Source organism: Gillisella vitis (assembly GCF_001541345.2).
Lineage (GTDB): Bacteria > Pseudomonadota > Alphaproteobacteria > Rhizobiales > Rhizobiaceae > Allorhizobium > Allorhizobium vitis.
Genome location: NZ_LMVL02000002.1, coordinates 856046 through 1083462 on the forward strand (window position 1 = coordinate 856046; position 227417 = coordinate 1083462).

General features: G+C 58.2%; 213 protein-coding genes, 2 tRNA genes, 1 pseudogene and 1 riboswitch (2 of these 217 running past the window's edge). Of the genes and pseudogenes, 101 read left to right on the plus strand and 115 right to left on the minus strand.

The window, feature by feature from the left end:
- Window positions 1-370 carry the 5' portion of a transporter gene (locus ASB66_RS08850; RefSeq protein ID WP_060719121.1) on the minus strand. The gene continues 626 nt to the left of window position 1, outside the view, so the window shows 370 of its 996 coding nt (coding positions 1-370); the start codon lies at window positions 368-370; the stop codon falls past the left edge of the window.
- Between the two features lie 209 nt (window positions 371-579).
- Between ASB66_RS08850 and ASB66_RS08855 the strand changes: the two genes are divergently transcribed.
- Window positions 580-2355, plus strand: a complete 1776-nt coding sequence (locus ASB66_RS08855) for an acyl-CoA dehydrogenase (protein WP_060719120.1) — start codon at window positions 580-582, stop codon at window positions 2353-2355.
- 3 nt (window positions 2356-2358) lie between these two features.
- Entirely contained in the window at window positions 2359-3117 is a 759-nt protein-coding gene (locus tag ASB66_RS08860) for a crotonase/enoyl-CoA hydratase family protein (RefSeq protein ID WP_060719119.1), read from the plus strand.
- A gap of 106 nt (window positions 3118-3223) precedes the next feature.
- Here ASB66_RS08860 and ASB66_RS08865 read toward each other — a convergent pair whose 3' ends face one another.
- Window positions 3224-5311 (minus strand): methyl-accepting chemotaxis protein, encoded by a 2088-nt coding sequence (locus ASB66_RS08865; protein WP_060719118.1) that lies wholly within the window; start codon window positions 5309-5311, stop codon window positions 3224-3226.
- 554 nt (window positions 5312-5865) lie between these two features.
- Between ASB66_RS08865 and ASB66_RS08870 the strand changes: the two genes are divergently transcribed.
- Window positions 5866-6192, plus strand: a complete 327-nt coding sequence (locus ASB66_RS08870) for a hypothetical protein (protein ID WP_060719117.1) — start codon at window positions 5866-5868, stop codon at window positions 6190-6192.
- 27 nt (window positions 6193-6219) lie between these two features.
- Here the strand turns inward: ASB66_RS08870 and ASB66_RS08875 are convergent, their stop codons facing one another.
- Both ASB66_RS08875 and ASB66_RS08880 read right to left on the minus strand, forming a co-directional pair.
- Complete coding sequence (locus ASB66_RS08875) at window positions 6220-7476, minus strand: class I SAM-dependent RNA methyltransferase (protein ID WP_114386398.1); 1257 nt, start codon at window positions 7474-7476, stop codon at window positions 6220-6222.
- A complete protein-coding gene (locus ASB66_RS08880; RefSeq protein WP_060719115.1) occupies window positions 7473-8279 on the minus strand; it encodes a TlyA family RNA methyltransferase in 807 nt (268 codons plus the stop codon). The genes ASB66_RS08875 and ASB66_RS08880 overlap by 4 nt, the downstream gene beginning before the upstream one ends.
- 493 nt (window positions 8280-8772) lie before the next feature.
- On the opposite strand from ASB66_RS08880, the gene ASB66_RS08885 reads away from it, so the two are divergent.
- Window positions 8773-10698 carry a methyl-accepting chemotaxis protein gene (locus ASB66_RS08885; RefSeq protein WP_060719114.1) on the plus strand — a complete coding sequence of 642 codons (1926 nt, stop codon included), beginning with the start codon at window positions 8773-8775 and terminating at the stop codon, window positions 10696-10698.
- A gap of 1126 nt (window positions 10699-11824) precedes the next feature.
- The gene (locus tag ASB66_RS08890; protein ID WP_060719113.1) at window positions 11825-13765 is read left to right on the plus strand and encodes a methyl-accepting chemotaxis protein; all 1941 of its coding nucleotides are present in this window, start codon (window positions 11825-11827) and stop codon (window positions 13763-13765) included.
- A 125-nt stretch (window positions 13766-13890) separates the two neighbouring features.
- On the opposite strand, the gene dxs is transcribed toward ASB66_RS08890, so the two are convergent.
- The 3 genes from dxs to ASB66_RS08905 all read right to left on the minus strand — a co-directional run bounded on the left by dxs (window position 13891) and on the right by ASB66_RS08905 (window position 17293).
- Window positions 13891-15810, minus strand: coding sequence for a 1-deoxy-D-xylulose-5-phosphate synthase (dxs, locus tag ASB66_RS08895; RefSeq protein WP_060719112.1), 1920 nt, complete (start codon window positions 15808-15810; stop codon window positions 13891-13893).
- A 293-nt stretch (window positions 15811-16103) separates the two neighbouring features.
- Window positions 16104-16355: an exodeoxyribonuclease VII small subunit gene (locus ASB66_RS08900; protein WP_060719111.1), complete on the minus strand. Its 252-nt coding sequence runs from the start codon at window positions 16353-16355 to the stop codon at window positions 16104-16106.
- 2 nt (window positions 16356-16357) lie between these two features.
- Window positions 16358-17293 carry a histone deacetylase family protein gene (locus ASB66_RS08905; protein ID WP_060719110.1) on the minus strand — a complete coding sequence of 312 codons (936 nt, stop codon included), beginning with the start codon at window positions 17291-17293 and terminating at the stop codon, window positions 16358-16360.
- Between the two features lie 83 nt (window positions 17294-17376).
- On the opposite strand from ASB66_RS08905, the gene ASB66_RS08910 reads away from it, so the two are divergent.
- Entirely contained in the window at window positions 17377-17778 is a 402-nt protein-coding gene (locus tag ASB66_RS08910) for an acyl-CoA thioesterase (RefSeq protein WP_060719109.1), read from the plus strand.
- Between the two features lie 2 nt (window positions 17779-17780).
- Here ASB66_RS08910 and ASB66_RS08915 read toward each other — a convergent pair whose 3' ends face one another.
- From ASB66_RS08915 to ASB66_RS08930, 4 genes are read right to left on the minus strand one after another with little or no spacing between them, the layout of a single operon-like run.
- Window positions 17781-18656 (minus strand): aminoglycoside phosphotransferase family protein, encoded by an 876-nt coding sequence (locus tag ASB66_RS08915; RefSeq protein ID WP_060719108.1) that lies wholly within the window; start codon window positions 18654-18656, stop codon window positions 17781-17783.
- A 56-nt stretch (window positions 18657-18712) separates the two neighbouring features.
- Window positions 18713-19276: a biotin transporter BioY gene (locus tag ASB66_RS08920; protein ID WP_060719107.1), complete on the minus strand. Its 564-nt coding sequence runs from the start codon at window positions 19274-19276 to the stop codon at window positions 18713-18715.
- A 13-nt stretch (window positions 19277-19289) separates the two neighbouring features.
- Window positions 19290-19910, minus strand: coding sequence for an energy-coupling factor transporter transmembrane component T family protein (locus tag ASB66_RS08925; protein WP_081089122.1), 621 nt, complete (start codon window positions 19908-19910; stop codon window positions 19290-19292).
- Entirely contained in the window at window positions 19904-20584 is a 681-nt protein-coding gene (locus tag ASB66_RS08930; RefSeq protein ID WP_060719106.1) for an energy-coupling factor ABC transporter ATP-binding protein, read from the minus strand. The genes ASB66_RS08925 and ASB66_RS08930 overlap by 7 nt, the downstream gene beginning before the upstream one ends.
- Window positions 20585-20721: 137 nt before the next feature.
- On the opposite strand from ASB66_RS08930, the gene speB reads away from it, so the two are divergent.
- Entirely contained in the window at window positions 20722-21678 is a 957-nt protein-coding gene (gene speB / locus ASB66_RS08935) for an agmatinase (RefSeq protein WP_060719264.1), read from the plus strand.
- Between the two features lie 61 nt (window positions 21679-21739).
- Entirely contained in the window at window positions 21740-22933 is a 1194-nt protein-coding gene (locus ASB66_RS08940) for a winged helix-turn-helix domain-containing protein (protein WP_114386400.1), read from the plus strand.
- A gap of 25 nt (window positions 22934-22958) precedes the next feature.
- On the opposite strand, the gene ASB66_RS08945 is transcribed toward ASB66_RS08940, so the two are convergent.
- Window positions 22959-23558, minus strand: coding sequence for a LysE family translocator (locus ASB66_RS08945; protein WP_060719104.1), 600 nt, complete (start codon window positions 23556-23558; stop codon window positions 22959-22961).
- 94 nt (window positions 23559-23652) lie between these two features.
- On the opposite strand from ASB66_RS08945, the gene ASB66_RS08950 reads away from it, so the two are divergent.
- Window positions 23653-24108: an Lrp/AsnC family transcriptional regulator gene (locus ASB66_RS08950; RefSeq protein ID WP_060719103.1), complete on the plus strand. Its 456-nt coding sequence runs from the start codon at window positions 23653-23655 to the stop codon at window positions 24106-24108.
- Window positions 24109-24177: 69 nt separating this feature from the next.
- Window positions 24178-24351, plus strand: a complete 174-nt coding sequence (locus ASB66_RS26190; RefSeq protein ID WP_156544934.1) for a hypothetical protein — start codon at window positions 24178-24180, stop codon at window positions 24349-24351.
- Here the strand turns inward: ASB66_RS26190 and ASB66_RS08955 are convergent.
- From ASB66_RS08955 to ASB66_RS08985, 7 genes are all read right to left on the minus strand, one after another.
- The gene (locus tag ASB66_RS08955; protein WP_060719102.1) at window positions 24341-24799 is read right to left on the minus strand and encodes a cupin domain-containing protein; all 459 of its coding nucleotides are present in this window, start codon (window positions 24797-24799) and stop codon (window positions 24341-24343) included. The two genes, ASB66_RS26190 and ASB66_RS08955, sit on opposite strands and share 11 nt — an antisense overlap.
- 88 nt (window positions 24800-24887) lie before the next feature.
- On the minus strand, window positions 24888-25193 hold the full coding sequence (locus ASB66_RS08960) for a hypothetical protein (RefSeq protein WP_060719101.1): 306 nt from the start codon (window positions 25191-25193) through the stop codon (window positions 24888-24890).
- Between the two features lie 238 nt (window positions 25194-25431).
- On the minus strand, window positions 25432-26010 hold the full coding sequence (locus ASB66_RS08965) for a nucleoside 2-deoxyribosyltransferase (protein WP_060719100.1): 579 nt from the start codon (window positions 26008-26010) through the stop codon (window positions 25432-25434).
- Window positions 26011-26109: 99 nt separating this feature from the next.
- Window positions 26110-26787 carry a hypothetical protein gene (locus ASB66_RS08970; RefSeq protein WP_174084564.1) on the minus strand — a complete coding sequence of 226 codons (678 nt, stop codon included), beginning with the start codon at window positions 26785-26787 and terminating at the stop codon, window positions 26110-26112.
- 49 nt (window positions 26788-26836) lie between these two features.
- Window positions 26837-27937, minus strand: a complete 1101-nt coding sequence (gene ribB / locus ASB66_RS08975) for a 3,4-dihydroxy-2-butanone-4-phosphate synthase (protein WP_060719099.1) — start codon at window positions 27935-27937, stop codon at window positions 26837-26839.
- Window positions 27938-27948: 11 nt separating this feature from the next.
- A complete protein-coding gene (gene aroC / locus ASB66_RS08980) occupies window positions 27949-29043 on the minus strand; it encodes a chorismate synthase (protein WP_060719098.1) in 1095 nt (364 codons plus the stop codon).
- Window positions 29044-29185: 142 nt separating this feature from the next.
- The gene (locus ASB66_RS08985; RefSeq protein ID WP_234612730.1) at window positions 29186-32311 is read right to left on the minus strand and encodes an EAL domain-containing protein; all 3126 of its coding nucleotides are present in this window, start codon (window positions 32309-32311) and stop codon (window positions 29186-29188) included.
- A 745-nt stretch (window positions 32312-33056) separates the two neighbouring features.
- Here ASB66_RS08985 and ASB66_RS08990 point away from each other — a divergent pair.
- Window positions 33057-33317 carry a DUF1344 domain-containing protein gene (locus tag ASB66_RS08990; protein WP_060719096.1) on the plus strand — a complete coding sequence of 87 codons (261 nt, stop codon included), beginning with the start codon at window positions 33057-33059 and terminating at the stop codon, window positions 33315-33317.
- Between the two features lie 10 nt (window positions 33318-33327).
- Here ASB66_RS08990 and ASB66_RS08995 read toward each other — a convergent pair whose 3' ends face one another.
- The 4 genes from ASB66_RS08995 to ASB66_RS09010 all read right to left on the minus strand — a co-directional run bounded on the left by ASB66_RS08995 (window position 33328) and on the right by ASB66_RS09010 (window position 37127).
- Window positions 33328-33918 carry a histidine phosphatase family protein gene (locus ASB66_RS08995; RefSeq protein WP_060719263.1) on the minus strand — a complete coding sequence of 197 codons (591 nt, stop codon included), beginning with the start codon at window positions 33916-33918 and terminating at the stop codon, window positions 33328-33330.
- Between the two features lie 58 nt (window positions 33919-33976).
- The gene (gene fabI / locus ASB66_RS09000) at window positions 33977-34795 is read right to left on the minus strand and encodes an enoyl-ACP reductase FabI (protein ID WP_060719095.1); all 819 of its coding nucleotides are present in this window, start codon (window positions 34793-34795) and stop codon (window positions 33977-33979) included.
- A gap of 190 nt (window positions 34796-34985) precedes the next feature.
- A complete protein-coding gene (locus ASB66_RS09005) occupies window positions 34986-36275 on the minus strand; it encodes a DnaJ C-terminal domain-containing protein (RefSeq protein WP_060719094.1) in 1290 nt (429 codons plus the stop codon).
- A gap of 399 nt (window positions 36276-36674) precedes the next feature.
- Entirely contained in the window at window positions 36675-37127 is a 453-nt protein-coding gene (locus ASB66_RS09010) for an RT0821/Lpp0805 family surface protein (RefSeq protein ID WP_015915149.1), read from the minus strand.
- A gap of 62 nt (window positions 37128-37189) precedes the next feature.
- Here ASB66_RS09010 and pdxH point away from each other — a divergent pair, with 62 nt between their 5' ends.
- Entirely contained in the window at window positions 37190-37810 is a 621-nt protein-coding gene (gene pdxH / locus ASB66_RS09015) for a pyridoxamine 5'-phosphate oxidase (protein ID WP_060719093.1), read from the plus strand.
- Window positions 37811-37837: 27 nt separating this feature from the next.
- Here pdxH and ASB66_RS09020 read toward each other — a convergent pair whose 3' ends face one another.
- Window positions 37838-38887, minus strand: coding sequence for a polysaccharide deacetylase family protein (locus ASB66_RS09020; protein WP_060719092.1), 1050 nt, complete (start codon window positions 38885-38887; stop codon window positions 37838-37840).
- 243 nt (window positions 38888-39130) lie between these two features.
- Window positions 39131-40585 (minus strand): MFS transporter, encoded by a 1455-nt coding sequence (locus ASB66_RS09025; protein WP_114386402.1) that lies wholly within the window; start codon window positions 40583-40585, stop codon window positions 39131-39133.
- A 90-nt stretch (window positions 40586-40675) separates the two neighbouring features.
- Between ASB66_RS09025 and soxR the strand changes: the two genes are divergently transcribed.
- The 3 genes from soxR to ASB66_RS09040 all read left to right on the plus strand — a co-directional run bounded on the left by soxR (window position 40676) and on the right by ASB66_RS09040 (window position 43241).
- Entirely contained in the window at window positions 40676-41155 is a 480-nt protein-coding gene (gene soxR, locus ASB66_RS09030; protein ID WP_156543451.1) for a redox-sensitive transcriptional activator SoxR, read from the plus strand.
- Between the two features lie 180 nt (window positions 41156-41335).
- On the plus strand, window positions 41336-42652 hold the full coding sequence (locus ASB66_RS09035; protein WP_060719090.1) for a D-alanyl-D-alanine carboxypeptidase: 1317 nt from the start codon (window positions 41336-41338) through the stop codon (window positions 42650-42652).
- 274 nt (window positions 42653-42926) lie between these two features.
- Window positions 42927-43241: a pyrophosphohydrolase domain-containing protein gene (locus tag ASB66_RS09040; RefSeq protein ID WP_060719261.1), complete on the plus strand. Its 315-nt coding sequence runs from the start codon at window positions 42927-42929 to the stop codon at window positions 43239-43241.
- 76 nt (window positions 43242-43317) lie between these two features.
- On the opposite strand, the gene ASB66_RS09045 is transcribed toward ASB66_RS09040, so the two are convergent.
- The 5 genes from ASB66_RS09045 to ASB66_RS09065 all read right to left on the minus strand — a co-directional run bounded on the left by ASB66_RS09045 (window position 43318) and on the right by ASB66_RS09065 (window position 47386).
- A complete protein-coding gene (locus ASB66_RS09045) occupies window positions 43318-44082 on the minus strand; it encodes a hypothetical protein (protein WP_060719089.1) in 765 nt (254 codons plus the stop codon).
- A 164-nt stretch (window positions 44083-44246) separates the two neighbouring features.
- Window positions 44247-44900 (minus strand): HAD family hydrolase, encoded by a 654-nt coding sequence (locus tag ASB66_RS09050; protein ID WP_060719088.1) that lies wholly within the window; start codon window positions 44898-44900, stop codon window positions 44247-44249.
- A 6-nt stretch (window positions 44901-44906) separates the two neighbouring features.
- A complete protein-coding gene (locus ASB66_RS09055; protein ID WP_060719087.1) occupies window positions 44907-45338 on the minus strand; it encodes a bleomycin resistance protein in 432 nt (143 codons plus the stop codon).
- A complete protein-coding gene (gene tldD / locus ASB66_RS09060; RefSeq protein ID WP_060719260.1) occupies window positions 45338-46753 on the minus strand; it encodes a metalloprotease TldD in 1416 nt (471 codons plus the stop codon). The genes ASB66_RS09055 and tldD overlap by 1 nt, the downstream gene beginning before the upstream one ends.
- 93 nt (window positions 46754-46846) lie before the next feature.
- Entirely contained in the window at window positions 46847-47386 is a 540-nt protein-coding gene (locus ASB66_RS09065) for an invasion associated locus B family protein (RefSeq protein WP_114386404.1), read from the minus strand.
- A gap of 625 nt (window positions 47387-48011) precedes the next feature.
- Between ASB66_RS09065 and coxB the strand changes: the two genes are divergently transcribed.
- The 10 genes from coxB (at window position 48012) to ispH (ending at window position 56348) form a co-directional block, all read left to right on the plus strand.
- Window positions 48012-48905 carry a cytochrome c oxidase subunit II gene (gene coxB, locus ASB66_RS09070; RefSeq protein ID WP_060719259.1) on the plus strand — a complete coding sequence of 298 codons (894 nt, stop codon included), beginning with the start codon at window positions 48012-48014 and terminating at the stop codon, window positions 48903-48905.
- 18 nt (window positions 48906-48923) lie between these two features.
- A complete protein-coding gene (ctaD, locus tag ASB66_RS09075; RefSeq protein ID WP_060719085.1) occupies window positions 48924-50591 on the plus strand; it encodes a cytochrome c oxidase subunit I in 1668 nt (555 codons plus the stop codon).
- 73 nt (window positions 50592-50664) lie between these two features.
- On the plus strand, window positions 50665-51621 hold the full coding sequence (cyoE, locus tag ASB66_RS09080) for a heme o synthase (RefSeq protein WP_060719084.1): 957 nt from the start codon (window positions 50665-50667) through the stop codon (window positions 51619-51621).
- Window positions 51621-51758, plus strand: a complete 138-nt coding sequence (locus ASB66_RS09085; RefSeq protein ID WP_060719083.1) for a hypothetical protein — start codon at window positions 51621-51623, stop codon at window positions 51756-51758. Before cyoE ends, ASB66_RS09085 begins: the two co-directional genes overlap by 1 nt.
- A gap of 143 nt (window positions 51759-51901) precedes the next feature.
- Complete coding sequence (locus ASB66_RS09090; RefSeq protein ID WP_060719082.1) at window positions 51902-52513, plus strand: cytochrome c oxidase assembly protein; 612 nt, start codon at window positions 51902-51904, stop codon at window positions 52511-52513.
- A 126-nt stretch (window positions 52514-52639) separates the two neighbouring features.
- A complete protein-coding gene (locus tag ASB66_RS09095) occupies window positions 52640-53518 on the plus strand; it encodes a cytochrome c oxidase subunit 3 (RefSeq protein WP_060719081.1) in 879 nt (292 codons plus the stop codon).
- A gap of 152 nt (window positions 53519-53670) precedes the next feature.
- Window positions 53671-54051, plus strand: a complete 381-nt coding sequence (locus ASB66_RS09100) for a DUF983 domain-containing protein (RefSeq protein ID WP_060719080.1) — start codon at window positions 53671-53673, stop codon at window positions 54049-54051.
- Window position 54052: 1 nt separating this feature from the next.
- Complete coding sequence (locus ASB66_RS09105; protein ID WP_081089120.1) at window positions 54053-54778, plus strand: SURF1 family protein; 726 nt, start codon at window positions 54053-54055, stop codon at window positions 54776-54778.
- A 161-nt stretch (window positions 54779-54939) separates the two neighbouring features.
- Window positions 54940-55311 carry a DUF1304 domain-containing protein gene (locus tag ASB66_RS09110; protein ID WP_015915169.1) on the plus strand — a complete coding sequence of 124 codons (372 nt, stop codon included), beginning with the start codon at window positions 54940-54942 and terminating at the stop codon, window positions 55309-55311.
- A gap of 14 nt (window positions 55312-55325) precedes the next feature.
- Window positions 55326-56348 (plus strand): 4-hydroxy-3-methylbut-2-enyl diphosphate reductase, encoded by a 1023-nt coding sequence (gene ispH, locus ASB66_RS09115; RefSeq protein WP_060719257.1) that lies wholly within the window; start codon window positions 55326-55328, stop codon window positions 56346-56348.
- Between the two features lie 27 nt (window positions 56349-56375).
- Here the strand turns inward: ispH and blaOXA are convergent, their stop codons facing one another.
- Window positions 56376-57155: a class D beta-lactamase gene (blaOXA, locus tag ASB66_RS09120; protein WP_114386488.1), complete on the minus strand. Its 780-nt coding sequence runs from the start codon at window positions 57153-57155 to the stop codon at window positions 56376-56378.
- A 336-nt stretch (window positions 57156-57491) separates the two neighbouring features.
- Here blaOXA and ASB66_RS09125 point away from each other — a divergent pair, with 336 nt between their 5' ends.
- The 3 genes from ASB66_RS09125 to ASB66_RS09135 are packed head-to-tail and all read left to right on the plus strand — an operon-like array spanning window position 57492 to window position 59254.
- On the plus strand, window positions 57492-58457 hold the full coding sequence (locus ASB66_RS09125; RefSeq protein ID WP_060719078.1) for a homoserine kinase: 966 nt from the start codon (window positions 57492-57494) through the stop codon (window positions 58455-58457).
- A complete protein-coding gene (rnhA, locus tag ASB66_RS09130; RefSeq protein ID WP_060719077.1) occupies window positions 58454-58918 on the plus strand; it encodes a ribonuclease HI in 465 nt (154 codons plus the stop codon). Before ASB66_RS09125 ends, rnhA begins: the two co-directional genes overlap by 4 nt.
- 27 nt (window positions 58919-58945) lie before the next feature.
- A complete protein-coding gene (locus ASB66_RS09135) occupies window positions 58946-59254 on the plus strand; it encodes a Dabb family protein (RefSeq protein WP_060719076.1) in 309 nt (102 codons plus the stop codon).
- A 67-nt stretch (window positions 59255-59321) separates the two neighbouring features.
- Here the strand turns inward: ASB66_RS09135 and ASB66_RS09140 are convergent, their stop codons facing one another.
- The 6 genes from ASB66_RS09140 to ASB66_RS09160 all read right to left on the minus strand — a co-directional run bounded on the left by ASB66_RS09140 (window position 59322) and on the right by ASB66_RS09160 (window position 63644).
- The gene (locus ASB66_RS09140; RefSeq protein ID WP_156544937.1) at window positions 59322-60218 is read right to left on the minus strand and encodes a metal ABC transporter substrate-binding protein; all 897 of its coding nucleotides are present in this window, start codon (window positions 60216-60218) and stop codon (window positions 59322-59324) included.
- Between the two features lie 15 nt (window positions 60219-60233).
- A complete protein-coding gene (locus ASB66_RS09145; protein ID WP_060719074.1) occupies window positions 60234-61106 on the minus strand; it encodes a metal ABC transporter permease in 873 nt (290 codons plus the stop codon).
- On the minus strand, window positions 61103-61867 hold the full coding sequence (locus ASB66_RS09150; RefSeq protein WP_060719073.1) for a metal ABC transporter ATP-binding protein: 765 nt from the start codon (window positions 61865-61867) through the stop codon (window positions 61103-61105). The genes ASB66_RS09145 and ASB66_RS09150 overlap by 4 nt, the downstream gene beginning before the upstream one ends.
- Window positions 61864-61989, minus strand: coding sequence for a hypothetical protein (locus tag ASB66_RS26995; protein ID WP_267889551.1), 126 nt, complete (start codon window positions 61987-61989; stop codon window positions 61864-61866). The genes ASB66_RS09150 and ASB66_RS26995 overlap by 4 nt, the downstream gene beginning before the upstream one ends.
- 216 nt (window positions 61990-62205) lie before the next feature.
- On the minus strand, window positions 62206-62691 hold the full coding sequence (locus ASB66_RS09155; RefSeq protein WP_060719072.1) for a peroxiredoxin: 486 nt from the start codon (window positions 62689-62691) through the stop codon (window positions 62206-62208).
- Between the two features lie 71 nt (window positions 62692-62762).
- Entirely contained in the window at window positions 62763-63644 is an 882-nt protein-coding gene (locus tag ASB66_RS09160; RefSeq protein ID WP_060719071.1) for a protein-disulfide reductase DsbD domain-containing protein, read from the minus strand.
- Window positions 63645-63884: 240 nt separating this feature from the next.
- Here ASB66_RS09160 and ASB66_RS26050 point away from each other — a divergent pair, with 240 nt between their 5' ends.
- Complete coding sequence (locus ASB66_RS26050) at window positions 63885-64490, plus strand: YqgE/AlgH family protein (RefSeq protein WP_060719070.1); 606 nt, start codon at window positions 63885-63887, stop codon at window positions 64488-64490.
- On the opposite strand, the gene ASB66_RS09165 is transcribed toward ASB66_RS26050, so the two are convergent.
- Complete coding sequence (locus ASB66_RS09165) at window positions 64491-65432, minus strand: DMT family transporter (RefSeq protein ID WP_060719069.1); 942 nt, start codon at window positions 65430-65432, stop codon at window positions 64491-64493.
- Between the two features lie 149 nt (window positions 65433-65581).
- On the opposite strand from ASB66_RS09165, the gene ASB66_RS09170 reads away from it, so the two are divergent.
- The gene (locus ASB66_RS09170) at window positions 65582-66265 is read left to right on the plus strand and encodes an ArsR/SmtB family transcription factor (RefSeq protein ID WP_060719256.1); all 684 of its coding nucleotides are present in this window, start codon (window positions 65582-65584) and stop codon (window positions 66263-66265) included.
- 39 nt (window positions 66266-66304) lie between these two features.
- On the opposite strand, the gene ASB66_RS09175 is transcribed toward ASB66_RS09170, so the two are convergent.
- From ASB66_RS09175 to thrC, 4 genes are all read right to left on the minus strand, one after another.
- The gene (locus tag ASB66_RS09175; RefSeq protein ID WP_234612719.1) at window positions 66305-69262 is read right to left on the minus strand and encodes a sensor domain-containing phosphodiesterase; all 2958 of its coding nucleotides are present in this window, start codon (window positions 69260-69262) and stop codon (window positions 66305-66307) included.
- Complete coding sequence (locus ASB66_RS09180; RefSeq protein WP_015915188.1) at window positions 69259-69873, minus strand: GNAT family N-acetyltransferase; 615 nt, start codon at window positions 69871-69873, stop codon at window positions 69259-69261. Before ASB66_RS09180 ends, ASB66_RS09175 begins: the two co-directional genes overlap by 4 nt.
- Before the next feature lie 138 nt (window positions 69874-70011).
- On the minus strand, window positions 70012-71316 hold the full coding sequence (locus tag ASB66_RS09185) for a M16 family metallopeptidase (RefSeq protein WP_060719068.1): 1305 nt from the start codon (window positions 71314-71316) through the stop codon (window positions 70012-70014).
- A gap of 20 nt (window positions 71317-71336) precedes the next feature.
- On the minus strand, window positions 71337-72734 hold the full coding sequence (gene thrC, locus ASB66_RS09190) for a threonine synthase (RefSeq protein ID WP_060719067.1): 1398 nt from the start codon (window positions 72732-72734) through the stop codon (window positions 71337-71339).
- 298 nt (window positions 72735-73032) lie between these two features.
- Here thrC and ASB66_RS09195 point away from each other — a divergent pair, with 298 nt between their 5' ends.
- A complete protein-coding gene (locus ASB66_RS09195; protein ID WP_234612717.1) occupies window positions 73033-73668 on the plus strand; it encodes a hypothetical protein in 636 nt (211 codons plus the stop codon).
- A gap of 178 nt (window positions 73669-73846) precedes the next feature.
- A complete protein-coding gene (locus ASB66_RS09200; RefSeq protein ID WP_060719066.1) occupies window positions 73847-74773 on the plus strand; it encodes a diacylglycerol/lipid kinase family protein in 927 nt (308 codons plus the stop codon).
- A 37-nt stretch (window positions 74774-74810) separates the two neighbouring features.
- Here ASB66_RS09200 and ASB66_RS09205 read toward each other — a convergent pair whose 3' ends face one another.
- Entirely contained in the window at window positions 74811-75500 is a 690-nt protein-coding gene (locus ASB66_RS09205; RefSeq protein ID WP_060719253.1) for an HAD family hydrolase, read from the minus strand.
- A 154-nt stretch (window positions 75501-75654) separates the two neighbouring features.
- Here ASB66_RS09205 and ASB66_RS09210 point away from each other — a divergent pair, with 154 nt between their 5' ends.
- From ASB66_RS09210 to ASB66_RS09235, 6 genes are all read left to right on the plus strand, one after another.
- The gene (locus ASB66_RS09210) at window positions 75655-76323 is read left to right on the plus strand and encodes a GntR family transcriptional regulator (protein ID WP_060719065.1); all 669 of its coding nucleotides are present in this window, start codon (window positions 75655-75657) and stop codon (window positions 76321-76323) included.
- Between the two features lie 104 nt (window positions 76324-76427).
- Window positions 76428-76859, plus strand: a complete 432-nt coding sequence (locus ASB66_RS09215; protein ID WP_060719064.1) for a DUF1284 domain-containing protein — start codon at window positions 76428-76430, stop codon at window positions 76857-76859.
- Between the two features lie 184 nt (window positions 76860-77043).
- On the plus strand, window positions 77044-78177 hold the full coding sequence (locus ASB66_RS09220) for a site-specific DNA-methyltransferase (protein WP_060719063.1): 1134 nt from the start codon (window positions 77044-77046) through the stop codon (window positions 78175-78177).
- A gap of 336 nt (window positions 78178-78513) precedes the next feature.
- The gene (locus ASB66_RS09225; protein ID WP_060719062.1) at window positions 78514-80370 is read left to right on the plus strand and encodes an O-linked N-acetylglucosamine transferase, SPINDLY family protein; all 1857 of its coding nucleotides are present in this window, start codon (window positions 78514-78516) and stop codon (window positions 80368-80370) included.
- A 79-nt stretch (window positions 80371-80449) separates the two neighbouring features.
- A complete protein-coding gene (locus ASB66_RS09230) occupies window positions 80450-81058 on the plus strand; it encodes a pyridoxamine 5'-phosphate oxidase family protein (protein ID WP_081089118.1) in 609 nt (202 codons plus the stop codon).
- A 25-nt stretch (window positions 81059-81083) separates the two neighbouring features.
- Complete coding sequence (locus ASB66_RS09235) at window positions 81084-82784, plus strand: O-linked N-acetylglucosamine transferase, SPINDLY family protein (RefSeq protein WP_060719061.1); 1701 nt, start codon at window positions 81084-81086, stop codon at window positions 82782-82784.
- Between the two features lie 36 nt (window positions 82785-82820).
- Here ASB66_RS09235 and ASB66_RS09240 read toward each other — a convergent pair whose 3' ends face one another.
- The 3 genes from ASB66_RS09240 to mutY are packed head-to-tail and all read right to left on the minus strand — an operon-like array spanning window position 82821 to window position 84838.
- Window positions 82821-83096 carry a putative quinol monooxygenase gene (locus ASB66_RS09240; protein WP_060719060.1) on the minus strand — a complete coding sequence of 92 codons (276 nt, stop codon included), beginning with the start codon at window positions 83094-83096 and terminating at the stop codon, window positions 82821-82823.
- Complete coding sequence (locus ASB66_RS09245; RefSeq protein WP_060719059.1) at window positions 83096-83704, minus strand: HAD family hydrolase; 609 nt, start codon at window positions 83702-83704, stop codon at window positions 83096-83098. Before ASB66_RS09245 ends, ASB66_RS09240 begins: the two co-directional genes overlap by 1 nt.
- Window positions 83705-83707: 3 nt before the next feature.
- Window positions 83708-84838, minus strand: coding sequence for an A/G-specific adenine glycosylase (gene mutY / locus ASB66_RS09250; RefSeq protein WP_060719251.1), 1131 nt, complete (start codon window positions 84836-84838; stop codon window positions 83708-83710).
- A gap of 78 nt (window positions 84839-84916) precedes the next feature.
- Here mutY and ASB66_RS09255 point away from each other — a divergent pair, with 78 nt between their 5' ends.
- The 7 genes from ASB66_RS09255 to mhpT all read left to right on the plus strand — a co-directional run bounded on the left by ASB66_RS09255 (window position 84917) and on the right by mhpT (window position 92878).
- Window positions 84917-85465, plus strand: a complete 549-nt coding sequence (locus ASB66_RS09255; RefSeq protein ID WP_060719250.1) for a DUF721 domain-containing protein — start codon at window positions 84917-84919, stop codon at window positions 85463-85465.
- A 198-nt stretch (window positions 85466-85663) separates the two neighbouring features.
- On the plus strand, window positions 85664-86347 hold the full coding sequence (locus tag ASB66_RS09260; protein WP_060719058.1) for a DsbA family protein: 684 nt from the start codon (window positions 85664-85666) through the stop codon (window positions 86345-86347).
- A 315-nt stretch (window positions 86348-86662) separates the two neighbouring features.
- Window positions 86663-90124: a chromosome segregation SMC family protein gene (locus ASB66_RS09270; RefSeq protein WP_060719056.1), complete on the plus strand. Its 3462-nt coding sequence runs from the start codon at window positions 86663-86665 to the stop codon at window positions 90122-90124.
- Between the two features lie 56 nt (window positions 90125-90180).
- A complete protein-coding gene (locus ASB66_RS09275) occupies window positions 90181-90534 on the plus strand; it encodes a type II toxin-antitoxin system RelE/ParE family toxin (RefSeq protein WP_060719055.1) in 354 nt (117 codons plus the stop codon).
- Window positions 90531-90860: a helix-turn-helix domain-containing protein gene (locus tag ASB66_RS09280; protein ID WP_060719054.1), complete on the plus strand. Its 330-nt coding sequence runs from the start codon at window positions 90531-90533 to the stop codon at window positions 90858-90860. Before ASB66_RS09275 ends, ASB66_RS09280 begins: the two co-directional genes overlap by 4 nt.
- Before the next feature lie 64 nt (window positions 90861-90924).
- A complete protein-coding gene (locus ASB66_RS09285; RefSeq protein ID WP_060719053.1) occupies window positions 90925-91341 on the plus strand; it encodes an Ivy family c-type lysozyme inhibitor in 417 nt (138 codons plus the stop codon).
- 286 nt (window positions 91342-91627) lie between these two features.
- Window positions 91628-92878: a 3-(3-hydroxy-phenyl)propionate transporter MhpT gene (mhpT, locus tag ASB66_RS09290; RefSeq protein WP_234612714.1), complete on the plus strand. Its 1251-nt coding sequence runs from the start codon at window positions 91628-91630 to the stop codon at window positions 92876-92878.
- A gap of 51 nt (window positions 92879-92929) precedes the next feature.
- Here the strand turns inward: mhpT and ASB66_RS09295 are convergent, their stop codons facing one another.
- Window positions 92930-93649, minus strand: coding sequence for an SH3 domain-containing protein (locus ASB66_RS09295; RefSeq protein WP_060719051.1), 720 nt, complete (start codon window positions 93647-93649; stop codon window positions 92930-92932).
- Window positions 93650-93666: 17 nt separating this feature from the next.
- On the minus strand, window positions 93667-94170 hold the full coding sequence (locus tag ASB66_RS09300; protein ID WP_060719050.1) for an invasion associated locus B family protein: 504 nt from the start codon (window positions 94168-94170) through the stop codon (window positions 93667-93669).
- 423 nt (window positions 94171-94593) lie between these two features.
- On the opposite strand from ASB66_RS09300, the gene ppdK reads away from it, so the two are divergent.
- The 3 genes from ppdK to ASB66_RS09315 all read left to right on the plus strand — a co-directional run bounded on the left by ppdK (window position 94594) and on the right by ASB66_RS09315 (window position 100003).
- A complete protein-coding gene (gene ppdK / locus ASB66_RS09305) occupies window positions 94594-97278 on the plus strand; it encodes a pyruvate, phosphate dikinase (RefSeq protein WP_114386412.1) in 2685 nt (894 codons plus the stop codon).
- A gap of 165 nt (window positions 97279-97443) precedes the next feature.
- Window positions 97444-98880: a vWA domain-containing protein gene (locus tag ASB66_RS09310; RefSeq protein ID WP_060719048.1), complete on the plus strand. Its 1437-nt coding sequence runs from the start codon at window positions 97444-97446 to the stop codon at window positions 98878-98880.
- Between the two features lie 97 nt (window positions 98881-98977).
- Complete coding sequence (locus tag ASB66_RS09315) at window positions 98978-100003, plus strand: acetyltransferase domain-containing protein (protein WP_060719047.1); 1026 nt, start codon at window positions 98978-98980, stop codon at window positions 100001-100003.
- Between the two features lie 6 nt (window positions 100004-100009).
- On the opposite strand, the gene ASB66_RS09320 is transcribed toward ASB66_RS09315, so the two are convergent.
- A complete protein-coding gene (locus tag ASB66_RS09320; protein WP_234612712.1) occupies window positions 100010-100921 on the minus strand; it encodes a LysR family transcriptional regulator in 912 nt (303 codons plus the stop codon).
- Window positions 100922-101075: 154 nt separating this feature from the next.
- Between ASB66_RS09320 and ASB66_RS09325 the strand changes: the two genes are divergently transcribed.
- Genes ASB66_RS09325 through thrH form a run of 3 tightly spaced genes read left to right on the plus strand, consistent with a single transcriptional unit; the run spans window position 101076 to window position 103192 of the window.
- Complete coding sequence (locus ASB66_RS09325) at window positions 101076-101834, plus strand: 2OG-Fe dioxygenase family protein (protein WP_060719248.1); 759 nt, start codon at window positions 101076-101078, stop codon at window positions 101832-101834.
- 60 nt (window positions 101835-101894) lie between these two features.
- On the plus strand, window positions 101895-102524 hold the full coding sequence (locus ASB66_RS09330; RefSeq protein ID WP_060719247.1) for a LysE family translocator: 630 nt from the start codon (window positions 101895-101897) through the stop codon (window positions 102522-102524).
- Complete coding sequence (gene thrH, locus ASB66_RS09335) at window positions 102521-103192, plus strand: bifunctional phosphoserine phosphatase/homoserine phosphotransferase ThrH (protein ID WP_060719046.1); 672 nt, start codon at window positions 102521-102523, stop codon at window positions 103190-103192. The genes ASB66_RS09330 and thrH overlap by 4 nt, the downstream gene beginning before the upstream one ends.
- Before the next feature lie 97 nt (window positions 103193-103289).
- Here the strand turns inward: thrH and ASB66_RS09340 are convergent, their stop codons facing one another.
- From ASB66_RS09340 to ASB66_RS09350, 3 genes are all read right to left on the minus strand, one after another.
- Window positions 103290-104678: an HlyD family type I secretion periplasmic adaptor subunit gene (locus ASB66_RS09340; protein WP_060719045.1), complete on the minus strand. Its 1389-nt coding sequence runs from the start codon at window positions 104676-104678 to the stop codon at window positions 103290-103292.
- A gap of 10 nt (window positions 104679-104688) precedes the next feature.
- Window positions 104689-106485, minus strand: a complete 1797-nt coding sequence (locus tag ASB66_RS09345) for a type I secretion system permease/ATPase (protein ID WP_060719044.1) — start codon at window positions 106483-106485, stop codon at window positions 104689-104691.
- Between the two features lie 423 nt (window positions 106486-106908).
- A tRNA-Pro gene (locus ASB66_RS09350) sits at window positions 106909-106985 on the minus strand.
- A gap of 359 nt (window positions 106986-107344) precedes the next feature.
- On the opposite strand from ASB66_RS09350, the gene ASB66_RS09355 reads away from it, so the two are divergent.
- The 5 genes from ASB66_RS09355 (at window position 107345) to cysN (ending at window position 113911) form a co-directional block, all read left to right on the plus strand.
- Entirely contained in the window at window positions 107345-107761 is a 417-nt protein-coding gene (locus tag ASB66_RS09355; RefSeq protein WP_060719043.1) for a hypothetical protein, read from the plus strand.
- A gap of 421 nt (window positions 107762-108182) precedes the next feature.
- Window positions 108183-110153, plus strand: coding sequence for a methyl-accepting chemotaxis protein (locus ASB66_RS09360; RefSeq protein WP_060719042.1), 1971 nt, complete (start codon window positions 108183-108185; stop codon window positions 110151-110153).
- A 354-nt stretch (window positions 110154-110507) separates the two neighbouring features.
- The gene (locus ASB66_RS09365; protein ID WP_060719041.1) at window positions 110508-111257 is read left to right on the plus strand and encodes a phosphoadenylyl-sulfate reductase; all 750 of its coding nucleotides are present in this window, start codon (window positions 110508-110510) and stop codon (window positions 111255-111257) included.
- A gap of 157 nt (window positions 111258-111414) precedes the next feature.
- The gene (cysD, locus tag ASB66_RS09370; protein WP_060719040.1) at window positions 111415-112371 is read left to right on the plus strand and encodes a sulfate adenylyltransferase subunit CysD; all 957 of its coding nucleotides are present in this window, start codon (window positions 111415-111417) and stop codon (window positions 112369-112371) included.
- A 1-nt stretch (window position 112372) separates the two neighbouring features.
- Window positions 112373-113911: a sulfate adenylyltransferase subunit CysN gene (cysN, locus tag ASB66_RS09375; protein ID WP_081089117.1), complete on the plus strand. Its 1539-nt coding sequence runs from the start codon at window positions 112373-112375 to the stop codon at window positions 113909-113911.
- 171 nt (window positions 113912-114082) lie between these two features.
- On the opposite strand, the pseudogene ASB66_RS09380 reads toward cysN, so the two are convergent.
- Both ASB66_RS09380 and ASB66_RS09390 read right to left on the minus strand, forming a co-directional pair.
- A pseudogene (locus tag ASB66_RS09380) lies at window positions 114083-115073 on the minus strand (carbon-nitrogen hydrolase family protein).
- Window positions 115074-115439: 366 nt separating this feature from the next.
- A complete protein-coding gene (locus tag ASB66_RS09390) occupies window positions 115440-116486 on the minus strand; it encodes a LacI family DNA-binding transcriptional regulator (protein ID WP_060719039.1) in 1047 nt (348 codons plus the stop codon).
- An 821-nt stretch (window positions 116487-117307) separates the two neighbouring features.
- Here ASB66_RS09390 and ASB66_RS09395 point away from each other — a divergent pair.
- Complete coding sequence (locus tag ASB66_RS09395) at window positions 117308-118207, plus strand: DUF1499 domain-containing protein (protein ID WP_060719038.1); 900 nt, start codon at window positions 117308-117310, stop codon at window positions 118205-118207.
- Window positions 118208-118247: 40 nt separating this feature from the next.
- On the opposite strand, the gene ASB66_RS09400 is transcribed toward ASB66_RS09395, so the two are convergent.
- The 3 genes from ASB66_RS09400 to ASB66_RS09410 all read right to left on the minus strand — a co-directional run bounded on the left by ASB66_RS09400 (window position 118248) and on the right by ASB66_RS09410 (window position 120214).
- Window positions 118248-119159 carry an MBL fold metallo-hydrolase gene (locus tag ASB66_RS09400; RefSeq protein WP_060719037.1) on the minus strand — a complete coding sequence of 304 codons (912 nt, stop codon included), beginning with the start codon at window positions 119157-119159 and terminating at the stop codon, window positions 118248-118250.
- Window positions 119160-119215: 56 nt separating this feature from the next.
- Window positions 119216-119512, minus strand: coding sequence for a cupin domain-containing protein (locus tag ASB66_RS09405; RefSeq protein ID WP_060719036.1), 297 nt, complete (start codon window positions 119510-119512; stop codon window positions 119216-119218).
- 141 nt (window positions 119513-119653) lie between these two features.
- Window positions 119654-120214, minus strand: coding sequence for a type 1 glutamine amidotransferase domain-containing protein (locus ASB66_RS09410; RefSeq protein WP_060719035.1), 561 nt, complete (start codon window positions 120212-120214; stop codon window positions 119654-119656).
- A 204-nt stretch (window positions 120215-120418) separates the two neighbouring features.
- On the opposite strand from ASB66_RS09410, the gene ASB66_RS09415 reads away from it, so the two are divergent.
- Window positions 120419-120492: transfer RNA gene (locus tag ASB66_RS09415), tRNA-Gln, on the plus strand.
- Window positions 120493-120534: 42 nt separating this feature from the next.
- On the plus strand, window positions 120535-120744 hold the full coding sequence (locus tag ASB66_RS26055; protein ID WP_147274028.1) for a hypothetical protein: 210 nt from the start codon (window positions 120535-120537) through the stop codon (window positions 120742-120744).
- Window positions 120745-120881: 137 nt separating this feature from the next.
- Here the strand turns inward: ASB66_RS26055 and ASB66_RS09420 are convergent, their stop codons facing one another.
- Window positions 120882-122261, minus strand: a complete 1380-nt coding sequence (locus ASB66_RS09420; RefSeq protein ID WP_114386416.1) for a voltage-gated chloride channel family protein — start codon at window positions 122259-122261, stop codon at window positions 120882-120884.
- 82 nt (window positions 122262-122343) lie between these two features.
- Window positions 122344-122420, minus strand: a riboswitch (Fluoride riboswitch).
- 562 nt (window positions 122421-122982) lie between these two features.
- Here ASB66_RS09420 and ASB66_RS09430 point away from each other — a divergent pair.
- Window positions 122983-123948, plus strand: coding sequence for a flagellin N-terminal helical domain-containing protein (locus ASB66_RS09430; protein ID WP_060719032.1), 966 nt, complete (start codon window positions 122983-122985; stop codon window positions 123946-123948).
- Window positions 123949-123951: 3 nt separating this feature from the next.
- Here ASB66_RS09430 and ASB66_RS09435 read toward each other — a convergent pair whose 3' ends face one another.
- A complete protein-coding gene (locus ASB66_RS09435; protein WP_234612709.1) occupies window positions 123952-125298 on the minus strand; it encodes a chloride channel protein in 1347 nt (448 codons plus the stop codon).
- Between the two features lie 285 nt (window positions 125299-125583).
- Between ASB66_RS09435 and ASB66_RS09440 the strand changes: the two genes are divergently transcribed.
- Both ASB66_RS09440 and ASB66_RS09445 read left to right on the plus strand, forming a co-directional pair.
- Window positions 125584-126873 carry a phosphatidylglycerol lysyltransferase domain-containing protein gene (locus ASB66_RS09440; RefSeq protein ID WP_114386418.1) on the plus strand — a complete coding sequence of 430 codons (1290 nt, stop codon included), beginning with the start codon at window positions 125584-125586 and terminating at the stop codon, window positions 126871-126873.
- Window positions 126874-126946: 73 nt separating this feature from the next.
- The gene (locus ASB66_RS09445; protein WP_060719029.1) at window positions 126947-127159 is read left to right on the plus strand and encodes a ribbon-helix-helix domain-containing protein; all 213 of its coding nucleotides are present in this window, start codon (window positions 126947-126949) and stop codon (window positions 127157-127159) included.
- 154 nt (window positions 127160-127313) lie between these two features.
- Here the strand turns inward: ASB66_RS09445 and betA are convergent, their stop codons facing one another.
- From betA to betI, 6 genes are all read right to left on the minus strand, one after another.
- The gene (gene betA / locus ASB66_RS09450; protein ID WP_060719028.1) at window positions 127314-128969 is read right to left on the minus strand and encodes a choline dehydrogenase; all 1656 of its coding nucleotides are present in this window, start codon (window positions 128967-128969) and stop codon (window positions 127314-127316) included.
- A gap of 30 nt (window positions 128970-128999) precedes the next feature.
- Entirely contained in the window at window positions 129000-129287 is a 288-nt protein-coding gene (locus tag ASB66_RS09455; RefSeq protein WP_060719027.1) for a hypothetical protein, read from the minus strand.
- Between the two features lie 115 nt (window positions 129288-129402).
- Entirely contained in the window at window positions 129403-130866 is a 1464-nt protein-coding gene (betB, locus tag ASB66_RS09460; RefSeq protein ID WP_060719245.1) for a betaine-aldehyde dehydrogenase, read from the minus strand.
- Complete coding sequence (locus tag ASB66_RS09465; RefSeq protein WP_060719026.1) at window positions 130866-131507, minus strand: glutathione S-transferase family protein; 642 nt, start codon at window positions 131505-131507, stop codon at window positions 130866-130868. Before ASB66_RS09465 ends, betB begins: the two co-directional genes overlap by 1 nt.
- Window positions 131508-131509: 2 nt before the next feature.
- A complete protein-coding gene (gene betC, locus ASB66_RS09470; RefSeq protein ID WP_081089115.1) occupies window positions 131510-133027 on the minus strand; it encodes a choline-sulfatase in 1518 nt (505 codons plus the stop codon).
- Window positions 133024-133626: a transcriptional regulator BetI gene (gene betI, locus ASB66_RS09475; protein WP_060719025.1), complete on the minus strand. Its 603-nt coding sequence runs from the start codon at window positions 133624-133626 to the stop codon at window positions 133024-133026. The genes betC and betI overlap by 4 nt, the downstream gene beginning before the upstream one ends.
- A gap of 201 nt (window positions 133627-133827) precedes the next feature.
- Between betI and ASB66_RS09480 the strand changes: the two genes are divergently transcribed.
- The 6 genes from ASB66_RS09480 (at window position 133828) to ASB66_RS09505 (ending at window position 146096) form a co-directional block, all read left to right on the plus strand.
- The gene (locus ASB66_RS09480) at window positions 133828-135630 is read left to right on the plus strand and encodes a GGDEF domain-containing protein (protein ID WP_114386422.1); all 1803 of its coding nucleotides are present in this window, start codon (window positions 133828-133830) and stop codon (window positions 135628-135630) included.
- Window positions 135631-135732: 102 nt separating this feature from the next.
- Window positions 135733-136734 carry an NAD(P)H-quinone oxidoreductase gene (locus ASB66_RS09485; protein WP_060719023.1) on the plus strand — a complete coding sequence of 334 codons (1002 nt, stop codon included), beginning with the start codon at window positions 135733-135735 and terminating at the stop codon, window positions 136732-136734.
- A 483-nt stretch (window positions 136735-137217) separates the two neighbouring features.
- Entirely contained in the window at window positions 137218-139155 is a 1938-nt protein-coding gene (locus ASB66_RS09490; protein WP_060719022.1) for an O-linked N-acetylglucosamine transferase, SPINDLY family protein, read from the plus strand.
- Window positions 139142-141040: an O-linked N-acetylglucosamine transferase, SPINDLY family protein gene (locus ASB66_RS09495; protein ID WP_060719021.1), complete on the plus strand. Its 1899-nt coding sequence runs from the start codon at window positions 139142-139144 to the stop codon at window positions 141038-141040. The genes ASB66_RS09490 and ASB66_RS09495 overlap by 14 nt, the downstream gene beginning before the upstream one ends.
- 115 nt (window positions 141041-141155) lie before the next feature.
- Window positions 141156-144884, plus strand: coding sequence for an O-linked N-acetylglucosamine transferase, SPINDLY family protein (locus ASB66_RS09500; RefSeq protein ID WP_158544208.1), 3729 nt, complete (start codon window positions 141156-141158; stop codon window positions 144882-144884).
- 204 nt (window positions 144885-145088) lie between these two features.
- On the plus strand, window positions 145089-146096 hold the full coding sequence (locus ASB66_RS09505) for an asparaginase (protein WP_060719019.1): 1008 nt from the start codon (window positions 145089-145091) through the stop codon (window positions 146094-146096).
- A gap of 47 nt (window positions 146097-146143) precedes the next feature.
- Here the strand turns inward: ASB66_RS09505 and ASB66_RS09510 are convergent, their stop codons facing one another.
- Entirely contained in the window at window positions 146144-146899 is a 756-nt protein-coding gene (locus ASB66_RS09510) for a DeoR/GlpR family DNA-binding transcription regulator (RefSeq protein WP_060719018.1), read from the minus strand.
- 113 nt (window positions 146900-147012) lie between these two features.
- Between ASB66_RS09510 and ASB66_RS09515 the strand changes: the two genes are divergently transcribed.
- Both ASB66_RS09515 and ASB66_RS09520 read left to right on the plus strand, forming a co-directional pair.
- A complete protein-coding gene (locus tag ASB66_RS09515; protein WP_060719017.1) occupies window positions 147013-147372 on the plus strand; it encodes a hypothetical protein in 360 nt (119 codons plus the stop codon).
- Between the two features lie 263 nt (window positions 147373-147635).
- Window positions 147636-147941 (plus strand): hypothetical protein, encoded by a 306-nt coding sequence (locus ASB66_RS09520; RefSeq protein WP_060719243.1) that lies wholly within the window; start codon window positions 147636-147638, stop codon window positions 147939-147941.
- A 163-nt stretch (window positions 147942-148104) separates the two neighbouring features.
- Here ASB66_RS09520 and ASB66_RS09525 read toward each other — a convergent pair whose 3' ends face one another.
- The 4 genes from ASB66_RS09525 to ASB66_RS09540 all read right to left on the minus strand — a co-directional run bounded on the left by ASB66_RS09525 (window position 148105) and on the right by ASB66_RS09540 (window position 151869).
- A complete protein-coding gene (locus ASB66_RS09525; RefSeq protein WP_060719016.1) occupies window positions 148105-148734 on the minus strand; it encodes a hypothetical protein in 630 nt (209 codons plus the stop codon).
- A gap of 112 nt (window positions 148735-148846) precedes the next feature.
- Window positions 148847-150520 carry a phosphoethanolamine transferase gene (locus ASB66_RS09530; RefSeq protein ID WP_060719015.1) on the minus strand — a complete coding sequence of 558 codons (1674 nt, stop codon included), beginning with the start codon at window positions 150518-150520 and terminating at the stop codon, window positions 148847-148849.
- A 203-nt stretch (window positions 150521-150723) separates the two neighbouring features.
- Window positions 150724-151212 (minus strand): GNAT family N-acetyltransferase, encoded by a 489-nt coding sequence (locus ASB66_RS09535; RefSeq protein ID WP_060719014.1) that lies wholly within the window; start codon window positions 151210-151212, stop codon window positions 150724-150726.
- Window positions 151213-151215: 3 nt separating this feature from the next.
- Complete coding sequence (locus tag ASB66_RS09540; RefSeq protein ID WP_060719013.1) at window positions 151216-151869, minus strand: glutathione S-transferase family protein; 654 nt, start codon at window positions 151867-151869, stop codon at window positions 151216-151218.
- A 251-nt stretch (window positions 151870-152120) separates the two neighbouring features.
- Here ASB66_RS09540 and ASB66_RS09545 point away from each other — a divergent pair, with 251 nt between their 5' ends.
- Entirely contained in the window at window positions 152121-152645 is a 525-nt protein-coding gene (locus tag ASB66_RS09545; RefSeq protein ID WP_060719242.1) for a DUF2087 domain-containing protein, read from the plus strand.
- A 37-nt stretch (window positions 152646-152682) separates the two neighbouring features.
- Here the strand turns inward: ASB66_RS09545 and ggt are convergent, their stop codons facing one another.
- Window positions 152683-154371, minus strand: a complete 1689-nt coding sequence (gene ggt, locus ASB66_RS09550; protein WP_114386497.1) for a gamma-glutamyltransferase — start codon at window positions 154369-154371, stop codon at window positions 152683-152685.
- Window positions 154372-154700: 329 nt separating this feature from the next.
- A complete protein-coding gene (locus tag ASB66_RS09555; RefSeq protein ID WP_234612707.1) occupies window positions 154701-155270 on the minus strand; it encodes a MarR family winged helix-turn-helix transcriptional regulator in 570 nt (189 codons plus the stop codon).
- 293 nt (window positions 155271-155563) lie between these two features.
- Here ASB66_RS09555 and ASB66_RS09560 point away from each other — a divergent pair, with 293 nt between their 5' ends.
- Window positions 155564-157036, plus strand: a complete 1473-nt coding sequence (locus ASB66_RS09560; RefSeq protein WP_060719239.1) for an MDR family MFS transporter — start codon at window positions 155564-155566, stop codon at window positions 157034-157036.
- Window positions 157037-157099: 63 nt separating this feature from the next.
- Entirely contained in the window at window positions 157100-158125 is a 1026-nt protein-coding gene (locus ASB66_RS09565) for a hypothetical protein (RefSeq protein WP_060719012.1), read from the plus strand.
- Window positions 158126-158140: 15 nt separating this feature from the next.
- Here ASB66_RS09565 and ASB66_RS09570 read toward each other — a convergent pair whose 3' ends face one another.
- The 4 genes from ASB66_RS09570 to ASB66_RS26690 form a co-directional block, all read right to left on the minus strand.
- Complete coding sequence (locus ASB66_RS09570; RefSeq protein WP_060719238.1) at window positions 158141-158773, minus strand: NAD(P)H-dependent oxidoreductase; 633 nt, start codon at window positions 158771-158773, stop codon at window positions 158141-158143.
- A gap of 256 nt (window positions 158774-159029) precedes the next feature.
- Window positions 159030-159920, minus strand: a complete 891-nt coding sequence (locus ASB66_RS09575; RefSeq protein ID WP_060719011.1) for a thermonuclease family protein — start codon at window positions 159918-159920, stop codon at window positions 159030-159032.
- Window positions 159921-159999: 79 nt separating this feature from the next.
- Entirely contained in the window at window positions 160000-160392 is a 393-nt protein-coding gene (locus tag ASB66_RS09580; protein WP_060719010.1) for a hypothetical protein, read from the minus strand.
- Window positions 160393-160398: 6 nt separating this feature from the next.
- Window positions 160399-160557: a hypothetical protein gene (locus tag ASB66_RS26690; protein WP_234612705.1), complete on the minus strand. Its 159-nt coding sequence runs from the start codon at window positions 160555-160557 to the stop codon at window positions 160399-160401.
- Window positions 160558-160765: 208 nt separating this feature from the next.
- Here ASB66_RS26690 and ASB66_RS09585 point away from each other — a divergent pair, with 208 nt between their 5' ends.
- Complete coding sequence (locus tag ASB66_RS09585) at window positions 160766-161599, plus strand: L,D-transpeptidase (RefSeq protein ID WP_060719009.1); 834 nt, start codon at window positions 160766-160768, stop codon at window positions 161597-161599.
- A 192-nt stretch (window positions 161600-161791) separates the two neighbouring features.
- Window positions 161792-162505: a L,D-transpeptidase gene (locus ASB66_RS09590; protein ID WP_060719008.1), complete on the plus strand. Its 714-nt coding sequence runs from the start codon at window positions 161792-161794 to the stop codon at window positions 162503-162505.
- Between the two features lie 3 nt (window positions 162506-162508).
- Here ASB66_RS09590 and ASB66_RS09595 read toward each other — a convergent pair whose 3' ends face one another.
- The gene (locus ASB66_RS09595) at window positions 162509-162955 is read right to left on the minus strand and encodes a MarR family winged helix-turn-helix transcriptional regulator (protein ID WP_060719007.1); all 447 of its coding nucleotides are present in this window, start codon (window positions 162953-162955) and stop codon (window positions 162509-162511) included.
- Window positions 162956-163137: 182 nt separating this feature from the next.
- Between ASB66_RS09595 and ASB66_RS09600 the strand changes: the two genes are divergently transcribed.
- The 5 genes from ASB66_RS09600 (at window position 163138) to ASB66_RS09620 (ending at window position 166800) form a co-directional block, all read left to right on the plus strand.
- Window positions 163138-163560 carry an organic hydroperoxide resistance protein gene (locus ASB66_RS09600; protein WP_060719006.1) on the plus strand — a complete coding sequence of 141 codons (423 nt, stop codon included), beginning with the start codon at window positions 163138-163140 and terminating at the stop codon, window positions 163558-163560.
- Window positions 163561-163825: 265 nt separating this feature from the next.
- Window positions 163826-164323, plus strand: a complete 498-nt coding sequence (locus ASB66_RS09605; protein WP_060719005.1) for a DUF2199 domain-containing protein — start codon at window positions 163826-163828, stop codon at window positions 164321-164323.
- 161 nt (window positions 164324-164484) lie between these two features.
- Window positions 164485-164814, plus strand: coding sequence for an Imm40 family immunity protein (imm40, locus tag ASB66_RS09610; RefSeq protein WP_060719004.1), 330 nt, complete (start codon window positions 164485-164487; stop codon window positions 164812-164814).
- A 263-nt stretch (window positions 164815-165077) separates the two neighbouring features.
- On the plus strand, window positions 165078-166130 hold the full coding sequence (locus ASB66_RS09615) for a sensor histidine kinase (protein ID WP_114386424.1): 1053 nt from the start codon (window positions 165078-165080) through the stop codon (window positions 166128-166130).
- A 277-nt stretch (window positions 166131-166407) separates the two neighbouring features.
- On the plus strand, window positions 166408-166800 hold the full coding sequence (locus ASB66_RS09620; RefSeq protein WP_060719002.1) for a response regulator: 393 nt from the start codon (window positions 166408-166410) through the stop codon (window positions 166798-166800).
- Here the strand turns inward: ASB66_RS09620 and ASB66_RS09625 are convergent.
- Entirely contained in the window at window positions 166793-167326 is a 534-nt protein-coding gene (locus tag ASB66_RS09625; RefSeq protein ID WP_060719001.1) for an AAA family ATPase, read from the minus strand. The two genes, ASB66_RS09620 and ASB66_RS09625, sit on opposite strands and share 8 nt — an antisense overlap.
- A 194-nt stretch (window positions 167327-167520) precedes the next feature.
- Here ASB66_RS09625 and ASB66_RS09630 point away from each other — a divergent pair, with 194 nt between their 5' ends.
- Window positions 167521-168249, plus strand: coding sequence for a class I SAM-dependent methyltransferase (locus ASB66_RS09630; protein ID WP_147274031.1), 729 nt, complete (start codon window positions 167521-167523; stop codon window positions 168247-168249).
- 31 nt (window positions 168250-168280) lie between these two features.
- Here the strand turns inward: ASB66_RS09630 and ASB66_RS09635 are convergent, their stop codons facing one another.
- The 4 genes from ASB66_RS09635 to ASB66_RS09650 all read right to left on the minus strand — a co-directional run bounded on the left by ASB66_RS09635 (window position 168281) and on the right by ASB66_RS09650 (window position 174159).
- Window positions 168281-168817 carry an orotate phosphoribosyltransferase gene (locus ASB66_RS09635; RefSeq protein ID WP_060718999.1) on the minus strand — a complete coding sequence of 179 codons (537 nt, stop codon included), beginning with the start codon at window positions 168815-168817 and terminating at the stop codon, window positions 168281-168283.
- A gap of 153 nt (window positions 168818-168970) precedes the next feature.
- Window positions 168971-171121, minus strand: a complete 2151-nt coding sequence (locus ASB66_RS09640; RefSeq protein WP_234612694.1) for a methyl-accepting chemotaxis protein — start codon at window positions 171119-171121, stop codon at window positions 168971-168973.
- A gap of 242 nt (window positions 171122-171363) precedes the next feature.
- Entirely contained in the window at window positions 171364-173559 is a 2196-nt protein-coding gene (locus ASB66_RS09645; protein WP_060718997.1) for a methyl-accepting chemotaxis protein, read from the minus strand.
- 210 nt (window positions 173560-173769) lie between these two features.
- Window positions 173770-174159, minus strand: a complete 390-nt coding sequence (locus ASB66_RS09650) for a hypothetical protein (protein ID WP_060718996.1) — start codon at window positions 174157-174159, stop codon at window positions 173770-173772.
- Window positions 174160-174450: 291 nt separating this feature from the next.
- On the opposite strand from ASB66_RS09650, the gene ASB66_RS09655 reads away from it, so the two are divergent.
- Window positions 174451-176034 carry a helicase HerA-like C-terminal domain-containing protein gene (locus ASB66_RS09655; protein WP_060718995.1) on the plus strand — a complete coding sequence of 528 codons (1584 nt, stop codon included), beginning with the start codon at window positions 174451-174453 and terminating at the stop codon, window positions 176032-176034.
- A 174-nt stretch (window positions 176035-176208) separates the two neighbouring features.
- Here the strand turns inward: ASB66_RS09655 and ASB66_RS26695 are convergent, their stop codons facing one another.
- From ASB66_RS26695 to ASB66_RS09670, 3 genes are all read right to left on the minus strand, one after another.
- Complete coding sequence (locus ASB66_RS26695; protein ID WP_234612569.1) at window positions 176209-176937, minus strand: hypothetical protein; 729 nt, start codon at window positions 176935-176937, stop codon at window positions 176209-176211.
- 232 nt (window positions 176938-177169) lie between these two features.
- The gene (locus tag ASB66_RS09665) at window positions 177170-178111 is read right to left on the minus strand and encodes a toll/interleukin-1 receptor domain-containing protein (protein ID WP_060718994.1); all 942 of its coding nucleotides are present in this window, start codon (window positions 178109-178111) and stop codon (window positions 177170-177172) included.
- A 595-nt stretch (window positions 178112-178706) separates the two neighbouring features.
- Window positions 178707-180524: a HAMP domain-containing methyl-accepting chemotaxis protein gene (locus ASB66_RS09670; RefSeq protein WP_060718993.1), complete on the minus strand. Its 1818-nt coding sequence runs from the start codon at window positions 180522-180524 to the stop codon at window positions 178707-178709.
- A 329-nt stretch (window positions 180525-180853) separates the two neighbouring features.
- Here ASB66_RS09670 and ASB66_RS09675 point away from each other — a divergent pair, with 329 nt between their 5' ends.
- Window positions 180854-181726 (plus strand): undecaprenyl-diphosphate phosphatase, encoded by an 873-nt coding sequence (locus ASB66_RS09675; protein ID WP_060718992.1) that lies wholly within the window; start codon window positions 180854-180856, stop codon window positions 181724-181726.
- 9 nt (window positions 181727-181735) lie between these two features.
- On the opposite strand, the gene ASB66_RS09680 is transcribed toward ASB66_RS09675, so the two are convergent.
- The 3 genes from ASB66_RS09680 to xylF all read right to left on the minus strand — a co-directional run bounded on the left by ASB66_RS09680 (window position 181736) and on the right by xylF (window position 185225).
- A complete protein-coding gene (locus ASB66_RS09680; protein WP_060718991.1) occupies window positions 181736-182521 on the minus strand; it encodes an ATP-binding cassette domain-containing protein in 786 nt (261 codons plus the stop codon).
- 17 nt (window positions 182522-182538) lie between these two features.
- Window positions 182539-183852 carry a sugar ABC transporter permease gene (locus ASB66_RS09685; RefSeq protein ID WP_060718990.1) on the minus strand — a complete coding sequence of 438 codons (1314 nt, stop codon included), beginning with the start codon at window positions 183850-183852 and terminating at the stop codon, window positions 182539-182541.
- A 332-nt stretch (window positions 183853-184184) separates the two neighbouring features.
- Window positions 184185-185225 (minus strand): D-xylose ABC transporter substrate-binding protein, encoded by a 1041-nt coding sequence (gene xylF / locus ASB66_RS09690; RefSeq protein WP_060718989.1) that lies wholly within the window; start codon window positions 185223-185225, stop codon window positions 184185-184187.
- A gap of 399 nt (window positions 185226-185624) precedes the next feature.
- Between xylF and ASB66_RS09695 the strand changes: the two genes are divergently transcribed.
- Complete coding sequence (locus ASB66_RS09695) at window positions 185625-186830, plus strand: ROK family transcriptional regulator (protein ID WP_060718988.1); 1206 nt, start codon at window positions 185625-185627, stop codon at window positions 186828-186830.
- Window positions 186831-186870: 40 nt separating this feature from the next.
- Here the strand turns inward: ASB66_RS09695 and ASB66_RS09700 are convergent, their stop codons facing one another.
- The 7 genes from ASB66_RS09700 to ASB66_RS09730 form a co-directional block, all read right to left on the minus strand.
- Entirely contained in the window at window positions 186871-187281 is a 411-nt protein-coding gene (locus ASB66_RS09700; RefSeq protein WP_234612567.1) for a hypothetical protein, read from the minus strand.
- Entirely contained in the window at window positions 187278-187526 is a 249-nt protein-coding gene (locus tag ASB66_RS09705) for a hypothetical protein (RefSeq protein ID WP_060718987.1), read from the minus strand. Before ASB66_RS09705 ends, ASB66_RS09700 begins: the two co-directional genes overlap by 4 nt.
- 130 nt (window positions 187527-187656) lie before the next feature.
- A complete protein-coding gene (locus ASB66_RS09710) occupies window positions 187657-188712 on the minus strand; it encodes a type I restriction endonuclease (protein ID WP_060718986.1) in 1056 nt (351 codons plus the stop codon).
- Window positions 188713-188800: 88 nt separating this feature from the next.
- Complete coding sequence (locus ASB66_RS09715; protein WP_060718985.1) at window positions 188801-189556, minus strand: ABC transporter ATP-binding protein; 756 nt, start codon at window positions 189554-189556, stop codon at window positions 188801-188803.
- The gene (locus tag ASB66_RS09720) at window positions 189550-190629 is read right to left on the minus strand and encodes a FecCD family ABC transporter permease (protein ID WP_060718984.1); all 1080 of its coding nucleotides are present in this window, start codon (window positions 190627-190629) and stop codon (window positions 189550-189552) included. The genes ASB66_RS09715 and ASB66_RS09720 overlap by 7 nt, the downstream gene beginning before the upstream one ends.
- On the minus strand, window positions 190629-191780 hold the full coding sequence (locus ASB66_RS09725; RefSeq protein ID WP_060718983.1) for an ABC transporter substrate-binding protein: 1152 nt from the start codon (window positions 191778-191780) through the stop codon (window positions 190629-190631). Before ASB66_RS09725 ends, ASB66_RS09720 begins: the two co-directional genes overlap by 1 nt.
- 62 nt (window positions 191781-191842) lie before the next feature.
- Window positions 191843-192982, minus strand: coding sequence for an ABC transporter substrate-binding protein (locus ASB66_RS09730; RefSeq protein WP_060719236.1), 1140 nt, complete (start codon window positions 192980-192982; stop codon window positions 191843-191845).
- Between the two features lie 189 nt (window positions 192983-193171).
- Between ASB66_RS09730 and ASB66_RS09735 the strand changes: the two genes are divergently transcribed.
- Both ASB66_RS09735 and ASB66_RS09740 read left to right on the plus strand, forming a co-directional pair.
- On the plus strand, window positions 193172-193975 hold the full coding sequence (locus ASB66_RS09735; RefSeq protein WP_060718982.1) for a class I SAM-dependent methyltransferase: 804 nt from the start codon (window positions 193172-193174) through the stop codon (window positions 193973-193975).
- 153 nt (window positions 193976-194128) lie between these two features.
- A complete protein-coding gene (locus ASB66_RS09740; protein ID WP_060718981.1) occupies window positions 194129-195043 on the plus strand; it encodes a LysR family transcriptional regulator in 915 nt (304 codons plus the stop codon).
- 21 nt (window positions 195044-195064) lie between these two features.
- Here ASB66_RS09740 and ASB66_RS09745 read toward each other — a convergent pair whose 3' ends face one another.
- Both ASB66_RS09745 and ASB66_RS09750 read right to left on the minus strand, forming a co-directional pair.
- A complete protein-coding gene (locus ASB66_RS09745) occupies window positions 195065-196252 on the minus strand; it encodes an MFS transporter (RefSeq protein WP_060718980.1) in 1188 nt (395 codons plus the stop codon).
- A 49-nt stretch (window positions 196253-196301) separates the two neighbouring features.
- Window positions 196302-197450, minus strand: a complete 1149-nt coding sequence (locus tag ASB66_RS09750) for a thioester reductase domain-containing protein (RefSeq protein ID WP_060718979.1) — start codon at window positions 197448-197450, stop codon at window positions 196302-196304.
- A gap of 444 nt (window positions 197451-197894) precedes the next feature.
- Between ASB66_RS09750 and ASB66_RS09755 the strand changes: the two genes are divergently transcribed.
- Both ASB66_RS09755 and ASB66_RS09760 read left to right on the plus strand, forming a co-directional pair.
- Window positions 197895-198383 (plus strand): GNAT family N-acetyltransferase, encoded by a 489-nt coding sequence (locus ASB66_RS09755; RefSeq protein ID WP_060718978.1) that lies wholly within the window; start codon window positions 197895-197897, stop codon window positions 198381-198383.
- 113 nt (window positions 198384-198496) lie between these two features.
- Window positions 198497-198757, plus strand: a complete 261-nt coding sequence (locus ASB66_RS09760) for a hypothetical protein (protein ID WP_156545230.1) — start codon at window positions 198497-198499, stop codon at window positions 198755-198757.
- Window positions 198758-198809: 52 nt separating this feature from the next.
- On the opposite strand, the gene ASB66_RS09765 is transcribed toward ASB66_RS09760, so the two are convergent.
- Together ASB66_RS09765 and ASB66_RS09770 are read right to left on the minus strand one after the other, a co-directional pair.
- On the minus strand, window positions 198810-199724 hold the full coding sequence (locus ASB66_RS09765) for a c-type cytochrome (RefSeq protein ID WP_060719234.1): 915 nt from the start codon (window positions 199722-199724) through the stop codon (window positions 198810-198812).
- A gap of 69 nt (window positions 199725-199793) precedes the next feature.
- A complete protein-coding gene (locus tag ASB66_RS09770; protein ID WP_060718977.1) occupies window positions 199794-200243 on the minus strand; it encodes a c-type cytochrome in 450 nt (149 codons plus the stop codon).
- On the opposite strand from ASB66_RS09770, the gene ASB66_RS26455 reads away from it, so the two are divergent.
- Window positions 200215-200379, plus strand: coding sequence for a hypothetical protein (locus ASB66_RS26455; RefSeq protein WP_171430910.1), 165 nt, complete (start codon window positions 200215-200217; stop codon window positions 200377-200379). The two genes, ASB66_RS09770 and ASB66_RS26455, sit on opposite strands and share 29 nt — an antisense overlap.
- Before the next feature lie 49 nt (window positions 200380-200428).
- On the opposite strand, the gene ASB66_RS09775 is transcribed toward ASB66_RS26455, so the two are convergent.
- Window positions 200429-201274, minus strand: coding sequence for a metallophosphoesterase (locus tag ASB66_RS09775; protein WP_234612556.1), 846 nt, complete (start codon window positions 201272-201274; stop codon window positions 200429-200431).
- 131 nt (window positions 201275-201405) lie between these two features.
- Here ASB66_RS09775 and ASB66_RS09780 point away from each other — a divergent pair, with 131 nt between their 5' ends.
- Window positions 201406-201906: a GNAT family N-acetyltransferase gene (locus ASB66_RS09780; RefSeq protein ID WP_060718975.1), complete on the plus strand. Its 501-nt coding sequence runs from the start codon at window positions 201406-201408 to the stop codon at window positions 201904-201906.
- A 71-nt stretch (window positions 201907-201977) separates the two neighbouring features.
- On the opposite strand, the gene ASB66_RS09785 is transcribed toward ASB66_RS09780, so the two are convergent.
- Window positions 201978-202592 (minus strand): FMN-dependent NADH-azoreductase, encoded by a 615-nt coding sequence (locus ASB66_RS09785; RefSeq protein WP_060718974.1) that lies wholly within the window; start codon window positions 202590-202592, stop codon window positions 201978-201980.
- A gap of 46 nt (window positions 202593-202638) precedes the next feature.
- Here ASB66_RS09785 and ASB66_RS09790 point away from each other — a divergent pair, with 46 nt between their 5' ends.
- A complete protein-coding gene (locus ASB66_RS09790) occupies window positions 202639-203118 on the plus strand; it encodes a winged helix-turn-helix transcriptional regulator (RefSeq protein ID WP_015915310.1) in 480 nt (159 codons plus the stop codon).
- Here ASB66_RS09790 and ASB66_RS09795 read toward each other — a convergent pair.
- The 3 genes from ASB66_RS09795 to ASB66_RS09805 form a co-directional block, all read right to left on the minus strand.
- On the minus strand, window positions 203105-203575 hold the full coding sequence (locus ASB66_RS09795) for a GNAT family N-acetyltransferase (RefSeq protein ID WP_060718973.1): 471 nt from the start codon (window positions 203573-203575) through the stop codon (window positions 203105-203107). The genes ASB66_RS09790 and ASB66_RS09795 overlap by 14 nt on opposite strands.
- 94 nt (window positions 203576-203669) lie before the next feature.
- Window positions 203670-204272, minus strand: a complete 603-nt coding sequence (locus ASB66_RS09800; RefSeq protein ID WP_060718972.1) for a superoxide dismutase — start codon at window positions 204270-204272, stop codon at window positions 203670-203672.
- Between the two features lie 274 nt (window positions 204273-204546).
- A complete protein-coding gene (locus ASB66_RS09805; protein WP_060718971.1) occupies window positions 204547-204900 on the minus strand; it encodes a YkgJ family cysteine cluster protein in 354 nt (117 codons plus the stop codon).
- 254 nt (window positions 204901-205154) lie between these two features.
- Between ASB66_RS09805 and ASB66_RS09810 the strand changes: the two genes are divergently transcribed.
- Window positions 205155-206078: a GGDEF domain-containing protein gene (locus tag ASB66_RS09810; protein WP_060718970.1), complete on the plus strand. Its 924-nt coding sequence runs from the start codon at window positions 205155-205157 to the stop codon at window positions 206076-206078.
- A gap of 18 nt (window positions 206079-206096) precedes the next feature.
- Here ASB66_RS09810 and ASB66_RS09815 read toward each other — a convergent pair whose 3' ends face one another.
- Window positions 206097-206978: a branched-chain amino acid aminotransferase gene (locus tag ASB66_RS09815; RefSeq protein WP_060718969.1), complete on the minus strand. Its 882-nt coding sequence runs from the start codon at window positions 206976-206978 to the stop codon at window positions 206097-206099.
- 297 nt (window positions 206979-207275) lie between these two features.
- Here ASB66_RS09815 and ASB66_RS09820 point away from each other — a divergent pair, with 297 nt between their 5' ends.
- The gene (locus ASB66_RS09820; RefSeq protein WP_114386434.1) at window positions 207276-209480 is read left to right on the plus strand and encodes a multicopper oxidase family protein; all 2205 of its coding nucleotides are present in this window, start codon (window positions 207276-207278) and stop codon (window positions 209478-209480) included.
- A gap of 200 nt (window positions 209481-209680) precedes the next feature.
- On the opposite strand, the gene ASB66_RS09825 is transcribed toward ASB66_RS09820, so the two are convergent.
- From ASB66_RS09825 to ASB66_RS09835, 3 genes are all read right to left on the minus strand, one after another.
- Window positions 209681-210331 carry a DUF4276 family protein gene (locus tag ASB66_RS09825; RefSeq protein ID WP_060718967.1) on the minus strand — a complete coding sequence of 217 codons (651 nt, stop codon included), beginning with the start codon at window positions 210329-210331 and terminating at the stop codon, window positions 209681-209683.
- Window positions 210328-211446, minus strand: a complete 1119-nt coding sequence (locus tag ASB66_RS09830) for an AAA family ATPase (RefSeq protein WP_060718966.1) — start codon at window positions 211444-211446, stop codon at window positions 210328-210330. The genes ASB66_RS09825 and ASB66_RS09830 overlap by 4 nt, the downstream gene beginning before the upstream one ends.
- A gap of 96 nt (window positions 211447-211542) precedes the next feature.
- On the minus strand, window positions 211543-213672 hold the full coding sequence (locus tag ASB66_RS09835) for a S9 family peptidase (protein ID WP_411910057.1): 2130 nt from the start codon (window positions 213670-213672) through the stop codon (window positions 211543-211545).
- 237 nt (window positions 213673-213909) lie between these two features.
- On the opposite strand from ASB66_RS09835, the gene ASB66_RS09840 reads away from it, so the two are divergent.
- Window positions 213910-214299 carry a DUF930 domain-containing protein gene (locus tag ASB66_RS09840; RefSeq protein WP_060718965.1) on the plus strand — a complete coding sequence of 130 codons (390 nt, stop codon included), beginning with the start codon at window positions 213910-213912 and terminating at the stop codon, window positions 214297-214299.
- Window positions 214300-214344: 45 nt separating this feature from the next.
- On the opposite strand, the gene ASB66_RS09845 is transcribed toward ASB66_RS09840, so the two are convergent.
- Window positions 214345-215445 (minus strand): AI-2E family transporter, encoded by a 1101-nt coding sequence (locus ASB66_RS09845; RefSeq protein ID WP_060718964.1) that lies wholly within the window; start codon window positions 215443-215445, stop codon window positions 214345-214347.
- Between the two features lie 663 nt (window positions 215446-216108).
- On the opposite strand from ASB66_RS09845, the gene ASB66_RS09855 reads away from it, so the two are divergent.
- On the plus strand, window positions 216109-217881 hold the full coding sequence (locus ASB66_RS09855) for an FAD-dependent oxidoreductase (protein WP_158544209.1): 1773 nt from the start codon (window positions 216109-216111) through the stop codon (window positions 217879-217881).
- Between the two features lie 152 nt (window positions 217882-218033).
- Entirely contained in the window at window positions 218034-218813 is a 780-nt protein-coding gene (locus ASB66_RS09860; protein WP_060718961.1) for a polysaccharide deacetylase family protein, read from the plus strand.
- Window positions 218814-218816: 3 nt separating this feature from the next.
- On the opposite strand, the gene ASB66_RS09865 is transcribed toward ASB66_RS09860, so the two are convergent.
- Window positions 218817-219701, minus strand: a complete 885-nt coding sequence (locus ASB66_RS09865; protein ID WP_060718960.1) for a VOC family protein — start codon at window positions 219699-219701, stop codon at window positions 218817-218819.
- Window positions 219702-219944: 243 nt separating this feature from the next.
- On the opposite strand from ASB66_RS09865, the gene ASB66_RS09870 reads away from it, so the two are divergent.
- Both ASB66_RS09870 and ASB66_RS09875 read left to right on the plus strand, forming a co-directional pair.
- Window positions 219945-220355 carry a universal stress protein gene (locus ASB66_RS09870; RefSeq protein ID WP_060718959.1) on the plus strand — a complete coding sequence of 137 codons (411 nt, stop codon included), beginning with the start codon at window positions 219945-219947 and terminating at the stop codon, window positions 220353-220355.
- A 40-nt stretch (window positions 220356-220395) separates the two neighbouring features.
- Window positions 220396-220713, plus strand: a complete 318-nt coding sequence (locus ASB66_RS09875; protein ID WP_015915327.1) for a TraR/DksA family transcriptional regulator — start codon at window positions 220396-220398, stop codon at window positions 220711-220713.
- Window positions 220714-220740: 27 nt separating this feature from the next.
- Here ASB66_RS09875 and ASB66_RS09880 read toward each other — a convergent pair whose 3' ends face one another.
- Window positions 220741-221118 carry an MAPEG family protein gene (locus ASB66_RS09880; RefSeq protein ID WP_060718957.1) on the minus strand — a complete coding sequence of 126 codons (378 nt, stop codon included), beginning with the start codon at window positions 221116-221118 and terminating at the stop codon, window positions 220741-220743.
- A gap of 371 nt (window positions 221119-221489) precedes the next feature.
- On the opposite strand from ASB66_RS09880, the gene trhA reads away from it, so the two are divergent.
- Window positions 221490-222140 carry a PAQR family membrane homeostasis protein TrhA gene (gene trhA, locus ASB66_RS09885; protein WP_060719232.1) on the plus strand — a complete coding sequence of 217 codons (651 nt, stop codon included), beginning with the start codon at window positions 221490-221492 and terminating at the stop codon, window positions 222138-222140.
- Window positions 222141-222240: 100 nt separating this feature from the next.
- Here trhA and ASB66_RS09890 read toward each other — a convergent pair whose 3' ends face one another.
- Window positions 222241-222972 carry a Crp/Fnr family transcriptional regulator gene (locus tag ASB66_RS09890; RefSeq protein WP_114386436.1) on the minus strand — a complete coding sequence of 244 codons (732 nt, stop codon included), beginning with the start codon at window positions 222970-222972 and terminating at the stop codon, window positions 222241-222243.
- A 565-nt stretch (window positions 222973-223537) separates the two neighbouring features.
- Here ASB66_RS09890 and ASB66_RS09895 point away from each other — a divergent pair.
- The gene (locus ASB66_RS09895; RefSeq protein ID WP_060718956.1) at window positions 223538-224044 is read left to right on the plus strand and encodes a GNAT family N-acetyltransferase; all 507 of its coding nucleotides are present in this window, start codon (window positions 223538-223540) and stop codon (window positions 224042-224044) included.
- Here the strand turns inward: ASB66_RS09895 and ASB66_RS09900 are convergent, their stop codons facing one another.
- Complete coding sequence (locus ASB66_RS09900) at window positions 224045-224782, minus strand: hypothetical protein (protein WP_060718955.1); 738 nt, start codon at window positions 224780-224782, stop codon at window positions 224045-224047.
- Window positions 224783-224951: 169 nt separating this feature from the next.
- On the opposite strand from ASB66_RS09900, the gene ASB66_RS09905 reads away from it, so the two are divergent.
- Complete coding sequence (locus tag ASB66_RS09905; RefSeq protein WP_081089128.1) at window positions 224952-226097, plus strand: helix-turn-helix domain-containing protein; 1146 nt, start codon at window positions 224952-224954, stop codon at window positions 226095-226097.
- Window positions 226098-226263: 166 nt separating this feature from the next.
- On the opposite strand, the gene ASB66_RS09910 is transcribed toward ASB66_RS09905, so the two are convergent.
- A complete protein-coding gene (locus ASB66_RS09910) occupies window positions 226264-226695 on the minus strand; it encodes a Ros/MucR family transcriptional regulator (protein ID WP_015915334.1) in 432 nt (143 codons plus the stop codon).
- A 413-nt stretch (window positions 226696-227108) separates the two neighbouring features.
- Window positions 227109-227417: the 3' portion of a monovalent cation/H(+) antiporter subunit G gene (mnhG, locus tag ASB66_RS09915; protein WP_060718953.1), read on the minus strand. It continues 57 nt past the right edge of the window; 309 of the gene's 366 nt are visible here — the last part of the coding sequence; its start codon lies beyond the right edge, outside the window; it ends in the stop codon at window positions 227109-227111.

Sequence of the window (227417 nt, forward strand, 5' to 3'; positions counted from 1 at the left end):
GCAGCCGTGTGGTGATGATGAACCGGTCGGACAGCGCAAAATGCAGCCAGCCGATGTCCCGGGTGGCGGCGGCAAATTCGCGCTGAAAATCCACCAGCGTCCCATAGATCAGCTGCTCGTCCACCGAGAGTGCTGCGTGATGTTCATGATTGATCAGCGCGGCACGTGCCGCTTCGCTGAGGCCCGGAAACTGTTCGATAAAGCCGGGTACCCGCACATCGGCAAGATTGAGGTGCAGCCAGAGAAACCCCTGTTCCGGCATCAGGCCCGTCAGTGTCGCATCCATCGGCAGGCGGATGGCACTCTGATGGCGGGCGTCGATATGATAGGCCCATACTAAGCCGGGAATGGGGGTGGTCGCTGTCAGCATGGGTATTGAACTTCCTCGCGTCGCGGTTATTCCAAGGCTGGTGGGCTCCCTATATGCTCTGATTGTGACGCCCGGATCAACTGGCGGGAATGCCCGAATGAGCTTGCGATTTATTGACGTTTACGTAAAAATCAATTAGCTGGAGTGTTAGGAACTGTCCGGGTCGGGAGTGGCCCGCTGCAAGCCGGGATTTGGCGGAGGAGAATGCGATGTACAAGGCCCCCGTGGAGGAAATTGCCTTTACCCTGAAACAGGTTGCCGGCATGGCGCAGGCGTTGGAGGAAGGCCGCTTCGGCGATCTTTCCGAGGATTTGACCGATGCCATTCTCGAAGAGGCTGGCCGTTTTGCCGCCAACGAGATTGCACCGCTGGCCGCAAATGGCGACCGGCAGGGCGCGAAACTTGTTGATGGCAAGGTGCAATTGCCGGACGGTTGGGCCGATCTTTATCGCCGCTGGGCCGAAGGTGGCTGGAACGGGCTGGTGGCCGAGGAGCGCTATGGCGGCCAGGGCCTTCCGCATCTTCTCAATGTCGCGGCGCTGGAAATGTGGAATTCCGGCTCCATGGGCTTTGCGCTGGGGCCGACCTTGACCATGGGCGCCGCCGAGTCGCTGACAGCGCATGGCAGTGATGCGCTGAAGGAGAAATTCCTGCACCGGGTCGTCTCCGGCGAATGGATGGCGACCATGAACCTGACCGAGCCACATGCCGGTTCGGATCTGGGGGTGATGAAAACCCGCGCTGAGCGCCGCGATGACGGCAGCTACCGGATTTTCGGCCAGAAAATCTACATTACCTGGGGCGAGCACGAGGCGACGGGCAATATCATTCACCTGGTTCTGGCCCGTCTGCCGGATGCACCGGCGGGCACGCGCGGCATTTCCCTGTTCCTGGTGCCGAAATTTCTGGTGGGCGATGATGGGTCGCTTGGCGCCCGCAACGATCTCCATTGCCATTCGCTGGAGCATAAGCTCGGTATTCACGGCTCGCCGACCTGCACGATGATCTATGGCGATGGCAAGTTCGGCTCTGAAGCCGGCGCTATCGGCTATCTGATCGGCGAGGAAAACAAGGGTTTGGCCTGCATGTTCACGATGATGAACAATGCGCGGCTGGCCGTTGGCATGCAGGGCGTGGCGATTGCCGAAGCCGCCACCCAGCTGGCCACCGCCTATGCCAGGGAGCGCACTCAGGGCAAGGCGCCCGGTTGGGCCGGTGCGGGCATGAGCCCGATCATCGAGCATCCGGATGTGGCGCGCACGCTTTTGACCATGAAGGCGCTGACCCAAGGGGCGCGGGCCATCTGCTATTCCTGTGCCCATGCCATTGACATGAGCCATCATAGCGAAGGCGATGAGGCCAGCCACTGGCAGGCGCGCGCCGCGTTTTTAACGCCGATTGCCAAGAGCTTCGCCACCGATATCGGCGTCGATGTTGCCTCCATGGGCATTCAGGTGCATGGCGGCATGGGCTTTATCGAAGAGACGGGTGCCGCCCGCCTGCTGCGCGACGCGCGTATCGCGCCGATCTATGAGGGCACCAACGGTATCCAGGCCATCGATCTCGTGGTGCGCAAGCTGCCGCTAACTGAGGGCGCGCATGTGCGTGGCTTCCTCAGCGAGTTGAAAGCCCTTGCCGTGGCTGTCGATGCCAGCAACCGCCCCGGCTTCGGCGAAACGGCGACCCGGCTGCTTGCCGCGATCCGCGATCTGGAAGATGCGACGGAATACCTGTTGGCCCGGCTAGGCGAGGGCGCCCAAGCCGAAGCCCTTGCCGGTGCAACGCCCTATCAGCGGTTGTTCGGCCTGACCCTGACGGGGGCCTATCTGGCCAAGGGGGCGTTGGCGCAGGGGGAAGACGACAAGCGCGTGGCGCTTTGCCGGTTTGTGGCCGAAAACCTCTTGGGCGAAAGTTCCGGCCTGAAACAGGCGGTGGTCGGCGGTGCGGAAAGCCTTGCCGCTGCCCGCGCCGTGCTGGAGGCTTAAATCATGAGCGAGCATATCCTTGTCGAGCGGCCTGAAACCCATCCCGGCGTGCTGGTCATCCGCTTCAATCGGCCGGATAAGAAAAATGCGATTACCGAGGCGATGTATCACCGCATCACCGCCGCCCTGAATGAGGCGCAAGGTGATGACGCGGTGCGCGCCGTCGCGTTCCTCGGCACCGAAGGCTGTTTTACCGCAGGCAATGACATGGGTGATTTTCTCGCCTATGCCCTGTCTGACGGAAGCAAACTTCCGGCGGCGGCTCTCGTGCTGCGGGCCTTGGTGGCGACGGAAAAGCCGCTGGTCTCCGGCGTCGATGGTCTTGCCATCGGCATCGGCACGACCCTCAACATGCATTGCGACCTGACGATTGCCTCCAGCCGCAGCCTGTTCAAGACGCCGTTCGTGGATCTGGCACTGGTACCGGAAGCGGCCTCCAGCCTGCTTGCGCCGCTTGCCATGGGCCACCAGCGCGCCTTCGCGCTTCTGGCGCTGGGGGAAGGATTTTCAGCCGAGCAAGCGCGCGAGGCCGGGTTGATCTGGAAAGTGGTCGAGCCGGATGCGGTTGAGCGCGAAACCCTGGCGCTCGCCGCAAACCTTGCCAAAAAGCCGCCCCAGGCCCTGAAGATCGCCCGGGATCTGTTGCGCGGTGACCGCAGCCTGGTTTTGGCCCGCCTTGACGAAGAGCTGGCGCATTTTGCCGCCCAACTGAAAAGTGCCGAGGCACGGGCGGCCTTCGAAGCGTTTCTGGCCAGGAAGTGATTGCCTGACATTCTATTGCAGACACGGCACGCGGCCGTGCCTATCGCATAGCCATCAACCCAGGCTGAGATAAATAAGCATCTTGGTATCTGGGTTATAAGACCCGTCAGGCGGCGCGCCGTTGCGTAAGGTTTGCCGCGTCCCGGGCCAGTCTGAATTGCGCCAGCAATTCAGTCAGAGCCGCAGCTTCTTGAGCCAGTCCATGGCTTGCCGCTGTTTGCTCTTCGACCATGGCGGCATTTTGTTGCGTGCCTTGATCCATGACATTCACAGCGGCATTGATTTCCTGCAATCCCTGTGACTGTTCACGGGAGGCAACAACAATAGCATTGATATGCTTGTTGATTTCCTGAACCTCATTGATAATGCCGTCCAGGGCCGCACCGGTCTGGCTTACCAGCGATACGCCGTTTGCCACCTGCTCGCCCGATACCCGGATCAATTGCTTGATTTCCTTGGCAGCTGTTGCCGAACGTTGGGCCAATTCACGCACTTCCTGGGCGACAACGGCAAATCCCTTGCCCGCCTCACCGGCGCGGGCTGCTTCCACGCCCGCGTTGAGAGCGAGAAGATTGGTCTGGAAGGCGATTTCGTCGATCACCCCGATAATGTTGGAAATCTGGTTGGCGGATGTCTCGATGGCTTCCATCGCATTAACCGCATTCTGGACAATCTCGCCGGATTTTTCCGCCCCGCTGCGGGCGCGGGTCACGATCTGGCCCACCTCTTCGGCGCGATGGGCACTATCTCTGACGGTGGTTGTTACTTCTTCCAGCGCCGCTGCGGTTTGCTCAACCGAGGCGGCCTGCTGTTCTGTACGGCGTGCAAGATTATCAGCCGAGGCGCGGATTTCCGTGGCGCCGCCATCAATCTGTCTGGCGTTTTGGCCAACGGCAGCCATGGCGTCGTGCAGCTTTGCCACTGCTGCATTGAAGTCGAAGCGCAGCCGCTCAAGATCACCGGCAAAAGGTGTCTCGATGCTATGGGCGAGATCACCATCGGCAAGCCTGCCAAGTCCATCAGCCAGCGCATGTACCGCAAAGGACACCTGTTCCGCTTCACGTGCCTTTACGGCTTCCCGGTCGCGCCGTTCCTGTTCACTCATCGTGCGGGTGGAGTCGGCCTCGCGTTCCAGACGAGCCCGCTCGATAGCGTTGTCACGGAATACAGCGACCGCCGCACCCATCTGGCCAATCTCATCCCTGCGTTGCACGCCGGGAATGGCGGCGGACACATCGCCGCCGGCCAGCTTGCTCATTGCCGTGGTCATCTGCACCACAGGACGCACCACCAGGGTCGAAAGCACCAGTGCGAGAATGCCGACCATGGCGATCACGCCAATCACCGTAGCAATGACGGCGGCAAGACGGAACTCGCCAATCGCGGCATAGGCCTTTGCCTCATCCACCACCAGCGCCAGATACCAGCCATCGACCGGCAGGCCCTTGATCGGCATGAAGTTGACCAGCACCGGCTTACCGGCGAACTGGCTTTCCACCAAGCCACCACCGATTTTCGGTGTTTCAGCCGGAAAGACATCTGAAAGCGTCTTTGTTACCAGTGCCTGATCTGGATGAACCAGAATCGTACCATTGCCGTTGACGAGAAAAGCCGAGCCCTTGCCGCCAATATCAACGGCCTTGATCAGGCCAACCAGTGTTTTCAAGGAGAAATCGCTGGCAGCGACGCCATATAATTTGCCCTCTCTTTTCACCGGCACCGCCGCACTTAGGATCAACTGACCGGTCGATGCGTCGGTATAAGGTTCTGTCAGCACGACCTTATTGGCCTTCACCGCGCCTTGATACCAGGGACGAATGCGGGGATCATAGCCTTCCGGCAGAGGCTGGAACGGAACCGAGGTAAACTTGCCATCTGCCTGATGGCCGACATAGGTGGACATGAACTCGCGCAGCAGCACCGGATTGTCAAATTCGGTCAAAATCCCCTCTGGCGTGCCGATCTTGCCAGCAGCCTGACCGGCAAATTCCGTCAGCATCACGCGGGCATTCAGCCAATTGGCAATGCTTTCGGAGGCTTGCAGGCCGGAAGAATTGATTTCGTCCGCCACAGTCTTGCCAATGGTCGAGCGCTGAAGACGATCAATATAGAGCGAAAATCCACAGAGGACCAAGACAACAGCCGCACATGCGGCGATCAGAATCTTGGACATCAGGTTCAAATTTCTGGCCATATGAAATATATCCTGACACCGAAACTGCGCATGTGAAGACACCCCATCGCCCCACGCGGTCGGCAGTTTAAATTGAGTTTATAGCATGATGCGAAACACCGAATCGGCACTGCGCTCTCGCGGTCGTTTCTGCATCGTTATTTCAAGAACCGGTTTCCACTATGCGGCCCGGCGCTACATAAACCCACGCCATCATACGCCCTGACTGATTGGCAATGTCAGCGTGTCAAATTGGTCTCGAAACTGTCGTGAAGGATATAAAAATTTCTTAATCGAATATGACATTCCAATGAATATTTAAATGGAATTCTATTAAGACATTCTATTTGCAGTTAATTTTAGATTTTTTAAATTATTATTTAAATATAGTATTCGTTTTATGTTTTCAGGAGAGGATGCTCTTGTTTTGTCAGTATGGCCGCAAGCCATCGTGTTGTTCAGTGGATATTCATAGTTTTCTGCTAGGGTTTGTTGGGGAAAGCCTGTTTACACTTGTTCCCGACAAACTTTAAAGACCGTCACTGTTTTGCGGCCTATCTATTCGGGAGGGAGAGATGCGAGGCTTATTGATTGCCACGGCGATGATCGTGTCGGTGCCAGCGGCCCTTGCGGCAGATCGGCCCGGCCCGGTGCCTTCCACCATGGCACCTCTCCTCCAGCTTGCCCAGGCGCAGCCGGATACGATCAACCGCAATATTCCACAGCAGGGCGGCCCCCAGCAGGGCGGCAATGTGCGTCCGCCGCGCTATGTCTGCATCATCAAGCCTCCGGCCAGCGATGCTGGTGCGGGGCGGTATTCCTGCCCCGCCGGTCCCGGTCGGGTCGGGGAAAGCTGCCGCTGCGCCAATGCGGTTGGTAGCGGCAAGCTGCGGCAGTATTGATCCAGCCGTTCGTTTCAGGCCCTCATCTCAGGCTTTCGTGAGGGCCACCACCACCTCGACATGCGGCGACCAGAGGAATTGGTCGATGGGTGTGACCGCGGTAATGCGGTAGCCGCCAGCCATCAGGATCGACAGGTCGCGGGCTAAGGTCAGCGCATTGCAACTGACGGCGACGACAGTTTTCACCTGCGAGCGGGCGAGTTCCGCACACTGTTCCTCGGCACCAGCCCGTGGCGGGTCGAAGACCACGGCGTCCAGCCCCTTCAGTTCCGAAACCATCAGCGGGCGGCGGAACAAGTCGCGCTTTTCGGCCTTGATCGGTTTTAAGCCCTTGGTGTTACGGGCGGCCAGATCCAGCGCCTTCACCGCCTTTTCGTCAGATTCGACCGCAAGAACCTGGGCCTGGCGGGCCAGTCTCAGGGCAAATGTGCCGATCCCGCAAAACAGATCCGCCACCCGCTTGGCCTTGCCGACATGGTCGAGGACCAAGGCGGTCATGGCCTCTTCGGCCTGGCGGGTTGCCTGGGTGAAAATGCCGGGCGGCATGGCGACCAGCGCTCCGCCGAAATCCAACATCGGCTTATGCGGCTCGATGACGATTTCACCATTGACGGAAACGCGGGCCACGCCGCGCATTTTTAACACCACTTCGGTAATGGCCCGGCGCTCGCGGTCCGGCAGGCCGCCGCGCACACCGTCAAGCGACACGTCCAGCCCTGTGGTGGTTTCCGTCACCGTCATGCGGAAATGATCCGATCCGGTGGCAATCGCCGCTCCGATGGCGCGCAGGTCATCCAGCCGGGCGAGAATGCCCGCGGATGTGACAGGACATTCCTCCAACTCGACAATATGGCGGGACGCGGCTTGGTTGAAGCCGATCAATAGGCCTTTTTCCCGCTTGCGGGCCGTGAACACCAGCCGCCGCCGTTCGCCGGGAAAGGCCTCGACCAAAGGGTTCACCTCGGTCTCGATACCCTTGGATTTCAGCGCCGCGATCAGCGTCGAGCGTTTGAATTCATTATAGGCGGATTTTTCCATGTGCTGGAGCGAACAGCCGCCGCAGGTTCCGCCGACCCCGTCAGGGCCGAAATGCCGACAGACCGGTTCGATCCGCTCCGGTGAGGCCGACGCAATCGACATGATCGTGCCCTGGTCCTTGACGCGGGCGATAGCCACCCGCTCGCCGGGCAGGGAAAACGGCACATAGACCGGGCCGTCCACGCCATTGGCAATGCCATCGCCCTGGGCGCCGAGGCTGTTGATCGTCAATGTTTCGGTACTCATTCTGCATCCTCAGGCTGTTCTTCAGGCTTTCGCCCTGCCAGCAGGAATTCCACATTGCCATCGCCACCGGCAATCGGCGAGGGGATCAGGCCAAGACTTGTCCAGCCCATGTCTTCGCTCAGCCAGCGCTCCAGCTCGGCGGCCACCAGCGGTGCGGTTTCCGGCTCCTTGAGGAGACCTGCCTTGCTGATAGCCTCGCGGCCCGCCTCAAATTGCGGCTTGACCAGCAGCAGGCAATGGCTGCCGGGCTCGGCCATTTCGAGAGCAGGCACAAGCGCCAGTTTCAACGAAATGAAGGAGACGTCCGAGACCAGGAAGCTAAATTCCTGATTGCCAATATCCTCCGGCTCCAGATAGCGGGCATTCAGCCCTTCGATATTGGTGGTGCGGGGATCGCTTTCCAGCCGGGGATGAAACTGTTCATGGCCGACATCAATGGCAATCACATGGGCGGCGCCGCGATGCAACAGCACTTCGGTAAAGCCGCCGGTGGATGCACCGACATCGAGACAGACATGGTCCTTTGGGTCGAGCTTGAAGTGATCAAGGCCCGCAACCAGCTTCAGCGCAGCACGCGACACATAGTCCTGGGCCGGATCGTCGATTTCGATCGTCACATCAGGGGAGAAGGTCAGGCTCGGCTTTGTCACAGTGCGGCCATTCACCTTGACGCCACCACGCTGCACGGCGTCGCGAGCGCGCGAGCGGCTGGCGAACAGATTGAGAGCAACCAGCAACTGGTCTAGACGTTGGGGTTCCAACGATTGGGGGTTTGGCGATTGGGGGCTTGGCGATTGGGTCATACCCCGTCAATGCCGGTTTATGCTGCGACTTGCAAGCCTCTTACCCTTGTCAGGCTAGGTCGTAGGATCGCCGCCATCGCTTTGCGGGTTTCATAAGAGAAAAATTGCGGCGATTGGGCAAGGCTCGAACAGGGGCGGAAGGCTCACTCTCATACTTTCGGACAGGTGGTTTTGACACTCGTCAAATCTACACAAGCCCTCGGTTCGGAATTGGCGGTCAAATGTGTACATGTGCTTATTCACGGTACAGATGTAACACTTTTTTAGACCCACTGCGGCAATACTCGCCTCGAATGAAAGCCAGGGATGGTCTCCGGGCCTGAAAAGGTCTTGGCAAGGATGACGTCGAATAGCCGGATCGTGACATCCACGCCCGATGGGTTTGGATACCTTTTTTGCGGCTTTGTGACGTTTCCCACCTGAGTGCCGGGCTTTCACATGGCGCGTGGCAATCGCCGCCGCCCAAATGCAGTGAGAATAGAAAGCACGCCCCATGTCGTTTCAGGATTTGTCCCTCAGCAAAAAACTTTATCTGACCTTCGTTGCTTCTGCGGTTGTTTTTCTTCAGGGCAGACAGGTCAAGGCGGCGCTTGAGGAACACGCTCAGATCGAACAAGTCGGTTATGCCTTGGATTTGACGCTTCAGGCGATGCTGGAAGAGGCGGTCAATCAACGCGGCTATCTGCTATTGGGGTCCGATAGCACCTATAAGGCCGTCTTCGACAGCCGCGACAAAATGTTGAAATCCCTGGACGATGCCCGCACTGCCGCTGCCGGTCATCAGGCCGTTCAGTCCATGCTGGACGATATCAAGACGGCGGCCGACAGATTTCACACGCAATTGGTCTTGCCGCAGCTGGACGCCCGCAAGAGCGGGAAGACGGTGGAAGAGATTACGCGTGTCTATGCGTCGAAAGGCGAACTGGATGCGTTCCGCGATGCCGCTGCCAAGGCAAAGACCGTGGTGGTGGCGATGGGCGACGAGCAAAGGGGAATCCAGCGCGATGCGCAGTCACGTCTTGAACTGGCGCTGTTGGCCGGCTGCGCGCTGGCCGGTGGCTTGGCTGTCATGCTGATCTGGCTTCTGGCGCGTTCTATCGTCAACCCGATCACCGGTATGACAGTCGCGATGAGCAAACTGGCGTCCGGCGATCACAGCGTCGATGTTCCCGCTATCAACCGCGGTGATGAAGTGGGCCGGATGGCAAAGGCCGTTTTGGTCTTCAAGGATGCAGCAATTGAAAAACTGCGCCTGACCCAGGAGACCGATGCGATGCGCCGCCGCTCCGAGGAGGAGCAGCAGGCCGCCCAGGCCCAGAAACAGCAGGAAGCCGACGAGATTTCCTTCGTTGTCGTGCAATTGGCGGAAGGGCTGTCGGCACTCGCCAACGGCAATGTCGCCCATCGCCTGACCATGCCCTTTGTCGAGCGGCTGGATGGGCTACGGGTGAATTTCAACGACTCCCTTGCCAAGTTGCAGGCCGCATTGAAAACGGTGGGCGCCAATGCCCAGGCAATCAACGCCGGGGCGGCGGAAATTCGCGCGTCGGCAGACGATCTCGCCAAGCGGACAGAACAGCAGGCGGCCTCTGTCGAGGAAACCGCAGCCGCCCTCGAGCAGGTAACCCGCACGGTGAAAGACAGCGCACGCCGCGCCGAAGATGTCGGCCAACTGGTGGCCACCACCCGCACTGGTGCCGAACGCTCCGGCCAAGTGGTGAGAAACGCCGTGGCTGCCATGACCGAGATCGAGAAATCCTCCGGCGAAATCGGCAATATCATCGGCGTCATCGAGGATATTGCCTTCCAGACCAACCTGCTGGCGCTCAATGCCGGGGTGGAAGCGGCCCGTGCTGGCGAGGCAGGTAAGGGTTTTGCCGTGGTGGCCCAGGAAGTGCGGGCCTTGGCCGAGCGCTCGGCCAAGGCCGCCAAGGAAATCAAGGTGCTGATCAGTGCATCCTCAACCCAGGTTGGGGCGGGCGTGTCATTGGTCGGCGAGACGGGCCGTGAACTGGAGCAGATCGTCACGGCCGTCCAGCAGATCAGCGAAAATGTCGCCGCCATCGTCACCGCTTCGCGGGAGCAATCGACGGGTCTCTCGGAGATCAACGTGGCTGTCACCGACATGGACAAGGGGACGCAGCAAAACGCTGCCATGGTGGAAGAGCAGACCGCAGCCAGCCATACACTCGCCTCGGAAGCCGATGCGCTGATGGATCTGTTGCACCAGTTCAAGCTGGAGGATGGCCCGGGCATGGCGCAATATACCGCGTCAGTGGCCCCGGCTCATCCTGTCTCCAGCGCTGCATCGCAGCGTCCGGTTTCCTCTCCCGCCCGCTCGCTTGTTTCCAAGCTCGGCAAGGCCTTTGGCGGGGGCGCTGCGTCAACTGCCGTCAAACAGGAATGGTCGGAATTCTAGAATTTGTCTTAGGAAAAATGGGCCCCACCTTTCCCGAAGAGACAAACTGAACCCAAAAGATAGAGGATGACGAGTTCAACTTCCCCGCCACTCTTATATGAAGAGTCATTGAAAATGGCCCTTGATATTAGAAAGTGGAGGGGAAGCCCGAAACGCTGCGGGTCTTTCTCTCTCTCTCTGCTTGCACGTCTTGGGGAGGAGAAGGTGGGCTAGCGGCAAGAAGGCAGGCTCAGCCGCAAAACCATTGCGTCGCGTGCTGTGTCTTCAGGAAGCGCTGAAATGTAAAGGACGTCTTCCTCCTTTCAACTTGGTTCAACGCAGCGTTGAACGGCGCAGCCGATGCGGCCGAGCCACCGCAAATGCCACCGAGAAAATCACCAGCATTAAAGGTTTGAAATCGTCGCTATCATTTTACAGTCGAGAGTTGATCGCCAGGGGGAAAGGGTTTCCCCTTGGCTTCGACAATGAAAAGCCTTTGCCTGTCGTCCAGGAGTGTAAGCATTTTTTGCATCGATACTTGTAACACGCATCTTTTGATAGGCGTCAATTTTGTAGGAGGTAGGATCACTCTCTCATTTGCCAGCGAGTTTTTAAAACGATTCCAATTATTTGCTGGTCAAAAATGCAAATTATAAGTGGCTTAATATGCATTGACACACGCTGCGATAAAATTGACGTTTGTCAAACGTCGACCATAAAGCGAAAGCAAATAAATGAGCATGAAGAAATATTGCATCATAAATAATATTTTATATTTCAACTTGGGGATGCGAAAAATATGTTTCATGTATAAGGAATACGACATATCTAAAAATTAAAATAAAAATCATTATTCGCGCAAGGGTAGATTATATACTAGCCACATTCACTTGTATTTTCTTCAATGTTTAAAGGTTGTGCTTCTAGAGGAGGCGAATGTATTTATGTTATTATAGATTTTTTAATGCATATACGATAAAAGAACAATCTGAGTGACGAGTTGCAATCAAGGACTGCGAGTCCGCAAGATTGTGTTTATCCCGGCATGATGCTGGATTGTCGCCAATTTAATCATGTTTTGAGATAGCAACGGCTCGCCTCTTGAAAGAATTCATCTCTTCAAGTTCGCGAATTAGGGAACTGGACGATGAAAATTCTGGATAATATACGGGTCGTAGCAAAAATTGGTCTGACCTTTGCAATCCTTCTTGCTGTCAGCCTTGTTGTAAATATTGTTAGCTGGCGTTCGCTCACAAATCAGGAGCAATCGTCGGGTTGGACCGTGCATACCTATCAAGTTTTGCAGAAAATGGATGCAATCGTCGCAGCCATGGTCAATCAGGAAACCGGTGTTCGCGCCTATCTTCTGTCGGAAGCCGATGAGAAATTTCTCGATCCACAGAAGGCTGGTTTGAAGGGCTATGCCGATGCTTATGCAGCTGTTCGCAGCCTGACATCCGACAATCAGGTCCAGCAGAAGCGTCTCGCTGATCTTGATGCGATCGTTCAGGATTGGCAGACGAAAGTCGTTGCCAAGGAAATTTCCCTTGCGAAAGACCCGGCCACCCGGGATCAGGGCCGCCAGCTGGAAATCTCCGGCGCGGGCAAGACCTATATGGATGGCATTCGCGCCAAGGCCAAGGAAATTGCCGACGAGGAAAACGCACTTCTGACCGTGCGCCAGAAAGTTGCCGCGGAAGCCGCCTATGATGCGCGCCGCAATATCCTGATCGGCAGCGGGTTGCTTGTCGTACTGATCGGTTTCTCGCTTCTGCTTCTCAACAAGGGCATGATTGCGCCGCTGACCCGGATCACGGCGTCGATGCGAGCATTGGCGACCGGCGAAACGGCCATCGACATCCCCGGCATTGGCCGCCGCGACGAAGTCGGTCATATGGCTGATGCGGTTGAAGTGTTCCGCAAGAATGCCATTGCCAATCGCCAGCTGGAAGAGCAGGCCGCGGCCAATCGCCAGGAAACGGCGCAGACCCAGGCTGCCCATCAACAGCGCGCAGAACAGGAAGCGGCCAATCTACGATTTGCAACGCAGACCCTTGGCGAGGGCTTGAAGCGCCTGGCGCAGGGCGACGTATCCTTCCAGCTCAACGATGCTTTTGCGGCTGAATATGAATCGCTGCGCCAGGATTTCAACGCCTCGCTTGAGCAGCTTGGAACGACACTCGGCTCCGTCCTCCAGACCGTTGAAGGCATGGAAAACGGCACCCGTGAAATTGCCGATGGCACCAATGATCTGTCCAAGCGGACCGAGCAGCAGGCCGCGGCCCTGGAAGAAACAGCGGCGGCCCTCGACCAGATCACCGTCAATGTGACCAATTCCTCGCAGCGCACGGAAGAAGCCCGCTCTGTGGCGATTACAGCCAACCAGAACGCCGTGCGGTCGTCGGAAGTCGTCAATCAGGCCGAAAACGCCATGAAGCGGATCGAGGAAAGCTCGCAGCAGATTTCCAACATCATCGGCGTGATCGATGAAATCGCCTTCCAGACCAATCTTCTGGCACTGAATGCCGGTGTCGAAGCAGCGCGCGCCGGTGAAGCCGGTAAGGGCTTTGCGGTGGTTGCCCAGGAAGTGCGTGAATTGGCGCAACGGTCTGCCCAGGCTGCCAAGGAAATCAAGGGTCTGATCCAGAACTCCTCTTCGGAAGTCGATAGCGGCGTTAAGCTGGTGCGGGAAACCGGTGTTGCCCTGAAATCGATCGGCGATCATGTGGTCCAGATCAACCAGCTGATGGAAGCAATCGCTACATCGGCACGGGAACAGTCCACCGGTCTTGCCGAAGTCAATTCGGCGGTCAACCAGATGGACCAGACGACGCAGCAAAATGCCGCCATGGTCGAGCAATCGACCGCTGCCGCTGCCGCTCTTGCCACTGAAGCCAACCGTCTGAAGACGCTTGTCAGCCAGTTCCAGCTTGCGGGTCGCAGGTCATTTGCCGGACATCCGGCAGTTGCCAGCGCATCGCACCGTCCGGCTGTCTCCCCCGCTCGTGCTCTTGCCTCCAAGATCGGCAAGGCCTTCGGTGGAGGTGCATCGTCCGCCGCCGTCAAACAGGAATGGGCGGAATTCTGATCGAACTGTCCACCATCATCGGTGGATGTAAGTCAACAAAACGCCGCTGGCTTATGAAGCCAGCGGCGTTTTGTTGTTTAAGGCTGTCTGGTTTGTCGTCCGCTGAAGGGCCGCCGAGCCTATCTTTACGCCAGGCTATCCTGGGGCAAGGCATCGCGCGAGAGCGCGGTGAACACCGTTGAAACGATGCCCTTGGCGTCGAGGCCTGCCTTTTCATACATAACGTCAGGCTTGGCCTGATCCATCCACAGATCGGGCAGAACCAGACTGCGAACTTTCAGGCCGTGGTCAAGCAGGCCCTCATTGGCCAGCATATGCAGGACCTGAGAGCCGAAACCGCCAACCGCACCTTCCTCGACCGTGATCAGCACGGCATGGTGGCGGGCAAGCTGGCGGATCAGGTCGAGGTCGAGCGGTTTGGCAAACCGGGCATCGGCAACTGTGGTCGGCAGGCCGGCGGCATCGAGATCTTCTGCTGCGACAAGACATTCAGCGAGCCGCGTCCCGAAGGACAGCAGCGCCACTTTCGAGCCTTCCTTGATGATCCGGCCTTTGCCAATTTCAAGGATCTCGCCGCGCTCCGGCATCTGGATGCCAACGCCTTCACCGCGCGGATAGCGGAAGGAAATCGGACCCTCATCATAGGCGGCGGCGGTGCGCACCATATGTTTCAGCTCTGCTTCGTCCGCTGCCGCCATCACCACGAAACCGGGCAGGCTGGCGAGAAAACCGGTATCGAAAGCCCCTGCATGGGTCGGACCATCGGCGCCGACGAAACCGGCGCGGTCGATGGGAAAGCGCACCGGCAGACCTTGAATAGCGACGTCGTGGACCACCTGATCATAGCCGCGTTGCAGGAAGGTTGAATAGAGCGCGCAGAATGGTTTGTAGCCCTCAGCGGCAAGGCCTGCGGCAAAGGTCACGGCATGCTGTTCGGCAATGCCGACATCAAAGGTCCGTTCCGGGAACAGGTTTTGTAGCTTATCCAGCCCGGTGCCGGAGGGCATGGCGGCGGTAATGCCGACGATCTTCTCGTCATGGCGAGCTTCTTCCACCAGCGCGTCGGCAAATACGGCGGTATAGCTCGGGGCATTCGGCTTGGCCTTGGCCTGGGTACCGGTGATGACATCGAACGTGTTGACGCCGTGGTATTTGTCGGCGGCGGCCTCGGCGGGCGCATAACCCTTGCCCTTCTGGGTCACCACATGGATCAGCACCGGCCCCTTGGCATTGTCGCGCACATTGCGCAGCACCGGCAGGAGGTGATCGAAGGAATGGCCGTCGATCGGGCCGATATGGTAAAAGCCCATTTCCTCGAACATCGTGCCGCCGGTCACATATCCGCGCGCATGTTCGACGGCGCGGGTGATGGCCCGGTCGATATTCTTGCCGAGATAGGCAGTGAGTTTCTTGCCGATCTCACGCATGCCCATATAAGTGCGCCCGGAGGCAAGCCTTGCCAGATAGGCGCTCATCGCGCCGGTTGGCGGGGCAATCGACATGTCATTGTCGTTGAGAATGACGATCAGCCGCGCATCCAGCGCGCCAGCATTGTTCAGCGCCTCAAACGCCATGCCCGCCGACATCGCCCCGTCGCCGATCACAGCGATGACCTTGCGGTCTGTCTGGCCAAGCTCGGCTGCCACGGCCATGCCAAGACCTGCGGAAATCGATGTGGAGGAATGCGCCGCGCCAAATGGATCGTATTCGCTCTCAGTGCGCTTGGTAAAGCCGGAAAGCCCATGTTCCTGGCGCAGCGTGCGGATGCGCTCCCGCCGCCCGGTCAGGATCTTGTGCGGATAGCATTGGTGTCCGACATCGAAGATCAGCCGGTCTTCCGGGGTGTTGAAAACCTTGTGGATGGCGAGCGTCAGTTCCACCACGCCAAGCCCGGCGCCCAGATGTCCGCCGGTCACCGACACAGCATCGATCATCTCGTCGCGCAGTTCACGCGCTACTTGCGGCATGTCCTTGTCTTCGATCTTGCGAAGGTCGGACGGAAACACGACCTGATCCAGCAACGGCGTGTTTGGCTTCGATGTCACAGGCTCCAGCCTCTTTTTCTCATCACTCGGTCTATCGGCTGCACAAGTTTCCTCCCGAATGCATTGCACGGCCTGAATGGTCCATGAACGGGGGAAATCATACAGTATTCAATGTCATTTGCCCGCGACCCCTGTTTGCTTCCCAGGCGCAAGGCGCCACGGTCAATCAGGAAATTCAGGTCAATGATAGGGCAGATCCAGTAAAACTGCCCTGTTGATGCATATAGGACTTAAATGCCCTTCGGCAAAGGGACAAACGCATCTTCCTTGCGGCGGTCCTGCCAGGATCAGACCTAGTCCTTGTCCAGCGGCTCGGCACCAACAGGCTTGCCAGCGCGGTCCAGCCGGATTTTCTCGATGCGGTTTTCAGCCGCCGACAGCAGTGCCTCGCAATGTTTCTTCAGCAACTCGCCGCGCTCGTAAATCGAGATGGATTCGTCGAGCGCCACATCACCGCGCTCCAGCCGGGCCACGATGCTTTCCAGCTCGGCCACGGCCTTTTCAAAGGAATAAGTGGCAATATCGGTGGCGGCGGTGTCGGTCATACTCAACCCTTCATCAATCTCGAAATATGCATGCCAGCCGACTCAGCCAGACCTTCCAGATCATAGCCACCTTCCAGCAGGCTGACGACCCGGTTTTTGGCAAAGCGGTCGGCCACTTCCATCAGCCGCCCGGTTGCCCAGTCAAAATCCTCGCCAACCAGATTGATCTGCGCCAGCGGGTCGCGGTGATGGGCATCAAACCCGGCGGAAATCAGGATGAGATCCGGGGAAAAATCGTTGAGCGCGGTCAGCACCCGCGATTTGAATGCCTCGCGGAAATGGTCCGAGCCGCTATTGGCCGACAGCGGTGCGTTGACGATGGTGTTGTGCGGTCCAACCTCGTCCTTCTTGCCCGTCCAGGGATAAAGCGGCATCTGGTGGGTGGAACAGAACAGCACGGATGGATCGTCCCAGAAAATATCCTGGGTGCCGTTGCCATGATGCACATCCCAATCGACGATGGCGACCCGTTCCACACCATAGACCTGCTGGGCATGGCGGGCAGCAATCGCCACCGTGTTGAACAGACAAAAGCCCATCGCCTTGGTTTTTTCCGCATGATGGCCGGGCGGACGGCCCGCCACGAACACATTGTCGGCAGCACCGGTCATCACGTCGTCCACGGCGGCCATCGCCCCGCCGATGGCGGTCAAGGCACATTGCAGACTTTTCTGCGAGGCATAGGTATCGGCCTCCATCTGGTTGATCCGATCTTCTTCCTCCGGCACCTGCCGCATGACGGCGATGAAATGCTCTTCGGGATGGGCCAGCATGACAGCATCCTCATTGGCCTGCTGGGCCTGATGCCGTTCCAGGGCGGAAAAATTCGGATGCTCCAGAGCGATATTGAGCGAGCGCAGCCGGTCTGCCCGTTCAGGATGGCCCTCTGGCGTGTTGTGTTCCAGAAAGATCGGGTTTTCATAGAGCCGGGTTGTCATCACGCATCCTCCTGCCGCACCAAACTTGCGCGACCAATCTCTTTTCCATTACATGAGCGATCACGGCGTGGAGGGCAAGGGCAATGGCGAAAAGAGAACGGCTGGACGTGACCGAAACGATCATCGGCCTGCGCGATGTCGGCATCAGCGGGCGGCTGAACAACAGTGCGCTGCTGGCGCTGTGCGAAGAAGCGCTCCACCGCTTCTGGCAGGCTCGGCCCGCAGAAGAGCAGGAGCCGGAGTTTCGCGCCACCAAGTTCGAGGCGCGGCTCTTTGAAATGCTGGGACCGGGCGACGCACTGCGCTTCACCGTGCAGGTGGACAAGATCGGCGGCAAATCCGTCGGCTTCGCCATCGCCGTCGAAAGCGGCAAGACCCGCGCCGCTGATGTCGAGATCACCTGGACGGCTGTGAACAAAGACAGTGCCGAACCGGTGGCGCTATCGGAAGCGCTGAGGGATTGGCTGTATCAGTGGTTGCCGTGAAATTATCTGAGGATACGGTCGAGTATGGTTCTGGTTTCCGCTGCTTCCGGCTCGCGGGCGTCTACCTGCTTTTGCAGGGTAATCAGCGTCTTCCATAAAGCCCAACCACGCGCTCGGTCCCATGTCGCCTCATCATGGGCAACGGTTGCGCGAAACACGGTAGCGGTTACGGCATCCATAAAGGTCCAGGCGATAGCGAGATCGCAGGCGGGATCACCGGTGCCGCAGCCGCCGAAATCGATCACGGCGGAGAGGCGTCCGTGTTTGAACAGGAGGTTTCCCGGAGCGATATCGCCGTGCAGCCAGACCGGCGGTTTCTGCCAATGACTGGCAAGGGCCTGATCCCATAGCGTGGTCGCGCGATGCGTATCAATGCTCTTGCCAAGCATGTCTATGGCCGTGCGGGTTTCTTCATCATAGGTTGCGAGCAAGCCGCCGCGATAAAAATTATGAGGTCCTGCTGTTGGGCCGTCGGTGCCGTCAAGACCATGAAGGGTCTTTAGGAAATTACCGAGATCGATGGCAAATTGTTCGCTATCGACGACCTTCGCCGACAAGGCTGTCTCACCGTCGATCCATCGATAGATGCCCCAGGCGAAAGGATAGCCATGGTCCGCACCGCCCATTCCAACCGGTTCGGTAATGGGAAGTGGCAGATGTGGCGCAAGCATCGGTAAAAAGCGTTGCTCCTTTTCCACCTGCTGTTCATAGCGCTGAGCGCTCGGCAGGCGAATGATCATTTCAGAGCCAAGGCGGAAACTGCGATTGTTCCAGCCGCCCGGCACGACAGGTTCGATGGACAGCGATGAAAATTGCGGAAACTGGTCAGCGATCAAACGCTGCACCAGTTCCACTGAAATTGTCAGCCTGTCATCCATAACCGGAACCGCCGTTTTGCTTTGCGGATGCTATACGCGGGAATGATGACAGACGTTTACACCCGCTTCGGCAGCAGCGGATAGCCGACCATCACGGCGCGGGCGGCTAGCGCTGCGATGGCGGCCTTGATCAGGTCGCCGGGCAGGAAGGCCAGCGAGCCGATCAGCACCTTGTCGATCGGGGTGCCCGCCACAAAGCTCCACCAGGGCATGCCACAGGCATAGACCACGCCGATGCCACCGATGATGCTGGCGGCAAAGAAGCCGATTGTCTGGCCGCTGGCGGTGGAGGAGGCGCGGGCAAAACGTTCGGCGGCAAGACCGGTGACGAAAGCGCCGAGAATCCAGCCGAAAATATAGCCGCCGGTGGCACCAAACAGCGCGTTCAGGCCGCCGTGGCCGCCCGACAGCACCGGCAGGCCCATGGCGACCAGCAGCACGAACAGCGCATAGGCCAAGGCCCCGCGCTTGGCACCGAGAATGCAGCCGGCCAGCATCACGCCCATCGACTGGGCGGTGATCGGCACGGGAATGAAGCCGAGTGGCACTGGCGGAATAAGCCCGAGGACAACGACGATGGCGGCAAACAGCGCAATCAGAACCAGGTCTCGCGTGGTCATGGTGATCTCCTCATCAGTCTGTTCTCTTTTCGTGACGGCGAATGCCGCGGGCGTCAATGGCCTCGGCGATGGAATCGGCCTCTTTCAAGGCCAGAATAAACAGCGGCCCCAGCATCCGGTGCAGCCGCACGGGTATGCCACGCGCCTGATGTGCCGCCTTCAGCGCCTCATATCGATCTGCGATGTCAGGCACGAAGCGCAGCGTCAGCCCCAGGGCCAGGCTGATATCGGCGGCCCGGACCAGACCCAATCGGTCGAGCGGGGCCAGCAGCCGGTCGAGCGTTTCCATGAAGGCGCCAAGCGAGGTCGTCGCGGTAATGGCGGAGGCGAGAAACAGGATGGCGAGCAGCCTCAACGTCAGCGTTGCCGAGGTGATGAGATCAAGCGCATAGATGTTGAACAGGCCAAGCACAGCAATGCTGATCAGCATCGGGCGGATGCGCCGCAAGGCCGCCCGCGCCCCAAGCCCGAGGCTGAAATAGAGCGCGCCGGTGGCGAAGGCTGCCGTGGCCTGGAGCGGCATGGACAGGCTGAAGGCAAGGCTAAGGCCAAATACCAGCAGAGTGGCCAGTTTCGCCCCGACCGGCATTCGGTGCAGCCAGCTATTGCCGTCGACATGCAGGCTGTTCAACATGCGGCGATCTCGCGGTAACGGGCAATGGCGTCGCTGGCCGGACCATCGAAGGCAAGCTTGGCGCGGTGAAACACCAGCACCCGCGAAAACCCGGCAATCAGATCGAGATCATGGCTGATCACCAGCGCCTGTTCCTCCAGCGCCTCGATGGTGCCAGCCACCAGCGCACGGTTTTTCAAATCGAGCTGATTGGTCGGTTCATCGAAAATCACCAGATCGGGCCGGTTGACCAGAACGGCGGCCAGCGCCGCCAATTGCAGCTCGCCACCGGACAGTTCATGCGGGCGGCGGCGCAGCAGATGGGTTATGCCGAGCCTTGCGGCAACGCTGTCCACGGCCTCATCCAGTACCTTGCCCTTCAGCCCGCGCGCCTTTGGCCCCATGGCGATATCCTCGCCGATCAACGGCAGGATGATCTGGTTGGCCGGGTTCTGGAAGATAAAGCCGGTGCGCGCCTGCACGGCCTTGGCGTCCTTGACTGTGTCCAGCCCGTCCAGCGTCACACGACCGCTGCTCGGCTTGACCAGTCCGTTGACCAGCCGGGCAAAGGTGGATTTACCCGATCCATTCAGGCCAATGACCCCGATCCGTTGTTCGTCGAAAGTGATGGTCAGCGGCTCCAGCGCCACATGGCCATCAAAACTGGCGCTGGCCTGATCGAAATGGATCTGCACGATGTCGATACCCTATCATTGCTGCCCTGTTCTATAGCCCGCAGACCGGCAAAGGCAAATCCGGGTTTTTCCCATTTACAGCCGCTTTGAGATTTGCTCGGATGGGTTATCCGATCCATTCCCGAAGGAATTGCCACGTGACCTCCTCCTTTCACCAGCCTGTCGATGCCGCTGAAGTGCCGCGCTTTGCAGGGCATGCCACGTTCATGCGTCTGCCTGCCGTCACCTCGGCAGAAGGGCTTGATATCGCGCTGATCGGCATTCCCTGGGATGGCGGCACCACCAACCGGGCCGGTGCGCGCCATGGGCCGCGCGAGGTCCGCAACCAGTCCAGCCTGATGCGCCGGGTGCATCACGTCTCTAAAATCGAGCCCTTCAGCCTTGCCAATATTGCCGATGTTGGGGATGTGACCGTCAACCCCATCGACCTGATGCTGGCACTGCAACAGATAGAAGAGGGCGTGGCAGCGGTTGTCGCTGCCGGTGCTCTGCCGCTCTGCGCCGGGGGCGACCATCTGACTACACTGCCGGTGCTGCGGGCGGTGGCGAAATCGCGGCCGGTCGGGCTTATTCATTTCGATGCGCATTCCGACACCAATGACAGCTATTTCGGTGGCCAGCGCTTTACCCATGGCACGCCCTTTCGCCGGGCCATCGAGGAGGGGCTGCTTGATCCGAAACGCATGGTGCAGATCGGCATTCGCAGCTCCAATTACGAAGTCGATGAACATCAATGGGCCAAGGACCAGGGCATCCGCATCATCTATATGGAGGAATTCGTCGCCCGCAGCGTGGCAGACGTGATGGCGGAAGCCCGCGCCATTGCCGGTGATGGCCCGACCTATGTCAGCTTCGATATTGACTGCATCGACCCATCGATGGCACCGGGAACCGGCACACCGGAAATCGGCGGCTTCCTGACCCGCGAAGTGCAGGCCATGGTGCGGCTGCTGGAGGGCGTCAATATTGTCGGTGCCGATGTGGTGGAGGTCGCGCCCCCCTTCGATGTCGGCGGCATGACGGCGCTGGCCGGTGCAACCATGATGTTTGAACTGCTCTGCATCATGGCCAAGGCGGTGGCGGATCGGCGTTGAAAGCCGGGTTTCTGGAGGAAATCACCTTGAACAAAAAGAGAACATACTCTATCGTCGCCCAATGGCGATAGGGATAGACAACAGGACAGCACGGCGGATTTTTCTGGAGCGGCAGGGGCTTTCCCGGCCACCGGGGCGAGCGTTGAGCCGTCAGGGCCTGCTGGCGCTGATCACCGATCTCGGTTTCGTGCAGGTGGATAGTATCGGCACGGTGGAGCGGGCGCATCACCAGATCCTGTTTTCGCGCCACCAGACGTACAGGCGCGAAGATCTGACCGCTTTGCTGGAGCAGGACAGGCTCCTGTTCGAGCATTGGACCCATGATGCTTCAATCCTGCCTTCAGCTTTCTTTCCCTATTGGAAGCATCGGTTCCGGCGCGAAGAAAGCCTGATTCTGGAGCGCTGGCGCACGTGGCGCGAGCCGGGCTTTGAGGCGGCTTTCGAGGAAACCTACCGGCGGATTACCGAGGGCGGCCCGGCCTTGTCGCGGCACATGAAGGAAGGCGACCATAAATCCGGCGGCTGGTGGAACTGGCATCCGTCGAAAACCGCGCTGGAATTTCTCTGGCGCACCGGCAAACTGTCGATTTCCGGTCGGGAGAACTTTCAGAAGATCTATGATCTGACGGAGCGCTGCTTTCTGGATGAACATTTGCAGGCCGAGGTGACGCATGACGCCTTCATCGATTGGGCCTGCCGGGAAGCGCTGATCCGGCTGGGTTTTGCCACATCGGGCGAAATCGCCGCCTTCTGGAATCTGGTCAGCCCGCAGGAGGCAAAGCTCTGGCTGGAGACCCATCGCGCTGAGCTGGAAGAGATCGAGATCGCCCCCGCCGATGGCGGAAAGCCGCGCCCGTCGCTGGCCCTGGCAGACCGTCTGCCCACCTTGCTAGCGGCCCCGGAGCCACCCGCCCGTATCCGGGTACTCAGCCCTTTCGACCCGCTGATCCGTGACCGGGCCCGCACCGAGCGGCTGTTCGGCTTCTTCTACCGGATCGAAGTGTTCGTGCCGGAGCCGAAACGGCAATATGGCTATTATGTCTTTCCGCTGCTGGAAAATGATCGGCTGATTGGCCGGATCGACATGAAAGCCAACCGCAAGGCAGGCACGCTGGACGTGAAGCGGTTATGGCTGGAGCCGGGCATCAGGCCCTCGACCGGACGGTTGGAGAAGCTCGACCAGGAATTGAACCGGCTTGCACGATTTACCGGGGTGGAGGCGGTCGTTTATGGTGATGGCTGGCTCAGTAGCTGAACCTTTAGGAGGCAGGTCGTTCTGCTCAAGCTCCGAGACCGAGAATTGGGTAGAGCGACGCGACTAACAAAGCGGCCATGGTGCAATTGAAAATTCGCAGTCGAGTGTTGTTCGATAGCCACCGCCGAACCACCGTCCCGAGCAACGCCCAAACCGCGATTGCAGGGAAGCAAACGGACGCAAATGAGCCTGCCACCATGACGACCGACTGCAATGAGCGGTCGGGTGCATAGAGTGTAACTGCCGAAAGACACATTGCCCATGCTTTGGGATTGACCCACTGGAATAGTGCAGCCTCAAGAAAGGTCATTGGGTTGCTGCCAGCATCCTGCTCTTCGATGGGGGCTGCGATGGCAATTTTAGCGGCTAGCCAGATCAGATACGCGACGGATAGGATTGTCAGCACCAGGTTTAATGCGGGCACAGCATCAAACACGGCCATTAGACTCATTCCAACGAGGAATGCCATGGCCGATACGCCTCCGACGATTCCGAGCATATGCGGCATGGTCCGGCGAAAGCCGAAGTTAGCACCGGAGGCCATCAACATCAGATTATTCGGGCCCGGGGTGATCGTGGCGGCGAATGCGAAGCCGATAAGCGCCGTTAAGACAGCAAAGTTCATGAGATTTGTCCCTCTATTGGTTTGTGCAATAATAGATGGACAATGTCGCAATTTTTGACCTAAATATTCTATATTGTGACAAAATGGACAATGAATGACGAATATAGATGCAATAGACACGAAAATATTGCGTGCGCTTAGGCGTGATGGTCGGATCAGCAATGTGGCACTTGCGGAGGCGGTCAGCCTCTCGCCCTCAGCTTGTCTTAGACGTGTCCAAGAGCTGGAACGGAATGGTGTGATCCGCGGCTATCGTGTCGTCACCGACCCCGAAAGCATGGGGCGTGGCTTTGCAGCGTATGTCATGATTGGCCTTTCTTCTCATACCAAGGCAGCCTTGGAGGGCTTTGAGAGGGCAATGGCAATCGCTCCAGAAGTCGTGGAATGTCACAACATTGCCGGGGCATTCGAATATCTGCTGCGGGTGGAGAGTGCCGATCTCGCTGGTTATAAGCGCTTTCACACCGAAGTCCTCGGCACTCAGAGCCATGTAAATGCAATTACCTCCTATATCGTGATGGAAACCTCCAAAGATGATCGCGCGGGCTGAATTTGAAATTTGAGCGTGAAAGATATGGGTCTGTCAGGAGAATGAGGCGATGGCGACAGGCCATGCTTGTTGCTATCAGATCAGCCTGCCGATGCTTGTGACACTGCGGAAACTGCCCGGCTGCATCCGGTGCTGAGCCCCTGCGACCTGCTGCTGGAAACGCTCGACCAGGAATTGAACCGGCTTGCACGATTTACCGGGGTGGAGGCGGTCGTTTATGGTGATGGCTGGCTCAGCTTTTGATTGGCGTGCCGACGCGATCCGTGAGGGTTTTGACGAAATTGACCTTGGTCATGACCATGTCTTTGTCGTCGTAATGGACAATTTCGTTGGCGGAGCGAGTGCCAACCACCAGATAGACACAATCCGCATTGGAGCGGTTTTCCAGGCAATGGCCAAGGGGAACACCGGCCTTGAACGTCGCGGCATCGCCCGGGTTCATCTCGGTGACCACATCGCCCTCAAGCAAGGTGGCAGTCCCCGTGAGCATATAGAGGAATTCGTCTTCCTGTTCATGCCAGTGCTTGTGAGACGAACGGGAGCCGGGCGGCAATGTTTCCAGGAGGACGCCAAATTGCGTCAAGCCGCCTGCATCGCTCAAGCGCCGGGCGCTATAGGGACCAAGCTCGGCGTTGATGCCCTCGGCGGTTCCAATGTCCAAGGCTGCGTTTTCAGTTTTGATAACAGGCATGGTTTTCTCAACGGTTTTGCAGCAGATAACGCAAAAAGGGGTGTGCCGCCACACACCCCTCTTTCGCATAGCCATAGCAGAGCCGTGGCTACTCCTCGTCCGTATCCATATATTCCAGATAATGCGCTTCGATCTGTTGGATCGGAGACGCTGCTTTTGACTCGTCGATGGCCGACGAGTCGCTGGTTTTCAATCCAGCCGTTTTCTTGCTTGAATCCAGGCTCCAGAGCGCGTTGGCCAGGGAGGCGGACAGCAGGGTGCTGGTGGAGTTTCCACCGGCAGAGCGCGAGCGGGGCGTGGTCGCAGACTCTACGGCAACATCCTCAACGCTTGACGCGCCATGAATGTAGCGGCTCTGATACTGTGAATTGCCAAGGCTGCTGTCGATCCTCATCGCAGGCCCTTTCTGTTCGCTTCGTTAACCCTTTGTTAACGATCGAAGCTTGCGCGAGGCTTGCGTCACATCCGATTTTTCCGAGAAATTGTGCAGCGGGAACGGATTTTTACTAGATCTAGTTTTATCAACAATTTCTACTGAAGAAAATACGAATTTCCCTCCAATTTTGTTAAAAATTGTAAATGTCTATGCGAATTATACAGATGGTCGGTGCTCAAAAACTGCAAGAATTAAACTATACTACAGCGGGAAGCTTCGCCGACAATGCCTTCAGGCAGAGTTCGAAAGCGGTCAGATCGCTATAGAGCCGGTCTGCTGGCGCCTGATGAGTAAAAATCGGCCCGCCCCGGCGTTCGACCCCGCCGTGCAGCATAAGATTTTCGATCATATCGAAATCCTCTAATGACAGGCCATCCGGTCCGCGCTTGCGCTGATCAGGGCCGAGCGTCACCTTGTCCTGATAAAAACCGGCGGTGCGGGCATAGTGATTGTCAATGACATTGGTGTAGGCAGCCACAAGCTTGCCCTGTGCGCACATATAGCCCAGCTCGAAAGCCGTGCCGGGATCGGCGGCAATGCCACGGAACGGGGTGAGATTGGCAATCACCCCATCGGCCCGGTTCATCATATCCTCATCGACGGCACTGATTTTCAATCCGAACTCATGCAAGGTCGGGGCCGGTTCGATGGAAATATCGCCGGGGCAGATCGGCTCGAACCCATAGGTCCGTGTCATCTCAGCCTTGGCATCGAGCACCTCGCGGGCATCAGCGAGAAACACTTCGGGACCGGCGAGATAAAGCTTGAGTGACATGGATTGGGTTCCTGGAGAATTGTAGTTGTCGCGCGAATTTTGCGCGGAACAGACTCTTACCTGCCACTGAGTCTGCCGAAAGGGTAGCACTTTTTCTGCCTATCCAGGGCTTTCGAGGCGGATGGTCGTCGGTCCTGGTCCTGTATCCACCCCAGGAATATCCTGCTTATTGGTCGCAACCCAGTTTTCCGGCAATGCATTCACAGGGTTTCCTGGAAAACGTTTTGCAGTCTCTTCTTTGATTTTTCGTTCCCGCCAAACAGGCCCTCCAACGTGCCACAAGGCCTCATCCGGGGAAAAGTCGGCAGTCAATCTTGCAGGAATGTGATACTCAGCATCCCACGCAGCTATCACCTCCAGCATTTGGATTGCCGGATCATCGATTGTCGTGTCATAGCTTGGAACGCCATCTCGCCAGACGGTGACCTTCAATGTAAAGGCAGGCCATTGGACGGTAGGCCTTGGGGCAGCCAGTTCGGAAACTGGAAAGCGCCCCAGCTTTTTCCATGCGCCGGAACGGAGCGCCCGAGTTATCGAGGAAGGAAAAACCATTATCACCGCCATGACGGGCGAATTGATAATGTCGTCTATTGTCGTGATCGTTCGATCCCTGCGACGAAAAAATGCGATTTCCTTATCCGCATTGACTTGCCCGTAATAAATCCACTCCTGCCCGCCAGCTATGGCGTAGAGGGTTCCAGCTTTCATGTCGGCTCTGGCCTTGGGATTGCTTTCGAACATGACATCAAACATGTCTTGCCCGAAAAGCAAGGTCAATGGCATTCTCTCGGGCAGGCATCAGGAAATGTCCGCAGCGACATATGATTTACGCAATTTCGGTTTCCGAGATCTTGATGCCAAAACCCTCCAGGCCGACGTAATGGCGTTCACGCGAGGCCATCAGCCGGATCGAGGTGACGCCGAGATCCCTGAGGATCTGGGCGCCGAGGCCGATTTCCAGCCATTCGCTTTCGCGCGTCTGGGCTTCCTGATGGGCCTCGCGGTCGTGCATGCCTGCCCTGGCCGTAGTGGAGGCGCCAACCCCGACGGAGCCTTCGCGTAGATAAACGATAATGCCACGGCCTTTTTCTGCGATCCGTTTCAACATGCTATCGATCTGGCGGGCACCGCCGAACACATCGGCACCGACATTTTCCAGATGCAGACGCACGGGAATATCGACGCCGTCGCGGATGTCACCAAATACCACCGCCAGATGCTGCATCGGATCCCAGGGCAGGGAATAGGCATGGGCCTTGGCCGGGCCATAAGCCGTCTGGATCTCGAAGGTCGACATCAGCTGGATCAGGGTTTCCTTGCGCTGGCGATAGGCAATCAGGTCGGCGACCGAGATCTGTTTCAGCTTGTGCTTTTCGGCAAAGGCTGAGACCTGCGGACCGCGCATGACCGTGCCGTCGTCATTGACCATTTCCGAGATCACGCCGATTGGCGGCAGGTTGGCCAGCCGGCAGAGATCGACAGCTGCTTCCGTATGGCCGGACCGCATCAACACCCCACCTTCGCGCGCCACCAGCGGGAAAATATGGCCGGGGCGGACGAAATCGGCGGGACCGACATTGGGATTGGCGAGATTGCGTACCGTCAGCGTCCGGTCATCAGAGGATATCCCGGTCGTGGTGCCATGCTTGAAATCGACGCTGACCGTAAAGGCTGTCGTATGGGCGCTGTCGTTTTCGGCGACCATGGCCGAGAGGTTCAGCCGCTTAGCTTCCTCCTTCGGCATTGGGGTGCAGACGATGCCTGACGTATGGCGGATGATGAAGGCCATTTTCTCCGACGTGCAATGTACGGCGGCAACGATCAGGTCACCTTCGTTCTCGCGGTCGTCGTCATCGGTGACAATCACGATTTCACCGGCCTCAAAAGCCCGGATAGCGTCAACGACACGGGTCTGCTCATAGGTCATGATCGATTTCCTTACTTCAAACGACCGGTCTGGCCACGGTCGCGCAGATAATGATCCGCCAGCGCGCAAGCCACCATTGCCTCGCCAACCGGCACGGCACGGATGCCAACGCAGGGGTCGTGGCGGCCTTTGGTGCGAATATCGACATTGCGGCCTTGCGAATCGATCGACTGGCGTTCTGTGAGGATGGACGAGGTCGGCTTGATGGCAAACCGCGCCACAATCGGCTCGCCGGTGGAAATCCCGCCGAGAATGCCGCCGGCATGGTTGGACAGGAAAATCGGCTGCCCGTCATTGCCCATGCGCATCTGATCGGCGTTTTCCTCGCCGGTGATTTCGGCGGCACGAAAGCCATTGCCGATTTCAACACCCTTGACCGCATTGATCGACATCAGCAGCGCGGTAATATCCTGGTCCAGCTTGGCATAGATCGGCGCGCCCAGCCCGGCCGGCACGCCTTCGGCCACCACCTCCACCACGGCACCGACCGAGGAACCCTGCTTGCGGATGCCGTCCAGATACTCTTCCCAAACGGGGACGATCTTCGGGTCCGGTGCAAAGAACGGATTATTACCAACCTCGGCCCAATCCCAATTGGCGCGATCGATCTTGTGGGTGCCGATCTGCACCAGCGCGCCGCGAATGGTAACGCCGGGCAGAACCAGACGGGCAATGCCGCCCGCCGCCACCCGCGCTGCCGTTTCGCGCGCCGAGGAGCGTCCGCCGCCGCGATAATCACGAATGCCATATTTCAGGTCATAGGTATAATCGGCATGGCCGGGGCGATATTGCTGAGCGATGTCGCCGTAATCCTTGGACCGCTGGTCGGTATTTTCGATCATCAGCGAAATCGGCGTGCCGGTGGTGATCATCGAGCCATCGTCCTGCGGCATGACGCCGGAGAGGACCTTAACGAGGTCGTCCTCGCGCCGCTGGGTCACGAACCGCGACTGGCCGGGTTTGCGCTTGTCGAGCCAAACCTGAAGGTCTTCCAGGGTGAATTTCAAGCCGGGAGGGCAACCATCCACCACCGCGCCAAGGGCTGGACCATGGCTTTCGCCCCAGGTGGTGACACGGAAAAGGTGACCGAAACTATTATGCGACATATGCTGAAACCGGGTCCGCTTTGCCAGGGGATAAGCCCTGCCTTTTACAAGGCCCCACTCTTAGTAGAAAAGCCGCAAGCGTGAAAAGCCTTTCTTTGCGGCAATGGCGCAAAAACCGGAAAAGCTTTGCGCGAGATGGGGCTTATGATGCCATCTGACGGTCTGTCTGCAAGGCGAAACGGCCGAATTCCTCGAAGGGCAGCGGTTTCGCAAAAGCGTAGCCTTGCAGGAGATCGCAGCCCAGTTCGCGCAGGATCTGGGCATGGGCAATGCTTTCGACGCCCTCGGCCACGGTTGCCACTCCCAGAGAGCGGGCAATGTCGATGATCGAGCGCACCATGGCCCGTTCCCGGCTGGAATTGAGCAGGGGCATGACCAATTGCCGGTCGATTTTCAGCCGCTTGGGTTGCAGTTTCAAAAGGCTGATGATCGAGGTATGGCCGGTGCCGAAATCGTCGATCTCGATGTCGATGCCCAGCGCCTTGATCCGCTCGATATTGGTGGTGGCAATATCCTCGCTTTCATCGAGAAAGATCGATTCGACCAGTTCGAAGGAAATTTCACCGGGCGAAATACTGAGACTTTCCAGCGTCTCGATCAGCCCGGCATCATGCAGGCGGCGAGACGAGACATTGACGGAAATCTTCGGAAGTTTCACGCCCATGGCCGCCCAGCGCATTTTGTCCTTCAGGGCCAGTTCCAGCACGATCTGGTCGATACGTGCCATGACATTCAGGTCTTCCGCCACTTTCAGGAAGCTATTGCTGGGCAGGATGCCGCGGGTCGGATGCTGCCAGCGGACCAGCGCCTCGGCGCCGACCAGTTGCATGCTGTTGGCGCAGAATTGCGGCTGATACCAGGCGGTGATCTCGTCATTTTCCAGCGCGTGCAGCAATTCGTCGGCAATGCGCTTCGAGCTGACAATATTGGCCTGGAGATTGTCCGTGAAGAATTGGAAACAGTTGCGCCCCTGCCGCTTGGCTTCATAAAGCGCCAGATCGGCATTGATCAGGATCTTGCGGGCATCGGTTCGCAGTCCCTTGGCCTCGGCAATGCCGATGGAAACGCCGCAGCGACAGATGAAGCCTTCGAAATCCACGGGAACGTTGATGTCCTGGATGATGCGTTCGGCAAGCTCGGCGGCGGCCTTGGCATCGATTGGCCCATGCAGCAGCACCACGAATTCGTCTCCGCCAATCCGGGCCACCAGATCGCCGCTGTTCATGTGGCGTGACAGAACCCGTGCCGCATTGACCAGCATGGCATCGCCAGCGGCATGGCCCAGCGTGTCGTTGATTTCCTTGAACCGATCCAGGTCGAGATGCAGGATAGTGAAACGGCTTCTGTTTGCCTGCGACTGCCGCGTCAGGCTGTCGAGGGCGATATCCAGCTTGCGACGATTGGCAAGGCCGGTCAACGGGTCATGCAAGGCGTTGAATTCAATTCGATTTTTGGTCAGTTCTAGCTCGATGTTGCGGGCTTCGGCCTCGGCCTTCGCCGTGCGCAGTTCTTCGGTCAGCAACACATCGGCCGTCACATCGAAGCTGATGCCGATCAGCTTCTTGCGTCCGTTGCGGTCGACATGCACCTGACCAACCGAGCGCACCCAGCGTGTACCACCCTGGTCCAACAACACCCTTTGGCTGGTGTTGAGGCGCGTATGCTGCTTTGCCACGTTGCGTGCGGCTTCCATCAACATCTCGTGGTCGTCTTTATGGATCTTGCTCAGCCACATGGCGTCGGTGACATGACTGGTGGTGGCTGGAATATTATAGAGATAGCACATGCGTTCGTCCCAGACGGTGTGGCCTGTGGAAAAATCATGTTCCCAGACGCCGCAACCATAGGAATCCAGCGCCAGTTCAAACCGATAGGACAGGCTTTCCAATTGCTGCTCTCGGATGGACAATTCGTCCAGGGCCAGTTCCAGTTCCGCATTCTTGATATCGGAACTCTCCTTGGCAGCCCGTAGATCATTTTGCATGGCGACATCGGCAGTAATGTCCCAGACGAGACCGGTCACACGGTTATGCCCGGAGGCATCTGCATGGCTGCCGACGGAGCGCAAGGTGCGGATCACGCCGCTCTCCAGCACGACCCGGTAATCCTGGCTGTTTTCGCCTTGCTGGCAGGCCATAACATGGGCTTGCGCCTTGGCGCGGTCTTCGGGATGCACGGTTTCCAACCAGCAGGCCATGTCCTGATCGAGGTCGCCACCGCTGCCTGCTCCATGCAATTGTGCGGCACGGCTGTCCTGATGGAGGGTCGGATTGTCGGTTGCAAGTTCCCACATGCCGATATTGGAACTGTCCATTGCCAGTTCGAAACGCCGGGTCAAGGCCCGGTATTTGTCTTCCATCTGTTGGAGCGCGCGCCGGCGTTTTGCGCGGGAGATGACAAGCATTGCTATGCCGCAAAGGGGTGCTGCAAAAGCCAGATCCACGGCAACCAGCGCCATGACGAAATGACTGTGATCCTGCGGTTTCTGCTGCCAGCCTGCCCGGGGGCGGCCATACACTTGCAGCGTCCCGCCTTGAAGCGCCATGGTCAGTATTTCCGGGTTTTCCCCGGTCATGTTCTGCTTTGCCAAATCCGGGCTGATCAAATCCTGAGCCGCGAGCGACGGGCTACCAAAAACAGTGCGTATACCGGATGCGGTCTGCACCATGACGGCAATCTCGATAGCCGGCCCGTTGCCGACCGGAGCGGTGGTGCCATCGGCGATGGCGGACTGGATGAATTTGGCGGTATCCAGGATGGCACGGACATGGATAGGGGAGGGCGTCGCATCGGCGGCGGTGATATTCAGTTGCAATTGCCCGTCATCCTGCAATTGCATATCCGTGTCCGAATCCGGGCCGATTGTCATATTACTGCTGGGGGAGAGCCCTTTCTGCGTCCACACCTGTTCTACGACAGTGCCTCGGGCCAGCGCCAAAGCCCGAAATTCCGGGCGTTCCCTTAGAATACCGCGAACAAGCCCCTCCGTTTGCGGCGAGGCCAGGGCGCCTTCACGCGGTGACAATGCATGGACAAGATGCCGAAGCGCGAAGAAATTCTCCTCGGTTCTTTGGGTCATCATCCCGCGGACCCGCTGTAGGTCGGCTTGGACTTGCCCGCGCAATTGGCTGCGGTAGTCGGTGATATTGAGATAGCCGATATAGGCAAGCAGGCTTGTCAGCAGGACAAACGCCAGGGCCAATAACAGCATCGCCACATTGCCGGAACGGCGAGTTGGGAGATCGGCGGGATTCGCGAATTCTGTCATTATCCTGCCATACACATTATACCGGGTCATCGAAGGTGCTTACGCATCTTCGGCTGATAAGAATTTCTGATATCTCACATACATCAGAGGCATTGGCATCTGAGGCATTGGCAGCAGAGGCGCTGGAGTTGCCCGTATATTCTGCCGGGAAAACCTGATGCTATGCTTTGATCTTAGGAAATACGATATTGTAATGGTTGTTAATTTAGCATTTATATTATTTGAATTCAGTAGGATTTAAAAGATATCGTCAATAAAGCATGAGTGAAGGGATAGTCCTGTTCATGACTGGAACATTGGTGCAGGACAGTCTGCTGCGTTAATGGTGGTAATGCTTGCGTCGGCCTTTCTGGATGGCTCTTGATCTGTTGTTTGCCATTTGTCTTTTCGAAAAAAGTATGCAGTAGAATTTGCGTGGGGAAAAGTGGATACCGGTTTTCTACCCGATGCTGTAGAGCCTTGCGATGCAATGAAAATTCTAGGCGTGACGCTATCCTCGACTATCGCGCCACGCTTTAATACCAAGTTATCGAAGATGCCCGTGCATCCTCACCTGACAAGAATTTCGAATATCCCAAATGCGGCAACGGCTTGAGATATTCGAAACCGGAATCCGAGCTGCCATCCTCAATGACTCCTCTGAGGAGTGCCGGGGATAAGTGCCGTCGAGGGGAAAATTCCGCCACATTCGGAGGCTTATTTGCAAGTACGTGACGATTCTCGAACGAAAGCAGGGGCAAAAACTATGCGCTTCCTTATCGCTATGCTGTTGCTGGCCGGCAGCCTGTTTTCGCCAATGGGCGCGCTTGCGCAAAGCGATGACGTGGAATCGACGATCAAGTCGATTAGCACCGAAAAGCTGACCCTGACGCTGGAGGATGGCAAAACCTATTCGGTGCCAGCGGAATTCAATTTTGACGGCCTGACGACCGGCGTCAAGGTTGTGGTTTATTACACCATGGTCGATGGCAAGCGGGTGGTGGACGATTTGCAGGTCGTCAACTAACGCCGATCTGTCACAGCCAATTCAGGCTATTGTTTTCAAGGTTGATCAGCAGAATCCTGTCCTGGGGGATTGGCATGGCGCAGGCCTCGTTGGCATCGACATTGCCAATCAGGCGGAACAGGCTGCGGATAACGCCGCCATGGGTCACGGCAACCGTTGGCTGGCGGACCGAGGCAAGCCAGGCACCGGTGCGCCAGGATAGGATCTCATAGCTTTCAGCCCGTTGGCCAGGGGCAATGAAGTCCCATTTGCCCTGGGACCGCTGTTTGACCCGTTCCGGGTACAGTTCTTTCAATTCGCGGGTCGTATGACCTTCCCAGTCGCCAAAACAGATTTCCTTCAGGCGATCGTCGAGCCGGTAACGCTCAGGGTCGAGCCCCATTTCGGTGCGGACCCGCTGCATGGTCTCGCGGGTTCGCCCAAGAGGGGAGGCGACGAAATCGAAGACATCGACTGTATCGCCCAGCACATGGCGCAGCGTTTCGCCATTGCGCATCGCCTGGCCGCGGCCTGTAGAATTCAGCGGAATATCCGTCTGACCCTGAAACCGGCCTTCGGCGTTCCAGTCCGTCTGTCCGTGGCGAATGACGTAAAGCAGCACGGCAGACGAACCTTCCAAGCCTTGTTCCCGGCCTTGTTCCCGGCCTTGTATCCGGGACTTAATCCTTGACGACTGACATATCCGGCGCGTCCACGGCCTTCATGCCGACGGTGTGATACCCGCAATCGACGTGATGGACTTCGCCGGTCACACCGCTGGACAGGTCCGACAGCAGATAGAGGCCGGATGTGCCGACTTCGTCGGTGGTGACATTGCGCTTCAGTGGCGAATTATATTCGTTCCACTTCAGGATATAGCGGAAATCGCCAATGCCGGATGCTGCCAAAGTCTTGATCGGACCGGCTGAAATGGCGTTGACGCGAATGCCGCGCTTGCCCATGTCAACGGCGAGATAGCGAACACTGGCTTCCAGAGCCGCCTTGGCCACGCCCATGACATTATAATGCGGCATGACTTTTTCCGCACCATAATAGGTCAGCGTCAACAGCGAGCCGCCATCCTTAAGGAGAGCTTCGGCGCGCTTGGCGACAGCGGTGAAGGAATAGACCGAGATATCCATGGTGCGGGCGAAGTTTTCGCGGCTGGTATCCAGATAGCGACCGGTCAGCTCGTCCTTGTCGGAAAAGGCGATGGCATGCACGACGAAGTCGATCTTGCCCCACTTGTCCTCGACATTCTTGAAGACGGCATCAACGCTTTCCAGATCGGTCACGTCGCAATCGCCTGCCATGAAGCCCTCAAGCTCCTGGGCCAGCGGCTCGACACGCTTCTTCAACGCATCGCCCTGCCATGTCAGCGCGATCTCCGCGCCTGCATCCCGGCAGGCCTTCGCTATGCCCCATGCGATGGAACGATTATTGGCAACACCCATGATGATGCCACGTTTGCCTGCCATGAGGCCCGAAATTTGAGCCATTCGTTGCTCCCTAAGACTTCTATCGAACCTGCCTATCGCATAGGCCGATGCGTGGTTCAAGCTGTGCTGCACCTCTCTTGATGGGAGAGGGGCAACAAATACTGTAAGGAGCGGTAACAAAGGGTGTGGCTATCACTGTGTGATTACAGCGAAATTCGGTTTACCCCGTCATTTTTCCGGGGGGCGGAAACTACAGGAAAAGCCCGTGCTTCATCACTTTCATCAGATCCGTGACTTTTTCGTCCGGTTTTTCCCAGAGCACGACCCTGATTTCGACGACCAATGCGCCCCGTTCGTCCGGGCCGCTGGGCAGGCCTTCGCCCTCGATGCGGATGCTCTGGTCTGAGCCGCTCCAGGCCGGTACGGTAATGTCGAGCGGTCCTTTCGGCCCTTCGATCACCGTGTCGCATCCCAGCACCGCATCCTCAAGCTTGATTGGCACCATGCAGTGAATGTCATAGCCATCGACGCTGAAGGCAGGGCTTTTCAACACCCGCAGCGTGACCAGCACATCGCCGGTTAACATGCCCGGCACTTTCAGCCCCTTGCCGGACAGCCTTGCAATGCTGCCATCGGTATACCCTGCTTCCAGCGGCAGCCTTACCTCGCGCCCATCGCTGAGCTGGACGGAAATGGTGTTGTGTTGCAAAAGGTCGTCAATGGCGATGGTGGCCTCGACCATAATGTCGGGAGCCTTTTCGAGAACCGGCGGCGCTGGTTTGCGAATGCGGCGCACCAGCGACGAAATCAGGCCAAGAACGGGAAGTGCGAAGCCGCGTGACCGGTTGCCGTCTTCGCTTGGCTCGTCTTCGCCCCTTCGCTGCTCGGTCTGGCGCTGCTCGGTCTGGGTGGCGCCAAAAATCTTCGAGACGGCATCCTCTGCCGCATCCGGGCTGGCGGGGCGGCTGGCTGTTGCTGTATCTGCGGCGTCTGGACCTGCTTTCGCGGTCTCCGGTTTGCTTGCGGACTGGGGTTGGGCTTGAGCCTGTGTTTGGGCCTTGGCCTTGGCCGAGGCGTTGGCGCTTGCCGCTGCGTCCGCCGAGGCATTGGCGGCTTGGGCTTCGGCGGATTGCGCGCGGGCGCGGGCGGCCTCGACCTTGACATTCAGCATTTCGGCGGCTTTTTCAGCCTTGGCATTTTCCGCCTCGATGCGTGCCAGATCGGCCATGATGCGCTCCGCATTGGCCTTGGCCTGGCGGGCGCGCTCAGCGGCGGCCCGGGCTTCCTCGCGTTGTTGCATGATCGTCTGTTCGCGTTTCATGGCGTCCATCTTCGAGCGTTGCTGGTCGTAGCGGCTTCGTTTGGCGGGGTCCTTGAGAACATCATAGGCCTGCCCGATCTCCGCAAACCGTTGGGTTGCCGTCGGATCCTCCCTGTTTTGATCGGGATGAGAGGTTTTGGCTTTCGAGCGCCAGGCAGCCTTGATCTCGTCAGTACCCGCATCGCGCTGCACGCCGAGAATGGAGTAGGGATCACGCATTTTACCACCAACCAAATACAAGAGCGGTTCAATTGAGATCTGTCCGGGTCACGACATCGCACCCGTGAGGGAAAATAAGATGGACCGTAACACTTTCAATCTGTTGCGGAAATTCCAGAACAAAAGGCTTTTCGCTCAGCAATTCCGCAGAAAGGTGAATCATTCACGCTCATACGTGGCAAGCATTGTCTCTATTTGCTTCGCCACGGGACACAGTTATATTAGGAAGCAGATGCTAACCAGTGGTTACGGCTGGGGAATAATTCCTGGGATGATGCTTGATCCCAGAGAAATTTATAACATGGGCGCTGTCTCAGCCGGATATGATCATTGTCAAATCATAGAAAACGGGCGCAATGCGCCGTTCCGTTGGGGTTTTTTAGCTCGTAATTGCCGATCTCAGGACTGTTTGTCGAAATTCACCAATTGCCACTGGCCATCGCCAGCCAGGCAGGTGCGGCCATAGAATTTGGCAATACCGTCATAGGCATGGCGGCTGGTGACGAACACCCGGCAGATCACGCCATTGCTGCGATCCTCGGAAATCGAGTTGATCACACCGGCGCTTCCCGTTGTGGTATTGGCCCAGGGAACCGGGCTTGGTCCCAGCTTTTCAAGATCGGCGGACGAGACCGCATTGCGCACTGTATCCTGGTCGGAGCGTTTTTCCGGTTCGTTTGGAATGGTGCCTGTCGAAATCGACCGATCCACCTTTGGCGTATCGCCCCCAAAGTCCATGACGCCGCCGACACAGCCGCCCAACATGAGGCAAAGCGCCGCCATGGCCATAAAACGACCGCTGGTGGCCCAGCGTCCCTTTCTGCATCGATCCGGCTTTGCTATGTCTCTCAAGACCTGTCCTGTCCTTCATGCGTCGTTTGCGGCGCGGGCATATGCGGAGCATTTAACATAATATGTCGCAAAATGAGTTAACAACCGGTGACTTTACCGAGGAGCATGAACCTTTTGGCTTGTTCGAAACGTGGCTCACTGAGGCAAAGGCCTCGGAGATTAACGATCCCAACGCTGTCGCATTGGCGACAGTCGATGAAAGCGGCCTGCCAAATGTGCGTATGGTGCTGTTGAAGGATTTCGATCAAGCGGGATTTGTCTTCTATACCAATTTCGAGAGCCAGAAGGGTACGGAGATTCTCTCCCAAAAGAAAGCCGCGATGTGCTTTCATTGGAAATCCCTGCGACGCCAGGTGCGTTTGCGCGGCGAAGTGGAGGTCGTCACCGACGCCGAGGCTGATGCCTATTACCAGACAAGACCGATTGGCAGCCGCATCGGCGCCTGGGCCTCGAAACAGTCGCGGCCGCTGGAGAGCCGGTTTGCGCTGGAAAAAGCGGTTGCCGAATATACGGCACGCTATGCCCTGGGGTCTATTCCGCGTCCAGCCCATTGGTCGGGTTTCCGGATTAAGCCATTGACCATCGAATTCTGGCGCGACGGTAAATTCCGTCTGCATGACCGGATCGAATTTCGCCGCGAGGCGCTGGACCAACCCTGGAGCAAGGTGCGGATGTATCCTTGAATCGCAAGGGCTGTGCTTTCTCCTGTGTCACGCAGCTGGTTTGCGTGACATCAGGCGGAAAGGAATGCCCGATGCCAGTGTGCGGACCGTGGCGGGTGTCTGGAAACGGCCATTGAGTGAAATGCGTGGCAGGGCGTGGAGGCGCTGGCCGTCGTTTGCAAACAGGGTTGCGGGCCGGGTGGTGACGGCCAGTCTATAGCCGGCTTCGCGCACCAGTGCGACGGTTCGCTGATCGACACTGCGGCCATCCCCATAGGGATAAGCGAAACTGACCGGACGAGTTCCGGTCAGGGTTTCAAGATAATCGGCGGAGTTCTTTAATTCCAGCCGCACCGTTTCATCGTCAAGCCCGGTCAAGCCTCGATGACTGACCGTATGCGCCCCCAGGCTGACCAGCGGATGGGCGGCAAAATCAGCCAGCGTCTCAGAGGGCAGGATGGCTTTTGCAACGATGTCGCGGCTGTCTATACCAGCCTCTGCCGCCATCCGGTTTAGCCTGGCGATCCTTTCTGCCTCGTCTACCGCCGTGATTTGGCTGGCGATCTGCTGGAATGCTGCGGCTTTGCGCAATGGCGTGTCGGTGGAAAGGATGCGTGTCCTGCCCTCGAAGTCCCATTCCAGCCGGTTGGCTTTGCGCGTCAGGGCAGCAAGGGTTTCCCACCAGAGGCCATGGCTGCGCTCGCTGAGGCCCTGGCAGACGAAAACCGTGAAGGGCGCATCGAACCGCGCAAATATCGGCAGGGCGATATCACGGCTGTTATAATAGGCATCATCAAGGGTAAAGGCCGCAAAGGGCCTTTGACCGGGCCCTGCGGCAAGCCGTGCGGGGACATCTTCCAGGCGGATGAATTCGTAATTTTCCCGCCACAGGGCGCGAAGGGCGGTATCGAGGAATTTGGGGGTGATTTCCAGATGCCGGTTGGGATCGGGTCTGAAAGGAAGATAGGGGCGCACCTGATGAAGGGTGAAGATTGCACCGAGCCCGCGGGCATCCTTTAACGCACCGAGCCTGCGCGTTATCCCCGCCACGACCAGTCCGCCCGCGATCAGCCCCTGCTTGAAGATAGTGCCATCCATAAGTGGTTTTCCAGCAGTCTCGGCTGCGCTGTCTTTGAAAAAAGCTAATTTATAACAGGTGCCCGGAATGGACCGGATCGTGTCATCGAAAGGGCATCCCATCCGACCCAAAGGGTTATCGTCTCAATACCTGCCAGATTAATGGTACGGATTTAAGGAATTGTGCATCGGCTCCAGTTTTAAGCCCGACTCCGGCGATGAAGCTGTTGTTCTCAGAATAAAATCTATGGAAGAGCCTGGACCTCACCGGGTTTTCCGCAGGCTTCTCACCATCCAGGGCGCCAGCAGGATCGCCGGAGCAAGGCAGACGAGGCCAAACAGGACGCTATTGCCGACCGCATGGCGCAGCACCTCCGGCGATGCCGTGCCGGAAAAGCCGGAGCGATTGGCAATGAGACCGGCCAGTGCGGCTCCCATGGCATAGCCTGCGGTTTGCAATGTGGGCAAAAGCGCCGAGGTCCGGTCGCGGTCGTCAGCTGGGCTCGCCTCCATCATTGTCTGGCTGAGCGCCGCCCACGCCATGCCAAAGGCCATGCCGACGGCGATCAGCGATAGGATCAGTCCCGGCAAATAACCTGTTGCAATGCCAAGCGTGGTGCCAGCAAGGCCGCCAGCCTCGGTGACAACCCCCAGCAAGATCAGTCTTTCTCTGGCTTTTTGGGTGGAGATATTGGCGGTGATGACCGCCGTGAGGCTCCAACTGACCGCCATCAGCGCGCTCAACGCACCCGCTGCCATTGGTCCCATCGACCAGAGATGTTGCAGCGTATAGACGAGATAGACGCCAAGAGCCGCTTCGGAAAGGGGCATGAGCAACACGATCCACAGGCCAAGCCCGACGGGTGTTGACGCCACAAAGGCGCCGGCGGGCAGGATCGGCTGAAGACTGTTTCTGTCGAGCGCGACAAACAGCATGAATGCGGCAAGCGCCATACCGATCATGGTGTTTCGGGAGATGTCCAGCGCCGTCAGATTTGCCGCCAGCAGCAATACCAGCCCGACCAGCAGCAGGCTTAGTCGCCCTATCGGCAAGCCACCTTGATTGGCCGAGTTTTTGCCATTTTTTTCCCCTTTTGGGACGGCGATCCTGGCCAAAACCAGAAAGACGATACCGGCGGGAACGTTGACAAGGAAGGCCGCGCGCCACGAAATCGCCTCAGTCAACAGCCCGGCCAGCACCGGCCCGCCAAAGGCCGACACCGCCCAGACCGCGGCTTCGATACCGAAAATGCGGGCGATCAACCTGCGCGGGAAGAGCGTCGAGATCAGCATATAGCACAGCGCCAGGACCGCGCCCTCTCCAAGCCCCTGCAAGACACGTCCGATAATGATGCCTGCCATCGATCCCGCCAGACCGGCGGTCAGGGTCCCCGACAGGAAAACCAGGGTGACGATAGCCAATGCACCCCGGGTGCCGACCCGGGCCTTCAGGCTGGCGCAACTTGCACCAGCGATAATCGATGCTGCCAGATAGAGTGTGCTGGTCCAGGGCAACCACTGCGCGCCACCAAGTTCGGCAATGGCTGAGGGCAGGGCGGTCGAGACAAGGAAAGCGTTGAAGGCATGCAGGCCAACGCCAAGGCTGACCATGACGGTTGCTGCCCCGAGACCGGGGGCGAACAGATCGCGCCAATGCCCATTTTCCGGCATCGTCGCATCGGCCTTTGCAGGCTCTGTGTTAATTTGCTGAATTTCCATTGTTTTTCTGTCCTAGACATCTGCTCTGGTCATGTAATGGTCTGCACGCTACAACCTCAACTTAAGTTGAGGTAAAGAGGAAAAATGCGGATGCAGGGTTTGAGCGTCGGTGAATTGGCTGAACGCAGCGGCGTTGCGGTTTCGGCTTTGCATTTTTACGAGCGCAAAGGTTTGATTCGCGCCCGGCGCACCAGCGGCAACCAACGGCGCTACGACCGGGACGTGCTGCGCCGCGTGGCGATTATCCGGGCCGCACTGGCGCTCGGCATCCCCTTGAAGGAGGTTGCGACGATCATGGCGGATCTGCCGCAAGGCCAGACGCCGGGCCGGGAGGACTGGCGCGCGATTGCGACACGTTGGGCGCATACTTTGGACCGGCGCATCGCCATGCTCAGCAAATTGCGTGACGATCTCGACGGCTGTATCGGCTGCGGTTGCCTCTCGATGACGCATTGCAATATCTTCAATCCCCAGGATATGGCGGGTGAGCGCGGCGAGGGGGCTGTATTTCTTCTCGATTCTGATAGGAACGAAGGGGGAAACCCTGCAGATTCCACAGAGTTGCCATAATTGGGCAACTCTTCATTAACAATATTGGGCAAGATGAAGGCGTTGCACAATTTCCTGCCCCATTTTGGGTCTAATGCCGGCCCGTCCTCGTGCCGGTTCCGTGAAGTGTTCGAGGTCGTTTTCGTGAATTTGCCGATGAAATTGCCCAAGTATTTGCAGTGTAACCAGTCTGGAGGCCGAATGAGCAGGACCCTGATCGCGCTATCGTTGTTTGTGTCGATCAGCATGATGGCAAGCCCGGTTTTTGCAGGCAGCGCCCAGCTTTTGCTGGATGCGCGCACCGGTCGGGTGATCGCCTCGGAAAATGCGGATATGCCCAACCATCCGGCATCGCTGACTAAGATGATGACCATCTATATGGTTTTCGATGCGATCCGCCGTGGCACGTTGAGCTGGGATAGCCCCGTGCCGTTTTCCAAATACGCCTCATCACGTCCGCCCACCAAGCTTCGCCTCAAGCCAGGTGAAGAAATTACCGTGCGCGAGGCGGTGCTGGGCATGGTGACCCTGTCGGCTAATGACGCGGCCGCCGCAATGGCCGAAAAGCTCGGCGGGACGGAAGAGAATTTTGCGGCGATGATGACCGCTAAGGCCCGCCAACTCGGCATGCCCAATACCACATTCGTCAATGCCTCCGGCCTGCCCGACGATCGGCAGATCACCACCGCCCGCGACATGTCCACCCTCGGCGTAGCACTGCTGCGCGACTTTCCCCGCGATTACGCGCTGTTTTCCACCCGCAGCTTTGCCTTTCGTGGCCGCACCATCAATGGCCATAACAATCTCATGTACCGCTACAAGGGCATGGACGGCATCAAGACCGGTTACACCAACGCATCCGGCTATAACCTGGTCAGCGCCGTGGCCGATGGCAAGCGCCGGGTGATCGGCGTGATCATGGGCGGCCGTAGCGGCGCCAGCCGTGACAATCTGATGGCGCAGTTGATCACCAAGAATATCGGCAAGGCATCCGACGGCAATTCGCTGATCGCCAGCGCCGCTCCGACCGCTCCTATTGTCGTTGCCCAGACCACCGGCAGCATTCCCATGCCGCTCGACCGGAGCGCCCCAATCGACCGTAGAGAGGTCGCCTCCGTCAGCGCGCAGGCCGATCCGCCCGTTCTCGGTTCCCGCTTTGGCAACGCTTACGCCGGTGGTGGCGCCAACAATGCCGCCGCAGCCACCGAGGCCCTGATTGCGGGCGCCCATCCGCGTCCCCTGAAGCCAATTCCGCTGCATCGCGATGGAACCTGGCAGATCCAGATCGCGGCTGCCGCCAGTGCCGAGGAAGCCATGAGCCTGCTGCAAATGGTCCGCGACAAGATCGGTGGTCCGCTGGCTGACCGCGATATCTATACCGAAGCCGTCACCCGCAATGGTGCCACTGTTTACCGCGCCCGCTTTACCGGCTTTCCCAACAAGGACGATGCTCAAAGCGCCTGTGAGCGACTGGTGAAAAGCAGCTATGATTGCGTGCTGATGCCAGCCCGAGGCTAAGCCTTTCCGGCGACCCTGCCTTGAACTCCTATCCGTCTCCTTCTTGCCGTCTATCTTATCGATAGGCGGCATTCTCATTTTGCAGCCAATGGATAGTTTTCGCTTCGTCTTCCATCAGCATTTTCTATGCCTCGCTATAAGATGAAGTGCGCCCAAGTTTCCGTCGGATTTCGCTGCACATCCTGGGCTGTTCAATCTCTCTTGCCGCGCTGGTTTTCAGTCTCGACAATCTTGCGGAATCGCGCGATAAAGTCAAGAACAAATGGAGAACAATATGCTGTCTGATCTGATGGAGCGCTTTGACAAGGCGTCGGCTACCTATGCAGCGGCCAATGGTGTCGAGCGGGACGAGACCTGGTTCCTGCTGAAATTACTGGAGGAAGCGGGGGAACTGGTGCAAGCGGCAAACCGCGTCAGTGGCCGCAGTCGCCAAAAGGGCATGAGCGAAGACGAATTGCGCCAACTGCTTGCCGATGAAACTGCCGATCTTTTCGGGCATATTCTGCTTTTTGCCCGTCATCACCGACTGGATCTGGAAAGTGCGATCCGGCGGAAATGGCGGTTCGATCCAACGGGCTCGGCGGGATGAGAATGCGTCTGCTCTTACCTTGCCAGTTGCGAAGATCTCAAAGCTTCACTGTATTTGAGATCTTCGCCTTGGGAGGTCAGAGCCTGCGAAGCGTAAAGGGCGCACCGAAGAAATGCAGCCACATGCGCTCCAGGATATAGCCATGCGCCACCACAGGTGCTGTGGCGAAATCGTAGAGCCTTGCATAGCTGTCGGGTGAAACGGCGGTGACCAGATCGTTGCGAACTGCGAAGATCGCACCATAGGAAAACGTCCCGAGCAGATGTTTGTCGGCTTCGTCAGCAATGTGATCCATGCGGCAGCGGCGCAACATGTGCGCGGCGATATTGATGTAGGCTTCCATCCCGCCGTTCAGCAGGCGATAGACCGTGCCCATTCCCAGTGCGCCATTGTCGATAAAGTCAACCGGACCCCAAGTGTAGAGCGAGAAATATTCTTCGCGGACCCGCGGGCCGCCCCGCAGCTTCGGGCGATACGCATCCAGAAACTTCTGCGGCGGTACGTTTTTCTCTTCGACCCATGCCCAGGAGAGCGTCTGGATTTTCTCCCAATCGGTCCAATTGTTGAGCAATTGGATGAAGTCAGGACTGTGCGTGAAGGGGTCTCCCTGCGCAAAGACCGTGAAATGGTGATCGCGCTGACGCTGACCCATCATGTGATGGAGGTAGGTCTCAGATTCCCGCCCAACATTGGGACGTGCAATGATATGATTGGCACGCTCAAGCACCTGTGGCGATGTGATTTCTTCGCCCTTGTTGTAAACGAAAATCTCGAAATTGCTGGGGACCTGCGCAATCCATTCCAACTCTTCCGCATAACGGGCAATGACGAGTGTGTGCACCTGTAAACTCCTGGCAAGATACGGACGCAGTTTGCACCGCGCGATAACCCGATGGTATGCCGTAGGTCTAAGGCCAGAAGCTTGTCTGTGGCTTGAAGCTTATGCGGAGTATCTGAGGTGCGGAACGCTACCAAAGTTATAGTATTTGGCGTTCCGAAAGCGCGTTATGCAAAAAAGCCGCAGCATTGGTGCAGATCATCGATGACCAATGTTGCAAGCGCCCGAATTTCATCGGTCGGTGGCAGGAGATCGGGCACCATCACCGCCATCATGCCCGCTGAAGCTGCCGAGCGAATGCCGTTGTGGGAATCTTCCAATGCCAGACAATCGGCTGGTGCGATGCCAAGTCGTTCGGCTGCGGTCAGATAAGGGTCCGGCGCTGGCTTGCCTATGGCGTAATCTCCCTGGGCAATGACGTGATTGAAGCGTTCCCGGATACCGAAGCCGGCCAGGTGATGTTCGACCTGAAAATGGGCTGAGGATGTGCAGATCGCCCGTGGAATTGCATGGGCGTCCAGCGTATCGAGGAGTGCCACCACGCCGGCTTTCAGCTTCAGTTCCAGGGCGATCAATCGGTCGAAATGCTCCAGCCATACCGCCCGAAAGGCTTCCGCGTCAAAATCCGGCCCATAATGGTCCTTCAGTAAATGCACGATCCCGTCCCAGGGGCGGCCCAGCATGCCTTCATAGACCGATGGCCCGACAAGCAGCCCCGCTTGCTCACCTGCCGAAATCACCGATTTACGATAGAGGATTTCGCTGTCGAGGATGAGGCCATCCATGTCGAAGATAACGGCTTTGGGAGTGCGGGGCAGCATGTGTCGCTATAGATCCAATGAGAGTTCTCGTTCGCCGAGATCCTGGTAAAAGCGCAGCAGATAACCGTCTGGATCGGCAACGACGAATTGTCTGTTGCCGCCCTCCATATTGCCTGTGCGATACCATTTGTCTTCCAGCGGCAGATAAAGGGCAATGGCGGCTGCTTCGAGCCGGTCGAGAATGGTCTGCACGTTATCGACGCGGATCTGAACATTCAGCCCGCGTCCGAATGGTCTTGTCAGCGGTGCGTCGTCAATCTCGAACGTCCGACCAAGCCCGATCTGATCGATCATCAACTGTGCGCCATCCAGTTCAAGGTAGCTGAACCCTTCTTCCGGCCGCTCGTAACGCACCGAAAAGCCAAGCAGCCGAGTGTAGAACTCCCGGCTCTTATGCCAGTCCGTGACTGCAAATTCTGGAACCAGCGCGTTCGACATTACGCCCGCGTACCACCCACCGTGATCTGGTCCATCCGCAGATGCGGCTGGCCAACGCCGACCGGGACCCACTGTCCAGCCTTGCCGCAATTGCCGATGCCGGTGTCGAGTTTCATGTCGTTGCCGATCATCGACACCCGCTTCATCGCTTCCGGCCCATTGCCGATCAGCATGGCGCCCTTGACCGGCGCGCCGATCTTGCCATCCTCGATCATATAGGCTTCGGTGCAGCCGAACACGAATTTGCCCGAGGTGATATCCACCTGACCGCCGCCGAAGGACACGGCATAGATGCCCTTCTTGACCGATGCGATGATTTCTTCCGGGCTCTTGTCGCCTGACAGCATGTAGGTATTGGTCATGCGCGGCATCGGCTGGTGGGCATAGCCCTGGCGGCGGCCATTGCCGGTTGGTGTCATGCCCATCAACCGGGCATTCTGGCGGTCCTGCATATAGCCGACCAGCCGACCGTTTTCGATCAGTACGTTATAGGCAGACGGTGTGCCTTCGTCATCGACAGTGATCGAGCCGCGCCGGTTGTTGATTGTGCCATCGTCGACCACGGTCACCCCTGGGGCGGCGACCATTTCGCCCAGCAGTCCAGCAAAGGCCGAGGTCTTCTTGCGGTTGAAATCGCCTTCCAGCCCGTGGCCGACGGCTTCGTGCAGCATCACGCCTGGCCAGCCATTGCCCAGTACGACGTCCATGCTGCCAGCCGGTGCCTCGATGGCCTCCAGATTGACCAGCGCCTGACGCAGCGCGTCATCGGCGCCTGCCTTCCAGCTTTCATCATTCAGGAAATCGGCGAAGGACATCCGCCCGCCTGTGCCGAAGGAGCCGGATTCCTGCCGCTCGCCCTGGCCAGTCACTACGGAAATATTCATGCGAGTCATCGGGCGCACATCGCGGACCCGATGGCCATCGGCGCGCAGGATTTCCACCACCTGCCAGCTGGCGGCAATCGAGGCGGAGACCTGGCGCACTTTAGGGTCTTTGGCGCGCAGATAGGCATCGATTTCCGAAAGAAGCGCTACTTTTTCCTCGAAGATCGGGCTGCCGATCGGATTCTCGTCGCCATAGAGCCGGACATTGGTGCGCTGCGGGGCGCTGGCATAGGAGCCACTATAGCCGTGGGTAACGGCCTTGACGGCGTCGGCGGCCCGGGTCAGCGCAGATAGCGACAATTCGCCGGAATGGGCATAGCCCACTGCTTCGCCTGCCACCGAGCGCAGGCCAAACCCCTGGTCGGTGTTGAAACTGCCGCCCTTCAGGCGTCCATTGTCGAAGGACAGTGATTCGGCCTGGGCATGTTCAATATACAATTCGCCGTCATCCGATCCCTCCAGCGCCGAGGCGACGGCTTTCGACAGGCTGCGCTCGTCGCAATCGAACAGGCTGATGAGGTCGGTGGTCATCGGGATCTCCTTGGCTTGTGGTTCCCATTTCATCGGCCCCATGTAATTGCACTGGACCGATGGGGCAAGGGCCGATGCCAGACAGCTCCTTACTCAGGGCAGGGCGTCGTAGCCTTCGCCAAAGCCGTTCAGCTCGACGGGAATACCGACCCGGTCCTGATCAGAGGATTCGCGCACTGCAAACACGGCGCTTTTGCCCGAACGCAGCACTTTCATCAGTTGATCGTCGATTTCCACTTCAACATAGCAGCCCTCGGCAAAGCAGCGGGTGAAGAAAGCCCGGCCGACATTGTTATTGTCGACGTAAAGCTCCATGCCGTCCTTCAACAGCACGCCAAGCGGCGCCAGAATGCGCAGGATGCGGGCCTTGCGGTCGGCGGTCTTCAACACCACCACGGACAGTCCCACTTCGGGGCGGTCCTCGGCAATCACATTCTGCATCAGCGCGCATTGTTCCTGCGAGGTACCGGCGGGCGTATCGCAAATGATCGACCAGGCGCCGTGATTGGAGCGCACCGTGCCTGCCTGCGGCTGCTGTGCCAGCGCCGCGCCCGCCTGCAATGCTGTTGCAAACCCTGCCGCAACGAGCCCCGCCGCGCCAAGTCTAGCCCGCAACATTCTCTGGAAACCCATGGATACCTCTGGAATTCTGTTCAATTTTGTCATTCTCGCCTGCGCCGCACAAAGGATCAAGGGCCAAGGCCTTCGACATCCTTGCGCTTTGCGCGCTGTATCTTCCTGTAACCTGCGATGATCGTCGAAACAAATCCAATCTGCGGTTATTGGCCCGACCGATAAAAGGCCTAGCCCAGACTGGACAAGACGAACACCGGAGATGGGCTGACTATTGACAGTCTCCTTTCCAGCCGAGTGCGGCATAATTGGGGTGTCTGCCTGTGTTACGATCAGGGACTGATCCAGTTCAGGTCCATGCGATGGCGAGATTTCAGGCGAATCATCTTCGGCATTGCCCGCAAAGCGCGTACTGACATTCGCGGCGCAGGGCCGGGAATTGCGCAACTTCCGCCTGGATCTTTATGGAGATCTTTATGGGATGAGCAAAAATGCCGCAGCGGCATGGACGTACGGTTGTTGCGAAATTGGCAAAATTGTGATTTTAAATTAGTATCATATCAGGGATTGTGCGTTTGCCATTGATTTGGGTCAAACGCGGGAGGGAGAGGCAACCGTGATAAAAACTCTTTTAAAAGTGATGGTCAGTTTGGCCACGGGTCTGGTCACGGGGACGGCGCGTCGGATGGCAGGTCTGGCGGGAGCCATGGTTCTCTGTCTGATGAGTGCCGTCGGTGCGATGGCAGACCAGCCGGTTGATTGGCAGCTCGACCTGCAACCCCATGCCAGCCCGGTGATGGAGCAGATCCGCTGGTTCAACCATTACACCTTGTGGTTCATCGTTCCGGTAACGCTGCTGGTTCTTGCTCTTTTGATCATCGTGGTCGTGCGGTTCAGGGCCAGCGCCAATCCGGTGCCGTCCCGCACCAGCCACAATACCGTGATCGAGATTGTCTGGACACTCGGGCCGGTTCTTATTCTTTTCTTTCTCGCCATCCCGTCCTTCAATTTGCTCACCTATGAATTGACGATTCCGGAAAAGCCCGACCTGACCATCAAGGCCACGGCCACCCAATGGCAGTGGAACTATGAATATCAGGGTGAAAAGCAACTGGCTTTCGACAGCTACCTGCTGAAGGACCAGGACCGCGCCAGCGCCGGCAAGGAGGATCACAAGATCTATCCGCGTCTTCTGGCTGTCGACAATGAAATGGTCTTGCCTGTCGGCAAGACGGTTCGCATGCTGGTGACGGCAGCGCCTTCTGACGTGATCCATTCCTTCGCCATGCCGTCTTTTGGCGTCAAGATCGACGCCGTGCCGGGCCGGTTGAACGAGACATGGTTCCGCGTCGACCGAGAAGGTCTGTTCTACGGTCAGTGCTCGGAACTTTGCGGCAAGGACCACGCTTTCATGCCGATCGCCATCCGCGTCGTTTCGGCTGACAAGTACAATGCGTGGATGACGGCAGCCGCAAGTGATCTTGGCGCGGCCAACAAGGCTCTGATGGCAGCGACGGATGGCCCGAAGGCCACCAATCAGCTGGCTCAGAACGTTTCCACAATGACCGTTTCGAACTGATAGAGGGGAGCGAGGACAATGGCTGGACCTACCGCCGAGGGCGCTCATGCACCCGGACATTCACATGATCACAAGCCGGGCTTTGCCGCCCGCTGGCTGTTTTCGACCAATCATAAAGACATCGGTACGCTCTATCTGATCTTCGCCATTATCGCTGGCGTGATCGGCGGCGCGCTGTCGGTGGCCATGCGCATGGAATTGCAGGAGCCTGGCATTCAGATCTTCCACGGTCTCGCTGCCATGGTTTACGGCTTCGAGGGCGATGCGGCCATCGATGGCGGCAAGCACATGTATAACGTCTTCACCACCGCACATGCGCTGATCATGATCTTCTTCATGGTTATGCCAGCGCTGATCGGTGGCTTTGCCAACTGGATGATCCCGATCATGATCGGTGCGCCGGATATGGCGTTTCCGCGTCTCAACAATATCTCCTTCTGGCTGATCGTTCCGGCTTTCGTGCTGCTGCTGCTGTCGATGTTTGTCGAAGGCCCGGCAGGCGCCTACGGTGTCGGCGGCGGCTGGACGATGTATCCACCCTTGTCGACCTCCGGCCAGCCTGGCCCGGCGGTGGATCTGGCGATCTTTGCGCTGCATGTGTCGGGTGCCTCGTCGATCCTTGGTGCCATAAACTTCATCACCACCATCCTCAACATGCGCGCGCCAGGCATGACTCTGCACAAGATGCCGCTGTTTGCCTGGTCGGTGCTGGTCACGGCTTTCCTGCTGCTTCTGTCTCTGCCGGTTCTGGCTGGTGGCATCACCATGCTGTTGACCGACCGTAATTTCGGCACGACATTCTTTGCCCCCGAAGGCGGTGGTGACCCGATACTCTACCAGCACCTGTTCTGGTTCTTCGGGCATCCGGAAGTCTATATCCTGATCCTGCCCGGCTTCGGCATCGTCAGCCACATCATCTCGACCTTCTCGAAAAAGCCGGTTTTCGGCTATCTCGGCATGGCCTATGCCATGGTCGCCATCGGCGCGGTCGGTTTCGTGGTCTGGGCGCATCACATGTATACGGTTGGCCTGTCGCTGGCAGCCCAACGCTACTTCGTCTTCGCAACCATGGTGATCGCGGTGCCAACCGGCATCAAGATCTTCTCGTGGATTGCCACCATGTGGGGTGGCTCGCTGTCCTTCCGCACTCCCATGGTCTGGGCCATCGGCTTCATTTTCCTGTTCACCGTTGGTGGTGTAACAGGCGTGCAGCTGGCCAATGCCGGTCTCGACCGTTCGCTGCACGATACCTATTACGTGGTGGCTCATTTCCACTACGTTCTGTCGCTGGGTGCCGTATTTGCAATTTTCGCGGGCTGGTATTATTGGTTCCCGAAAATGTCGGGCTATATGTATAGCGAGTTCATCGGCAAGCTGCATTTCTGGGTGATGTTCATCGGCGTCAACATGGTGTTCTTCCCGCAGCACTTCCTTGGGTTGGCCGGCATGCCGCGCCGCTATATCGATTACCCGGATGCCTTTGCCGACTGGAACCGGATTTCATCCTACGGCTCCTATCTTTCGGGCGTCGCAGTGCTGATCTTCCTGTTCGGCGTGTTCGAGGCTTTTGCCAGGAAGCGGGTGGCAGGCGACAACCCCTGGGGTGAAGGTGCAACCACACTGGAGTGGCAGCTGTCTTCGCCGCCGCCATACCATCAGTGGGAACAGTTGCCCCGCATAAAATAGACATAAAAAAAGCTATCAACGCCGTGGATGAAGCCGCTGCGGCGTTGAGAACATGACAGGTCAGGACAGCATAATGGCAGCCATAGACAACAGCAACATCATCGGTCTGGACAGTGAGATCTGTCTGTCCGAAGCGGGCGCGAAGGATTTCTTCGCGCTGTTAAAGCCGCGGGTGATGTCGCTTGTGGTGTTCACCGCCTTTGCTGGCTTGGTGCTGGCACCGGGTACGATCAACCCGATTCTGGGCGTCATTGCCATCCTGTGCATTGCGGTTGGGGCTGGTGCCTCCGGCGCTCTCAATATGTGGTATGATGCTGATATCGATGCGGTGATGACCCGCACGGCGCGCCGTCCCATTCCGGCAGGCCGTATTCGTCCGCAGGAGGCGCTGGCCTTTGGCATCACGCTGTCGGTCTTTTCGGTCTCGATTCTTGGCCTCGCGGTCAATTGGTTCGCCGCCGCCTTTCTGGCCTTCACCATCCTGTTTTATGCCGTCGTCTATACGATGTGGCTGAAACGCTCGACGCCGCAGAATATTGTGATTGGCGGCGCATCCGGGGCCTTTCCGCCAATGATCGGCTGGGCCTGTGTCACCGGTGGCGTGTCGCTGGACAGCGTCATTCTGTTCATGGTGATCTTTCTGTGGACGCCAGCGCATTTCTGGGCCTTGGCGCTCTACAAGATGCGCGATTACGGCTCGGTCGGTGTGCCGATGATGCCGAATGTGGCGGGTGAAACCTCGACCAAGCGGCAGATGTTCGTCTATGCCGTACTGACCGGTATCTTTGCCGTGGCACCGGCTTTCACCGGGCTTGCTTCGCTCTGGTACGGGCTGGTGGCTGGCGTGCTGAGTGCCGTCTTCGTCGCCTGCTCCGTTGCCGTTTGGCGGATGCCAGAGGGCGATGAGCGCATGGCGCCAGCCCGCAAAATGTTCGCCTATTCGATTTTCTATCTTTTTGCGGTGTTTTCAGCCCTGCTGGTCGATCACTACGCGGCGAGCCTTATCGCTCATGCGTCGGGAGTGCTGTGATGGAAACGGTCAAGTTGACGGAAGCCCAGAGAAAATCAAGACGCGGTCGCAATATAGCGCTGGGCCTGGTCTTGGCCGGGCTTGTGGTGTTGTTTTACCTCGTGACGTTGGTGAAAATCAGCGGCATGGGACAATGAGCATGGTCTGATTGCGCATGGCTCGTCATTTGGCGATGCGCAGCCGGTAATGCTCACCGTGAGAGAAGCCGATAGCCGGGTTTTGAAATACAGACTGTTGACATACGCATACCATTCAATCAGCGGCACGGGAGGAACGAGCCATGGCAGAACCGGGAGGCACACAAGCGGGAGAACGGCGCGGCAAGGACCTGACCGTGTTTTTCGCGTGCCTGGCGTTTGTCGGTGGCGTGACTGCCATGAGCTTTGCAGCGGCCCCTTTCTACCGGATGTATTGCCAGTTGACCGGCTATAACGGTACGACCCAGCGTGCCGAACAGCCGTCATCGGTCATTCTCGACCGCAAGATGACTGTCACGTTCGATGCCAATGTCTCGCCCGGGCTGAACTGGGATTTCAAACCGATGCAGGCCTCTGTTGCCCCTAGGATTGGTGAGACCATTCAGGCCAATTATTCTGTCACCAATCGCTCGCCCTATCCAACCAAGGGGCAGGCGGTGTTCAACGTGACTCCAATGGAGGCAGCGGTCTATTTCAACAAGATCGAGTGCTTCTGCTTTACCGAGACGGTGCTACAGCCCGGCCAGACGCTGGACATGCCGGTGGTCTTCTATATCGACCCCGACATCATGGCGCAGCCGGAAACCAAAAATATCGGAACGGTAACCTTGTCCTATACATTCTATCCGCATGGCGGCGAAAAGCCGGTGGCTGGGATTGCGCAGGACAAAGCGACCGTTCAGCCTAAGCTTTAGTAAGCTTTCTGCCGTATCAAAGCGGTGGAGGCATATTGGAGCCAGGGCCGGAATTAAGGGATGAAGTGATTGGCGGCGAGAGGCGGCGGGTCACTTGAGGAGAGTTTTCAAGCGGGGATTGCTGACATGGCCGACGCCCATCAGAAACATCATGACTATCACATCATCGATCCGAGCCCATGGCCGATCCTGGCCTCGCTCGGGGCTTTCATCCTGACCTTTGGTGGGGTCGGCTATATGCGCTACCTGCATGGCGGCTCGTTCAAGCTGTTCGGCATGGAACTGGCGCACCCCTGGCTGTTCTACATCGGCCTTGCCATCATCCTGTTCACCATGTTCGGCTGGTGGGCCGATACGATCAAGGAAGCCCATGAGGGCAACCATACGCGGGTGGTGTCGCTGCATTTGCGCTATGGGATGATCATGTTCATCGCTTCGGAAGTGATGTTCTTCGTCGCGTGGTTCTGGGCGTTTTTTGATGCCAGCCTGTTTCCCCATGAAGCCATCCAAGCGTCTCGGGTTGAGTTTACCGGCGGGCAATGGCCGCCAAAGGGTGTCGAAGTGCTCGACCCCTGGCATCTGCCGCTTTACAACACTGTCATCCTGCTGCTGTCAGGCACCTGTGTTACCTGGGCGCACCATGCTTTGCTGCACAATGACCGCAAGGGCATGATCAGCGGCCTGACGCTGACCGTGGTGCTCGGCGCGCTGTTCTCCTTTGTGCAAGTCTATGAATATATGCACGCACCGTTTGCGTTCAAAAGCTCGATTTACGGCGCAACCTTCTTCATGGCCACCGGCTTCCACGGCTTCCACGTGCTGGTCGGCACGATCTTCCTGCTCGTTTGCCTGTTTCGGGCGCTGAAGGGCGATTTTACCCCGAAGCAGCACTTCGGCTTCGAGGCGGCGGCCTGGTACTGGCACTTCGTCGACGTGGTCTGGCTGTTCCTGTTCTTCTCGATCTACATCTGGGGTGGTTGGGGCGCGCCGCTGGCCCATGGGTAACGGCTAATTTGGTAGGATTTTAACAAGGGCGGCGTCAAGAGCGCCGCCTTCTTGTTTGCAGCTGTGCTGAGTGTTTGTCAGAAAAATTGGAAGTCTGTCTGGTTCAGTTTGAATCTGTCAGATTCTAGGAAGCAATAGGGAACCTCGACATCATGGCCAGCAATAGCGATTTCCCGCCGGTCGAACCGGTCCAGGCCGCTCTTTCGGTTTCCTGCCCGCGTTGCGGACGCGGCAAGCTTTTTCAAGGGCTGACCAAGCTGAAGCCCGCCTGTAGCGCCTGCGGCTTCGATTACAGCAGCATCGATCCCGGCGATGGCGCGTCGATTTTTGTTATTCTGATCGCCGATTTTCTGGTTGTTGGCCTGGCGCTTTATACAGAGGTCACGTATTCGCCGGGATTGTGGGTGCATTTTCTGGTGTTTGGACCTTTGGCAATCGGATTGTCGCTCTGGCTGCTGCGCACCATCAAGGCGCTGCTGATTGCCCTGCAATACAGGCACAATGCCCATCCGGGGCAGATCGACCGGGAGTAGGATGGCCGCGATGACGCGTGTAAGGCTTGCCGCAAGCGGCTTTCTGGTGCTGGTCGCTCTGGCGCTGCTGGTCTCGCTTGGCACATGGCAAATGCATCGTCTGGCCTGGAAAGAAGGCCTGATTGCCGATATCGAAGCGCGCCGTCACCAGCCCCCTGCCAGCGTCGAGGACATCGATGCGCTTGCACGCACTGGCGGGGATGTCGATTACCGGGCCATGACTGTCTCCGGCACCTATCTCAACGACAAGGAACGCCGTTTCCTGGCGACCTATGACGGCGATGCCGGTTTTTACATTTACACGCCGCTTCAGCTGGCCGATGGACATATTCTCTTCGTCAATCGCGGCTTCGTGCCGGAGCAGAAGAAGGAGCCTTCGACCCGCATGGGTGGGCAATTGCTGGGCCTCCAGCGCGTGACCGGCCTGGCGCGGGCGAAACTGGCGGAAAAGCCCTCCCGGTTGGTACCTGATAACGATATCGCCAAGAATGTGTTTTATTGGAAAGATCTCGATGCCATGGCCGCCAGCACCGGGATCGATGCGGCCAAGGTCCTGCCGTTCTTTCTGGATGCAGGGCCGTCGCCGGTCCCCGGCGGCCTGCCGATCGGCGGCGTCACGATGATCGACCTCCCCAATAGCCACTTGCAATATGCCTTGACCTGGTACGGTCTGGCTCTTGCGCTGGCCGTTATCGCGGTTATTTCAGTTTTCAGAAAGAAAACCTGAAGTTATTTCCAGAATCAATAATAATGTGGATATTGTCAAAATGCTTGAACTGAATTGGTTCAAGCATAGATACGCAATCCATCTGCATTTTACTTTGTTTTCTTCGACATGGATTGCAGGAATTTTGCTGCTTTCAACAATCTCGAACGGGGGTGAGAGATATGACGATATTCTTAATTGCGACAGTTTTGGTCGTTCTTGTCATGCTGGAACATATCTACATCATGGTGCTGGAAATGTTTCTCTGGACGACACCGCGGGCCCGGAAAATCTTCCGTAAAAGCTTGCAGGGCGCCGAAACCACACGGGTGATGGCGGCCAATCAGGGGCTTTACAATGGGTTTCTGGCTGCGGGTCTGTTCTGGGCGCTTTTGCATCCGCTGCCAGCCATGGGCCTCCAGCTCAAGGTATTTTTTCTTGGCGCTGTGGTGGTTGCTGGCCTATATGGGGGGAGGACCGTGTCGCGGCGGATCTTCTTCGTCCAGGCCGCGCCGGCAGCGATTGCCCTGTTTTTGGTTTTACTGGCTGGATAACAATGACGACTGCAATGGACAAAACGCTTCTGGAAACCGGCTCGGTGACCCGGTCGCCATTGACGATCCGGCTGTGCGGTCCGCGTGGTTTTTGCGCCGGTGTCGACCGGGCGATCCAGATCGTCGTGCTGGCACTGAAGGGTTATGGCGCGCCGGTCTATGTCCGTCATGAAATCGTCCACAACCGCTATGTGGTCGAGGGGCTGGAGGCCAAGGGTGCGGTCTTCGTCGAGGAATTGGATGAAATTCCAGCCGAGCATCGCCAGCAGCCCGTGGTGTTTTCCGCCCATGGTGTGCCGAAATCCGTGCCCGAAGATGCGCAGAAGCGCAATCTTTTCTATCTCGATGCCACCTGTCCGCTGGTCTCGAAAGTGCATAAGCAGGCGATGCGCCACCAGCGGCTTGGCCGCCACGTCATTTTGATTGGCCATGCAGGCCACCCGGAAGTGATCGGCACCATGGGGCAATTGCCTGAAGGCACCGTGTCCCTGGTGGAAACCGTTGAGGATGCCGCCGTCTATCAGCCAATCGATCCGGAAAACCTCGGCTTTGTCACCCAGACCACGCTGTCAGTGGACGATACCGCAGGCGTGATTGCCAAATTGCAGGAGCGCTTTCCAGAGCTGAAGGCACCTGCTGCCGACAGTATCTGCTATGCCACCACCAACCGGCAGGAAGCGGTGAAGCAGGCAGCGCCCGGCTGCGATCTGTTCGTCACCGTCGGCGCCCCCAACTCCTCCAACTCCAAGCGGCTGGTGGAAGTGGCGCTGAAGGCTGGTGCCAAGCGCTCCATCCTCGTGCAACGCGCCAGTGAGCTGGATTGGGACGCCATCGGTGAGATCCGCAGCCTGGGCCTGTCGGCAGGGGCCTCGGCGCCGGAAGTGGTGGTCAACGAAATCATCGAAGCCTTCAAAGCCCGCTTCGACGCGACAATCGAGCTGGCTGAATTCTCCATCGAAAACGAAAACTTCCTGGTGAACCGCGAATTGCGCTCCATCGAATTGACCCAGGACGACATGGCTTTCGTTAACGGGTGACGCAAGGCTAAGTCGGAAAGGTTCTGTTCACTTGCTCGCCAGCAACTCTGGCAGTTCTTGCAGCAAAGCGTCGCGGGCGCGAACCCCTGGGGTAATCTGGTCTTTTTTCTCATCCTGAATGAGACGGGCAAACACATAGGTCTGTTTGCCTTTGCTGGCCCAGCCGACATACCAGCCCCATCCACGGCTATAATCGAACGCGGTGTCCGACAGACGAGGGAAGGCTGCACCGGTCTTGCCATGCACGGTCCAGCCATCGGCGATCTCGCGTTGCTCAACGATGGCCATTGTCTTGTCCATGGCCTCGGGGCGAACGGGCAGTTGATGCTGGACCAGTTTTCGCAGGAACGCGACCTGTTCCAGCGGTGAAATCTTTAAGGAGGAGGCGATCCATGCCCGCTCCAGGCCATTGTTTTTGCCAGGATCGCCGGAAAAATCGGCATTGCCATAGGCAAATTTCGTCGCATAAGCATGAAGCTTGTCTTGCCCAAGCGTCCTGGTGATCTGCTGGGAATACCAGACGACGGAGTATTTCATCCAGCGCACCGGATCGGTCGGCTGTTTCCAATTGTCGCCGCCCCAATCCACATACCCCTGTTTAAACGGCAGGGTTGGATTATGCTCGTCCTTCAGGTCATCGGCATCATAGCCCATGACGCTGAGGGCAACCTTGAATGTGGACGCCGGTGTGACCCGCTCCGCGCAATTGCCGTCCTGGATCAGGGTCTTTCCGGTGCTGCTATCGGCAATGACCGTGCAAATCGTTCCGGCCTGCGCCGTGGACGCCAAGAAGATGGCGGTCATCATCACGGCTGAAATAATCGTCAATGCGGCATGCGATGTTGTCATGTGCCTGCTCTTTCTCGCCTATGGTGCCTAAAGCTTTGCTATAGCGGGTCGATTATCCACCAGGGTCAATGGAAGGTCAGGCAACACGAAAATTCTGCCATTATTGTGGGAGGGAAACGGACATTGTTCGCGCGACCCCAATTTCTTGTGGCCTATTCGGTCAAGGGCTGGCATGCCATGCCATCGCGCTGTAGCACCTATGGGGCACAGCATGATTGCCCCTGAATTTGATTTGGATTTCGGCAATTATGCAGTATCCCTGCCGAACACAAACCCGAATTGCGGATCATCCCTGTGGCAGTTTATACCGACATTAACGAGGTCGATCTCAAAGACTTCCTCGCACACTATGAAACCGGCGAGCTGCTGTCCTTCAAGGGCATTGCCGAAGGTGTGGAAAATTCCAATTTCCTGCTGCATACGACCAAGGGTGCGTTGATCCTTACGCTCTATGAAAAGCGCGTCGAGAAAAACGACCTGCCGTTTTTCCTAGGCCTGATGCATCATCTGTCGGCCAAGGGCCTCAACTGCCCGCTGCCGCTGCCGCGCAAGGATGGCGCGCTGCTGGGCGAATTGTCCGGGCGCCCGGCGGCGTTGATTTCCTTTTTGGAAGGCATGTGGCTTCGCAAGCCGGAAACCCAGCATTGCCGCGCGGTGGGCGAGGCCTTGGCGACCATGCATCTTGCGGCAGAAGGGTTTGCCCTGACACGCGCCAATGCCCTGGACCTTGCCGGCTGGCAGGCGCTGTGGCCGAAGGCGCGCGACCGCGCCGATGAGGTCTCTCCCGGTCTCCAGGCGGAAATCGATGCTGAGCTGGCGCATCTGGCCGGGCAATGGCCGAAGGATCTTCCCACGGGCGTTATCCATGCCGATCTGTTTCCCGACAATGTCTTCTTCCTTGGCGACCAATTGTCGGGGTTGATCGACTTCTATTTCGCCTGCAACGACTTTCTCGCCTATGACCTGTCGATCGGCCTGAATGCCTGGTGCTTCGAAAAGGACGGCAGCTATAATATCACCAAGGGCAAGGCGATGATCGACGGTTATCTGTCGGTTCGCCCGCTGTCTCCGGCGGAGGTGGCGGCCATGCCGGTTCTGTGCCGAGGCTCGGCGCTGCGCTTCCTGCTGACCCGGCTTTACGACTGGCTGACCACGCCGGAAGGCGCCATGGTGGTGAAGAAGGAGCCGCTCGAATATCTGCGCAAGCTGCGCTTCCACCAGGCGGTTAAGACCGCAGCCGAATACGGGTGGCCGCAATGAAACATGTCGAAATCTTCACGGATGGCGCCTGTTCCGGCAATCCCGGTCCGGGCGGCTGGGGCGCGGTGCTGCGCTACGGCGAGGTGGAAAAGGATCTCTGCGGCGGCGAGGCGGATACCACCAACAACCGCATGGAATTGCTGGCAGCGATCACCGCGCTGAACACGCTGAAGACCCCGTGCGAAGTTGATCTGCACACCGACAGCAAATATGTAATGGACGGCATTTCCAAGTGGATCTTCGGTTGGAAGAAAAACGGCTGGAAAACCGCCGACAAGAAGCCAGTGAAAAACGGCGAGCTTTGGCAGCAGCTCGATGCGGCCAACCAGCGTCACAAGGTGACCTGGCACTGGGTCAAGGGGCATGCCGGTCATCCCGAAAACGAACGGGCCGACGAACTGGCCCGCAAGGGCATGGAGCCCTTCAAAAAGGGCGGTGCAGGCTCGAAGCCAATCTTATAATCGCACAATCCCACAAGGAGTTACCCGATGATCTATCACTGCGTTTTTCTGCGGTTCAAGTCGGCGGTCTCTGACGCTGAGAAACAGTCGATTTACGATGCTGTCGCTGCTTTGAAGGAAGTGGTGCCGGGTATGCTGGAGGTCCGCGCCGGTCCGAATGTCTCTCCGGAAGGGCTGAACGGTGGCTTTGTCGATGGGTTCGTCGTCCGTTTCGAAGACGCCACGGTGCGCGATTATTACCTGAAACACCCGGATCATATCGCGGTCGGCGACCGTATCATCGCTGCGACAGATGGCGGTTTGTCCGGCATCCTGGTCTTCGATCTCGAGGCATAAAAATAGCGGCCGTCCCGGCAGCTGTAGGGTTCATCGGGACGGCCCTATCAGGCTGACTGTAGGAAGGTCAGCTTGATTTGCGCATGGCATCCGCCAGCTTGTCGACATTGTAGCGGAACATTTTCTCATAGGTCGAAGCCGGGCCTTTGGGCTTGGACAGGGCTTCCACATAAAGCTCGCCGCCCGATGTCGCGCCGGTTGCCTTGGCGATTTGCTTGACGAGACGCGGATCGTTGGAGTTTTCGAAGAAATAGCTCTTCACATGCTCGGTCTTGATCTGCTCGATCAGCTTGGCGACGTCAGCGGCCGAGGCTTCGCTTTCGGTGGAAAGACCGAGTGGCGACAGGAAACTGATTTTGTATTCGCGGCCGAGATACCCGAAAGCGTCGTGGCTGGTCAGGATCTTGCGCTCTGATTCAGGGATGGTGTCGAACTTGGCATGAGCATAGGCATTCATGTCTTCAAGCTTTTTCGTATAGGCGCTGGCATTGGCCTTGAAGGCTTCGGCATCGGCTGGATCGGCAGCGGTCAGCGCCTTTTCGATATTGGCGACCCAGGCCTTCACATTGACCGGGCTGTTCCACACATGCGGATCGGTCACGGTTTTGCCGTCCTCTTCCATGGTGCGGGTGTTGATGCCTTCGGAGGCGACGACCGGCTTGCCCTTGTAACCCGACGCGGTGATCAGCCGGTCCATCCAGCCTTCCAGGCCTTCGCCGGAGACGAACGTCACATCGGCGACCTTCAGAGCCTTGGCATTGGCTGGCGACGGCTCGAATTCATGGGGGTCGCCGTCGGGACCGACCAGGCTGGAGACGGTGACATGGTCGCCGCCAACCTGTTTCACGACATCGGCCAGAACAGTGAAGGACGCGACAACCTTCAGTGTGTCGGCAAAGGCTGGTGCGGCGGAAAGCGCCATCAACAGTGGCAGGGCTGCGGACAATAACAGTTTACGGTTCATGATGATCTCCTGTGATCAGGCTTTCAGGTGAGGACTGGGAAGAAACCGCCGGAAAACACCGGAGGGCGCAAAAAGAATGGACAGGCCGTAAAACAGCGCCGCGACCAGGATGATCGTCGGCCCGGAGGCCAGTTCCAGATGGTAGGAGGCGATCAAGCCGAGATAGCTGGCGGTGATGCCGCTTGCCGCCGCCACCACCATCATGCCGGGCAGGCTGCGGCACCAGAGCTGGGCAATGGCGGCAGGAAGCATCATCAATCCGACGGCCATCAACGTGCCGAGCGCCTGGAAACTGGCGACCAGATTGAGCACGACGAGAAACAGGAACAGGAAATGATAGACCGGCCCGCGCCCGCCGACGGCCCGCAAGAAGCCTGGGTCAAGGCATTCGGTCACCAATGGCCGGTAGATGACGGCCAGTGCCAGCAGCGAGAAGGAGGCAATGGCACCGATCTGCACCAGCGCATCATTGTCGATGGCCAGGATAGTCCCGAACAGCACATGCAAAAGATCGATATTGGAACCGCGCAGCGACACGATCAGCACGCCCAGCGCCAGGGATGTCAGGTAGAAACTGGCAAAGCTGGCATCCTCCTGCAACACAGTCGACCGGGTGACAAAGCCCGACAGCAGCGCGACGGAAAGACCGGCCACCAGCCCGCCCAGCCCCATGGCGGTCAGCGACAGGGACCCGGCGATCAGGTAGCCAATGGCTGCCCCCGGCAACACCGCATGGCTCATGGCATCGCCGACCAGGCTCATGCGCCGCAGCATCAGAAACACGCCGATCGGGCCGGAGCCGAGGCCGAGGCAAAGCGAGGCCACCAGCGCCCGGCGCATGAAGCCGTAATCGGCAAAGGGTGCGATCAGCAGATCGTAGGCGGTCATGCGGCGGGCCTTGTGCTTTTCAGATCCGCCGGGCGGCAGACCTCGGCATCCTCGTCCCAGCGTTCGGCCATGGCGCGGGCCTTGAGCAGATTGGCCGATGACAGGGCGTCCTGGGTCGGCCCCCAGCTGACCAACTCGCGGGCCAGCAGCAGGGTCTGGGGGAAATGGCTGCGCACCTGGTCGAAATCATGCAGGACCGCAATCACCGTGCGGCCATCACCGTGCCAGCCACGGATAATGTCGATCAGGTCGCGGGTGGTGCGGGCATCGATGGCGGTGAAAGGCTCGTCCAGCAGGATCACTTTGGCATCCTGCAACAGCAACCGGGCAAACAGCACCCGCTGGAACTGGCCGGCGGATAGCGCGCCGATATGGCGCTTCTCGAAGCCCTCCAGCCTAACCATTGCCAGTGCTTGGCCAGCTTTGTCCATGTCGGATCGGGCGATGCGGCCAAAGGCGCCGCTATTGCGCCAGGCGCCGAGCAACACGGTGTCCAATACGCTGATTGGAAATCGGCGGTTGATGTCGGCGGCCTGCGGCAGATAGCCGAAATCCGTGCGCTTCAGACTATGCTCCACCGCCCCTTCGGCGGGGCGCAATTCGCCAATGATTGCCTTCAGCAGGGTGGATTTTCCCGCCCCGTTCGGCCCGGCAATCGCCGTCAGGCTGCCGGTCTCGATCACGCCGTTGACGTGATGCACAGCCGGATGCCGGTCATAGGCGACGGTCAGATTGGTAAGCCGGATCACAGGATTGCTCATGGCAGGGCCACCGCCCATTGGATGGCAAGCCAGGTGAGGCCAATCAACGCCAGCGCAAAGCCCAGCCGCATGACGGCGGACCGTGCCAGTAAACTGGGAAAGATAGGATCTTCGTCCTGCAAGGCTCGCACTCCGATCATGGATTATATGTAATAACGTTACGTGTAACGATATAACAATAATGGCAAATCGATGGCAAGCCTTTCTTCCCGGATGGGGAGGCCTTATCCCAGGCCATATAAGCCTCATGAAAAGACCCCGAAAGCCTGCGCTTGCGGGGTCTTTGTCTTGTCGGAACGCTGAAAGACAGCTTTCCAGAAAACCGGTAAGTAGAAAGCTTACAGCCGTTCCAGCATGGCTTCAGCCGAGGAAACCGTGGCCTGGCCGGGATTTTCCTCGATATCGAGGCTTTTCACCACGCCATTTTCCACCAGCATGGAATAGCGCTTGGAACGCACGCCGAGCCCGCCCGCCGACAGGTCCATGTCGAGGCCGAGCGCCTTGGAGAAGCTCGCATCCCAATCGGCAAGGAAATGGATCTTGCCCATGCCGCCGCTGTGCTGCGCCCAGGCGCCCATGACATGCCAGTCATTGACCGAGAGAACGGCGATTTCATCGACGCCCTTGGCCAGCAGCGCTTCGCGTTGCTCCAGATAGCCGGGCAGATGGTTCAGCGTGCAGGTCGGGGTAAAGGCGCCGGGCACGGCAAACAGCACGACCTTCTTGCCCTTGAACAGGTCTTCGGTGCTGATCTCGACTGGACCGTCTGCGGTCTTTTCCTTGAATGTTGCTGCTGGAACCGTATCGCCAATTGCAATCGTCATGAAATCTCTCCTCATTGTGCTTGATGTCTCAGTCTGTTCCAAAAGCGCAGCCCGCCAGCGGCCATTGACTGTCAGGGCTGCACTATAGGGCGGGTTGTTGCGAAGGCAAGCGGGGCTTCCATGGTCCGTTTGTTGCCGGCTGCCACCAGAATGTGCCAGGTCTTGCCGCTCACCGAATAATTGCGCGGAAATTTAGGCAGGGCGATACGCAGGGTGCGGCTATTGCCTTTGCTTTGCACCGCCTTGTATTCGGTAAACAGATAGCCTTCCGGTCCGGTCACCAGAATGCGCGGCTCGTCCTTGGAGCCATCGGGCAGGACCAGTGACACGTCGAGGCTGGAGAGATCGTGGGCCATCTCGAAGTCCGAGACGTAAAAATCCTCCGCAGCCGCCGCAGGCAGTTTGGATTTGGCCTTGTCGATCAGCTTAACCTCGCCGACATCGGTGGTTTCCTCGTGGCTGAGATCGATGCTGAGGTCGGCTTGAAACGGAATACAGATATTGCGGCACATGCCGATGAAGGCCGTCAGCTTGAGGGGGCTCTGCCAATCCTCGCCGCTGCTCTTCAGCGTAAAGGGAAACACCACGGCATGGTCATAGCCGACATCGCGTACGCTGCCGATATCCATGCGCTTGGGCACCGGAAAGCTCAGCGGCGAGGGCGTGACCTTCGCCTCCGGCGCGGCGGTCAGCTGCGGTGGAATACCGCTGTCGCCGGGCTCGCGCCAATAGGTAAACCAGCCGTCATTCGGCTCGATCTGCAGGCCCGCCTGCCGGGTTCCATCCGGAGCCGGTGGCAGAACGATCAGCCGCATCCGGCCGCCGTCGCTGGTTGCCCAGTCGGAGGTGGCGGCGCAGGCGTCGCCAAGGGGTGTCAGCGCCAGGAGACCCGCAAAGAGCAGGCCGAGCAGCGCAGGAAAAACCGGACGGTTGGAAAACAAAGGAAGGACCATGCGGCTATTTAGACCAGCCCTATCACCGCTGCCAATCACGCTTTTTACGGTTTTATCATTTTCGGTTGATTGATTGGCAACTATGCCCCATCTTGAAGACCACGGCTTAAGGATATGACTTGCGCCAGAAGCAAATATGAATGCCGGGCGGCGCCTGGCAGATGCGAGGGGAATGCCCGGCACGACGGCGTATGATGTTCTTTTCCGATAGATCGGCGTTCCGAACAAACCGGAGGCAGCATGGCTTTTTCCACTTTGAAGTCCGATCGTGAACGTGGGTTTCTCGACGGCCATTTCCTGATCGCCATGCCCAGCATGGCGGACGGCAATTTCGCCCGCAGTGTCGTCTATGTCTGCGCCCATACGACGGCTGGTGCCATGGGCTTCATCATCAACCGCACCCAGCCGGTCAAATTCGCCGACATCCTGCTGCATCTCGACCTGATCGATCAGCATGATGCGATCATGCTGCCCGACCATGCTCGCAACTTCCCCATTCAATGCGGCGGCCCGGTGGAAACCGGTCGCGGTTTCGTGTTGCATTCCGACGATTATATCAGCGACAGCAGCATTCCGGTCAGCGACGATATCTCGCTGACCGCGACCCTCGACATCGTCCGCGCCATTTCCGATGGCCGTGGTCCGGCCCGCGCCACCATGCTGCTTGGCTATGCCGGTTGGGGGCCGGGCCAGTTGGAGGCGGAGATCGCCAATAATGGCTGGCTGAACTGCCCGGCCTCCGAAGACCTGATCTTTGATCCGGTCCTCGACAACAAATATGACCGAGCGCTGGCCCTGATTGGTATCAGCCCCGCCACGCTGTCGGCCGAGGCTGGCCACGCCTGATCAAGGCTTTTGCGGTTCTGGCTTGGCGTGTCTGCGCCGCGAAAATGTGCGTGACAGAAAAGCCGAGCTTGGCAAGGTCATGACGGCGACACCGGCCACCACCAGGACGAGACCGGTGAGCACGGTCGGGCTATAGCGCTCCCCAAGAAAAATCGCGCCGATTCCGACCCCGATCGGTACCCGCAGATAGGCTTGGGATGTGGTGGCGACCGAGCCAAGCGTATGGACAAGCCTGAAATAGATCACAAAAGCAAGCGCGGTGGAAAAGACCGCGAGCGCCAGCAAGGCCGCGAGCGAAGAGCCGGAGACCGCCAGCGTCCAGGGCTTGTCCACGATCAGACTGAGCGGAATGAGCATGGCCGCCCCGCACAAAAGCGAGCCTGCGGCGGGCATCATCGGATCTAGCTCTTTGAAATTCCGTCCGAAAATGGCCGCCATCGCATAGCAGGCCGATGCCAGGATGACGGCGCATTGCGCGACGAGATCGGTTCCGGCGGAATGAAAGGCGTTGACGCCGACGATCAGGCAGGTGCCGGAAATTCCCAGCAGAACGCCAAGCAGCTTGCGTAGGCCGACAGGTTCATGCCGCGTGAAGGTGACGGTGATCAGGAAAGTGAAGATTGGCGTCAGGGCATTGAGGATCACCGCAAGCCCGGCCTCGACATGCAGTTCCGCCCAGGCAATCAGGGTGAAGGGCAGGGCGCTGTTGAGGCAGGACTGGATGAGGAACCGCCGCCAGGTGGCGCTATCGCGAGGAAGCTTCATCCCCCGTATCCGCAAAATGGCAAGCAACAACCCACCGGCCAGCAGGGTGCGGGCGGCAATCAGCGTGATCGGTGGAATGGTCTCCACCCCGATGCGGATGAAACTATAGGCAGCGCCCCACACGGTTGCCAAAGCCAAAAGCAGGGCGAGTTCTTTCAAAAGGACCGGTTTTTCCATGGACTATCACTTTCTATCGGGACGGTTTGATGCGCCTTGGTAGCCCAATCTCTGGCGACAATGCTTCGGCCATAGCCGAAGTGTTGCATGATGACAGTCTGTCTTCAGCGGCCTATAGTGAGGCCATGTCGAACATCGCATCTGGAAACATGCTGGCTGAAATTGCCGCCCTGATGGGCGATCCAGCCCGCGCCAATATGCTGATCGCCCTGATGGGCGGGCAGGCTTTGACTGCGGGCGAGCTGGCGTTGCATGGTGGTGTCAGCGCCCAGACCGCCAGCGGCCATCTGTCCAGAATGGTCGAAGGCCGTCTGCTGTCGGTCGAAAAACAGGGCCGTCACCGTTATTATCGTTTGGCGGGACGCGCTGTCGCTGCGACCATGGAGACGCTGATGTCGCTTGCCGCCGATGGGCCACGGCGCCTGCATCCGGTCGGCCCGAAGGACTTGGCGCTACGCTCGGCGCGCAGCTGTTACGATCACATCGCCGGTCGTCTCGGCGTGGCGCTGGCCGATGCCTTGCAAACCAAGGCCTATATCGAGCTGGGGGAGGAGGCTGTGACGCTGACGCCACCTGGCCAGCAGTTTTTCTGCGATTTCGGCATCGACCTTTCTCCATCCGCCCCCCGCGGACGGCCGTTCTGCCGCACCTGCCTCGACTGGAGCGAGCGTCGCCCGCATCTGGCCGGACGGCTGGGCGCGGCCATACTGGACAGGATGCTGGAAATGGGCTGGGTGGCACGCCAGCCACAGGGCAGGGCGCTGCGGATCACGCAGGCCGGACAGCAGGGCTTTCGGGCGCAATTCGGGGTTACGGAAGACTGGATGGCGTGAAGAAAACCAGGGTCTGAACAGCACCGCCCTCCGGTATAATCAAGCCCGCTTTGCCCGCTGTTGCTGGTCTTTCAAAAGACGCATGACCGCTTCCGGGCCGACCGGAGCGCCGTAAAGGAAGCTCTGGCCGTAATGGCAGCCCATCTGCGCCAGTTCGTCGCCGTCATCCTCGCTGGCTATGCCTTCCGCCACGACATCCATGCCCATGTCCTTGGCCATCCCGATCACCGAGCGCAACAGGATATTGCGGCGCTCGCTGGTGTCGGTCACCAGTTCCCGGTCGAGTTTGAGCGTATCGAAGGGAAAGCGGGTCAGATAGGACAGTGAGGAATAGCCGGTGCCGAAATCATCCAAGGCGAGACTGAGCCCGATATCCTTCAGCTTTTCCAGCACCAGCCGTGCCTGTTCGGGATTTTCGACCACGACGGATTCGGTCAGTTCCAGTTTCAGCCGGGCCGGATTGCAATTGACTCGGCTGAGCAGGCTGCGGATATCGGTATAGAGCGTGTTGTTGATCAGCTGGGCGCTGGACAGGTTGACGGAGACGAAAATCGGCATTTCGCCCGTCTGTTTCTCCCATTCGACCAGATCCGTTGCTGCCCGCTCCAGCGCGAACATGCCGAGTGGCATGATAAGGTCGCAGCTTTCCGCCAGGGGGATGAATTCGGAAGGGGAGATCGTGCCGCGCTTGGGATGCTCCCAGCGCATCAGCGCTTCGAAACCGGCCAGTTCCTCGTCCTCCAGCCGCACAATCGGCTGATAGACCATGGTTAGCTCACCACGCTCGACGGCGCGGGCAAGTTCAGTTTCCAGTTGCAGCTTTTCCGAGACAGTGCCCCGGAAGGCCGGGCGGAACGGCTCTACCTTGTTGCCGCCGCCGCGCTTGGCGCGGTACATGGCAAGCTCGGCATCCGACAGTAGTCCGGCGGCGCTCTCCTGCTGGTCCACCCAGGACACCAGGCCGATGGAGGCCGTCAGGTTGATTTCGCGATTGGCGAAACTGATCGGCACCATGATCGCCTTGCTGACCGCATCGGCGAAATCAGCGACCTTGGCCGGGTCGCGCTCGGAAATCAGGATCAGGCCGAACTGGTCACCCGAAAGCCGGGCCAGCGTATCCTGCGGCTTCAACAGGCGGCGTAGCCGCCGGGTCAGCGCGATCAGAATATTGTCTCCGGCGGAAATGCCGAGCATATCGTTGACCCGACCGAAATTGTCGATGTCGACGATCATCACAGTCGGTCGCACCGTATCGGCGGTGGCGGTCACGGTCAAAAGCGTCTGCAAACGGTCCAGAAACACTTCCCGGTTTGGTAATCCGGTGAGATTGTCGTTGATCGCATCCTGCAACAGCCGGTCGACGGTGTTTTTCTGTTCGGTGACATCGGCAATCGTGCCGATGCAGCGGATGATTTCGCCGTTGGCTCCTAATACGGGTCTGGCGCGAATATGCAGCCAGTGGAAATGCCCGTCATCGGCGCGGATGCGGAATTCGTGGTTCAGCCGCCCGCGCTTGTGTTCCAGCAGCACATCCAGCGTGGCGCGAAACCGGTCGCGGTCATCGGGGTGCAGGCTGGGGATCCAGTTGCGGGCAGCCCCGTGCAGCGCGCCGTGGCTAAGACCCAGCCGGGTGGAAATATCGGGAATGGTCACCACCCGGTCGCGGGCCACATCCCAGTCCCAGACAATGTCGCCAGCCCCGGTCAGCGCCAGGGATTGCCGCTCCAGATCGGAAAACAGACCCTGGTTATAGCCGCCGCCCGCAAAGGCGTGCTGCATGACGGTAAAGCCGATCAGCAGTACGATCAGCACCAGCGCGCCGCCATGGGCAGGTTGGATGATGTCATTGGATAGCCGCCCGGTCACCGTCATCCAGCCGGCAATCAGCCAGACGATGATCAGCGTCCAGGTCGGCACCAGCAAGATGGCGCGGTCATAGCGGTTGAAGCCGAGATAGACGATCAGCGCGATCCCCGCCGTGGCCGTCAGCGCAAAGGACAGGCGGGCAATGCCGGCGGCAATCGACGGATCGTAGATTGCCACGCCAAACAGCAGCACCAGGCCCAAGATCCAGGCAAAGGTCGCGTAGCCGAGGTTCACATGCCAGCGATTGAGGTTGAGATAGGTAAAGAGAAAGATCACGAAGCCGGACGCCAGACCCACTTCAGCCCCGGCTCGCCAGATCTGCTCGCTATGGGTGGTGATGCTGATCAGTTTGCCAAGGAAACCGAAATCGACGCAGATATAGGCAAGCACTGCCCAGGCCAGCGAGGCCGCAGCGGGCAGCATGGATGTGCCACGCACCACGAACAGAATGGTCAGGAACACCGCCAGCAGGCCGGAAATGCCCAGCACGATGCCGCGATAGAGCGTGAACGAGTTGATCGTATCCTTATAGGCATCCGGCTCCCACAGGTAAATCTGCGGCAGGTTTGGCGTGGCCAGTTCGGCAACGAACGTCACCACCGCGCCCGGATTGAGAGTGATGCGAAACACGTCCGCATCGTCGCTCGGCACCCGGTCCAGCGAAAATCCTTCGCTGGGGGTAATGGAAATGATCCGCTGCGAGCCGAGATCAGGCCAGAACACCTTGGAATTGACGAGACGATAGTGCGGCGCGACAATCACTCGCTCCAACTGCTCGTCGGACACATTGGCGAGCGCGAACACCGCCCAATCGCCCTGGTGCTGCGGCGAAGAGGCGCGCACTTCGATGCGGCGCCGGATACCATCGGCGCCAGCGGCCGTGGAGACCTGAAACGCCTCGCCTTGGTTAAGATGGATTTCCGTCGTCGCGGTCAGGTCGAGCGCGGTATCGTCACGCGAGATTTTCACCGGTTCGGCGGCATGGCTCACGCCCGCGCCAAACCCCGTCAGCGCCAGGACCAGGACGAGGAGGCCAGCAGCAAGCCGCAACAGGCCCGGATTGGATAAGGCCTGTTTCCGCTCAAAAAAACGCTGGGAATTGGCCCCTGATGAGTATCTGAATATATTCATGAATAGAGTTTTTTGCCGGAAACGGCACCAGGTTCCGCCAGAAGCGAGTAGATCGCATGATCTCTCCACTGTCCGTTGATGTTCAAATATCCGCGCAACAGACCTTCCCGTTCAAAACCGGCCCGCTCCAGCAGCCGGATGCTTTTATCATTGTCAGGAATACAGGCGGCTTCGATACGATGCAACTCAAGTTCCTTGAAGATATACGGTTTTGCCAATTGAAGTGCGGCAAACATATGGCCTTGGCCAGCGAAACGTTCGCCCATCCAATATCCGATCATACAGGCCTGGGAGACGCCACGCCGGATCAGGCCGATGGTCAGCCCGCCCATCAGCACAGCGTCGCTTTCGCGAAACAGAAAAAACGGCACGGCCAATCCACAGGCATATTCCTGGGCATTGCGCATGACACGCGATCGAAAGGCGCTTTCGGTCAGCTCGTCCGGACGCCAGAGCGGCTCCCAGGGCTGAAGAAAGGCCCGGCTTTCAGACCGCAACCTGTACCATTGATTATAATCGCCATTGCGCGGCAGCCGCAGCAGACGTGTTCCGTCACGCAGTTCAGGCCGTTCCGGCTGGCGCGACAGAAACCCGAACACAGACCGCGTCATTTGTCATACCCCCACCCAAACAGTTACGGTTCCCACTCCACCGAATGCAGGAGGAATTGCGGGAACCTGCTGAAAGATATGGCTCAAGCCGAAGGGCTAGCCCAGCTGCCAGTCCATCAGCCGGATTGAGCAATCGCCTCAGCCACGCGCCGCCTTCAACACCGTGTCGCGCGATCCCGACAGGGCGGAAAGAATGTCTTCCATGGGCGCCAATTGTTCGAGCGGACCGATGGCTGACAATGTCGGCGGGTTGCCATCGAAGAACAACCGTCCGGCAAGATCCGTCAACCGGTCGACGGTAATGCTTTCCAGCCGTTCCATCAGTTCCGGATTGGAAATCGGCCGACCATAAAGCATCATCTGCCGGGCGATCTGTCCGGCGCGGGCCGCAGGGCTTTCCTGACCCATCAGCAATTGCGCCCGGATCTGGGTGCGGGACCGGTCGATTTCCTGCTGCTCGATCCGCTCTGCCGATTTGCGCAGCTCTTCGATGATGACAGGCACCAGTTCCGGCAGGTTTTCGCCGCCGGTCGCGGCATGAATGCCGAAAATGCCGGTATCGGAAAAGCCCCAGTGAAAGGCATAGACCGAATAACAGAGACCGCGAAATTCGCGTACTTCCTGAAACAGCCGCGAGGACATGCCGCCGCCGAGGATATTGGCCAGAATCTGCGAGGCGTAGAAATCGCGCGCATGATAGGCGCGGCCCTCGAAACCAAGCAAAAGCTGGGTGTCCATCAGGTCGCGGCTTTCGCGCACCTCGCCGCCGGTATAGCGGGCAGGGGTGATCAGCGGCGAGACGGCAGGCTTGGTGCGCAGCGTGCTGAAACGGTCTTCCACCTGGCGCACGAAGCTTTCATGGTCGACGGCGCCAGCCGCCACCACGAACATCCGGTCGGTGGTATAGTTGCGGGCAAGATAGGTGCGGATCTGATCGCTGGTGAAGCCATCCACGGTCTGCGGGGTACCGAGAATGCCGCGCCCGACGATCTGGTCACGGAAAGCAGTTTCGGCAAAACGGTCGAAGACGACATCATCGGGCGTATCGAAGGCCGCGCCGATTTCCTGCAGGATCACATGCTTTTCACGGATCAACTCTTCGTCATCGAAGGCCGAATCAGTGAGGATGTCAGCAAGAATATCGACGGCCAGCGGCACATCGTCCTTCAGAACCCGGGCATAATAGGAGGTTGTTTCGGTCGATGTCGCGGCATTCAATTCGCCGCCGACATTCTCGATTTCCTCGGCGATCTGGCGGGCGCTACGCCGTTTGGTGCCCTTGAAAGCCATGTGTTCGAGAAGATGGGCAATGCCATGTTCCTCGGCGGTTTCATCGCGCGAACCGGATTTGACCCAGACGCCCAGCGCGACGCTTTCCAGATGCGGCATTTTCTCGGTAACGACCGTCAGCCCCGAAGGCAGGCGGGTGCACTCAACATTCATGGTCTATCTTTCCGCGTTTCTTAAGCACCGGCGCGCGAGTGAGCGGAGATGAATGCCTCCACCACATCGAGCTCGCCAGCAAGGACGTCGAAACGCTCCTCCCTATCCATGAGATCAGCAAGCCACGTCGGAAGCGCGGGGTCAATACCCGATGCCGATTTTACCGCCGCCGGAAATTTGGCGGGATGGGCGGTGGCCAGCGTCACCATCGGGCTTTGCGGCTTTTCGAATTTCGATGCGACCACCACGCCGCAAGCCGTATGGGGATCAAGCAGATAGCCGGTTTCAGCCAAAGTGGTGGCGATGGTCTTGGCGACCTCCTTTTCCGTGGCGCGTCCGGCCCGGAACAGTTTTCGGATGGTTTTGAGCGTGTCCGGCTTGATCTCGAAAGCGCCGGATTGCTTGAGGGACGCCATCTGCGAACGGATCTCGCCAGCATTGCGGTCGCTGGCTTCAAACAGCAGGCGCTCGAAATTCGACGATATCTGGATATCCATTGATGGCGAGCTGGTGGCCATCACGCCGCGCATCTCGTAGCGACCGGTTTTCAGCGTGCGGGCCAGGATGTCGTTGTCATTGGTGGCAATCACCAGCTTGTCGATGGGCAGGCCCATTTCGCGCGCCACATAGCCCGCGAAAATATCGCCGAAATTGCCGGTTGGCACGGTGAAGGATATTTTGCGGTCCGGTCCCCCCAGAGAAAGGGCCGCGGTAAAATAATAGACCACCTGGGCCATGATCCGTGCCCAGTTGATCGAATTGACGCCGGATAGCTGCACCTTGTCGCGAAAAGCGACATGGTTGAACATGGCTTTGACTAGGTCCTGGCAATCGTCGAAATTGCCTTCGATGGCCACCGCCCGGACATTCCCGGCCTTGGATGTGGTCATCTGCCGCTGTTGCACGGGCGAGACCTTGCCCTTGGGAAACAGGATGAACATGTCGATATTATCAAGTCCGGCAAAGGCATCGATGGCCGCCCCGCCGGTGTCGCCCGAGGTGGCCCCGACAATGGTGGCGCGCTGTCCGCGCTCGCGCAGAACGTGATCCATCAGCCGGCCAAGCAATTGCATGGCGACATCCTTAAAGGCCAGCGTCGTGCCGTGGAACAGTTCAAGAATATAGGAATTCGGCCCGGTCTGCACCAAAGGCGCGACAGCAGGATGGCGGAAGGTGGCATAGGCGTCATGGATCATCGCCTGAAGGGCATCATCCTTGATTTCGCCGTCCACGAAGGGTTTCAGCACGGCGAATGCGACCTCCTGATAGGTCTTGCCACGCAGCGCCCGGATGTCGCGCTTGCGCATTTTCGGCCATTCGCGGGGCAGGTAAAGGCCACCGTCACGGGCAAGGCCTGCCAGAAGCGCGTCGCAAAAATTGAGAGCGGGCGCCTCGCCGCGAGTGGAAATAAAGTCCATGCCAGTATCCTCGGTCTAAAGGTCATGCCCGGTCTAAAGTTTGATGGCCGCCACAATGATTCAGAGTCTTGCCGATGCTTTGCCGAAAATTGCAACAAAGCACGCGCTAGCTGATCGATTTTTTGCCACGTCGCTGGTATAGACCATCGCCAACCGATAAGGAAAGGCTGATTACGGGAGATTTTCCTGTTTCCAGCCGCATCCTCCACGCGGTGAGACGAAGTCATGATGCAGAAGGTGTGACCCGGTGTTTCAATCTATAATGCGCGGCTCGTCCGCCCCATCTCAGGTTAATAATTTGGCTCAGGTTAATAAGTCGGCTCTGGTTATTGTTCCGGTCCTGGCCGTTTTTCTGGCCGGTTGCAATACCAGCGGCTCCGGGGCCAGCTCCAGTTCCGGCGCCAGTGGCGGCGGCCTGTTCAGCTCTAATGCCACGACATCGGTCTCCGGTGCCGCCACGGCGGGCGCCCCGGCAGCGTCTTCTGGCGCTGTGGTTCAGGCCGTCTGCCCGAAAATCTCGCTGCGTGACGGTACCTCCTTCTACCGCACCTATGCCAAGTCGGGGTCCAAGGACCCGCAGGACGTGGTGTTCCAGGCCTCGCTTGCCGAAACCACCCGCGCCTGCACCCAGTCCGACACCACGCTGACCGTCAAGGTCCAGGTGGCGGGTCGGTTGGTGGCGGGTCCGCAGGGTCATGCCGGATCGATCAACATGCCGATCCGGGTTGCCGTTGTCGATGGCGATACGGTAGTGTCCTCGGAACTGGTGCCGTTTACCGCCAACCTCGCCAGTGCCGATCAGCCGGCCCAGTTCCTGTTTAGCCGCGATATCACCATGGCTGCCAATGCCACGGCGGCGACGCAGATCTTTGTCGGCTTCGATGAAGGTCCGGCCAAGACCACGGGCAAGCCATCCGGCAAAAAGCATAAATAAGCCTGTCAGGCACGACAGCGCCGCGTCACCTATGGTGCTCGGCGCTGTCGCTCTTTCTGTGTGTTGAGCATTTCAGCAGAAGCGCGAAACGGTTTTGTGTTCGCAAATACGTAAAAACAAGGACGCCGCACGCTCTTGATGTTTTCATGAATAGCGGCGCGGCAATGGTAGGTCCGGCATGAGGGTCACGGTCATTCGCAATCCTGTGGCGGGCGGTGCTCATAGATGGCCTGCCACGGCCCGTGCCCTTGCGGAGATTTTTCCCGGCTATTCGCTGGTCGAAACCGTCAGGGGTATGACGGGTCCCCAGGTGCGCGCCGCTGTCGCGCCGGAAACCGATCTGGTCCTGGCGGTGGGTGGCGATGGCACGGTTGGCCAGGCTGTGGACGGTCTGCTGACGTCGCTTTATCCACAAACCGCCTTTGCCTTCCTGCCGGGCGGCACGGGCGCGGATTTTTCCCGCAATTTTGATTGGCCCGCGACGACCGAGCGCCAATTGCAGGCGATTGCTACGGCCGCCCCGCGCCGTATCGATGTCGGGGTTCTGCAAAGCCATGTGGGCGGTGGCGAGGTGAAGACCACGCATTTCATCAATGTCGCCAGTACCGGCGTCTCGGGCGAGATCGTCGCGGCGATCGAGGCAAACCGTGGCCCCTCGCGTCTGCCGGCTTTTCTGCGCTATCGGCTGATGTCATTGGTGCGCATCGCCCGCTACAGGGGCGCATCCCTGCGTATCTCAGTGGATGGAAAGCGCGTTTATGACGGCGCGGTTCTTGTGGCCGCCGTTACCAATGGCGGCTGGTTTGGCGCCGGTGTGCGCGCCGCGCCGCAGGCTTTGCTGGACGATGGCCAACTCGATCTGGTCTTTGCGCGCCATTGCGGGGCCATTGGCAATCTGAAGATCTTTGCGGCTTTCGCGAATGGCAGTCACGCGAATTTGTCCGCGATCAAAACCCATCGCGGCCAGGTGATCGACATTGAGCCGCACGGCAAGATCCCCATGGCCGAGGCCGATGGCGAAGTGATCAGGCCCGGCGCATTGCGCTTCAGCATTCTGCCGCAGGCGCTCACCGTTCGCCTCCCACCCGCTGTGGCGCCTGGGTGAATGAGCGCTGACGCTTTCAAAAACCTGGAAACAAACTCTAGATCACATGGTCCCATTCGGCCATGGCGGCAATCACTGCTGGCAGGTCCATCATCCGGGCGATGACGGTTTCCGCACCGGCTTCGGTCAGGCGGTCGGCATGGGAGGGATAGGTGTGGGACGCGCCGGTAAAGCCGACGACCCGCATGCCTGCGGCGCGGGCGGCATGGACGCCGTGCACGCTGTCTTCCACCACCACGCAATTTTGCGGCTTGACGTTGAACTGGGCGGCGCCATGCAGATAGATATCCGGCTTCGGCTTGACCCGGTCAGCGCCGAGATCCTTGGCGGAATAGACATGGGGTGCGAAAAATTCCTTGAGGCCGACCTTGGTCAGCATCATGTCCAGCCGCTGGGACGACGAATTGGAGCAGATGCAGCGCGGCCCTTGCAGACGTGACAGGGCGTAGGTGACTCCTTCCACCAGCTTGACCTCGCGGGCCAGCCGCTGGTCCAACAGGGCTTCCGACTTGTCGATAAGGCTGGCCGAGAGCGGAATATCCACTTCCTTCTCAATGGTCATCAGGATGTTTTTCCAGGTCATGCCGGAAAATCGCTCGCCCATTTCCTCGACGGAAATCGGATAACCGGCCTCGGTCAGCAGCTTGGATTCCACCTTGGCGGCAATGATTTCGGAATCGACGAGCACGCCGTCACAATCGAAAAGGGTGAGGTCGAAGCCAGCCATGCTCATCATATCCTGTTGTCGGGGGAAATGCCTGACTACACGATACGGAGGTAAAGAACAATTGCGCAGATCTGCCGAATGTTCATGGTCCAGATGTTCAGGGCAGATCTGCGTCTCTCTCGACAAATTTTCCCCTTCAGCCTAATCAGGAGACATGAGCAAAGCCAAGGACGACACTATAGCCGCGAGGATTGCCCGCGTATTGGCGCAACGCATCGTGCATGGAGAACTACAGCCCGGCATTCGGCTGGCACAGGACCATATTGCCGAGGAATTTTCGGTAAGCCAGGTGCCGGTGCGGGAGGCGTTCCGGCGTCTGGAGGCGCAGGGCCTGGTCGTCAGTCTGCCGCGCCGCGGGGTCCGGGTGGCGAGTTTCGATTTGAAACAGGTGCGCGAAGTGGCGGAAATGCGCGCCGCCCTTGAAGTGCTGGCGCTGAAGCATGCCGCTCCGCATCTGACACCCGCGCTGCTGGACGAAGCGGAAGCCGCGACCTGCGCCTGCGACCGCGCCGACAATGTCGAGGACTGGGAGGCGGCCAATCGACGCTTTCACCGCCTGATCGTTTCCACCTGCGATATGCCGCGCCTGCTGACTGCCATCGATGACTTGCATGCGGTCAGCGCTCATTTCCTGCTGGCAGGCTGGCAAAGTGGTTGGGAGCGCCGCACCGATCACGATCACCGCGCCATCCTGGATGCCTTGCGCCGCAACGCCGTCGGGGAAGCGACGGCCATCCTGGAGCGGCATGTGCAGTGGATTGGCCGGGCGCCCGCGCCACGTCGCGGTGAGCCGCAGCCGGAGCGGTTTGCGATTGTCGGATGATGATGCGTGAGCCTGCAAAAACGATCGGTAAAACGACAAACGTGTTGAGCAGGCTGAAAAGCCCAGCGCAACCTATAAAGCCCAACGAATGAAGGATTAATGCCATGACGGTGCGGCTGCGCGGTCATCATCTGCTCTGCATGCTGACCTTTGTCGGTGAAGGCTATACTGCCGACTTCGTCGCCAATTATCGCCGCGTCGCTGCGCGGTTGACCGACGGTGAATCTATTGAGATCGTCGATGGCCCCGATGATCTCTGTCAGCCCTTAACCCATTCGCAAACGGCTCATTGTTTTCGTGACAGCGTGCTGGAACGCGACCGGAAAGCCAGGGATGCCGTGGCCGAGCTTTTGTCTCGCCCGGTGGAGACCGGCACAATCATCACCCCGGATGCCTCTCTTTTGGCGCGGTTGCGCGCCGCCTTTGCCACGGGGTCGGTGCGGTCTGCCTGTCATGACTGCGAATGGTCGTCGCTCTGCGATGGCATCGCGGCTGAGGGTTATAGCGGAGCGCTGGTGAATCCGCCCGCGGCTTGATCGCTCACCTCGGGATCATCCGTCTTCGAATTCCCTGGCCGTTGAGACCTGACAAGAGGCAATCTGGCTGTCGACCTGAAATTGCATGGAAATTTAAGCTCACCGTTCAGCATTTGGTAACCAAGTTCGGTAACCATAGGCACTGTTCAATATGTGCTGCGTCAGCGTAACCAGTGAGTATTCCATGGCCTCTGTTTTCCCGCTCGCCGACCTTCGTCGCTCCAACGATCCCTTCGCCTGGATGAACAGTATCATCAAGGGCGACTGTGTTGCGGCTTTGGAGGCTCTGCCGGATCAATCGGTGGATGCGATCTTTGCGGATCCGCCGTATAATCTGCAGTTGGGGGGCATGCTCCACCGGCCGGACCAGTCTGTTGTCGACGCCGTGGACGATGCATGGGACCAGTTCGCCTCATTCGAGGCTTACGATGCCTTCACACGCGCCTGGCTGCTTGCCTGCCGGCGCGTGTTGAAGCCGCATGGCACCATCTGGGTTATCGGCTCCTATCACAATATTTTCCGGGTTGGCGCGACGCTTCAGGACCTGAATTTCTGGATCCTGAATGATATCGTCTGGCGCAAGACCAACCCGATGCCAAATTTCAAGGGTCGTCGGTTTCAGAACGCCCATGAAACGATGATCTGGGCCTCGCGCGATGCCAAGGCCAAGAGCTATACCTTCAATTACGATGCGCTGAAGGCCTCCAACGACGACGTGCAGATGCGTTCCGACTGGCTGTTTCCGATCTGCTCCGGCGGCGAGCGTCTGAAGGGCGAGGACGGCAAGAAGATCCATCCGACCCAGAAGCCGGAAGCCCTGCTGGCCCGGGTCATCCTGGCCTCGACCAAGCCCGGTGATGTGGTGCTCGACCCGTTCTTCGGCTCTGGCACGACGGGTGCCGTTGCCAAGCGTCTGGGCCGCAATTTCGTCGGCATCGAGCGTGAGCAGGACTATATCGACGCCGCTTCCGCCCGCATCGACGCTGTCGAGGCACTGGGCAAGGTGGAACTGACCGTGTTGACCGGCAAGAAATCCGAGCCGCGCGTCGCCTTCAATACGCTTCTCGACAGCGGTCTTTTGCAGCCCGGCCAAGTGCTGACCTGTGAAAAACGTCGCCATAGCGCCATCATCCGCGCCGATGGCACGCTGGTTTCCGGCACGCAAGCCGGTTCCATCCACCGCGTCGGCGCCCAGGTGCGTGGACTGGATGCCTGCAATGGCTGGACCTTCTGGCACTATGAGGACGCAGGCAAGCTGAAGCCGATCGACGACCTGCGCAGCCTGGTGCGCGCCGGCATGGGCAAGTTGGCGGGATAAGCTTATCGTGCCGGGTCGGCGCAGACTTTGCTGTCCTTACGATTTCTTAATCATCGGCGCCGATGCTGACTATCTTCGTCGGTTTTTGTATTCAGTCCCGATGAAAGTGACAATGCCCGGCCCGGTTTCCGCGCCGGGCATTTCGGTCCTAGGTCAAGCGCTTATATAGTAACTTTTGCGATAGATTTATTTTGCAATATCTTCAAGTTGCAGATGTGCGTTTAAGATAAATTAGATATCTAATTATAAGCACTTAACGGCTATTCTCGAAGCCTTAAACAGGTTCGGACAAGTCTGCCGCTTTATTTCCCATTTTCAACAGATGGGAGACGGGTTTTGGCGGCTTTATACAGGCAGGCACTGGAGCAATACGGGGAGGGCGCCTATGAGGCGGCGCTGACGACCGTTTCGCGCCTGTTGCAAGCTGAACGAAGCAATGCCGAGGCTTATATTCTCGCCGCCACCGTGCATGAGCGTCTTGGTAACCGGCTGGAGGCTGCCGACCTGTTCGAGCGGGTGATCGCGCTTACGCCATCGCGCAAACGCGACGTCGCCTTTCGTGCCTGCTCTCATTACCTTGAATCCGGTCACGACGATCTGGCTCTGCGCGCGTTGCTGGCGCTGCACCGTTATATGCCTGATGATGTCGATGCCAATCATTCGATTTGCAGCCTTTACCGCGAGGCGGGCTGTTATCCGGATGCGCTGCCCTATGCGCTTAAGCTGGTGACGATTGGCCGCGATTTCGACAATTGGCTGAATGCAGGCATGGTTCTGTTGGGGGCCGGTCAGGCGGAGAAAGCCTTTGTCGTGCTGAAGGCAGCCTATGAGGCCCGCCCGACGGAACGGCTGGCGCTGACGGAATTGTTCTGGTGCGCGATGAACCTCTGCGATTTCGACCTGGCCACGCGGCTACAGGGTGAGCTTGAGGCTGCCTATGCTGCGGATGGCGCGGTGCTGGACATCCGCGAAAACGTCTTTCGCGCGCTGCAATGGTCTGGCGATGAGGCCTATCATGTGCTGAGTGCGATCCGGACGGGAGAGAAGCATCGCGGCACGGTTGCTCCGCGGCGGCCTTATAAAGCCCGGTCCGGGCAAAGGCTGAGGGTCGGCTATGTCTCGGCAGACCTATACCAGCATGCGACGCTGTCGCTTTTGACCGGCGTGATCGAAAACCATGATCGCGACCGTTTTGAGATTTTTGGCATTTGCCATACCGCAGCGAAGAACCGCAAGGGCGCGCTACGTCACCGTTTCCTTGAGGCCATCGATCACTATGTCGACATCATCGACTTGGATGACGATCAGGCTGCTGCCGCCATACGGCAGCTTGATCTCGACATCCTGATCGACCTCAAGGGATTTACTTTCGAGAACCGGCTGGGGATTTTTTGCCGCCGTCCGGCCCCCGTGCAGGTGGCCTATCTCGGTTTTCCAGGCAGCGTGGTGGGTGTTGGCATCGATTATGCCATTGCCGATGCCATTGTCGCCCCGCCATCATCAGAGCAGTTCTATGCCGAGAGAATCTTCCGGCTGCCCAATAGCTACCAATGCAATGACAATACCCGCGAAAAGGTGATGCGCGATGGCCCGCGCAGCCTCCATGGCCTGCCGGAAAAGGGTGTGGTGTTCTGTTCTTTCAATCAGGCGGTGAAGATTCGATATCAGGTGTTCAAAACCTGGATGGAAATCCTGAAATCGGTTGATGGGTCGGTGCTTTGGCTGATTGATATGCTACCAGTGACGCGAGACAATCTTCGCGCCGCAGCTGTCCGGCTGGGAGTGGCGCCGGAGAGATTGATCTTTGCGCCGAAAAAACCGCTCTCGGAGCATTTGCGCCGGGTGCCTTATGCTGATATCGCCCTTGATACGGGGCCTTGTAACGGCCATACGACAACGGCGGATGCCCTTTGGGCTGGTGTGCCTGTTCTGACCTGGAAAGGCACGAATTTTGCCGGCCGCGTCAGCGAAAGTCTTTTGAGTGCCGTTGGCTTGACCGAGCTGGTCGCCGACGATCTCACCGAATTCGGCCGCCTGGCGGTCGAACTGGCGCAGGATGAGGTCCGCCAATCTCACCTGCGCCAGAACCTCCTTCAAGCCCGCGATACCGCACCCCTGTTTGATACGCCCCGCTTCACCCGCGATTTCGAGGCGGCGTTGGAAGCGATCTGCGCGGATGCCGCCAAGGGTTGATCCGGGTAAATCATCAAGGTAAACGATGATTATGGCGCGCAATCTGGCGTGGTATAAGACGCGATAACGCGGGAGGCGGATGATGACCATTACTACGCTGCAACAGCTGGAAGCCCTCTATGGCACGGTGAAGGAGACATCGCTTGCCAAGGAAATCGACCATCTGAACGATGATTACGCCGCCTTCGTTAGCGCTTCGCCTTTCATCCTGCTCGCCACTGTCGGCGCTGACGGCACCGATTGCTCGCCCAAGGGTGATGCGCCGGGCTTCGTGGCAATTCTTGACCGCAAGACGCTGGCCATTCCCGATCGCCCTGGCAACAACCGGATCGATAACCTGAAGAACATCATCGCAGACGGTCGGACATCTGTGCTGTTTCTCATCCCCGGTGTTGGTGAAACACTGAGGGTCAATGGCCGTGCCACGATCAGCGCCGATCCGGGCCTGCTCGCCCGCTTCACTGTTGATGGAAAACTGCCGAAAAGCGTGATCCTTCTGGCAATTGAAAGCGTCTATTTCCACTGCGCCAAGGCTATTCTCCGCTCAAATCTCTGGGACGCCTCCCGCCATGTCGAGCGCTCCACCCTGCCGTCGGCTGGCCAGATGCTGAAGAACATTGTGAGCGGCTTTGATGGCGAAGCCTATGACAAGGAACTGCCCGAGCGGTCGAGGAAGAGCCTGTATTGATCCTTGGTAGAATTTCCGGACCATCATGACCGCTGACCTTACCAATACGATCCTGTCGCTTTATTCACAGGGCCTGTTCCAGGCTGCCCTTGATGAGGTGAAGGCTTTGCCGCCGGGCCTTGCCGATGACCCCAGGATGGCGATCATCGGCGGACAATGTCTCTACAAGCTCGGCTATGCCGAAGCGGCGGCGGATCATTACGTGCGGGCGGCGGAGCGTCTTGGGGGGGAAGGCGCGCAGCTGCGCAAACTGGCTTACGATCTCTATAAAAACTTGGGAAATAGAGAAAAAGCTGTCGCCCTTGCCGAGCATATCTTGCAGGATGACCCACGCCATCTTGAAGCGGCTCTCCTGCGCCGCAATCGTCTTTTCGAACTCGCAATGCTGGATGAGCTAAAGCTGGCCAACGACGAGGCTGCGCGCGCCATCGCGGCTGCCGATGAATTTGCGACGTCCTGCGAACTGCCGCTGAGCGCCCTTTACTGGTGCGATGATGAGAGCACGCTTGCCCGCCTACCGAACCAGGAAAAATCGGTCATCTCGCCGCAGATCAGATTGGCTCGCCGCACGAAGCCGCATGTCTATGGTGACAAAATCCGCATCGGCTATCTCTCTGGCGATTTCACCAGCAATCATGCCGTGATGGTCAACTTGCAGGGCGTCCTCGAACGTCATGACCGAAGCCGGTTCGAGATCATTCTTTATTGCTATACAAAACAGGCCAAGATCGACCGTGACAACGGATCGCGGGCTCGCATGGGGACGATCAAGCAAATTGCCGACCTCTCAACGCAGGCAGCGAGTGATCTGATCAGGAGCGATGGCATCGATATTCTCATCGATCTGCAAGGCCATACCCAGGATGCCCGGATCGATCTGGTCAATTCCGGTCTGGCGCCGATCCAGGTGGCCTGGCTGGGCTTTCCCTCCACCGGCACCGGCATTGACTGCGATTACGTCATCGGCGACCCGATCGTGACGCCGGATAGCAGCAAGCCGTTCTATCATGAGAAACTCTGCCGCCTGCCGGAGACCTATGAGCCGAATGACAATATCAATCGGCCCTTGCCGCCACCTGCACCGAGAACGGTCCTGGGGTTGCCGGAGCACAAATTTATCTTTGCCTCGTTCAACAATGTCAAGAAAATCAGCCCGCAGACCGCCGATGCCTGGCTCTCCATCTTCCGAGAGGTGCCGGATAGCGTGATGTGTTTGCTCTGCGGGCAAGAACAGGTCAGGGACAATCTGCGTGCCTATTTCACCCGGCAGGGGCTCTCGGCGGACCGGCTGATTTTCGCGCCGCCACTGGCTTATGCATCGCATCTTGCGCGTGTGCAGGCCGTCGACCTCGTGCTCGATAGCTTTCCCTATTGCGGTCACACCACCACGTCCGATTGTCTCTGGGCCGGTGTGCCGGTTCTGGCGCTCAAGGGCCATAATTTCGCATCCCGGGTTTCGGAAAGTCTCCTGAGCGCGCTCGACATCCCCGAACTCGTGGCGCCAACGGTCGAGGCCTATATTGCGCAGGCATTGGATTTCGCCCGCAACCCATCTCGCCTTTTGCCGCTGCGCGAGCGGATCGCCGCCAACAGGCACACCACGCCGCTGTTTGACACCAACCGTTTTACTCAGCATCTCGAAGATGCCTACGAGATGATGGTGGCGCGCGCCAAGGCCGGGCTGGAGCCGGATCATATCGATGTCCCGGCTCGGCCGTCCCTGTGACGAGGTTTTGAGGAAATAGGCTGGAGACCAGGGCTATCAAGCCCTGATCGTATAATCCCTGGCAATGCCCTGTGTCACTGTGAACCAGTTCGATGCTTTCGTGCGCTGCTGATGCGCGTCGAAAGCGGCCTTATCAACAAAGACTTCCGAAACAAGAAAACGCCCGGTGATAGTAGGGCAGGCTTCGACGTTGAAAGACAGGCACCCCGGCTCGGCCCGCGTCAGGGCGATATGCTCAGGCAGAGCCGCCTTTACGGCTTCCAGCCGATCCTCTGTGACGTCGATATGGCCGTCGAGAAACACTTTAGCCATCAGAGCACGCCGCCGTTTTTGAGATCGGCCTTGAGTTTTTCCGGGTTCTCGAAATGCACCGCCTGCCAACCAGCAGCCTTGGCACCGACCACATTGGGCAGGCTGTCATCAATGAAAATCGAATGGGCGGGATCGAGACCAAAATCCGTGGCATGGCGCTGATAAATCGCCACATCCGGCTTGATCAGGCCGATTTCGCCCGACACTGTGACGCCGCGCGGGCGGTTGAGGAAGGGAAACATCTCGCGGGCTTCAACAAAGGTGTCGGCGGCGAAATTGGTCAGCATCGTCACATCGCGGCCCTCATCGATCAGGGCATTGAAGATCTCGACGGTGCCATCATAGGCATGCGGCACCATTTCGCGCCAGTGCTGGCGAAAGGCGCGGATATGCGCTTCGCGGTCGGGATGTTCGGCAATCAGCAGCGCTTCGGCATCGGCCCATGTACGGCCCCGGTCCTGCTCAAGGTTCCATTCGTGGGTGCAGACATTGTCGAAAAACCATTGCCGCTCCTTTGCATCCGGGATGATCCGGCTGAACGGTAGATTGGGGTCGTAATGGATCAGTACCTTGCCGATGTCGAAAACGATATGCCGGATCTCTGCCATGCTCTATTCCATTTTTCTGACTGCGAAGGCCTCGGGTATAGCCTGGGTGATCGCCTTTTTCATCACCGTCGGCAAGGCCTGGGCTTCAAGATTGATGAGCGGCTCCCACCATCCGTGATCGGCCCAATGGTAATCATCGGGCCGAACCTTGACCGCATCGGCCCGGAAGATCGTCAGCCGTAGCTCGAAATGGGTAAACACATGGGTGATGACGCCGCAGGGCCGCCAATTGGCATCCATCGGCGCGCTGGCCTCGCTGTCGTCGCCGTCGATGCGAGCCGTCCATTCGGTGGTCGGCACTTCCGTCATGCCACCCAGAAGCCCCTTGTCGGCGCGCTTGCGCAGCAGGATGCGGTTGCGGTCATCAAGAGCGATGAAGGCGGCACCAAGCCGTATCGGCTTGGCCTTTTTCGCTGCCTTGACCGGAAAATGCTCGGGGTCATGGGCTTTCAGCGCCAGACAGTGGGTGTTGAACGGACAGAGCGAACAGGCAGGCCGTTTTGGCGTACAGATCGTCGCTCCCAGATCCATCATCGCTTGCGCGAAGTCGCCGGGCCGCTCAGTGGGCGTCAGCGCCGCGACCTGTGCCTTGATCGCCGGTTTGGCGCCAGGCAGGGGATCGGATATCGCATAGAGCCTCGAAATCACTCGCTCGACATTGCCATCCATCACAGCCGCCTGCCGGTTAAACGCAATGGCGGCAATGGCGGCGGAGGTATAATCGCCGATGCCGGGCAGTGATTGCAGGCCTTCCTGGGTGTCGGGAAACACGCCGCCATGCAGATCGGCGACAGCCTCGGCGCATTTTTTCAGGTTGCGGGCGCGGGCGTAATAGCCCAGGCCCGCCCAGGCCGCCATCACGTCCTCGGTGGGCGCGCTGGCAAGATCGGTGACTTTCGGCCAGCGGGCCAGGAATTTCAGGAAATAGGGTTTGACCGCCTGCACCGTGGTTTGTTGCAGCATCACTTCCGAAAGCCAGATGTGATAGGGATCAGGCCTGACACCACGCGCTGCCATTGGCGGCGAGATCCGCCAGGGCAGATCACGGTGATGGCGGTCATACCAGGCGAGAAGGTCGTCAGTGCTTGGCCCGTCTTCGTGAGAGGTATGTTCGGCAAGTTTTCGGGTTTTCATGCTCATACTATATATATGGTGACGAATCACGGCGCATATCAAGCGTTCCGGATTGCAATGACGAGGCACCATCCAGCCATGGCCTTCAAAAAACGCGGCGCTGCCCAGATTTCGGAACTGGCCAACGGTATCATCGATCCGGTGATTGCGCGGCGTGCCGGGATTTCGACGGCGCTGCTGTCGTCCTGGGACGAGATTGCCGGGGCCGATTTTGCCGATTGCACACGGCCTGAAAAGATCGTCTGGCCGAGGCGCGACTATGCCGGACAGGATTCGGGCCAGAAATCCGGCCCGAAGTCGAGTGCGCCTGCCGGTCAATCCGGCGGCTATAAGGCGGGCGTGCTGACCATTGCCTGCGAAGGGGCGCGGGCGCTGTTTCTCAACCATGCGCAGGGCGAGTTGATTGCTCGCATCAACGGGTTTTTCGGCTATCCGGCCATCGGGCAGATTCGGATCGTGCAAAAACCGGTCTCCAACACCGCCAAGCACCGGCGCGGGCCGGGCCGTCTGGATGCGGTGCAGGCGAAAAAGCTCTCGGAAATGACTGAGGGGATTGAAAGCGACAAGCTCAAAAAAGCAGTCGAGCGGCTGGGCCGGGCGGTGTTGTCGCAAAAAAAGCCGAAATGACAGCTTTGTAATTTGAATTGGCAGGCCAAAACCCTCACATACAGTCTGAACCGTGCTGTGGGGCGGTGGTGTGCCTGTCTCGCGACAACTCAGTCTTGCGAGCGATGTCTTGCCAGATGATGTATTGTCAGGTTGTGAGAGACAGGTATAACCGGGCGCAGGTTTACAGCACGATCGTTACTCTATGCGGGTGAAATAATGTCGAATTCAGAACTGACCCTGACCAAGCGCCATCTTCTGGCCGGTATCGCCACGGCGGCCACAGGCCTCGCCGTCTCCGGCATGGTAAGCCCGGCCTTTGCCGCCGCCGAAATGCCCAAGCCCGACCATGATGTCGATATGGCAGAGGTGATGAAACCCGGCGCCCTGCCGGACATGGCGCTTGGCAAGCCCGATGCGCCGGTCAAGATCGTCGAATATTTCTCGATGACCTGCCCGCATTGCGCTCATTTCCACGCCACGACCTTCGATACGATCAAGGAAAAATACATCGATACCGGCAAGGTCTATTTCGTGTTCCGCGAATTTCCCTTCGACCCTGCTGCCACCGCTGCTTTCATGCTGGCGCGTTGCGCCCCGAAGGATCAATATTATCCGTTCATCACCATGTTCCTGAAGCAGCAGCGCTCCTGGGCCGCGCCTGACAATGGCGATGTGCGCGGTGCCATGCTGCAAATGTCGAAAATGGCCGGTTTCACACAGGAAAGCTTCCAGGCTTGCTTGACGAACACCAAGCTTGCCGGTGATGTAACCGCAGAGCGGGACCGCGGCGCCAAGCAATTTGGCGTCAACGCAACCCCGACCTTCCTGATCAACGGCAAAAGCTATTCTGGAGATATGTCGGTTGAATCCATGTCGGCGCTCATCGACAGCCTTCTCTGACACTGCGCATCCGATCAAGACGGGCGGTGGCGAAAGCCATGCGCCCGTTTTTTTGTGGCCGGTGTCAGTGTTGGGCTTCGCCCCCCTCATCCGGCTGCCGCCACCTTCTCCCCGCTGGGGAGAAGAGTCAGGAACCGCAGCGTCTCGGTTCTCCTCTCCCCAGCGGGGAGAGGTCCGCCGAGCGCAGCGGAGGCGGGGTGAGGGGGAGCCACACGGTCTTCCTTTTGACTGTTCCTTTCAAAAACCTTCTCAATCTGGCAGACAATACGCTTCAGAGGCTGCTGCTCCTGAGGATCTCTTTGTTGGGATAGGCCCATGAAGTTCACCAAGCTTCGGGTCGTCGGCTTCAAATCCTTTGTCGAGCCCACCGAATTCATCATCGAGCGCGGACTGACCGGTGTTGTCGGGCCAAACGGCTGCGGCAAGTCCAATCTGGTTGAGGCGCTGCGCTGGGTGATGGGGGAAAACTCCTATAAGAACATGCGCGCTTCCGGCATGGATGACGTGATCTTTTCCGGCTCCGGCAATCGCCCGGCCCGCAATTCGGCGGAGGTTGGGCTATATCTCGACAATTCTGATCGCACCGCGCCCGCCGCCTTCAATGACAGCGACGAAATTCAGGTCAGCCGCCGTATCGAACGGGAAAACGGTTCTGTCTATCGCATCAATGGCAAGGAAGCCCGCGCCAAGGATGTGCAATTGCTGTTTGCCGATGCCTCGACCGGGGCGCGTTCGCCGTCGATGGTTGGCCAGGGGCGGATTGGCGAGTTGATCCAGGCCAAGCCGCAGGCACGCCGGCAATTGTTGGAAGAGGCCGCCGGTATTTCCGGCCTGCATTCGCGCCGTCATGAGGCGGAACTGCGGCTGCGTGCCGCCGAAACCAATCTGGAGCGGCTGGAGGATATTGTCGCCCAGCTGGAAAGCCAGATCGAGAGCCTGAAGCGCCAGGCCCGTCAGGCCAATCGCTTCAAGATGCTATCCGCCGATATCCGCGCCCGCGATGCCATGCTGCTGCACATCCGCTGGACGGAAGCGCGGCAGGCCGAGGCCGAGGCGGAAGCGTCGCTCAACGAGACGACCTCGCTGGTGGCCGAACGGGCGCAGGAGCAGATGGAGGCGGCCAAGGCCCAAGCTATTGCCAGCCTGCAATTGCCTGCGTTGCGTGACGAAGAGGTCAAGGCCGCAGCCAGCCTGCAACGCTTGCAGATTGCCCGCAGCCAGCTGGAGGAGGATGCCGGACGGCTGTTCAAGCGTCGTGACGAACTGACCCGGCGGCTGTTGCAGCTGGAAGAGGATATTACCCGCGAGCAGCGGTTGGTTGATGACAATGCCGAAATTCTTGAGCGGCTGGCTGCCGAGGAAGCCGAACTGGAAGAGGTGCTGACGGAAAGCGGCCAGGAGGCCGACGATCTGCGCATCGCCCTGGAAGACGCCTCTGCCAGCCTTGCCGACAGCGAATCCCGCTTTGCCGCAATCACCGCCGAACGCGCCGAGGCGGCAGCCGGGCGCAACCAGTTGGAACGGGCGCTGCGCGACCTTGCCGACAAGCGATTGCGGCTGGAGCGTCAGGCCGACGAGGCAGGCCGCGAACTGGATGCCGTGGCCGAAAAGCTCGCGGCCCTGCCGGACCCGGAGGAAAAGCGCGAGGCGGTGGAAGCCGGTGAATATGCCGTGGAAGAGGCTGAAAGCACGGTTGCGCAAGCGGAAGAGGCTTTAAGTGCCGCACGTCGCGCCGAGGCACTGGCCCGTGGCCCGGTGGACGCGGCACGCTCTACCTTGGCGGCGTTGGAAACCGAGGCGAAAACTATTGCCAAAATGCTGGCCTCTTCGGCCAGCGCCGGAGAATTTTCGCCTGTGGCCGATGCACTAACCGTCGAGCGCGGCTTTGAAACTGCGCTTGGTGCCGCGCTTGGCGACGATCTGGAAAGCCCGCTTGATGCGCGTGCGCCCGCCCATTGGGCCATGCCCGGGCCGGATGGCGATGACCCGGCTTTGCCCGCTGGCATCGTCGCTCTCGCCACGCATGTGTCCGCACCGCAAGCTTTGTTGCGTAGGCTAAAACAGATTGGCATCACCGATGCGGCCACCGCGCAACGCCTGCAACCGGACCTGAAACCCGGCCAGCGGCTGGTGACGCGGGAGGGGGCCGTCTATCGTTGGGATGGCCATGTCACAGGCTCTGAAGCGCCGAGTGCGGCAGCCCTTCGCCTTGCCCAGAAGAACCGCCTGAAGGCATTGGAAGAAGAGGTTGACGAGGCTCGCATCGGGCTGGAAGACGCTGAAGAACAATTGACGGCAGCGCGCGAGACGGTGACACGAAGCGAGGCTGGGCTTGCAGAAGGGCGTGAGCGTCAACGGTTGATCCTGCGTCAGCTGTCGGAAGCCCGCGAGGCGCTGACCGTTGCCGAGCGTGCCAGCGGTGATCTGCTGCGCCGTCGCGCCGTGGTGGAAGAGGCGGTCAACGGGCTTCGCGCCCAGATCGAAGAGGCCGAAAGCCTGGCCGAAGAGGCGCAGATTGCCCTTGCCGATCAGGCCGACCTGACGTCGCTGGACGACCAATTGCGGCAATTGCAGATGGAGGTCGCTACCGGTCGCGGACTGGTGGCCGAAGCCCGTGCCCGCCATGAAGGGTTTGCCCGAGAAAACGACCAGCGCCAGCGCCGGATCATGGCGATCCGTCAGGAGCGGCAAAGCTGGGCGCAACGGGCGGCTAGTGCTAGCCAGCATATCGCCACGCTGAGGGAGCGCGAGGCGGAAGCCCGCGACGAAATGGCCGAGCTGGAAGCGGCCCCCGACGAATTCGATGAAAAGCGCCGTCTGCTGATGGGCGAGCTGGACAAGGCCGAAGCCGCACGGCGTGCTGCCGCCGACCGGCTGGTGGAGGCCGAGGCCCGCCAGCGTCAGGCCGATCAGGTCGCTGCTAGCGCCTTGTCGGCGCTGGCCGAAGCGCGCGAGCGCCGGGGCAGGGCGGAAGAACGATTGCTGTCTGGACGCGAGCGGCGCAAGGATGCCGAGGCCCGTATTCAGGAAGCGCTCAATGTCGGCCCGCACGAAGCCTTCCGCCTGACCGGGTTGAAACCCGATGACGCGATCCCTGACCTGCGCGAGGTCGAGCGTGATCTGGACCGCCTGAAAATCGAGCGCGAACGGCTGGGCGCCGTCAACCTGCGCGCTGATGAAGAGCAGAAGGAATTGTCCGATAAGCTCGCAGCCCTGATCAAGGAGCGCGACGATGTGATCGACGCGATCCGCAAACTGCGGGGCGCGATCCAGAGCCTGAACCGCGAGGGCCGGGAACGGCTGGTGGCGGCTTTCGACGTGGTCAATGCGCAGTTCCAGCGGCTGTTCACCCACTTGTTCAACGGTGGCACGGCGGAATTGCAGTTGATCGAAAGCGACGATCCGCTGGATGCTGGCCTGGAAATCCTCGCCCGACCGCCTGGCAAAAAGCCGCAAACCATGACGCTGCTGTCCGGCGGTGAGCAGGCCTTGACAGCGATGGCGCTGATTTTCGCGGTCTTCCTCACCAATCCGGCGCCGATTTGCGTGCTGGACGAGGTCGATGCGCCGCTCGACGACCACAATGTCGAGCGCTATTGCAACCTGATGGACGAAATGGCGGCCTCGACCCAGACCCGTTTCGTGATCATCACCCACAATCCGATCACCATGGCCCGCATGAATCGGCTGTTCGGCGTCACCATGGCCGAACAGGGTGTCTCCCAGCTGGTGTCCGTGGATTTACAGACGGCGGAGCAATTGCGCGAGGCTGTCTGACCGTCTTCGACGGTTCTTGTTTTTATATCTTTAAATATATATTTTTTGGATGATTGATGATATACATCGTGCGGTTCCATTCCGACTTCATTCCTGAGTGGAAGGCATTGGACTTGGGTTTGAAGGAATTGGTGGGTGAGGTATTGGATCATCTCGAAGACGATGGCCCGTTTTTGGGTCGTCCTGAGGTGGGTACGCTTTCTGGTTCGGATCATGCCAATATGAAGGAGATCAGGGTCAAATTTGGAAAGCAGGTCTGGCGTTTTGCTTTTGCCTTCGACCCGGCCCAAAGTGCGATCATTCTTTGTGGAGGCGACAAGCAAGGCATGAGCAAAACGCTGTTTTACAAACAATTGATCGGCAAAGCTGACGCACGATTTTCTTCCTGGCTAAAGGACCAAGCGCAATGAGCACTGAGTGGAAGACGTTACGCGCGGAACTCCCCGACGATGTTCGTGTTCGGCTTGACGCAAAACGTCAAGATCGTCGCCTGGGTAAGGCTTTGGCGGAAGTGCGCAAGGCTATGCAGGCCACGCAGCAGGAGGTCGCATCAGGAGCCGCCATGACGCAGAATACCGTTTCGAAAATGGAAAATGCTGATGATGTGCTGATATCGTCCATCGTGCGCTACATGCATTCCATTGGGGGCGGTGTCGAACTCGTGTTGAAAATGCCAGACGGGAAAGCGAAGCGTGTCGATTTCGACCCGGACATTTATGTGAAGCAGACTGCGTGATGGGCTGGCATTGCCCAATTGGCCTTACCGGCGGGCGCGGCCAGATATTTGACAGGAGATTTGCATGGCCCGCTGGATACTGCTGCTGACCGCTCTTGTCTGCCTTTTTGCGATTCCGGCAGCAGCTGAAAATCTCTCCGGCAATTTCCTTGCGCAGACCGTGAAAACCTCCAAGCCGCATCGCGATGCGCTGACGGGGCTGGTGCGTGGCCGTCAGGGGATTCCGCTCTGGGTGCTGAACATGGTCGGCAAGGATGATTATATCGGGCTCGCTTCCGTTGAAATGCCTGTAGACGACAAGCCCATGCAATTGTTCTACGCCTGCCAGCCGAAGCGTTGCGAGCAAAGCGCCGTTCGTGTGCTGTTTTCCGCCGATGGCAAGCATGCGGTGATGCGTATTCAGGACCAGGCTGAAGGCGAGATCTTTCTCGGCACGCCAAGCGAGGCGGAAAAGACCGCATTGGCGCGTGCTCCGGGCTGATAGTCTGAGAAATAGCGATTTTAAATCATGCTGCCTGCAACGGATGATAGGTCGCAATCCCTTGTATTTAAATAGGAAATAGAGATCTTGCTTTGATTGGAGAGATTTTCTCCTCTCCAGCAAGCCACGATTGCTAAATGCCAATTCCAATAGTATGCTCAACATACTTTACGGCATCTTGCCGCGCAGATAGCGTGGTCAGGATGGCTGAGGGATTATCCAAAAGGTCTGACCGGGCGCGAGGAGGCGAGCGGTTGAACCGTTATCGGCATCAATGGGAGGCATTATGCTGTCGACAACATCGCGACCGGGCTCGTCCCGGATCATTTTTCTGGTTTTTCTGGCGGCGATGATTGAAGGTTTCGACCTTCAGGCTGCGGGCGTGGCGGCGCCGAAACTGGCGCCGGTCTTCGGGCTGACACCCGCCCAGATGGGACTGTTCTTTTCCTCTGCGACATTTGGCCTGATCTTTGGCGCCGTTTCCGGCGGCATGATCTCGGACCGGTTTGGACGCCGTTTGGGCCTTAGCCTGGCGCTTTTCATCTTCGGGATCTTCTCGCTTGCCACGGCAGCAGTCACATCCGTAGAAGGCTTGATCGCTATGCGCTTTCTCACCGGTGTCGGCCTGGGCGGAGCGTTGCCGAACCTGGTGGCCATAGCTGTCGAGTCGACCACGCCGGAGCGCCGCGGCCGGGCCGTGTCGATCATGTATGCCGGTATTCCATTTGGCGGGGCGATTGCCAGCGTGGTGGCCATGGCTGGCCTGCATGACGACTGGCGCACCATCTTCATTGCCGGCGGCATCATGCCGATGCTGCTCGTGCTGCCACTGTTTATGATGCTGCCGCAGCTCAAGGTCGAAAAGTCGGAAAAGACCAAGAAGGAGGGCGCCTGGCGTCAGGTGTTTTCCGCCGATACGGCACTGCGCAGCATCCTACTCTGGACGGGTTTCTTCTTCGGCATCATGGTGCTCTATCTTCTGCTCAACTGGTTGCCGACCCTTCTGGTCACGCGCGGACTGGATCGCCAGCAGGCGGGCCTCATTCAGGTGATCTTCAATATTGCCGGGGCCGTGGGCGGCTTGACAGGCGGATGGTTCCTTGATGGGAAACGTAAGGTCCTCAACGGCTCGCTCTGCTTCCTGCTTCTGGTCGTCTCGCTCGTGCTGCTCGGACTGGCACCGGCCAATTTCGCCGCCAATGCCATCGCTGGTGCCTTGATCGGGGTGAGCGTCATGGCTGCCCAGTCACTGCTCTACGGCATTGCGCCGCAATGCTACGCGCCCGATGTTCGTGGCACCGGCGTGGGACTTGCCGTTGCGGTTGGCCGGTTCGGTTCGGTGGTCGGGCCGCTGTTTGCCGGTGGTTTGATTGCTGCTGGACGCTCGCCGACCGAGGTGTTGATGGCGATCGTGCCGGTGGGGGTGGTTGCTGGTATCGCAACCGTTCTGCTGTTGTCGCGGCTGCGCGACCTGCCGCAGGATAGCACCGCGAAGGATGTGCCTGGACATGCAACGCCATCCATGGTCAAGCCTTGACCGGTTGGGGATCTTGCTTGGGAAGCCGTCCGGCATTCTGGTTGTAAAACCTCAATTGCCGATGGTTTCACCGGGATAAACGCCCCAGACCAGGCCCTGCCGGACAAAGCCGGAAGGGCCACCTCGTTCTACCGAAACGGAACACCAATGCCCATCGCAGCCACCGATTTTTAGCCGTACCCGTGGCTGGAGTTGGGCGGTGACGGCAGCCGTGGCAAGCGGGCGGTCGCGCAGCATGACGAGATCGCCTTTCGAGCCGCGCCAGGGGGCGACAAGACCGGTGCGGGCACCGCTGAGCATGACAGCGGACATCCAGCCGCTGGTGCCGTCGCTATCGCGAACCTGCCGCCAATTGTCGTATTCCTCAATGATTTCCACCGGCAGGCCTCGGGCCTCGTAGATAAAGCGAACCGGGTAGTCGGTGGAAGGGCCAGCCCGCATCCGCACCCTATCGGCCTTTAGCGAGGCAAAGCGCGGCAGCGGATAGCCGGTAACGCGTCCCTTCTGCCGCAGCATTGGCATGGCCGCAGCCGTGCTGGGCGCAAGCAGGCTTGCCGCCCCGATCAACGGGGCCAGCAACAGGGCGGCCAGCAGGGCGCGGCGGTTCACACGGGGAGCCATCGAAAATGACGGACCGTATTCAGTTTTCTGATGTCTCAAGGCATTGATGCATTTGAGGTCGTCGAAATCTGTTGACGGCGAGGATGCGTCATCCTCCTGGAGCCTTTGTGTGAAACCGCCTTTGGCGATCAGGGGGCGTTTCTCAGGCATTGTCGGTTTTGGACATGTCAGCGGCAGGCCTGGGCCTGTTTCAGCGCGGCAGAAACGCCTTGTAGCGAATAGGTATAGGTCGTGTGGGTGCCGCGCTTCGAGGTGGTTTTCACAGTCATGCGGCGACCTTGTTTCATGGCGGCAATCACCTTTGCGTCATCCGCTTCCAGCCGGGTCCAGCCGACATTGGCTTTCGGCGCCATCTGGAACGTCTTGTCATCGACGTTCACGTCGATGGTCGAGCCCTGAGCGACATTGTAGCCCATCACGGCCTGGGGATAATAATTGACGCCGCCAGTTTTTTTCGGGGCGATCAGGAAGAAATTCTTGCCATGGTCAATGCCAACAGGATCTTCCTTTGAAGGCACGGACAGCACGTAGCAAACGGTCTTGCCGCCATCCTTGTAGGAAAACAGCCCCCAGTGATCGAACTGCTTGACCATCCGAGGGGCTGCCGATGCAAAGCTCGCCGAAAAGCCAAGAATGGCAAGCATCAATGCAACGGTTTGTAGTGATGACATATCTGGCAATCTCCTTTGGTTGAGTGGGTCTCTGTTCGTTCTCTACCCCAATCAGCCGGCCATGAGGTTACCGACACGTTAATTTCTCTTCACAATTGGTTGAGCCAATTTGCGACATTCCGTCACAAATTTTTGAAATATCAATTGGTTGAGCGAGAAAATCGCCCTCGAAACAGGCGTTGGCCACTTTCCCGTCCCAACCATCGCTCAATGCCAAGTCGAGCCTCGACACATTGATCTTTACACTGGGATGCCGCAATTATGCTGCAATGCGGGATACGATTGATATTATGAGATTTTCAACGGATCACGAATGCGCTAAGTCTTTTGAGGGATAAAAGCATCGGACCGAAAAGTGGATACCGGTTTTCGGATCATCCGATGCGAAAACAAGAACAGTCGGGCGGAGAAAGAAAAACGACCATGGGGAAGTGGGTCTACAGCTTCGGCGGCGGCAAGGCTGAGGGCGGCGCTGGCGATGTCGAACATTTGGGCGGTAAAGGTGCCAATCTTGCCGAAATGGCGGGTCTCGGCCTGCCCGTGCCGCCGGGTCTGACGATTGTCACGGATGCCTGCACGCATTTCTACGCCCATGGCCGCAGTCTGGCTGATGACATGAAGGCAGAGGTGCTGGCCGGTATCGACGTGATCGAAGCCGAGACCGGACGCACGTTTGGCAATGCCAAAAATCCTCTGCTTTTGTCGGTGCGCTCGGGTGCGCGCACTTCCATGCCCGGCATGATGGATACGGTTCTCAATCTCGGCCTGAACGATGAGACGGTGGTTGGCCTTGCTCATCGCGCCGGAGACGCTCGCTTCGCCTGGGACAGTTACCGCCGCTTCATCCAGATGTATGGCGATGTCGTTCTGGGGCTGGATCATGAAGTGTTCGAGGAAATCCTTGAGCATGAAAAAGGCCGGTTTGGCCACGAGTTCGACACCGAACTGAGCGCCGATGAATGGCAGCATGTGACTGACCTCTACAAGCAATTGATTGAGGATGAACTGGGCGAACCCTTTCCGCAGGACCCTGAGGTTCAGCTTTGGGGGGCGGTGGCAGCGGTGTTTGCCAGCTGGATGAACGCCCGTGCCATTACCTATCGGCAGTTGCACAATATTCCCGGCCATTGGGGCACGGCGGTTAATATCCAGGCCATGGTGTTTGGCAATCTCGGCTCCAGTTCGGCCACCGGCGTGGCGTTTACCCGCAATCCGTCGACAGGAGAAAACCAGCTTTACGGCGAGTTTCTGGTCAATGCCCAAGGTGAGGACGTGGTGGCGGGCATCCGCACCCCGCAATCCCTCAGTGAGCGGGCGCGGCTGGAAAGCGGCTCCGACAAGCCGTCGATGGAAAAGCTGATGCCCAAGGCCTTTGCGGAGTTTACGGCGGTCTGCGCGCAGCTTGAAACCCATTACCGCGACATGCAGGATGTGGAATTCACCATTGAGCGCGGCAAGCTTTGGATGTTGCAGACCCGCTCCGGCAAGCGCACCACCAAGGCAGCCATGAAGATCGCTGTCGATATGGTGGCGGAAGGGCTGATCGACGAGGACGAGGCGGTGTCGCGCATCGAGCCGGCGTCGCTGGACCAGCTTTTGCACCCCACCATCGATCCGCGCGTGGCGCGGGATGTGATCGGCTCTGGCCTGCCGGCGTCGCCTGGGGCGGCCACCGGCGAAATCGTCTTTACCGCCGAAGATGCTGTCAGCGCCAAGGAAGAAGGCCGCAAGGTTATTCTGGTGCGCATGGAAACCAGCCCGGAAGACATTCACGGCATGCATGCCGCTGAAGCGATCCTGACCACCCGTGGCGGCATGACCAGCCATGCGGCGGTGGTGGCGCGCGGCATGGGCATTCCCTGCGTGGCCGGTGCCGGCAGCATGCGGGTCGATATCCGCAATGGTGTGCTGCTAGGCGTTGGCGTCAAGCTGAAGAAGGGCGATATCATCACCATAGACGGTTCTTCCGGCCAGGTTTTGCAGGGCGCCGTGCCGATGCTGCAACCGGAACTGTCGGGGGATTTTGCCCAGCTGATGCAATGGGCCGACCGCACGCGCCGCATGACGGTGCGCACCAATGCGGATACGCCGGGCGATGCCCGCGCTGCCCGTTCCTTCGGTGCCGAGGGCATCGGTCTTTGCCGCACAGAACACATGTTTTTCGAAGGCGAGCGCATCCATGTGATGCGCGAAATGATCCTGGCCGAGGACGAGGCCGGACGGCGCGCCGCGCTCGACAAGCTGTTGCCGATGCAACGCTCGGACTTCACCGAACTATTCACCATCATGCATGGCCTGCCGGTGACGATCCGCCTGCTCGATCCACCGTTGCATGAGTTCCTGCCGAAGACGGCCAAGGAAATCACCGAGGTGGCCGTGGCGATGGGCATGGAGCCCCGCGCGCTGGCGCAGCGGGTCGAGGCTTTGCACGAGTTCAACCCCATGCTCGGCCATCGCGGCTGCCGGTTGGCGATCTCCTATCCTGAAATCGCCGAGATGCAGGCACGGGCGATTTTCGAAGCTGCCGTCGCCGCAGGCCTTGAGACCGGCGCGCCGGTCGTGCCTGAAATCATGGTGCCGCTGGTCGGGCTGCGCTCCGAGCTGGATTATGTGAAGGGTGTGATCGACCGGATTGCCTCCGAAGTGATGCGTGAAGGCAAGCTGGAAATCTCCTATCTGGTCGGCACGATGATCGAGCTGCCGCGCGCCGCCATCCGCGCCCATGTGATTGCCGAGGCTGCCGAATTCTTCTCCTTCGGCACCAATGACCTGACCCAGACCACGTTCGGCATGTCACGCGATGATGCCGCGGCCTTCATTCCCACCTATCAGCGCAAGGGGATTATCGAGCGCGATCCGTTCATCTCGCTGGATTTCGATGGGGTCGGCGAGTTGATCCGCATGGCCGCCGAGCGCGGTCGCCAGACCCGGCCAGATATGAAGCTCGGCATTTGCGGCGAACATGGTGGTGACCCGGCCTCGATCCATTTCTGCGAGGATGTCGGGCTGGATTACGTCTCCTGCTCACCCTTCCGGGTGCCGATCGCCCGGCTGTCCGCCGCCCAGGCAAGCATCAAGCAACGGCGCCTCATAGCGAAGGAAGTTTGAAGCCACCGTATGTTTATTCGCCGTTTCGGCACAAAATGCTCTATTGAGTTGCATTTTATCAATTGAATTTCGGCTTTGTTTCAAATGGTTTTATAAAACAGCTACCCAACAAGGATTGAAGAGCAGGACTGGTGTCCCGGACGCTTCAACACATGGTTGGGTAAAATGCGCCTTAAAGACACACTTTCAAAGCTCCTCGCCGATGACAAGGGCAACTTCGCTGTCATGTCGGCCATTCTGATGATGCCGTTGCTTCTGGCTGTCGGTGCGGCGGTGGACTACAGTTCGGCGCGCGATCATCGCAACGATATTCAGGTGACAGCTGATTCGGCTATCCTGGCGGCGGCGTCGAGCTATTCCTCGTCTTCCGGCGTCGATGCCCTGGCATCGGGTATCGACAGCTATCTCGAGTCCAAATTGGCGGATCAGGGTTCTAATGACGTCGACACCGCCGCAGTGCCCAAACGGTTGAGTGGGCCGACCTTATCGGCGGATGGCAAGGAAATCTGCATTGTTGTCGGCGAGGGTGTGCCGACCAGTTTCATGCAGCTGGCCGGGGTCAAGACCGTAGAGGTCTCCGCCAAATCCTGCGCGGCGCTGCCGGGCAATATTGACCTGGAAGTGTCCCTGGTGCTCGACGTTTCCAGCTCGATGATCGAGGAAGGTCGTTTTGTGCCGATGCAGACGGCAGTGAAGAGCTTTTTGACCTCGTTTGCCAATGATGCCACGGTCGCCAAGCGCAGCAAGATCGCCATTGCGCCGTTTTCAAGCCGTTTCAACATTGGCCTTACCCATAAGGACTGGTTGAAGGCTTATGGTGGCAATGCTGCGTTGCCCAGCCGCTGGACCGATCCCAAGTCCTATTACTCGTCTTCGAGCTACAGTTTCACCCAGTGGATCGATAACGTGACACCGCTCGCCTATACCTCGAAAAATTACTATTGGATCGGCTGCGTCGAGCCGCGCGCTGACGTGGAAATGAAAGACAATGGCGCCATCGGTACCAATGGCCTGAGCGACGCGCCACCCAGCACCGAGGCCTTCGTGGCGCAAGATTCCAACAGCGGCTCGTCCACCAGCTTCTGCCCGCCGCCCATCGTTCCGCTGACGTCGAGTTTTAGTACATTGCAGAGCGCTATCGCCAATATGACCTCGGAAGGCTCCACGCGGCTTGATGCCGGAATGCTGGCGGGCTGGTACACGCTGTCGCCAAAATGGCGCTCGGCATGGGGTGGCGGGACCGCGCCCGCCGACTATTCCGAAAAGGTCAAAAAAGTCATCGTCTTCATGACCGATGGCGAGATGAATGTAAAATACGGACCCAGTGACACCGACAAGCTGGACTGGATTTGCAACAAGACCCGCACAAGCGCCTGTAATGATATCGCCACCAATGCGCTTCTGACCACCTGCAATTCAATCAAGTCCAACAATATCGACATCTATGCGATTTCCTACAGTTCGGAAGCGGATGTCAAAAATTTGCAGACTTGCTCCAGCGGCGCCAAATATTACTTCAGCGCCTCCACCACCAATATCAAGGATGTCTATACGGCGATCTCCAAGAACATTATCGGCAGTACGGTGCGGCTGACGCAGTGAACCGGAGGGTGACAGGTGAGATGAATCGTGGTGTGGGTGACAAATCGCCTTGATTATGAGATAGGCCGGGTCGTCACACTCGCAAAGGCCAGGCACGATGAACGACACCCACCGGACATCCTCCACGGCGCCCACCTCCCGCAAACGCCGTCAGAAGGGCCGCGACACGCCGCCGCCTGGCTCACAATCTGCCAAGCCGCAACGCGAGGGGCAGGGCAAGGCCAGTCCTGCGGCTGCGTCCGGTACTGACAGATGGGTGCAAGCCCGTCGCGTTATGAAGACGGATGGTTTTCGCGCCAGTGCGCTGCTGGCTGGTTTCGGCCTGTTCCTTCTGGCGGTGTCGCAAAGCCTGCCGCATGATTATGGCTTTACCGAACTGGGCGCGCTGTTCACCTTCTCGGTGTATGATCTTGTTCTGGCCATGCTGGGCATCGCGGTCGCCTGCGCGATGATGCCCAGCGCCCGGCAATTTGCCATCACCATCGGCGTGTTTCTCGCCGTGCTATCGATCATGCTGCTGTTTTTCGACCCGATCTTCGTCGCCATTCGCGAGAGTGCGCTGGGGCAGGTGCTGTACCTGATCGCGCCGGTGGCCGTCGCCATCACCGGCGCCAGTCTCTGGCTTTCGGGGCGCTGGCGGGATCGGGCCATGCTGGCATCCGCTGCCGTTGTTGCCTTTTCTTTCTCGTTGTTTCTCGGCCTGGACGATTTCGGCGTCGGCATTCCGTCCTTTGCGATTGCCTCGGTGCTTTCGGCCCTGTGGATCATCCTCACCCCGGCCTTTCTGTTGCGCTGCTTCAAGGGCCCCTGGCTGAACATTCCCTCGCGCATCCTCGGCAGCTGGCTGCTGGTCATCGCCATTATCGTCACCGTCTCGCTCTATGTGCCGCTGCCAATCAAGACCCAGCCGCCCGTCGATCTCGGTCAGCCGGACCTGTCGATCGATGGCGAGGACCCCGGTACAGCTCCGAGCGACCCCTCTGCCTTGCAGGATAAGGGGGCTTACGGCTCAATGAATTCCAATGGTACGCAGGTGCCCGATTTCCTGGAAGAGGAGCCAAAGCCCGACCCCAATGCGCCCTCCGTGTTTGAGGGGCTGAAAACGCCGAAAATTGGTGGATGAGAATGCCTATGGCAGATGCCGGGTTTCTGCGGCCGGACGGGCAGTGGATGCCTGGGCCAGACGGGCGCGCATGCGTCGTGACAGCCAGTCGGTAAACACCAGCCGTCTTTCATCGGCGGCAAAATCGCTATTGGAGACGGCAAGATAATGGGTGCCATCCTCATGAAACGCACCGAGTGCGGCCAGTCGTCCGGCTGCCATATCCGTCGTCACCATATGGATCGATGCCAGTGCGACACCCTGGCCGGCCATCGCCGCCTCAAGGGCCAGATAGAAATGCTCGTAAAAAATGTCCGAGTTGAACTTGCGGGTCCCCGGCTGGGTTTTGCGCCAATTCAGCCAGGCATCGGGGCGCGAGCGGGTATGCAGGGCAGGCACGCTGGAGCGAGGCTCTGTGTTGAGGTCAGCCGCCACCTGTGGCGTGCAGACCATGCCCATCGCTTCCGGCGCCAGCTCCCTCACATGCAGGCGAGGGTCGATGGCAAAATCGTTGCGCCGCACGGCAAGATCGACGTGATCGCGGCGAAAGTCGATTTTTCCGCCCGCTGCAAGAACCTTGACATCCAGTCCGGTGCTTTCTTTCAGATCGCCAAGGTTTGGTATAAGGAATTTCAGGCAGAGCGTCGGTTCACAGGAAACGATCAGCGGTTGGGCATAGGCATTGCTGCGAAAATCCGTGACGACATTTTCCAGATCCTGGAACACCGAGGCAAGCCTGGCAGCCAATTGACGACCGCGCTCCGTCAGGAAGACAGCCCGGTTGCGACGCAGGAACAGCGGCTCGCCCAGACTCTCCTCCAGATTCTTGACCTGCTTGCTGATCGCTCCATGCGTGACGTGCAATTCCTGGGCCGCCAACACAAAACTTTCATACCGCGCCGCCACCGCAAAGGCCTTCAAAGCCCCCAATTGCGGCATGCGCGCCATCCTCGATCGGAATTCGGAACTGTCGGGCATATGTGTGAATTTACCTCACGCTTTTGCTCGAAAATATATCGGTTTTCACGAAACACAACATATGATTGATAATCGGTATCGGCGGGTTACGCCGATGAAATCGGAGCCATTTTCAATGCAAGGCAATATTTCAGTCTTAAAGCACAGCGATCCGGCCAATGTGACCAATATCGATGTCTGCCAACAGTTGCATGACTTCGATTTTGTGTTTCTTGAAAGCAACAATTTTCTCGATGTCATTCATCAAAGCCATTTTAGCAGCCAGGACATTGCTGATTTTCAGGCGTCCTGGGACGATCTTAAGCCGGATACCTATATGGCCGACGGCGGCAAATATCGCCTTCGCCGGCACGCAACCCTGACGGGCGCGCCTAAGGGCGGGCCCGTCAGTCTCGAAAAGCATCAGCCACATTTCCAGACGACCTCCTACAATCCTCTGAATGGCGGCATTGAGCGCCATTTCGAGCCGGTATTGGCATCGACCATTGAAAATCCGGTGATGCAGGCGATTTTCTCCTTCGCCTCTTCCACCTTCGGCGCTCTGTCGCCTTTTTCGACCTGGCACATGGAGTTGCATCAGTTCCGCATTGAAGCTGTGCAGACCGGTGGAAAGCCAACACCTGAAGGCGTTCACCGCGACGGTGTGGATTTCGTGCTGATGGTTCTCATCAATCGGCAGAATATTGTTGGTGGCGAAACCTCCATCCTGGATCGGGACGGCATCAAGCTGGCGGAATTTACGCTGACGGACCCCTTCGATGCTGCCATCGTCAATGATGAACGCGTTGCCCATGGCGTAACGCCGATCACCAAGCTCGATCCCGACCAGCAGGGCCTGCGCGATGTTCTGGTCCTGACCTTCCGCCGCAAATAAACGCAGATGTCAGCCGCGCGGAACCGCGCTGCTGTTGCCGGATCCGGAGCCCACATATTTATGGAACAAATACTTCTGATTGCTTCGATAACCTGGCTGGCCGTTCTCAGCCCCGGCGCGGATTTTGCCATGGTGTCGCGCAATAGTTTTCTCTATGGCCGCAAATCCGGGCTGGCGGCCTCGATGGGCATTGCCATCGCCTGCTGGTTTCATGTGATCTATGCCATGTTCGGCATTGCGATCATCCAGCATATTTTCCCCAATATTCTGGATATCATCAAATTCGTCGGCGCGGCCTATCTGGTCTATGCGGGCCTGGCCACGGCCTTCAGCAAGATACGCGATATCGAAGGCAGTCTGGTTCCCAGCGACAGATCCATGGGCCGGGAAATGATGACCGGTATTCTGACCAATGGTCTCAATCCGAAGACGTCGATTTTCGTGATCAGTCTCTACACGCAATTCATTGGCAAGGACACGCCGCTGTCTCACCAATTGCTTTGGGGCCTGTTCATCTCCCTGTCGCATTTGCTGTGGTTCGCATCCGTTTCGACCTTTCTGTCCAACCCGGCCATTCGAACCGTCGTGCTGCGTCGCCAGCGCCTGTTCAATATCCTGATCGGGGTCGTGCTCGCCTCGCTGGGGGCCATTCTCTTCACCGCGGGCACCTTGGGGAGTGGCGCGCAATGACCGCATCCATCTGTTCCTTCATCGATCTCGAAGGCGTGCTCGCGCCGGAAATGTGGCCGCATCTCGCCAAATCATTCGGTATTCCCGAACTCCAGGCGACCACGCGGGAAATTCCCGATTACCGTCAATTGCTGGACCAGCGGATCAAGCACCTGTCCGATCACCACGTGACCCTGGCCGAAATATGCGCCAGTGTGGCGGAACTCGATCTGTTCAATGGGGCGGTGGAATTCCTCGCCGCGCTCAAGCTGCGCGGGCGGGTGGTGATCGTCTCGGACTCTTTTAGCCCGATGAATCGGCATTTTATCGAACAGATCGCTGCCGATCAGGTCCTCTGTCACAATTTTCAGACCAATGACGAGGATATCGTCACCGGCTTCGACTTCTGGAATGGACTGGCCGGTAAACATCTCTGTTTCGACGCCGTCGATACCGAGGGGAGCGCCCATTTTGCAATGGGCGACGCTTTGAACGACATTTCAATGATCCGTGCGGCGACCTACGGGGTGCTGTTTCAACCCTCGATGGCGACGCTGCTGGCCGCGCCGGATCTGCGGGCTACATCATCCTATAGCGAAGTCCTCGATGTCCTCGATGAAGCCATTTATATCAATAGCAGATCGGCCTCAAAGAGGGCCACGACTTTCCTCGGAAGTGCATTCGGCTGACGGCGTATACGGCCACACGTAAAGCTAGAGTTTTCCTTGCAGCACCCTGCGTTTTATAAAACGCAGGGTGCTGTAACATTTTACATATGCATCAGCATTACCGCTCCCGGAAGGCCTTGTTGAAATAACTGGCCAGCGGTTTGGTGAGGTAGGTGAAGGGTGAGCGTTCTGTGGTCTGGATAAAGGTTTCAACCGGCATCCCCGGCAGGACCTGGACATCGCCCAGCCGAGCAATTTCCTGTTCATCAGGTCTGATTTTCGCCTTATAGAAGCTGTTGCCGGTTTTTTCATCGTTGAACACGTCGGCGGAGACCTCGATCACTGTACCGTGGATATCCGGCGTCTGGCGGCGATCAAAGGCGGCAAACACCAGATCGGCCTTCTGGCCGACATGCACCTGATCGATTTCATTGGGCGGCAAATTGGTGGTGATCACCAGCCCGACATTCTGCGGGATGATATAGAGGATCGGTTCTGCTGCTTTGACCACGGTGCGCAAGGCATGCACGGTCAGGCCGAACACCACGCCGCCGGTCGGCGCGGTCACTTCGGTGCGGCCAAGGGTTTCCAGGGAAGAGACTCGTTTCTGACGCAATTCGGCAATCTGCGCTTCGGCATTGCGCAGATCGGTAATCGATTGTTCGCGTAGCTCGCCACTGACGTTCAGAATAGCAATTTCGATCTCGGCGATCTTGGCGCGGCTTTCGGCAATGCTGGCCATGGACGAGGCGATCTCGCCATCTGCCTCGACCTCGGACCGTTGCAGCGTCATGACCTTGCTGGTCTGGGTCAGGCCGTCGCGCAGCAATTTCTGCTGCACGGCCAGTTCCTCGCTGATCAATTGCCTTTGCTGGCGCAGCGCATTGAGCTTGGCGTTCAGGCCCTCGATTTGCTGGGCGGTCTGGTGCTTGCGCTCCTGCAATTGCCCGACCTGTTTGTCACGGTTTTCCTGTCGCGCCTGCAACAGATTACGCTGGCCTTCGACAATCTCGCGTACATGGCTGTCGGTCTTTGCCCGTTCGACAAGTTCGGGATCGAAGCTGATCTCGCTCTTCCCATCCTGTTCCGCGGTCAGCCGCCCGGCATTGCCAAGCAGCGAAAACAACTGGTTTTCAATGATCGTCAGCTCGGATTGGTCGAGCTTTTCATCCATCCTGAGCAGAACCTGGCCGGGCTGGACGACATCGCCCTCCTTGACCAGCAAGTCCTGCACAATGCCACCGGCCTGATGCTGCACCACCTGACGGTTGGTTTCGACCTCCACCGTGCCGCTGCCGACCACGGCGCCCTTGATGGTGGTCAGTGTGCTCCAGGCGCCCAGCCCCAACACCAAGACCGCCAGCGCGCCATAGCCAAGCGCCGTGTGACCGCGGGCCTGCCAGACGCGGCTTTCCGGGCTGGACGACAACCGCTTTGCCGAGGGAGATGAGGGCATATTGGCCGGGGAAGAGGAGGCTGGCGTCAATGTCGGGGAAAACAGGCTCATCGTCGCTCTCCTATGGCTTGCGTGGGGCGCCGGGTACGAAACCGGTCATGGTGGTTTCCTGTTTGGTATTCCCCCATGTGGTATTGGTCTTCGCGCCAACGACTTGCTGGGCATTGCGCAGATGGGCGCGCAGCACCTCGTCGCGCGGGCCAAAAGCGGTGCGGGTGCCATGGTCCATGATCAGCACAAGGTCGCATTCCTCAATCGCCGCCGGGCGATGCGCCATGATGACGGCAGCGCCGCCACTGGCCTTGAGGGCGCGGATCGCCATGTTCAGTGCCATTGAGCCTTCGGCATCCAGATTGGAATTCGGCTCGTCCAGAATGAGTAGGACCGGATCGCCGTAGAGCGCGCGGGCAAGGCCGATGCGCTGCTTCTGCCCACCGGAAAGTCGCTGGCCCGTCGCGGGTAGGGGGGTGTCGTATCCCTGTGGCAGTTTCAGGATCATCTCATGGGCCGCAGCCTTGCGGGCGGCGGCAATTACCTTGTCCGGGTCGGGATCGGCGGTGAGGCGGGCGATGTTTTCGGCAATGGTCCCTTCAAACAGCACCACGTCCTGCGGCAGGTAGCCGACATGGTCGGCCAGCCCGTCCGGGCCATATTGGTCCAGAGCGGCACCGTCCAGCCGGACCTTTCCTGCCATCGGCTGCCAGACACCGGTCAGCAGCCGGGCAAGGGTCGATTTGCCGGAACCGCTGGGGCCGATCACGCCCAGCGCATGGCCGGGGCCAAGCTCGAAACTCATCATCCGCAGTGTCGCCACGCTTTCGCCGGGCGGCACGGCAGTAACCTGCTGGACCTGCAACAGCGCACGAGGCCTCGGTAGCGTGGTGCGGGTGTCTTCTTCGGGGATCTGCTCCAGCAGGGTCGAGAGATTGCGCCAGCCTTCCTGCGCCCGCTGCATCAATCCCCATTGGGAAATAGCCGTCTCAATCGGTGCCAGCGCCCGGCCGATCAGGATCGATCCTGCTATCATCGCGCCAGCCTTGATTTCGCCGCGCAGCACCAGCCAGGCGCCCAGCGCCAGAATGGCCGATTGCAGGAAGATCCGGAAAGTTTTGGACACGGCGGTGTAAAAGCCATTGGCATCCGAATAGGCAATGCTGGCGGCGAGCGCCGTATGGCGCGTCGTTTGCCAGCGCGTTGCCGCACTCTTGCGCATGCCAAGGGCCTTCACCGTTTCAGCGTCTCGGGCCAGCGCCATGGTCATCTCGTCGCTGATCCGGCTGGCATCCGCAGCTTTTGCCTGGATGCGCTTCGTCCCGCGCTGGTTCAGCAGCGTCAGCGCGATCAGCACCAGCCCGCCCGCCAGCGCCAGATAGCCCATCCATGGATGGAAAACGAAGATCACGAACAGGAATACCGGCGTCCAGGGAATATCGAAAACCGCAAAAATGGCCGAGGACGCCAGCATTTTTTGCAGGGCGTCCAGATCGCGCATGCCGCGTGGACCGGCAACACCCTTCGATGCCAGTGCGGATCGATCGAGCAGGGCGCGAAATACCCTGATGTCGAATTCGCTCTGGAGCCGTGCCCCGATCCGGGCGGCGATGCGTGAACGGACATGATCGAGAATGCCCATGATCGCATAGAGCAGAATGACCAACAGAAACAGGACCAGAAGCGTCGCCTCCGAGCGCGCCGCCAGCACCCGGTCATAGACCTGAAGCATGAACAAGGGTCCGGTCAGGACCAGAAGGTTGACGAAGAAACTGAACAGGGCAATGGACAGGAAACCCGCCTTGCTGCGCGCCAGCGCCGCCCGCAACTCCTCGACGCCGCCGCGCGTTGCCTGATACCGGCTCATGAATAGTTCTTGATCATTGAAAACCCCTGGATCGGAGCCCGACAGAACAGCCACCCCTGGCTGAGACCTGTCCGGCCTCTGTGCCACGCCCTTAAATGGGAGTGGTTTTTAGAAATAATGCAGAAAAAACAAATTATTATGACGACAGTTGGTAAACCTTCCCGAGGTCACAGTCTGCAACTCAGCCTTTTATGTCTTTATGACAATCTTCTCGTTAAGGTACAATTCCCTCCGTCATGCAGGATCTAAAAAAATCTCTCAATATTATGATTTTTTGGCTAGTCCCAGATACAGGAACTTCAGGCCCTTGACTGCGCAGCCCGTTAAAAACGGCCATGAAATGGCGTCGTATAGCATGATACGACAAGGAGCAGGGGCTTTCAATATTGAGGAAGAAACAGCCTTCGGGAAAAGCCTTTGACCTGGTCGGAGTGGAGTGATTCGAACACTCGACCCCCACGTCCCGAACGTGGTGCGCTACCAGACTGCGCTACACTCCGTGACCAGTGGCGCCCGTATAAACCAGGGTTTCACAATAGACAAGCGGGTGGCTTCAAAAAAATCATGGCTTTTCAACAGGGGTGAGAATGCTGCACGTAGAGGGTGCCGTGTGCCTCGAATGGTTGCGGAAAAATAGAGTTAATATATTGTATTTAAATAATAATATTATTTTTTGCCAATGTCGGTTCGCCGTATTTCACTGATGCCGTTTTGAAACAAGTTGACGTGAGCGACAAACTTGGTGATTTCCAATTTAAGGTTTTGGGGATAAAGGCGAAAGACAAAGTGGCACAGGTGTGGCCGGGGCAGGGCTCTGCCAGGCCGGGCTGCTTGAAGCGGGTTACCAAGGGACAGAATTATGAATTTTCGGATCATGCTGACGGCTGGCCTGGCGCTGGCGCTGGCTGGATGTACAACGACATCGGGTGTCATACCTGTACAGAAGAAAAACCTGGTGGAAGAGCGCTGGGTCGGCCAGCCGGCGGGCGCCTTCTTTGCCAAGTTCGGACCACCGATCAACGACGAACAGGCTGGCGGTGCCACCGTCTATAGCTGGCGCGGTGGCTTCAGGACCCGCTCGGTCGCTCCGACCTATGCGCAAACACCCGATGGCAAGCGCGGCAAGGTTACCAAGGCCGGGCGCACCGAATATCTGCGCTGCGAAGTGCGCGTTACGGTGTCTCCGGATTATGTCATCCGTGCGATCAAGCCGGTCATTGACAGGCCCGTCGAAAGCGGCAAGACCTGGTGCGAAGAGTTTCTGGGCGGCGCATAATGTCGAGATCCGCGTGATGAGAGGCCGTGAAAACGTCAGGTGACGGTGCATGGTTTTCGAAAACGCGTAAAGGGCACGAAGATTGATCAAGGCGAGGTTGCCAGGCGACCTCGCCTTTTTTGTTCTGTGCCTCGTTCAGAGATTTATGCTTTCACGCGCAGACCTGTTTGTCGGATATTTCCAAGGCCTGGGTGCGGGCGGAGCTTTTCGGTCGCGGTATGATCTCGCCCTTCGAATTTACCTAACCTATTTTAGGGAAATATTAAATCTTAATTGTGCTATATGAAATCTATCGTAAAAATACCCATGATGGGTGGCCTGTCGCACTCTTGCCAAGCCAAGAAAGCAGCGTCAGGTTCGTGAGAGCTTGCCTCTCCCTCTGTTCCTTCCCCACCCCATCCGTTTTAAGAGGCGAGGCATAATGTCTTTTTTGGCCAATGCGAGCATTCGCACGAAAATTTTGTCGCTGATCGTTCCGGTCTGCGTAATCAGTATCGGTGGCCTGGGCTATATGGCCAGCAGTTATAAATCGACGGATACGAAGTATTCCGACTTCATGACGACGGATACCGTTGCGGCAAGCCAGATGTTCCGCGCCACGACCTCGCTTGTGGCAATGGGATATGGCGCTTACCAGATGATCTCCTATGATGCCGGGTCGGTCGATGTCGCAAGCGTCAGTGCGGCTTATACGGACGCGATTGCGACCGTCTTTAAGCGCCTGGAGACGGCTAAGACGCTGACGCCGGAGTTGAGCGGAGATATCGATAGATTTGCCAGCCGCGCCCGCGACATTCAGGCTCTGACCGACCAGGCGGTTCAACTCGTTGCTGATGGAAAGCGTCCAGAAGCAAGACTTGTGCTGCTCAAGGCGGATCCGTTGATTGCCAAATGGCGGGATGACTTGCGTGATTGGAACAATGCGAATTCCGTCGCTCTTCTCAAGAAAAGCGATGATCTCACCGATCAGACCAATTCGACGATCCTGACCTCGCTGTCGGTTCTTGGCGGTGTCATGCTGATGGCCGTTCTTTTGGCGCTGTTCGTGACTTCGCGTGGCATCATCGGTCCGATCGACAAGCTTCGCAGCCGGATGATAGCGCTGGCAAACGGCGAAACGCAGCAGGATGTGCCCGGCCTGGCGCGCAAGGATGAGGTTGGTCAGATGGCCGCCGCTGTCGGCGTGTTCCGCGACAATGCCGTCGAGCGCGTCCGTCTGGAGCAGGAAACCGCGGCCAATCGCAGCCTCTCGGAAAAAGAGCGGTTGGAGCGCGAAGAGCAAAAGGCCAGGGAAGCGGCGGATATCCAATTCGCGGTCGACAATCTGGCAAACGGTCTTTCGCATCTGTCCGATGGCGATGTCTCCTATCGTATCGGCCAACCTTTCGTCGCCCATCTGGATGGCGTGCGCGCCAGCTTCAACAGCTCGGCTGAAAAATTGCAGGAAGCGCTGACCCATGTTGCTCAGAATGCCCGGGCAATCGATGCGGGCGCCAATGAAATAAAGTCGGCAGCCGATGATCTGGCCAAGCGCACCGAGCAGCAGGCGGCCTCCGTCGAGGAAACCGCGGCGGCTCTCGAGCAGATCACCACCACGGTGAAGGATTCGACCCGCCGTGCCCAGGAAGCGGGAACCCTGGTTTCGCGCACCAAGGCTGGAGCAGAGCAATCCGGTGAGGTGGTGCGCCGCGCCGTGATCGCCATGGAACAGATCGAAAAGTCATCGGCTGAGATTTCCAACATCATCAGCGTCATCGATGAAATCGCCTTCCAGACCAATCTTCTGGCGCTGAATGCCGGTGTCGAGGCGGCGCGCGCCGGTGAAGCAGGCAAGGGCTTTGCAGTCGTTGCCCAGGAAGTGCGCGAGCTTGCCCAGCGTTCCGCCAATGCGGCAAAGGACATCAAGGCGCTGATCACCACCTCCAACAGCCAGGTCCAGTCCGGTGTGCAGCTGGTGGGCGAAACCGGCACGGCACTGGAAGCCATGGTGGCCGAAGTGCAGGAAATTAACCGGCATGTCAGCGCTATCGTCGAGGCGGCCCACGAACAGTCTTCCGGCCTCCAGCAGATCAATACCGCTGTGAACCAGATGGACCAGGATACCCAGAAGAACGCGGCAATGGTGGAGGAATCCACGGCTGCAAGCCACGGCCTGGCAAGAGAAGTCGCCTCGCTGAACCAGCTTCTGTCGCAATTCAAGCTGTCTGGCGGCGGGCAAAGTGGGTTCAATGCTGGATCGACCTATGCCGCGCCAGCTCGTGCCGCTCATCCGGCACAGGCGCCGGTGGCTTCGCCCGCCCGCGCGCTTGGCCGCAAGATCGCCAGTGCCTTTTCCGGCAAATCGTCAGCACCGGCTGCTGCTGCTGCCGATCAGTCCTGGGAAGAGTTCTGAGGCTGGTCCACTAGCTGCAACGCTCAAAGGGGACACCCCTTGTAATCAAGGATATTACGCCGGAAAGCCTTGCTTTCCGGCGTTTTCGTTTGGAATGAACCGGATGTATAGCCACAAGAGCACGGGGGCTGATAGGGCCGAGGCGGCAGGAATTGCGCCATATCTTTGGCTTTGAGTGATATTTGCTCCGCATTGGCGGCAGCATAAAAGGCAATTCCTGTCTTTTGGCGATAAAAACATCGATACTTGGTCAGATGACAGGCTTATGCCGGGCGCAGCCAGTTTATGCCAAGCGCAGCCACTGGGAGTGGGCCTTGGTCGGACATTGAGTAGGCCCGCTAGGAAGTAGAACGAATGACATCGCAATCCAATCTTCAGGCCGTTGCCACCCTGGACGCGGCTCTCGCTGATCTTGATTTCACCGCACGCCTGCGTCTTGTACAGGAGCTTGGCGGTCGGTCGGTGTTCACCACGAGCCTCGGTCTTGAGGATCAGGTGATTACGGCGGCCATCGGTCTTGCCGGTCTCTCCATCGAAGTTGCAACCTTGCAGACCGGTCGCCTGTTCAAGGAAACCCTCGATCTGATTGCCGAAACCGAAGAGCGGTTCGGCATTTCGATCACGCAATATGCGCCCGACCAGGACGATATCGACGCCTATGCGGCAAAATATGGCTTGAATGGCTTTTACGAAAGTGTCGAAGCGCGCCATGCCTGCTGTCATGTGCGCAAGCTTGTTCCTCTGGCGCGGGCGCTGCAAGGCGCTTCTGTCTGGGTTACGGGCCTGCGCCGCAGCCAGTCCGGCAATCGCGCCGCCACGCCGTTCGCTGAATATGACGCGGAGCGCAACCTGATCAAGGTCAACCCGCTGGCCGATTGGTCGCTGGATGATATCAATGCCTATGTGGAGAGCGAGGCGGTGCCGATCAATCCGCTGCATGGGCGCGGCTATCCCTCGATTGGCTGTGAACCCTGCACCCGCGCGATCAAGCCGGGCGAGCCTGAACGGGCTGGCCGCTGGTGGTGGGAAAACGACGAGAAGCGCGAATGCGGCCTGCATGTGCCGGACGCGGCCATCCCATCGCTGAATTCCAGTTCCCTTTAATCAGCCGTTTCTGGGCTTTTGGCGAGGATTTTCCCGTTCAAGACTAGCCAAGACCCGTCATCGGCAACTAGGAATATGTTTTATGTCCGTACAGAGCCTGCCCCCGCAGCCGTCATCGCAGCCCGCATCTGGGCCGCACGCATCTGGAAATCAAGTCATGCATCTGCACCAGTCCGAGTTTGATCCGCATTCGAAGGAGGTCGTGGCCCGTGCGCCGCTCGATCCGCATTTGAAGGCGCTGGAAAACGAGGCAATCCATATTTTCCGTGAAGTGGCCGGCGAGTTCGACAATCCGGTGATGCTCTATTCGATCGGCAAGGATTCGTCCGTGCTGCTGCATCTGGCGCGCAAGGCCTTCTATCCGGGCCGGGTGCCATTTCCGCTGCTGCATATCGATACCGGCTGGAAGTTCAAGGAAATGATCGCCTTCCGCGATGAAATGGCGAAGCGTTATGATCTGGATCTGGTCGTCCATACCAATCCGCGTGGCAAGACCGAAGGCGTTACGCCTTTTTCCCACGGTTCGGCGCTCTATACCGACATCATGAAAACCGAGGCGCTGCGCCAAGCGCTGGACGCTGGCAAATATGATGCTGCCTTTGGCGGTGCGCGTCGCGATGAAGAGGCCTCGCGGGCCAAGGAGCGGATCTATTCCTTCCGCACGCCCGACCATAAATGGGACCCGCGCAACCAGCGCCCGGAACTGTGGAATGTCTATAACGGCATGATCCGCCGGGGTGAAAGCGTGCGGGCCTTCCCGCTGTCCAATTGGACGGAGGTTGATATCTGGCGCTATATTCAGGCTGAAAACATTCCGCTGGTGCCGCTGTATTTTGCCGAAAAGCGCCCTTATATCGAGCGTGATGGCATGATGATCTTGGCCGAAGACGAGCGGCTGGAACTGCTGCCGGGCGAACAGGTGCAGCATGGCTCGATCCGTTTCCGCACACTGGGCTGCTTCCCGCTGACCGGCGCGCTCCGGTCTGAAGCCCGGACCCTGGATGAAGTGATTGCCGAACTGGAAATTGCGACCGTCTCCGAGCGTCAGGGTCGCGCTATCGACCGTGACCAGTCCGGATCGATGGAAAAGAAGAAACGCGAAGGATATTTCTGAGATGACCGCAAGCGCCACCGCACTCGCCGCCAACCTGGCGTCCACATCGGATTTTTTCTCCAAAGACTCGTCGCAGGGGCTTTCCTTGGCAAATGTAGTCCCTCAGTCCGAGGCCGCCTATAGCGGCCGCGATTCCCGCCCCTTGCGTCTCATCACCTGTGGTTCGGTCGATGACGGCAAATCGACGCTGATCGGCCGGTTGCTGTGGGATACCAAGGCTGTCAAGGAAGACCAGGCCGCAACACTTCGCCGCGATAGCGGCAAGCAGAACGATCTTGGCCTGCCGGATTTCGCCCTGCTGCTCGACGGTCTTCAGGCGGAACGCGAACAGGGCATCACCATCGATGTCGCCTATCGTTATTTCGCCACCGACAAGCGCTCCTTCATCGTCGCCGACACCCCCGGCCACGAGCAATATACCCGCAACATGGCAACCGGCGCCTCGACTGCCGATCTCGCGGTGCTTCTGGTCGATGCCCGCGCCGGTATTCTGGAACAGACCCGTCGCCATGCGACGATTGCCTCGCTAATGGGCATCAAGCAATTCGTGCTGGCCGTCAACAAGATCGACTTGACCAATTATGACAAGGCAGGTTTTGACGCCATCGTCAACGAGTTCAAGGAGATCGCCCTGACGCTCGGCGTGCGCCAGACCACCGCCATTCCGATGTCGGCGCTGAAGGGCGAAAATGTCGTCTATTCCGGCAAGGAGCCAATGCCGTGGTATGACGGCCCGACGCTGGTGGAAGCACTGGAACGCGCCACCTCGCGCTCGGCGCAATCGACGGGCTTCCGCCTGCCGGTGCAGCGCGTGTCGCGTCCGGGTGAAAGCTTTCGCGGCTACCAGGGGACGGTGGCCGGTGGTGCGGTCAAGCCTGGCGACAGCGTTGCCATCCTGCCTTCGGGCGCCATTGCCAATGTCAAGCAGATCGTCACCTTCGACCTGGTGCGCAATGCGGCTGTGGCTGGCGATGCCATTACCCTGGTGCTTGACCGGCAGGTGGATGTGTCGCGCGGCGACATGATTGTCTCGCTCGATGCTGAGCCACAGGTTGGCCTTGCGTTTGATGCGCAGCTCGTCGCCTTGCAGCCGGATGGCATTCTGCCCAACAAGCGCTATTGGCTAAAAAGCGGCTCGCGCCGCCAGCGCGTCCAGGTCAAGCCGGTTCAGCAACTGGATCTGAAAAACGGCAAATGGGGTCCGGCGGAAAGCCTGGCCATGAACGCCATCGGCAAGGTGCATCTGGCCTTCGACGAAAAGGCGGTGTTTGACCCTTACGAGCAGAACCGCTCGACCGGCGCCTTCATCCTGATCGACCCCGACACCAACAACACGGTGGCTGGCGGCATGATCACTGCCAAGCGCTCGGATGTCGATGGCCTGAACACCGGCGAAGCCCGCGTCCTTCTCTCGCTCCCCGCCGATCTCGCCGACCAGCTCATGGCCACCGAACTGCTTGCCGCCCGCCGCGACGAAGTGGAACTGCGCCGCGTGACGACCGCCAAGGCGCGGGACTTGCTGGACGGGATTGAGGGGTAATTTTCATCGGCTGTATTGGCCGGTGAGCCGATGAATTGAAGCCGTCATGCGTTGAAACGCATGACGGCTTTTGTTTTTGGTTCGAGACTTTCATCGACCGTGACGTAAAATCATGATTTCGCGATATGAATATGTGATCGGGTCTGAAGGTCGGCCCCGATCATTCATTCCCTAAAATAGGTTTCTACTATCACTTCTCGGGTCACCTTCTATGTGAAGAGGTGTATAAAGGCCGCTGCGAGCCTTTCTTCGCCACGGTCGTGCAAGACTTTCCGGATTCGTTTTGATGTCCGCGACAGCGATAGCGGGTAAACCGTTTGTCGGGCACTGCACGGCCCATAGCCCGTCCGGCGAAGCTATACCTGAGGGAACGGCCGTGCTCTGAGGCGCAAGGGTAGAATAGCTCACCCAATAAGTATTGCTTGCGGCATGTCCCAAAACTTCAGCGCCAAATGCTAGAGCACCAGATGGGCTGTCTCCTGCTGTCGAGAATAGGACGCAATCAACATCGAGCTTCTCATATTCGATGAATATCTCGGGATAGTGCGCTTCCATGCCGATCGCGCAGCCGAAACGGAGACCATCCACTTCGAAAGTCACGGGGAGCTTTCCCGGTGAGTACATAAAGGAGATTTTGGTATTCGATAGCAGGCGCTCATCGTAGCGCGTCACCAGTTCACCGTGATCGGAGACGACATAAAGGCTGTTATGTGGCCGGTGCGGTAACGTCAGTTGATGCACGGAACCGAAAACCGTCCAAAGTTTTAGCTGTTTCGCACATCTTTGAATCGCTTCCAGTTCTTTGCGCAAAACGCTCCATTCGAAGCGGGTCCAATCGGAGGGGCCGATTTCTTTCGGTCCGATTTCGGACATGATCCGCTTGTTAGGCCAGCAAGTGGCGCCTTCCGGGAAGTGTATAAGGCGAGCGCCTGCTTTATGGGCCTCTCCCATGAGGCTGCGTATTTCCGCCCCTCTGGCATGAAGCGCCGCAATGTCACGTGGATCGCTACACAACGATGTTTGCGCTACAGCAAGCCGCACTGACCGGGATAATGGATTCGTCCGGTGGTTGGCGGACATGTTGAAGAGCTGCGGTGTAAGATTCGCCGGTTTTGGCTGCACGAGCACGTACACGGCGTTTAAAATTTCCGTTTTGCGTCATTGGTCAGGCCTTTCACGTCGCGGACGCAGTTCCCCAGCAACCCGCCCGAAACGGATCGGACCAAGACAATGACCTGAGACAGAAGTCCCTTTGCCTCCGTTCAAGACCGTGCTGGGGAAGGTCTGGGAGGTTAGGCGCAGGCCACGCCAAAGCAAGACTGCCGACCATGTGTCGATTCGTCAAGCTGTGGCAAATTTTCCAATTGAAAACCAAACAGAACGGCCACGTGATCTCGTGGCAGCAGCGTGACGTCAATCGGCCGCCCGACCCCGTTCTATAGATAACGGCGGTCGCGTTCGGGGTCTGTCTACAGGTTTTGGGCTGATATTCAAGCCCCGGCTGACGGCTGGTGAGCCGCCGTATCGTTCATGGTTTGGGACGGCGGGTGGAGCCTCGGACGATCAGTTCGAAACCGAGATCCGTCGTGTGTTTCTGGCGACTTTTGTCCTGGGAGCGGATGATCATGTCGGTGGCGCGGTAGCCGAGCTGATAGAGCGGGGTGCGTACCGTGGTCAGGCCAGGCACGGTGTGGGCGCAATAATCGAGGTCGGTGAAGCTGCAGAGTCCGAGCTGGTCGGGGATACCGATACCGCGCCGCTGGCATTCAAACAGCAGGCCAAGTGCCAGGTCGTCGTGACAACACAAGATGGCATCGACATCGGGGTCGGCGGCAAACAGCGCATCGAGCGTTTTGCCCGCGGACCCGATGGGATCGCTGGCATCCACACTGATTTCCAGATCAGGGTTATAAAGCCCCGCTTCCTTAAGCCGGTTGCGATAGCTCTCCAGCCTCATCCGGACCGGAATATCCGTGCCGGTCGCGCAAAAGCCGATCCGGCGATAGCCCACATCCAGCAAATGCCGGATGGCGACATCGGCTGCGGCAGCATTGTTGATGCCGATGGCCATATCGACAGGCGGATAGCTGATATCGATAAACTGCACGACAGGGCAGGGTGCCTCATGCAGCATTTCCGTCACCCGTGGATCGACCTGCACACCGCCGATAATGATACCATTCGGCTTCTGGGCGAAAAACTGTCTGAGCTGGTAAAGCTCTTCATCGGGGTCGTAGCGCGTATTGACATATTGGATGCGTAGGCCCGTACCCCGTGCCCTATCCTCAATGCCCTTCATGACCCTGGGGAAAATATTGGTGCCGAGCAGCGAGGACAGGACGCCGATTGTATTGCTGTTTCGGCTGGCCAAGGCCCGCGCGGCGTAGTCGGGCACATAGCCAAGCTCTTCGACAATTTTCAAAATCGTTTCGCGCAGTCCCGGAGAGACTTTTTCCGGCTTGTTCAGCGCCCTTGAAATTGTAATCGGGCTAACGCCGACTTTCTCCGCAACTTCGTTCAATGTCAGGCGATTGCCCGACGTCCTGATTTTCTTCCCCACTCTGCCCCCGGTCATTTGCTTGCCCACTCATTTGCCAGCACTGCGGATATTCACTTGGCTGAACGATCCGTCTATCGGGATCGGCAAGGATCATGCAGGCCGTTATCGCCGACTGTGCCCTCCGCTTTTGATTTCCTATCGGAAATCATTGAAAACGAGCCCTGATGGTTACTTTGAAGATGTCTCAAGTCGTTGATAAAGCTGGACACCTATGAGCCCAAGGCTTTTATGTCGGTTCATGTCATGCACCCCTCCCAAGGCTCTCCCCACCGGTTTTGTCCGAAATATAATCCGAAGGCAATATTTGTGCATTCTAATAAGCCTTGAGAACAGGACAACCTGAACTTAAGAGTAAAGCAACTGAAAATTGCTGAATTTCTGGTCCTTTACATCAAAGGTGTGGATATGGCAGTCAGAAAAGATCGACAGGCTAGCCTGATCGTACCGCTTCTTCATTGCATGGTTGCTCGGTTCCTGTTGGCGCCACGGATGAAATTATACAATAGAAATAAGCTATTGTAGCGGCTCTTCATGGAACATATATGCCGCAAGTCCTGGCAAGGCGCCTTGCGTTTTATCAAGTGGGCAAGGATGTTTTGCGACATGGTTCCTGAAATCGATTCCGACCGAGGGATTTATGCGGTAAGGGGTGAGGGAGACTACGGTTTCCGGCTGCAAGGCTGTAGATGCATTGAAAGCTGGCACCGTCCGGTCATCGAATGGGGCTTTTGATGCCTTTGAGATAGTCGAAATTTTTATACCTGCTGCACAATTCCAGACCTCGCCATCGGTTTCAGACATTGTTCAGCGGAAGATCTGGAGACGGCGCATTCCGCATGACCATCCGTTTCACTCGTCCCGTTTCCATTGCCGCCCGCTGGGCTTGGCGGCTGGCGTTTTTGTCCCTGCTGCTGCTGGTGGCGGCCTGGCTGGGGTTCCGTTTCGGTCCGCTGTCCATGCCGAGTTTCGTGCTTGCGGTTCTGCTCTGCGGCGGGCTGGCGGCGCTTTCGGTGCCGTTTGCTTTCTGGGGCCTGTGGCGGCTCTGGTCGGTTGGCGCCAAGGGTGGCCTGGCGGCCAGCCGCGCGCTGGTGATTGCGGCTCTGCCGCTTTCGGTGCTGGCGCTGGCTGCTGAGCGTTACCAGACACGACCGGAACTTTACGAAGTGGTCAGCGACGTCGCCGATCCGCCCGGCTGGATCTTGCCCCCAGCGTCAAAATCCAGCTGGTTGCCGCGCCCCCTGAGCGATGCCGTTGTTCAAGCCCGCCTACAGGCCGAGGCCTATCCAACCTTGACCGTGCGCCGCTATGACGGAGCGTTGGACCGGGTCTATCAGGCGGTGCGCAAAGTGGCGTCCGATCAGCGCTGGAGCGTAACTGCGACGCGCGGTGCCGCTTATGCCCGCCCGGATTTCCAGGCCCCGACGGCGGTCTCCGGGACGCCTGCTGGGCCTGCACCCGTGCCGGTGCCAACCCCGCGTCCCCAGCCGCAGGCTCAGGATCTCATTCCCGATAACGAACCACCCGGGGTGATCCGCATTCAGGCCACCACCCGCAATTTCATTCTTGGCTTCCCCTTCGATATTCTCATTCGGCTTAGGGAAGAAGAGGAGACGGTGCTGGTCGATATCCGGGTCTCCAGCCGCTACGGTCCCCACGATCTCGGTTTTGCCGCCGCCATAGCCAATGGCTACCTGACGGCACTGGATGGTGAATTGCTGGGTATCGCCAGCCAGTGATAGCTGATCGGACCGGTGATATTGTCAGCTCATGGGCCAATCAAGTCGGATGAAACCGGCTGTCCGCCAAGGCTGGCCCCTCGCATTGAACGGCGCCCCTTGCCACCAGATCTTCCAGATGCGCCAGAATAGACAGGGCGGCGGGCTTATAGAGATCCGGGCCGATATTGTGGTAAATGGCGGCCAACATCTCGTCTATCGTTCTGTCTCCGGCCTGAACGCGGGCCAGAATGGTTCCTTCGCGGTTCAATCGATGAGCTTTCAGCCGGGAGACGTGATCGCGGGGCGACAGAACCGGCCCGCCATGGCCGGGCAGATAGGCAAGATCGTCACGCGCCAGCACGACATCCAGCGAGGCCATGTAATCGCGCATCGATCCGTCGGGGGGAGCAATCACCGTTGACGCCCAGGCCATGACATGATCGCCAGAAAACAGGATGCCGGTTCCATCAAGTGCGAAGGCGGCATGGTTGGCGGCATGGCCGGGGGTCAGTACGGTTTCCAGTGCCCAGCCATCCCCCTCCAGACGCTCGGTATCGCCAAGGGTGATGTCAGGAGCAAAATCGCGGTCGCCGCTTTCGGTAAAGGCCGCCGTTTCGCCGGGGTGCAAGGGGCGCGCCAACCGGTGTCGGCCCTCTGCCACCAGCTTTGCCCCGGTCCGCTCTTGCAGCCGAAGGGCAAGGCCGGAATGGTCGCGGTGGGTGTGGGTGACGATGATGTGGCTGACCTCACGACCGCGCAGCGCCAATTGCAAAGCATGGAAATGCGCAGGGTTATCGGGGCCGGGATCGATCACACAGACAGATTTTCCGCCGATGATATAGGTATTCGTACCCATATAGGTCATGGCAGAAGGATTATTGGCCGTAACCCGTTCGACGCCGCTGATAATCGGCACGCGGCGTCCATGGTCGGCACGATAATCGGTGCTGATGTTTGGCTGGATTGTCATGATCTTCTATCAGAACTCAAGGGCGAACGGTGCCAGGAACAGACATGGCAGGCCGCTCATTTATATTCGATTTCGATAAAGCTCATCGGTAGCGTGCCGCCATTGACGACATTATGCTCCACACCTGCCTCGCGCCGGTAAGCCTCGCCAGCCCGGCTGGTGACGCGTCGTTCGCCGGCTGTGTCCTCGATCAGGAAGTCGCAATCCGTCATCGGCACCACGACATAGCCAAGTCCATGGACATGATGGCCGGTGGCGGCACCCGGTTCGAAATCCCAGCGCGTCACCCGCACCACGGCATCGTCGATCAAAAGCGTGGAAATGGCAGGCGGGCGGGCGGAATATCCGGGCATGTGAGGTCCTTGTCATGCAAGCGCGTCTCGAAGAAATCCTATGATAAGCATGCTGGTTGCGGAGTAAAGCTGCTGTGGCGCCAAAAGAAAGCACCCCGTTCCAGGGGAAGGGGTGCTCCATTTTTCAGATGGAAAAAGAGATCAGGCGGCGCGCCGCTCATGGCGGCCCTCTTCGACCTCCTCAACGATTTTGGCGACGAACGCATTGAGATCGCCAGGATTACGGGAGGTGATGATGCCCTGATCGGTAACCACCGTCTGGTCAACCCAGCGGCCGCCCGCATTTTTTACATCGGTGCGGATCGAGGCATAAGACGTTGCCTGACGGCCGCGCAACGCATCGGCTTCGACCAGCAGCCAAGGCCCATGGCAGACAGCAGCGACGACCTTGCCGGAAGCGACGAAATCGCGCACCAGCTGAACTGCCTTGGCATCGGCCCGCAGGATATCGGGGTTGATCTGGCCACCGGGAATGACCAGCGCATCATAATTATTGGCAGAGGCCTCCTCGACAGTGAGGTCGACATCGACCGTGTCACCCCAGTTCTTGTCGTCCCAGCTTTTGATCGGCTCTTTCTTCAAGGAGGCAATGGTCACTGACGCGCCCTTTGCCTTCAACTGATCCAGCGGAACCCGCAATTCCGAACGCTCATAGCCATCAGTGGCAAGAATAAGGATCTTTGCTTCATTAATCTTTGTCATCTCTAAGTCCTTTTCTGTTTCGTGGTGGTTCATCATCACAACAGATGGAGCCGGGGATCGTTCCGCAATTTCTTAACCTTTGAGTGATGATGGTCCTCGACGCTTTCCACGGAAAATATCAAATCAACGATTGCAGCCGGTGCGCGCTTTTGCTAATGACCGGCATGTCAAACGCGCGGCATCATTGATCCGCGTGCAGTGTGATGGGGCGTAGCCAAGCGGTAAGGCAGTGGTTTTTGGTACCGCCATCCCTGGTTCGAATCCAGGCGCCCCAGCCACTCTTGCCAATCCGTGTATTTGAGAACGACGTCGGACGATTGATGGTCGAAAACGATAATGGATTGTTTTCGCAAGCGGGTGAGACTTTTTCTGTCGGAGCGCCTGGGTCGGGCTTTTGTAAGCCCGCCCTCTCAAAATATAAGCTTGAGCAGCAAGACGACGACGATCAGACCGATCAGAAAAATGGCCCCGATCGTGCCACCAATGAATTTCAGCATTTTTCTACTCCTTCAATTGTGAGCAACCGATAGAGATGCAATCCGCGACCGTTTGCTCCAGTTCTCTCAACGATTCTGGCTGATTTCAGTTCCAATCCGAGCCAGCTAATGCGCAACGGCCACCGCCGCTGCCTGGAAAATTTAATGAGAGATCGCAGTTTCAACCATCGCTACAGCTTTGGTTTTTCCGGGCTTAGCTCTGGTCTCTGTAGCCGCAGATGGCGCACCGCGATGCCCACGGGGATTTGACCGGCGGCATGTTTTGGCACACCGATACGCTGTGAAAGGTAGATGCTGGAATGGCCGCTGGTGAGATAGGCGGTGAAACAGGCGACGGCGATATAGACGGCATGGGTGGCGCCGAACAGTTCCAGGCCCATGATCATGCAGGCAAGCGGCGTGTTGGTGGCCCCGGCAAACACGGCGACGAAGCCGAGACCGGCAAACAGGTCGGTCGGCGCGCCAGTCAGGCCAGCCAGTGCATTGCCAAGGCCCGCCCCGATGAAAAACAGCGGCGTGACTTCACCGCCCTTGAAACCGGCGCTGAGAGTGATGACCGTAAACAGCGCCTTCCAGGCCCAGCTCCAGGCATCCACATGATCCGGACGGAAAAAACTGAGAATGGTCACATCGCCCGGATTGGGCGACCAGACGCCTAATCCCAGATAATCACGAGTGCCTAGCAGCCAGACCAGGGCAAGCAGGATGGCGCTGGCCGCCACCGGGCGCAGGGGTGCAGAAGGAATCAAGGCTTTGTAAGCGGCACCTGCCAGATGGGACATCTCAGCAAACCCATGCGCCGCCAGCCCGAACACCGCTCCGGCAAACACCACCTTGAGCATGATCAGTGCATCGAGGTGAAATCCGCCGCTATCCTGCATGCTCTTGAGATAGGCGATGACGTAATGGGTATGGCTCGCCCCCAAGGCCTGGCAGGTCCAGTCGGCCACCACGGCGGCCAGTAGAGCCGGGAGCAGGGCCTCATATTGCATCCGGCCAATGGTCAGCACTTCCAGGGCAAACACCGCGCCGGCAATCGGCGTGCCGAAGACAGCGCCAAAGCCAGCGGCAATCCCGGCCATCAGCAGGATGCGGACATCGCCGGGCGCCAGCCGGAAGAGCTTTGCAAAGGCGCTGGCAAGGCTGCCGCCGAGCTGTACCGCCGTGCCTTCCCGCCCGGCAGATCCGCCGACCAGATGGGTCAAGACCGTGCTCACCAGAATGAACGGCGCCATACGCAACGGCACGCCGCCGCCCGGCTCGTGGATCTGCTCGACGATCAGGTTATTGCCTCCCTCGGCCGATTTGCCAAAGCGCTGATAAGCCCAGACCATGGTAAACCCGGCAATTGGCATGGCGTAGATCAGATCAGGAAATGCAAACCGCAGCCGCGTCGCTTCATCCAGGCTCCACAGAAACAGGGCGACAATCGAACCCACCATGACGGCCATCGGCACCGTGACGACGATCCATTTCGCCAGGCTGCGGATCTGGCGCAAACGAAGACCAAGAAATAAACGAAGGTCAGGAAATGCTGGGACCGTCCTCATTTTGACGCTCCCGAAACAGCAAATTCAATTGGATAAAACAGCCTGGAAATTCTGGACATGACTCTACTCCTTCGCCTTGGCGTGTTGAGTAGGAGTCATCGGCTTCATCAGGGAAGCGGTTCGGCATCATGCCCGGCAGAATCCATTGCCGTTACCTTCGAATATCGATTGACACCCATGAAAGTCAATGGGGGCAGAAAGGAGGGCACATTTTTTTCATCGTTGATAGCCTCTTCAAGAGGGCGCCGTACTGAAATGCGGGTGCCCAGTTCTTGGAAAATAGTATTTAAAAACAAAATATTATCGCATGGTTCTGTTTCCGTTTTGCCGCGCGATGCTCTCGTCGCAACAGGCGCTGCGGTGTGTGCGACGAAGGGCAAAATCCAGAAAGTTAATCCCAAAAGCCCGCTCTTTATTCTCCGTTCACCATCTTCCTTGGGCAGGACTTAACCTTAACGGCCCTATAAATCATCCATCCGCTTTTGCGAAAATCGGTCTTTTGGGGATGTCTGGCGGAGGCATCTGTTTGGGGAAAATCGGACTTTGGAGCCGTTGAACGTGGTTGCCTGCGCATCCACGAATGGTTTCCTGTTGTCGTTTGGTGATTGGATGTTTCCAGCCCTCGCGACAGCGAGGTGACAAGCTGTCCAGTGTTGCGGACGGCTTGTGTTTTGACTGTTTTGTACTGGGCCTGTTTTGTACTGAGTATGTGAGTGAGCGTATGACGAGTAAAAACACCAATGTTGCGGCGTATACCGCGCTTCAAAGCCTGCGCCATACGGTGTCCAGCCGCGATGACAGTCAGGCGCGGGTGACGACTGGTTACCGGGTCGCCACCGCGGCGGACGATGCCGCCTATTGGTCGATTGCCACGACGATGCGCTCCGACAATCGCTCCTTGTCTTCGGTGCAGGACGCCTTGTCCATGGCCGCTGGCGTGCTGGACACGGCTGAAAGTGGTATGAGCACATCGACAGACCTGATGATGGATGTGAAGGCGCGTCTGGTGCTGGCGCGTGAAGGCGGCACCTCACGCGACAAGATCAATACCGAACTGGACGAGATCCGCGATCAATTCCGCTCCATTGCCGAATCCTCCTCCTTTTCCAAGGAAAACTGGCTGTTGCACTCCGCCGCCAGTGACAAGGACAATCGCAATCTGGTCGGCTCCTTCGTGCGCGATAGCGCTGGTGTGATCAGCATCAACACCATCGATTACCATGTCGCAGGCGAGCCCGGCACGTCCAAGGTCAATTACCTGATCGACGATGTCGATGGGGAAGGGGGCATCCTCACTGGGTCCGGTTTTGCGACCGAACTTGGCACCGCCAAGACCTGGGTGATGTTCAATGGCGCCAAGGCGTCGACGACCTATGACGAGATCAGGTTGGAAGATAGCACCACGAATGCCGATATTGATGACATGATCAAGGTGGTCGATGCCATGGCCGAACGGATGAACGGCGTGGCGAGCACGCTGGGCGCGATGAGCAACCGGGTGGAGATGCAGTATGAATTCTCCAAGGATCTGCAAGGCTCGATCAGCAAGGGCGTTGGCAACATGGTCGATACCGACATGAACCTGGAATCCAGCCGGCTGAAAGCACTACAGGCGAGAGAGCAACTCGGCGTCAAATCCCTGTCGATCGTCAATACCAGCGTACAATCTCTATCGCAGCTTTTGTAGCCGTCAGGTGTGGCCGCGCTCCGCCGCTCGGCTGGCGCGGATCGCTTCGGCGAGGAACGGGCGGGACAGTCCGTGATAGAGCGGCTCGCGGGACAGAAGCCGCGACGTCGCATAGCCGAGCATGGCGGCGGTCATGATGGCGATGGCGCTGTCATGGCTGGCGGTCATTTCCATGATGATCACGAAGGCGGTCATCGGCGCCTGCACGACACCGGCGAAATAGCCGGCCATGCCGAGAATGGCGCCAAGCGCAATGCTGGAGCCGGTCAGGCTGGCGGCGGTGCTGCCAAGCCCGGCTCCCACCGACAAGGAGGGTGCGAAAATTCCGCCCGGAATGCCGGAAATCATCGTCAGGAACGAGGCCGCCAGCTTTTGCACGAAAAACAGCAGCGGCAGGGCTTGGCCCTCCACCGCGCCGCGGGCCTGTTCATAGCCGGTGCCATAGGTGGCGCCTCCTGTCAGGATGCCGATCAGCGCCACGCCCAGTCCGCAAATGGCGGCGAGCAGAACGGCGCGCCGCAAGGGCATTGCCGACAGCTGGGTCCAGCGGCGTATCCGGCGCATCAAGGTCAGCGCCCCCGCACTGAACAGCGCGCCTAACGCGCCGCCGCCAATGCCGCACAGGCCGACCAGCATCCAATCGCGCAAGCCTGAGACGGTCGGATTGGCGGTGCCGAAATAGGTATAGCTGCCAACGAGACCAAGGGCTGCAAGGCCGGAAACGATCACAGCGATCAAAACCAGGCTGTTGACGCGGGAGTGGTAGGTCTTGCTCATTTCCTCGATGGCAAAGACGATTCCGGCGAGGGGCGTATTGAAGGCGGCGGCAATGCCTGCTGCCGATCCGGCCAGGATCAGCCCATCTGCCCGCGCCATCCCGCCAATGCGGGCGCAAAACAGCATGATCGAAGCTCCGACCTGCACGGTTGGTCCTTCCCGCCCGATCGATCCGCCGCAGAGCAGACCAATTGCGGTCAAAAGCACCTTGCCAATAGCGATCCGCATCGACAGCAACCGGCTGCGCCCAGCCGGGTCATCGATATGGCGGGCCGCAATCGCCTGGGGAATGCCGGAGCCTTGCGAGGCCGGAAAAACCTTCGCCGCCAGAAGCGCGCACAGCGCAAAGCCTGCCGGCGTCAGCAGAAGCGGCAGGAGAAAGCTCCATTGCGTGGCGTGGGTGATGGTGTGGAACAGCCCCTGAGCGCGGTCCGCCAGCCAGGCAAAGCCGACGCTGACCACGCCGATGGCCCCAGCACCGGCCCAGAAGACCAGCCGCATCTTCCACATCCGCCAGGAACCGCTGAGCGCGCGTGAGCGCCGCAGCATTTTCGAGGGCGTGGAACGCGGCATGAGGCAACTCCCAGATGGATACTGCATCATTCCTTAAATCGAAATCGATGAAATCCCAAGAGATTTAGAGGTTTGGGGATTTAGAGATTTGGGACCACCATTGGCGACGGGTTTTCAAAAATCGTCACTTGACCATAAGGGCGGCAATGGCCTTTACGCCAGAGCAGGTCTGGTATTTTACCGATTGTTCATGTATCCGCTTCACGACATGTTTACCGGGCGCTGCCATAAGCATGGCGGAGTGAATAATCGCTAACCTTTATCGGGCGAAGGACGTCGGGGCTGATGGTGAATGCATTGGAAACCGGCGTTTCAAGCAAACCCGGACGATTTGTTCTGGCTGCCGGGATAGGTCTTGGCTGGCATGCAGCCAGCAAGCTTTTGCGCCTGATGTTGGCGCTTGGCCTTGCGGCTTTGTCGCTGCTGTCGATTGAATTCCTGCTGGAACCCCTGGCGGAGCTTGGCCTCGTTTACAAACTGCATCAGGATATTGGCGGCGCGAGCTTAGCGACACTGTCATTGCTGGGTGCCATCGCGGCTGGCCGTGTTGTTCAGCAGCAGATCAGGCCAGTGCGGGCGGGTGCATCACCTGCTCATACACAATTGGCTGGGCGCATTGTGCGGGAAAATTCCCGGGCGGCGGCAGGTCTGGTGGCCCTGGGTGACAAGCAGGTGCTGTTTTCCGATGCGGGTGATGCTTTCCTGATGTATGCGCGCCGCGGTCGTCGGTTCGTCGTGCTGTTCGACCCGGTCGGACCACGGGCCGCCTGGCCGCAGCTGGTGACGAAATTGCTGAAAGAGGCAAAGGCTTGCGGCTGCCGCGTTGCCTTCTACCAGGTCTCCCCAGACTTTCTGCCTGTTGCGGCGGATGCGGGCCTACGGCTGTTCAAGCTGGGCGATCAGGCGATTGTCGATCTGCACCGTTTCGACCTGAAGGGTGGCGACTGGCTGAAACTGCGCCGCTCGATCAACCGCGCCGAGCGCGACGGACTGGAATTTTCCATCGTGCCGCCAGCCGAGGTGGCGGGACTGCTGGATGAACTGGCTTACGTGTCGGATGTCTGGCTGGCCCATCACAAGGCCGGAGAAAAAGGCTTTTCGCTCGGCACGTTTCAGCGCTGCTATCTCTGTGCCCATCCGGTTGCCATCATTCGCCTTGAAGGCCGGATTGTCGCCTTTGCCAACATTTTGACCACCGAGACAAAACAGGACGCCTTTATCGACCTGATGCGGCATTTGCCCGGCACGCATCGCGGCATGATGGACCTGCTGTTCGTCAAGATCATGCTGCATCTGAAAGCGGAAGGCTATCGCCAGCTCGACATGGGCATGGCACCGCTCTCCGGCCTGTCGGCCCGGCCCACCGCCCCGCTCTGGCACCGCCTTGGCCGCCTTGTCTATGAGAACGGCGAGCGGCTCTATAATTTCAAGGGCGTCCACGCTTTCAAGGCCAAGTTCGACCCCGACTGGCAACCCCGCTACCTCGCCGTTAGCGGCAAACGAGAAGCCTTGCCCGCCGTAGTCGATACCGCGCTGTTGATCAGCGGCGGGGTAAGGCGGCTGGTGCGGCGATAGCGCTGGCGTGCGTCTGCTTGATCGTAACCCATAGGTCGATAGATATCATATAGCGATATATGATAGGTCCGTGATGAGAATATTGATCGAGCTTGATGACGATACCGTTGTTGAACTGGATCGGGTTGCCCGCCAGAAAAAAATTTCACGGACAGCGTTGATCCGCCAGGCCGTGGCATCTTTACTGGCAGAACGGCCGCAACCTGATTTGGACCATGGTTTTGGTCTCTGGAAAAACCAGCCGGATGGCCTTACCTATCAGCAGTCCCTGCGCGGCGAATGGTAAAAGCGCTCTTCGATACCGATATCCTGATCGATTTTCTGAACAGTAAGGAACCAGCCAGGCAATAGTTTCGCTTTAAGAGGGAAAGGCGATCAGCATGGTGATTTGGATGGAGGTCATGGTTGGCGCATCCGAATTCCCTATCGGCTGTGTCGTCTTACCGATCGCTCATCTGCCAATTCGGATTGATCCATGGCTCCTGATTGCTGCGGGGCAGGGGGTCACGGCCCAGAATATGATCGGACGCCTTTTCGCCGGTCATAATCGATGGGCCATTGAGATTGCCATAGGTGACATGCGGGAAGATCGATGAATCCGCCACCCGCAGGCCTTCGACGCCAATCACCTTGCAGGTCGGATCGACCACGGCCATCGGATCATCAACACGCCCCATTTTGGCGGTGCCGCAGGGGTGATAGGCGCCTTCCAGATGTTCGCGCAGGAAGGCGTCGATTTCGTCGTTGGTTTGCACTTTCGATCCCGGTGCGATTTCGGATTCCCGATAAGGATCAAAGGCCTTTTGTGCAAAAATCTCTCGGGTGATCCGCACGGCGTGGCGGAATTTCACCCAGTCTTCGGGGTCGCTCATATAGTTGAAGCGCAGCACCGGCGCGTCCTTCGCATCGGATGAGCGCAAGGTTACGGAGCCACGCGATTTCGACATGTTATAGCCGACATGGGCTTGAAAACCATGACCTTCCGCCGAGGATTTGCCATCATACGACACCGCAATCGGCAGGAAGTGATATTGCAGGTCTGGCCATTTTACGCCCGCGCCTGAGCGGATAAAGGCCGCCGCTTCAAACTGGTTCGAGGTGCCGAGACCCTTCTTGAAAAACAGCCATTGCGCGCCAACAACACCCTTCCAGAACCAGTTGTTTTTCGAATGCAGGGTGATGGGAAGTTTCGATTTGAACTGGTGGTAATATTCCAGATGGTCTTGCAGGTTCTGGCCCACACCGGGCCGATCCGCCACCACATCAATGCCCATCTCGCGCAAATGCGCCGCCGGACCGATGCCGGAGAGCAGCAGAATTTTCGGTGAGTTGAAAGCGGAAGCGGCAACAATCACCTCGCGGTTGGCGCGGATCACCTCGATCTTGCCGCCAATATCCACCTCCACGCCCACAGCGCGGCGGCCTTCCAGCACAATCTTGCGGGCAAAACAACGGATGAGCCGGCAATTGGGGCGCTTCAGCGCCGGCTTCAGATAGGCATTGGCGGTGGACCAGCGGCGGCCTTGCCAACTGGTCTGTTCCATCAGGCCAAAGCCTTCCTGTTTGGAGCCGTTGTAATCCTCGGTGACGGGGAATCCGGCCTGCGCTCCGGCATCCATAAAAGCCTGATACAGCGGGTTTTTCACCTCGCCCCGGCGTACATGCAGCGGACCATAGGTGCCGCGCCAGCCGTCTTCTCCGCCATGGGAATGTTCCATGCGTTTGAAATAGGGCAGCACATCCGCATAGGACCAACCAGTAGCTCCCAACTCATCCCAGCGGTTAAAATCCTCCGCATGGCCGCGCACATAGACCATGCCATTGATGGAGGATGAGCCACCCACCACCTTGCCGCGCGGCGCAATCATCCGGCGATTGTTGAGGTGCGGCTCGGGTTCGGTCACATAGCCCCAATTGTAGCGCTCCATATTCATCGGAAAGGCAAGGGCGGCGGGCATTTGCACAAAGGGGCCGATGTCCGAGCCGCCGAATTCCAGCACGATCACCGTATGCTTGCCATCCTCCGACAGGCGGTAAGCCATGGCCGCGCCTGCCGAGCCGGAACCGATGATGATGAAATCTGCCTGGTTTTCCATTTTTAATCCCGCAAAAGACCGGAGCACCGGTTATTGAAGCCTTGGCTGAATGACGCTATAAAATCTGTCCAAAAGGGTGCGGCGATGGGCGATCAGCAAACACGGGAGACCCGGTCTCCACCGGATGACAAAAAGCATTCGCTTGAGCGAGATTGCCGTGATTGCTACGGCGAAAACAATAAGTCCAAGCGCAAAGCCATTCCCCTTTTCAAAGCCCGTTCCAATCGTCGCGGCCGTCACGCGGCCAAGGTTGCCATCGTCTCTCTCCTTGATGATGACTCCGTCGATGAAATGAACAAACTTGCGATCGCTGAGCATTTTGCATTGCATCCTCGGAAAAGGAAAAGTTCAGACAGGCCCTTGCTAGAGTTCTTTAATCATCAGCGCGTACGGCGGTCATGGCGATCGGCGCGTAATAAAGACTAAATTCACCTCAATACGGCGCTTCACACTTGCCCATGCCCACATAAACCGTCTTCAACTCCGAATAATGCTCCAGCGCCGCCAGCGAGTTTTCGCGACCAAAGCCTGACTGTTTGGAGCCACCAAACGGCATTTCCACCGGGCAGAGGTTATAAGTGTTGATCCACAGCGTTCCGGCTTCCAACTGATCCACCACGCGATGGGCGCGGGTGATGTCTGCGGTAAACACGCCGCCCGCGAGGCCGAATTCTGATGCATTGGCGCGAGTAATCACGTCCGTCTCGTCGTCAAAATCCAGCACACACATCACGGGGCCAAAAATCTCTTCCCGGGCGATGGTCATGCTATCCGTCACACCGGCAAACACCGTGGGCTGAATAAATGCACCAGCTCCGGATGCACTGTTAGGGATGCCGCCGCCCGTGATCAGCGTTGCGCCCTCGGCCTTACCCTTGTCGATATAGGACAGCACTTTTTCCCGCTGCGCCATCGACACCAAAGGCCCCATCTGGGTGGCCTCATCTTGCGGATCACCAATCACAATGGCCTCAGCTCGGGCTTTCAAGCGCTCAAGGAAGGTGGCCTTGATGGCGGTATGCACAAACACCCGCGTGCCGTTGGAGCAGACCTGTCCGGTGGAGTAGAAATTCGCCAGCATCGCGCCGGAAATGGCGCTGTCCACGTCAGCATCATCAAACACGATCAGAGGCGATTTGCCGCCAAGCTCCATGGTCACATGCTTCAAATGTCCTGCCGCGGCTGCGGCAACTTTCCGCCCCGTTGGCACCGATCCTGTCAAAGACACCTTGGCCACATCAGGATGATTGACCAGCAAAGGCCCTGTCTCCCGATCACCCTGAATGACGTTGAACACGCCCTTCGGCGCACCCGCTTCCATCAAAATCTCGGCAATCTTCAACGCCCCCAGCGGCGTCATTTCCGATGGCTTGAACACCATGGCATTGCCAGCGGCCAAGGCCGGGGCCGATTTCCAGCAGGCGATCTGCTGCGGATAGTTCCACGCGCCAATGCCCACACAGACGCCAAGGGGAACCCGTTTGGTATAGGCAAAATCATTGCCCAGCGGAATATGGCTGCCGTTGAGTCCGACGGCGGCAATTCCGCCAAAAAACTCAAAACTATCCGCGCCTGATGTCGGGTCTGCTACAATGGTTTCCTGTATAGGCTTGCCCGTGTCCAGCGTTTCCAGCTCGGAGAGTTCGCGGTTGCGCTCGCGCATGATTTCGGCGGCCTTTTTCAACACGCGGCCACGCGCAGTCGGGCTAAGGGCTGCCCATTCCTTCTGCGCCCGCTTGGCCGCTGCAATTGCCCGCTCCACAATCGCAGGCGTGGCCGCATGCAGCCGCGCAATCACCTCACCCGTGGCGGGGTAGATGCTGTCAATCACGGTGCCGCTTGCGTCTTCAACGTATTCGCCATCAATGAAGTGGGAGGCTTTGGGTTGGGCTTTCATCATAAAACTCGCAATTCTTCGTAAGACACCATCACATGCTCGCGAAACGCAGGGCGCGTGGTCAGGTTTTGATAATAGCGGTGAAGAGCGGGGCGCTCTGGGCGCGTGATGTCGATATCGAAATAGCGAAACAGCACATGGCCGAATTGAATGTCAGCCAAGGTCAGCGCATCACCCCCAAGATAGGCGTGGTTTGCCAACCGCTGCTCGGCAATATCCAGCTTTGCGCCCAGAACGCCCATGGCTTTTGCAATGGCGGCGGGATCACGATCTTTCGGCGCGGTGCGTACCACACGCCAGAAAATCGGCGAGGTAAACTCCTGCGCAATATTCACTTTGGACCATTCCGCCCACATATCAACACGGGTGCGCCCGGCCAGATCATCTGGCCAGAATGGCGACGATGCATAACGGCTGGCGAGGTAGCGAAGGATCGCTCCTGTCTCAAATAGAGGGTCACTATCGCCATCTTGCAGAACCGGGACGGTGCCATTCGGGTTCATCGCCAGAAACTCCGGCGTGTCATTACCGCCATAGCGATGGCCAACATCATGGCGCACATAGTCGAGACCAAGTTCGCCAACGCACCACATCAGCGCTTGCACGTTTGAGGAGGATTTTCGGCCCCAGATGGTCAGCATCGTTACTCTCCCCTCGGATAGCGTTTACTCTCTTCCAGCACATTGAGGTCCATGTGGTTGCGCATATAGCGCTCGGACGCTTTTTGCAGCGGTTGGTGATCCCACGGGTAATAGGCTCCGTTGCGCAGCGCCTCATAAACCACCCAACGGCGGGCCTGACTTTCGCGCACGCTCGCATCAAAGCGGGCCATGTCCCACCGGGCTTGGCGTTTGGCGGTGAAATCGGCCAGTACATCGGCATAAGCCGGATCGGCGGCCAGATTGGTCAGCTCCTGCGGATCGTTTTCAAGATCAAACAATTGATCTGGATCGAGCACACAATGCACATATTTCCATTGCCCCTCACGGATACACACCATCGGCGCATAGGAGCCTTCGGCGGCATATTCCATCAGCACGGGTGCGGTGCGGGCCTCGCCACTGATCATGCCTTTCAGGCTCATGCCATCGGTCCAAGGCATGACCTCATCCATCGAAATTCCAGCCAGATCACACAGCGTTGGCGTCAGATCCAGATTGGAAGTGGGTGCCTGATGTAGACCGGGGGCAATGCCGGGGCCTGCCATCATCAGCGGCACACGGGCCGAACCTTCATAGAAATTCATCTTGAACCACAGGCCCCGCTCGCCCAGCATATCGCCGTGGTCGGAGCAGAACAGGATGAAGGTGTTGTCCAGCATCCTTGTGCGGGTCAGCGTGTCGATCAACTCGCCCACTTTATCATCAATATAGGAGATATTGGCGAAATAGGCGCGGCGCGAGCGGCGGATGTCTTCTTCTGTGACGTTGAAATTGTCATAATCACAGGCATGGATCAGCCGTTTGGAATGTGGGTCCTGATCCGCCAGCGCATCGACGTCTGGCAGAAGATGGGTGCAATCCTCATAAAGATCCCAGTATTGTTTGCGGGCCACGTAAGGGTCATGCGGGTGGGTGAAGGACACAGTCAGACACCATGGACGACGATCTGCATCATCATTCTCACGGCTCAGATGATAGAGCTTCTGATTGGCCAGAAACGCCACTTCGTCATCATATTCCATCTGGTTGGTAATTTCGGCCACGCCCGCACCCGTCACCGAGCCGAGATTGTGATACCACCAGTCGATCCGCTCACCGGGCTTGCGATAATCCGGCGTCCAGCCGAAATCGGCGGGGTAAATGTCGGTGGTCAGCCGTTCTTCAAAGCCGTGCAATTGGTCCGGCCCGACAAAATGCATCTTGCCCGAAAGTGCTGTGTAATAACCCGCGCGGCGAAGATGATGGGCGTAAGTGGGTATGGACGACACATATTCCGCCGCATTGTCATAAACCTGCGTGCGGCTGGGCAATTGTCCAGCCATAAAAGAGGCACGGGCAGGGGCGCAGAGCGGCGAGGATGTGTAGTTGTTTTGAAACCGGGCGGAGCGGGCCGTCAAGGCTTTCAAATGCGGTGCATGCAGCCAGTCTGCTGGGCCATCGGGAAACAGCGTGCCGTTGAGCTGATCGACCATGATGATGAGAATATTGGCTCTGGTCACGGTCTGGGCTCCCCAAGGTTGATGGCATGTAACTGCCCGCTGACATAGTCCTCCACCAGTGTGACAGAGGCATCAATGGACAGCGGTGCCGCCCGCAGGCTCTGGCGAATGTAAAGCCCGTCAATCATCGCCGCTGTGCCTTCGGCTATGCGCTCGGCATCCACCCTTGGGCAAAGGACCACCAGCGCATCCAGCAGATTGGAGCGCAGCCGCCGCGCATAGATCAGCAGCAAGTGCCGAGTTGCTTCCGAGCGTTGCGCTTCGGAATAGAAGGCAAGCCAGGCCGCCACGGTATCGGGTGCAAACTGGTCGGCCTGGAAGCTGATGCGGATCACGGCGCTAATCCGCTGGCGCGGGGTGTTTGCCGTGGCAAGCGCGCTTGCTGTATCGGCCTGCAATTGCCTCAACAGCGAGCGGATCGTTTCGATCAGCAATTGCTGCTTGGAACCGAAATAATGATGGGCCAAAGCGGGAGAAACCCCGGCGGTGCGGGCAATTTCAGACATGGTGACAGCCAGGGAGCCATGTGTGCCGATGGCTTTCAAGGCGGCATCCACAAGGGCTTTTCGTCTGACCGGCTCCATTCCCAGTTTCGGCATGGCCTATCCTTTCTGATAATCATCAATCTATTCTTGATTGACTGATCAATCAATAAAAATCAGCCATCGAGAGATCTGCATTGCCAGCGATGGATCAGTCCGGGGACTGTCACAAAACTTTCATCCCCGATAAAGATTTCCTTCAGGCTTTGCCGTCACCGTGCCGTAAACTTAAACAATTTGGGCGCAGGGATATTTTCAATGGTAGCGATTGCGACGGAACGCGGAGTATTGCGCCGCTATGCCAGCGATCAATTGCTGACGCTGGCGAAAGTCGTAATGGAAAATGCCATGCAGCCGATTGTCGAGGTGCAGACCGGGGCGGTCTTCGGCTATGAAACGCTGATGCGCGGTCAGGAACGGATCGGTTTCGAGACCCCGCTGGATATTCTCGACCAAGCCCATGAAACGGGGCAATTGCTGGCGCTGGAGCAGATGGTGGCCAGCAGGGCGCTGGCCAAATTTGCCAGCCTGCCCGATCATGCCGCTTATACGCTGTTTCTCAATCTCGATGTGCGGTTGATTGCACAAGGAGAGACGATTATCGACGGGCTTTTGGCGCATTTGCGCGCCGCGGGGATTGCGCCGTCGTCTGTGTGTTTTGAATTATCGGAGCGGTTCAACAATACCGAAGTGCCGGAATTTGCCGGTCTGATGGTGCGTCTGCGCAGCGCCGGCTTCAAGATCGCCATCGACGATTTCGGTGTTGGCCATGCCGAAATGAAGCTGCTCTGCGATTTCCCGATCGACTATCTGAAGATCGACCGGCATTTCATTGCAGGCTTGGACGGTCATTCACGCAAACGCCATCTGGTGAAGAACATCGTCCAGACCGCCCATGTGCTCGGCGTGCGGGTGATTGCCGAGGGGATCGAAACAGAAGCCGAGTTCATCGCCTGTCGCGAGCTTGGCGTGGATCTCGTCCAGGGCTGGTACATTGCCCGGCCCACCACCCATCTGGCCGAGCTGAAATCCCACTATCGGCATCTGAAGGATATCGGCCAGTCACGGCGCTCCAGCCAGTCGCTCGACGAAATCCTGATCCGCAAACAGATCGAGCGCCTGCCGACAGTCTATGAAAATGACAGTGTCGATAGCGTGTTCGACCTGTTTCGCCGCAACCCGCGCCAGTCGTTCTTTCCGGTTTTGAACGCCAATGGCGAGCCGCGCGGTATTATCCACGAAGTGCATTTGAAGGAATATATCTATCAGCCCTTCGGGCGCGATCTTCTGAAGAACAAGGTCTACGAGCGGACGATTTCGCAATTCGTCGATCATGCGCCAGTCGTCGGGCTCGATGCCGATGCCGACCGGCTGATGGCGATCTTCTCCAATACCGAGGGCAGTGATTGCGTGCTGCTGACCGAAAACCTGCGCTATGCGGGCGTGGTCTCGGCGGCTTCGCTGGTGCGTATCATCAATGAAAAACAGTTGAAGACCGCTCAGGAGCAGAACCCGCTGACCGGCCTGCCGGGCAATCGCGCCATTCGCGATTTCATGCAGGACAGCGGTCGTGACAGCGATGACCTCCGCCATTTCTGCTATTGCGATTTCGACAGTTTCAAACCCTTCAACGATCACTATGGCTTTCATCTGGGCGATCACGCCATTTCGCTGTTTGCCGCGCTGATGCGCCGGTATTTTTTCGCCGATGGCGTGTTTCTCGGCCATGTCGGCGGCGATGATTTCTTCATCGGTCTGATCGGCTGGACGAGCGAGGAAGTGCTGGAAATCCTCAACCGGTTGCTCTCGGATTTCCACGGCGATGTCGCCGCTCTCTATTCGCCGGAAGATCGTGCCGAAGGCCGTATTCGTGGCACCGACCGTCACGGTATCGACCGCGATTTTCCGCTGATGCGCTGCTCCATTGGCGTTCTGGAATTGCCGCAGGGGCTGGTTGTCGACGATGTCAGCCGCCTGTCCTCGGAAATCGCCAGCGTCAAGAAAAGCGCCAAGGATAGCGATAGCGGTCTGCATGTCGGCGAGCTTCGTCAGCCGGTTTGAACTGCGCCCTGAATGAGCGTCCGCGTCAATGGGCCTCCTTTTCAAACGCCGGATGGAAGCCTATCTCCGTAACCAACGAAGATAACGCGGAGATCCGGTCTTATGACGCTTCCCACTCACATGCGCTATATCGATGTCGTATCCCCCGGCGGACCTGACGTAATGAGCATCGCAACCGGTCCGGTCCCGACCCCGAAACCGGGTGAATTGCTTGTCAAAGTCGAGGCGGCAGGCGTCAACCGTCCCGATGTGGCGCAGCGCCAGGGCAGCTATCCGCCGCCGAAGGATGCAAGCCCTGTTCTCGGCCTGGAAGTGGCCGGTACAGTGGTGGCGCTGGGCGAAGGGGTGAACGATTTTGCCATTGGTGACAAGGTCTGCGGGCTGGCCAATGGCGGCGGTTATGCCGAGTTCTGCATACTGCCGGAAGGGCAAAGCCTGCCATGGCCTAAGGGGTTCGATGCGGTGAAAGCGGCGGCGGTACCGGAAACCTTCTTCACCGTTTGGGCCAACCTGTTCCAGATGGCGGGGCTGACCGAAGGCGAAACCGTGCTGATCCACGGTGGCTCGTCAGGCATCGGCACCACGGCCATCCAGCTTGCCCGCGCTTTCGGTGCCGATGTTCTGACCACGGTTGGCTCGGCTGAAAAGGCCGAGGCTTGCCTGAAGCTCGGCGCCCGCCGGGCGATCAATTATAAGACGGAGGATTTCGCCGAGGTGGTGAAGTCCGAAACGGATGGTAAGGGTGTCGATATCATCCTCGACATGATTGGCGCCTCCTATTTCGAAAAGAATATTGCCTCGCTGGCCAAGGACGGCTGCCTGTCGATCATTGCTTTTCTGGGCGGTGCCGTGGCCGAAAAGGTCAATCTCGGCCCGATCATGGTCAAGCGCCTGACGGTGACGGGATCAACGATGCGCCCGCGCACGGCGGAAGAAAAACGCGCCATCCGCGACGACCTGTTGACGAGCGCCTGGCCGCTTCTGGAGCAGGGCACCGTCGCCCCGGTCATTCATACCGTTCTGGCGTTCGACAAGGTGGCGGATGCGCATCGGCTGATGGAAGACAGCACGCATATCGGCAAGATCGTGCTGACGCTGGAATAAGTCCCCGCCAACGTTAAGTTGATCAATCACTCAGTAATGCAGCTTTTTACTTTATGTGCCTTGTCGATCTGCGATTCGTCACCTACCTTCTTATCAACGTCAACAGAAAGAAAGGAAGGTGATCCAATGTCTAATGAGATTTCGGTCTGCGTTAAAGGCTTTGGGAAGGTGATGGTCGGAAAGGGGCAGCCCTCGATTTGATCCCATCTTCCTTCGGCGGCATCTATGCCGCCGGGTCTTAAGTCAGGCCAAACTCATGCAAAATTCATGGCCGCAAGGCCAGGAGGAAAGGGTCGCGAAAGCGGCCCTTTTTGCTGTTCGGCTGATCGTTCCGCTTCATTCCATGATGTCTCTCCAGCCCCGCGCAAACTCTTGTTTTTATGGATGAGAGGGTCGGGCCTTCTGTATCCGGCGTTGGAACCCGGTGTTGCCTTGCGAATTCGATAATTCCGGTGACACGGGTGTTTGTTGTTGGAGCATCGCGTGGCCACCCTGGAACTGGTACTTTCGGCCTATCAAAGCGGCGATCTGGCCGAGGCGCTGGCGCGGGCCGATGCGACGCAGGAGACGGAGCCGGATCGGATCGCCGATCTGGATTTCCTCACCGGCGGCATCCGGCTGAAGGTGGGCGACAGGGCCGGGGCGGCCAAGGCTTTCCTGAAAGTGGCGCAGAGCACATCGCTCAAGGCGAGTGACTGCCTGGTGATTGCCATCGATCTGCTTTTTGCCGAGGGCCAGTTCGAGGCGCTGGCCGGGCTTGCAGATCTCGTTGCAAAACGGCTTGCCGATCATCAGACGGCGGTGTTCAAGGTCGTGACCGCCTTGTCCACGCTTGGGCGGCTCGCCGAAGCCCATGCGATTATCGGCGGCCTGGATTGCCAAAAGCGCCCACATCTCAATCTTCTCATTGCTTTCCTTGCCACATCGACGGACAGGGACGGGCTCTATGTCGTTCTGCTGGCCAATGCCGCGCGCTACCCCGATAATGCTTTTCTGCTCGCCGCCCTGGCGCAACGCGCCCAGGAGCGCTGCGATTTCGCTGTGACGGATCATTTTGCGGCCCGGTTGCAAGAACCAGGTTTCGGGGAGCGTCTGGCGGCTTTTGAGCTGGGTTTGGCAAGGATCATCCGCACCGATGACGAGCGTGAGGCGGCAAAGCCGTTTTTCGGAGCGCTCGAAGTCATGCGTCACCGCGCGCAAGTGGCAGAACCTCTTTCGCGTCGGATGATTCGCCCGCAAGGCCGGCTTCGCATCGCCTATTTTTCCAGCGATTTTCGCCTTCATCCGATGATGACGCTGATCTATGACGCCCTGTTGCAGCATGATCGGTCGCGGTTCGATATTATCCTGTTGTGCAATTCTCCTGCCGGTTCAGAGGCTTATCAATCGACGTGGCCGGAGCAATTGCGCGGCGAAGTCGTCCGGGTTCGCGACCTGTCCAGCGCGGCCATCATCGAATGGATACGCCAAAATGAGGTGGATATCCTGGTGGATCTGAATGGGCATACGGCGCGGGCAAGGCTTGATGTCACCGACCTTTGCGATGCACCGATCAAAGTTACCTATATGGGATTTCCCGGTGCGGTGGTTGGGGTCGATCTGGACTATGCGATCACCGATCCGATCATCACGCCCGATAGCAGCAAGCTCCATTATCAGGAAAAGCTCTGCCGTTTGCCGGAAACCTATATGGCCAACAGCATATCAGGCCGGACCTGGCAAAAGAAGGCAAGCCGCGAGGTGGTTGGCTTGCCATCCGGTCGGTTCGTGTTCGGCTCGTTCAACGGGTCGCAGAAGATCGACCGCCAGGCGATCCGTATCTGGTCGCAGATTCTGAAGCGTGTGCCTGAAGCCGTCCTTTCCATAAGCTGCGCTCGACCTACGGTGGCCGACAATCTTCGCGTCGCCTTTGCGCAGCAGGGCATCGATGCCGGGCGATTGATCTTCTTCGATAATAGCCCGCTTGCGGAGTTTCTGGCCCGCATGTCGGCAACCGATCTGGTGCTCGACACCTTTATCTACAACGGGCACACAACGACATCCGATGCGCTGTGGGCAGGCGTTCCTGTCTTGACGAAGAAGGGCAGGGCATTCGCGGGCCGTGTCTCCGAAAGCCTGCTGAAGGCTGTCGGCCTGCCGGAACTGGTGGCGCAGGATGCGGATGATTTTGTCGCCCGCGCTGTGGAGTTCGCCGAGCATCCGGACCGGCTGGAAGCGCTTCGGGTTCGTCTGCGCACCCAGATTTTAATCGCGCCGCTGTTTGATGCCGAGCGCTTCACGCGTCATCTGGAGCGCGGCTACGAGATGATGGCGGAGCGGGCGCGGGCGGGCCTTGCGCCCGATCATATCGATGTTCCAGCTTTGCCTGCGCGCAACGAACCGTTTTTCACGCCGCAAGAGTCAGTCCATGGCGACGTTTGATGCGGCGGTAAAGGCCTATCAGGCCGGGGATTTCGACGCGGCGCTGGGTGCGGCGCGTTTTGTGATTGCCAAAAAAGCGCCCAACCATGCGATGGCGCAGGCCCTGATTGGCAATATCCTGCTGAAACGCGGTGACAAGCCAGCCGCCGCCACCGCTTTTGTCCAGGCGGCACAGGCCAATCGCGCCGAGGCCCCCGCCTTTCTGAAACTGGCGGCGACTCTGTTTCTTCAGGCCGGACAGGCGGACGATGTCCGCCGGATCGGCTTGGAGGCAGCCCTTCTCAATCGCGCCGATCCGGCCTTCGTACTGGTTATGGCTCAAACCCTGCTGGCGCCCTGGGATGACCCGGCCCGTCAGGCGGTGACACAACTGATCCCTTATCTTGACCGGACGAGTGGTCCGGCGATGTTTTTTGCGGCCAGTTTCTACCGCGCCAATTGGCAATTGCCTGAGTTGAAAACGCTGCTGGACGAGGCCCGTGGCGGCGTGCCTGACGATGTCTCCATCGAAGGCCTGCGCTTTGCCAGCGCCCATGACCTGGTCGATCTCGCCACCATCGCCCGTCATCAGGCGTTGATGACTACCCCGGACGAGCCTTACGCGCGCGCTGTCTTGCAGGTCGAGCAGGCGCTGTCCCGTGTGCTCTGGTGCGAAGACCAGAGTTTGCAGGCCAAGCCCGTGCGCGAGCATCTGGCGCTGGCGAAAAGCTTTGCCGCCCGCCAGCCGCGGCGGAAAATCGGAATGGCCGAACAACCCCTGCATATCGGCTATCTCTCCAGCGATTTTCACGCCCATGCAACTATGACCCTGTTTCTCGACAGCCTGCTGGCCCATGATCGCAGCCGGTTCAGGATCACGCTGTTTTGCTATACCGCAAAGACCTACAGCGCCGATCAGCAGGCGATGCCGGAGCAGTTGCGCCGCGAACTTGTCAGCCTGCGCGATCTTTCCGACGAGGCGGCGGCTGGCGAAATCGACCGTCGGCAAGTCGATATTCTGGTCGATCTGAAAGGCCATACGCCGGGTGCCAGGCTCGGCATCGTCAATCTGTCGTCGGCGCCAGTTAAAGCAACCTATCTCGGCTTCCCCGGCCCGGTATCCGGCGTCGATCTGGATTATGCCATCACCGATCCGGTGGTGACACCTGATAGTGCCGAGGCTTTTTACCAGGAAAAATTCTGCCGCCTGCCGGAGTGCTATCAGGCCAACAGCGCTGCCAGCCGTCCGCAACCAAGGCCGTCGCGGCGTGCTGATCATGGGGTGCCGGAGCATGCCTTCGTTTTTGCGTCCTTCAACGGCGTCCACAAGATCACGCCGCAGACCATGTCCCTGTGGGCTAGAGTATTGCGGGCCGTACCCGATAGCCTGTTGTGGATGCTTTGCCCGGATGCCGTTGCAAGAACCAACCTGGAGGCGGGCTTTGTGGCGGAAGGCATTGATCCGGCCCGCATCCTGTTTGCCGCCAAGCGAGATTATGGCGACCACGTCCACCGGCTGCCGCTGGCCGATCTGGCGCTCGATACCTTCCCTTGCAACGGCCACACGACGACCTCCGATATGCTTTGGGGTGGGCTGCCGGTCTTGACCAAACGTGGGCATTGTTTTGCCGGGCGGGTGTCGGAAAGCCTGTTGAAGGCTGTCGGCCTCGATCAACTGGTGGCTGATGATGAGGAGGCGTTCGTCAGTCTGGCCGCAGAGCTGGCCCGGAAACCGGACAAGATCGCGGCGCTGAAAAACCACCTTGCCGCCAGCCGCCATGCCGCGCCGCTGTTTGATACGCTTCGCTTTACCCGGCATCTGGAGCGAGCCTATGAGATGATGGCGGAGCGCGCCCGTGCTGGCCTTGCGCCCGCCCGCATCGACGTTCCGGCTTTGCCGGGGTAAGTGTTTAACGCTGCCGCCGGGCAAGCCTCGGGCAATGGTTTTCCTCTATCCGACATGACGCTACGGCAATTTTCTGCCGTCGCATGGATTTAACATGCAGGTGGCTTGGCGGATCATGGCTCAAGATATGGATTTGGCGCTCACTGCCTACCGGCAGGGCGCGTTCGAAAAGGCTCTCAGTCATGCGCAGGCGGCAGCCAGGCAATTGGCGCGAGCCGGACAGGCCGAAATGTTGGCCGCCAATATCTATCTGAAGCTCGGCCAGAAGATCGAGGCGGCGCAAGCCTTTGCCCGGTCGGCAGCGGCTTTGCCGGAAAAGCGCGCCGAGTTTCTGAAATTCGCCGCCAAGCTCTATCTGGCCGAGCGGCGGGCCGATCTTCTGAAAGGCATTGCTGCTGCAGCAGCGCACGCCAATGCAGACGATGCGGGTTTTGTCGGCGAGATCGCCAACATGCTGCTGGGGGCAGGCATGCATCCGCCACTGGATGAACTGGTGTCGCTTCTCGATCCGGCCAATAATTGGCATTTGCAGATCATCGTCAACCACTACCAATTGACCCGCAAACCGGAAAAACTGAAGCCGATCATCGAAAAGCGCTATGCGGAAAGCCCCGAGGACAGTTTTATCGCGGTGAATTATTTCAAGTTCTGCCGCTCCAGCCTGGTCTTTCCGGTGGAAAGGCAATGGCTTGAGATGATGAAGACGCCTGATGATCCATTGACGGCGGAAATTCTCTATCGCGACCAGCCTCTGTCGCGCTGCTACTGGAGTGACGATCAGGCGGTGATCAACGGTCCTTGCGGCGGCACTGACCTGCTTCAGCGTAATGTGAGCGCTGCGATGCCCCGGCGCACCATTCGTCCTTTGGGCGAAAAACTCAAGATCGGGTATCTCTCTTCGGATCTGACCATCCACGCCACCATGTATCTTCTTTACGATGTCTTTCTGGCGCATGATCGCAGCCGTTTCGACATTACTTTCTTTTGCCATACGCCGCCTGGTCAGGCCGCCATCCAAAAGACCTGGGACCCGGTGCTGCAATCGGAAATCATCGCTGTCGGCCAGATGGACAATGACGGGATCGCCCAGGACATCAGCCGGCGCGGCATCGACATTCTCATCGACTTGAAGGGGCACACGGCGGGCAACCGGCTCGCTGCCGTTGCTCTTTCGGATGCGCCGGTCAAGGCGACCTGGATCGGCTATCCCGGCTCGGTGCGTGGTGCGGGGCTCGATTATCACATTACCGACCCCATCGTCACACCTGACGATGCCAAGTCCTGGTTTGAGGAAAAGCTCTGCCGCCTGCCGGAAACCTATCAGGGTAATTGCAGCCTGACCAAGCCGCGCCCCAAGCCATTGACGCGAGCCGATCACAGGCTGCCGGAAGGAGCTTTGGTGTTTGCGTCCTTCAATTCTCCTGCCAAAATCAGCCCGCAAACTGTCGATTTATGGGCTAGCATTATGAAAGCCGTGCCGGACAGCCTGCTGTGGATATTGTGCAGCGGGCCGCAATTGCAGGCTAATTTCGCTGATGAATTCGCCCGGCTCGGCATTGGCCGTGAGCGCATCGTCTTTGCCGAAGGGGCGGACTATCCCGATCATCTCAGCCGGGTGGGTCTGGCTGATCTGGCGCTCGACACCTTCCCCTATAACGGCCATACCACGACATCCGATCTGCTGTGGGGCGGCCTGCCGGTGCTGACGAAAAAGGGCCGTAGCTTTGCCGCCAGGGTGTCGGAAAGCCTGCTGACGGCCATCGGCCTGCCCGAACTGGTGGCCCTGGATGATGAGGATTTCGTCGAAAGGGCTATAGATTTCGCCAGTCACCCGGAAAAGATCATTGCATTGAAACAGAAGCTCGAGGCGAACCGCCGCATCGCGCCGCTGTTTGACACCGAACGCTTCACCCGCCATTTGGAAAGCGCCTATGACATGATGGCCGCGCGCGCCCGGGCAGGGCTTGCGCCCGACCATATCGACGTGCCGGCCCTGGCGAAGCGGCAGACGCCGTTCCGGAACGAAAGCCTGCCGGAACTGCTGCTTGCCATGGCGGCGGGTTTTGAGCACGACAAGGCGTCAGCCTTCGCTTGCGTTGTCGCAGCCTATCGCCGTGGTGATCATAGGACGATCCTCGGTCTTGTCGATGTTCTCGACGCAAACGGTCAGGCAGACAACATGCCCGGCGTTCTGGCTGGGATGATTGCCGAGGCTTATGAAAATACAGGCCATGCCGAAAAGGCGGCGGCGCTCTATGCGATAGCCGGCATGGCGTCGGGAATCGGCAAGGGATGGGCAGACACTTGCCGGCTTCTTCTTGAAAAGGCGATGCTGCTTTATAATGGTCTGCTGGCTGACAGGAAAATCATCCATTTAGCCGGTTATGACGTGTCACGCCGTCTCCTGGAGATTGTGCCTCGTCACCCGGTTGCTTATCTTTATTTTCGACATGCCATGCATCAAATGGCGGCGATTGAAGATCTGAGACCTGCCAATGCCTTGGCGCTGGACAAAATCCGGGCAGGCGATGCATTTTTCCGCCGCAATGAAATCCTGTTTGATCACGTGACCTGGTGTGGTGACGAGGCTGTCAACGCCATGATCGATGTCAGCGGCATCTATCGGCCTTTTAACGAGGACATGCGTCAGGCACGCCGTACCCGTCCGCATATTTATGGCCAAAAAATAAGATTGGGCTATGTGTTTTCCGATTTCCATCCCGGCCATCCGGTAATGCGGGTAATGCGCGGCGTCTTTGCCAGTCATGACACGTCGCGTTTCGATCTTTCCTTTTTCTGCATTGCCCGTAACAGCTTCAATGCTGAAGAAACGGCTTTTCGTGAGAATCTTGGCTCGATAATCCACCTTGGACATTTGTCACTTGATGCCGCACATCAGGCCATCCGCTCGGCGGCTATCGATGTTCTCGTCGATCTCAACGGCCCGACGGCGGGCGGTTGGCCGGACCTTATCAATAGCGGCCCAGCGCCCATTCAGGTTGCCTACATCGGGTTTCCCGGCAGCAGCCTTGGCATCGATTGTGATTATGTCATCGGCGATCGCTTCGTTACTCCCGATAGAAGCTCACCTTATTATCATGAGAAATTTTGCCGTCTGCCGGAAAGTTATCAGGCTAACGACAATCGCGATCGCCCGCAGCCTGAGCCCGTCCGCCGGGCAGATCTCGGCCTCGATCAGGGGTTTCTATTTTCCTCTTTCAACGATATTCGCAAGGTGACGCCGGAAAGCATTGATCTCTGGTCGCAGGTCCTGGCCCGGGTTCCTCAATCCAAGATGCTACTGATCCGCACCAATCCGATACAAGAGCACAATATTATCGCCGCCTTTACCAAAAACGGCATTGCGGGCGAGAGGATCGTCTTTGGCGGAAGGCTTGACTATGCCAGCCATTTGTCGCGTATCGCGGCCACCGATCTTGGTCTCGACAGTACGCCTTACAATGGGCATGCCACCACTTCCGACATGCTGTGGGCCGGATTGCCGGTGCTGACCATTAAGGGGACGCACTTCGCCTCGCGTGTTTCGCAAAGCCTGCTGAACGCTGTGGGACTTGCGGAACTGGTGGCTGAAACGCCGCAGGCATATGTCGAAATGGCCGTGCGTCTTGCCAATACGCCGGAGGCCTTGGCCGGGTTGCGGCATAAGCTTGTCGCCAATCGCATGACGGCGCCGCTTTTCGACACCGAGCGCTTCACCCGGCATCTGGAACGCGCTTTCGAGATGATGGTGGCACGGGCCAAGGCGGGGCTTGTTCCCGACCATATGGATGTGCCAGCCCTGGCGAAGCGGCAGACGCCCTTCCTGTTGAAGGATACTGCATAATTCCTTAAATCGGCATGGATTTAAGCAGAAAATTGTGCAGCAGATATAAAGCGCTACCGTGAACCTGAGTGCGCCATATATGGTGCACGGCGCTGTAATCCGCGTGCGGGCTTGTTTCGCAATGCGCGGCATCGCATTGTGAAGCAACCGAGGTCAGTCAATCAAATTTATCCTGTGACGTTCCCAAGATCCAAGGCCCCTGTTATGACCAATCCCATTACCGTTGAAGTCACCCGAGGAAACCGCGTCGAAAGCCGCCATCATGGCGTGGCCGTGGTGGTGGATAGCGATGGACAGGTAGTGTTTTCCGCCGGAGATATCGAGGCTGGCGTGTTTCCCCGCTCGGCCTGCAAGGCCATGCAGGCCCTGCCTCTGGTGGAAAGTGGTGCGGCGGATGCCTATGGGTTTGGTGACAAGGAACTGGCGCTGGCCTGTTCCTCCCACTCCGGCGAGGATGAACATGTGGTTCTGGCGGCGCTGATGCTGGCCAGGGCCGGGCTGGATGTGGATGCGCTGGAGTGCGGCGCCCATTGGTCTTTCGACCAGAAAACCCTGATCCATCAGGCCCGCACATTGGAAAAGCCGCAGGCGCTGCATAACAATTGCTCCGGTAAACATGCCGGTTTCGTGTGCGCCTGCGTGCATGCTGGCTATCAGGTCGAGGGCTATGTGGAATACGACCATCCCCTGCAACGCGATATCCGGGCGACCATGGAAAGCCTGACAGGCGCCGTGCTCGACCGCGACCATTGCGGCACTGATGGTTGTTCGATCCCGACCTATGCGGTGCCGTTGAAGGCGCTGGCCCATGGTTTTGCCAGGATGGCAACGGGGCAGGGTCTGGAACCGCTGCGCGCCAAGGCCTCCAGACGGTTGATCGATGCCTGCATGGCGGAGCCCTATTACGTGGCGGGGACTGCACGCGCCTGCACGAAGATGATGCAGGTCGCCCCGGGGCAGATCTTCGCCAAGACCGGGGCCGAAGGGGTGTTTTGCGCCGTTCTGCCGCAACAAGGCCTGTCGATTGCAGTCAAGGCGGATGACGGCACGACGCGCGCCGCCGAGGCGATGGTAACGGCGCTGCTGGCCCGCTATTTCGAAAAGGACAGTTGCGAGCGACTGGCCCTGATGGCCATAGCCAACAAGCCGATGCACAATTGGACAGGTCGCCATGTCGGTGACGTGAGGGTGACGGACGTGCTGTTTTCCTGATCCGACGCATCTTCATGCTCTGAAGACTGACATATTCTGAAGACTGATCACGCCTGAAAAAGCGCGATCCCTGTTGCCTGATAGGGAGTAAGGCGCGCCGCCTCCACGCTGGGCCCGACGATCAATCCCGCTAGAGCCGAGAGCGGCAGGATCTGACAGGGCGACAGCGTATCGAGCTTTTCCGCCGTCAGGCAGAGATAGGTTTCGGCGCTAACCGAGGCGATCAGCCGTTTGATTGCCGCTTCCTCGGCGTCGCCGGTGGTGACGCCGTGCTGAGGGTGGACGGATGTCGCACCTAGGAAGAACAGATGCGGGCGCAGCCTTGCAATCGCCTCCGCGGCCACCGCACCCACCGCCACCATCGAATGCCGATAGAGCCGCCCGCCAATCAGGATGACCTCGATATCGCTGCGCCTTTCCAGCTCGATGGCAATGGTCGGGCTATGGGTCATTACCGTCAGGCCGAGATTTTGTGGCAGCAGCCGGGCAATTTCGGCATTGGTCGTGCCGCCATCCAGAAAGATCATCTGTCCCGGCTGGACCAGTTCCACGGCTCGGGTCGCCAAAGCCTGTTTCTCACTGCCCGCCCGGCTTTTCCGGGTCGAAAAATCCGGCAGATCAGGCGAAAGCGGCAGCACACCGCCATGCACGCGGGTGAGCAATCCTGCCGCCGCCATGTCGCGCATATCACGGCGAATGGTGTCCTCCGACAGGTCGAGTTCAGCGGCGAAATCCTTGGCGATCACCCGCCCATCGCGTTGCAAACGGGAGAGAATGAGAGCCTTGCGTTGGTGAGTCAGCATTGCACGAAATTACCTGAAAATTTACATAATCACATATATTGACGATTTTGACTCGACTCTCAAGTAAAATCGTGCAGATTTATGGACGTTCGTGCAGATTTATGGAGAGAGAAATGCTGATTTTGATTGCAGGCCCTTATCGCTCGGGTACCGGTGACGACCCGGTAAAAATGGCGGCCAATCTCAAAGCACTGGAGGCCCCGTCCCACGCGTTGTTTCAGGCCGGACATGTGCCGATGATCGGGGAATGGGTGGCGTTGCCAATCTGGCACGCAGCGGGTGGTACGGCTGTCGGCGATGCGCTTTATGAGGAGATTTTCCACCCGGTCGCGGGTCGGCTGCTGGCGCTTTGCGATGGTGTCTTGCGCTTGCCCGGCGCGTCCAAAGGCGCAGACAACGACGTGCGGATTGCCAACGAACGCGGCATTCCCGTGTGGACCCGGCTGGAGGATGTGCCAGGTGTGGGTGTGTAATATGAGGATGCGCGATAGCGAACCTTCGTAGAACAGACGAGCCGAAGCCGGGCATTTGCCCGGTTTTGGCCGGAGATCATAAAGGAGGCGCGGTTGCAAATCCAATAGAACACATGAGCTAATGGATTCCCTCTATCTCCCATGCCACTGGATGATCCGGGATGACCCCGCAAGATTGCGGCGGTGAGCGGCAGGAGCGATCAAATCGTCGTTTCTGCCAGGATTGTGGCCAGGATTGTGGAGAGAGTAGGGGACAGATGTTGATGAGAAGAGTGTTGCACGGGCTTTTTATTCTGGTGATTTTGTCCGGTCTGGTTTCATGCCAGACGCCGCAGGAATCGGCCAATAGCGCGGAAATGACCTGTAGCGCTCAAGGCTTGAAGCCGGGAACAGCGCGCTATCGCAAGTGCGTCGGGGCGACCTATCAAAGCAATCGCATGCAGGCCAAGCAGGCTGAAAGCAATGTGGCTGCCGGGGCGGCGATCGGCGTCCTCGGAGGCGCGGTTATTGGCGCAAGCCTCGACCGGCACCGTTACTACCATCGCTGCGGGCCTTGGGGCTGCTATTGAGCATAGGGGCTAAGTGGTCCTGGCATCGGCAAGACGACGCTGATGCCAGGGCGAAGATGCAGACCATACCTGCCTTCCGATCATTTCAAATACCTCAAACTCTTCAAAAGTCTGAGGTATTTAAACGCAGAATGCGGGCGATGCTTTCCAACGGGTCATTGTCTTACATCGGTGGCACGACGCCCTTGGTACCGACAACCACGCGGCTCGAGGCGATTGTGCCATCCTCGGCTTTTTCGGCATTCACGAACACGGTGGCGCCGCTCTTCAGGTCGGCTTCGACGGCAGGGGCGAAGGTGACGATGGGCGTGCCTTCGGGAATGGAGATGGTTTTTTCACCGCCCTTATAGGTCAGGGTCAGGGTCGGGCCATCGACAGCTTTGACGGCATTGGCCACGGTGGCATTGGTCATCGTGCTGCCGGGCTGAAGATCCCAGGGGCGGCTGCCTTCGCCGGTGCCTTTCATGGCGGCGGGGAAGATCACCACTTCCAGCGCATTGTTGCCGCCATCCGATTTGGGGGCCGAGGCAATGCCGACAAAATCGCCGGGCTTGATGGCATCGGCGGAGGCCTTGGCGACGCTGGAGATTTTCCAGCCGTCCTTCAGGGCAATCTTCGCGGTCTCGCCCTCGCGGGTCTTGACCGTCAGCACCTTGCCCTCAAAGTTTTCAACCGTGCCGCGAATGCGCAGCGCTTCCGCCGCCTCTGCACTCATGCCGATACCCAGTGCCAGCAGGGTGCCTGCTAAAAGGGAGAGGGTGGTTTTCGATCGTACCATCTTTGTGCGTAGCATGGTGCTGCTCTTTCTGTTGAACCTGTCGCCATAATCCTAACAGATCTGACCTCTGCCGCTGCTCTTTCAAGGCGCGGACACGAATAGTTGAGAGCACAGACGTTGGTGTCGGTTACTTGACCGGCTCAGCCGTTGCCACGGTTCCTGGTGCGCGCCGGCAGCCGGAAAACACGTCGAGGGCGGGATTATAGACCTTGGTCGCCACATCCATCAGGCCCAGCACGCTGTGGAATAGATTGTCGTGGGAGCGCGGTTCGGCTGTGGTCTTTGCCAGACAGGCCCGATCATAACCGGCATCCTGGGCGAGATCGTCGGCCAGCCAGAACAGCAGCGGCACATGAGTTTGCTCCGTTGGAGCGACCATATACGGCATGCCGTGCAGGTAAATGCCGTTTTCGCCCAGCGACTCGCCATGATCGGACAGATAGACAACGGCGCCAGCCAGCGTGGCGGACCGCTGTTTCAGCGCGTCGATCACCTCGGCAACGATATGATCGGTGTAGAGAATAGTGTTGTCATAGGCATTGCGGATTTCCTGCGCGCTGCATTTGCCAAAATCATTGGCCCGGCAATCCGGCTTGAACCGGCGAAACTCCTCCGGATAGCGCGCGTAATAGGCAGGCCCATGGCTGCCCAACTGATGCAGCACCAGCACGCTGTCGCCCTTGATCCCGTCCAGCCAGCCATTCAGCTTGTCGGTCAGGATACCATCCAGACATTCACCATCCTTGCAAAAGCGCGGATCGGCAGACGGAGGCAGAAACGTATAAGGCACCCGGTCGGCGACATTGTAATGGCCGGTGTCATTGTCCAGCCAGGTCACGGAGACCTTGGCATAGCCCAGCACATCCAGCAGGTTTTGCCGTTCGGCGGCCTTGCGGTGGCTATAGCTTGCCCGCGTCAGGTCGGAGAACATGCAGGGGATGGACACCGCCGTTGCCGTGCCGCAGCTGGTCGTGTCGCTGAAATAGGTCACGCCCCGGGCTTTCAGTTGCGGATTGGTGTCGCGGTCATAGCCGCCCAGCGAGAAATTTGCCGCCCGTGCGGTTTCCCCGGCAACGATGACCGTGACGCGCGGCTTGGTGATGGCGGCGGTATTGATCCGGTGGGCGTCGGTGCCGATCGGTTGAGCGACGATATTGCGGTCCCGGTTGGCGTCGATGGTATAGCGCGCCGCATTGGCAATCGGCAGGAACGGGTTCAGTCGGTCGAGAATATCATTATGGGCGCGTCCGACGCCTGCAAAGGTTCGGTAATCGCTGAAGCCGGCGGCGGCAAACACCGCGACGCAGGCGATGATGATGCCAGCATTATGGGCAAGCTTGCTGAGGAAGGGCCGGTGGCGGACCCGCAGCCAGACAATCAGCAGCGAGGGCAAAAGACCGGTCAGAACCACATGCATCAGAAAACGGGGCGTGAGCAGATGGGCCGTCTCCGCCCCGGTCGAAACGGCGGCATTGCGGATCATTTCGCGGTCGATGATCGTGCCGAACTGGTCGGTAAACCAGGATGATAACGAGGCGGTGATCACCAGGAAGATCAGCACCGGCTTTACCAGATATTTTGCCGAGAACAGCGTGAGGATCGCCAGGCACATGGCGGAAATGCCGAGCGCAAACAGACCGAAGGCCAATGGTGAGGTATCGGCCAGATAGCCATGCGCCTTGATCCAAAAGGTGGCGTTGGTCACCGCCAGCAGATAGGCAGTGGTCAGAATACACAGCGTCACGCTGCCGATCTGCGGTCTGAACGGGAAGACGCTGGTTTTTCCGGCACGATAATTCAAGCAACGTCCTCCACATGACCGTTTTATGTCGGTCGCATGGCACGCAGTCCTGACAGGAAGCTGAACATTGGAAAATACTAAATAACGAATTCAGGCGCTAGAAACTGACCTTTCCACAGAATGTATCGGCGGTAAAAGCAATTTCAGGTTGTTTTTAGGGGTGTAGGCTGGCCCAACCTGCTGGTGAGCCACTATCGGACAGATCAAAGCTCCAGCCGCATCAGGATCTGCGGCCCGGCCTTGCCGCCGAGATAGGTTTGGCCGGTATCCTGCCAGCCGCTTTTTGTGTAAAGGCTTATCGCCGCCGGATTGCGCAGGTTGACGGTGAGAAAACAGTGTCTGGCCGGATAATGGCGGGCGAGATAGGCGGGCAGGGCGGCCATGGCTGCCGTGCCATAGCCTTTTCCCTGAAATTGGCTGCCGACAATCAGCGCCCGCAGGCCGAGATCGCCGGGCTGGAAACCGTGCTCCGCCAAGTCAAAACCGGAAAGGCGGGCATGATAGTCCCGGTCGATCTTGAAGAAGCAGATAGGGTCATCGCTGACACTGCCGATGTGAAAATCCACCGTTTGATCGTTATCGTCGATAACGTTTTCGATGGGCCCAGCAAAGATCTGCTGCTCTAGCGGCAAGGATAGATGCAGGGCGCGGTCGTCGCGCGCCAGCGGCGCCAGGGTCAGAGCCGGGCGCATCGCTTACTCCGCAGCCCGCCTTTCCCACATGGCCTTGAAGGCCGGGCGGCTCTGGCAGCGGCCAAGCCAGGCACTGACGCTCGGATGGGCGTCCATCACCGGCGTATAAGGCTGGGCGTAGCGAACGATTTCGGCGAGATTGATGTCGGCTACGGTGAAACGGTCGGAAACGGCGAATTCCTTGGCCGAGAAATGCTTTTCCAGCACGGCCATCGGCCGTTTCAACAACCGGGCGGCAGCCGCAGCTTCCGATTGGCCCGCTTCGCTGTCCAACCGGCCATCCATGGAGATCCGGGAGATTTTCAGCGCATTGCCTTCGATTTCGGTGGCAGCAAACAGCGACCACTGCATCATCAGCGCATCTTCCTCCAGATCCCTCGGACCGATCTCGCCGCCATATTGCTTGGCAAGATAGAGGGTGATGGCAAGCGATTCGAACAGAACCAACCCGTCATCTTCAATGGCGGGGATAGCCCCGAACGGATTGATCGCCAGAAAGGCCGGAGATTGCGTATTGATCGGCGCATCCGGTGCCAGCGGATTGTCCACCTTCACCGCCTGCAACACCGGGATATGATCGAAGGCCAGCTCAAGCTCTTCCGCAAGCCATATGACGCGCGTGGCGCGGGATTTATAGCAGCCATAGACTTTCAACATGGATGGGCTCCCTAGATGATGTTGGCGCAGAGGCTATCCTTGAAATGCCACCTTGGGAAGCACGGGATTGACACTGAAAACAGTTTGCTCCTATCAATCTTAACAGGGTCCGCAGTTCACCCAGACGTCACCGCTCCTGGAAAGGAGAGCTAAACCTGCATCATCCAAGATCCACGGCACGCTTTATTGCGCCCGCTGGCAGGACGGTGGCTACCGGCATGGCATGGGCGCATGTATCGAAGGATAAAGCGATGTCGCGTCTGACTTACTCTTATGAAATTGCAGATGTTTCCGATCTTGCCCGCCGTCTTGGCCGCGAACTTCAAAAGCATGAGGGAGCACCCGGCCATGTCGAGCTTCTCAATATGCTTGCCCGTGCCTCGGGCCACACCAACTTCCAGCACTGGAAAGCGTCGCGTGCGGCCCAGGCGAGGCTGGCTTTGCCAAAGGCTGCCGACCCGCCGGTTGATTACCGGCTTGTCGAGGCAGTGGCGCGCTGCTTTGATGGCAAGGGCGCGCTGATCCGCTGGCCATCGAAAACCAGCCACCAGCGGCTGAGCCTCTGGAAGCTTTGGGCGGTCTTTCCCGCCGATAGGGACATGCCCGAAGCGGCGGTCAATGCCTTGCTTAAAAGCTTGAACGGCTTTGGCGATCATGTCCTGCTGCGCCGGGAAATGGTCAACAACAGGCTGTTATCGCGCACTCCCGATTGCCGTTTCTACCGGCGGATGGAAAGCCGCCCGCCGCCGGATGCTCTGGCCTTGATCGGACTGTGACGGCGGCTCCGGCCACCGTCATCGTCGGCAAGCCCCGTCAATAGCCCTTGGCGGAACCGGCCACGGCCCGGGTGTCGATGGCGCCAAAATAGCCGGATGCCTTGTCCCCGGCCTTGGCAATGTCGGCTACGCTTTTGCCGCCGACCAGAATGCCGGCGGCCTGGCCCCAGACCGGGCCGTCATTGCCGCCATCAAGCGTATAGCCCATGTCCTTCAGCTTCTGGAGCGTATCGGGCGATAGCGCGTAGGGCTCGTAATAGATCTTGTCCGGCTGCCATTGATGGTGAATGCGTGGTGCGTTGACGGCGGCGGAAATGTCCATGCCGAAATCCACCACGTTGAGGATTGATTCCAGCGTGATGGTGATGATGCGCGAGCCGCCGGGGCTGCCGATCACCATGAACGGCTTACCATCCTTGGTAACGATGGTCGGGCTCATCGAGGACAGCGGGGTTTTCTTCGGGGCAATCGCATTGGCCTCGCCCTGCACCAGGCCGTAGAGATTGGCCACACCGGGCTTGGAGGTGAAATCGTCCATCTCGTTGTTGAGCAGAATACCGGTGCCGGGGGCGACCACGCCCGCGCCGAACGAGCCGTTCAGCGTATAGGTGACGGAGACCGCGTTGCCCTGACCGTCGATGATCGAATATTGCGTGGTCTCGGTGCTTTCCTTGCCGCCGAACGGCTTCAGATTGGCGGATTGACCGGCTTTACCAGGAGTGATCTTGGCGCGGATCTCGGCGGCATAGGCCTTGTCCAGCATTTTTGGCAGCGGATTGTTGACGAAATCAGGATCGCCCAGCGCCGCATTGCGGTCGACATAGGCATAGCGCATCGCCTCAACCATCTGGTGCACGGTGGTGGCCGCGCCATAGCCCTGCTCGGCGAGCGGATAGGCCTCTAGAATGTTGAGGATTTCGCAGATGATCACCCCACCCGAGGATGGCGGTGGCGAGGAGATGATGTGGTAGCCGCGATAGTCGCACTCGACCGGCTTTAGCTCTCGCACCGCATAGGTTTCGAAATCGGCGGCGGTCAATATGCCCTTGCCATCGGCGCTGGCCTTGGCAATCGCCTGGGCGGGCATGCCCTTGTAGAAAGCGTCGGGGCCTTTTTCGGCAATGCTGGCCAGCACTTGGGCAAGATCCGGCTGTTTCAGCACTTCGCCTGCGCCATAGGGCGCGCCATCGGCTTTCAGGAAGATTTTTGCCGCCGCCGGGTCTTTGGCCAGCCGCTTGGCGCCACCGGCCAGAATGGCGGCATCGCCCTGGTTGAGCGTAAACCCGTCGCGGGCCAGCGCAATCGCCGGGGCAAGCAGGGCGGTACGGTCCTTGGCGCCGTATTTTTCCCGCGCCAGTTCCAGCCCCTTGACGGTGCCGGGTACGCCGACGGCCAGATAGCCATCCAGGCTGGCACGCGGCACGATCTCGCCCTTGTCGTCGAGATACATATCCTTCTTGGCGGCCAGCGGCGCCTTTTCACGGAAATCGATGAAATCGGTGCTGCCATCTTTGAGGCGAATGGTCATGAAGCCGCCGCCGCCGATATTGCCGGCGGTCGGATAGGTCACAGCCAGCGCGTATCCGACGGCCACGGCGGCATCGACGGCATTGCCGCCGGATTTCAGCACCGCAACGCCGATATCGGTGGCCAGATGCTGGGCCGTGACCACCATGCCATTGCGGCCTTCGACCGGAGCAGGCGAGGCGGCATGAAGCGATGTCATCGGCGCAAGCACCAGTGCCAGCGCCGTCAATAGGCCCGATGATGGGAACAACCAAGATCTGGAGCGGAACATAATCATGAAAACGACCTCTGGAGCACAACAGGTTTTCGTTTGTCTTTTCGGAAAAATCGGATTTCCCTTTTCCGGGACAATCATTGGCCGGAAGAGAATACGGTCATCCAGCGAGGTCGAAAGGTATCACCCATAACGGATCTTGCAACCACGGCAGCGGCAAGATCGGACCGATTTTCAGATCGATCGTTTCATGCGCACCCGATGTCATGCAAAACCGGCGGCGATCTGCGGTAGAATGGAAGACGCCCTTCGTATTAAATCTTATCCCCGGCCTCTTTGGCCAGTATCGTTCCCCGGCATTCCAGCCCGCAGATGAAGCGGTCGAACAGGGTTTCGAATGTGATGATGTCCTCGGTGCTCCAGTCTTCCACGGTCTGGCCGATCACCTCGCGGCGCACACTGTCGAAGTGGTGCAGCAATTCCTCGCCGATTGGCGTCAGGGCCACGATGGTGCGCCGCGCATCGGCCTGGGAAGCCTCGCGCCGCAGGGCGCCGCGCCGGACGAGATCGGCCACGACACGACTGGCCCGCGACGGATCGATGCGCATCTGCTCGGCAATCACCCCGACGGTTACTTCCTGGCCACGCGCGGCATGGGAAACGACCTTCACCACATCGAAATGGGAAAGCTCCATGCCGTGGCCCTCGCCCATCCGGCTGAGCGCGATGCGCGACATGAAGCGGCGACCCATCATCATGCGCAGCCGGGCCATGGTCTGGGAAATGCCGTCCAAAGCATTTTCGACGCCCGCAGGGGCTTGATCACCAGCAAGATCGGCGCCTTGGGCTGTGACATGTTCGGCGCGGTCTTGAGGTTGGGTCATGCGCAAGCCAGTGCAGATCGGAGTTCACGAAAATATGTGCTTTTATCACATATGTGCACGTTGACAATAAAATGCAATATATGCTTTTATCATATATATGACAAGAGCAACGAACCTTTCGTTCTCCGCTCGTTCAGGCCATAGCACCCCAGACAATCGCGCCTTTCCAGCTCCTTCTGCCTTGCAACCAAAGAGATTTCTGCATGGATACTGCCCTGTCCGATCCGGCCGTCGCTCCCAAGACGGTGGAGCCGCCACCCTTCCAGTCACTGGTGCCGGACCCGCGCCTGCGGATGATGTTGTTTCTGTTCCTGATGACGGCGCTGTTCATGGCGACGCTGGACAATCAGATTGTTTCCACGGCATTGCCGACTATTGTGGGCGAGTTCGGCCAGTTGGAGCGATTCGGCTGGGTGGGGTCCGCCTATCTTCTGGCCACCAGCGCGGTCATGCCGCTCTATGGCAAGCTGGGCGATCTGTTTGGCCGCAAATATGTAATGATGACGGCCATCGCGATTTTTACCGTCGGCTCGCTGATCTGCGGCTCGGCGGTCTCGATGAACACGCTGATTGCGGCGCGGGTGCTGCAAGGGCTTGGCGGCGGCGGCATCATGGTGTCGATCTTTTCCATCAATGCCGATCTGTTCGAGCCGCGGGTGCGGGCCCGTTACCAGAGCTATTCCAGCCTGGTGCTGATGGCATCAGGCGCGGTTGGCCCCACATTGGGCGGCACGATGAGCGACCTGTTCGGCTGGCGGTCGATCTTTCTCGTCAATTTGCCCATCGGCATTCTGGTGCTGGTCGGGCTTGGCCTCTATCTGCCCTATCGCAAGCCGCATCGCCGTCCAAAGATCGACTATGCCGGCGCGCTGCTGTTGGCCTGTGCTGTGACCAGCGTGGTGTTCTGGGCCGATAGCGGCCAGATTTTCGGTTCGCTGGTGGCTCCGGGAAGCCTCGGCGTCGTTGCCTTCGGCTTGGTCTGCGCCGTGCTGTTCGTGCAAGTGGAAAAGCGGGCTGCAGAACCCATGGTGCCGATCAGCCTGATGCGTAATTCCACTGCCCGGCTGCTGTGGATCATATCGCTGGCCAGCGGTGCTGTCGGTATCGGCTCTGTCAATTATGTTGCGCTCTATCTGCAAACCACCACCGGGCTGTCGCCGACGCTGGCTGGTCTGTTGTTCATTGCTGTGACGGGCGGCATCGCCATCGGATCACTCAGCAGCGGACGGCTGATTTCCTCGACTGGACGCTACAAGATCTTCGGTATCATCGGCGGCGCGGGCAGCTGCATTGCCTTTACCCTGTTCAGCCAATTGCCTGTTGGCACGCCGATTGCGGTCATCGGTGCGCTGATGCTGATGCATGGCATCAGCGTCGGTATCGGCCAGCAGATCCCGGTGATTGGCGTGCAGAATGCGGTGGCGCAGAAGGATGTCGGAGCGGCGACCGGCACTGTGACATTGACCCGGATGGGCGGCGCCTCCATCGCCATTTCCATCTATGGCGCTGTGCTATCAGCTTTCATGACCGGCGGCGCAGTGATCCCCGGCGTCGGTAATATTGAAAGCCTGACACCGGCGGCCATAGCGGCGCTGGACCCGGCTGCCCGCGCGGCGGTGTCGGCCAGCTATGCCCATGCGTTCGGGCCGGTGTTTATCAGCATGGCGCTGATTATCGGCTGCGGCTTTATCGCGTCCTGCTGCTTGAAAAATGTCCGTTTGCCGACCGGCGGAACGCCGAAACCGGTCGAGGCCGTGGCGGAGTGATTTGCCCGGTATAGTGGGGCTGTGCTAACCAAGGATCAAAGTTCTCTTTGGTTGAAGGCAAGCATGGCCCCGGTATACCGTATCATTTTCGCCCTTGCGGCGGCTGCCTTGTCTGGCCTGTTTGCTGCCGTCTCCACCATGGCGGCGGAACCTTTCACCGCCCGCGATCCCGGCTTTCTGGGTGATGGGGATGCAGCACGGATCGTCGAGAAGGTCGGCGATCTGGAAAAGGCGCTGGGGGATGAAGCGGTTCTGGCCGCGCATTTCGCCGGTCTGGTCTCCCCGCCGGAAGAAACCGCCAGCCTGCACCAGTTGACCGGCAATGTGCCGGGTCTGGTCTATGTCCTGCCAGTCGCTCATGACGAGGTGCGCGGCACGCTGATCGACATGCGGTTTACGGGCAAGGCGGCAGCGGATGGTTTTCGCCAAAAGCTCGATCAAACCTTCGGCCCATCCGATCCCACCTGCAGCGATGATACTCACGCCTATTGGGCGGTTCGTAAGGACCGTTCGCTGGCCTTGCGGGTCGATGTCTACGAGACGGAAGCCACCGCGCAACTGACATTGTTTGCGTCGGCACCTCCGGATGCCAATTGCAAGATCAATTCCGCGCCGCCCAATGCGCTGGTGGACAAGGTGGCATTGACGGGATTGCTCACCCGGCTGAAGACTGAGCCGCCGCCATGGAGTGATGCGAATGCCATGGAGGCCTGGCTGAAGTCTTATGGTGAAGTCGCCGTTGAAAGGCCGGACAATTGCTCGGCACAACTGGATATCGCCAAACCGCAGCAGCAGCTTGGCGGCATCGGCACGTTTTCGGCCAGCCTGCGCCTTTGCATCGTCTCCAGGTTTGGCAAGCCGTCTAGCCTGTTTCTTTACGCCGGTGAAAACGATCTGTTCGGTTTTCGCAAGACGGAACAATCGCTGGAAGCCGCCCTTGGCCCCCGCCATGCGCAATGCAGTGGCGAGGGCCGGGAAGTTTGGGTTGTCAGTCCCGAAGTGACGGCGGTTCTCAGCCGGCTCTATCCCTCGTTCGGAGTGTTGATCGTCAACGCGCCGGTCACGGCGCTGGCCGATTGCCGGGAATGAGGAGGAAAGATCCTCTCACTTCACCTCGATAACGAAGTCTTCACGGGCGCGGCGGACCTTTTTCAGGTTGACCAGCCAGTCACCGTCCGGCTGGCGATAGCCGAGCGGCAGGATGGCGACGGAGCGCAATCCCTTGGCGCGCAGGTCGAGGATTTCATCCAGCGCTGCCGGGTCGAAACCTTCCATCGGTGTTGAATCCACCTCTTCGAAGGCAGCAGCCGTTAGGGCCAGCCCCAGCGCAATATAGGCCTGGCGGGCCGCATGTTCGAAGTTTACCTGGGGGTCGCGCGGCGGATAGGTATCCAGCAGCATCTTGCGATAGTTTTCCCAGCCTTCATTGGTGAAATTGCGCTCGGCATTGGTGAGATCGAACATCGTGTTGATCCGTTCCGCCGTGTAATTGTCCCAGGCGGCAAACACCAGCAGATGCGAGCAATCGGTGATCTGGCCCTGGTTCCAGGCGATTGGCTTGATGCGCTCGCGGATCTCCTTGTTGGTCACGACAAGCACGGAAAACGGCTGCAAGCCGCTGGAGGTTGGCGCCAGCCGGGCCGCCTCGACAATACGCTCGACCTTGTCTTCAGCAACAGTTTTCGACGGGTCCATTTTCTTGGCGGCATAACGCCAGTTCAATTTATCAAGCAGCACGATAATATCCTTATGCGAAGGCTTGAAGATGCTCACGCATCCTCGCCTTGAAGAATTTCGAATATCTCAAATGCAGCAAAGGCTTGAGATATTCGAAAAGGAAATACGAACTGCCGTCTTCGATGGCAGTTCGTATTATGGAAGTACAATTGCCTGCCCGATGTAGGCGGGCAGGCGGGCTTCGGCAACCGGCGGGATGATGAATACAGCGTTCACCCTCTAGGGATTACCGAGGGTTTTTCATGGCGGAACAAAGCTACTTTTCGACGAAAACCGCCTGGGTCAGGTCGGCATCGAAACGGTAGCGGTCGTTTTCCCGGCGCAGCAATTGCGACAGCGGCACTTCGGTGCGGTTGTCGATAATCACCTTGTCGTTTTCGCTCTCCGTCTTGCGCAACCATTCCACCAGATCGGTCTCACCAGATTTGAGAAAATCGCAGCCACGCCGAAATAGTTTCGGGAAAATCAGTTGGGCCTTGCCGGTGCCGTCTTCCTCTTCTTCGCCCGGCTTGCTGCCGCTCGCCCAGCCAAGATCGGTGAGGTCGGTGAGGGCAAACCGTTCCGTCTTGTCCACCGCCCAGACGCCGAGGCCCGCATCCCGCGCCTGTCTTGCGGCCTCGGAAATCGTCTGGCGCTGGTCCACCGGCGCGGAACTATAGAGCATGGGATAGGCCATGCCGCTGGAGATCAGCCGGTAATTGGCGCTGGCCTCCAGGGTCTTGGTTGAAATCGCGCCCGTATCGCCGGAGGAAAACGGATTGCCGTCAAACGTCAGATAGGAAATTGGCCGCCCATGAACATCGGCGGAGGCCGTCAGAATACCGGCCTGGATGGTTTGCGGCTCGGCGGCGGTGACGGTTTCTTTCGACAGCGAAAAGGAGGAAAAGCCGATGAGATCGCGCAGCAGATAATCCCGCGCCACCCCGCCGCGCGGCTGCGCCTTGCTCTCGTAATGGGTTTCGGGCGTATCGATGCCTTCCAGCCGCAGTTGATGGCTGCCATCCTTGGCGGGGCGCAGCAGATGGGCGCGGTAGATATCGGCCAGCAGGCTTTCATCATCCGGGCGAAACCGCACCGAATCGCCATCCGGCTGCTTGCCGATGATGATGATCGTGCCGGGAACGTAGCGATAATTCTGCAAGGCCATGGGCGATCCTCCTTTGCCATCAATGGTTGGGAAGGAGCAAACCGCAGATCTGTGTCATGGGTGAGACAGAGAAGGGTAATCAGGCGGCTGTGGATTGCACTTGCGATGTGCTGGTGGCTGACGCGACCGAGGCACTCGCTTGCGCCCCATCCGCCTCTTCGTCTGAGGGCAGTAAGCCCTCTTCCAGGCTTTCACCGGAACTGGTAATCAACATCCGGTCCACCAGCGCATCGCTGCTGAGCATCTTGCTCATCAGTTCGCTGGTCAGGCTCTTGTCGCCGCTTTCGACAGAGCTTGCGGTGAATTTGCCGCCGTGTTTTTCCATGATGGCGGCGGCGCGTTCTTCCGGGGTGTCAAGGTTTTCCCAATCGATACCCTCACCCCATTGCGAAAAGTCGGTTCCCTGTTCGTACGGATTGTATCTGGAGCCGCCTTCATTATAGAGCGTTACAGTTCCCGTGCTGAGACGCAATACGCCCTATACGGTGGCTGGTTCGCTGTTGGTATCTTCAGCGGGAAGATCTTCCAGCTTTGTGTATTCGGTTTCGTAAAAATCGTCGGGCAGCCGTGGCGTCTGCTTTGATTGATAAACGCTGCTGGGCGATGTCGTGGTGGTGGATGAAATCGTTGTGCTCAACTCGACCTCCGACTTCAATTTTTAACCGAATTATCAATCAAAACTTGCGTGTAATATTCTATCTTTGATTGTGTTCCGATGTTTCTCCATGGTGATTGGGGCTGCGGCCTCATCGTTTTCGTTGCGCTCAAAGCTCACCCCTTCACCAGCTTCGCGCCAGCCGCGTCTGTCAGTCTTGTGGCAATCTCGAACCAGGCCAGGTTGCGCAATGTCGTCCACTGTTTTTATCCGCCCGTTTTCCCGTGTCGCTCGCGCCCTGTTGGCAGGGCTTGGCTGCCTGTCGCTGTCTGTGCTCGGCGGCTGCTATTTCGTCACGGATACGCAGCGGATGAATACGGAAGTGTTTGCGGCCCAGACCGCGCCGACCTGGAACCAGCCGATGGCTGCGCCGCCGACGGAAAAGCCTAATAAATTCATGGGCCTGTTCACCACGCCTTTCCACCAGACCTATGGGATGCCAGCAGCCGAGCCCTATGTTTCGCCGTTTGCCACGCCGATGCAGAAGGCGATTTATGGGCAGATGAGCGATGACGGCCACACGCTGACTGCCATTCCGCTCGACCGGGTGGACAAGCGCTTCCTGCGGCAGGAGGTTGATTATCCGACCACGGAACGGCCCGGCACCATCGTGGTCGATACCAAGGCGCATTATCTCTATCTGGTTGAGGCCAATGGCCGGGCGATGCGCTATGGCGTTGGCCTCGGCAAGCAGGGCTTTGCCTGGCAGGGCCGGGGCGTCATTCAATTCAAGAAGACCTGGCCGCGCTGGACCCCAAGCGACGACATGGTCGAGCGCCAGCCCGACATGCGCCAGTTTGCCGCCGCGCAAGGCGGGCTGGAGCCGGGCCTGCGCAATCCGCTCGGTGCGCGCGCGCTGTATATCTTCCAGAATGGCCGCGACACGCTTTACCGCATCCATGGCACGCCCGATTGGCAATCCGTCGGCAAGGCCGTTTCGTCAGGTTGCGTGCGGATGTTCAATCAGGATGTGATTGATCTTTATTCCCGCGTGCGCGACAAGGCCGAAATCGTGGTTATGTAAGGCTGTGGGCCGCCACGGTCGAGGTTCGCCTATCAGCCTGTTGCCGGAACGACACGCTATGGCGCAAATGTGAACATGTGTGTGCGCTATTGGCAGTGAAATTCATGCGATGCGTTATAGACTGGATCTTGCGGAACAAAACCGTACAGCGTGCGTTTGTGCGCTGCTGACCAGCAGGATGTACCATCGTTTATGACAAGCCCCGATTTTTCCCGCCGTGCCTTTCTCTCTTTTTCCGGCCTTGGAGCGGCAGCTCTTCTCTCCAGTTGCGCCTCTTCCTATCGCCCTCCGGTTTATGACCAGGGGTCGCTGGGTGGCATGGTGCAGCCCATGGGGTCGATGGCGCCATCTACGCCGGAGCTGGACGCCATGTATGGCGAAGTGGTCGATGGCGGCTTCGTCATCCCGGCCATTCCCTACCAGCAGATCCCGCCGCGCTACTATCGCCAGCGCGTCAGCGATCCGACCGGCTATCCGGCAGGCTCCATCGTCGTCGATACGCCCAACCGCTTCCTCTATCTGGTGGAACAGGGCGGCACGGCCATGCGCTACGGCGTCGGCATTGGCCGGGAGGGCTTTGCCTGGCAGGGCGAAGGCGTGATACAATGGCGTCAGAAATGGCCAAAATGGACGCCGCCGGATGAAATGGTCGCCCGCCAGCCGCAACTGGCCAAATATTCCTCCGCCAATGGCGGCATGGGACCGGGCCTGATGAACCCGCTGGGCGCGCGCGCTCTCTACATCTTCCAGAACGGTCAGGACACGCTTTACCGCCTGCACGGCTCGCCGGAATGGAACTCCATCGGCAAGGCGATGTCCTCGGGCTGCGTGCGGTTGATGAACCAGGACATTATCGACCTCTATGACCGGGTGCCGAACAAGGCGCGGATCATCGTCCTGCAATAGGGATCAGCAGTCCTGCGCGGCGGCATTCAGCTTGCCGCGCAAATCCTGCAATTGATCGCGCAGCGCCGCGATCTCTTCCAGGCTACAGCCAGTGGCCGTGCCAATTGCAGCCATCACCTCCAACGCATTTTCCTGTAATGCAGCGCCCTTATTTGTCAGCGAGACGGTCACTTGCCGCTCATCCTGGCTTTGGCGCTGGCGGGTGACGAAGCCGGCCTGTTCCAGCCGCTTCAAAAGCGGCGATAGCGTGCCACTGTCCAGCCCCAGGCGCTCACCCAGTGCCTTGACCGCCAGATGGTCGGTTTCCCACAGCACCATCATCACAAGATATTGCGGATAGGTCAGGCCCAGCGGCTCCAGCAGCGGCTTGTAAGTGCGCGTCAGCGCCAGCGATGCGCCGTAAAGTGCAAAGCAGAGCTGCTTGTCCAGCACCAGATTCGTCTTGTCCATCGGCCTTATCCTTCATGCAGGTGAGGGCACATTCTCCCAGTCTTGTCATAAAAATGCAATGTGCAAAAAACAATTGCGCGCAATTGAATTGCGTGATACTAACAATGCAGACGCAGCGGCTGGCACACTGTTCCGGCCTTCAACCAACCAAAACGCCCAGTTTTCAAAAAGGAGACTCTCTCATGGCTATTCTCTACACAACCAAGGCATCCGCAACCGGTGGTCGTGAAGGCCGCGCTGTCAGCGACAACGGCGTTCTGGATGTAACGCTGACGACGCCGAAGGAATTGGGCGGCAATGGCGCCACCGGCACCAATCCCGAGCAGCTGTTTGCCGCTGGCTATTCCGCCTGCTTCCTCGGCGCGCTGAAGTTTGCCGCTGGCCAGCAGAAGGTGAAGGTGCCTGAAGACGCCAAGGTCACCGCCACGGTTGGCATCGGCCCCCGCGAAGACGGCACCGGCTTCGGCATCGAAGTCTCCATCAGCGTCGACCTGCCAGGCATCGACCGCGAAACCGGCGAAAAACTCGTCGCCGCCGCCCACATCGTCTGCCCCTACAGCCACGCCATGCGCACGGCAACAGAAGTATCCGCTACGCTGGCCTGAGGCTGAGGTAACGGATATGCGAAAGGCCGGTCTGGCGGGACCGGCCTTTCGTCGTTTGGGACCAAGGAGGTTTTGGGGTGTTCCTTGATGTCAACTTTACGCCAGAAGCGGGCCTCGAAGGTGCGTGCTGAGTACTCACGGTTCAGCAAAAGGAAGTGTCTTTCGAAATTGATGGGACGGTAAAAACACTGGACAGCTAGGGCAGGGACATTATGCCTTACTTAAAAGGTTGGCGTGTGCATGTGAATTGAGGGGTGGAGACGGCATGTTTCGTTTTAAGTGTGCAGCTTGTGACGAATGGCATGAAGGCATGCCGAGTTTTTCCATCGACGCGCCATGTTATTACCTTGGAATGCCTGAAGAGCAACGCAGTGCTCGGTGTGAGTTGACCACCGATCTGTGCGTCATAGATGGCGAATATTTCTTCGCACGTGGACTTATCGAGATACCTGTACAGGGGAGTTCGGAACCCTTTACCTGGGGCGTTTGGGTGTCGCTGAGCAACAAGAGTTTCGCCGAGTTTTCGTATCTCTACGAAACGTCAGCGCGCGATATATATGGTCCCTACTTCGGTTGGCTATCGTCGCAGCTCTCGATTTACCCGGACACGATAAACTTGGCGGTAGAAGTTCATCTCAGGAATAATGGTGTCAGGCCCAGTATTGTACTGGAACCAAGCAATCATCCCCTTTCTATTGAGCAGCGGAACGGAATGAGCATCGAGCGTGTCGCTGAGATCTATGCTGCCTACATGCACAAATGAAAAATGGTAATCAAAGTGAGGCATAGTCAGCAGGGAAGTAGGGCGGTAATTGCTTTGGGTCACAGGCAGGCCGGCTGCTTCGGCAGCTTTGCCAAGTCCGGGTACTGATAAATTGGCTACAGCCATTGTAGAGTTGTGTTAGGTTCGCCAGGAGGAACAGCGTGCAGATCATCTGGTCCGATAAAGCAGATCGAATACTGGCGGTTGGGGTCTGGCTGGGGCCGGAACGTAGTAACTGGGCTCTCACCAAAGAGCAGGTTCTCAATGCGATTGGCGAGCTGCGTGACGCCGACATTGTCATTCTGGGCGGAGACGTCCTGAGCGGACCCGACAAGTGCTTTCGTGACACTTATGCAAACTGGTACTTCGAACCTTCGACTTCGTGTATCGACAGTGACGCAGTATTAGCCAGCGCTTTGAAGGCAAGCAGCTATGTGAGGAATTATCCTGACGATGATGCCTACTTCGTGATTGTAACTAGTGATGCATGACCGCAGCAGGCTGATAACTGGTACCCTGGCACGCCCGGTGCAGCCCGGCTCCTATCAACGGACCAGCCAACATCGTATCACCGAAAAGCGCGCTTGCCCTGAACCCTTTGACAGGGCTGCGCTCAAGTTGGGCGATTTGATGCAACAATCACGCGTCAGGCGTGTTACAGTGACAGCGTTGGACTTGACGTCATCGATTTTCCGACGCTGCCTGCCGAGTCATGGCTTGCTCCGCAAGTCTTCGGCCCTAGAGGGCCTGTTTTATGCCACAAATACCGACAATCCATTTTGAAGCGGCGAGCACGCTTGCCGTGGTGATGTCTTCCAACGAACCGTTGTTGTTTCTGTCTGACGATCTTAGAATTATTGCGGCGAGCACATCATTTTGCCGGGCATTCGAGATCGACCCTACATCCGTCCCCGGTAGGCACCTCGGCGAGCTTGGAAGCGGGGAATGGGCGATGCCCAGGCTTTTGTCGCTGTTAACGGCGACTGCGACCGGCAGTGCGAGCATCGATGCCTATGAGCTCGACCTGAAGCGACCAAACCAGAAAACGCGGCGTTTGGTCGTCAATGCACGCACGCTCGACGATGGCGACCTCGACCATATTCGTCTGCTTCTGGCCATAACCGACGTGACCGAGATGCGTGCCGAAGCGCGCCTGAAAGACGATCTGGTGCGTGACAAGGCTATCCTGTTGCAGGAGGTCCAGCATAGGGTCGCCAACAGTCTGCAAATCATCGCCAGCGTGCTGATGCAGAGCGCCCGTCGGGTTCAGTCGGAGGAGGCGCGCGGACATCTGCACGATGCTCGTCAGCGCATCATGTCTATTGCGGCGCTGCAACGGCAGCTTTCCGCATCCCCCGGCGGCAGCGTTGAACTCAGAGCCTACTTCACGCAACTCTGCCAAAGCCTCGGCGCATCGATGATCGCCGACCCCGAGAGGCTATCGATCCAGGTGAAGGTCGATGATAGCGCCGTAGAGGCGGACGTATCGATAAGTCTGGGTCTGGTCGTAACCGAACTGGTGATCAATGCCCTCAAACATGCCTTCACCGACGGGCGGGCCGGGACAATCGTCATTGACTATCGGTCGGCGGGCAAGGACTGGACGCTTACCATTGCCGACAACGGGATAGGAATGCCGGTGGGCAACGATGCACCCAAGGCGGGATTGGGAACGGGTATTGTCGAGGCGCTGGTGAGAAACATGAACGGCGAGATTACGTTAAGCAGCGCGGAGCCAGGGACGATTGTCACAATCAGTCATCGGGAAAGCTCGGACCTTCAGGCCGACTTTTTTCCAGCGGCTTAAGGAACAAAAATGCTCTCTAAACGCTATAGATGTTGTGCAGAAAAACGACCTTGTAGGATGCATATAGTTTTACTTTCGCATCGTATTTTTCGAAAACTGCTTTCCACTTTTCCAAAAATAAACTCTGCTGCGTAATTTTCTGCTTAAACCGGACCCGATTTAAGCAGAAAATTACGCAGCAGATATAACGTGTTGCAGCGTCCTTTGTGCGTTTTATAAAATGCACGGCGCTGTAAAGGCCGCAGTATTGTGGATAGCTTCATAGATCGAGTGAACAATGAAAAACGGCAGACCGGTTATCCTGGTCGTAGAAGACAGTCCATTGATAAGAATGGGTGCCATCGATCTTGTCCTATCGGCGGGCTACGAAGCGCTGGAGGCTGGCGACGCGGACGAGGCAATCCGCATCCTCGAATCGCGAGACGACATTGACCTTGTGTTCACCGATGTTCAGATGCCGGGGACGATGGACGGTATCAAATTGTCTCATTATATCCGTGATCGGTGGCCGCCGGTAAAGCTGATCGTCGCATCCGGTGCTGCCGTTCTCGAGGAAAGCATGCTGCCTGGCGGAAGTCGCTTCTTCTCGAAGCCCTACGACGAACTCACCATTACCGAGGCAATGGCACATCTGCTTTCGAGCGAGAATCCGCACGCCCGTATCACGTGACGCTGTTCTTTAGCCCCAGCAAAATCAATTCTACAACCTCGGCAACCGGCACCGTCGCATCAATAATCGTCGCATTCGCGGGAATGTCTTCCTTCGTCGCATGCAGCCGCATAATCAGATCCCGCTCGGCTTGTTTTCCGCCGAACTCGTCTTCGGGTCTGCTGGCCAGCCGGTTTTTCAGGGTATGTTGATCGACGTCGAGAACGAACACTCCGTCAAACAGATCGATAAACCGGAGGAAATTGCGGGAGCCGCCGGAAAAGAAGGTGATCGGCTGGCTGTGGTCGGCGATCAGCGCTTTGACCTTGCCGACATCCCACAGGTGGTGTCTGTGACCGAAGGTTACATCCAGAAGACCCTGCGCCCGTGTGGACGCATCCAGCGGTTCTCCGGTTTGCGGGTCGCCCTGGTAGGCCAGTTCACGGTCACCGTGGATGACGTGGTAGCCGCGCCGTTGCAGTTCGGTAGCAACGGAGGTTTTACCGGCTCCTGAAACGCCTTCGATCAGAATATTGCGTAGGCCCATGCTTGCTTCCCTTCATTCATCCGTCCGGCGGTGATTGTTTCGAAACATCACCCGGCTACTGCTTCGGTTCAGTTTCATACAAGCCAGAGCTGGCACATCAGGTTGTGCAATTTATTGGCTCCTCCATGACAGCAAAGCGGAGAGGGTCAGTCTTGGCCTGGATCGGGCCATATCCAGGCGAGGAAATTGAAAACATGTTCAGACGCAATCATCAAGGCCCTGGTTACCGTGACTTCATTGCCGCGATTGCTGCCAAGAAACAGGCGCGCGGCTATCTCGAAGTCGGGGTCCGGGATGGCGGCACGCTGTCAGGGGTTGGATGCGAGGCCATCGGCGTCGATCCGGAATTCAAGATCCGCTACGACATACTCGCCAACAAGAATGCGGTTCATCTCTACAGCATGACCAGCGACGTGTTTTTCCGCGATCACGATCCGCGCGTGATCCTGGGCCGGTCGCCGGACGTGATTTTCCTCGATGGCCTGCACCAGTTCGAATATCTGCTGCGCGATTTCATCAACAGCGAGCGGATCGCCCACCGCGACACGGTTGTCATGCTGGACGATTGCCTGCCGATCAACGCGGAAATGACCGAGCGCGTCTTTAACATGGCTGGCCGGCTTGATCGCGACAATGCCCCGTCCTGGACCGGCGATGTCTGGAAAATCATTCCGATCCTCAAGACCTACCGGCCAGACCTGCATATCACCCTCGTCGATACTCAGCCGACTGGCACCGTTTGTGTCACCAATCTCGATCCGGATTCAACCGTGCTGCGGGACCACTACTACCAGATCATCCAGGCGTATATTCTAGAGATGATGGACGATGCCGCAATCGAGCGGTTTTACGACAGCAACCCGGTCGCCTCGGGCGAGGTGATCTTGAGCGATTTCAACGCCTCGATCTTCGTCGGCCCCTGAGCCGGGCCCTTGACCGGTCCAAGGTTCGGGGTCACTTCTCCAGATCGGCGGCGGTGAAAACCGGGAAGACCGGAAGGTCGGGCGCGTTTGTGATATGAGGATTGCCGTTCCCACGCCAGATTGCGCACACCACAGCAAGAATGTCTGCTTGTTCCGCTAAGGCCAATTGGTGGGCATCGGCGACGGCGCCGCCTGTGGTGATCACGTCTTCTATGAAGGTGATCCGGCGTCCCCTGATGTCCTGTCCTTCGATGGCGCGGCAGGTTCCATAGGTTTTTGCCTCCTTACGAACAAAGGCGGCGGGAAGTCCTGTTTCCAAAGACAATGCGGTGACAAGCGGAATGCCACCGAGTTCCAGGCCAGCAAGGATTTCGGTTGTTGGCGGAATAAGAGAGGCCATGGCCTTCGCCAGCTCTCTTAAGAGAACCGGGTTTCCCTCGAAGCGATATTTATCGAAGTAACGTTTGGAGACCAGGCCGGAGCGCAACACGAATTCGCCCTCAAGGCTCGCCGTGGCTGCTATTTGTCTGGCGAGTTCCGCCAATGGGGAGGGCGCATTTCCGGTCATTTTCGGCCTCTCTAAACCTGTCGCAAATGCCGGATGGCTACACCGATTATGCGCATGCAACAAGCGGAAGTTGATAGACGTGTGCGCCCTTTATCAACTGAATATTGTGTGCGAGGCAGGGAGGGGGCAGCATTGCCGCCCCCTTGTTTAATCTCAAGACGCCATCGCATATCGCTGCTGTTGGCCATAGCTTCCGGCATTGGTGCGGAAGCGCTGGACCATCTGGGCGAGGTGCTCGGTTTCCTGGGTCAGGCTTTGGGCCGCTGCGGTGGTTTGCTCCACCATGGCGGCGTTCTGCTGGGTGACCTTGTCCATCTGGTCGCCAGCGGCGGTGACTTCGCGCAGCGAGGTCGCCTGTTCGCGGGCGGCGTTGGCGATGTCGGTGATGGTGGTGCTCATCTCGACCACCTGCTCGACGATTTCCTTCAGCGAGGCGCCGGATGCGGTGACGAGGCCGACGCCGGTCTCGACTTGGGCGCTGGAGGTGGAAATCAAGGCCTTGATCTCCTTGGCGGCATTGGCGGATCGCTGGGCGAGTTCGCGCACTTCCTGGGCAACCACCGCAAATCCCTTGCCAGCTTCACCAGCGCGGGCGGCTTCCACACCGGCATTCAGGGCCAGGAGATTGGTCTGGAAGGCAATCTCATCAATGACGCCGATTATGTTGCCGATCTTTTCCGAGGAGCCCTGGATGGCGGTCATCGCTTCCACGGCCCGGGCGACGATGTCGCCGCCCTTGGCGGCATTGTCACGGGCGGCGGTAACGGCGTGTTGGGCGCGGCCTGCGCCTTCGGCGGTGCCGTTGACGCCGCGCGACACATCGCCCAGTGCAGCAATGGTTTCTTCCAGCGAGGCGGCCTGCTGTTCGGTGCGGCGTGCCAGGTCGTTGGAGGCGGCCGAGATTTCGCCAAGGCCGGAACGGATCGTGCTGACGGTGGAAACCACCGAGCCCATCGCGTCCTCAAGCGCTGCGACCGAGGTGTTGAAATTCTGACGGATCGCCTCGAATTCCGGTGCGACATGGGTGTTCATCCGCACGGTCAGGTCGCCTGCGGCCAGCGCGTCGAAGCCCGCCTGGACCTGCTGGACGAAATGGCGAAGATCTTCCGCCTTGGCCAGTTCCAACGCGGTCTGGTGCTCGCGGTCGCTCTCGACGCTGGCTCTGAGTTTTTCCTGTTCCGCCTGCATGGACCGGCCATTGGCGAGATCAAGGCGGAAACTGTCGAGTGCCGAAGCCAGCATGCCGAATTCGTCGCTGCGGGTCTTGCCGGTCACTTCGGTCTGGTAATCGCCACTGCCCATGCGGCGCACGGCTTCCACCACGTCACCCAGCGGGCGGCGCACGATGAGGATGGACACGCCGTAGATCATCACCAGGGCAATGACCAGCAGGATCAGCCCGCTGATGGCCGTGGATGTCACCTGCGCGACGACCGGTTCAGAAAAGGTTTTGGCGGGAACATCGAGAACAGCGGCCCAGGTCTTGTTCATGCCCGGCGCCGTGAAAGGAAAGACCAGCCGCGTCGCACCATCCGGCAGGCCGTGGAGGATGCGCATCCTGCCATCGGCAAGCGCGGCTTTGACATCGGCGGCACCGGTGTCGCCATAGGGCTTCATCAGCGTGTCCTTGTCAGGATGCACCAGCCAGTTGCCGTTATCGGCCACCAGCATCACCCGCCCGCCGTCAAACGGGGTCATGGCGCTGATCGACGCGGAAAGATCGCCCAGTTGCACGTCCACACCGGCAAGACCGATGATCTTGCCCTTGACAACGACAGGAGTTGAAACCGAGGTCAACAGCTTGCCCGTGGTGGAAATATAGGGCTGGGTGATCAACCCCTTGCCGGTTGACAAGGGTTCCGCATACCATTGGTCGGCGGTCTTGGTGACCCAGGTGGAAAATTCCAGGTTACCGCTATCATCCTTGGTCCAGTAAGCGGCGAAAATCCCGACCTTGTTGCTGCCTTCGGTGCCTTGCAGTTTCAGCTCCTGCGGGGCTTCCGGCACTTCGGTCATCCAGGCGCCGAACATGGTTTTGTAATGGGTGGGAACGCCCTTCAACAGCGCAATCACATCGGTGCGGTTGCGGGAGCCGTTTTCGATCAGGCCGGACAGGCTGCCGGCCACACTGGTTCCGGCAGACACGACATCGGTGATCTGCACGGCCACCTGATTGGCGACCGATGCCGCCTTTTCGGAGGCGAGCGCCACCACTTGTTCATTGACGCGCTTGCTGGTTTCCCAGCCGCTAAATGCTGTATAGGACGCAATCAGCGCCGCCATCGCGGCGCCTGCCGCCAGCATAAGTTTTCCTGAAACAGTCCTTACCTGCATACTCATTGCAACCAACCCCCTCGGTTTGCCGAATTTAAGCTAGGGTTGCATAGAGGTTCTAACGAAAGTCTAAGGCCGGACCTGTATTACCGCACCGCACCAACCTTTTCTGTGAAAAAAATATTCCACGGGCGAAACCGCGCAGATAAATGCCGCCAAGTCATCAGGCGGCATTTATCTGCATGCAGATGATCGAAAACCCGATGCCAATCTCACGACGCCTTGGCGTAGCGCTGGGGCTGGCCGGAATTGGTGGAATTGGTGGAATTGGTCCGGAAACGCCGGACCATATGGGCGAGATTTTCGGTTTCCTGGGCAAGGTTCTGGGCTGCGGCGGTGGTTTCCTCCACCATGGCAGCATTCTGCTGGGTGACCTTGTCCATCACATCGCCCGCATTCGTCACTTCGCGCAGCGATGTGGCCTGTTCGCGGGCCGAATTGGCAATGTCTGTTATTGTCGAGCTCATATTGGCGACCTGATCGACGATCTGTTGCAGCGAGGTCCCCGAGGCGCTGACAAGATCGACCCCCGTTTCCACCTGGGCGCTGGAAGTGGAGATCAGCGCCTTGATTTCGCGGGCTGCATTGGCGGAGCGCTGGGCGAGTTCGCGAACTTCCTGCGCCACCACGGCAAACCCCTTGCCGGATTCCCCGGCGCGGGCCGCTTCCACCCCGGCGTTTAGCGCCAGGAGATTGGTCTGGAAGGCGATCTCGTCGATCACGCCGATGATATTGCCGATCTTTTCGGATGAGCCCTGGATGGCGGTCATCGCTTCGATGGCGCGGGAGACAATATCTCCACCCTTGGCGGCATTGTCGCGGGTGGCGGTCACAACCGTCTGCGCCCGGCCAGCCCCGTCGGCCGTGCCGTCGATGGCGCGCGACACATCGCCGAGCGCTGCAATGGTTTCTTCCAGCGATGCGGCCTGCTGTTCGGTGCGCCGGGCCAGATCGTTGGAGGCAGCCGAGATTTCGCCAAGACCAGACCGGATCGTGCCAATTGCGTGGACAACGGCGCCGATTGCCTCTTCAAGGCTTGACACCGAGGTGTTGAAATTCTGGCGGATTGCTTCAAATTCCGGGGCGACACTGTCTTGCATGCGCACGGTCAGATCGCCTGCAGCCAGGGCATTGAAGCCAGCCTGGACCTGCTGCACAAACCGCAGCAAATCGTCAGCCTTGGCTTTTTCCAGCGCGCTCTGGCGTTCCCGGTCCTGTTCCACACTTTTGCGCAAGGAATCCTGCTCCTGCTGCACGCGCAGGCCATTGGCGAGTTCGCGGCGGAACTGGTCGAGCGCTGTCGCCAAGGTGCCAAATTCATCCTGACGCTTCGTTCCGACAATTGGTTTATCGTAATCGCCACCCGCCATCACACGCACGCCTGCCACCACATTGGCCAATGGCCGGCGCACGATCAGCGTCGAGACAAAGTAAATCAGGCAAAGCCCGATCGTCAGCATCAGCAGGCAACTGGAGAATATGGCGATGATCTGTTCCTTGATCGGCCCCGTAAAGGTCTTTTCCGGAATGTCCAGAACCGTAGCCCAGGTCTTGTTCATACCGGGGCTGGTGAAGGGAAAGACAATCCGTGTTGCGCCATCGGGCAGGCCATGGATGATGCGCGTCTTGCCATCGGCAAGGGCCGCCTTGACCTCGGCAGCCCCGGTATCGGCATAGTCCTTCATCATCAGGGACTTGTCGGTATTGACAAGCCATTTGCCGTTATCGGCCAGCAGCATGATGCGGCCATCTTCGAAGGGCCGCAAAGCGCTGATTGTCGCGGCGAGATCGTCCAGCTTGATGTCGACGCCCGCCAGGCCGACAATCTTGCCATTCACCTTTACCGGCAGGGATATCGATGTCAGCAACTGACCGGTGGTCGAGATATAAGGCTGGGTAATCAGGCTCTTGCCGGTTGCCAGAGGTTCGGCATACCATTGCTCGTTGGTTTTGATGTCCCAGGTGGAAAATCCCAGCTTGCCGCTGTCGTCTTTGGTCCAATAGGCCGTGAACCGACCCTGTTTATTGGTGCCCTCAGCGCCTTGCAGTTTGAGATCCGCCGGGACATCAGGCAATTCGGTCATCCATGCACCGAACATGCTTGGATACTGCGGCGGAATGTTTTTCAGCGAGGCGATGACATCGGCGCGGCTGCCTGCGCCGTTTTCGATCAGTCCCGACAGGCTGGCCGCGGCGCTTGTGCCAGCGGAAACCACATTGGTAATATCTGCCGACACCTGCCTGGAAGCCAGCTCGGCCTTTTGCGTGGCCACGGCGACGATATTGTTGTTCAGTTGGGTTTTGGTGGCAAATATGCCGACAATTGAGAATCCGCCCAGAGAGATCGTTATCACGACCCCTGCTGCCAGCAGGAGCTTTGCTGAAACCGATTGCACTGGCATTTTCATCAAATGACTCCGACTGGTTGTAAGGCCTGCGGAACCATATCTTTGATTTTCTAAATAAATGCTAATGTTCGGTGTTCAAATCCAAATAGCCTGCCGAAATAGCGTCACGGATGGCAAGGATACGCCTGCGCCCAGCCTTGAAGGATTTGCAAATATCTCAAATGCATCAGGTGTTTGAGATATTTGCAAGGAGAGCGTGACAGGTCCGTCTTAGACGAACTGGCTAAGGCCCGGTACGGATGCCACGACCTTGTCCACCACTTCATCACCAGCATGTTCGCGGGCAATGGCCATGGTTTCCTTGGCAAGGGCCGAAATCTCTCCCATGCCAAGCCCAAGGCTCATCAATTGCTGGCCGAGACCCATGATGCCGCCACCGCCGATGGCGCTCATCAGGCCACCCAGCAGGCCGCCGCTTTTGCCTTCGCCATTGTGCTGGGCCACCAGTTCAGGCGCGCCGGGCATGGCTTCGATCATCCGGGCAACCGCGCCGTCATCGGCTTCGCGCTGCAAAAAGCCCAGCATCATGCCAAGCGCCTTTTCCGCCGTGTCCGGGGCGATGCCGACATTGTCGGAAATGCGGGTGACCAATTCGCTCATGGGATGCTCCTCAAAGGTTTTTTGACGTTCACGTCAACGTAATTGACTCAGACCGCAAACTCAAGCGGCAAGCACGTTCAATCTGCTCAAAGCCGTGTGAAGACGCTGACGGAGTTGAGGATGTTCCATATTCTGCTAAGAACAACAAGTGCATGACCGAAGGGGCATTCGGCGCCTGCACACGCCCTTCAGTCGAAACCGGCTGAGGGCGAAGACCACGAAGAGCTTATGTGTTTGGTTAAACGCACGGCGCTGTTTCGTCGTGGGAGCGTGTCGAGGGGATGTGATGCGATGCTTGAAGATGGAAAATTGTTTCTCGGTGCCAGCCGCAAGCCGGATGATGCGTTCAACGCACCTGAATATCTGGATCTGAAACTGGCCAACCGGCATGGCCTGATCACCGGTGCTACCGGGACCGGCAAGACCGTGACGCTGCAAATCCTGGCGGAAGGTTTCGCTAGTGCGGGCGTACCGGTGTTCTGCGCCGACATCAAGGGTGATCTGTCGGGCATCGCCGCGCCGGGGGAGGCCAAGGATTTCCTGATCAAGCGCGCGGAGGAGATCGGGCTTTCACCCTATCCCTTCGCGGAATTTCCGGTCACCTTCTGGGATCTCTACGGCGAAAAGGGTCATAGGGTCCGCACCACCATCGCCGAAATGGGGCCGCTTCTGCTGGCCCGGCTGATGGAGGCCTCGGAAGCCCAGGAGGGCGTGCTGAACATTGCCTTCAAAATCGCCGATAAGGGTGGGCTGGCGCTGCTGGATCTCAAGGATTTGCAGGCGCTGCTGACCTATATGGCGGAAAATTCCAGTGAACTATCGGGCCAATTCGGGCTGGTGTCGAAGTCCTCGGTCGGCTCGCTGCAACGGGCGCTGCTGCTGCTGGAAAGCCAGGGCGCTGATCAGTTCTTTGGCGAACCGGCGCTGTCTATCCAGGATATCATGCGGGTCGCGCCGGATGGGCGCGGGACGATTTCGGTGCTGGCCGCCGACCGGCTGATGATGAACCCACGGCTTTATGCCACTTTCCTGCTCTGGCTGCTGTCGGAACTGTTCGAGGAACTGCCTGAGGTTGGCGATCTGGCGCAGCCCAAACTGGTGTTCTTCTTCGATGAGGCGCATCTGCTGTTTCGCGATGCGCCAAGCGTTCTTGTTGAGCGGGTGGAGCAGGTGGTGCGGTTGATCCGCTCCAAAGGCGTCGGCGTTTATTTTGTCACGCAAAATCCGCTGGATGTGCCGGAAACCATTCTGGCGCAATTGGGCAACCGGGTGCAGCACGCCCTGCGCGCCTATACGCCCCGCGAACAGAAGGCGGTGAAGACCGCCGCCGAAACCTTCCGGCCCAATCCGGCCTTTTCCTGCGAAGAGGCGATTACGGCACTTGGCACCGGTGAAGCCCTGGTCTCGACCCTTCAGGGCAAGGGCGTACCCTCGATGGTCGAGCGCACCCTGATCCGCCCGCCCTCCGCCCGCATTGGCCCGCTGACCGACAGCGAACGGGCGACAATCATCGGCGCCAGCCCCATGGCGAACCTCTATGATCGCACCATCGACCGGCACTCGGCCTTCGAAATCCTGGCGGAACGGGCCGAAAAAGCCACGGGGCGCAGCGGGGCCGACGATAGAGCCGATGACGGCACCGAGGACAGCAGCGCCGCCAGCCGCTGGAAATTGCCGGGCTTTGGCGATGAAGCACCAGAGCAAAAAACCACCACCACCCGCCAAGCGCCTGACCGCACCGCACCCCCCGGCCGCCAACGCCAAACGGTGATTGAGGCAGCGATGAAAAGTGCTGCCCGCTCTCTCGCCAGCCAAGTCGCCAACCAGCTCGGGCGGGCGCTGGTGCGGGGGATTTTGGGGAGTTTGAAACGGTAGGGGAGTGAGGTATTCGGTGGGGGGGGGGCCGGAGCGGGCGAGGTTCTATCAATGGGAGTCAGCTTTGCGCCTTCTCATCGGTCATATAGCCAGTCGTCGCCTCTACCCGATAGCGGTTGGCAATGGCTACATCGCCGTCTCGCCACGAGCGACCAGCGATGACAACGGCCACATCTAGAGCCCCCCTAAGAACTGAGCCAGTTGTTCCCATAGCCGCTTCAACACAAAGCCGAGCCCCATCTCGGCACCTTTTTTTACGGTAGCGACAGCGCCTTCACCTGCCGCGTCCCCAAGCTTCCTAAGTAGGCCCTTTTCTACCAGTGGGCCCTTGAGCATCTGCACGGCCGTCTCAAGCAGATCGATCAGCGCCTTCCTCTGAAACTCTGTGAACGCTGCCTTGTCGGGTGGCAAGTTGGTTCCGCTAGCGCGAGTTGCAGCCTCATCCAGCAATGCAGTTAGCGTAGCGATGAGCTCGGAATTCTTTATGCGATCATTCCATACCCATTCGATGCCTATAACTTGCACAGCTGTCTCGGCCGACACTGCCTGCGGTGTATCGGGCGAGCCGGCCGGTATCGGTGGCGCAGCCATCGATCGAATGGCCCCCTCCGCCTCCCGCAGTAAACTCTTCAAGCGTCCGGTCATTTGACGAAGGACCGCGTTGTCGATTGTGCCAGACATGCGTTGGAATTTGTCGAGGTCCATCGCAGATAAACCTAACCGACCCGCCATCCCTAGTTCATCCAAAAAACTGATCGCCTCAAAGATGCCCTGGTACAAGAAGACATTTACTCGCTCTCGCCTCGCGCCCTCTAGATCCTTGATATCCTCTTCGAGCATCTCTAAGATGTCGTAGAGTTGGTCAATAGCGCCAATTCCTTCGGCTTCCGCTTCTTCCGACAATGAGACCTCCTCGGCACCGATGCCGTTCCAAAGCTACACCTACAGTCAAGTTTATCGGCGAGGCCCGAACGGCGCCTAGCCCCAGCCAGACCTTACGTCAGTGCGCTGGCATTGCGGGCAAGCCACTGGGTAGACCGGCTCGTCTTTCCTCCTCGCCTCCTTTTTCTCATCCGGCGTTAACACGTCAATCTCGAAGCGATGACCGCAGTTCAGGCATTGGAAGCGCTTCACCTCAGTCATATTCGATCCCTGCCTGATTGGTGAATTCGAGCCAGAGGACGTCGGCGACCTGTTTCGCGTCATAACGTTTCTCCTCGCTGTTCATGAAATCGTTCAGCGAGAGGAACATGTTGTACTCGTCTGCGTCGACTCGAACGTGACCATTTGACGTGTTTGATTCGCTATGGGATTGCCATGAGTAATTGATGTCACCGAAGTGATGACGGCTGCCCTTGCTGTTGTGGACCGTGATGTGCGCGTCACGGCCGCCTTTGTAGCCGCGATTTACTACAGTACACGTGAAAGAGTTGTCGCTCATGCTCTCAAAGCGGGCTCGGAGGTCCTCGGCCTGGTTCAGTTCCTCGCAGGAAGTCTTGAAGTAATCCCGGATGACACGGAAGGCCTCGTCCGCGAAGTCTCGCCGTTGGATGGTGTCGAACTCCTGCTTGATCTTTAGGCGACGACCGCGAACGTCCGCTGCGTCCCGTTCGCCAGCCGGACCCAAGGGCTTTTTGCACGAGGATGTCGCTACTACACGAAGCCCCTGGATGACGTTTAGGTATGCGACATTCTCGTTTGTCCACTCCGGGATCGGTTTCCCGTCCTTCGGCAGCGCCATGCGGCTCTTTAGGGGCGACGAGAGCCAGTCGCAGGGTTCCACAATTACCGGCACGATGTGTAGGCGGCCTTCGGCTTCAAGCTTTTGCGCCTCTTCGAATTCCTTCTCGTAGCAGTAATTCGAAGCAAGGTAATCGGGGCTGACCAATGCGATGAAAACTTGGCTAGCATGCAAGGCCGTGAAGACCTCGCTGTCGAGGTTCGATCCAGGCACAATTACGTGGTCGGTCCAGGTCTCGAAGACGCCATCCCTGTGCAATTGGGCCATATGCTTGTGAAGTCTTTCCAGATGCTTCGTGTCGGCATGCGAGTAAGAAATGAAAGCGGTGACAGCCAACTCAGACCTCACGGATACTGTTTGTATGAAGGGCCTAATATAAGCTTTCGAAAGTTCCCCGCCAAGTAGCTAGGCGAGAGTTTCACACGTAATCCACCGTACGGATACAGCCGTCCGCCTCTGGAGAAGCAAGGTGGTCTAGACGTTCTCGCTTCTTGCGTTCGGGAAGCTGTCAGGCCGCCCCCCCGCAACGGAATCCATTTCCGCATTCGCCCTCATGGCGGTCGATCAGCCCATCAGGATTGAGCCCTAAACCTGCGGCATGGCATCGGCCTAAAAGGACCTGCCTCCGGGGTCTAGGCGCACTTGGAGGCGATGAACGGCGGATTCCAGAGTGAAGCAGCTTTGTGAACATCCGAAAGAATGTCCGCTTAGCCCATCAGGCTGCCCGAAATCTGCCTGACCGCAAGCGGCCCCAAAGCGGCGATATTGGCGCTCGCACCTCAGTTCCCAAAGACATCCAGCCCACCGCAACCGTCTATGCAGCTTCGCCTCCTCATCCGCCTGCTGCGCCTCCCCCCAATTTCTCAAGCAGGGAGGGAGGGTACGAGAGTCGTCCGCGCTTCACCAACCAGCCAACCCCCCTCACGTCAGCTTACGCCGAATAACGGTTGTCGAAACCTCGGGCATTGCCGGGAACGATGAAGCGGGAGACCAGTTGTTGCAAGCGCACGCTTTCCTGCGCAAGGTTGGCGCTGGCGGCGCTGGTTTCTTCCACCATGGCGGCGTTTTGCTGGGTGACCTGGTCCATCTGGTTGACTGCGGTATTGACCTCCGACAGGCCGACCGATTGTTCGCGCGAGGAGGTGGCAATCGCATCCATCAGGCCGTTGATTGTCGTGACGTGATGTTCGATGGCTTTCAGAACGTCGCCGGTTTCCTGCACCTGACGCACGCCGTTTTCCACTTCCTGGGTGGATTTGTTGATCAGTTCCTTGATTTCGCGCGCGGCCTTGGCCGAGCGTTGCGCCAGTTCGCGCACTTCTGTGGCGACCACCGCAAAGCCACGGCCCGCTTCGCCCGCACGGGCGGCTTCGACACCGGCATTCAGGGCGAGAAGATTGGTCTGGAAGGCAATCTCGTCGATGACGGTGATGATGTTGGAAATCTGGTTGGAGGACTGCTCGATCCGCTGCATGGCGTTGATGGCTTCACTCACCACCTGACCGGAATGCACCGCGCTGCTGTTGGCTTCCTTCGCCACGCCACGCGCTTCTTCGACACGCCGTGAGGAATTGCTGACATTGACGGTGATCTGGTCGAGGGCGGCGGCTGTTTCTTCCAGGGATGCGGCCTGCTGTTCCGTGCGCTTGGAAAGATCGTCCGCACTCTGGCTGACTTCGCGTGAGCCGTCGCTAATAGCGTTGGCAGAGGTGGCAACGGTTGCAATCGTGCTGCCCAATTGGGCGACAGCGGCATTCAGATCGAGGCGCAGAGCCTCGAATTCCGGTGCGAAAGGTTCTTTCAGTTCAAAGCCGAGGTCACCAGCAGCCAGCCGCTTCAGGCCGGAGGCAAGACCTGCCGTGGCTTCCTGCAATTTCTTCTGCGCTGCGGCTTCGGCGTCCTGCTGAAGGCGGAGCTTTTCGGATTCGGCCTTTTCGCGGGCGCTGGCGGCTTCGGCTTCCAGGGCGCGGTTGCGCAATATTCCGTCTTTAAACACCTGAAGCGCTGCGGCCATCGCGCCGACTTCGTCCTTGCGGCTCATGTAAGGCACGCTGCCGCTGGTATCGCCGGAAGACAGGGTGCGCATATTCTCCGTGATCCGCTTCAAGGGGCGCACAACCCGCAGACTGCTGATCAGTGCCGCACCGATGCCGATGCTGAACGCCAGAGCAAGAGCGATATAGGTCACGGTCGTGGCCAGGGAAATTTGCTCTGCGCTGGAGGCGCCCTCGTCTTTAACGTTGCTGGCCAGATCGTCAACAGCAGCCTGGATATCGTCACCGGCCTTGGCATAGGTCGCCAGGGATTCTCCCAGAAACAGCTGTTTTGCCTCATCGGCACTGCCGCTGTCCGTCAATGTCTTGACCGTCTGCCACAATTGCTCGGCCTTGGCCCAGTCCTTGGAGAAGGTGTCGTAAAGCTCTTGGTCTTCTTTGTCGACGATCAGCGGCTCATACTGCTTTCTAGACTGCGCGAGTGCGTCATAGGCCTTGTTCAGTGATCCCAGAAAGATGGCTCGTTGCTCAGGTGTGGCGGCGCTGCGATAATTGCTCTGCGCAACGCGGATATCGCCCAGGTCGGCATTGATCTGCCCCATGAGGATGAAGGAGGGAACCCGCTTATCAACGATCTGGTTGGTCCCGTCCGATATGGTGTTCAGCGACGTCACCGCATAAATGCCCTGGCCAACTACCACCAGAAGAATGACTGCGAACAGTGATATGAGAAGTTGACCAAGCGAGATGCGCATTTTTTAATCTCCAGAGCCGCACGGCCCGCTTTCTTTCAGAGTTACCATTATGGTGGGCTAATCCTAAGTTTAATGGCAAATAGGTTTAAACATTAATAATGTTGAATAATATCAAGAAATCTCAGCCAACACACTGATTTTCACGCAAAAATAGAAGGGGAGGGTGCGCGCTCGTCTTGAGAGATCAGCGTCAGCGCAAATCGCGTACTTGCTGTACTGTTTTTGGTATTCTGTCACGATCCCGCAATATACTGTCTTGCTTATGCCATGGTCACGGTTTCAAAACACCTGTCGTTTGATGCCGTAACAGGCAAGGCAAGGGGTAGAAGATGGCGGATGCGTGCGTGGTGGGTTCGGCAACGGGTTTTGTCGATCTGAGTTTTATCCAGACCGCATTTCTAGGCGTCGTGCAGGGGGTGACGGAACTGGTGCCGGTGTCTTCCTCGGCCCATATGCGGGTGGTGCCAGCGCTGCTGGGCTGGCCCGATCCGGGTGCCGCCTTTTCCGCTGCCATGCAGATGGCCGCACTGGTTGGTGTGATCAGCTATTTCTGGCGCGACATTTACGGACTGGCCAGTGGTTCGATCAGCGCCGTGAAACGCCGCGACTTTGAGAATTTCGATTTCCAGCTGGTCTTGTGGATTCTGATCGCCACGCTGCCGATCATCGTCGCCGGGCTGGCGCTGTCGCATACGCTGAACAGCTGCGGTTCGCCGCTGCGCAGCCTCTGGGCCGTGGGGCTGGCCTGTCTCGTCATGGGTGGGCTGCTGGCCGCTACCGAGCTTCTGGCCAAACACCGCCGCGACCTGCCCAGCATTCGTCCGCTGGATATTCTTCTGGTCGGCATCGCCCAGGTTGGCGCGCTGATCCCCGGCGTGTCGCGTTCCGGCGCGACGATGACGGCGGCGCTGGCCCTTGGCTTCAAGCGTGAGGAAGCAGCGCGCTTTTCCTTCCTGCTTGGCTTGCCAGCCATTGTTTTGGCCGGTCTCAAGGAGGTCTGGGAATTGCACAAGCTGGCTCTGGACAGCCATGGCTGGGCGCTGCTCGGTGTCGGCCTGGTGGCGGGTGGTATCTCCTCGCTCATCGCCATCTGGGGCCTGATGCGCTTCCTGGAACGCTTCTCCACTTGGCCCTTCGTGATCTACCGGATCATTCTGGGCGTGGTCCTGCTGGCGGCTGCCGCCTCGGGCATGGCGTCCTAAACCTGGGTCTCACACCACCTGCATCGCGCCGGGGCCAGGCACGGCACCCGGCGGCACCTTGCCCATGATGATCATGCCCAGCACTTCATCCTTTGTCACATCCTGCGTGCGGGCATGGCCGACCACTTTGCCGTTTTTCATCACGAAGACCCGGTCGGCGAGATCGAAGACGTCGTGAATGTCGTGGCTGATCAGGAAAATGCCGATGCCTTCCTTTTTCAGTTGCAGGATCAGCTCACCTACCTGAGCGGTTTCCTGCGGGCCGAGCGCTGCTGTCGGCTCATCCATGATCAGGATGCGGGCATCGAACAGGATGGCGCGGGCAATGGCTACCGATTGCCGCTGGCCGCCTGACAGCGCTTTCACCGGCTCCTTGAAGCGCTGGAAATTCGGATTGAGCCGCCCCATCACCTCGCGCGCCTTGGCCTCCATGGCCACGTCATCAAGCGTGCCCCAGGGGGTGCGCAGCTCGCGTCCAAGATAAAGATTGGCGGCGGCATCGACATTGTCGGCAACGGCCAGCGTCTGGTAGATAGTCTCGATGCCATGGCGCTTGGCATCACGCGGATTGCTGATATCGGCTGGCTGTCCATTGATCAGGATTTCGCCGGTATCGCGTTTATAGGCACCCGACAGGATCTTGATCAGCGTCGATTTGCCTGCACCATTATGGCCGAGCAGGGCGACGACCTCGCCTGCGTGAAGATCCACCGAGGCATCATCGACGGCATGAATACCGCCGAAGGAGATGGAAATATTCTTCATTTCCACAAGAGGCGTGTTCTGTTGTGTCATAACGTTTCTCCTGCGTTTTATCGGGTGCGGGCGCGGTAAACCGTATCCAGCCAGACCGCGACGACCAGCACCATGCCGATGACGATGCTTTGCAGCGGCGTATCCATGCCCAGCAGCACCATGCCAGAATTCAGCGACTGCATGACGATGGCCCCCAGCACCGCACCGGCAATGGTGCCAGCCCCACCGGCCAGCGATGTGCCGCCAATCACCGCTGCGGCAATGGTGTAAAGCTCATCCAGCGTGCCTTGCGCATTGGTGGCGGCATTGAGACGGGCGGTGGAAATTGCTGCGGCAATGGCGCAGAGCGCGCCCATCAGCGCAAAGATCCGCACCGTCACCCAGCGGGTCTTGATGCCCGCCAGTACGGCAGCTTCCGGATTGCCGCCAATGGCAAATACATAGCGGCCAAACCGGGTGCGGTTGGTGATGAAGTTCATGACCATGGCAATGCCAAGCGCGATCAGCACCGGAATGGCGATGCCCAATGAAATCTCCAGCCCGCCGTCCGGCCAGGCGATGTTGTTTGCCTCGGCATATTTACGGGCCAGATTGACGGGCATGTAATAGCTGTTGAGCACGCTGACGGAGCCGAGCACCGCGCCGCAGCCGATCAGCCCCATGAAATATTCGGCCCAGATGGGCTTCAGCGGAAAGCCGAACCGCTTGCGTTGACGGCGGGAATGCAGGATCGACAACACGATGAACACGCAGGCGATGATCCCCACCACCCAGCTGGCAGTGGCCCCGATTGAGCCGTCCGCGCCGCCGCCCATCAGGCGAAAGCGGGTATCCATCGGCGCGACGGTCGCACCGCTGGTCACCATCCAGGCGCAGCCGCGCCAGACCAGCAGGCCGCCCAGCGTGACGATGAAGGACGGCACGTTGAGAAAAGCGATGATCGCGCCCTGAAACGCGCCGATTGCCGCGCCGATGACAATGCCGAGCGAGAGCGCCAAAACCCACATCAGCGGATGATCGTAGCCCAGCAGAACCGGCAGAAACTTGGTCTGCGTCACCGCCATCATCATGCCGACAAAGCCCAGGATCGATCCGACGGACAGATCGATATTACGGGTAACGATAACCAGCACCATGCCCGTGGCCATGACAGAGACCGACGCGGCCTGGACCGACAGGTTCCACAGGTTGCGCGGCGTCAGAAACAGTCCATCCGACAGAATATGAAAGCCGAACCAGATGAGCAGCAGCGCGACCACCATGCCCATCAGCCGGGTGTCGATTTCGGTGGCGTTCAAAAACCGCCGCCAGGGACTGACCGTTGACGGACGCGCACTGCTGGATGCTGCGCCAAGTGTGTGATCCACCATGGATCGGGTACTCCTCTATGATCTTAAAGATCTGCCGCTAAGTGCCGCTTTCGTGCCAGCGTTGGTGGCGCGTATGGGATGCGTTTGAGGGGCGGTGTGCGGGGTTGCCCCCCTCTGTCCTGCCGGACATCTCCCCCTCAAGGGGGGGAGATCGACTCGCGGGTTATCCCTAGCAGTTCATTTCAGTGTTTCGGGTTCAGCGACGGGTGATGGAAAAGGAGCATTTAACTCTATCCAATCTCCCCCCATGAGGGGGAGATGCCCGGCAGGGCAGAGGGGGGTAAGCCACACACCGCAGCGCATGTTTCCAATGCGCGACCCCCCAACAGCCCTTACTTGCAGACCGCCACGGCCCCGGCTTTCACGCCCTGGCACAACTCGCTCTTGGTGATCCACTTGGCATCGAGAACGACGTTGAGATTGTCCTTGGTGATGGCTTGCGGCATCAGGAATTGCGATTCCATTTCCACACCCTTGGTGCCGCCCTTGAACTTGGCGGTGCCGGGGATTTCGCTCATCTTCTTGCCGCCAGCCAATGCCACGGCCACATCACCGGCCTTCTTGCCCAGCATGCGGCTGTCTTTCCACACCGAGACCGTCTGGGTGCCAAGCGCCACGCGGTTCAGCGCTGCCTTGTCGCCATCCTGACCGGAAACCGGCACGGAACCGGCAAGCCCCTGTGCTTCCAGCGCGGCGACAACGCCGCCCGCCATGCCGTCATTGGACGAGACGACCGCATCGACCTTGTTGTTGTTGGCGGTCAAAAACTGCTCCATGTTCTTCTGGGCAATTTCCGGCTTCCAGCCATCGGTATAGGCTTCGCCGACATTCTTGATCTTGCCGCTGGCCATGGCGTCTTTCAGCACTTCCATCTGGCCGGAAAATACAAAATCGGCGTTCGGGTCGGTGGAGCCGCCCTTGATGAACACGTAATTGCCTGTTGGCTTGACCTTCATCACTTCCTTAGCCTGCAAGCGACCGACTTCCTTGTTGTCGAAGGTGATGTAATAGGTGTTCGGGTTCTCAATCAGGCGATCGTAGCCGATTACGGGAATGCCTTCCGCCGCAGCCTTTTCGATGGCCGGGCCGATGGCGCTCGAATCCTGCGCCAGTACGATCAGCGCATTGGCGCCTTGAGAAATCAGGCTTTCGATATCGGTCAGCTGCTTGGCGGCGGATGTCTGGGCGTCGGCGGAAATATACTTAGCACCATGCGCTTTCAGCGCTTCCTTGATGGCGGCCTCATCGGTCTTCCAGCGCTCTTCCTGGAAGTTGGACCAGGACACGCCAACCACCAGATCCTTGGCATGAACGGGACCATAGGCAGACGTCATGACGGCAGCCACTGCCATCAGTTTCAAAACGGATTTCATTGTAAACCTCCCCAGGTGAAGGCAGCGCGGGCAGACCTCCTCGTCCGCCGCCACGCTGCCAGAAAACTGCCTCTGTTCCCCAATCACCAGGCTGTTTGAAGCCAGCTGATTGTTTTTCTCGACAGTCGAGAAAATAACTGGCAGAAGAAATTCACCCTGTCAATATGCCTGTGGGGACCATAAACGGGTGCATGGCGCGGGACCTGCAACACCTGTGAGTTTGCCCAGGGCGAAAGGAAGAGCGCTTTTCCCAAAATGACAAATGGGTCATAGAGAAATCAGCACTTGCTGGTTCAGGATGACCCAGAAGAACAGGGGCGTTGCAGTGAAACAGATGCTTTGGGAGGGGCATGTGGTTCAGGCAGAGATAACAGAAGATAGGAACAGGTCGGCGCATCGATGCTGATGAAATCCAGCACCGAACAGATCCGCCGCCAGAATTCAGCCCTGGCTCTCGCCGCTTTGCGGGTGGAGCAGGCCATGTCCCATACCCAGATCGCCGCCGTGACCGGTCTTGCCTCGGCAACGGTGACCGCCATTACCAGTGAGCTGGAACAGGCCGGTGTGATCGAGCGGCATGAACAGCAGATCGCTGGCGCACGGGGCAGGCCACGGGTACTGCTATCGCGCCGCCGGGATTTCGCCTATGTGATGTCGGTCAGGATTTCCTCCGACCGGCTGAATTACACGCTGTCGGATTATCGCGGCACGTTGATGGACCGTTTCGAGGAGCCACGCCCGCTCGATGTGTCGGCGGCGGGCTTTATCGACGGACTTGGCCGCAACCTTGCCCGTCTGGCCGTCCGCTCGAAATTGCCGCCGGAAAAGGTCGCCGTTCTCTCCGTCAGTTCCAAGGGTATCGTCGATGCAGGCGGCGCAAGACTGCTCTGGACACCGGTGTTCGGTCAGCAACCGCTCGACCTCAAGGCGGGCCTTGGTGATTTTGATGGGGCGATGGCTCTGCTCAGCAACGAGACATTGCTGGTGGCCCACGGTCTCAGCCGCCGCATGGATGCCCAGGATGGCACGTTTCGCGGCCTGATCGCGCTGTCGCTCGGCCACAGCATCGGCCTTGGCATTGCAAGGCCGGTGCCGGATGGCACGGTGGCGGTCAGCGCCCCGAATTTCGGCCATATGCTCAATACCGCGGACAGCAAATTGTGCCGCTGCGGGGCGCGGGGCTGTATCGAGGCTTCCGCCGGATTCTATGGCATCCTGCGCATGGCGTTTGAAGTGCGGCCCGATACCATTCCAGCCAAATTTGTGCCAATCACCGAAATGGACAAGATCGCGCTCTCGGCCCGCCAGGGCAATCGCATGGCCCAATACGCCTTCCGCCAGGCGGGGCTGGCGCTTGGCCAGGGCCTGTCACGGGTGTTCAGCCTCCACGAAACGCTCCCCGTCATCATCACCGGCCCCGGCACCCGCTACTATGACCTGCTGGCGCAGGGCATGGAGGAGGGGCTTGTCCAATCCCTGCAAGTGCGCCTCGATGGCGCGCCGCCGATTACTCTCGTTGGTGACGAGGCCGATCTGGTGCAGGAGGGGCATGTGGATCATGCACTGAGGGCGATTGATGAGCGGTTGTTTGGGGGTGGAGGATGATGCAGCCGTTTTGCGGTTCAGTCATGCGAACCATCATGGATCAATCGACTTTGAGGGCGTTCATTCGCTTTGCTCTGACCATTGCAGCGAGTTTCTTGCGAATCTCAAGAAAGAAGCTCTCTGGAACCATGCCATAGTCGCAACGGGTTTGATCGTGCGGTAAGGGGGCCAGCCGATCCGAGGGCCATACGAACTGGTTGATTTCAGATACGCGGACGTAATTAGCCTCCTGATCCAATCCGATAGCCTTGCAGATGTCCTCTGGGATAAGAATGGATTGGTCTTCTTCTCCGACTTCTGGATAGGAATGGGTGATTGGAACCACCGTGACCGTGCCTGACTCCTGTGACGTCAGCACGATCGCGCAGGGCCTATCCTTTCTGAAGCGGTCTTTATGCCAAGTGTAGCCAAAACGGATCACAAGACCCGGAACAGGGTCCGGCAGATTCACTTGGAAATTACGCCATATTCAGCGCTCTCGATGTCGCTCAAGAGATCATCATCGATTTCGCTCGCATGCAGAACTCGGACTTCCTGACTTTTCAATCTGTTGAAGTGCTCCAACTCCTTCGGGCTGATATAGGCACCGACCACGCGGTCGTGCGAGGTGACCTCGATCACGCCGGCTTCGTAGACGTCCTCGCGGATCTTGCCGAATTGCCGCGAAAATGCACTGGCTGGAACTTGATGGGCCATCGTTGAACTCCTGAAGTAATTGCGTAAAATACGTAATTTTCGCAAATTTGTCAACGGATGCGGCTTGGCTCCGCGCACCTCACCAAATGCTTGACCGTCTCTCTATTGAGCAGGCGCCGAATAGTTAGACTCACGCTTCGCAGTAACGCTTCGCCGTTACACGCAGGCGCTCACTATATTCGTAAATCTCATCCAGCGAATTGATGATGACCCGTTCTTCCTGCTCTCCGTCAAAAAGGCCTATATACTTGACAGACCGATTGAACCAAAGGCGTGCCAAAGGTTTTCGATTGTTGTTGTCGATCAAGATGCCGCAATAGGTCTTTTGATCGCGCATAACCACTCTTGAGGGGCCGATAACCTCCCGGGCAATCGCCTTCACGATCATGTAGCCCTCCCGTTCTTCGTCTGTGGTGATGACGTCCTGGGCCTCTTCAACGGGTTGATCGATGGTCTCGATAACCTGCTCGGTTTCCGCAAGGGCGCTCGACAACCTGTTCTTGACCGTATCCATAATGACTTCGCGGAAGGCGGACCGGACGACCCCAGTTAGCATCTCCCGGACCTGGGACGTTATCCGGCCTTCGTAGATACCACTCGATACGATCCGAACGAAGTCCTCGCTTGGATCTTCAATGAGCTTTGCGATGACCTGCTTGATGCCCGACGTATATTTCAGCCTCTCTGCCGTTGCGAGAATGGCTGTTACATCGAAAGAGGCTTTCTCGAATTTTTTCAGTTCCGCGATAATGCTGGAATTGAAATCGGCGATATCGAAGACAAGGAACGGTCGAGTGTCCAATTTGTTCGGGGCGTCGAGGTCTGTATAAAAATTAAACGTCCGCCCATTGGTCAAAATTGCGAACTTGGCGTTCGTAACGCTGAAGTAGCGATATAATTGATCGAGATGTTTCTTCTCCAGCAATGTCGAGATCGGTTTGCACTCGATCAGTATGCGGATTTCATTGTCGATATTGATCGCGTAATCGACCTTCTCGCCTTTTTTCCCAACGGCGTCGGCGGTGAATTCGGGGACAACTTCGCCGGGGTCGAAGACATCATAGCCAAGGGCTCGTAAAAACGGCAGAACGACGGCTGTCTTCACGGCTTCTTCGGTTGCCATACTGCTGGAATGCGATTTCACTCTTTCGGAAATCGCTCTCAAACTTTCTTCGATTGTGCTCATGATGCCCCCGCAAACTATGGTCGCATAGTTCGCGCATAGCGCGTTCGTCGTCAATAGCTCAAGTCAGTCATGTGTCTACATAAACATCTCACACCAACGCCCCATCGACAATCACCTGCAAGCGCCCCTGGCTGCATGCTTCGATGCGGGCATCGACGCGGTAGACGTCGCGCAAGAGGGTGGGGGTGATGACGTCTTCGGTGGGGCCGGAGGCGATCAGCTTGCCGCCGCCTATGACAAGGGTGCGGCTGCAATAGCGCAGGGCGTGGTTTAGGTCGTGCAGCGCGATCAGCACGGCAATGCCTTCGCGGGTGGCGATCTTGCGCATGAATTCCAGAACTTCGATCTGCCGGAACAGGTCGAGCGCCGAGGTCGGCTCGTCCATCAGCAGCACTTCGGGTTTGCGCACCAGCGCCTGGGCAATTGCCACCAATTGCCGCTGGCCGCCCGACAGCGCGCCGAGGTCGCGGAAGGCGAGATCGGAGATGCGCAGAGCGGCCAGAATCCGGTCGATATCGTTGAGTTCGCCATCGGCCACCCGCCAGCCGCCGCCTTGCTTGGCGGCCAGCAGCACGCTTTCGTAGACGGTCAGCACCGCATTGGCGCCGGTATCCTGTGGCATGTAACAGATCGGGCGGTGGCCCTCGCGCACGTCTTCTACGGCAACCACGCCGGGGCCGGAAATCAGCCCGGCAATGCGCTTGAACAGGGTGGATTTTCCCGCTGCATTCGGGCCGATCAGCGCGGTCATTTCGCCGCCGGTCAGCCAATCCGTGCTGATATCCTGGAAGACCTGGGCGCGGCCATAGCGGGCGCCGACATCCTGAAGTTTCAGGCTTACCATGCGCGCCTCCTGTTGGTGAAAATCAGCGAGAAGAAGAAGGGAACGCCGACCAGTGCGGTGATCACCCCGATGGGGAGAATGGCACCGGGGATCAGCATTTTCGACACGACTGAGGTGACGGACAGCAGCAAGGCCCCGCAGATGACCGAGCCGGGCAGGAAGAACCGCTGGTCTTCACCAACCAACATGCGGGCGATATGCGGCCCGACCAGACCGACAAAGCCGATGGTGCCGACAAAGGACACTGGAATGGCGGCCAGTAGGCTGACCAGCATCATGGTTTCCAGCCTGAGCGCCCTGACATTGACACCAAGGCTCGCAGCCTTGTCATCGCCCAACCGCAGCGCTGTCAGCGCCCAGGCGCGGCGCGCAAACAGCGGAACCGAGATAACCAGCACGGCCAGCGTTACGCCAACCTTCATCCACGTCGCCTTGGTCAGGCTGCCCATGGTCCAGAACACCACGGCGGCCAGCGCCTGTTCCGAGGCCAGATATTCGAGCAGCGACAACAGCGCGTTGAAGGTGAAAACCAGCGCAATGCCCAGCAGCACGATGGTTTCCACCGTCACGCCGCGCATGGTCGATACGCCGTAGATGAACAGCGAGGCGAGCATCGCCATCAGGAAGGCATTGATCGGCACCATAAATTCGATGGCGGCGGGAAACACCGCGACGCCACCCACCAGCGCCAGCGCCGCGCCGAAACCGGCGGCGGCTGAAATACCGAGGGTAAACGGGCTTGCCAGCGGATTGGCGAGAATGGTCTGCATCTGCGCACCCGCCAGCGACAGACAGGCACCGACAGTGACCGCCATCAGCGCAATCGGCATGCGGATATCCCAGATCACCACCCGGATCTGGTTGGAGACGCTATCAGGGGTGAAAATGGCCGAAAGCACCTGGGATAGCGTGTAGCGGGCCGGGCCAAGCGCCATATCAACGGCAACGCTTGTGGCCAGAGCCGCCAGCAGGCACAGGAGAATGGTGACGCGCCGGGCGGTCAGCGCGCGGTATTGGCTGCGCCCCTTTCCTTCATCCTGCACCTCAGCGGCGCTCTCAATGGCAACAGTCATCAGTTTGATCCTTTTTCGTCATCCGACGGGTTCATTGAGACGAAATAGCCCGGCTTATAGGCGACCGGCAGGAATTTCTGGTGAAACTCCCGGAATGTCCTGTCGGGGTCGAGATCGGCAAACAGCTCCGGGTGGAACCATTTGGCAAATTGCTGGATAGGAACAAATTCATAAGGCACGCCGTAGAACTGATGCCATGCGGCATGAACCTGGCGATTGCGCACGGCGGCAAGCCCGTCGAAGCCGGTGCGCTCGATCAAGGTTTGCAGCTTGGCGCGGGCCTTCTCGGGATCGGCGCCCCGCCCGACATGCACGAAACGGTTGGTCTTGGATTCGGCCAGCCAGTTGGAGCCGGTGACGATGATCTGTGCCGGATCGGAGGCGATCAGCTGTTCGATGCCGATTTCGCCAAAGGTGGTGGAGATGATGTCGGAGGCAATATTATGCCCACCGGCGATATCGATCATCTGGCCGAAATTGGCCGGGCCGAACGTGCGGCAGCAGCCGCCTTCCGCATCATTGCCCGGCGCGCGTTCCATGAATACGTTGGGCCGTTTCAGGTCTTTCACTGCGGCCAGCCGGTCGGTGACAACTGCGATCTGCTGACGGCGATAGGCGATCAGCTCCTTGGCCTTGTCCTCTGCGCCAAAAATCTGGCCGAGAATTTCAATGGATTTCTCGGTATTCTTATCGGGGTCGAGACGGAAATCGACATAGACGACCTGAATGCCCGCCGCTGCCGCCTTTTCTTCCAGCCCGCTTTCCCGCGCTGCCTGCAACACTTCCAGATTAAGCGTCATCACATCGGGATGCAGGGCAATAGCCGCTTCGAGGCTGAAACCGCCTTGCGGCAGATAGCCGAATTGCGGCAGCTTGGCGATCTCCGGGAAGCGCTCGACATAGGCGGCGTAGCTGTCGGGGTCCTTTTTCACCATGTCATCGCGCCAGCCGACAATGGTATCGAAGGTCTTGTTCCCGGCCAGCGCTGCGATGGTGTGGATCTGCCGGGCTTCGCCGACCAGAACCCGCTTGGCGGGCAGCTCCAGCGTCACCGTGCGGCCAGCGACATCAGTGATCTCGGCGGCTAGCGCAGGTGCGGTCATAAACGGCAAAAGGGCGACGAGCGCCCGCATGATCATCCTGAAAGTCATCAACAAGCCTCTTGATATAAATTCCGGCGGCACGTTCCAGCCGCCGGAAGCCTTTGAAAGTATTACAGCCCCGTATTCAGTGAGACGAAGTAGCCCGAGCGATAAGGAACTGGCAGGAAACGCTCATGTAATTCCTTGAAAGTCGCTTCCGGGTCCAGATCTCCAAACAGCTCTGGATGCAGCCATTTGGCGATCTGCTGCACAGCGACGAACTGATAGGGATTGTTGTAGAACTGGTGCCAGATGGCGTGGACATTGCCATCCTTCACCGCCTTGATATCGGTAAAGGCGGGGCGCTGCATCAGGGCGGCCAGCTTCTTGGTCGCCAATGCCTTGTCGGCACCGGGACCGACGCCAACCCATTTGCCGCCTGGAACATACAGTTCCCAATTGGCGCCTGTCACGATCACCTGATCTGGGTTGGAGGCGATGATCTGCTCCGGATTGACGGTGCCGAACGTGCCGGGAATGATGGTTCCGGCCATGTTGACGCCACCGGCCAGCTCGACCATCTTGCCGAAATTCTCATTGCCGAACGACATGCAGCAATCGTCGCTATAGCCGCCGGCCCGTTCCATGAACACGACAGGCTTTTTCAGATTCTTGGCCTTGGCCAGCGTCTCGGTGACGCGCTTGATCTGCGTATCGTGGAACTCAACGAATTCTTCGGCGCGCTTTTCCTTGCCGTAGAGCTTGCCGATCAGCCGCATCGACGGATCGGTGTTTTCCATCGCCTTTTCGCGGAAGTCGACATAAACGAGCGGAATGCCAACCTTCGCAAGCTTTTCGATATAGCCGCTTTCTTCCGTTGCCGATTTGGCATCAATATTCATGATGATCACGTCGGGCTTCAGCGTCACGGCCTGTTCGATATCGAACGTGCCGTCCTTCATGCCGCCAAAGGTCGGGATTTTTGCCATCTCAGGGAATTTTTCCAGATAGGCGTTGTATCCGTCCAGATCGGCCTTCTGAAAATCGTCGCGCCAGCCAACGATGCGCTTGAACGGTGTTTCTGTGTCGAGGGCGGCGGTGAAATAGATCTGGCGGCCTTCGCCGAGGATCACCCGCTCCACCGGCACGCTGACCTCGACCTCACGACCGGTGATATCCTTGATCTTCACCAGATCTCCGGCGTTTGCGACGCTTGAAAAAAGCGTCAGCGAAAGTGCTGCGGCGCAAGCCACCCCATGAACGTTGAACACGTTTGCCTCCAAATATAATATGCTGTTGCGCAAGTCTCATGCACAAGTCCGATTGCGGGATGGCGTCCCCACCGGTCCCCGCTTTCTCGACCTGCGCAGTGTTTCGTCGTGGATTTATGTTTTTATGACTTTAACAGTCAAGAAATATCTTTTAGAAGAATTCCAGAGATTTTGAGGGGTTTTGCGGGTATGACGCAGACGGCAATGCAACAGAATTACAACCTGAAAGACGAGATCAAGGCCTATTGGTCGGCCCGTGCCGAAACCTTCGACAGCCAGCCGGGCCATGAGATCTTCTCAGACGAGGAGCGCGTTGCCTGGCATGCGCTGATTGTGAAGCATCTGGGTGAGGGTGAAGGGCGCAAGGTGCTGGACCTCGCCTCGGGCACCGGCGTCGTCTCGCATCTGCTGGATGATCTCGGGTTTTCAGTGACCGGCATGGACTGGGCTGAACCGATGCTGGAACGCGCCCGCGCCAAGGCCAAATCGCGTGGCCGCGATATCCGCTTCCTGATCGGCGATGCCGAAAACACCATGGAGGCGGATGCAAGTTACGACGCTATCACCAATCGCCATCTGGTGTGGACGCTGGTCGATCCGCTCGCAGCCTTCAGGGAATGGCACCGCGTGCTGAAACCCGGCGGCAAATTGCTGATCGTCGATGGTGATTTCGTCAATCCCAGCCCGCTTGCCAAACTCACTGGCCTGCTGGCCAAGCTGGCGTCACGCCTTGGCATTGGCAAATCGCTTGCCCATCATGGCCCGGCATCGTCGCTGGTGGAAACCCACAGGAGCATTCTCTCACGGGTGTATTTTTCCCAAGGCGCCAGGGCTGACGCCGTGGTGGCCCTGCTGAAACAGGCAGGTTTTTCCTCCGTAACGGTTGATACGGACCTGCGCGCCATCAACCGGGCACAACGCGCCAATTTCGGATTTTTGAAGGGTCTGGAACGGGCAACTCAGCACAGGTATGCGATCTGCGCGGTGCGGTGATCAGTTGGATCTATGCACCCTTGTCATTATCTTTGTTGTGTTGAATAACATTTAGTTGAGATCGTGTTGTCGTCTGCATCATTCCGTCGTTTGCAGCGGCATGAGGGTATCATCACGTCCAATAGTGCAACCCTTAGCGTTCAGGTTGGAGAAATGGACACTGTTAATTACACACACCATCTTTCCACCTTTGTTGATGTCGTGCGGGCGGGTTCATTTTCGGCGGTGGCAAGACGTCAAGGCATGAAGCCTTCTTCTATTGCCCGCAAGATTGACATGCTTGAGGACTATTTTGGAGCCGCACTCTTCGTGCGGTCCACACGGGCGCTGATGCTGACGGATGTTGGCGAAGTGCTCGTGGCGCGCGCAGAGGTTATCCTGAACGAGCTGAACGCCATGCGCGTTGAGATCAAATCCATCAAGGACAATCTCGATGGGCCGCTTCGTATCAGTTGCCTGCCCACATTTGGCAAGCTGCATATTTTGCCTTGGTTGCCAAAACTGCGTGAGAATTTTCCCCGCATGACGGTTGAGCTGGATTTGACCGAGCGCATTGCCAATCCGTCCATTGAACGGCTTGATGCCGTTTTGCGTATCGGTCCTTTGAACGACAGCGGGCTCTATGCGAAAACCATTGGCGTTCAGCGTTGGCTTGTTTGCGCAAGCCCCGCCTATCTTGATCGATATGGAAAACCAGCGAGTTGGAACGAGCTTGCTGGACATGCGATTGTTGACAAGTTGCATGATCCTGCTGGAATTTGTTGGCGTGGAGCGCTTGATCCGCAAGGGTATTCGGCCATGTCCAATGGCTTTCGTTGCAATGATTTTGACGGGTTGCGGCAGGCAGCGCTTGGTGGTCTCGGTCTGGCCTATTTACCGGATTGGGTAGCGTTGCCGGATATCACGGCTGGAAGGCTGGTGAAACTTTTCGACGATAGCAAACGGGGTGACGAGCCTATCCATCTGTTGCGGGCGTCTTCCAAACCTTCGGCCAGACTCCAAATTTTTCATGATGCGCTCCTTGACCACTTGCGCAGTTTTTCTGAAGCTGGGCGTTGCACAAAGTGATATGCTTTTAAAACAGCAGGATCATTTCTGATCCTGTCCATGCGCTGGGCTGAGTGCACTCTTAGGCCGGCTGGCGAAGTTCAGTCCGATCACGCTGAACGATGCGATCAGGCCTAATCCGGCAATCCCGAACCAGCCATACTGTGCACCGACACTGGCACCCAAATTGGTTCCCACAGCGCCTCCAAGGAAATAAATCGACATGAAAACGGTGTTGAGGCGGCTACGCGCGCGCGGGTCCAATGAAAGTGCGCGGATTTGGTTTCCGACAAGACCCGCTCTGCCGCCGAGATCAAGAATAATCATTCCGATAATCAGGAACAACAGTTGATGTGTGGTGAAGGCTATCAAAATGAACGCCAGCACATTGAGGCTTGCACCGGATAAAACAACGCGGCGTGCACCAATTTTATCCGCCAATTTGCCGATGAAAGGGGCTGAAAGTGTTCCTATGATACCAGCAAAGCCGAACGCACCGATCTGCGCGCTGTTTAAATGGTATGGGGCTTGGCCCGCCAGAAGGGCAAGGCTCCCCCAAAGCGCACTGAAGGAGCCAAACATCAAAGCGCCGCTGAGGGCGGGGAGGTGTAACTCCGGCTGCTTGGCCAAATGCCACAGGGATTTCATGAATGTAGCATATGGCTCTTTGACGTCAGGGACATTTTTCGGAATGATCGTCATAGCGAAAGGTACGAGTGCCAGGTTGATCGCTGTTGCGACGACATACATTGCGCGCCAGCCTTCATACTCGCCAATGATGCCCGACAGTGCACGCGCAATCAGCACACCTGCAAGCAAGCCGCTGGTGACAATACCCATCGCATGGCCACGCCGGTTTTCACGTGCATAGAGAGAAACGGCGGGAATAATGATCTGCCCACCAACAGAGGTCATACCGATCACGATGTTCGACACGCCTAAAGCAAAAAGGCTGGTTGCAAATGCTGCGCAAAGTGACCCTATTGCGTTTAACGTGATAAGGCCAACAAGCAGGTTGCGCCGCGAGAGCCGATCACCGAGAGGCACAAAAAACACCAGGCCGCTAGCATAAGAGAGTTGGACGATGGTGGCGATGACACTGACTGAGCCTCCATCTCCGCCAAACTCTCGGGCAATAAGCCCTAACATAGGTTGACTGTAGTAGATATTTGCGACGCAGAAGGCACAGATTGTGGCGAGAAAAAAGAGATTCCTGTTTGAATCAAGCATGGCGAGAAGCCTTAAAATAACCAACGGGTTGGTCCGATTGGAAGTTCCATTATGCCGCACATGATTCCATCATGGTTGGTGCGGGTAAAAATTCCTGCCTCTGCAAGTAGTTCAAATAGGTATCTAGTAACTCGAACTTGAGTCTGGGGGGCCAGACATCATTTTCGATCGTTGCAGCGCAGACATTGTCGTAGCGGTATCTGTGTATCTCTCGTCCAAAACGTAGGATTTTTTCGTGAGCATTGTCGCTGCCGTAAAGTGGTAGCAGACGATAAAGTGGATTCCTTTCGCCATCAGACAAAAGTAACTTCTGCCATTCATAGAAAGGAATCATCGATATTTCATATCCTCGTGCATTTAGCCACTGAACGATATTTTTCCACTCGATCAAACCTGTAAAATTGAATAGATTTAAGACGTGTCCACCCTCAATAGTGTACTTTGGGGCATTCATAATTTTTACTGTGTAGTCAACGGGCGTGAAATTGATTGTTCTATCCAGGTCTGGCGCATAGCCAAGCTGAATGCAGCTTTTTATGAAAAGCATAAACTGGTTGTTTTCAAACAAAGAAACGCCAGACGTACTGTGTCCGGATATATAGCCGAGGCGAAACAGGTTTGTTTTACCCCCTTCGGCTATGAATTTCGCTTGTAATTTTTCTCCTTCCCATTTCGAAAGCAGATATCCCATATCGGATTCTAGAGGTGTGTTGTCTGGGAAGTCCTCTAGATAATTGCCGTTGTCATCGCGCGTCACAGCGGAGCCTAATGTTGACACGAAATTCACGATTTTTGGCTTTCCATGGGAAGCCATAAGAATAGCATCTGACATGCTATCTACGTTGGGTTTCCTGAGCAATTCATAGGGCTGGATGTGATTCACGCGCGCGGCGACATGATGGATGACATCTGCTTCCTGGCATATCATTTCGTAAGTGGTGTCAGATAGTCCAAACCGGGGCATCGTTATGTCGCCCTCTACAACTTGAATCTGGTCAGTATAGAAACAATCGATATTCGTCTCTATGGAGAATTTCTTGAATGAAGACAGAATTCTGTCTCGGTCGTTTTGTGGATCAAACCTGCGGCACAATGTATAAATTTTCCCGATATGAGAACTTTTGAGCATTTCGGTAAGAAGGTATGCGCCTATGAAACCAGTTGCACCTGTAAGAAAAACGTTTTTATTTTCGCTCATATCAAATACCCTTTATATTGAGAGATCTGAACTCCAAGGTTGAGGGCATGTCACATCATTGTGCGGAGCAACAAAAGAGCCGTGCAATGCAAAACAGCTTCCAATTTTTCACGCAAGTAGATTGACGGATTGCGTATCAATGGTTGTAAAAATGAAAAAATCTACTATAGGAATACATCGGAAGGCCTACTTCATGTGGTGAAACGGTGCTGCTGTGTACTGGTTGTGTCGGAGGAACATGCCATAATGACCGCTTGACTTTTCCTCTATAAGGAGGGATCATTGCGGACATGATCAACACGCGCACAACCATTTCCTGCACGTATTTTTGGGCCTACCGGTAGCCGGCGGCCTGACAGATCACTATGTCAACAGGCCGCCGTCAGGCGGCCTTGTTGTTTGAACGAGCTTCCCTGACGGCGGTATTTCAAGAGGGAAGCAGCCATGACTGAAGATAGCGACATTACCCTGCCAAGACCAACGATGGTCAGCATTCGCAATGCTCAACCCGGCGACCTGCCGGAGTTGAATGAGATGATTGCGGCGTTGGCCGCCCATCACGGCGATGCCTCGGACATGACTCCGCAAACACTGAAGCGCGACCTGTTCGGCCCGATGCCGTGGATCACAGCGCTGGTGGCCGATGGTGGTGAACAGTTGATCGGCTACGCCATTCTGATGCCGCTTTACAGGGCTCATGAAGGCAAGCGGGGCATGGAACTGCTGCATCTCTACGTGCGCGATGGCCAGCGGGGAAATGGCATCGGCCAACACCTGATAGCCCGCGCCCGTGACGTGGCGCGCCAGTCCGGCTGCGATTACCTCTCGGTGTCCGCCGCCACCGGCAATTTCGCCGCCCATCGCTTCTACGAGCAGATGGACTTCTCCGCCCGGCCTGTAACCGGCATGCGCTACATTCAGGCGCTGGCCTGACAGCCGTTACCCGACATTCATAGGCCGAAAACGGCATGCCTGGAGCAAGCCCGGCCTTCTATATTAGACCTTCTTGAAGAAGGTGAAAGTGACGATATCGCATGACTTCGGCAATGCTCAAGAAAACAGACCAGATAAGGGTTCAGACACTCGCCATGGAAAACCGGCGGATCGAAAGCGCCATCCGCAGCCTGCTGGATCGGCATTCCGACCCGGCCTTGCATCGCTGGGTGCGCGAAACCGTGGGGGCATTTGAGGCGCGGCTGGCCGGTATCGTCGATCCGCACGAGCGCGACCAGGCCCGCCATGCGGCCCTGGTGCTGATCAGGACGACATTGCAGGAATGGTCGAGAAACCCGGTTTCGCAGCACTGACCTCGGGTTCCCAACTTTGAAACTGCAGGCGTCTGCGGGTCAAAAAACCATTTTACTTCGCTGGAATGGCTTTCAGATAGGCGGCAATCGCTGCGCGGTCTTCGGCTGGCAGTTCGGCCAGGTTTTTCTGCACCTCGACCATCGAGCCGCCCACACTGTCGAAATCGGGGGTGAATCCGGTTTCCAGATAGCTGGCGATTTCGTCTTTTGACCATTTACCCATGCTGTCGGAGCCGGGGGTGATATCGGGGATGCGGCCTTCGCCTTCGGGGTTCGGTCCACCGGCCAGCCATTCATCCGCCTTCAGCCCGCCGATCACGTTGCGAGGTGTGTGGCATTCGCCGCAATGGCCGGGGCCTTCGACCAGATATTGGCCGCGCTGGATCTGCGCATCCGCAGAGGCCAAAGTGACGCGGGGTTTATCGTTTAGAAACAGCAGTTTCCAGCCGGTCAGCGCAAGGCGCTGGTTGAAGGGAAAGCCCAGCTCATGCGGCGGCGCGACATTGCCGCTGACGGGCAGGGTTTTCAGATAGCCATAGAGATCGGCGACATCCTGCGGCTTCATCCGCGCATAGGATGTGTAGGGAAAGGCCGGATAAAGGTTTTCGCCGGAAGGACCGATCCCACGGGTGACGGCATCGCCAAATTCCGCCAGCGTCCATTCGCCGATCCCGGCCTTCGGGTCCGGCGAAATATTGGGAACATGAAACGTGCCGAACTGGGTTTTCAGCGCCACGCCACCGGTGAGCAGCAGGCGCGCATCGCCGGTCGCCCCAGGGGCGGCATGGCAGCTGGAACAGCCGCCAGCAAAAAACATCCGTTTGCCATTGGTAAGGTCGGGTGTCGTCGTCGCGGCCCAGACGGCAGCGGGCTGGCGGTGCGGTGCGACGGCAAAAACATAGGTGCCGACCAGTGCTACACCCAAGACGAGTGCCGCCGCGATGCCGAATTTTGCCGTTCCAGCCATGCTCATCCCCAATTTCTTTATATATCAAACCCGCCCGGTTGCCCGGACAGGTCTCTTCATGGGATGAAATTATTTCTTCAGCCTGAACGTCTGGTGGCAATCGCCACAGGTGCCGCCAATGCTCTTCAGCGCGGCGCCAACGCCAGCCTGATCGGCGGGCAGGGTGGCGAGCTGCGTGGCGGCGGCGGTTTCAAGCGCCTTGGCCTTGGTCTTGAAGGTGGCCGGGTCTTCCCAGATCTTCGGGCTGGCCTCGGTGTTGAAGCCGGTCTCGGACCCCTTGGGGAACTGTTCCGGGAAGGCCTTGGCGACTTCTTCCATCGTGGTCAAAGACGCTTTAACAACAGCAGCGTCATAGGGCTTTTCGCCCTTGGCGATCGCGGCCAGCTGGCCCATGGCGCCGCCGACTTTCTTCATCATTCCGGCGCGCACCACCTGCGGCTCATCAGCGGCGCTGACCGCGCTGCTGAGGCCGGCGCCAAGACAGAGGCCTATGGCGGCCATTGTTGCAAGCTTCCTCATGCCAAGCCCTGATATCATCGTCATTCTCCTGTTGATGGCCGAACCTGCGGCGGTTTTCACACGTGATATTCTCTTCAATTTCGGTCACCGCATTTTGATGGTAAATCAAAATGCAAATAAAGTCACAAGAGAGTGATGTTTGCGATGGTTAAATATCTGATATAACAATCATATCAGTGACATTTTCAAGCGCCGTGCCGCCCGAGCGGCAAGAGCCTGTCGTCCTCGCGGCCAAAGCCTTGAAGCCCAAACCTATCTGTCTCAAGGGTCAGAATTGCAAAGGCGGTCTCGTCCTCGCCATCCACCATGCCTTTCAGAGTGATGAAATGGGTGTCGCCGATCAGGCCATAGCCGCCACGGTGGTCATGCCCGTTGATATAGGCGATGGCAGCAGGCGCGGCGGCGATCACGTCTGCCACCTGTTGCGCATTCCAAAGGGCGTGGTCGGTGAAGGGATGGAGCGGATAATGGCCGAAGACGATGGCCTTTTCCCCTGCGGCATGCGCTAGCGTCAGGCGGCTTTCCAGCCAGTCGATCTGCGGCTGGCTGATGGCGGCGTTCCAGTCCTGGGCATTGGCCGCACCCTGTGCCTTCAGCGCGAGGAGCTGGCGCACCGCCACTTCCCTGGCAGGATCGTCGCGCGCCACCGAGAAGGTGGAGATTTCACAGCCATCGGTGAAAATCAGCCTGATGCCGTTGATCACCCGGTCGAAGTAAGGGGTGGGCATGCCCAGCGCGTCGCGCACCATCGGCTTTTGAGCGTCTGAGACCGCGAAATCGTGATTGCCGGGCAGGGCGATCAGCGGATGGCGCAGACCTTCCAGCACTTTCAGAGCAGGGGCAAAATTACGGAAATCCCGATCGATCAGGTCGCCTAGCAATACCACGGCATCCAGCGCCTGTTCGTTGAACATGTCGATGGCCGCCTGCATCTTGGCGAGGCTCAGGGCATAATAGCGGTTGGCGGTCAGGTTGGGCGGCAGATCGGCATATTGCGGATCGGCGATCAGCCCGAGACGAAGTTTGGGCATGGGAGTACGCATCGCGGTCGGTTTCATTTATCGTCGAATTATGCCCCGGCCATAACAGCAGCATGACGGCGGCGGGCTTGCGCTGTGGATGACGGGAGAATACATCGGCGCACTTTCATTGGAGTGCTCTTATGTCATCGATCACACTCTCCCGCATCTGCCGTGCCGACGGGGCGGATCTGGTGGCGGCCAATCTGGCCAGCCGCGATTACCATGCGCCCTGGGCGGCGCCCTTCACCGATCTCGACGGTTTCGAGGCCTATCTCAGCCAGACGATCAGCGGTGCCAATATCGGCCTGATTGCCCGAGAGTCAGGCAGTCACGCTGTGGTCGGGGTCTTTACCTTGAGTCAGATCGTGCTGGGCAATTTCAGAAGCTGCTATCTCGGCTATTACGGCATGGCTGCCTTTGCCGGGCGCGGATTGATGACGCAGGCGCTGAACGCGGTTATTGCCCATGCCTTCACGGAGGTGGGCCTGAACCGGATCGAGGCCAATATCCAGCCGGAAAATCTGCGCTCGATTGCGCTGGTCGCCCGCTGCGGATTTGAAAAAGAAGGTTTTTCCAGGCGCTATCTGAAAATCGGCGGGGAATGGCGCGATCATGAGCGCTGGGCCAAGGTGTCAGGATAAAGCGTGGCATCATAAACAAAGGCGCAGCGGGGATGCCGCTGCGCCTTTCATTTGACCTTATGTCAAGCGGATCAAGCGGCCTTCAGGGTCGCGATCGAATCCTTGGCGCCCTTGACGGCGGCAGCCTTGGCTTCTTCGCCCATGTTGACGCCTTCGGCGACAACGAATTCCAGATCGGTGATGCCGAGGAAGGTGAAAACGCCCTTCAGATAGGTTTCAGCATGTTCAAGCGGAGCCGCAGGGCCCTGGCTGTAGATGCCGCCGCGCGAGATGGCAACGATGACGCGCTTGCCGCCGCACAGGCCTTCCGGACCGGCAGCGCCGTATTTGAAGGTCTTGCCGGCAACGCTGATGCGGTCAATCCAGGCCTTCAACTGGCTCGGAATGCCGAAATTGTAGAAGCCAACGCCAATGACCACCACGTCTGACGTGAGGAACTGTTCCAGCACTTCGCCGCCCAGCGCCAGATCGGCCTTGGTGGCTTCGTCATTGCTGGCATCGTAATTGCCCATGGCTGCCGCAAGCGTCAGGCCGGAGAGATGCGGAAGCGGGTTGGCCGCCAGATCGCGGTAGGTGACGTCGAGGCCAGCGGTCTTTTCGCTGAGGGTCTTTACAATCGATGCGGACAGATCGCGGCTGACGGAATAGGGGCCAAGCACGCTGGAATCGAGATGCAGAAGTTTCATGGTCATCGACCTTTCCTTGTGGTATAAAATCAATACCGACACACTTATGGTAACTGCCAATCGGGCGCAAGGAGGCACAGACTTGGAACTCGGGCACATCAATGTAACCACATCCGAACCGACAGCCGCGCCGGAGGTATCCATGGCGGCCGTCAACCAGCGCAGCAGCTGCGAGGCAGTCAATAGCGTGCTGACGCGCATCGGCGACAAGTGGAGCGTGTTGATCGTGATGATGCTGGCCAATGGCCCACAGCGTTTCAATGAGTTGAAGCGGCGGATCGGCAGCATTTCCCAACGCATGTTGACATTGACCCTGCGCGGACTGGAGCGCGATGGGTTGGTAAAGCGCACCGTATTTCCCACCATTCCGCCCCGGGTGGATTACGAACTGACCGATCTCGGCCAGTCGCTGCGCCAGCCGATCGAGGCGCTTGGCCACTGGGCCTTCGATAATTACGCGTGTATTGCCAAGGCCCGCGACAGTTTCGACAAGGCGGCAAAGAAGCAAGGCGTCAGGAAGCCCTGATCTGCTTTGCCATGTTGACGCCGGTGACACGAAAGCCACCATATTCATAGATATGCCGGGCGCGGTCGTTGTCGGCAGCGACCCGCAGCTTGATTTCGCGGTATCCTTGCTCCGACAACCGGGTTTCCAGGGCGGCAAGGGCTTGTTTGCCTTGGCCCGTGCCGCGATGGGCCGGAAAGACATAGAAATCGAGGATGAACACGGATTTCGCCGTTTCGTCGAGGCGATACCAGAGATAGCCGATCGTCTGCTGCTGCTTGTCAACAATGTTAAGCAACGCATGATCCGGAGTTTTCGGGCCGTGCGGCAGGCTTTGAGCGATCTCGTGTTCTGCGCGTTTTAACGCCTCGCCCTCAGTGACATTATAATTGAGGGCGATTTCGGCAGCGTAATCCGCAATGAAATAATTCAGGTAGTGACTGTAGTCCTCGTCGGACATCCCTGTGAATTTAATCATTTTTCCCCGCACGGCTTGAGGGTCTGCTCAATGAAAAAGGCCCGGAGCATCAAGCCGCCGGGCCTTATTATCGTCGGTAGGCTGGTATCGCCGATTACTTGGTGGCGGCTTCGTAAAGCTCGGCCACGTAATCCCAGTTGATTAGGCTATCCACGAAGGCTTCCAGGTATTTCGGGCGGGCGTTGCGGTAGTCGATATAGTAGGAATGTTCCCAGACATCGACGCCGAGGATTGGCGATGCGCCATGGATCAGCGGGTTTTCGCCATTCGGGGTCTTGGAAATTTCCAGCTTGCCGTCCTTGACGGAGAGCCAAGCCCAGCCGGAGCCGAACTGCGTTGTGCCAGCGGCGATGAAATCGGCCTTGAACTTGTCGTAGCCGCCGAGATCGGAGGCAATCGCTGCTTCCAGCTTGCCAGGCAGCTTGGTGCCGCCGCCGTCTTTCTTCATCCAGTTCCAGAAATGCACGTGGTTGTAGTGCTGGCCGGCATTGTTGAACAGGCCGGCATTCTTGCCATAGGACTGCTTGACGACTTCCTCAAGCGAAAGCCCTTCAAGACCCGAATCCTTCAGCAGATTATTGCCGTTGGTGACATAGGCCTGATGATGCTTGTCGTGGTGGAATTCCAGCGTTTCGGCCGACATGAATGGGCCGAGTGCATCGTAAGCGTAGGGAAGTGCGGGAAGTTCGAAAGCCATGATAAAATCTCCTCTTGGCATCGAGTATGGAAATCGTGAGCGAGCGGACCATAGGATTGCGGGCCACAAGAGGCAACCTGCGAAATGGTAAATTCGCGCTCCCTAGGGAAGTTTCCTTCCTCGGTTAATCCCTTGGATGGTATAATGTTCCAGTCCTGTCTGGACCTTCCCGGCAAGCCGCGATTCCTGCCCACTCTTCCCGCGTTACAAGCGGAACGACGACAGTTTCAAACGGTTACCGCAACACAATAAAGCAAACAGGCGAAGCCTGTCATCAGTCATAAATATCCGGTTCCGGCAAGTCGTTGACGGGCAAGCCCAGCGCTTTGCGGGCAATCTTGCATTCGGGATCGCCGGGCATGCAATCACGACAGACCTGCGGGCGCACGTCGTAGACCCCGCAGCCGACATGTTTGCCCAGTTCCCCGGTCAGCGCCGCGCAGCGGCCTTTGCCAGCCGCATCGACCTCGAACTTCATGCCGCTCAGATCCGCCGCCACGAATTTCTCAGGGATTTTCGCCAGTTGCTCATCGCTTTCCAGCGAAAAGCGTGGCCAATCCGCCTGATAGGCGCAACAGGCGCCGCAGGTCTGGCAATCGAAAATTTCGGGCGGTGAGGTTTCCAGCATGGTTCGTCTTACTGCATAATTCCTGAAATCGGAATCGATTTCAGGAATTATGCAGCAGATATAAAGAGCTATAGCGAACCTTTGTGCGCATATATCGGGCACGGCATTGTAGCGCAAAAGCATCCAGAGCGGAATTGTTTGGCGACAAAAAACAGACGGAAACCGTGTGTGTATTCGTTGGATTCGTGCACGCTAAAACAACCAAAGGTTAGTAAATGGCGGTTACCATGCGAACCTGCTCTTGAGGATCGTTAATGGAAGAAAATGCCACCGCGCCGCAGGTCGACATCGGAGACTATGAGGCGATGACGCTTGCCATGGAGAATATGGGGGTGGCCGTCGCCCTGATGCGGTTGGATGGCAGCCTGTTGTTTGCTAACAAGCCGTTTCGGACATTGCACGATTATGCCGCGCATCTGGCCCCGGCGGGTGGCTTCAGCGATCTTGTCCAGTCAGGGGCGCTCGCCCATTGGAATACCGACCCGGCTCGGTATTTTCAAACCCTGGTCAAGCGTCTTGTCGATAATGGTGGTCTGTGCCGGGATCAGCTCGAAATTGGCGATCAGATCATTGCGGTGGAAGACCGGCTGATCGAAGAGCGGATGATCCTTTCGGTGCAGCAGGATATTACCGAGCAGATCGTCGCGGCGCGTCGGCTGGCCTATCTTGCCAGCCACGATATTCTCACCGGCCTTGCCAACCGCGCCAGCGTTGAGGCCCAGCTCGACCGGCTGACGGCTATCAAGGGCGAGCGAAGGGGCCGGTTTGCGGTGCTGATTGGCGATCTCGATCTGTTCAAGGTCATCAACGATACCTATGGCCACGCCGCTGGCGATGCCGTGTTGCAGGAAATGGCCTGCCGCTTCCGCGCCGTCCTCGGCCGCAACGATTTCGCCGCCCGGCTCGGCGGCGACGAATTTCTGTTTCTTTGCAATGATGACGATGCGCCGGATACCAATGCCGAAAGGCTTGCACAGCAGCTGATCGCCTGCGCCGACCAGCCGGTCTTGTTCGAAGGCAAGTCCTTGCCCGTCGGCATCAGTCTTGGTTATAGACTGTTTCCGGATGATGGAACGCAGACGGCGCAATTGACACGCGCCGCCGATATCGCCCTTTACCGCGCCAAAAGCCAGGGCCGGGGTCGCCTGGTTCGCTTCGACCAGGGGGAGAACGTATGAAGCCGTTTTATCGGTAGCTCACATGTCGCTGCCCGACCGCGCCCAATCCATATAGAGATCCAGTGCCTTGCGGGTCACGGGGCCTTCCTGATAATTGCTGCCGTCCAGCCTGGAAACCGGGGCAATCTTCGAATAATTGCCGCTGGTGAACACTTCGTCCGCACCGAGGAAATCGGCGACGCTCAGCGTCACCTCCTGCACGTCGAAGCCCGCCTGACGCAGCAGGGTTATGACGCGCGAACGGGTGATGCCCGCCAGAAACGTGCGGTTGGGGATCGGGGTGAACACCACGCCGTCCTTGACCATGAAGATATTGGAGGAGGCGGTTTCCGCCACATTGCCATTCATGTCCAGTGCCAGCGCATTGTCGAAGCCGCGGGCGCGGGCCTCGAGAATCATCCGGCCGGAATTGGGGTAGAGGCTGCCCGCCTTGGCGTCGGTCATCGCACATTCCGGCGAGGGGCGACGGAAGGGAGACACGGTCAGCGTGTGCGGCGTGGCCGTGTGCATCGGCGCTTCGAACAGGCAGAGCGCAAAGCGGGTGGAGGCGGCATCGGGCGCCACGACGGAGCCGGGTGCGCCATGTTCGGCCCAATACATCGGCTTGATATAAATCGCGGTCTTGCCATCGAACTTGGTAACGCCTTCACGCGCCAGTCGCTCGATTTCCTCGGCGCTCATGGTTGGCTGCATATGCATGGCCAGAGCCGAACGGTTGATCCGTTGGCAATGCAGGTCGAGGTCGGGCGCGATTCCGTCAAACCAGCGGGCGCCGTCAAACACCGTCGAGCCCAGCCACATGGCATGGGATGTCGGCCCGATCAGCGGCGGATTGCCGGACAGCCATTCGCCATCGACATAGTTCCAGGTGGGGGTGCGGGGGGTGGTATCGACGGCCATTCTCAGTCTCCAGATCGTATTTGGCGGCAAGAGAACCGCTGCGCTGCGCAACGTCAAGGAGAAAATGCAAAGGGCATGTAGCACTTGCCCCCAAAAATGGCCGATCGGCCATCATGGTCTCGGAAATGCGGGGTGAATTTTGAAATTTCTCTATGAATACAATAGGATGGCGATCAGCGATAGCAGAGTTCATCGATGGTTTTGGCATTTTGTCATGAAAAGTTGTATTTGATTTTTTTGCTACTTAAGGAAAGTGTGGCCTTTTCGCGATTCCCTTGCTTTTCTTAAGGAGATTTTATGCAAAGCGCTCGTTGGCGTTGCCTTTTGGCCGCCGTCTTCATTGGCCCGATAGGCCCAGTCCTGGCGCAGGATGCCGCTCAGGTTGCAAACCCCACGACCGCAGAGGAAGCATTTGGCAATCCGCCGGTTCTGGGGCAATCGCCCGTCGCGCCCAAGGGTACGCTGTACCGGGTGCCGCCATCCGCCACGCCGCAGCCCCATGCCGGGCGCGAACAGGTGCTCGACCTCAAGGTCGTCTATACGGAAGGCAGGATCCGCAAGCCGGGTGGGCCGCCGGATAATCCTTTCGACCGCGTGCGGCTGCGCAGTTACCAAGGCACCAACGTCGATCCCAACCACCCCTTCGTCGCGCCAACCATCGAGGCCATGCCGGGCGATAGCATTCGGGTTCGACTGGACAACCAACTGCCGCCCGATCCGTCCTGCACGGATGCCAATACGTCTGTGGACATGCCCCATTGCTTCAATGGCACCAATCTTCACAGCCACGGCCTGTGGGTCAGCCCGACCGGCAATAGCGACAATGTGCTGCTGTCGATCAATCCGGGCATGAAGTTTGAATATGAATATAATATCCCGGCCGATCATCCGGCGGGCACCTTCTGGTATCATCCGCATCGCCATGGCTCCACCGCCTTGCAGGTCGGCAGCGGCATGGCGGGCGCGCTGATCATTCGCGGCGACCGCCCGCCGACAGACAAGACCAATGGCGACCTCGACACTTTGGTCAAACCATTTCCGGAACGGCTGCTGGTGTTCGAACAGATCCCCTATGCCTGCCTGACGAAGGACGGCAAGCTGAAGCACACCTATGTGCCTGATCCCAAAGATCCGACAAAGGGAAGTTATGCGATCGACTGGACTTGCAACAAGGACGAGGTAGGGGAAGTCATTTCCTACGAGCAGTTCTCGCCATCGAGCTGGGCTGACTCCGGTCGGTTCACGACGGTCAACGGCCGGGTGCGGCCGATTTTCGCCAATGCAGAGGTTGGCAAAACCGAGCGCTGGCGCCTGATCCACGCCGGCGTGCGTGACACGATCCAGGTGCAGTTCCGCAAGATGAATGCCAAGGATTTCTTCCAGCGCGAGCGCAGCACCGCTGCCAAGGATGCCGACCGGTTCGCCAATGACCTCTGCACCGGCCAACCGGTGTCCTATGTCGTGGTGGCTGCCGACGGGCTGACCATGGAGCAGGGGCAGCCGCGAGAAAATGTGACGCTGCAACCCGGCTACCGCAACGACCTGCTGGTCAATTTTCCTGAAGACGGCATCTATTGCATCGTCAGCCCGCCGACTGCCGCTTCCGATTCCGTCACCCGCACGCAGCGGGCACGGTCAGTTCTCGGCTTCGTGCGGGTCAAGGCGGGCAAGGGCGCGCCAGTGGTGGGTGACTCGGTGGGTGAGATCAAGCAGCAGTTGATCGCCAATGCCAATGCCTTCTACCCGCCTGACGTCGCCAATACGGTGGTCGCCGATCTGCAAGACAAGCTGAAGCTGACGAAGTTCATTCCCCACCCAACGGTGACCGATGCGGAAATTGCCGGTCAGCCGAAGCAGGATCTGGTGTTCTTCATCAATCTCGGCCCGGGTGGCAACGGGCCTAACGGCTTTCAGGTTGGTAATAATTTCAATGTCGTGCAAAACGATGTCGGTGTCTATGTCCCGGCAGGCGCTAAGCCTTATGATCCTGATGTGGTCGACCGCAAACTGGTGCTGGGGACGGCGCAGGAATGGGAGTTACGATCCTATTTCGTCAGCCATCCTTTCCACATCCACGTCAATCCGTTCCAGATCGTGAAGATCCTTAACTCTAATGGTGATGACGTCAGCGACTTGGGCGCCAAAGATGGCGATGGGGACTCTCAATATGCCGGGCTGAAGGGCGTGTGGAAGGATACGCTATGGGTCAAGAGCAATATCACCAAGCCGCTGACAGCGAACGATGCGGAGTGGCTGAACGGCGATCTCAGCAAATCGTCGATCCCCCCTTCCAACCCGCCGCAGGCCTCCCAGCCGCCCGCCACCTACCGCATCTTCATCCGCACCCGCTATGAACGCTATATCGGCGAATTCGTCCTGCATTGCCACATCCTCGACCACGAGGACCAGGGCATGATGCAAAATGTCTCCATCGGCTTGCCCGACGGTGCCGGAGGATTGGCAAACGCGCATCATCATGGAGGTTTGCCAGAGACCAAGTAGACCTGCTCTGGTAACCGGAATTGATGCGACACACTGTTTCCGCCGTCCTTCGGGATGGCGGAATTCCTTTGCGGTCAGAGATGATGCTTAGGAGCCATTCACTTTCTTGGTCGCCGGGGATGTATGGTGGCCTTTGGGAAGACTGGCCGCGTGGGGGACGGGCCTGATATCCGAGGCTTTGCTTTGAAGCAGGCCAATCTTCATTTCAAGCCTTCAAGTCTTTTCAACCAAGTAGAGAAATGCGGGCATTTTTGGCGGATGGTGGCGAGGCCGATCCGCTCCGCGATATTGGCACCGTTACGAACCTTGTCGTAAGCGGGCCAACCAGCGAGAATACGCTTGGACGGAGCAGTTTGAGACCCGCCATTTATGTCTTCTGGCGCTGTGTCATGGGGGATCTGCTTCTTTAACCTATCGAAAGTTGACATATCAGCCTCGTCCCGAAAGGCAGAGATGTCGCTAAAAAGCAGTGCCTCGAATTCGTGAACAGTAATATTTGGAATGAAATTCCTGCGCCCGATGTCGGTAGACATCTGCTTCTCAATATAAGTCGCCTTTTCTCTGCCATTGCGAAGAGCTTTGAAGTGGCTATCGGACATACCCGGAAAATCATTCGGCAAGGCATACAGGTCGAACATGGTCGTTACCCATGCGTTCGCGTCTTGTTTGCATAGTATTTCGATCTGCGGCTTCACCTTTGAATATCTAGTCAAGCCGCCTTTCTGGCTGATGCTTGTTCGCACCGGAATGGGTAAGAAATAGACATTTAAATGTGCGTAGTGTGGGGCAAGAATTTTGTCGATAAACGTCGCCTCTGTTTGCCCTTCGACCAGCAGTTTAATGCGCGTCATAGGCCCGGCCTCCCGCCGAGCAGGTTCTTTTTCCAAAGCTCGCCGAGACTGTAATCTTCCAGCCAGTCTTTCAGTTCGTCTGGATCGGGCTGCTTGAAGGTCGAGGCCCCGTCACGCTTATCCACCACAATCAGGTCTTCGGCATCGAAGCAATCGACCAGTTCGACGGATTGGGTTGAGACGATCAGTTGATGGGTCTCGGACACCGATTTCATCAGCCCGGCCAGCACATTGATCGCGTAGGGATGCAGGCCCAGCTCCGGCTCGTCGATCAGAATTGTGGCGGGCATGAATTCATCAGGTTGAAGCAGTAGCGTAGCGAGGCAGATGAACCGTAAGGTGCCATCGGACAAAGCGCTGGCGAAAAACGGTTCGTCCTGACCTGCTTCGGTCCATTCAAGCTGGATCTTGTCCGGATTGTGTACCGTCGGGCGCAGGTGGAAGTCTCCAAAGAATGGCGCGACCAGGCGAATGGTCTTGACGATACGCTGGTAATGCTCTGGGTGGTGGTCGCAGATGCGCAAAAGGAAGGCTGCAAGATTATTGGCGTCTTCGCGCAAGAATACATTGTCGTTAATGCCGTGGACGAGTTTGACTCGGGCGCTAGAGCTGGTGTCATGGAAATGGAAAATTCGCCATTTCCTCAAATTTGGAAACGAAAGCTCGTAATCATTGCCAAGTGCAGATGTTGCGTCAAAAATAGTCTCGAAATGGCCATCGCCAGTTTTAGAATCGCCAAACAAATCGGGAAATATCTGTGTTTCTTCTAAAAATAGAAGCCGGTTGTCGCCAGTGGGTGCTAAAATAAATTTGTAAACTTCATTTCCGGTATATGATTTACAAAAAACGACTGTCGCGGCGAGTTTTTCCGTCGTCTTCCGCCCAAAATGCAAGATCGCATCCGGACCGCCAGCCTGCCCAACGGTCACTTGCAGTTGCCTGTCCAAAATCTTCCGCAGAAAACCAAAAAAACCAATGAAATTGGATTTGCCCGCTCCATTGGCACCGATCAATATATTGATACGCCCAAGCTCAATGTCGCATGTCTCAATGGACTTGTAGCCCTCCAGGGTAAGCCGGGAAATCTGGCCGGGTTGGGTGGCCTGCTTGATCATGAAAGGCGTTTCTCTTGGTTGAGAGGTATCCAGCTTATTGTTTTATCTGAGCTATCGGGCGGATCAAGAGCGGCTTTCGCCGCTCCTGAAGTTCTCTCACATCTTCCCCGCCACCTTCACCGCAAACGCATATTCAAACGCGACCTCTTCCAGCCGCTGGAACCGCCCGGATTTGCCGCCGTGGCCTGCTGACATGTTGGTCTTCAGCAGATACGGCCCGGCATCGGGTGCGTTTTCGCGCAGTTTGGCCACCCATTTGGTTGGTTCCCAATAGGTGACGCGAGGATCGGTCAGGCCGGAGAGGGCCAGAATGGGCGGATAGGATTTTTTACCTACATTGTCATAGGGGCTATAGGCGGCGATCCAGCGGTATTCTTCTTCTGACTCGATCGGGTTGCCCCATTCCGGCCATTCCGGCGGGGTCAGCGGTAGGGTATCATCCAGCATGGTGTTGAGCACGTCCACAAAGGGTACGGCGGCAATGATGCCGGCGAATTTTTCCGGCGCCATATTGGCGACGGCGCCCATCAGCATGCCGCCAGCCGATCCGCCTTCGGCGATGATCTTGTCATAGGCGGTGTAGCCTTCTTTCACCAGATGATCGGCGGCGGAGATGAAGTCCTTGAAGGTATTGACCTTATTCTCCATCTTGCCGTCTTCATACCATTGAAAGCCCTTGTCCTTGCCGCCGCGGATATGGGCGATGGCATAGACGAAGCCCCGGTCGGCCAGCGACAGGCAATTGGTGTTGAAACCAGCCGGAATGGTCACGCCGTAAGCGCCGTAGCCGTAAAGCAGGCAGGGGGCGGAGCCGTCCAGCGCGGTATCCTTGCGATAGAGAAGCGTGACCGGCACATCGACACCATCATGCGCCTTGGCAAACACCCGTCGGGTGACATAATCCTCGGCCTTATGGCCCGAGGGGACTTCCTGGGTTTTCAGCAGTACCCGCTCACGGCTCACCATGTCGTAATCGTAGAGCTGGCTGGGCGTCGTCATCGACGAATAGGAGAAACGGATGACCGTGGCATCATATTCGGCAGCACCCGACAGGCCAAGCGAATAGGCTTCCTCGGCAAAATCGATGGCGTGTTCTTCACCGGTCTTGCGGTCGCGGATCATGATGCGCGGCAGGCCATCGCGGCGTTCCAGCCACAGCAGATGTCCGGCAAAGGCCATATGCGACAGGATAAGACGGCCCGGCACATGGGGAACGAGGTCTTTCCAGTTCTCCTTGCCCGGTGCGCTGACCGGCGCTTGCATGATCTTGAAATCCTTGGCGCCATCGGCATTGGTCAGGATGTAGAACACATCGCCGCCCTCGGTCATCGAATATTCGACGCCTTCCTCGCGCTCGGCCACCAGCATCGGTTCTGCCGTCAGATCCTTGGTGGACAGCAGCCGGTATTCCGAAGTCTCGTGATCGTGGATATCGATATAGATAAAGTCATCCAGCAGCGAGCCGCCGACGCCCATGAAGAAGCCGGGGTCCTTTTCCTCATAAACCAGCCGGTCGGAGGATTGTGGCTCGCCGATAATATGGTGGAAGACTTTGGATGGACGGTGGTTTTCATCCTGAAGCGTATAGAAAAAGCTCTTGCCATCGGGCGCCCAAACGCCGCCACCAGCGGTATTGTCCAGCACATCGGCCAGATCCTCGCCGGTTTTGAGATCGCGGATGCGCAGCGTGTAATATTCCGACCCCTTGTCGTCATAGCCCCAGATGCCACGGGCATGATCATTGCTATGGTCGATGCCGGACAGGCGGAAATAATCCTTGCCCGCCGCTTCCTTGTCGCCATCCAGCAGCAATTCGCGCAGGCTCTCGTCCTTCGGGTCGCCGTCGCGTGGAATGCGGAAATAGCGCGGCTGCTCGCCACCGGTCACGAAAGCCGAACCGTAAGCATAAGGGCCGTCCTTCATCGGGATGGAACTGTCATCCTCCTTGATCCGGCCCTTCATTTCGGCAAACAGCTGCTGTTGCAGCACCTTGGTATCGGCCATGGCCGCGTCCATATAGGTGTTTTCCGCCTCCAGAACCGCGCGGATCTCAGGGTCGAGGATCGAGGTATCCTTGAACATCTGCTGCCAGTTGTCGGCCCTGAGCCATGCATAGTCATCTATGCGGGTGATGCCGTGGCGGGTGTCGCTCAGAGGTTTTTTCTGAACAGTTGGGGCGGTGGGCAGGTTGGCAAACAGGGACTTTGAGGATGAAGACAAGAGCAATCTCGCTTTTTTGGCATAGGCGGGGTTTGGTATAAGGCCGGTGTTACGTAGGATGTGTTGCATGAGAGATAGGCGCCCGCCCACCACCGATCAAGCAGAAATCCGTGGTCCGGGCCATGGCCGGTGCCAGCGACAGAGGAAGCCGATCACAAACGCGGGATGCACGTTCTAAGTGCTGGCCTCCCCAGATCGCAGGCAATATATTCCGCCGAATCGGAATATGTTAGGAAATTACTTATGCGACTGATGATTTTAGTGGGTGGTTTGGCGATGGTTTTTGCGCAATCGGCCTTTGCGCTTGATGCCGCTGCCACCCGCCAGCTCAAGTCGCTGTCGCCGGCCGAGCGGCTGGAACAGCGCTGCGACATGGAGGCGATGAGCCGGATCGGCAAGGATAGCAAGACCTATTCGCCCGACAAGGTGATCGCCTATACATTTGCCCAGACCAAGGCCGACGGCAACCGGCTAAAGGCGCCGGGCGCGGTGTTTCGTAGCAAGGGGCAGTGGTATCGGTTGAAGTACCAATGCGAGACCGGCAACCAGCGTCTGGACGTGAAGAATTTCAGCTATCAGGTCGGCGCCGAGGTGCCTAAGGAAAGCTGGAGCAAATACTACCTGTATAATTGACGAGTGATGAGCCGTGGGGTGACGCCTGTCACCCTTTTCGTCCTGTCACCCTGGCAGTTTCGGCTTCGGTGCCGCATGGGGCGCCAGTTCGGTAAAGATCGCCTTGCCGATTAGGGCAAGTGGCACGGCTAGCATGGCGCCTGCCGCGCCCCAAACCCAGGTCCAGAAGATGATGGCGACAAAAACGCCAAAGGCGTTGATTTCCATGCGGCGCCCCATCACCGCAGGCGTTACCAGATTTTCGACCAGCGCATGGACAGTGAAGAACGCGATGGCGGGAAGCAGGCCGAACAGCAGGCTGCTATGGGTCAGCATTCCGGCAACGGCCAGCGCAAAGGTCATGGCGGTGACGCCAAGAAAAGGCACGAAGCTGGAGAGGAAGGCGAAAAAGCCCCAGAGCACCGGCAGCGTCAGCCCGCCAACCCAGGCGATCAGCAGCGCGCAGCAGCCCACACCCGCATAGATCACCGAAGCGGTGGCAAAGTAGAAGCCCAGCGCCGTTTCGATCGCGTTGATGCTGCGGATTGCCGAGAGCCGCCGGGCGCGGTCGCGGAAAGAGACGATCAGGGTTTTGCGGATCGAAACCCGCCCGGCCAGAAACAACACCAGGCCAGCGAAGAAAATCAGCGTTTGAACGATCGCCGGGGTTACCTGGCTTGCCACGGTTGACAGAATGCCGCCGCCGTTTTCCAGCATCTTGTCGAGGTTGATAGGGCCGTTACCGCTGGCCAGCCGATCCAGATGCAGCCAGTGAAAGCGTTGGAAATAGGGTGTGAACCGGTCCACCATGGTCTGGCCAATGCTGGGGATGTCCTGAGCCAGTTCCATCAGCGGTCCGGCCAGCGTGTTGGCAATGATTGTCACCAGCGCGAAAAGCGCCGTGGTTAGCAATACAGCGCTCAACATCGGTGGAACGCCCAGCGCCTCCAGCCGGTCGGCAGCCAGGCCCAGAATGAGGCCGACCACAACCGCAAGCGTCAGGGGCATCAGGATCGTGCCTGCATAATGCAGCGCCGCAATCGCCACAATCAGGAAGAGCCCGATCACCGCCCAGGCCTGCGCCAGGTCCAGCGCCGTCTTGCGGTGCCGGCCCAGCCGCGTTTCCGCCGGCTGCAAAATCCGCCGCTTCACCGTGTCATCCATCATGTCCGTTTACGCCCCCGTCGGTGCCATCATTGTCTGCGGCCATGCTGGCACCGTCAGGGTGCAAAACCGCAACATGTTATATTTACTACATAATCTTTTCAGATTGCCAGCAGCGCGACCTTCGCATCGCCATGTGGCGCTGTTGCTCGACGCTCTGCCTGAGAGCGCCGCTGAGGGGCAACTTGACAAGCAATCGGTAATTAACGCGCAGAACGGGCAGTGGTTCCGCCCAGATTTTGCCTTACTTGCGCCACTTTGGTGCGAATGGCGGGGTTTAAGGGTTGTGTCAATTTGGGTCAGGTGATCCGGGCGGGTCATGTTTGTGCACGACATGCGCGCTAAATCGAGGGTTGTGGTCGCGAGCGTTAATCTCTCTGCGCAAAATCCACTATCATTACAGGGGTCTACGAAAAATCGGCATTTTGAGCCTGCATCTATGGAGATATGGAGGTTTTTGTAACTATCCGAAACAAAAAACCCCTCACGCTGGCATGTAACTGCTCCAAAAAAATAGATATGCACCCAATAAAAGTGTCTGAAAAGTGTAAAAACCAAGATTTGTATTAGGGTTGGAAAAACAAAATTTGCAACTGAAAATATGTGTTTTTTGGCGCAATTTCCAATACATTGATAGAGTAAATAATATGTACAAGGCGGATGACTATGCGTTTCATTATGGGTCGTCGAGTGTTTGTTGCTGGAGCGGCTAGTCTTTTCGCGTTGAGACCAAGTTTTGCACAGCAAGCGACCTATGATGTTATTGTCTATGGTATGACCAGTGGCGGAATTGCAGCGGCCATACAGGCAAAAGTCATGGGAAGAACCGTGGCAATTGTTGGCGGCTGGCGTGAGCGTCATCCCGGTGGGATGATGGCGGGTGGGCTCGGCGGCACCGATGTTGAAGCCGGCAGCGCCTTTGGCGGTCTGGCGCGCCATGTGATTTCCAGGATCAATCAAGAGGCCCAGGTGGCCGACGACCGGTTCTCCTTCGAGCCCCGCTTTGCCCAGGTGGTGTTTGAAAAACTGCTGCGCGAATATGATATTCCGGTGTTTCAAAGCCGTGGTGTTCTGCGGGTTGCCAAGACCGGTTCCCGCATCGACGCGCTGGAAACGGTCGACCGCCAGGTGTTCAATGGCCGTGTGTTCATCGACGCCAGTTATGAGGGCGACCTGTTGGCCGCCTCCGGCGTGTCCTGGACCGTCGGTCGGGAGCCGCAGGACGGCGACAATGTGCTGAACGGCTTTCGCGGAACCCGGACGGATTCCTGGGGCGACAATCATAATTTCCAGCTGCATCGCCGTTTCGAGCGGGTGATCGGTCAGGTCGGCGTCGATCCTTTCGTTACCGAGGGCGTGCCCGCCAGCGGGCTTTTGCCGGGCATTCGCAATTATCCTTCTCCGGAAGTCGGTGCGGGCGACCGGGCCGTTCAGGCCTATAATTTCCGCATGACCATGACGCGCGATCCGGCCCGCCGGGTGGATCTACCCTCGACACCGCCGCCGGGCTTCGATCCGGCCCGTTACGAATTGCTGTTCCGCTGGATCAAGGCGCTGGGCGAACGCGGCCAGCTCGCGGATGCTGAAAACGCCGTCAAGATGCAGTTCCTTTTGCATAACGATCTTGGCAACGGTATTTTCGACATCAACAATCGCGGTGCGGTCTCCACCGATTATATCGGCGGTTCCTGGGGCTATCCCCAGGCCGATTACGGCATGCGTGAAAAGATCTGGAAGGCCCACGAGCGCTGGACACGAGGCCTGTTCTACGCGCTGCAATACCATAAGGACCCGCGCATGCCGGGTGCTCTGCGCGATGTGTTCCTTGATTATGGACTGGACGGCCAGCATTATCAGGACCCGCACGAAAACGATGAGGCGCACTGGCCCTATCAGCTCTATGTGCGGGAAGCCCGGCGCATGGTGTCCGACCACCAGATGACCGGCCATGACGTCACCGCCGCCGACGACCAGGAATTGCGCGACAACACCACGATTTCCACCGGGTCCTACAAGCGCGACAGCCACCATACCCAGCGGATTGTCCGCACCACGGTCAACATGCTCGGCACGCCGACGCTGAGTGTCTGGAACGAGGGTAATTTCGAGGCTGAGGCTGGCGGTGCTGACCGGATTTTCACCATTCCGCTGTCGGCTATCGTGCCGCGCCGGGCGGAATGCACCAATCTGATGTCGATCTTTGCGCTCAGCGCCACCCATGAGGCTTTCGGCGCAATCCGCATGGAAATGAGCCTGATGCAAACGGGACAGTCGGCGGGTGCCGCTGCGGCGTTGGTCGCCGTCAGCCGGGCCGACATTCAGGACGTGTCCTATGACGAGCTGATTTCCAGCCTCTATGTGCCGCCGGGCGCCAAGCCCTCGGTCCTGCCACGTGACCCCAACAGCCAGGCGCTGGCTTTCAACCTGCAAAGGTCATGAGAGAGGGTCAGCCAGACGCATCTGTCGATAAAATTTCCTTGACGGCGGCCCGATAGAGGCGTTTCTCCCGAAACGCTTTCTTCAAGGCCGGAATAGTGCGTCCCGGACCTTGGTATCACGGCCATCTGGCTGGCAGGCGCGAGAAGAGTGTCATGGTTGTTTTGGATGTCCGCCGGGTTGGTGTTTCCCTGTTATCGCTGTTGTTGGGGTCGATGCTCCTGAATGGGGCCATAGCACCCGCCTTTGCTGCTGCGGATGGTTTGATCGAGCCGAAACTGCATATCCATGCCGCGCCGAAAGGGTCGGTGCAGGTGGCGGTGACGCTGGATGCCTGCATGGGCAAGACCGATATGCGCATTCTCTCCACCCTGTTGGATGACAATATCAAGGCGACGATTTTCGTCACCGGTCGCTGGATACGGTCCAATCCGCAGGCTGTTGCGGTGTTGAAATCCAGGCCGGATTTGTTCGAAGTGGAAAACCACGGCGAAAGCCACATCCCGGCGGTGGATTATCCGACCACCGTCTATGGCATCGCTGCCGCCGGATCGCCGGAAGCCGTTGCCAAGGAAGTCACCGGCGGCGCGGACGCCATGCGGGCCGCAGGGTTTTCTCCGCCACGCTGGTACCGGGATGCCACGGCCAAATATTCCCCCTCCGCCATCGCCGAGATCAAGGCGATGGGCTATCAGATCGGCGGCTTTTCCATCAATGGCGATTCCGGCTCACTGCTGGGTGCCAAACAGACCGAGCAGCAATTTGCCCGCGCCAAAAATGGCGACGTGCTGATCGCCCATATCAACCAGCCCACCCACGCCGCCGGTGAAGGCGTGGTGGCAGGGTTGAAGGCCCTGAAGGCAAGGGGCGTGGTGTTTGTGCATCTGAGCGAGGCGGGGCCGGTTGAGGCGGTCAAAGGCCCGCCGGTCAACTGACATTTATCCGGATATTGATGGCACCGAATTCAAAGTTAGACCAATTCCCCAGGGATCGGTCAGCCTGTGACCTTCAGCCCCCAATGTCACCGGAATTTCCAATCCTTCCAGCGTCGCCAGGGCCTTTTGCAGCGCTTCCCCATCGTTAAACGTCAGGGAGTAGTCGGCAAGCCCGGTCATTGCCGGGAGGCGAGGGCCAGCGCCCCGGCTGTTCCAGATATTGGCGGCGACATGGTGATGGTACTGGCCGGACCCGAAGAAGCTGGCGCCGGGATAGGTGGCCATTTTCTTCAATCCCAGAACGCCCTCATAGAACCGGTCCGCCTCCGGCACATTGCCGACCTGCAAATGCATATGGCCGATGCTGGAGCCTTCCGGCAGTCCGGTCCATGACTCATCACTGGCGCTGTCGTAAAGCTCTTGCAGGCTGAGGGGCAGGGTGGCCATGCCAACTGTTCCATCGGATTGATAGGTCCATTCCAGCGGGCTGCGGTCGCGGTAGACCTCGATACCATTGCCTTCCGGGTCGGATAGGTAGATTGCCTCGCTGACCAGATGGTCCGAGGCGCCGTCCAATTGGACGCCGGAATGGGCGACATGGCGCAGCCATTGCGCCAGGGCCTTGCGGCTCGGCAACAGAAAAGCGGTGTGGAACAGCCCGGCTGCCGTGCGCGGCGCCATGGCTGCATCGCGCCTCGTGGTCAGCGTCAGCAGCGGCGTTGCGCCAACCCCCAGCACCATGCCGCTGGCCGTGCTCTCCAGCACGGCAAGACCAATGATTTTCTGGTAAAAGCTGGAGACCATGGCCAGATCGCCGACCACCAGATGCGCCCGTCCAATATGGATCGGGCGGGTCAGGGCAAAGCTTGGAGAAGGATGGGTATCCATGGCGGCAGATCCGATAGGTTGAAGCGCGAGAGCGCTGGGAACGACTTGGTTTCTAGATAGAGCCTGCCGGTCGTTTCATGTAGGGCGCATATACGCGAAAGATCGTTCGATAATGATGAACAGTGCCCCTGTCATCGTTCAATCCTAACGATTTCCAGGCTTGATCGGGATCAATGCGGGCGGAGCTTGGCGCGCGCAGGTTGTTATCTGCGAAGTCGTTCAGCAGCCGAGAGGAGAGAGGTCATGTACAGAAAGATCATTGTTCCCGTGGACATCGCGCAATGGGAAAAGGGCGACAAGATCCTGACAAAGGCGCAGAGCCTGCTGGATGTTGGCGGCGAGATCGTGCTGCTGACCGTGGTCGAGCATCTGCCGTCCTATCTCGCCATCGATATTCCACATGACATCATCGATGGGGCGGTGGAGGAAGGGCGAACCAAACTCGCCGCGCTGGCCGCTTCGGTTGGCCCTGGTGTGACGACGCAATTGCGGGTCGGTTCGCCCGCCCATGAGATTCTGGCGGTAGCAGCGGAGCAAAAGGCCGACTTGATCATTATCGCTTCGCATATCCCGGATTTTTCCAACTATTTGATCGGGGCGACTGCTGACCGCGTCGTGCGCCACGCCCGATGCGCGGTCCTTGTCGACCGGTAATCGTATCCGGGAGGCGTTTCACATTTTGAGGAGATCGATGATGGACATGGATGGATATAGGCAGACGCTGCTCGGACGGCGGCTGGAGCTCTCCAGCCGGTTAGGAAAAATTTCCGGAGATCTGTCGGAGCAGCGCAGCGCGGAAAGCGCCGAGCGTGCTATCGAATCGGAAAATGACGAAGTGCTGGAAAGCCTGGGGCAAGCGGGCGAAAACGAGTTGCGCGGCATCGAGGCGGCACTGGCCCGCATGGAAGCCGGTTCCTACGGACGCTGCGTGACCTGCGATGCGGCAATTGCACCCGAACGGCTCGCCCTGCTACCGGCCACGCCGTTTTGCCAGGATTGCGCTCCAGCCTGAACAGACGTGCAGACGGACGTGGTCCGGCTATTGCAGCAGTGCCGCCACCGTGCCTCCCATCAGCAGCACAAAGGCAATGACCCAGGAAATCAGCGCGCCGGGGCCGCGTTTTTTTGCATCCGCATAATATTCAGCCGCATAGAGCACCCGTGCGCCTGTCCAGCACAGGCCCAGCAGCCCGGCCAGTTGGTCGGACAGGTAAAAGCCGAAGAGCCAGAGCGACGGCAGAAAGAACACCAATTGCTCGGCGGTGTTTTGTTGAACCCGATAAATCCGCTCGAAATTCTCATCGCCTGTCATCTTCGGTGCCTTGACCCCAAATTGCTGGCGCGCCCGGGCGACCTTGATGAAGAACCAGTTATAGGCGATCAGCGCCATGAACGTGGCAAGGACTGTAAAGCGCATGGATGCTTCCTGTCATGGTGGGAGGACGGCAGTTTCACGGACGGAGCCGGGAACGGTCCTACAGCTTTATCCGCAAACGGTTTAAGCCCGGTTGATGACGGCTCAGGCCTGGGTGTTCGGCGCAGATAGTCCAGGCCTTGACACTGCAATGATCGATCGAAGAGCGGCAATTGGCGGTCTTGCCAACACGATAGAGTTGACGCATCATGGTCACTTAAGGTTGCGAGGTGTGGCCGCCATAGACATAAATTTGACCGGATCGTCAGGCTGAACAGGCTTATATGAAGACGATGAGACGGGCGACATCATCTGGCAATCATTATCGCTTATGATGTCGGAAAGTATTTTAATTTCTTGGGTTGATCAGAATGATGGAAGAATTCCGCTTCGGGCGACACTATGATTTTCACGAATTGCTGGCCGATGGCATTGTGCATGGTGTCGGCGTGGTGTTTGCGCTGGTTGGTGTCACGGCGCTGATTTTCTATGCCACGGTGTTTACCAGCTTTGGCGAGATTGCCGCCAGCTGGATCTACGGCCTTGGCCTGGTATTGGCTCTCGGCTGTTCCTTCACCTACAATATGTGGCCGCGCTCGACATTCAAGACCTATCTTCGGCGGCTGGATCATTCGGCGATTTTCGTGTTGATCGCGGCTACCTATACGCCCTTTTTAGAGCGCGGCGCCGATGAGCCGGTCATCCTCTGTCTGTTGATCGGTATCTGGCTGACGGCAATCACCGGGATCTTCCTGAAATGCCGCTATCCGGGCCGCTACGACCGGTTGGCCATCCTGCTTTATCTGGCCATGGGCTGGAGCGGCGTGCTGGCGCTGGAGCCGATTTCCGAACGTCTGCCATCCGTTACCATGGTGCTGATCTTCATCGGCGGCATTCTTTATTCCGCAGGCGTCATCTTCCACGTCTGGGAGCGGCTGCGGTTTCAAAATGCCATCTGGCACGGTTTCGTGGTGGCGGCGGCCGCCGTGCATTATTCCGCTGTGGTCACCGCCATCGGGTCTTGAAGTGGCGTGGCTGTATAGCCGGGAAAGTCAGAGTTGGCGATATCATGCTGGCCTCCCGGAGATCAGCCCTTTCGTCGCGCTTCGGCAATGCACCAGTCCGTCAGTCGATACCTGAAAAGTCGTTCAATTTCTTCATGCTTATCTCGAGCTTCCTCGGCCCCTTTCGCTGGACGAGGCCGTTTTTTTCAAGCAACGCAAAAGTGCGTGACACTGATTCTACCGACGTCCCAAGATAGTCCGCAATATCGTAGCGCGACATCGGAAGCGATAAGGTCGAGCTTTCACTGTCGAAATAGCGATCATGATCCGAACAATCTACTAGAAACGCAGCTAAGCGTTGTGGCAGTTCCAATTGTCCGATTGTGATGGTGTGTCGTTGCGCGGTCCGAATTTCGTGGACCGCCTTGACGAAGAAACCATGCTGAATCCTCGGATTTTCCAGAAGGAATTTCTCCAGCTTGCGGAACGGAAAGCGATATACGCAGCAGGGTGTTACCGCCTCTGACGAGTTCACGTACAGTCCATTTTCTGCCAGACCAAAGATATCGCCTGGCCAGTAAAACGCCACGATCTGCCGTTGACCATCCTTCAGCGAGTGACAGGCCTGAACGACTCCCTCGACAAGCAAATAGAGGAAATCTGCGGGTTCGCCTTGCGACAATATCTCTGACTTCGCCGTGCTATACTCTATGAGTTCTCCCAGTCGCCCAAGTTCGAACTGTTCATCTGGGCTTAGGACGATATTCTCCGCGTTCTCATCTCGCTGCGGCGACCATACAGGCGTTGCTCTGATTTGGAGTGGCGGTCGGCTAGCGGGCGAAGAAAGGCTCATGGGTTACAGTCTTGCAAGGAGGAAAATTAGAACTGATTTTTATCAATGCTTAGGAACGTCTGAAGAATAATTTTCGCTGGTAAGACGCTGTATGATGGAACGTTTTATTGTGGAAGCCAACACTAACCATTTCCGAAAAAACTATTCCAAAGAAAATAATGCGAGTAGTTTCTTGACGTTTCTTTACATTTTCGGAGCAAGAGCGAAAATTCGATACCACATTGCAGAAAATCTCGACGCAAGATCGGCCTTGCGCTGTGATATCAACCTTGATCCGAGCTCAGATCCTTTACAACAGCGTCCGCCCATATCGCAAGGACGATGTTTACTCCGCAAAAGCTACATCAAGGGTGGGCTATTGTTTTTGGTTCAGTCAAATGACTGTCATATCTCTTAAGTTGGATTTTATCATTTCGGCCATTTAGAGTTGTTGCATTGTCAAGTTTCGGAAAGACCCTTGTCGGGAGGGTCATAGGAGGGGTCATTGAAGATGACAAATCGTATTTGCGTGCACGGTTTTCTGCGTTAGGACTGTGCGTATCCTATGTCTGTTTCAGGGCTTCTCATGACCACACAGCACGTCATCCGCGACGCCAACGAAGCGGACCTTGCCGCTATTGTCGAGATTTACAATTACGCCGTCGAGCATACGACCGCCATCTGGAACGAGGCGTTGATCGATGTAGACAATCGCCGTGTCTGGCTGGAACTGCGCCGGGCCAAAGGCTTTCCGGTCCTTGTGGCTGAAGTGGATGGCCGCGTTGCGGGCTATGCATCCTATGGCGATTGGCGGGCGTTCGATGGTTATCGTCATACGGTCGAGCACTCGGTCTATATCGATAAGGACCACCGGGGCGCAGGGCTTGGCAAGGCGTTGATGCAGGCGTTGATCGAGCGCGCCAAGGCTGGAAATGTGCATGTGATGATCGCCGCCATCGAGGCCGGAAACGCGGCCTCAATTGCTCTGCACGAAAAGCTCGGCTTCCGCCTGGTCGGCATCCACCGCGAGGTCGGCATCAAATTCGGCCGCTGGCTGGATCTGGCGGCGATGGAACTGATGATTGCGCGTTGATTACTCTATCCGGGCCCGCACCATCTCGCCGCGAATGGTAATGGCGGGGTGGGCGCCCGGCGTATTGGGCAGGGCGCTGTCGATATAGGAGGCGGTGGCCTCGACCAGATAGCTGATCGATGTGGGGGTGAGGAAGCGCAGGGTGGCGTCCATCATCCGGCCGGACAGCAGAATGGTTTCATCCTTGCTGATAGTCTTGAAAAACGCCTGTACTCGCAGCGCTGCGCCTGAAACATCCAGCGTGCTGGCATGGCCGTCCAGGGTGAAATCTCCAGCATCGGCCCGCACATTGATGGTGGAATAATCGCCGTCAAGCCCGATGCGGGCGGCTTTCTGGCGGATCAGCACGGCAGATTGCGGACGCAGATTGGCCTTGAGCTTTATGGTGCAATCCGACCAGTCGAAATAGCGCGACAGATCGGCGACATCGACAATCAGGGTATCGTTATCGATATGCATCCGGCCACTGTCCGCGCAGTCGCGAGCATGCCAGCCGGATTGCCAGAGCGACCCCCAGCCGTCACGCTCGCCTGTCAGGGTGGCGGTCAACGGCGTGTTTGGATCGGTGGTTACGGAAATCAGGCTGGCGGCACCATCGACGCGCAGTTTGGAGATAGCCGACAGATCAAGCGGCACGCCAATCGGAACATCGTGCCGCCATAGCGCCATGGCCCGATCCAGGGCGGCGATGCAAACTAGTCCTGCGGCAATAGCAAGCACGATCACACGTTTTTTCATGGGTCTTCACTCCAATGGGTTGCGATGCGCCAATCTTTGCCAAGGGAGGTCATGCTGCGACCTGAAACACGTTTCTGGTCGTCGCCGATCATGATCGGGGGTATAACAGTCGCAAGAAATGCCCCATGCAATCGCTCAAAAATTCACCGCGCTCAACGATTCCCGTCACATGATCTTTTTGCCAATTTCCTTTTTCGTTGCCCTGCTGCTTCTAACCCTGTTGATCCGTATGCTGCGGCAGGACGATGCCCTAAATTTTTGGTTGCGCATCGGATTTATCCGAAAACCGGTTTCCACTTTTCGGTCCGATGCTCGAGCGAGGCCTTTCCTGCTGCTGTTGGCGGTGATGGCGGCGCAATCGGTTCTGGTCGGTTTGCGCTGGGGCTACGGCATGATGCTGGTCATGCCGGCCATGTCAGTTCTGGCGACGTTTATCCCACCTTTGAGCTTTCTAGCCTTTCGCAGTCTGACCTCGACCCATGCGGATCGGCAGGATCGTGGTTTGTCGCATGTCGATTGGCTACATGCCTTGCCAGCCATCATCGTGCTGGTGCTGAACGGTGCGGGCGGTGGGCCAATCGACGCCATCATCATCCTCACCTTCCTGGCCTATGGACTGGCGCTGTTCTGGCTGGCGCGGCTGGGGCCGGACGGGCTAACGGCATCGCGCCTGGATGGGGCGCTTCGTTCTTACCGCGCCCTGCAATGCATGGCAGCGTCGCTGCTGGCCTCAGCGGTTACCGATGTCGTCATCAGCCTCGACTTTGCCTTTGACGGTGGCCGCCATGCGGCAACGGTCGTCTCGGCCTTCATGACCCTGATCCTTCTGGCGCTCGGCTTTGCTGCGTCGCTGGCCGAAAGCGGCGCCTCTTCAGATGAGGGTGCCTCTTCAGATGGCAATGGACGCGAAGAGGAACGGGCAGGGGACACAGGCGACAAGCCGGTGCCGAGACCCGCGAGCGAGGAGGACGCGCGGATTGCCAGCGCGCTGGCGGCGATGATGGTGGAAAAACAGCTCTACAAGGATGTGGACCTTAACCTTGGCCGGCTGGCGCGTCGTCTGGGCCTTCCCGCACGGTCCGTGTCAAATGCCGTCAACCGGGTACATGGCACGAGTGTTTCGCAGTATGTCAACAATCACCGCGTGACAGAGGCCTGCCGGCTGCTACGGCACAGCGATGCTCCGATTACCAGCATCGTCTTTGAGGCCGGTTTCATGACCAAGTCCAATTTCAATCGGGAATTCCTGCGGGTCACGGGCCAAAGCCCCAGCGCCTGGCGGCGGCAGGAGACGATCACGCAAGCGTGTGCATAGTCGCGCTTGGCAAAGCCAACGAAAGACGATTTGCCGGGATTGGGCTGATATCAGCAATCATAAAGCAAAATTCCGCAAGCCTTATGGGGCCCACGGAATTGAGGTCTGACTATCGAATGGCATGAATGCCAATTCGAAGATGCTCACGCATCTTCGAGACTTGGTATTACTTGGCGCGGCGGCGGCGCTGGCCCAGGCCCATTTCCTTGGCGAGCCGCGAGCGGGCTTCCGCATAGGCGGGAGCAACCATCGGGTAATCGACAGGAAGGTCCCATTTCTCGCGATATTCTTCCGGGCTCAAGGTGTGATGGGTCATCAAGTGACGCTTCAGCGACTTGAAAGAGCCGCCACATTCCAGGCAGATGATCTGGTCGCCCTGAATCGACTTGCGAACGGCGACGGCAGGCTTCTGCTTTTCGACCACAGATACCACTGGCACCGGTGAAGATGTATTGGACAATGCGGTATGCACATCCGAAATCAGGTGGCTGATGTCCCCGATTGGTACAACATGGTTGCTGACATACGCTGCAACGATATCTGCCGTCAGTTCGACCAGAAGATCGTTTCCTGACGATCCAAATGCCGTTTCACTCATTTTTTTCTCCTGTCATATGTCTGCCTGACGGTTCGTTTGCCACCCACCGTCGACACTGAATTCAAACCAGTTTGACTGGTTTGCGTGATACCCCCACATAAAATCCACTGCCAGCCAGCCAGGTTGGCAGTGTTATATTAGATATTTACGCCATTAACCCAAAACTAGTCTCCAAATTCATTGTCCGTCCCAGATCTACAACCCGGACGGTTGTATCGGCTGAATACATGCTGCTTTTGAACTAGATCGAAATTGAAAACGGTTCAGTGATCCAAATAGTCCTTTTAATGAATTATCAACATCGGGAAAAATGTCCAGTTCCTATTTATCCTAATTCTTGTGCGTGAAAGAATGTAGATCAGATCAAATATGAATGGCACTCTGCTCTTATGATACTTTTAGAACGGTCTCATTCATAATTTGTTAACTAAGTCCTTCTTGCCGTTGCCAATGCCGTTGCTCATTTCATCGAGCACGGTCGCCTGGGCCAGGGGATATCCGACATGCCGCGCCGCTTTTGCCAACAAGTGGGCGGAGACCGGCGCTGTCAGTACAAAGAAGAAAAACCCGCAAAAGGCGCGTGCAAAAACCGACAAATCTGCGGAATTGACGCCAATTGCCAGTAACAGCAGGCCCGATCCCACCGTTCCGGCCTTGGAGGCTGCGTGCATGCGGGTGAACAGGTCCGGCAAGCGGTTAAGACCGATTGCAGCAATTACCGC

Bases quoted from the DNA above. Each gene is read 5' to 3' on its own strand.
- ASB66_RS09630 (WP_147274031.1), top strand. From the start codon at position 167,521: ATGTTCAGACGCAATCATCAAGGCCCTGGTTACCGTGACTTCATTGCC.
- ASB66_RS09755 (WP_060718978.1), top strand. From the start codon at position 197,895: ATGACTGAAGATAGCGACATTACCCTGCCAAGACCAACGATGGTCAGC.
- cysD (WP_060719040.1), top strand. From the start codon at position 111,415: ATGCATCTGCACCAGTCCGAGTTTGATCCGCATTCGAAGGAGGTCGTG.
- ASB66_RS09635 (WP_060718999.1), bottom strand. From the start codon at position 168,817: ATGACCGGAAATGCGCCCTCCCCATTGGCGGAACTCGCCAGACAAATA.
- ASB66_RS09360 (WP_060719042.1), top strand. From the start codon at position 108,183: ATGTCTTTTTTGGCCAATGCGAGCATTCGCACGAAAATTTTGTCGCTG.
- ASB66_RS09215 (WP_060719064.1), top strand. From the start codon at position 76,428: ATGACGGTGCGGCTGCGCGGTCATCATCTGCTCTGCATGCTGACCTTT.
- ASB66_RS09185 (WP_060719068.1), bottom strand. From the start codon at position 71,316: ATGAATGTTGAGTGCACCCGCCTGCCTTCGGGGCTGACGGTCGTTACC.
- ASB66_RS09810 (WP_060718970.1), top strand. From the start codon at position 205,155: ATGGAAGAAAATGCCACCGCGCCGCAGGTCGACATCGGAGACTATGAG.
- ASB66_RS09715 (WP_060718985.1), bottom strand. From the start codon at position 189,556: ATGGTAAGCCTGAAACTTCAGGATGTCGGCGCCCGCTATGGCCGCGCC.
- ribB (WP_060719099.1), bottom strand. From the start codon at position 27,937: ATGACCTATGAGCAGACCCGTGTCGTTGACGCTATCCGGGCTTTTGAG.
- ASB66_RS09355 (WP_060719043.1), top strand. From the start codon at position 107,345: ATGAATTTTCGGATCATGCTGACGGCTGGCCTGGCGCTGGCGCTGGCT.
- ASB66_RS26055 (WP_147274028.1), top strand. From the start codon at position 120,535: ATGGTCGAAAACGATAATGGATTGTTTTCGCAAGCGGGTGAGACTTTT.
- ASB66_RS26455 (WP_171430910.1), top strand. From the start codon at position 200,215: ATGGCGGCCATTGTTGCAAGCTTCCTCATGCCAAGCCCTGATATCATC.
- ASB66_RS09710 (WP_060718986.1), bottom strand. From the start codon at position 188,712: ATGAGCACAATCGAAGAAAGTTTGAGAGCGATTTCCGAAAGAGTGAAA.
- ASB66_RS09455 (WP_060719027.1), bottom strand. From the start codon at position 129,287: ATGCTCAGCGATCGCAAGTTTGTTCATTTCATCGACGGAGTCATCATC.
- ASB66_RS09245 (WP_060719059.1), bottom strand. From the start codon at position 83,704: ATGGCAGAGATCCGGCATATCGTTTTCGACATCGGCAAGGTACTGATC.
- ASB66_RS08910 (WP_060719109.1), top strand. From the start codon at position 17,377: ATGGCGAAAAGAGAACGGCTGGACGTGACCGAAACGATCATCGGCCTG.
- ASB66_RS08855 (WP_060719120.1), top strand. From the start codon at position 580: ATGTACAAGGCCCCCGTGGAGGAAATTGCCTTTACCCTGAAACAGGTT.
- ASB66_RS09605 (WP_060719005.1), top strand. From the start codon at position 163,826: ATGTTTCGTTTTAAGTGTGCAGCTTGTGACGAATGGCATGAAGGCATG.
- ASB66_RS09520 (WP_060719243.1), top strand. From the start codon at position 147,636: ATGAGAAGAGTGTTGCACGGGCTTTTTATTCTGGTGATTTTGTCCGGT.
- ASB66_RS08915 (WP_060719108.1), bottom strand. From the start codon at position 18,656: ATGGATGACAGGCTGACAATTTCAGTGGAACTGGTGCAGCGTTTGATC.
- ASB66_RS09670 (WP_060718993.1), bottom strand. From the start codon at position 180,524: ATGCGCATCTCGCTTGGTCAACTTCTCATATCACTGTTCGCAGTCATT.
- ASB66_RS09845 (WP_060718964.1), bottom strand. From the start codon at position 215,445: ATGATGGATGACACGGTGAAGCGGCGGATTTTGCAGCCGGCGGAAACG.
- ASB66_RS26050 (WP_060719070.1), top strand. From the start codon at position 63,885: ATGGCTTTTTCCACTTTGAAGTCCGATCGTGAACGTGGGTTTCTCGAC.
- ASB66_RS09775 (WP_234612556.1), bottom strand. From the start codon at position 201,274: ATGCCCAAACTTCGTCTCGGGCTGATCGCCGATCCGCAATATGCCGAT.
- ASB66_RS09325 (WP_060719248.1), top strand. From the start codon at position 101,076: ATGCAAGGCAATATTTCAGTCTTAAAGCACAGCGATCCGGCCAATGTG.
- ASB66_RS09275 (WP_060719055.1), top strand. From the start codon at position 90,181: ATGATATACATCGTGCGGTTCCATTCCGACTTCATTCCTGAGTGGAAG.
- ASB66_RS08875 (WP_114386398.1), bottom strand. From the start codon at position 7,476: ATGAGTACCGAAACATTGACGATCAACAGCCTCGGCGCCCAGGGCGAT.
- ASB66_RS09840 (WP_060718965.1), top strand. From the start codon at position 213,910: ATGCGACTGATGATTTTAGTGGGTGGTTTGGCGATGGTTTTTGCGCAA.
- ASB66_RS09170 (WP_060719256.1), top strand. From the start codon at position 65,582: ATGCTGGCTGAAATTGCCGCCCTGATGGGCGATCCAGCCCGCGCCAAT.
- ASB66_RS08960 (WP_060719101.1), bottom strand. From the start codon at position 25,193: ATGAGGATCGACAGCAGCCTTGGCAATTCACAGTATCAGAGCCGCTAC.
- ASB66_RS08965 (WP_060719100.1), bottom strand. From the start codon at position 26,010: ATGTCACTCAAGCTTTATCTCGCCGGTCCCGAAGTGTTTCTCGCTGAT.
- ASB66_RS09320 (WP_234612712.1), bottom strand. From the start codon at position 100,921: ATGCCGCAATTGGGGGCTTTGAAGGCCTTTGCGGTGGCGGCGCGGTAT.
- ASB66_RS09445 (WP_060719029.1), top strand. From the start codon at position 126,947: ATGAGAATATTGATCGAGCTTGATGACGATACCGTTGTTGAACTGGAT.
- ASB66_RS08990 (WP_060719096.1), top strand. From the start codon at position 33,057: ATGCGCTTCCTTATCGCTATGCTGTTGCTGGCCGGCAGCCTGTTTTCG.
- ASB66_RS09405 (WP_060719036.1), bottom strand. From the start codon at position 119,512: ATGCCCGGATATTCCGCCCGCCCGCCTGCCATTTCCACGCTTTTGATC.
- ASB66_RS09055 (WP_060719087.1), bottom strand. From the start codon at position 45,338: ATGTCGAACGCGCTGGTTCCAGAATTTGCAGTCACGGACTGGCATAAG.
- ASB66_RS09740 (WP_060718981.1), top strand. From the start codon at position 194,129: ATGGACACTGTTAATTACACACACCATCTTTCCACCTTTGTTGATGTC.
- fabI (WP_060719095.1), bottom strand. From the start codon at position 34,795: ATGGCTCAAATTTCGGGCCTCATGGCAGGCAAACGTGGCATCATCATG.
- ASB66_RS09295 (WP_060719051.1), bottom strand. From the start codon at position 93,649: ATGCCTGAGAAACGCCCCCTGATCGCCAAAGGCGGTTTCACACAAAGG.
- ASB66_RS08890 (WP_060719113.1), top strand. From the start codon at position 11,825: ATGAAAATTCTGGATAATATACGGGTCGTAGCAAAAATTGGTCTGACC.
- ASB66_RS09790 (WP_015915310.1), top strand. From the start codon at position 202,639: ATGGTAACTGCCAATCGGGCGCAAGGAGGCACAGACTTGGAACTCGGG.
- cyoE (WP_060719084.1), top strand. From the start codon at position 50,665: ATGGCAGCCATAGACAACAGCAACATCATCGGTCTGGACAGTGAGATC.
- ASB66_RS09625 (WP_060719001.1), bottom strand. From the start codon at position 167,326: ATGGGCCTACGCAATATTCTGATCGAAGGCGTTTCAGGAGCCGGTAAA.
- ASB66_RS09430 (WP_060719032.1), top strand. From the start codon at position 122,983: ATGACGAGTAAAAACACCAATGTTGCGGCGTATACCGCGCTTCAAAGC.
- ASB66_RS09145 (WP_060719074.1), bottom strand. From the start codon at position 61,106: ATGACCGCCTACGATCTGCTGATCGCACCCTTTGCCGATTACGGCTTC.
- ASB66_RS09155 (WP_060719072.1), bottom strand. From the start codon at position 62,691: ATGACGATTGCAATTGGCGATACGGTTCCAGCAGCAACATTCAAGGAA.
- ASB66_RS08955 (WP_060719102.1), bottom strand. From the start codon at position 24,799: ATGCCTGTTATCAAAACTGAAAACGCAGCCTTGGACATTGGAACCGCC.
- thrH (WP_060719046.1), top strand. From the start codon at position 102,521: ATGACCGCATCCATCTGTTCCTTCATCGATCTCGAAGGCGTGCTCGCG.
- mutY (WP_060719251.1), bottom strand. From the start codon at position 84,838: ATGAAAACCCGAAAACTTGCCGAACATACCTCTCACGAAGACGGGCCA.
- ASB66_RS09830 (WP_060718966.1), bottom strand. From the start codon at position 211,446: ATGATCAAGCAGGCCACCCAACCCGGCCAGATTTCCCGGCTTACCCTG.
- mhpT (WP_234612714.1), top strand. From the start codon at position 91,628: ATGCTGTCGACAACATCGCGACCGGGCTCGTCCCGGATCATTTTTCTG.
- ASB66_RS09695 (WP_060718988.1), top strand. From the start codon at position 185,625: ATGCTGATGAAATCCAGCACCGAACAGATCCGCCGCCAGAATTCAGCC.
- ASB66_RS09300 (WP_060719050.1), bottom strand. From the start codon at position 94,170: ATGTCATCACTACAAACCGTTGCATTGATGCTTGCCATTCTTGGCTTT.
- ASB66_RS09050 (WP_060719088.1), bottom strand. From the start codon at position 44,900: ATGCTGCCCCGCACTCCCAAAGCCGTTATCTTCGACATGGATGGCCTC.
- ASB66_RS08945 (WP_060719104.1), bottom strand. From the start codon at position 23,558: ATGAACTTTGCTGTCTTAACGGCGCTTATCGGCTTCGCATTCGCCGCC.
- cysN (WP_081089117.1), top strand. From the start codon at position 112,373: ATGACCGCAAGCGCCACCGCACTCGCCGCCAACCTGGCGTCCACATCG.
- betB (WP_060719245.1), bottom strand. From the start codon at position 130,866: ATGAAAGCCCAACCCAAAGCCTCCCACTTCATTGATGGCGAATACGTT.
- ASB66_RS09880 (WP_060718957.1), bottom strand. From the start codon at position 221,118: ATGCGCTTTACAGTCCTTGCCACGTTCATGGCGCTGATCGCCTATAAC.
- tldD (WP_060719260.1), bottom strand. From the start codon at position 46,753: ATGACCACCGACCTCATCAGCCTGTTCGATTGCGACGAGCGCAGCCTG.
- ASB66_RS08880 (WP_060719115.1), bottom strand. From the start codon at position 8,279: ATGACCCAATCGCCAAGCCCCCAATCGCCAAACCCCCAATCGTTGGAA.
- ASB66_RS09340 (WP_060719045.1), bottom strand. From the start codon at position 104,678: ATGAGCCTGTTTTCCCCGACATTGACGCCAGCCTCCTCTTCCCCGGCC.
- ASB66_RS09675 (WP_060718992.1), top strand. From the start codon at position 180,854: ATGGCGGATGCGTGCGTGGTGGGTTCGGCAACGGGTTTTGTCGATCTG.
- ppdK (WP_114386412.1), top strand. From the start codon at position 94,594: ATGGGGAAGTGGGTCTACAGCTTCGGCGGCGGCAAGGCTGAGGGCGGC.
- ASB66_RS09650 (WP_060718996.1), bottom strand. From the start codon at position 174,159: ATGAGCGAATTGGTCACCCGCATTTCCGACAATGTCGGCATCGCCCCG.
- ASB66_RS09585 (WP_060719009.1), top strand. From the start codon at position 160,766: ATGTCGTCCACTGTTTTTATCCGCCCGTTTTCCCGTGTCGCTCGCGCC.
- thrC (WP_060719067.1), bottom strand. From the start codon at position 72,734: ATGGACTTTATTTCCACTCGCGGCGAGGCGCCCGCTCTCAATTTTTGC.
- ASB66_RS09785 (WP_060718974.1), bottom strand. From the start codon at position 202,592: ATGAAACTTCTGCATCTCGATTCCAGCGTGCTTGGCCCCTATTCCGTC.
- ASB66_RS09510 (WP_060719018.1), bottom strand. From the start codon at position 146,899: ATGCTGACTCACCAACGCAAGGCTCTCATTCTCTCCCGTTTGCAACGC.
- ASB66_RS09600 (WP_060719006.1), top strand. From the start codon at position 163,138: ATGGCTATTCTCTACACAACCAAGGCATCCGCAACCGGTGGTCGTGAA.
- ASB66_RS09685 (WP_060718990.1), bottom strand. From the start codon at position 183,852: ATGGTGGATCACACACTTGGCGCAGCATCCAGCAGTGCGCGTCCGTCA.
- ASB66_RS09905 (WP_081089128.1), top strand. From the start codon at position 224,952: ATGATCTTTTTGCCAATTTCCTTTTTCGTTGCCCTGCTGCTTCTAACC.
- ASB66_RS09620 (WP_060719002.1), top strand. From the start codon at position 166,408: ATGAAAAACGGCAGACCGGTTATCCTGGTCGTAGAAGACAGTCCATTG.
- ASB66_RS09135 (WP_060719076.1), top strand. From the start codon at position 58,946: ATGATCTATCACTGCGTTTTTCTGCGGTTCAAGTCGGCGGTCTCTGAC.
- ASB66_RS09395 (WP_060719038.1), top strand. From the start codon at position 117,308: ATGACCATCCGTTTCACTCGTCCCGTTTCCATTGCCGCCCGCTGGGCT.
- ASB66_RS09410 (WP_060719035.1), bottom strand. From the start codon at position 120,214: ATGACAAAGATTAATGAAGCAAAGATCCTTATTCTTGCCACTGATGGC.
- ASB66_RS09765 (WP_060719234.1), bottom strand. From the start codon at position 199,724: ATGGCTGGAACGGCAAAATTCGGCATCGCGGCGGCACTCGTCTTGGGT.
- ASB66_RS09220 (WP_060719063.1), top strand. From the start codon at position 77,044: ATGGCCTCTGTTTTCCCGCTCGCCGACCTTCGTCGCTCCAACGATCCC.
- ASB66_RS09560 (WP_060719239.1), top strand. From the start codon at position 155,564: ATGATGTTGTTTCTGTTCCTGATGACGGCGCTGTTCATGGCGACGCTG.
- ASB66_RS09110 (WP_015915169.1), top strand. From the start codon at position 54,940: ATGACGATATTCTTAATTGCGACAGTTTTGGTCGTTCTTGTCATGCTG.
- ASB66_RS09200 (WP_060719066.1), top strand. From the start codon at position 73,847: ATGAGGGTCACGGTCATTCGCAATCCTGTGGCGGGCGGTGCTCATAGA.
- ASB66_RS09800 (WP_060718972.1), bottom strand. From the start codon at position 204,272: ATGGCTTTCGAACTTCCCGCACTTCCCTACGCTTACGATGCACTCGGC.
- ASB66_RS09855 (WP_158544209.1), top strand. From the start codon at position 216,109: ATGCGTTTCATTATGGGTCGTCGAGTGTTTGTTGCTGGAGCGGCTAGT.
- ASB66_RS09260 (WP_060719058.1), top strand. From the start codon at position 85,664: ATGTCGAATTCAGAACTGACCCTGACCAAGCGCCATCTTCTGGCCGGT.
- ASB66_RS09285 (WP_060719053.1), top strand. From the start codon at position 90,925: ATGGCCCGCTGGATACTGCTGCTGACCGCTCTTGTCTGCCTTTTTGCG.
- ASB66_RS09565 (WP_060719012.1), top strand. From the start codon at position 157,100: ATGGCCCCGGTATACCGTATCATTTTCGCCCTTGCGGCGGCTGCCTTG.
- ASB66_RS09865 (WP_060718960.1), bottom strand. From the start codon at position 219,701: ATGGATACCCATCCTTCTCCAAGCTTTGCCCTGACCCGCCCGATCCAT.
- ASB66_RS09440 (WP_114386418.1), top strand. From the start codon at position 125,584: ATGGTGAATGCATTGGAAACCGGCGTTTCAAGCAAACCCGGACGATTT.
- ASB66_RS09725 (WP_060718983.1), bottom strand. From the start codon at position 191,780: ATGACTTTCAGGATGATCATGCGGGCGCTCGTCGCCCTTTTGCCGTTT.
- ASB66_RS09760 (WP_156545230.1), top strand. From the start codon at position 198,497: ATGCTCAAGAAAACAGACCAGATAAGGGTTCAGACACTCGCCATGGAA.
- ASB66_RS09645 (WP_060718997.1), bottom strand. From the start codon at position 173,559: ATGAAAATGCCAGTGCAATCGGTTTCAGCAAAGCTCCTGCTGGCAGCA.
- ASB66_RS09020 (WP_060719092.1), bottom strand. From the start codon at position 38,887: ATGGATGGCACTATCTTCAAGCAGGGGCTGATCGCGGGCGGACTGGTC.
- ASB66_RS08860 (WP_060719119.1), top strand. From the start codon at position 2,359: ATGAGCGAGCATATCCTTGTCGAGCGGCCTGAAACCCATCCCGGCGTG.
- ASB66_RS09720 (WP_060718984.1), bottom strand. From the start codon at position 190,629: ATGACTGTTGCCATTGAGAGCGCCGCTGAGGTGCAGGATGAAGGAAAG.
- ASB66_RS09895 (WP_060718956.1), top strand. From the start codon at position 223,538: ATGACCACACAGCACGTCATCCGCGACGCCAACGAAGCGGACCTTGCC.
- ASB66_RS09505 (WP_060719019.1), top strand. From the start codon at position 145,089: ATGACCAATCCCATTACCGTTGAAGTCACCCGAGGAAACCGCGTCGAA.
- ASB66_RS09315 (WP_060719047.1), top strand. From the start codon at position 98,978: ATGAACGACACCCACCGGACATCCTCCACGGCGCCCACCTCCCGCAAA.
- ctaD (WP_060719085.1), top strand. From the start codon at position 48,924: ATGGCTGGACCTACCGCCGAGGGCGCTCATGCACCCGGACATTCACAT.
- ASB66_RS09745 (WP_060718980.1), bottom strand. From the start codon at position 196,252: ATGCTTGATTCAAACAGGAATCTCTTTTTTCTCGCCACAATCTGTGCC.
- betA (WP_060719028.1), bottom strand. From the start codon at position 128,969: ATGGAAAACCAGGCAGATTTCATCATCATCGGTTCCGGCTCGGCAGGC.
- rnhA (WP_060719077.1), top strand. From the start codon at position 58,454: ATGAAACATGTCGAAATCTTCACGGATGGCGCCTGTTCCGGCAATCCC.
- ASB66_RS09175 (WP_234612719.1), bottom strand. From the start codon at position 69,262: ATGAATATATTCAGATACTCATCAGGGGCCAATTCCCAGCGTTTTTTT.
- ASB66_RS09210 (WP_060719065.1), top strand. From the start codon at position 75,655: ATGAGCAAAGCCAAGGACGACACTATAGCCGCGAGGATTGCCCGCGTA.
- ASB66_RS08940 (WP_114386400.1), top strand. From the start codon at position 21,740: ATGGCGATAGGGATAGACAACAGGACAGCACGGCGGATTTTTCTGGAG.
- ASB66_RS08985 (WP_234612730.1), bottom strand. From the start codon at position 32,311: ATGACAGAATTCGCGAATCCCGCCGATCTCCCAACTCGCCGTTCCGGC.
- ASB66_RS09040 (WP_060719261.1), top strand. From the start codon at position 42,927: ATGCTGTCTGATCTGATGGAGCGCTTTGACAAGGCGTCGGCTACCTAT.
- ASB66_RS09105 (WP_081089120.1), top strand. From the start codon at position 54,053: ATGGCCGCGATGACGCGTGTAAGGCTTGCCGCAAGCGGCTTTCTGGTG.
- aroC (WP_060719098.1), bottom strand. From the start codon at position 29,043: ATGTCGCATAATAGTTTCGGTCACCTTTTCCGTGTCACCACCTGGGGC.
- ASB66_RS09365 (WP_060719041.1), top strand. From the start codon at position 110,508: ATGACATCGCAATCCAATCTTCAGGCCGTTGCCACCCTGGACGCGGCT.
- ASB66_RS09870 (WP_060718959.1), top strand. From the start codon at position 219,945: ATGTACAGAAAGATCATTGTTCCCGTGGACATCGCGCAATGGGAAAAG.
- betI (WP_060719025.1), bottom strand. From the start codon at position 133,626: ATGCCGAAACTGGGAATGGAGCCGGTCAGACGAAAAGCCCTTGTGGAT.
- ASB66_RS09435 (WP_234612709.1), bottom strand. From the start codon at position 125,298: ATGCCGCGTTCCACGCCCTCGAAAATGCTGCGGCGCTCACGCGCGCTC.
- ASB66_RS09515 (WP_060719017.1), top strand. From the start codon at position 147,013: ATGCTGATTTTGATTGCAGGCCCTTATCGCTCGGGTACCGGTGACGAC.
- trhA (WP_060719232.1), top strand. From the start codon at position 221,490: ATGGAAGAATTCCGCTTCGGGCGACACTATGATTTTCACGAATTGCTG.
- ASB66_RS09680 (WP_060718991.1), bottom strand. From the start codon at position 182,521: ATGACACAACAGAACACGCCTCTTGTGGAAATGAAGAATATTTCCATC.
- ASB66_RS09465 (WP_060719026.1), bottom strand. From the start codon at position 131,507: ATGCTGACCATCTGGGGCCGAAAATCCTCCTCAAACGTGCAAGCGCTG.
- ASB66_RS09280 (WP_060719054.1), top strand. From the start codon at position 90,531: ATGAGCACTGAGTGGAAGACGTTACGCGCGGAACTCCCCGACGATGTT.
- ggt (WP_114386497.1), bottom strand. From the start codon at position 154,371: ATGACATCGCTTCATGCCGCCTCGCCTGCTCCGGTCGAAGGCCGCAAT.
- ASB66_RS09890 (WP_114386436.1), bottom strand. From the start codon at position 222,972: ATGAGCCTTTCTTCGCCCGCTAGCCGACCGCCACTCCAAATCAGAGCA.
- ASB66_RS08905 (WP_060719110.1), bottom strand. From the start codon at position 17,293: ATGACAACCCGGCTCTATGAAAACCCGATCTTTCTGGAACACAACACG.
- ASB66_RS09390 (WP_060719039.1), bottom strand. From the start codon at position 116,486: ATGACCGGGGGCAGAGTGGGGAAGAAAATCAGGACGTCGGGCAATCGC.
- xylF (WP_060718989.1), bottom strand. From the start codon at position 185,225: ATGAAATCCGTTTTGAAACTGATGGCAGTGGCTGCCGTCATGACGTCT.
- ASB66_RS09815 (WP_060718969.1), bottom strand. From the start codon at position 206,978: ATGGCCGTCGATACCACCCCCCGCACCCCCACCTGGAACTATGTCGAT.
- ASB66_RS09540 (WP_060719013.1), bottom strand. From the start codon at position 151,869: ATGTTGAAAGTCTATGGCTGCTATAAATCCCGCGCCACGCGCGTCATA.
- ASB66_RS09705 (WP_060718987.1), bottom strand. From the start codon at position 187,526: ATGGCCCATCAAGTTCCAGCCAGTGCATTTTCGCGGCAATTCGGCAAG.
- ASB66_RS09820 (WP_114386434.1), top strand. From the start codon at position 207,276: ATGCAAAGCGCTCGTTGGCGTTGCCTTTTGGCCGCCGTCTTCATTGGC.
- ASB66_RS09875 (WP_015915327.1), top strand. From the start codon at position 220,396: ATGGACATGGATGGATATAGGCAGACGCTGCTCGGACGGCGGCTGGAG.
- ASB66_RS09545 (WP_060719242.1), top strand. From the start codon at position 152,121: ATGTCGCGTCTGACTTACTCTTATGAAATTGCAGATGTTTCCGATCTT.
- ASB66_RS09555 (WP_234612707.1), bottom strand. From the start codon at position 155,270: ATGACCCAACCTCAAGACCGCGCCGAACATGTCACAGCCCAAGGCGCC.
- ASB66_RS09825 (WP_060718967.1), bottom strand. From the start codon at position 210,331: ATGACGCGCATTAAACTGCTGGTCGAAGGGCAAACAGAGGCGACGTTT.
- ASB66_RS09595 (WP_060719007.1), bottom strand. From the start codon at position 162,955: ATGGACAAGACGAATCTGGTGCTGGACAAGCAGCTCTGCTTTGCACTT.
- ASB66_RS09230 (WP_081089118.1), top strand. From the start codon at position 80,450: ATGATGACCATTACTACGCTGCAACAGCTGGAAGCCCTCTATGGCACG.
- ASB66_RS09750 (WP_060718979.1), bottom strand. From the start codon at position 197,450: ATGAGCGAAAATAAAAACGTTTTTCTTACAGGTGCAACTGGTTTCATA.
- ASB66_RS09805 (WP_060718971.1), bottom strand. From the start codon at position 204,900: ATGCTGGAAACCTCACCGCCCGAAATTTTCGATTGCCAGACCTGCGGC.
- ASB66_RS09640 (WP_234612694.1), bottom strand. From the start codon at position 171,121: ATGCTGGCGGCAGGCGCCGCGATGGCGGCGCTGATTGCGTCCTATACA.
- ASB66_RS09065 (WP_114386404.1), bottom strand. From the start codon at position 47,386: ATGGGTTTCCAGAGAATGTTGCGGGCTAGACTTGGCGCGGCGGGGCTC.
- ASB66_RS09780 (WP_060718975.1), top strand. From the start codon at position 201,406: ATGTCATCGATCACACTCTCCCGCATCTGCCGTGCCGACGGGGCGGAT.
- pdxH (WP_060719093.1), top strand. From the start codon at position 37,190: ATGTCGCAAAATGAGTTAACAACCGGTGACTTTACCGAGGAGCATGAA.
- ASB66_RS09240 (WP_060719060.1), bottom strand. From the start codon at position 83,096: ATGGCTAAAGTGTTTCTCGACGGCCATATCGACGTCACAGAGGATCGG.
- ASB66_RS09420 (WP_114386416.1), bottom strand. From the start codon at position 122,261: ATGAGGACGGTCCCAGCATTTCCTGACCTTCGTTTATTTCTTGGTCTT.
- ASB66_RS09025 (WP_114386402.1), bottom strand. From the start codon at position 40,585: ATGGAAATTCAGCAAATTAACACAGAGCCTGCAAAGGCCGATGCGACG.
- ASB66_RS09310 (WP_060719048.1), top strand. From the start codon at position 97,444: ATGCGCCTTAAAGACACACTTTCAAAGCTCCTCGCCGATGACAAGGGC.
- soxR (WP_156543451.1), top strand. From the start codon at position 40,676: ATGCAGGGTTTGAGCGTCGGTGAATTGGCTGAACGCAGCGGCGTTGCG.
- ASB66_RS09255 (WP_060719250.1), top strand. From the start codon at position 84,917: ATGGCCTTCAAAAAACGCGGCGCTGCCCAGATTTCGGAACTGGCCAAC.
- ASB66_RS09500 (WP_158544208.1), top strand. From the start codon at position 141,156: ATGGCTCAAGATATGGATTTGGCGCTCACTGCCTACCGGCAGGGCGCG.
- ASB66_RS09590 (WP_060719008.1), top strand. From the start codon at position 161,792: ATGACAAGCCCCGATTTTTCCCGCCGTGCCTTTCTCTCTTTTTCCGGC.
- ASB66_RS08885 (WP_060719114.1), top strand. From the start codon at position 8,773: ATGTCGTTTCAGGATTTGTCCCTCAGCAAAAAACTTTATCTGACCTTC.
- ASB66_RS09795 (WP_060718973.1), bottom strand. From the start codon at position 203,575: ATGATTAAATTCACAGGGATGTCCGACGAGGACTACAGTCACTACCTG.
- ASB66_RS08950 (WP_060719103.1), top strand. From the start codon at position 23,653: ATGACGAATATAGATGCAATAGACACGAAAATATTGCGTGCGCTTAGG.
- ASB66_RS09160 (WP_060719071.1), bottom strand. From the start codon at position 63,644: ATGGTCCTTCCTTTGTTTTCCAACCGTCCGGTTTTTCCTGCGCTGCTC.
- ASB66_RS09140 (WP_156544937.1), bottom strand. From the start codon at position 60,218: ATGAACCGTAAACTGTTATTGTCCGCAGCCCTGCCACTGTTGATGGCG.
- ASB66_RS08865 (WP_060719118.1), bottom strand. From the start codon at position 5,311: ATGGCCAGAAATTTGAACCTGATGTCCAAGATTCTGATCGCCGCATGT.
- ASB66_RS09860 (WP_060718961.1), top strand. From the start codon at position 218,034: ATGGTTGTTTTGGATGTCCGCCGGGTTGGTGTTTCCCTGTTATCGCTG.
- ASB66_RS09005 (WP_060719094.1), bottom strand. From the start codon at position 36,275: ATGCGTGATCCCTACTCCATTCTCGGCGTGCAGCGCGATGCGGGTACT.
- ASB66_RS09165 (WP_060719069.1), bottom strand. From the start codon at position 65,432: ATGGAAAAACCGGTCCTTTTGAAAGAACTCGCCCTGCTTTTGGCTTTG.
- ASB66_RS09085 (WP_060719083.1), top strand. From the start codon at position 51,621: ATGGAAACGGTCAAGTTGACGGAAGCCCAGAGAAAATCAAGACGCGGT.
- ASB66_RS09900 (WP_060718955.1), bottom strand. From the start codon at position 224,782: ATGAAAAAACGTGTGATCGTGCTTGCTATTGCCGCAGGACTAGTTTGC.
- ASB66_RS09575 (WP_060719011.1), bottom strand. From the start codon at position 159,920: ATGGCCTTGCAGAATTATCGCTACGTTCCCGGCACGATCATCATCATC.
- ispH (WP_060719257.1), top strand. From the start codon at position 55,326: ATGGACAAAACGCTTCTGGAAACCGGCTCGGTGACCCGGTCGCCATTG.
- ASB66_RS09735 (WP_060718982.1), top strand. From the start codon at position 193,172: ATGACGCAGACGGCAATGCAACAGAATTACAACCTGAAAGACGAGATC.
- ASB66_RS09485 (WP_060719023.1), top strand. From the start codon at position 135,733: ATGACGCTTCCCACTCACATGCGCTATATCGATGTCGTATCCCCCGGC.
- ASB66_RS09655 (WP_060718995.1), top strand. From the start codon at position 174,451: ATGCTTGAAGATGGAAAATTGTTTCTCGGTGCCAGCCGCAAGCCGGAT.
- ASB66_RS09235 (WP_060719061.1), top strand. From the start codon at position 81,084: ATGACCGCTGACCTTACCAATACGATCCTGTCGCTTTATTCACAGGGC.
- coxB (WP_060719259.1), top strand. From the start codon at position 48,012: ATGGCAGGTCTGGCGGGAGCCATGGTTCTCTGTCTGATGAGTGCCGTC.
- ASB66_RS09150 (WP_060719073.1), bottom strand. From the start codon at position 61,867: ATGAGCAATCCTGTGATCCGGCTTACCAATCTGACCGTCGCCTATGAC.
- ASB66_RS08870 (WP_060719117.1), top strand. From the start codon at position 5,866: ATGCGAGGCTTATTGATTGCCACGGCGATGATCGTGTCGGTGCCAGCG.
- ASB66_RS09100 (WP_060719080.1), top strand. From the start codon at position 53,671: ATGGCCAGCAATAGCGATTTCCCGCCGGTCGAACCGGTCCAGGCCGCT.
- ASB66_RS08925 (WP_081089122.1), bottom strand. From the start codon at position 19,910: ATGTTGAACAGCCTGCATGTCGACGGCAATAGCTGGCTGCACCGAATG.
- ASB66_RS09770 (WP_060718977.1), bottom strand. From the start codon at position 200,243: ATGAGGAAGCTTGCAACAATGGCCGCCATAGGCCTCTGTCTTGGCGCC.
- ASB66_RS09910 (WP_015915334.1), bottom strand. From the start codon at position 226,695: ATGAGTGAAACGGCATTTGGATCGTCAGGAAACGATCTTCTGGTCGAA.
- ASB66_RS09615 (WP_114386424.1), top strand. From the start codon at position 165,078: ATGCCACAAATACCGACAATCCATTTTGAAGCGGCGAGCACGCTTGCC.
- ASB66_RS09535 (WP_060719014.1), bottom strand. From the start codon at position 151,212: ATGCGCCCGGCTCTGACCCTGGCGCCGCTGGCGCGCGACGACCGCGCC.
- ASB66_RS09095 (WP_060719081.1), top strand. From the start codon at position 52,640: ATGGCCGACGCCCATCAGAAACATCATGACTATCACATCATCGATCCG.
- ASB66_RS09180 (WP_015915188.1), bottom strand. From the start codon at position 69,873: ATGACGCGGTCTGTGTTCGGGTTTCTGTCGCGCCAGCCGGAACGGCCT.
- ASB66_RS09525 (WP_060719016.1), bottom strand. From the start codon at position 148,734: ATGCTACGCACAAAGATGGTACGATCGAAAACCACCCTCTCCCTTTTA.
- ASB66_RS09270 (WP_060719056.1), top strand. From the start codon at position 86,663: ATGAAGTTCACCAAGCTTCGGGTCGTCGGCTTCAAATCCTTTGTCGAG.
- ASB66_RS09345 (WP_060719044.1), bottom strand. From the start codon at position 106,485: ATGAGCCGGTATCAGGCAACGCGCGGCGGCGTCGAGGAGTTGCGGGCG.
- ASB66_RS09035 (WP_060719090.1), top strand. From the start codon at position 41,336: ATGAGCAGGACCCTGATCGCGCTATCGTTGTTTGTGTCGATCAGCATG.
- ASB66_RS08900 (WP_060719111.1), bottom strand. From the start codon at position 16,355: ATGACCGACACCGCCGCCACCGATATTGCCACTTATTCCTTTGAAAAG.
- ASB66_RS09330 (WP_060719247.1), top strand. From the start codon at position 101,895: ATGGAACAAATACTTCTGATTGCTTCGATAACCTGGCTGGCCGTTCTC.
- ASB66_RS09090 (WP_060719082.1), top strand. From the start codon at position 51,902: ATGGCAGAACCGGGAGGCACACAAGCGGGAGAACGGCGCGGCAAGGAC.
- ASB66_RS09205 (WP_060719253.1), bottom strand. From the start codon at position 75,500: ATGGCTGGCTTCGACCTCACCCTTTTCGATTGTGACGGCGTGCTCGTC.
- ASB66_RS08920 (WP_060719107.1), bottom strand. From the start codon at position 19,276: ATGACCACGCGAGACCTGGTTCTGATTGCGCTGTTTGCCGCCATCGTC.
- blaOXA (WP_114386488.1), bottom strand. From the start codon at position 57,155: ATGATGACCGCCATCTTCTTGGCGTCCACGGCGCAGGCCGGAACGATT.
- ASB66_RS09480 (WP_114386422.1), top strand. From the start codon at position 133,828: ATGGTAGCGATTGCGACGGAACGCGGAGTATTGCGCCGCTATGCCAGC.
- ASB66_RS09400 (WP_060719037.1), bottom strand. From the start codon at position 119,159: ATGACAATCCAGCCAAACATCAGCACCGATTATCGTGCCGACCATGGA.
- ASB66_RS09495 (WP_060719021.1), top strand. From the start codon at position 139,142: ATGGCGACGTTTGATGCGGCGGTAAAGGCCTATCAGGCCGGGGATTTC.